The following is a 230686-nucleotide window of genomic DNA, read 5'->3' on the forward strand; positions in this document are numbered from 1 at the left end:
TGATCAATGCAGCGCTGGTTGCTGCCATGAGCACCCTGTCCCTGGCCGCGATCGCGCTACCATCCACCAGCCACGCATCCGATCTCATGCCGGCCGACCTCTGCGACCGGGAAACCGGCAGCGAACACGACCAGCAGCGCAACATGGCGTTCAAGCCCGTCGCCACAGAAGACATCCGCATCGGTATTGCCCTTTCGGCCTGCCGCGAGGCCTACAACCAGGGCGCCGGCCCGCGCCAGACCTTCCAGCTTGCCCGCGTGCTGCACAAATCCGGCCAGAAGATCCAGGCGATGAAGCTCCTGGCAGAAGCGGCCGAGGCCGGCCACGCACTGGCCATGGTCAACTATGCCGTGATGCTCGGGGAAAAGGGCGACACCATCCAGGAATTCGGCCTTTACCAGAAGGCTGCAGCGACCGGAAACGTGCTGGCCGCCTACAATCTCGGCGTTGCCTATCGGGATGGCGTCGGCACCGAAGTGAACGGTGCGCTGGCTGCCGAGTGGTTCGGGCGTGCATCGCTTGCCCGCGACAAGGTGGCAGCCTTCAATCTGGCGGTCCTGTTCGATGAGGGGACGCTTTTGCCGGAAGACAACGGCAAGGCAGTTGAACTCTACCGGGTGGCGGTCGAGCGCGGCAATGTCGATGCCATGATCAATCTCGGCCTTATGCTGGAGAACGGCGAAGGCGTGGCGCAGGACATCGCCGCCGCGCAGGATCTCTACGGGGATGCCGCGCGCCGGGGCGATGCCTTCGGCCGGCAGAAGCTGCAGGAACTGGCGCAGACCGACGGCCAGGCTGCAAAGGCACTGCCGACAGAAGAAGCGCTGCTCATCCTTCCCAAGGCCGGCCGCGTCAAATGAGACGCGCGCCGCCTGAGAAGGATATCAGCGGATCTCGCCCGCCTGCGGACCCCAGGTATCGGTCAGCGCAAAACCGTCTGCCAGGGGATCGAACGGATCGAGCGAGACCTGATGCAGGCCAAACGTCCAGCCTCGGCCGGAAATGGTGGGGATGATCGCCGGGCGGCCGGCCACCGTGGTGACGCTTTCGAGACCGGCTTTAAATTCCGAGCCGATGATCGAGCGGGACGTGAAGACGTCGCCGACCTTGGCCAGACCGCGGGCGTGCAGCGTTGCCAGATTGGCCGAGCTTCCCGTGCCGCAGGGCGAACGATCGACGCGGCCGGGCCACATGGTGGTGCAGGTGCGCACCGCACCATCGGCTTCGGTGTCGCGGAACATGACATAGGCGACACCGCTTATTTCCGGGATTTCCGGATGCACGACCGGGATCGTTTTGTTGACGAGATCCTTGAGGAACATGCCGGCCTCGACGATGCGCCGCGCATTGGCCTTTTCGATCGTCGTGCCGATCTGCGCGACATCGACCAGCGCGTAAAAGACGCCGCCATAGCAGATGTCGAGCTTGATGCGGCCCCAGTCCGGCGTGTCGATCTCGACATCGAGTTGCTGCACGAAGGACGGCACCATGGTGAGCTTCACCCGCTCGCAGCGGCCGTCGCGGCAGGTGGCCGTCGCCTTGACGAGGCCGGCTGCCGTATCGAGCATGACCACCGTTTCCGGCTCCTTCATCTCGACCATGCCGCTCTCAAGCAGCGCCGTGGTGACGCAGATCGAATTGGAGCCGGACATGGCATGGGCCTGATCGGCCTGCAGGATGATGAAGCCGAAATCGGCCTCCGGGCGCTTGGCCGGCAGGAGCAGATTGACCGAGCCGATCGAGGCCGCGCGCGGCTCCAGGCACAGGAACCGGCGCAGGCTGTCATCCACCGTGTTGATGTGGTTCAGCTGCTCGGCAATCGTGTTGCCCGGAATTTTCGGCACGCCGCCGATCGCGACCTTGCCGATTTCACCTTCGCAATGCACATCCAGCAACTGGATCGTCCGCTTCCATCTCATCGCTTCACTCCCAGACTAAACCAGTTCACGTCATCTGCGCATTTCACCCGCGAGCCGGCAAGGCCGGACGGAATCAAAACCACTGCCGCCGGCATTCGGATGCGAGCCGGCAGCCCGCTTTCACGCTCCGCCGATGCGTGCCAAAACACGGCGGCACGTGCATTTCGACTCTGATATACCAGCGACAAGCCCTTGCCTAGGGTAGGGCCTCCCAATCCGTGTCTTCGCGATTTTCCCGGCATCTTACCAATTAAGTTGCTTGACGCCGCAGCAGCCTGCCGACAGCTTGGCACCTGCCCGCCCAACCTTTCCCAATGGACCCCCATGACCAAGCTGATCATTTTCACGGACCTTCACATGGTGCCTGAGGGCACGACGATCATCGGGCTCGACCCGCACCAGCGGCTGGCGGCCGGCATCGCGCATGTCAATGCACACCATGCCGACGCGGACCTCGTGATCTTCACAGGCGACCTGACGCACCGCGCCGACCGGGCATCCTATGAGCGGCTCAAAGGTCTGCTCGATACGCTGACCCCGCAAAAGGCCATCACCATCGGCAACCACGACCGGCGCGACGTCTTTCTTGAGGTGTTCGCCGACTGCCCGACCGATGAAAACGGTTTCGTCCAGCAGGCGATCGATCTGCCCGATTCCCGCCTGCTTGTGCTCGATACGCTGTTTGCGCCGCCCTACGACTACCCCAACAGCCATGCCGGCCTACTCTGCAAGGCCCGGATGGACTGGCTCGACCGCCAACTCGCCAGCGCCGGTGAAAGGCCGGTGATGCTGTTCATGCACCACCCGCCGCATGCAACCGGCTTCACCGGCATGGACATGATCCGTCTGGTCAACGAGGTCGAATTCTACGATCTCGTCAAACGCCACGGCAATGTGCTGCACATCTTCGCCGGCCACGTGCACCGCACGATCTCCGGCTCCAGCCGCGGCATTCCGTTTTCCGTGTTTAAGAGCCCGGTGCACCAGCAACCCATGCCCTTCGACGCCCCCGACGCCTCGCTGTCCGTAGACGAACCCGCCGCCTACGGCATCGCGGTGATGACGGATACGGGCGTGCTGGTGCATACGGAGGATTATGAGATTGCGGCGCGGGAAGCGGCGGTGGCTTGAGGCGTTTCGACGGAACGGCGAAGCCACCCGCTCCGTCGCTCCCTCACCTTGTCGAAGGGTGCGGGGGTGCCCGCTATGCGCCAAAACCGGCCGCGTGGCAGCATTCGACGCGCTCGCGTCTACCGCCCATGTCGCACTATGGTGAACGTGACGTTTTGCATTTGTCCGACGTCATCTTCGTCCTGGCGTGAGTGCCAAACTGAGAACTCGCATCAGCAGCCTTAGAGCTTCGACTGATGGCCCATCGGCGCTGAAGCTGTGTTTGATGCCATCCATTGCAGCCGCAATCAGCGAGGCGACATCGATGGGTGAAGCCTCAATGGGCTTCAAGTCGATTTCCCCTTGAGCCTGTGCGTTTGAGAGAGCTTTTGCGAGGAGGTCGAGCAGCCTTGATCTGGCGGTGGTCGTTATGTCCGCAGCCAATTGCATATTGATATCGAACAGTTCCTTGGCATTTTCGCTCTTGCTAAACGGTGCTATCAGCCCTTCCTGAAAGGCAGAGATCGCCGCCGCGATGCGGTCTACGACATTTCCCGTGCGGCCAAGTACGGCCTCAACATCAGACATGGTCTGTTCATGCGCCCGCGCCGAGCCGGCGCGAAAGAGCTCTTCCTTGCTGTTGAATGCAAGATAGAGAGACGCGCGCGAAATTTCCGCCGCGCGCGCGATATCCGCCATGGTGGTTTTCTGGAAGCCGTACCGGGCAAACACCGGGAGCGCGGCGTCCAGAATTAATGCTGATTTGTGATCTTGTTTTTCCATTTGGACATATTGACGAGCCTAGTCTCAAATGTCAAAAGAACAAATAGACAAAATACGTCTAATCGTCTAATTGCGGCAATTCAGGAGCACGGCATGAATGGGATGGCATCACCACAAGACACAATGGTTCTGGTCACTGGGGTCAACGGCTTCCTTGGCGGGCATGTGGCGCTGCAGCTGCTGCAGCAGGGTTATCGTGTGCGAGGAACACTACGTCTGATGGAGTCCGCTCCGGCAATGATCTCCCGCTTCAGGTCGTTCGCAGAAGGGCTCAGCTTGGTCGAAGCCAACCTCGACCGCGACCTTGGCTGGGATGAGGCGGTGTCGGGCTGCGATTACGTCATCCACACGGCTTCTCCATTTCCAAGCGGCGCGGTGCGGGATGAGACAGGATTGATCCGAACGGCAAAGGAAGGAACTCTCCGCGTGTTGCGGGCGGCCCACGAAGGCAAGGTTCAGCGGGTCGTCCTCACCTCGTCTATCGCGGCCACCAACCATGGTAGCGGACGTGCGCCATTCAGCGAGAAGGACTGGACGGATGTAGCAAGCAAACGTGCGACGCCCTATTACAAATCCAAGACCCTGGCCGAACGTGCCGCTTGGGCGTTCGCGGAACAACACGGCCTGCCTTTGACTGTCATCAACCCCAGTCTCATCTTAGGACCCTTGATGGGTAATGATATCGGGTCATCCGTGGGGCTTATCTCGAAGCTGATGAACGGCAAGTTTACACGGCTCCCTCGTTACGGCTGTTCGGTCGTCGACGTGCGCGACGTCGCTCTGGCTCATGTTCGGGCGATGATCGAACCCGCGGCCGCTGGCCAGAGATTCATCGTAGGAGGCCGGGTGTTCTCGATGAAGGACCTGTCGCACGCAGTGGCCAAGTCCTTTCCGCAATACGAATCGCAGCTACCCATCGCCGAGCTTCCAGATTGGTTCGTCCGGATTCTCGCGCTTGTCGATGCTGACGCTAGAACGATCGTGCATGAGCTCGGACGCGATCTTAGCGTCGACACCTCAAAGGCCAGAAGCATCCTGCAATGGCAGCCGCGCCCCGAAGAGGAAACGATCCGGGACTGTTGTCAAAGTCTGATCGACAAGAGACTGGTGAGCGTGCGCGACGCCGGTCGGCAACTTTAACCTCCCCCAAAATCAACGATACATCGGAGACATCGAATGCCCAACAACGTTCAAACCGAGGAAGACCACATCCGTGAAATTGAACGCAGCCGATTGCGCGCGCTCGTCGCCGCCGACGTGGCCGCAGCAAGGCCTCTTCATGCGGATGACTTCCAATTGATTACCCCCATCGGCATGGTTCTGTCGCGGGAGCAATATCTCGGTGCTATCTCCGCGGGGCAGATCAAATATGTCAGTTGGCGGCCTGGCGACATTGCGGTGCGTCTATTCAACTCCGCTGCGGTGATACGCTACTGCGCTCGTCTTGAACTGCTCTTCAACGGACATCCCATGCCTCCTGGAGACTATTGGCACACCGATACCTATGAGTATCGCGGCGGCGAGTGGATGGTGGTCTGGTCACAGGCAACGGCCATCAGTCGATAGTCGATGCAGAGCCCGGCCGGGAACCTTAGAGTAGCGGAGCTACCGCACGACTGTGGGGCAGACAAGCCGCCACGTCCGCTCCGGGCCCAAATGCGCCCCCTCCATTCGATTGGACTAGGCGCTATGCGCGCCGCAGTCGGGCAGAGGAGAGTTAAACAGCGCGTGGCACCACCCATTCCGTTCCCTCGCAATTTCCGCTACCCTTCCCCCATGACCCTTGCCGTTCCCGCTGAAGACTTCGATTGCCAGACCTGCGGCGCCTGCTGCAGCTATTCGCAGGAATGGCCCCGCTTTTCGCTGGAGACGGACGAGGAGCTGGACAGGATACCGGCCGAATACGTCTCTGCCGATCTCGGCGGCATGCGCTGCGAGGACAATCGCTGTTCGGCGCTGTCAGGAAAGCTCGGCGTGCATGTCGGCTGCACGATCTATGCGGTGCGGCCGCTGGTCTGCCGCACCTGCATGCCGGGCGACGACGAATGCCTGATGGCGCGGCAGAAACTGTCGCAAACCGTCCTTCTCTGACTTTTCATCATACTGCCATTTTTATTTTATGCCGGATTTTTGACTGCCATTCTTGATAAAATAAGCGAATAGAACGGCAATGTCGCCAAAATACCGGATGGAGATACGGAGACTTCGAGGCTAATTTCTGCACCATCCTGTCCGGGCCATATCGGGTGCGCCGGCGCGTTGAAGAGGGACGAATGCGATGAGCCAGACACATCAGCAACAGACTGCCGGATCGGACCCGTCGCTCAAGCCCTTTGCCGATTTCGCGCCGCCGATCGCCGAGCAGACGGCACTTCGCCGCGCCATCACCGCCGCCTACCGTCGTCCTGAAACCGAATGCCTGCCGCCGCTTTTGGAAGCGGCCACCCTGCCCGACGATCTCAGAGGCAAGGCCAAGGCAACCGCCCGCACGCTGATCACGGCGCTGCGCGCCAAGCACAAGGGTTCCGGCGTCGAGGGGCTGGTGCATGAATATTCGTTGTCGAGCCAGGAAGGCGTGGCGCTGATGTGCCTGGCCGAAGCACTTTTGCGTATTCCCGATACCGCGACCCGTGATGCGCTGATCCGCGACAAGATCGCCGATGGCGACTGGCGCTCGCATATCGGCGGCGGACGCTCGCTCTTCGTCAATGCTGCAACCTGGGGCCTCGTCGTGACCGGCAAGCTGACGGCGACCGTCAACGATCGCAGCCTGTCGGCAGCGCTCACGCGCCTGATCGCGCGGGCCGGCGAACCGGTGATCCGCCGCGGCGTCGATATGGCGATGCGGATGATGGGCGAACAGTTCGTGACCGGCGAGACCATCGACGAAGCGCTGAAGCGTTCGCGCGCATTGGAAACCCGCGGCTTCCGCTATTCCTACGACATGCTCGGTGAAGCCGCGACCACGGCCGCCGACGCCAAGCGCTATTATGCCGACTATGAGAATGCCATCGATGCGATCGGCAAGGCCTCGGCCGGGCGCGGCATCCATGAGGGGCCGGGCATCTCGATCAAGCTCTCGGCGCTGCATCCGCGCTATGTCCGCGCGCAATCGACCCGCGTCATGACGGAGTTGCTGCCCAAGGTGAAGGCGCTGGCGCTGATCGCCAAGAGGTACGATATCGGCCTGAACATCGACGCGGAGGAAGCCGACAGGCTGGAACTGTCGCTCGATCTTCTGGAGGCGCTGCGTCTCGACCCTGATCTTTCGGGCTGGAACGGCATGGGCTTCGTCGTCCAGGCCTATGGCAAGCGCTGCCCCTTCGTGCTCGATTTCATCATCGATCTCGCTCGCCGCTCGAGCCACCGGATGATGGTGCGTCTCGTCAAGGGCGCCTATTGGGATGCCGAGATCAAGCGCGCCCAGATCGACGGCATGACCGGTTTTCCGGTCTATACCCGCAAGATCTATACGGACGTGTCCTATATCGCCTGCGCCCGCAAACTGCTGGATGCAAGAGACGTGATCTTCCCGCAGTTCGCCACCCACAATGCGCAATCGCTGGCGACCATCTACGAAATGGCAGGCCCCGATTTCAAGGTCGGCGACTATGAGTTCCAGTGCCTGCACGGCATGGGCGAGCCGCTTTATGACGAGGTCGTCGGCAAAGCCAATCTCGACCGGCCGTGCCGCATCTATGCGCCTGTTGGTACGCATGAGACGCTGCTTGCCTATCTCGTTCGCCGCCTGCTTGAAAACGGCGCCAATTCCTCCTTCGTCAACCGCATCGCCGATCCGGCGGTTTCCGTTGAAGACCTGATCGCCGACCCGGTCGATGTGGTGCGCGCCATGCCTGTCATCGGCGCGCAGCACGACCAGATCAAGCTGCCGGCCGAGCTCTTCGGCACCCAGCGAACAAATTCGGCAGGGCTCGACCTGTCGAACGAGACTGTGCTGAAGGATCTGGCCGACGATCTCGTGCTTTCCACCGAATATCTCTGGCAGGCCGGGCCTCTGCTTGCCGACGGCGATCGGTCGCGACCCGAGTGCGCCGTGCTCAATCCCGGTGACCACCGGGACAACGTCGGGCCGGTCGCAGAAGCCACCGAGGACGACGCGCGCGAGGCGGTCCGGTTCGCGGCAGAGCATGCCGCCGGCTGGGCCTCCACGCCGCCCGCCATGCGCGCAGATTTCCTCGATAAAGCCGCCGACATGATGCAGGACCGGATCACCCTGCTGATGGGTCTGATCATGCGGGAGGCCGGCAAGTCAGCGGCGAATGCGATCGCGGAAGTGCGCGAAGCCATCGACTTCCTGCGTTATTATGCCGACCAGGCCCGCAGGACGCTCGGCCCGGCGCACAGGCCGCTCGGTCCGGTGGTCTGCATCAGCCCGTGGAACTTCCCGCTCGCCATCTTCACCGGACAGGTGGCCGCCGCACTGGTTGCCGGCAATCCGGTGCTTGCCAAGCCGGCGGAGGAGACGCCCCTGATCGCCGCGGAGGCCGTTCGGCTGATGCGCATTGCCGGCATTCCCGCATCCGCACTGCAATTCCTTCCCGGCGACGGGCGGATCGGCGCGGCGCTGGTGGGCGCGGCGGAAACGGCCGGCGTCATGTTCACCGGCTCGACTGAGGTCGCACGCCTTATCCAGAAGCAGCTCTCCGATCGGCTGTCTGCCACCGGGCGGCCAATCCCGCTGATCGCCGAGACCGGCGGCCAGAACGCCATGATCGTCGACAGTTCGGCGCTCGCCGAGCAGGTCGTTGCCGACGTCCTCGCATCGGCCTTCGACAGCGCCGGCCAGCGCTGCTCGGCCTTGCGCGTCCTCTGCCTGCAGCAGGACGTGGCGGAACGTACGCTCACCATGCTCAAGGGCGCGCTCCAGGAACTGTCGATCGGCCGCACGGATCGTCTTTTCGTCGATGTCGGGCCGGTCATATCGCACGAGGCGAAGGACACGATCGAGAAGCATATCGAGACGATGCGCAAGCTCGGCCGGCCAGTCGAACAGGTCACCTTGCGCGGCGAAACCGGGAACGGCACCTTCGTGCCGCCGACGATCATCGAGCTTGAGAAACTCTCCGACCTCAAGCGCGAGGTCTTCGGCCCCGTGCTGCACGTGCTGCGCTACGAGCGTGACGATCTCGACCGGCTGATCGACGATATCAACGCCACCGGCTACGGCCTGACCTTCGGGCTGCACACGCGGCTGGACGAGACAATCGCCCACGTCACATCCCGGGTCAAAGCCGGCAATCTCTACGTCAACCGCAACGTCATCGGCGCGGTCGTCGGCGTCCAGCCGTTTGGCGGGCGCGGCCTTTCCGGCACAGGTCCCAAGGCCGGCGGCCCGCTTTACCTCGGCCGTCTGGTGACGACCCCGCCGATCCCGCCGCAGCACAGCTCCGTGCATATCGACACGGTGCTGCTCGATTTTGCCAAATGGCTTGATGGCAAGGGGCTGAAGGCGCAGGCGCAGGCAACGCGCGAGACCGGCAGCCAGTCGGCGCTCGGGCTGACGACGGAACTGGCAGGCCCGGTCGGCGAGCGCAATCTCTACGCCTTGCATGCACGCGGACGCATTCTCCTCGTCGCAGAGACCGAAGACGGCCTTATCCGGCAGATTGCCGCCGTTCTTGCCACCGGAAACACCGCCGTGATCGACACGGCGTCCGGCTTAGCGGACGCCTTCTCGACGCTGCCGGCCACCGTTGCCGCGCGGCTGTCCTACACGACCGTTTGGAAGGCCGACGCACCCTTTGCCGGTGCCCTGATTGAAGGCGGGGCGGACCGTATCCGCACCGTGAACCGTCAGATCGCCGACCTTCCCGGCCCGCTCGTCCTCGTCCAGGCGGCATCGACGGAAGAACTGGCGCGCAACCCGGATGCCTACTGCCTGCAATGGCTGCTGGAAGAAGTCTCCACCAGTGTCAACACGGCGGCCGCCGGCGGCAATGCCAGCCTGATGTCGATCGGGTAATGCAGCCCTCCCTCTTCTCCCCGCGGGGAGAAGAGGGAGAACACCGGACAGCCCGCACAGGGGTTTCCCTGCACCCCCTTCCCTGCGATAACGCAGCCATGTTCACCCTCAAAAACACAGCAACCTTTTCACAGGACATCAAGAAAAGCCGTTTCCTGGCGATCTGCGGCCCCGTGGCCAGCGAACAGGCAGCGAAGGGCTTTCTTGCCGAGCATTTGGACCCTTCGGCCACCCATAATTGCTGGGCCTGGCGGATCGGACAGGCCTATCGTTTCAACGATGACGGTGAGCCGAGCGGAACGGCCGGCAAGCCGATCCTGCAGGCGATCGACGGCCAGTCGCTCGACGGAACGGTGGCGCTCGTCATCCGCTGGTTCGGCGGTATCCTTCTCGGCAGCGGCGGGCTGATGCGCGCCTATGGCGGGACCGCAGCGTCCTGCCTGCGCGCCATGGAGAAGATCGAACTGATCAAAACCCTGCGGATCACTGTCACCTGCGACTTCGCCGACCTCGCCTTGGTGAAGGCACGCCTCACCGGGTTGGGCGCCATGATCGACAGCGAAACCTTCATCGACACCGGCGCGACTCTCGCTGTGGACGTGGCCGCCGATCTTCGCGATGCAATCATTCGGACCGTGACAGACATCACCCGCGGCCGGGCCGTGATCATGACGGAAGACGAGTAGGCGCTTCATCGCGGGGTGTGTTCAGCATGCTCAAGGAGCGCCTGCCAAGAATGGCACAAGGCCGGTTGGCGTGGTGGCAATTGACTTTTCCCCTTGCCCCTGTCGATAAGAAACCCACTTGAACGGTGCATGACGGCTTTCCGATGGGAATGTCGCGCAGGAGATTTATCGATGAAGACCAGAACACTCGGGCGCACCGGCGCGACCATCTCCGAAATCGGCTTCGGCGCATGGCAGATCGGCGGTTCCTGGGGCGACGTCAGCGAGGAGGACGGAAAGCGGGCGCTGAATGCGGCGCTGGATTCGGGCGTGACGTTCATCGACACGGCGGACGTTTATGGTGACGGCCGGTCGGAAAAGATCATCGCCGCTGTCCTGAAAGAACGCGGCGGCGAGAAACCCTTCGTCGCCACCAAGGCCGGTCGCCGGCTGAATCCGCATGTTGCGGATGGTTATACGGCTGAAAACATCGAGGCCTTCATCGACCGGAGCCTGACAAACCTCGGTGTCGAAACGCTCGACCTCGTGCAACTGCATTGCCCGCCGACGGAAGTGTTCTACCGGCCCGACATGTTCGGCGCGCTCGACGAACTGACGATCAAGGGCAAGATCCGCAATTACGGCGTTTCCGTCTCGACCGTCGAGGAAGGCCTGAAGGCCATCGAATATCCGGGCGTTGCGACGATCCAGATCATCTACAATATCTTCCGCCAGCGTCCGCACGACCTGTTCCTTGCGCAGGCGCAAAAGAAGAATGTCGGCATCATCGTGCGCGTGCCGCTGGCCTCCGGCCTGCTGTCGGGCAAGATCACGGCGAATACGGCTTTCGCTGCCGACGATCACCGTACCTTCAACCGCAAGGGCGAATTCTTCGACGTCGGCGAGACCTTTGCCGGCGTGCCCTTCGAGGTCGCACTCGAAGCGGTCGAGCAGTTGCGCCCCTGGTACCCGAGGGCATCGGCATGGCGCCGTTCGCGCTGCGCTGGATCCTCGAAAACCCCGCCGTCTCCGTCGTTATTCCCGGCGCCCGCAACGAGGCGCAGGCCAAAAGCAACGCATCGGCCAGCGCCCTGCCTGACATCGCGCCGGCCACCATGGCCGCAATCGCCGATATTTACGAGCGCCTGATCAAGGTTCACGTCCACCAGAAGTGGTGACAGGCTTAAGACGGATCATCCGGCTCTTCGGGGCCGGATGATTGGTAATGGTTCGGAGGGCCTGCCTACGCCGCACGTGCAAGCGCCAAAGCGTCAGGGCCTGCGGGGAAACGCAATTGATCCGAGAGGTCGTTGACGGCCCGCCATACAGCTTCGGCAACATCGGTTTCCTTCGTCACGAGCGCAGGATGGGCAAATGCGGCGAAGATGGGCCCTGCGAATTGAGCATAGGTCTCGGGAATGAGGTCCTCAATGCGCACCTGCGTGTTCTGTGAAAAGTTCGTTGTCGGCGCATAGCCGGGCTCGACCAGCTTGGCGCGGATGCCGAAATGGGCAAGTTCGTGGGCGAGCGAACCCGTGAAGCCCTCGATGGCCTGTTTGCTGGCTGTATAGGCTGCAGCCAACGGCATCGGTGCCAAAGTCACGCTCGACGTGACGTTTGCGATGACGCCACACCGCCGCTCACGCATCTGCGGGATGACCGCCTGCGTCATGGCCATGACACCAAACGTATTGGTGTCAAAGACCTTTCGAATATGGTGCATGGGCGTCGCCTCGAAGGCGCCGACGACACCAATGCCAGCGTTGTTGACCAGCGCATCGATCGGCCCGGCGGCCTCAATGGCCCGCGCAATGCTCTCTTCATCCGTGACGTCGAGGGGCAAGATCCGCAGGCAATCCGAGGGGGCAGGATGCCGCTGCGCGGAGTACGCATCGTCGCGACGACCTTCCATTCCCTTGAAAGGAAAAAACGGGCAGTCTCCAGACCATAGCCCGACGAGCATCCGGTGATCAGTATAGTTTTCATGTTCATCTCCTTGGGGTATCAATGACTTCATACTAGCGAGAAAAATCTGGACGAAATACAATTGAAGATCCATTTTTCGTTTGCTATCGTCCGAAAATGATTGATCCCCTCTCAGACATTATCGCCTTGTTGCGCCCGCATGTCGTCTTGACCAAAGGCATCAGCGGTGCGGGTCGCTGGGGCGTGCGCTACGGGGCTTTCGGCCATCCGAGCTTCGCGATCGTAGTCGAAGGCACTTGCCGTCTTGCCGTCGATAGCCAGAAAGAGCTGATCCTGAATGCCGGTGACTTCGTCCTGTTGCCAACGACTCCAGGCTTTACAATGTCGGGATTCGAGCCCGTGACCCCGGAATTCGTGGATCCGCACGTCGCGGCAATTTCGACAGGTGAAGTTCGCCATGGCAGGCAGGACGGACCGCCAAGCGTGCGCATTCTGGGCGGCTATTTTATTTTCGGCGGCGCGGATTCCGCGTTGCTCGTCTCGCTGCTGCCCGGACAGGTTCATGTCCGTGATGCAGCACGCTTATCCGTTCTGGTAAAACTTCTCCTCGAAGAGGCAGCACAGGAGCGTCCCGGGCGTGCACTCGTGCTCACCCGGTTCGTCGAGATCTTGCTGGTGGAGGCCCTGAGGTTCACTCAAACGACCGATGCCCCTGTCGGATTGCTGCGCGGTCTCGCCGATACACGATTGGCGCAAGCCTTCAGACAGATCCATGCCGATCCAGCCCGCTCCTGGACGATGGTACAACTCGCGAAAGAGGCGGGTTTATCCCGCTCCGCATTCTTCGACCGCTTCATGCGCAAAGTCGGCGTGCCGCCGATGGAATACCTATTGGTGTGGCGCATGGCGCTGGCAAAGGATCTCCTTTGCCGACAAAAAATCGATATTGCGGAAGTGGCAGAACGCGTCGGCTACGGATCGGCCAGCACGTTCAGTACCGCCTTCAGCCGCCATGTCGGCCAGCCACCGGGACGATATGCCCGAAGCTCAGCATAACGCGCTGAAGACTATCTGATAATTTTTTGGAAAAATGAAATGGCGCACCCGGAACGATTCGAACGTCCGACCCTCAGATTCGTAGTCTGATGCTCTATCCAGCTGAGCTACGGGTGCTTTTCGCTGCGGCGAGAACCGCTTGCGTGGCGATCCTCTAAAACGTCCGCCGGGGGATTGCAAGCGAATTTCGGCGAAAAAATCATTTTTAAAAAGAACATCGCCCGGCGGATTGGCGCAAGCCTGCATATCCGGGCTTTCCGCGGCGAAGCGCGTTGGCACGACAAATCTCAATGCCTTGCCTTTGAGCGGAACACATCCAGCGGCACCGGGCGGTCCGGCAATTCAATCCGGAACAGGGTGCCGGGCGTTGCCTTTTCGACCAGCGCGATCGTGCCGCCATGGGCGAGCACCAGTTCGCGGGCAATCGCAAGCCCAAGGCCTGTTCCGCCCGAGCGTGCCGATCCACGAAACGCTGCAAACAGATTTTCCCGCGCTTTGAGCGGCATGCCGGGGCCGTTGTCGTCGATCGAAATGCTGACCACGCTGCCGGTGCGCATGGCGGAGATGGAGACCAAGCGCATGCCCTCCATGCCCGTGGTATCATTCATCAGCGCTTGCACGGCGTTGCGGCAGATATTGTGGACGACCCGGAACAATTGCTCGCTATCGGCATCGACCTGCAGGTCATCAGCAATCTGGATACGGAACTCGATATCCGATTTCGGATCGATGGCCAAAATCTCGGAGACGTCGGTCACCAGCGGGCGAAGCTGGAGAAAACGGCGATGCGGCTCCGGCTCTGTGGTCCGCCCATAGGAGAGGACTTCGGTCGTGTAACCGACCGCCCTGTCGATGCTGCGCAGCAGGGTAGGCGCGAAGCGCTTGACGATTGGGTCATCGACGCTGGCAAGCCGATCGGAAATCAGCTGTGCCGAGGACAGGATGTTGCGCATGTCATGATTGATCTTGGAAACGGCAAGGCCGAGATCGGCGAGGTTCTTCTGCTGCTTCAACGTTTTCTGCAGATGCCGCTGCATATCGGAGAGATGTTGGCCGGCAACCGAAAGTTCGTCGGTGCCACCAGATGCGGACAGCACCCGGCCCGGATCGGAGGGATCGGCGGAAAAGGCGTGCATGCTCGCCGTCATGCGGCGGATCGGCCGGATCATCAGGCGATTGATCGACAGGAAGATCAAAGCGGCTGTGATCAGCGATATGAACAGGGAAAGAAAAAACACGTTCCGGGCATAGGCCAGCATCGCCTTGCGCAGGCTCGCATCCTCCATCACCAGCTCGATCGTGGCGTCGCTGTCACCCACCGGCCCGAAGACCCGTATGATCCTGTCGCCGCCAAAAAGCAGAGTATCGAAGGCATCACCGATGGCGGAAAGCGGCGTCATAGCGGCGACATCGTATTGCTCATCGATATCCGGCGGAATATCGACGGCGGCCACCAGCCGGGACTCGCTGTTGCGGCGCAGCGCAATCGCCTTCGTTCCCGTCGCCATCAGCGTATCTTCCTGGAGCGGGCGGGACAGCTCGATATTCTCCAGCCCGTCTACCACCACGGCCGCAGCAGCGGCCGTGTTCAGCCGGTCTTCCAGCCAGCGCAGACGCATATTGGCAACGGACGGCACGAAGATCAGGACTTCCGCCAGCATAACGAAAATGACGGTCAGCAACAGCAGCCGTCCGGAAAGCCCCGGAGAAACCAGGCCCGTATGGGCGGCTTCTCGGCAGCTGTTTCCCGCGGCGTATCGTCCATCGTCATCTGCTCTTCCTGTGGCTTCACCCGAAGCGCCGCAGGGACCGCGTGATCATGCGGACAAACGGCTTGTGTGCCAAGGCGCTATGATAGGCGATTACCGCGCGTTTTCCAATCTCCACGGCTGGCCCACCTCTCATGAGAGCCGTGTCCACGTCTTGGAGATGCACACTCAAACGAAAAATCCGCGCCGACCTTTCGGGCGGCGCGGACAATGCATTGCAGATGATCCGTTTCGGGATCAGACTCAGAATTCTTCCCAGTTATCCCGCGAAACAGCCGCATTTGCCGAACCGCCGCCGCTAAACGCGCGGGCAACCGTGCCCATCATCCGGCGAGCCGGCGATGCGACCGGACGGGCGGCCTCGCGGACAGGTGCCGGTGCGGCACCTCGAACTTGCGTCAGGCCGTGTGTCTGGGCATGCGTTTGATCGACCTTGAACTGGGAGACGAGGCGCGCCAAGCTGTCGGCCTCGGACGAAAGCTTGTGCGTGGCGGCATTGGCCTCCTCGACCATCGCCGCGTTCTGCTGCGTCACCTGGTCCATCTGGTTGATGGCGGTGCTGACTTCGCTGAGCCCCGTCGACTGCTCACGTGCTGCAACCGCGATCGAGTGGATGTGATCGTTGATCTTGAGAACGCTGGCTTCGATGTGGCCAAGGACGACACCGGTTTCCTGCACCAGCTTGACGCCGGTTGCGACCTCCGTGCCGGACTTCGAGATCAGGCCCTTGATGTCCTTGGCGGCGCTGGCCGCCCGTTGCGCAAGCTCTCGAACTTCCTGGGCGACGACGGCAAAACCCTTGCCCGCATCGCCGGCACGGGCGGCCTCTACGCCGGCGTTCAGCGCCAGAAGGTTGGTCTGGAAAGCGATCTCGTCGATGACGTTGGTGATCTGGCCGATCTCGTTGGACGCCTGCTCGATCCGGCCCATGGCACTGACCGTGCTGCGGACAACCTCACCCGACTGGGCCGCACTTTGCTTGGCCTCGGTGACCATGACCGTTGCTTCCTGGGCCCGCTCCGTCGAATTGCGCACAGCGACCGTGATCTCATCGAGTGCAGCGGAGGTCTGCTCAAGGGCTGCTGCCTGCTGCTCCGTGCGGCGCGACAGGTCGTCGGTCGCAGAGCGCAGTTCCGTCGAATTGCCATTGATCGAGTCCGTCGTGGTGCGGACTTCGCGCATGGTCTTCTGCAGCGTGAACAGCGTATCGTTGACGTTCTGCTGCAACTCCGCAAAGGCGCCCTGGAACTGGCCGTCCATGCTCTGCGTCAGATCGCCGTTGGCGAGACTTGCAATGACGCGCCGGGTCTCGTTGATGCCGGTATCGACACTGCCCACCAGTTCGTTGACCCCAGCGGCGAAGCGGTTGAGGTCTTCGTTCTGATAGTCCTTTTCAATGCGCCGCCGGAAATCGCCGGCAGCGGCAGCGGCAACGACGACGGCAATACTTGCCTGCAGGTCGGCGCTCTTTTCACGCAGGACCGCTTCGTGGCCGTTGAGCTCGCGAACGGCCAGACCGTTACGCTTGAAGACTTCGACGGCTTCGGCCATTTCGCCGATTTCATCCTTGCGCCCGGCAAACGGGACGATGACATCCAGATCACCGCCGGCGAGTTGCTTCATCTTTCCGGTCAGGTCCAGAATTGGGCGGCTGAGTTGGTTGGTGGCGATGTAAAACGCTGTGCCGACGCCGACGACGAGACCAAGCCCCGCCATGACGAGGATCACCGTGATCATCGAGGCTTCAAAGGCCTGAATGTCTGCCTTGATGGCCTCCAGCGCATTTTTGTCGGTCTCGACGACGGCATCGATCTCGGCCTGGAAGGCCTTGCGGTTCGCGCGGTTCAGTTCATTGTTGCCCTGCTCGTTGGCGGCTTTCGGATCGACCTCCTGGCTAAGACGAACCGTCTCGCTGCGGAAGGTGCGGAACTCCGCGGCACGCTTCACGACCGCTTCAAAGGCCGGCAGCTGTTCGGCCGGCACCTGCGGACGCCAGTCCGCGAGCAGCGCATCCATCTTGGCAAGGTTCTTCATCAGCCCTTCGCCGAAAGGTTTGGCTTTTTCCGTTGTCGGGGCGGCATAGATGCCGCGTGCTTCCATGACGACGGCGGTCACCAGGCGGTTGAGATGTTCTCCCTTGAATGCGCGGTCCGAAGCATTTTCGAAGTGAGACAGCCTAGAGTTGTATTCCGTGGCCACGATCAGCGCCATTCCGGTGATCGCCAGCGCGATAAAGCTCATAACACCGACGATAAGATAGATTTTACCGCGAATTTTCATTGCATGCGTCTCCTTCGAGCCGAAAACCCGAGGCAGGGGCTTGGCTTTATCAAACATTCGAAAACCCTAATTCAATTCTGGTTAACGAATCTTTTGCAAAACCCTTAAAAATCTAGGGAAACCTGTTTAACGCTCCGGTAATTGGAATCGGTTAGAATCCACTTACTATACAATCAAGGGTTGATAAATTCGACGGTTAAGCTCGCGGCGCCCTGCCTGCGGGCGCCGGATGTCCTGTATCCTGGCTCGGGAATTGACTCTGCGTGGAGTTTGCCCTTATAAGCCGCGCACGTCCGGTCAACTTGCGTTGCCCTGTGGCCGCGCCATGTCCGGAACGTAACGCTCCTTGCTAAAAAGCAAACCCAAGAAGGGCCGCACACCGCGGTGTTAAAATAAATGACGAAGCGTACCTACCAACCGTCCAAGCTTGTTCGCAAGCGCCGGCACGGCTTTCGTGCCCGTATCGCCACAAAGGGTGGCCGCAAGGTCATCATCGCCCGTCGGGCACGTGGCCGCAAGCGTCTGTCAGCTTAAGCTGGCGTTGCCCGATGACCAATCGCGGGCGAACGACGTCAAGCAACGATGAAATAACTGCCGGGCGGCTGAAAAGCCGCCCGCAGTTTCTTGCCGTGCGTGCGGGAGAACAACGGAAAGGACCGCTGTTTCTTCTGGAGGTCCTCGACCGAAACGCCCCGCAGGAACCGCCGCGCGCCGGTTTTACGGTGACGAAGAAACAGGGCAATGCCGTGGAACGCAACCGGATGCGACGACGCCTCAAGGAGGCGGTGCGTCTGTCTGCCGGATTTGCAATGAAGCCGGGACACGACTATGTGATTGTCGCCCGACGCGACCTTCTGACCGCCCCTTTCGAGCGGATCATCAGGAGCCTGAGCGAACGCATCGAAAACAAGCCGAAACATAAGCGGCCCGAACAGGCCGGCTCCAGGAAAGAATGATGGAAAAAAACCGCAATTACTTCGTGGCAATTGCCCTGTCCGTGCTCATCCTGATTGCCTGGCAGTTCCTCTACGTCAATCCGAAGATCGAGAAGGATCGTCTCGCCGCCGAAGCGCAGCAGGCACAGAGCCAGACGCAGGCCGCCAACAATGCCGCGCAACAGGCGACACCGGGCCAAGCTCTGCCGGCCAACGGCGCCGTGCCCGGATCCGTCGAGAGCCGCGACCAGGCAATCGCCAAGTCCGCCCGCGTGACCATCGACACGCCGGCGCTCAGTGGCTCGATCAACCTGACCGGCGCCCGTTTCGACGACCTGAAGCTCAAGGAATACCACGAGACTGTCGACGACAAGAGCCCACTGATCACGCTCTTCAGCCCGGCTGAGACCCAGAACGGGTATTTCACTGAACTCGGCTATATCGGCAATGAGGCGACGGGTACAGTTCCCGGCCCGACCACGGTATGGACCCTTTCGGGCGGCGACAAGCTGACGACGGCGACCCCGGTGACGCTCACCTTTACCAACGAAAAGGGTCTGACGTTCACCCGGACGATTTCCATCGACGACCATTTCATGTTCCAGGTTACCGACGCCGTTTCCAATGCCGGAACGGCACCGGTTTCGCTGTCCTCCTACGGCCGGGTGACGCGCTTCAACAAACCACTCGAACCAAGCGTCTACGTGTTGCACGAAGGCTTTATCGGCGTGATCGGCGAACATGGGCTGACCGAAGTTGCCTATGGCAAGGTGGAAGATGAAGCCCCCATTCAGCCCGGCAAGACAACGACCGGCTGGCTCGGCATCACGGACAAATACTGGGCGGCAGCAATCGTTCCGCCGCAGGCAACGCCGTACGAGGCCAAGTTCGCGCACTTCCCCGATGGTCGCCCGCGCTACCAGGCAGACTACAAGCAGGATGCGATCACGATAGCGCCCGGCCAGTCCACGGAACTCAAGAATCTCGTTTTCGCAGGCGCCAAGCAGGTGCCGCTGGTCGATGGCTATGAGCAGACCTACGCAATCCCGCAGTTCGACCTTTTGATCGACTGGGGCTGGTTCTACTTCATCACCAAGCCGATGTTCAAAATGATGGACTTCTTCTTCCGTTACTTCGGGAACTTCGGCGTTGCCATCCTGATGACCACCGTCGTCGTCAAGCTGCTCTTCTTTCCGCTCGCCAGCAAGCAATATGCTTCGATGGCGAACATGAAGAAGGTCCAGCCGAAGATGGAGGAACTGAAGAAGAAGCATGGCGACGACCGCATGGCCCTGCAGCAGGGCATGATGGCGCTCTACAAGGAAGAGAAGATCAACCCGATCGCCGGTTGCTGGCCGATCCTCTTGCAGATCCCGGTGTTCTTCGCGCTCTACAAGGTGATCTACGTCACCATCGAAATGCGCCATGCGCCGTTCTTCGGCTGGATCCAGGACCTTTCGGCGCCGGATCCGACCTCGCTGTTCAACCTGTTCGGCCTGCTTCCTTATGACGTGCCACATATGCTGATGATCGGCGTCTGGCCGTTGATCATGGGTGTCACCATGTTCCTGCAGATGCGCATGAATCCGACGCCGCCGGATCCGACACAGGCGATGCTGTTCACCTGGATGCCTGTCGTCTTCACCTTCATGCTGGCAACCTTCCCGGCCGGTCTCGTCATCTACTGGGCCTGGAACAACACGCTGTCGATCACCCAGCAGGCCTTCATCATGAAACGCCAGGGTGTGAAGGTCGAACTGATCGACAATCTCAAGGGATTGTTCGTCAAGAAGCCCAAACCGGCTGAGTAACGGTCGGCACAAAGGATAAAAGAAGCCCGGTTCACACGCTTGAACCGGGCTTTTTGTTGTGCATGGCTCCCCGAAGGACGGCCGCCGCTTTAGAGCATGCGTTGCATCTCCTCGCCGAGCCATTTGCGGAATTTCCGGGTCATGCGGTTTTCGTGGCGCTGAAAGACAACGCGATAATGGCCGAGATCCACGGGGCCGAAGCCCGGCAAGGCGACCAGGCCTCCGGAGCGGATCTCCCGTTCCGTCAGAAATGCGGGTGCCAGAACCATGCCCAACCCGGCGGTGGCCGCGTGCAAGGCTGCATCGTCGGTATCGAACACATGCTGGATATTGACAACGCGCGGCTCCAGTCCAAGCGTGCGGGTCCACAGCGACCAGTCCCAATTATCCTGCGCGCACTGCAGGGCGGGGATTCTTGCGAGATCACCGGCGCCTTCATATCCCGCGGCAATCAAAAGCGCCGGCGAGGCCACGGGGCGGCTCATGTCGGCAGCAAGCCACTCGCCTTCGGCAGGCACCGAGCCGGCACGGTGATAGGAAATGGCAAGATCGCAGGTGCCAAGAGCGATGTCGGAGGTGACCTTGGTCTCGACGCGAACACGGGCTGCCGGATGAAGCGCCTTGAACCGCTCGAGCGCCGGGATCAACCAGCGAACCGCCAAAGACACGGAGACGCGCACGACGATTTCGTTCTGGTCGCGACTGAGGGCCTCCGTCGAGCGATCAATAGCAGCGATCGCTGCGGCAGCGTCGTCGTAGAGACGACGTCCGGCATCCGTCAGCACGAGGAAGTTGTGGCTTCGCTTGAAAAGAGGCAGGCCCAGTTCCCCTCCAGCTTCTTGATCTGATGGCTGACGGCACTGGGGGTTAGTCCCACCTCCGTCGCGGCTTTCAGGATGCTGAGGTGGCGGGCGGCCAACACGAATATCCGCACAGCGTTGAGCGAGACACTTCTCTTGTTCTGCATCGAAAATACTCATTCAGACACTAAAATTCGAGTTTGCAACACAGCCCGGCAGTTTGGCAAGACTGGTACAATAAACCTCGGAAAGACAAGAGCTTGCGGAAAATCCGGTCGAATTCAAACGTCGAGGCCATGATCTGGGTCTTGCTGGGCACTGCGTTATTTTCCTTGATCTTTGCATCGGGGAAATTCGGCGGCGAATCCGTATCCGTCGTGCAGATCCAGTTTCTCCGCTACGTCACGGGCTTTGCAACATTGCTGGGTGTCGTTGCCTGCAAAGGCGAAAGCCTGCGCGCCTATCGCAGTGATCGGCCGTTTTCGCATGCCGTGCGCGCCATCTTCGGTGTTTCCGGTGGTTTTGCGCTCATCTACGCTTCAGCCGAAATGCCGATTGTCGATGCGACGGCACTTGGTCTGCTCTATGTGGTCTTCGTCATTCCGCTCGCCGTGTTCATCCTGAAGGAGGATGTCACGAAGCAGCATCTGGTCGGCATTGTCCTCAGTTGTGCCGGGGCAGGTTTCATCATGATTTCACGCGGCGCCTTTGCGCAGTTCCAGCCGGCCTATCTCTGGCCGGCGGCGATTGCCGTTGCCGGCGCTGCGCTGCTGGCCGTCGAAGGTTTGCTGATCCGGGTCCTGTCCCATGCCGACAGGCCGCTGACCGTGCTTTTGCATGTGAATGGTTTCGGCATCATACTGCTCGCCATTCCGGCAGCCTTCGCCTGGAAAGCCATGTCGCTCTCTGCCATGGCCCCTTTTCTCCTGCTCGGCCCGATCGCCGTTGCGGCACAATATTGCATCGTGCGCGGCTATCGGATTGCATCGCTGGCGATCGTCGGACCGGTTGACTATGCCTGGCTTGTCTTCGCCGCCCTCATCGGGTTTCTGTTTTTCAATGAAGTGCCGACAACAGGCGTCATCGTGGGATCGGTGATCATAGCCATCGGCGGGATCGTGCTTGCGATCATCAAGCCGATACCGGAAAAGATCGGCGTCGAGGAACCGTGACTTTCGGGAATTGCGACAGGGCCTTGTCGCGATTACCGGCGTGAACGTCGCGATTTGGTCCTAGATTACGGTGCTTATCAATGGATTCGCCCATGTCGCAGCCGACCTCGTTTCAGAAGCCTGCTCTGGCGACCCAGCCAAGCCAGACAAACGGCATTGTCCTTGTTCTCGGTTCGGCGATTGTCTGGAGCTTCGGCGGCACGCTGGCGCGTTTCCTTGACATCAACGATAGCTGGACGGTGGTTTTCTGGCGCTCCGTCTTTGCAGCCCTTTTCCTGATCGGCTTCATGCTGCTGCGCGACGGGCCGCGCAGCACCGTGACCCTGTTTCGAACGATGGGCCTGCCCGGCATCGCCGTCGGGCTGTGTTTCGCCATCGCCTCCACATCGTTCATCCTGGCGCTGGCCTATACGACAGTCGCAAATGTCGTGCTGATCCAGGCAGGGGTGCCGCTGATTGCCGCGCTCATCGCCTGGGTCCTGTTTCGCGAACGCATTTCGCTCCTGACTTGGCTCGCCATCGCCGCTGTCATCTTCGGTGTGGCAATCATGGTCTCGGACTCGATCGGCGGCACGGTCTCGCTGATCGGCGATGCGCTGGCGCTTCTGATCGCGCTGGTCTTCGCGACGGCGACCGTGATCACGCGCCGTTACGCCCATGTCCGGATGACGCCGGCCGTTTGTCTCGGCACCATCGTTGCCGGCAGCGTCGCGGCGACGCAGGCGAGCAGTTTTGCAGTCACGCTACCGGAACTCGGTGTGCTCGTTGTGTTCGGTGCATTGAACTTCGGCCTGGGGCTCGCCTTGTTCGTCACCGGCGCGCGGCTTGTTCCCTCGGCACTCGCCGCCCTGCTGGGTACGACGGAGACCGTGCTTGGTCCGCTCTGGGTGGCGGTCATCCATGGCGAGATCCCGAGCCTCAACACTGTCATCGGCGGCGCCATCGTTCTGACAGCACTTTTAGCCTATCTCAGCGTCGAAATGTGGCGCCAGCGCCGGCTGGTGCGTGCCTCATAGGCCAATGCACGCCGTCTGCCTTGACAAGGGCGGCCAAAACCTTGAAGCCCTGCAGGGTATAAAGGATGAGCGACAGACATGACCGAAACAAAGCCGCAGCAGCCCCTTCCCGTTTTTGGACGCCCGTGGATCTTTATTCGCGGTGTGCCGTCGATGGAGTTCCTGCCCCCGAGGGGCCGATGGAGATTGCCTTTGCCGGACGCTCCAATGTCGGCAAGTCCTCGCTGATCAATGCGCTGGTCGGGCATCACGGCCTTGCCCGCACATCCAACACGCCGGGCCGCACCCAGGAACTCAATTATTTCGTACCGGCCGGCTATACCGGCGAAGGCAAGGACCTGCCGCCGATGGCGCTGGTCGACATGCCCGGCTATGGCTATGCCAAGGCACCGAAGGAAAATGTCGACGCCTGGACCAAGCTGGTCTTCGACTATCTGCGTGGCCGCTCGACGCTGAAGCGCGTCTATGTGCTGATCGACAGCCGCCATGGCGTCAAGCCGAATGACGAGGAAGCCCTTGCCCTTCTCGACAAGGCGGCCGTCTCCTACCAGATCGTCCTGACCAAGACCGACAAGATCAAGGAACCTGCCGTGCCGCGGGTGATTGCCGAAACGCAGGAAAAAATCAAGAAAAGGCCCGCCGCCTTCCCCGTGGTGCTATCGACCTCATCGGAAAAGGGAACGGGCCTCGAAGACCTGCGCAACGCGATATATACGGCGATCGGGCGCTAAGCCTCAGGCAGCCGTTGCCGGCACGAATTTTAGCGCCAGACCGTTGATGCAATGTCGCTTGCCGGTCGGCTGCGGGCCATCATCGAAGATATGGCCGAAATGGCCGCCGCAGCGACGGCAATGGCATTCCACCCGCGTCATGAAGAACGACGTGTCCTCACGCGTGCCGATGCCGCCCTCGATCGCGTCCCAGAAGCTTGGCCAGCCCGTGCCGCTGTCGAATTTCGTCTCTGAAGAATAGGCCGGCAATTCGCAACCGGCGCACTGGAAAACGCCCTTGCGCTTTTCATTGTTAAGCGCGCTGGTGAACGGTCTTTCCGTATCTTCCTGCCGCAGGATGCTGAACTGCTCCTCGGTGAGGATAGCCTTCCACTCGGCCTCGGTCTTCGTCACTTCGAAAGTCTCTGTTGGCGCCGCGAAGCCCGGACGCGTGAAGCGTGCCAGACCCGTAGCAGCAAGGAAGGCCGTGCCGGAAAGAAGGAAAAAGCGCCGCGTCGTCATGATGGCTCCCAGACTGTTGAATTTCGGTGCGAAAACATTCCGCTTTGGACATATCTTAGCTGCGCGCGGAGAGCGCCGCAAAACAAATAGGATCAAACCGACGTGAGCGGCCCCCGCGGCCACGCACCATTCCTCATATAAAAAGGCCGCTGGCGAGTGAAAGCCAACGGCCTTGAGGCCGAACGCGGGATAAGGACGTCCGGCCTGGCACCGAAGATGCGGGTTTAAGACCGCATCCGGCACCCAAAGGATCCGGCTAGGGATCAGGACTTCGGCAGAAGAACCTTGTCGATCACGTGGATCACGCCGTTCGACTGCTTGACATCGGCGATCGTGACGGTTGCGACACCACCGGTTTCATCCGTCAGCGTGATCTTGCCGCCGTCTGCCTTGGCTTTCAGTACGCAGCCGCCGACGGTGGTGACGTCATGCGTGCCGCCATCGTCAGCAACCATCTTGGTGATGGCGTCGGACATTGCGTTGGCCGAAACGACGTGGCAGGTCAGGACCTTGGTCAGCATGTCCTTGCTTTCCGGCTTCAGCAACGTGTCGACGGTACCGGCCGGCAGGGCGGCGAAAGCTTCGTTGGTCGGTGCGAAGACGGTGAATGGACCGGCGCCGGACAGCGTTTCAACCAAGCCAGCGGCCTTTACGGCTGCAACCAGCGTGGTGTGGTCCTTGGAATTAACGGCGTTCTCGACGATGTTCTTGTCTTCATACATGGCAGCACCGCCGACCATCGGGTTTTCAGCGTAAGCGGCGAAAGTACCGGCAGCCAGAACGGAAGCAATGGTGAGCGTACGGATCGTGGTCTTGAACATAAATCTTCTCCTGTTTATCTCGCAAACCCGGGACCCGGGTCTCTCCCGACATCCGCTAGGGATGTCTGCGATCCCTCTCTGCGGGGAACAGGATGATTAACGGGAGCGCTTCAAAAAGAGTTTCAGGAAAATCTATCTTTTATCAATTTGTTGATTTTCTTTTATTTTTTCAGAAACAGCAAATTCAACAGACCAAAACATCGGGCGAGCGCAAGCCCGCGGAAAGGTGCAGGTTCGGTAAGTAAATTCTTACCTTTTAAAGATTGCGCGCCTTGCCTGCTGCGATGACCGGGCCGGTGGCAGAACCTGTCGGAGATCCACCGAAAGGCTCTACGCTGATAGCGAAGGTTGCGCCTGCGCCGATTTTCGAGCGAAGCTCCGGCGCTATGACGATTTCGCCCTGGCCGGTTTGCGGCAGCACACCCAGGGATTGCGCCGGCGTATCGCCGACGATCAGCCAAAGCTCCAGTGATTTTTCTTCCGTCTGGCGGGCAGCAACCGGCGTCAGACGCAGCCTGCCGCTTTCGCCATCATACTGCGCGATCAGGTTGACCGAAGCGCTTCCCTCGCCGGATAATTCGGCTACCAGCGGCTTGGCCGCCTGGCTGGTGGAAAACAGGTTGCTGTTGATCGTGCCGATGGCGGCCATGCCGACAACGGCGGCGAGCGTCAGTCCGCGCCAGAGCGCCAGCGAACTCCAGAACCCGCCGGAACCGGCAGCCACGGGAGCGGTGGGCGCAGCGTCGGCAAACAAGCGGCGCTCGACCATGGTCAGCACCCGCGGCGGCGGGGCAACGGGTTCGAATTCGTCCTCGAAGGAGGAAAGATTATCCTGCCAGCGGCCGACCATTGCCGCGAAAGAGCGATCCAGCACCATGCGTGCCTCGACCTTGTGCCGGTCGTCGGCAGACAGAACGCCGAGCACGTATTCTCCCGCGATCACTTCATCGCGCCGGAAATCTCCGCTTTCGGGGTTCTGTGTGGTCATTGATCCATGCACTCTCTCAGTTTCAGCAGGCTGCGCCGCAGCCAGGTGCGCATCGTATTCAGCGGTACATTGAAGAGCGCCGCCAGTTCCTGATAGCTCAATCCTTCGACATAGGCCTTGCGCACGGCTTCGGCGCGTTCCTTGTCGAGTTGCGCCATGCAGGTTTCGATCCGCCTTCCCTCAGCGCTGTTCAACGCCGATTTCTCCGGATCGGGCGAAGGATCGGCCAAATCATAAGCCTCGTCAATCGTGTTTGCCACCGGCTTGCGGGCGCGGATCATATCGATCGAATGGTTTCTGGCAATCGCCGACAACCAGGCCATTGGACTCGTTTCGCCTGTGGCATAACGATCCGCCCTTTGCCAGATCTTGATGTAGATTTCCTGCAACGCCTCTTCCGCCTCTGCCCTGTCGCGAAGGATACGAATGCAGATGGCGAAAAGTTTCGGGCTGGTCTTTTGATAGAGCTGCGAAAACGCAGCCCGGTCCCTCAGCGAGACGCGGCCGATGAGCGGGGAAATATCGTCAATGGTCATTGAGAATTCCGGTCTCCATCCCGTTGCGTGGAACATAGGGCACAATCTGCCGGATAAAAAGGCAGCCGGTGTCGATAGCTGCGCCGTGTCACGACCGGTTGTCATTACGCAGATATCAACGACCCGGATCATTGCATTCGTCCCTGAACCTGCATTGGGAACTTGCATTGAAGCGCGATGCCGTTAAAGGAAACGGTTAGAATTCACGAGGCGGAAACGCCGCTCCCGACACGCCGATTGTATCGAAGGGTTCCATCATGTCCGCATCCGAAAGCGAAACCCAGGCACGCCTTCTCGCACAGGCCCTGCCCTATATGCAGCGCTACGAGAACAAGACGATCGTCGTCAAATATGGCGGCCATGCCATGGGCGATCCGGAGCTCGGCAAGGCGTTTGCGGCCGACGTGGCGCTGTTGAAGCAATCCGGCGTCAACCCGATCGTCGTGCACGGCGGCGGCCCGCAGATCGGCGCCATGCTGACAAAGATGGGCATCGAGTCGAAGTTCGAGGGCGGCCTGCGCGTCACCGACCAGAAGACGGTCGAGATCGTCGAGATGGTACTTGCCGGCTCGATCAACAAGGAAATCGTCGCGCTGATCAACCAGACCGGCGAATGGGCGATCGGACTTTGCGGCAAGGACGGCAACATGGTCTTTGCCGAAAAGGCCCGCAAGACCGTTGTTGATCCCGATAGCAATATCGAACGCGTGCTTGATCTCGGCTTCGTCGGCGAAGTGGTCGAGGTCGACCGCACTCTGCTCGATCTTCTCGCCAAATCCGAAATGATCCCCGTGATCGCGCCGGTCGCGCCCGGCCGTGACGGCCATACCTACAACATCAATGCCGACACTTTCGCCGGTGCCATTGCCGGCGCGCTGAACGCCACGCGCCTTCTGTTCCTCACCGACGTTCCCGGCGTGCTCGACAAGAACAAGGAACTGATCAAGGAGCTTTCGGTTGCCGAGGCCCTGGCGCTGATCAAGGACGGGACGATCTCCGGCGGCATGATCCCCAAGGTCGAGACCTGCATCGAAGCCATCAAGGCCGGCGTCCAGGGCGTCGTCATCCTCAATGGCAAGACCGCGCATTCGGTGCTGCTGGAGATCTTCACCGAGCATGGTGCGGGAACGCTGATCGTTCCGTGAGACGGCGAACTATCCCAGCCCGTAAATTCTGCTCGCCTCACCCTTCAACCACGCGATCATCGCGCGGTAGGGGAAGGGGCCGTGGCTGATGCGGGCAACGCCGAGGCCGGCGAGGGTCGCGACATCCGGTGCGCCGGGTTTCATCATGACGTTGACGGGCAGCGATATGGCATCGCAGACGCGGCCGATCAGATCAGGGTCGGAAAGGCCGGGCACGAAGAAGCCGCTGGCGCCGGCCTGTTCATAGAAGCGGCCGCGCCGGATGGCTTCATCGAGAAGATCGGCATGTCTTGACCCGTCCGGCTCCTTCAGGAACACATCGGTGCGGGCATTGATGAAAAAGGCAGGTCACGGCTATCGGCCATGGCTCGGATGGCGGCAATGCGCTGTCCTTGCGCCTCTGCGGCATGCAGCCCCTTGCCGCCGACCACCTGATCTTCCAAATTGATGCCGACGGCACCGGCATTGGCGACATGGGCGACATTGATCGCCGTTTCGCCTGATGTTTCCGCATAACCGCCTTCGAAATCGATTGACACCGGAAGGTCGGTGGCGCTGACGATGCTGCGGGCGATGTCGCACAGAAGCAGCAGCGGAATTTGCTGTCCGTCGCCAAAGCCGCCGGCGGCGGCAACCGACCAACTGCCGGTGGCCAGCGCCTTCGCACCGGATTCAGCAACGGCAACCGCGCTGCCGGCATCCCAGATATTGTAGAGCACGACCGGATCGCCCTTCCGGTGCAGCGCGGCAAATGCCTTGGCTTTTTCGATCTGGTTCATTCCATCCTCCCGACGGTGATCGAAATCCTGTCTATCAGAAGACAAGAAGCATGACGACACCCAGCACGATCAACAGGCAGCCAATGACCTCCAACCGGTTGATCCATTCGCGGAAGATGAAGACGGCGGACGCAAAAGTGAAGAGCATTTCCACCTGTGCCACGACCTTGACTATCGCCGCCTGCTGCAGGGTCATGGCCATGAACCAGCCGAAGGAGGCTGACGCGCCGGCAAAACCGACAAGCAGACCAGGGCGCCAGGCGACCAGCACGCGCTTCAGTTCATCCGGCTCGCGCATAAGGATCCAGACGAGCATGATGACCGTCTGCAGCAGTATGACGAAACCCAGCGTGAAGCTTGCCTGCATGACAAAATCCGGCTGCGGCAGGCTGGGCGCGAGCGCCAGCGAGGCGGAACGATAGGAGACGGCTGAGAGGCCGAAGAATGTTCCGGATAGCAGCCCTATGCCGGCGGTGCGGGTGAACACGGATGTCACCAGCGAGGTGAGGCTGAGTTCAGTCCGTGCCACCGAAATGATCATCACCCCGACAACCGAGATCGCGATGGCCACGACCGTGCCATGGCTCGCCGCTTCGCCGAGAAACAGCAGCGCAAACAGGGCAGCCTGCGCCGGTTCTGTGCGCGAATAGGCTGTTCCCACCGCAAAATTGCGGAAGGAAAACAGATGCACGAGCAGGAAGGTGGCCGCGATCTGCGCAAGGCCGCCGATGACGGCCCAGAGAAAGAATTGTGTATCGGGAACCGGCAGCGGATGCCCGAAGCCGCGCCACAGGATCGCGAGATAAAACAGCGCAAACGGCACGCCGAAACCGAAGCGCACGAAGGTGGCGCCGGTCGTGCCCATGACACCCTTGAGGTGCTTCTGCATGGCCGAGCGGATGTTCTGGAGGAAGGCCGCGGCGAAGGTGATGATGATCCATGTTTCCATGAAAGCCCGCTAGCATGCCCGCAAAACGGAATCCATTGCCATACCGCAGGCCGTCGCCTTTCGGTAACAACTCGCCTGCGTTTCAGCCTGGAATCGCTGGGCAGGCGTGAACGGGGCTTGTGCTTCCCGGTCGCTGATTTAACTTCCCGACCTGATTTCCTTAAGGGATAGCCGATGCCCGACCTACATTACGAAGAGCCGTCGCTGGCAGACCTTTACGACCTCGACAGCGGCTGGTCGATCGACCGGGATTTCTATCTGGCGCTGGCCGGACAGGCATCCCAACGCATTCTCGATCTCGGCTGCGGCACCGGGCTGTTGTGCAATGCTTATGCCGAACAGGGCCATACGGTGACCGGGGTTGATCCGGCAAAGGCCATGCTGGATGTAGCCCGGCAGAAGCCGCATGGCGGACAGATCGAATGGGTGCAATCGACCGCGCAGACCTTCCGCTCACCCAAGCGCTTCGACCTGATCATCATGACAGGCAATGCGTTTCAGGTGTTTCTCGATGACAGCGATATTCTAGCGACCTTTGCCACCATGCGGGAGCATCTGGCGGAAAACGGCAGGATCGCCTTCGAAAGCCGCAACCCTGCCATTGACTGGCCGTCACGCTGGAACAAGGAGACGGAACTGAACACCGGTAGCGGTATCATTCGCCAATCGCGCCAGGTGAAGGCGATGGTCGACAAACGCATTTCGTTCGAGACCCATTATGCGATGGGCGATCGAACGCTGGTATCGAGCAGCGAACTGCTTTTTCTTGTCCGGCCCGAGATTGAAGAGCGGCTCAAGGCATGCGGGCTTCGGGCCGAAAGCGTTTATGGAGACTGGCTATCCCAGCCGTTCGACGAGGCCACATCGGAAGAAATGGTCTTCATCGTCAGCGCAGCATGAGCGACGCCATGCTTTTCCTTTTACGTCAGCCATTCGCCATGGCATAAGGCCTGCCATGAAAAATCTCGACCGCCTGCCCACCAAAGCCGATTTCGCCCATGTCACCGACTGGGTGTTTGATCTCGACAACACGCTCTATCCGCACCACGTCAATCTGTTCTCGCAGATCGACCGGAACATGACGGCCTATGTGGCAGCGCTTCTGACGCTTGACCCGGTCGAGGCAAAGGTGCTGCAGAAACAGTATTATCGCGATCACGGCACCACGTTGCAGGGCCTGATGCTGCATCATGGCATCGATCCGAATGACTTTCTCGAAAAGGCCCATGCGATCGACTACGAGGTCGTACCGGCGGACCCGGCGCTGGGCGAAGCGATCAAGACCCTGCCCGGCCGCAAGTTTATCTTCACCAATGGCAGTGTCAAACATGCCGAGATGACGGCGCGCCGGCTGGGCATCCTCGATCATTTCGACGACATTTTCGACATCGTGGCTGCCGATTTCGTGCCGAAACCGGCCGGCGACACCTATGACAAGTTCATGAGCCTGCATCGGGTCGACACAAAACATGCCGCCATGTTCGAGGACCTGCCGCGCAATCTGGTAGTGCCGAAGGCGCTGGGCATGAAGACGGTGCTGCTGGTGCCACGTAATTTCGAATATGAATTTGCGGAAGCCTGGGAAAAAAGCTCCGACACGGATGAGCAGGCCGACTTCGTTACCGAAGACCTGACCGGCTTCCTGACACGGCTGCTCCAGGACAAGTGAAGGCAACATCCGGATACATCAGGCACAGTTTCGCCATCAAAAAACCCTTTAAGGTCAAAGGTTTAAATTACCAAAATGTAACTGGTCGACGAGGCTGGTTCGCGTATGCTTTCGGTCAGGGATAACGATCACTGAAAGGAAACACCATGCAGAAACAGGCTCTCATCCTCGGCTTCATTGCCGCCAGCATCGCCGTCACCGGCTTTTCCGCCTCTTCCTACGCCGCAAAAGGAAAGATGGCTCCGGAACAGCGCGCCGAAATGATGATCAAGCGGCTGGATACCAACAAGGACGGCAAGGTCTCGCTCGACGAGATGCAGGCACGGGTCTCAACCGTCTTCAAGACTTTCGACGCAGATAACAATGGCCAGGTATCGCGCGATGAAATCAAGGTTCGCCGCGAGGCCTTCCGCGAAGCCCGCAAGGCCTGGCGCGAAGCGAAGAACGAAGCTGACGCCGATAAGACCAAGGCGATGGAAGATCTGCGCGAGGCACGCCCGGGCATGTTCCCCGGCATGCGCGGCAAAGGCTTCAAGCGCGCGGACGCCGACAAGAGCGGTTCGCTCAGCCTGGCCGAAGTTGCTGGTGTCACGGACAAGATGTTCAAGCGCCGCGACAAGAACAGCGATGGCTTCATCGACGCAGCGGACTTCAAAAAGACGCTGTAACGGTCGCTCACCCTCTCCGTCTTCAGGGCGGGGAGGGTTGCTGCTCGCCTCGCAACGACCTAATTTTACAGCAAGCATCGCCCATCCCCAAAACTGATGACTTGCAAACGTTTTCATCCTGCGACAGGACAAGGGACGAATGGAAACCTGAAAGCCACCCCTTGAGCAACGCCCCGCTTGCCGCCGTAGACATGATCGCCCAGATAAGCGTGGTGCCGACCATTCTCGAGGTGGTCTGCAAGACCACAGGCATGGGCTTTGCGGCGGTGGCGCGCGTGACGGAAGACCGCTGGATCGCCTGCAGTGTGCGCGACGACATAGCCTTTGGCCTGCAGCCGGGCGGCGAACTCAAGATCGAGACGACGATCTGCAGCGAAATTCGCGAACACCGGCAGATCGTGGTCGTCGACCATGTCGATGCCGACCCCTCTATGCCAAGCACCATACGCCGGCGTTCTACGGGCTACAGAGCTATATTTCCATGCCGATCCTGCTCAAGGATGGCTCATTCTTCGGCACGCTCTGTGCCATCGATACGAAACCACAGAAACTGAATACGCCGGAGACAATCGGCATGTTCAAGCTGTTTGCAGAATTGATCGCCTTTCATCTCGACGCGCATCAGCGCCTCGACCAGGAGAGGCAGGCCAGCGAACTTCGCGAGCAGTTCATCGCCGTGCTCGGCCATGACCTGCGCAATCCTTTGGCTTCGCTCGATGCCGGCACGCGTATGTTGCAGCGCTCGGCTGCGGACGACAAAACGAAATCGGTACTGACCCTGATGCGCAGCAGCATCTCCCGCATGTCCGGTCTGATCGACAACGTGCTGGATTTTGCCCGCGGCCGGATGGGCGGTGGCTTCGCAATCGAACACGCAGATCGCGTGCCGCTGCGTCCGGTCTTGGAACATGTGATCGCGGAGCTGAACATGGCCCATCCGGACCGGCGGATCAGTGCAAACCTGACAGATGCGATGGTGCGCTGCGACGAAGGCCGTATCGGCCAGCTGCTGTCCAACCTGCTCTCCAACGCACTGACACACGGTGCCGAAGACGGTGAAATCCGCGTCCGCTCGGAGATCATCGACGACCATTTCGCACTCTCGGTCTGCAATGCGGGTGACCCGATCCCGCAGGAAAAGATTGCGGAGCTTTTCAAACCGTTCTTCCGGGGCGAACCGAATTCAGGCCAGCAAGGACTTGGTCTCGGACTTTACATCGTCGCGGAAATCACCAAGGCACATAATGGCACGCTGTCCGTGACCTCGACGCCGGAAGAAACCTGCTTCACGGTGAAGATCCCTCTTCAGTAAAAGGTCACTTACAAATTCTCCGGCGGCTCAGGAAGCGGGTCCATTGTGCACGCTCCCGAATTCGTTCTGCTCTACCATTCCTGGCCAAGCGCAGAGCGCGACGAAGATCACCGGGCTGATAACCGGAATGAACAGGCAAAGGGCGAAGGTGCCGGGATAACCGATGTCATGCAGGCGCTTGACCGTCAGCAGAAAGGTTGATGCGGTCGATGCGAGCGCGCAGAGGATCAGCCCCAGAGTCCACGCGGCCAGAGCTATATCCTCGCCCTGATTGGCGAACATGCGGCTGATGACGAAGCCCGTGAGACACAGCCAGAAAAGCCACGCCAGCAGATAGAGCCGGCGGCCGATGCGGCCGGAGGGGCTGAACAACAGCCAGCCCATGGTCGGCTGTCGCCCCTCCGCGCCCATCACATTAATCCCGCAGAAGTTCGTTGATGCCAGTCTTGGAGCGGGTCTTTTCATCGACGCGCTTGACGATGACGGCGCAGTAAAGGTTCGGAGCAACGACTCCGTTCGGCATAACCGCGCCAGAGCCCATCGAGCCGGCAACGACAACGGAATAGGGCGGCACTTCGCCATAGGTCACTTCGCCCGTGGCACGATCGACGATCTTGGTCGATTTACCAATGAACACGCCCATGCCGAGAACAGAGCCTTCGCGCACGATGCAGCCTTCGACCACCTCGGAGCGCGCGCCGATGAAGCAATTGTCCTCGATGATCGTCGGGCCGGCCTGCATCGGTTCCAGAACGCCGCCGATGCCGACGCCGCCGGACAGGTGCACGTGTTTGCCGATCTGCGCGCAGGAGCCGACCGTCGCCCAGGTATCGACCATCGTGCCCTCACCAACATAGGCGCCGAGATTGACAAAGGACGGCATCAGGATGGCATTCGGCGCGATATAGGCCGAGCGACGGACGACCGCGTTCGGCACGGCACGGAAACCGGCTTCGCGGAACTGGTTCTCACCCCAGCCTTCGAACTTGGAGGGAACCTTGTCCCACCAGGTCGACTGACTAGGCCCACCCTTGACGACTTCCATGTCATTCAGGCGGAACGACAGGAGCACCGCCTTCTTCAGCCACTGATTGACGGTCCAGTTGCCATCCGCGCCCTTTTCGGCGACGCGAACCTTGCCCCCGTCGAGCAGCGTCAGGGCAGTTTCGACCGCATCGCGAATCTCGCCTTTTGTATGGATGGTGACGCTGTCGCGGTTGTCGAAAGCCGCATCGATGGTCTGCGAAAGAGAGGCGAGATCGTGGGTCGTCATCGGAATTCCTTAAACTTCGGCGTTTATCGTCAAATGCTCTAGAGCATGATCCCGAAAAATTGAAGAGATTTTCGGTTCCGGTCAGCCGCTCGGACACCGTCGTGTCACAGGCCGCCATCAGATGATGATATCTGTTGCATCTTGTGGAGAGGAAAAGAGCATCCGGCAGCGATGATCATCTGCCGGATTGCGTCAGGGAAATGAAATATGGCACGAATGAAAAAGCGGAATCTGCGGCGCAAGGATGGGGTCTGGGACCCGCTGGCCGACAGTGCCCATGACCGTCACCGCGCGGCGGGCGTTCCGCAAACCCCGCAATCCATGTCGCCGGCCTATCGGCTTGCCTATGCCGACGACGACTTCCTCTGCCGTGAGGAACTGCGCCCGGTGCGGCTGCAGCTGGAACTGCTGAAGACCGAAATGATCCTTGCCGAGCGCGGCATCAAATCCACCATCGTCCTGTTTGGCGGTGCGCGCATTCCCGAGCCGGGTGGCGACGCCTGGGCGGCGAAAAACGAGACGCAGCGTCAGAACCTGACTGCGGCTTCCGTCTATTACGACGAAGCGCGCAAATTCGCCCAGCTCTGCTCGCTGCATTCGGCGCAGTCCGATCACAAGGAGTTCGTCATCGTCACCGGCGGCGGGCCAGGCGTGATGGAAGCCGGCAACCGTGGGGCCGCGGAAGTCGATGCCCCTTCGATCGGCCTCAACATCGTGCTGCCGCACGAGCAGGCGCCGAACCGCTACGTGACGCCTGAGCTTTCCTTCAACTTCCACTATTTCGCGATCCGCAAGATGCACTTTCTGTTGCGGGCCAAAGCCGTCGTGGTTTTTCCAGGCGGATTCGGAACGCTCGACGAGTTGTTCGAAACGATCACCCTGATGCAGACCGGCCGCATGGCGCTGGTGCCGCTCATCCTGTTCGGCGAAAAATTCTGGCGCACCATCGTCAATTTCGAGGCGCTGGCGGAATTTGGAACGATCGCGCCTGACGACCTCAACCTTATCAAGTTCGTCGAAACTGCGGATCAAGCGTGGGATATCATCTCGAAATTCTATGCGACCGTCGATCCGGCCAGCGTGCCGGTCGCTTCCGGCAAGCGGTAGACAGGACTGGAACCGGGCAGGCAACATCCCTGCCCGGTACTCATTTCGCTTCGCCATGCCCCGGTGACAGCCTTCTCGGGATCGGCTAAACCATGCGCCGAAGACAAACATGGCATCCGCTTTCATGACCCCCACCGATCCGATCGCCAATCTCGCCACGCTGATCCGCTGCCCCTCTGTCACGCCTGCCGAAGGCGGTGCGCTTTCTGCCTTGGAGGCCATGCTGGCGCCGCTCGGCTTTGCCTGCGAACGCGTCACGGCAACGGAGCCTGGCACCCCGGATATCGAAAATCTCTATGCCCGGCTCGGCACGCAAGGACCACACCTGATGTTTGCCGGCCATACCGACGTCGTCCCTGTTGGCGATGAGGCTGCATGGACGCATGGGCCGTTTTCGGCAGAGATTGCCGATGGCCAGATGTATGGTCGCGGCGCCGTCGACATGAAGGGCGGCATTGCCTGCTTTGCGGCGGCCGTCGCACGATACATCGAAAAGCATGGGCCGCCGAAGGGCTCCATCTCGTTTCTGATAACCGGCGACGAGGAAGGCCCGGCGATCAACGGCACCACCAAGCTGCTCGAATGGGCCGCCGCCAAAGGCGAGCGCTGGGATGCCTGCGTCGTCGGCGAACCGACCAATCCCGACGCGCTCGGAGACATGATCAAGATCGGCCGACGAGGCTCACTCTCCGGAACGATCACCGTACAGGGCACGCAGGGCCATGCAGCCTATCCGCATCTGGCCGATAGCCCCGTGCGCGGCATTCTGCAATTGACCCAGGCGCTGATGGATCCGCCCTTCGACACGGGCACCCATGATTTCCAGCCCTCCAATCTCGAAGTGACGACGATCGACGTCGGCAATCCGGCCGTGAATGTCATTCCGGCCCGCGCCACCGCACGCTTCAACATCCGCTTCAACGACACCTGGAGCGCCGAGAGCCTGAAGGCGGAGATCATTGCCCGCCTCGACCGCGCGGCAGCCGACGGAAATCTGCGGCCGGGGCGTTCGCCGGTGGCCTATGATCTCGTCTGGAGCGAGCGACCGAGCCATGTCTTCCTCACCCGCAATAACGGGCTGATTTCCTCGCTCTCCGGCGCGATCTCCGCGGTGACCGGCCGCGAGCCGAAACTCTCGACAACAGGCGGAACGTCCGACGCCCGCTTTATCAAGGACTATTGCCCTGTCGTTGAATTCGGGCTTGTCGGCCAGACCATGCACATGGTCGATGAACGCGTTGCGATCGCGGACCTGGAGACACTGACCGCGATCTACGAAACCTTCCTCGAACGCTGGTTCGGCAATGCCGCAGCTTGAGGAAATCAGCATCTACCTGAAGGGTCTCTGGCTGCTCGTTTCGGGCAAGCCGGAAGGTCTGGGCTGGCTGGATCTCAGCGCCAACGGCGTGTGGCGATCGTTTGCGGCGATCCTCTGGTGCCTGCCGGCCATGGCCGTCAGCTGGGGGCTTGGCGGCTGTTTTATCTTAGCAACATGCCGCCGGTCACCGAGACTGGCATTCTGTTCATCGCCAAGCTGTTCGTGATCGATATCGTCGCCTGGATATTCCCGCTGATGCTCATTGCCATCCTGGCAAAGCCGCTCAGCTATGACGGCGAGCTTGCGGCCATCATCGTTTCCAGCAACTGGCTGTCGGTACCGATCTTCTACGCCATGGCCGTACCAGCGGCGATCCGGCTCGTTGTGCCTGAGAGCGACGGGTTGACCGGGCTCTTGTCGCTGCTCTTCCTGATCACCGTTTTTGCCGTGATCTTCCGCCTGATGAAGACCATCACCAACAACCAGGTCCTGCTGGCCTCAGCGCTGACGCTGATGTTCATCCTGCCGTCCTTCATGATCGGCGAGAGGCTGCAGACCTATTTCGGCCTGATGCCGGGCTGATCACGCCCGCACCTCAATAGTCAACCTGCATGAAATAAAGCCCTTCCGGCGGCGCCACCGGGCCGCAGGCCTTGCGGTCTTTGGCCTCCAGCGCTGCACTGACATCATCCGGCGACCACCTGCCATCGCCCACCATTTTCAGCGTGCCGGCGAAGGACCGGATCTGGTTGTGGAGAAAACTCTGCGCCGTGGCGCGGATTTCGATCAGGTCGTCTTTCCGGGTGACATCCAGCCTGTCGAGCGTGCGGACCGGGCTGTTTGCCTGGCAATGAACAGAGCGGAACGTCGTGAAATCATGGCGGCCGACCAGCCTTTGCGCCGCGGCGTGCATGGCATCGTGATCCAGAGGCTTGGACACCCACCAGGCCTGCTTCGCCTCGATTGCCAAAGGCGAGGGCCGAGAAATGATCCGGTAAAGATAATGCCGGCGCAAAGCCGAGAAACGGGCATCGAATTCGACCGGCACCTCTGCCGCGTCCAGCACCGAGATTCTCTCCCGTGCTTGCCCGAGATAAGCGTTCAACGCATTGCGCAAGGTATGGGCGGGCCATTGCCGCGTCAGATCGACATGGGCGACCTGGCCGCGCGCATGAACACCTGAATCGGTCCGCCCGGCACCGCGGATCAAGGCTGGCTCCTGTGTCAGTTTCAGGATTGCCTGCTCGACCGCGCCCTGGACGGAATGACCGTTCTCCTGCCGCTGCCAGCCGACATAATTGGAGCCGTCATATTCGATCGTCATGCGAAAGCGTGGCATCAGATGAGCCTTGTGCCTAATGGAATCAGGCTGCCGCGCAGGAATTCGACCGCAGGCAGGGGTTTGCCGCCGGCTTTCTGCAGCCGGGTCAGCCGCACAGCCCCTCCCCGCACGCAATCGTCAGATCGTCCGAAAGCACGGTGCCGGGGTTACCCCCACCATCAGCAAGAGCGCTCTGCAGCACCTTCACGCGTTCCAGCCTGCCGCCGATCTCCGTTTCGAACCAGGCACCCGGAAACGGCGACAGGCCACGGATGTGATTGTGCACGTCGCGCGCTGCCTGCGAAAAATCGATGCGGGTTTCCGCCTTGCTGATCTTGGCGGCATAGAGCACGCCATCTTCGGCCTGCGGGACAAGCGGCAGATCGCCGCCGTCGAGCTTCTCCATCGCTTCCGTCATCAGGCCTGCACCCGCGAGCATTAGGCGGTCATGCAATTCGCCGGCCGTCATCTCCGGGTCTACAGCGACGATTTTCGTCAAGGCAACCGGGCCGGTATCCAGCCCCTTGTCCATGCGCATCACCATCATGCCGGTCTCAGGGTCGCCGGCCATGATTGCCCGCTGGATCGGGGCGGCGCCGCGCCAGCGCGGCAGAAGCGAGGCATGGCCGTTGTAGCAGCCCTGCCGGGTGCCGTTCAGAATTTCCTCGGGCAGCAGGAGGCCATAGGCGACGACAACGGCGACATCCGCATCGAAATCTTTAAATGTCTGGCGATCGGCAGCGTCCTTGAAATTCGACGGCGTCAGCACGGGGATGCCAAGGATTTCAGCGGCCTGATGGACCGGCGATTTCTGCAACTCAAGGCCCCGCCTGCCGCCCGGACGCGGCGGCTGGGAATAGACGGCGACGATCCTGTGGCCCGCCTGCGCCAGCGCCGAAAGCGTCGGCACGGAAAACTCCGGCGTTCCCATGAAGATGATGCGCAGCGACACGGCGGGCGGCCTCCCGTTTTTAATCAGGCCTCTTCAAACGGGTTTACGAGCGCCAAATCAAGCCCCTCGAAGTCTTTTACGTTCCGCGTTGCCAATGTCGCGCCATGGAAAAGGCAGATGGCGGCGATCATGGCGTCCTTGGTTTCGATGTGGCGTCCCGACTTTTGCCTTTGGGCGGCAATGCGACCATAGATCGGGGCAGCGCGAGCAGAAAAACTGAGAATGCGGCCTGCAAACTCTTCCTCAATATCGGCGAAAATCTGGGTCAGCGCATCTCGGCGGCGACCCGGATCCAGCAACTCCAGACCGAATTGAATTTCCGCAATCGTGATCGATGTCAGAAACACACCTTCCATATCGTAACGATCAAGCCAGCGCAGGATTCTATCAGTGTGCTGGCGGCCATGGATTTCGGATAGGACATTCGTGTCGAGGACAATCAAACTGCGTCACTCAAAATTTGGCGGTGAGCGGTCTGACTCCTTGCGGAAAGCGGCGATCGCCTCCAGCTCTTCAGGCGAAAAGCTCTGATCGCCAACGATCGCGCGCAAACGACTTCCCGCAGTTTGCGGTTGGTGCGGCTCCAGGCTAAGCGCCACCCTTATGCTTGCGATCGCCTCTTCGGAGAGACTGCGGCCGTTTTTACGTGCGCTTTTTTGTAGTTCTACCTTCAGGGCATCATCGACGCCTCGCAACAACAGATCACCCATGCGCACCTCCGCAATGATATCAACGATATCATAAGCGCGAAGGGCCGCCTTTTCAATGCAGGTGTCAGATTGCCTTGCTGCCGCGCAGCTTGGCGGCCTTGGCGAACTTGCGGATGACGATTTCGCGCTTGAGCTTGGAGATGTGGTCGATGAACAGCGTGCCGTTCAGATGGTCGATCTCGTGCTGCAGGCAGGTGGCGAGCAGGCCGTCGGCCTCCGTCGTCTGCTCCTTGCCCTCCCGATCGATATAGCGGACGGTGACGACTGCGGGGCGCTCAACCTCGGCGTAATAATCCGGGATCGACAGGCAGCCTTCTTCATAGACGGAGCGTTCGCTACCCGATGAGACGATTTCGGGATTGATGAAGACCAACGGCTGCTTTTCCTCGCCTTCCTTCGCAACATCGATGACAAGCATGCGGCGATCGACGCCGATCTGGATGGCGGCCAGACCGATACCCGGCGCATCGTACATCGTGTCGAGCATGTCATCCGCGAGGCGCAGGATTTCGGCATCGACCGTTTCGACAGGCCGGGAAATCTGGCGCAACACGGGATCGGGAAGGATGATGAGTGGCTTGATGGTCATTTTGCTCCCATAACCGATCTTTCAGCCGGATGGAATTCGTTCAGGGCATTTTTTTGCATATGCCAGACAGGCGAAGCGCCTGCTACCGGCACTTCACCCGCCGCCCTCGCATTTGTTCTCGTTTTGATCTAGGCGCGCCAGAAGAATCTGTTATTCTGCGACCTATGGAGCCCATCACCCTATCGCTTGATCGCACGCTTTTTGTTTTCGGGGACTATGCTTTAACGCTCGGGGGCTTTCTCCTGGCGGTCGCCCTGCTGTTGCTGGCTTCGGTTTGCATATTTGCCATTGGTCGGCGCAATTCACGTCAGCGCGCTAAGGAGGCAGACGCGCGGATGATGGCGCTGATTACGGCACAGACCGAAATGCAGGGCAGGATCGCCGCACTCGCCGACGTCTTCGGCGCGCGGCAGTCGGAGTTGAACCAGTCAATCAACCAGCGCATCGACGGCATGACCCAGCGGATCGGAACGTCCATCACCGAGCAGACGAAAGCGACGCACGAGAACCTACGTCGCCTGCAGGAACGGCTGGCGGTCATCGATACGGCCCAGACCAATATCCAGTCGCTGGCCAAGGACATGGCGGGCCTGCAGAACATTCTTTCCAACAAGCAGACACGCGGCGCCTTCGGCCAGTCGCGCATGGAGACGATCATCGCCGACGGCCTGCCGATGGGCGCCTATGCCTTCCAGCCGACGCTATCGAATGGTTCGCGACCCGACTGCACCATCCGCATGCCGAACGACCAGCCGGTGCTGGTGATCGACGCGAAGTTTCCGCTGGAAGGCTGGAACGCCATTCGCGCGGCGACAGATCCGGAAGCGTCAAAACTTGCCTCGCAACAGTTCCGGCGGGACATGGAGGTGCATATTCGCGATATCTCGGGAAAATACCTGATCGCCGGCGAAACGCAGGACACCGCCTTTCTCTTCGTACCGTCCGAATCGATCTTTGCGGAGATCCACGAGCATTTCGAAGGCATCGTCCAGCGCGCTCACCGCGCCCGCATCGTCATCGTTTCGCCGTCGCTGCTGATGCTGTCGATCCAGGTCATCCAGGCCATCCTGCGCGACGCCCGTATGCGCGAGCAGGCGCACCTGATCCAGGGCGAAGTCGTGCGGTTGATGGAAGACCTGACGCGGCTGGACGAGCGGGTGCGCAAGCTGCACGGTCATTTCCTGACAACGCAGAAGGATGTCGACGACATTCTGGTTTCCTCAGATAAGCTCAAGCGCAGAGGCAGCCGGATCGAGGCGCTCGACCTCGCAACAGCGACGGCGGCAGAACCCTCCAGGGAGCCGAAGCCGTTCGACAGCCGGCTTGGCCAATTGAAGCTGCGGGTGGTTGACGAGGACTGATCGTCTCGGGCACTGTCCGGCAAAAATCAGCATTTAAAAATCAGCACTTGGGCAGGACACCTCAGATGATTACAGTTTTCGGCTCCATCAACATGGACCTGATCGCCACCACGGCACGCCTGCCCAAGCCTGGCGAGACAGTTACGGGCACGGGTTTCAGCACCGCTGCCGGCGGCAAGGGCGCCAATCAGGCGCTCGCCGCCCGCCGGGCCGGAGCGACCGTGAAAATGGCCGGTGCCGTCGGATCCGACAGTTTTGCCGATGGCGCCCTGGAATTGCTGAAATCCGCCGGCGCCGACCTGTCGCTGGTCAAGACTGCATCGGAGCCTACGGGAACCGCCCACATCACCGTTGGCGCCGACGGGGAAAACGTCATCATCGTCGTTGCCAGCGCGAACGGGACGATGAGCCCGGACGACGCGAAAGCGGCTGTAGGCACAATGGCGACTGGCGACACGCTGATGCTGCAGCTGGAAATTCCGGCGGACGCCGTCGAGGCAGCACTCGATGCGGCAAAACAGAAGGGCGTGACCTCGATCATCAATATCGCACCGCTGACGCCGGAGGCGGCGAGGCTCGGCCGCAAGGCCGATATCGTCGTTGCCAACGAAACAGAATTCGAACTTCTTGCCGACGCACAGGATCTGACGGACGCACAACGCGAAGAGGCCGTCCGGCGCCTGCATGAGGAAACCGGACAGACGATCATCGTCACACTCGGCGCCCAAGGCGTCATGGCTATCCGCGATGGCATCCTTCATCGTGCCGTGGGCCTGAAGATCGAACCGGTCGACACTGTGGGCGCCGGCGATACGTTTTGCGGATATCTTGCTGCCAGCCTCGACGCCGGCCTCGCTTTCCCCGACGCGTTGCGCCGAGCGGCCGTTGCAGGCTCTCTCGCCTGCCTGAAGCCAGGCGCACAACCGGCTATCCCCGTCGCCGCCGAGGTCGATGCAAGAATCTGACCCTTTACCCGTGTTTCGAGAGGAACGTGAGCAGACGATCACGTCTGCTCACGTTCGAACTTTGCAAGAGCCGGCCGCGACATCACGCCACATGCGGGTTTTGCCATGCGAGGCCGATGGTTTCGCGATCCGGATAGTGGACGTCGCAGCCGCGTCTCACAAGGGATGCCTCGCCTACCGAGGGTTAAATTTTCCTAAGATTCATTGGCCGTATTTTAACGGTTGGTGATCTACTCCTGCAGTCACAAAGGTTCGCATCCCGGTTTCGGGACAATCTTTCCGGTGTCGGTCGACACCTGGCGTTCCATGACGGAGCAATTCCCAAACCTACACAGCATCACTCCGCCACGGCGGAGACCACACCAATGCGGGGACATCCATGCTCAAGTTCCAGGCCAGATCGCTTGCGACCAAACTCATCACCGTCACGGGCGGCACCATTGCGCTCGTCCTTCTGGCTTCCAACTTCGTTCTCATTTCGCAGACACAGGAACGCGTTGCCGAGCTGGTCTATGCGGATGCCGATTCACAGGCCAAGGGCATCGCGTCGGATATCGCAGGAAGCGTCGGCGAGCTTGCGGGCGCTGCGCGCTCCATGGCCGGCGTCATCGGCCTTGCCCATGAGAACAACCGCCTCGACCGCAAGGGCGTCATGGACATCCTGAAGTCCAATGTCGAAAAGAACGCTTTCGCCTTCGGCAGCTGGTTTGCGGAAGAGCCCAACGCCTTCGACGGCAAGTCGCCTGACATGAAGGGCCAGGCGGAATTCGGCGCCTCCAAGGACGGTACGTTCAATCCCTACTGGACGAAGAGCAAAACCGATGGCGGCATCAGTTTCTCGGCCTTCGATTCCGACTATCCGGCCGAGTGGTATGCACTGGCGGCGAAAAGCGGCAAGGGCGCTATAACCCAGCCCTATGCGGAATCCACAACAGGCACCGCGACGACGATGGCATCGATCGCTTATCCGGTCATGTCCAAGGGCAAGCTCATCGGCGTCAGCGGCGTCGATATTTCGCTGAAGACCCTGTCGGACAAACTCTCGCAACTGCATCCCTTCGGGTCTGGCCGCGTCACGCTGCTCTCACAGGCCGGCAAATGGCTGGTCGCCCCGGCGCCGGACCTGCTGACCAAAGCCTATGAAGGCGAAGGCACCGACGTCGTCACGGAAGCGCTCGCCTCCGGCAAGATCGGCCGGATCGAGAATCTTTCGTTCGACGAAATGGGCTCCTTCGACCGTGTCGTCTATCCCTTTGCACTACCGGATATCAACGCGTCCTGGATCGTTCTCGTCGATGTACCGCGCTCGGCCATTCAGGCGCCGGTTCTCGACCAGACCTACATGATGATCATCGGCGGATTTGTGGTTCTCGGCGCAGTTCTGCTCGGGCTCTATTTCGCCGTGCGAGGCTACGTCCAGAAGCCCCTGGCCGGACTCGTCAAGGACGTCCAGAACCTCAGCAGCGGCGCCTATGCAACACCGGTCTCCGGCCAGGAGCGCACCGATGAAACCGGCTCGGTCGCCAAGGCGCTCGAAGGCTTCCGCCACCAGCTTTCGGATGGCAAGCGCCTCGAGGCGGAAGCAAAACAAGACCGCGAGCAGTCAGAACGCGAACGCAGCCAGTCTGAAACCGAGCGCATGCAGAACAACGCCCTGCAGCGCGACATCGTCGCCCGCCTCGGCAAGGGCTTGTCGCACCTGTCCTCCGGCGATCTCAGCTTCCGCATCACCGACGAATTCCCCGGTGATTACGCTCAGCTGAAAAGCGATTTCAATACAGCCATGGACAGCCTTGAGGAGACGATCCAGACCGTCAACAGCTCGGTCGTCAACATCGGCACAGGCACCAGCGAAATCAGCAATGCCGCCAACGACCTGTCGCATCGTACCGAACAGCAGGCTGCGAGCCTGGAAGAAACGGCAGCAGCGCTCGACCAGTTGACCTCGCAGGTCAATGCCAGTGCCGACAATGCCAAGGTCGCGGCCAAGTCGGTGGAAACCGCCAGCAATGATGCCGAACAGTCCGGCGAAGTCGTCCAGAAGGCGATCGCTGCGATGAAGGGCATCGAGCAATCCTCCGGCGAAGTCAGCCGGATCATCGGCGTCATCGATGAAATCGCCTTCCAGACCAACCTGCTGGCGCTGAATGCCGGTGTGGAAGCAGCGCGTGCCGGCGATGCCGGCAAGGGCTTCGCCGTGGTCGCCCAGGAAGTGCGTGAACTGGCACAGCGCTCGGCAAACGCCGCCAAGGAGATCAAGACCCTGATCAACACCTCGGCGGGCCAGGTACGCGATGGTGTCGATCTCGTCGGACAGGCCGGTGGCGCGCTGCACAAGATCGCCGACCAGGTTGTTCAGATCAACGGCCTCATCCGCCAGATATCCGGCTCGGCCTCCGAACAGGCCGTCGGTCTCAAGGAGATCAACACCGCCGTCAACCAGATGGACCAGGTGACGCAGCAGAACGCCGCAATGGTCGAGGAAACAACGGCCGCCAGCATGACGCTGAACGAAGAGGCACGAGCACTCAGCACGCTTGTCTCGCGCTTCAAGGTTGCCCGCCAAAGCCAATCCTCCAGCGAGATGCTGCGCGATACGGCAGAACGGATGCGCGCACCGGCGAAAGCTCCAAGCTACAGCGCACCGGCCTATATGCCGCCTGCCCGGTCGGCACCTGCCCGCACCGTCGCATCGCCGGTAAAGGCCGCACCACAGGCTTCCGGGAATACCGCCCTTGCACAGGATAACTGGGAAGAGTTCTGAGCCGGTCTTGGCCTATCGAACATGAAACGGCGCCCTCGGGCGCCGTTTTCACATCTGGTTTGGCCGAAGTCAGAGCCGCGCCAGCCGCTCCGTCAGCAGGTCAAAGAAGCCCTGGTCGTCGATGAAGCGCATGACCTTGGCATTGTGCTTGCGTTTGGTGACCTGCCACCAGTCGACCACGGTCATGCCAACCGTCAGCTCCGACTTCGTCTCGATCTCGACATTGCAATCGCGGCCCGTGAAGAGTTCGGGACGGATCAGGTAGGCGATGACCGTCGGATCATGCAGCGGTCCGCCGTCGGTGCCGTATTTCTCGATGTCGAAACGTTCGAAGAATTCCAGCATTTCTGCCATTGCGACGGCCGCTGGCGAGCCGATCGCCTTGATCTTTTCGACGCGTGCCTTGTAGGTCAGCACCCGGTGGGTCACATCAAGCGGCATCATGACGATCGGAATGCCTGATTTGAAGACGATTTCCGCGGCATCCGGATCGACGTAGATGTTGAATTCGGCTGCCGGCGTGATGTTGCCGCCCTCGAAGAAGCCGCCGCCCATCATCACCAGTTCACGCACCCGAGCCGCAATTTCCGGCGCCTTGTTCAGCGCCATGGCGACATTGGTGAGCGCACCCAGCGTACAGAGCGTCACGGTGCCTGTGGGTTCCGACAGCAGTGTCTCGATGATAAAATCGACGGCGTGCTGCGCCTGCAGCGGCATGGTCGGCTCCTCCACCACAGGGCCATCAAGGCCGGTCTTGCCGTGCACGTGCTCAGCCGTTACCAGCGGCCGAGAGATCGGTTTATCCGCACCGGCGAAGACTTTGACATCGCGGCGATTGCAGAGTTCGCAGACAATACGGGCATTGCGCGAGGTCAAGGCTACAGGCACGTTCCCCGCGACCGTGGTAATGCCAAGCACTTCGATTTCCGCGGGGCTTCCGAGGGCAAGCATGATCGCTGCGGCATCGTCCTGGCCGGGATCTGTGTCGATGATTATCTTTCTCGGCTCGGTCATGTGCGGTCTCTCCTGCCATACGTCATGCAAATCAGCGGGCGGACTATGATTTGCCCGCCCGTTCGGCGCAAGCGGCTTGCGCTGATTGCGCACAGCTACCATATTGACGGCAACGGATGCTGCCTCGCAGGTCCGCTCCTAGTCGCTTGAGCCAGCAAGGACTTCGCCGATGAGCCGGATTACGCCCTTTACGAGCCCGCTGATGCTGGGCTTCGATGCAATGGAGAAAACCCTTGAGCGTATCGCCAAGGGCAATGATGCCTATCCTCCCTACAATATTGAGCGCATCCGCAGCAATGACGCTGCAGGCACGCCGGAACGACTGCGCATCACGCTGGCCGTCGCCGGCTTTTCCGACGAGGATCTCGACGTGACGACGGAGGAAAACCAGCTCGTCATTCGCGGCCGGCAAGGCGAAACAGGCGAGCGGGACTATCTCCATCGTGGGATCGCCGCGCGCCAGTTCCAGCGCGTTTTTGTGCTGGCGGAAGGCATGCACGTTTCGGGCGCCGAATTGCGCAACGGCCTCTTGTCCGTCGACCTTATCCGTCCAGAACCTGTCCGCATGGTAAAGAAAATTAATATTTCGGTCCCAGAGTAGGATGACCGGCAGATTTCAGATCCTGCCCGAAGTCACGGAGCGAGACTCATGGGATACAGACACATCACTGCCCAACTGACGAAAAACGACCTTGCCCATCTTGGCGCCGGTGAAGTCGGCTATATTCGCAAGATGCGTTCGGATGAGGTCTCGCGCGTGTTCCCGGAAGCGCCCGATATGGACCCGGGCCTCGATCTCTGGGCGCTGTTTGGTGCGGACGGTACGCCGATCCTTCTCACAGACAATCGTTCCAGCACATTCTTCAAGGCCGCCGAAGACGACCTGCGCACCGTCAGCCTTCATTGATTGAGAGCGTCGGGTTCACACCCGGCGAAACGTCAGATAGGCGGATTTGCGGCCCTCGCGCCGTGCCTTGGCCTCGTAGCGCGTACTCGGCCAGCCGGCATAGGGCGTCAGCCAGTCGCTGGCATTCTCAGCCGTCCATTCGAAAGCGGCGTGATCGCGGCAATGCAAGAGTGTCCAGTTGACATAGGTGTCGATGTCGGAGGCAAAGCAGAATAATCCGCGCGGCTTCAATACACGGGCAAACCGATCCAGATTGACCGGCGAAACGAAGCGGCGCTTCCAATGCCGTCGCTTGTGCCACGGGTCCGGGTACAACAGGTCGATCTGATCAAGGCAGGAATCCGGCAGCCAATCGAGAACCTGGGTGGCGTCGTCGTCGTGAAGACGGATGTTGGACGCCCCCTTGGCTTCGATCTGGCCGACAAGCTTGGCCATCGAATTTATGAAGGGCTCGACACCTATAAAACCGGTGGACGGGCTCTCCACGGCGCGGTGGATCAGATGCTCGCCACCGCCAAAGCCGATTTCCATGCGCATACGATCGACAGGCTGCGCAAACAACGTTTTGATATCGCTTGGCGCCGGCGACACCAGATCCACCCGGAAAGCCGGCAGAAGCGTTTCCAGATGCGCGGCCTGCTGCGTGCGCAACGGCTTGCCCTTGCGGCGTCCGAAGAAGGCCTCAGTGGCGCGGTTGCGGTGCGGTTCGGTCATGGCAGTCTCTTTCACGATAAAAGCGGACATTTCCATCAGGAAACATCCGCTTTACGTTCAATCGCTTATTGCGTCCAGAGGTGGATCAAGCAGCCTTGATCGCATCCTTGAGCGGCTTGACGAGGTCAAGCTTCTCCCAGGAGAACGAGCCGTCACGGCCGGCCTTGCGGCCAAAATGACCGTAGGCGGCAGTCTTGGCGTAGATCGGCTTGTTCAGATCGAGATGACGACGGATGCCGGAGGGCGAGAGATCCATGGTCTTCCGGATCGCGTCTTCGACCTGATCTTCCGTTACATTGCCGCTGTCGTGCAGATCGACATAGATCGACAGGGGCTGGGCAACACCGATGGCATAGGCGATCTGGATCGTGCAACGATCCGCAAGGCCGGCAGCAACGACGTTCTTTGCGAGATAACGTGCTGCATAGGCGGCCGAACGGTCGACCTTTGTCGTGTCCTTGCCGGAGAAGGCGCCACCGCCGTGGGGAGCTGCGCCGCCATAGGTATCAACGATGATCTTGCGTCCAGTCAGGCCGGCATCGCCGTCCGGGCCGCCGATCACGAACTTGCCGGTCGGATTGATGTACCAGTTGCAATCGTCTGCGATCGCGATGTCGGACAGCGCTTCGCGGATATAGGGCTCGACGACACTGCGAACCTTGGACGAATCCCAGCTCTCGTCCAGGTGCTGAGTGGAAAGAACAATAGAGGTGACTTCGTGCGGCTTGCCATCGACGTAGCGGACCGTAACCTGGCTCTTGGCATCCGGGCCGAGGCGGCCGGCTTCGCCGACGCCCTTCTTACGGGCTGTTGCCAGTAGATCGAGAATGCGGTGCGAATAATAGATCGGCGCCGGCATGAGTTCCGACGTTTCCTTGCAGGCATAGCCGAACATGATGCCCTGGTCCCCGGCACCCTCGTCGCCCTGCTTGTCTGCGGCGTTATCGACGCCCTGCGCGATGTCAGCCGACTGCGGGTGAAGGAGCACGTCGATCCTCGCAGTCTTCCAATGGAAGCCAGCCTGCTCGTAGCCGATTTCTCTGATGGCCTTGCGGGCGGCGGACTTGAATTTCGATGGATTGATGACCGGGTGGCCGGCCGCGTCCTTGACGACGTTGCCGTCCTTGTCCTTCTTCAAAAGCGTATCCGGCACGCGGACTTCGCCGGCGATGACGACACGGTTCGTGGTTGCCAGCGTTTCGCAGGCAATACGCACGCCCCAGGGATCGACACCCGTCTTGGCAGCTTCACGATAAACCAGATCGACGATTTCGTCGGAAATCCGGTCACATACTTTGTCCGGATGGCCTTCTGCCACGGATTCACTCGTAAACAGGTAGTTGGCGCGCATGCGGAAGTCCCCTCAATGAAAAAATCTTTGACCGTGTTAGTGAGTCTGGCGCCAAAAAACAAGCACACAAGGACATAAATATATCTTTATATCAGCTTGCGACAGAAAATGGCTTCCTCTCGATGGCGCGCCCCGGACATAAAAAAGCGGCTAACAAGCCGCTTTTTTCAATTTTGGCTTGCGCCAACCTTATTCGGCTTCTGCTTCGGCGGCGAGCGCCTTGACGAGATCGACGAGCTTTCGACGAACCTTGGGATCGGCGATCTTCACGAAAGCACGATTGAGCTGTAGCCCCTCGGACGAAGAAAGGAAGTCCACCACGTAATTCGAGCTCGAGGCTTCCGCCATTCCGCTGGCACCCGAGGTATTATCGCCCGGGGCGTCCTCGAAGAAGAAGGAAACCGGAACATTCAGAATGCTGGAAATGTTCTGGAGGCGGCTCGCGCCAACGCGGTTGGTGCCCTTCTCGTATTTCTGGATTTGCTGGAAGGTGATGCCCAAAGCCTCGCCGAGCTTTTCCTGGCTCATGCCCAGCATCGTACGACGAAGACGAATCCGGCTTCCGACATGAATGTCGATGGGATTCGGCTTCTTTTTATTTTCGATCATGACGTTGTCCTAACACGCAATGTTTCTGTTGCTCCATGAACCTCGGACGTTTGCATAGAGCAAACTACACGCCACGTTGTGTAGTCGAATGAAACGGCCCCCAACTCTGGTGAAGATCGATGGCTGACACCACTATGCAATTTTAGGGGTTTTCGGTCAATTATCCCGAAAAATAAAACCACTGCGGGAAGTTAGCGCAACCGTTAGACCAAGAAGGGCGAGCAACCGGAAAATCCAGCGCCGTTGCGCTGGTGCGACCATCAAGGGCTCTTTTCCCGGCAAAATTGTGTCCAAGAACCCTTTTTCGTTGTAGGACAACCCCGACACCACCGCTCCACGGGCATCGACCATTGCGGAAATTCCACTGTTTGCGGCGCGGATCAGCGGAATTCCGTTCTCGACCGCACGCACTTGCGCCTGCTGGAAATGCTGGTAGGGTCCGGGCGTATTGCCGAACCAGGCATCATTGGTGACGTTAAGCAGGGCCGAGGTGGCAAGCGCGCCATCACCGATTTCCTGCGGGAATATCGCCTCGTAGCAGATCAACGGATAAAACGTCGGCCCTCCCGGCAATGTCAGCAGCGAGCGCGTGACTGCGGGCGAGAACCCGCCCGGCATGGCTGCGGCGATGGCGTTCAGTCCAAAGGAAGACAGCAGGTTTTCAAACGGCAGGTATTCACCGAAAGGGACGAGGTGCACCTTGTCCGAGGCGCCGACGATCTGTCCGCGATCGTCGATGACATAGATCGAGTTATAATATCGCGGCGGAAGGCCCGCGCCGGCATTTTCGGCGCGCACAGCCCCGGCAATCAGTATCTGTCCGTCCTGGAGCACGTCCGAGATGCGCAGCAAGGCATCCGGGTTCTCCGTGAGGATGAAGGGGACGGATGTTTCCGGCCAGACGATAATATCCGGGCGCTTTCCGCCCTCTGGCGGCGCGGCCGCCGTCAATGCAAGGTGTTCTTCAAAAATACCTGTTCTTTCAGAGTCATCGAGCTTCGCGGCCTGATCAATTACCGGCTGAACAAGGCGGACCACAGTTTGGGAATCCGCGGGCGGCGGCGCCGGTTGCTGGAGCCTCCAGACGCCGTAGCCCAGATGGGCGCAGACAAGCAGGACGGCAAGGAAAAGCCCCGGCAGTCTGCCCTTTCGCGTAAAAATGAGCACCGGGGCAGAAAACACAAAAACGGCCAGCAGGCTGATGGACGAAAGGCCGAGAACACCTGATGACTGCATCATCAGCGGCATCGGCATAGCCGCGTAGCCGATCGCATTCCAGGGAAAGCCAGTGAGCAGAAAACCGCGAAGCCATTCGGCAATGCCAAACGCTACAGCAAGCGAAGCGATGCGGCCCATGCCGTCCGACCAGATTGATCGAGCGCCGGCTGCGGCTAGCCCATAGTAGACGGCCAGCACTGCCGGCAAACCGACGACGGCCAGAGGCAGGGCCCAGGCGAACTCGTCCGCCTCGACGAGCAGCGCATTTCCCAGCCACCAGATACCCCCGAGGAAATAACCGAAACCGAACCACCAGCCGACCGCAAAAGCAGGAAACGACCGCCTGACAATACCGGCATCCGGATTGCCGGACGCGCCATCCAGCAGCAGGACAAGAAGCGTGAAGGAAAGAAAGGGAGCGGCAAATATGCCAAGAGGAGGCAAAGCCAGAACAGCGAACGCGCCGGCCAAAAATGCAACCAAAGCGCGTCGCCATCCCGATAGCAACATGATGCTGCCAGCAAGCACTTCCATGCAGTTTCCCCCAATTTTGCCCCATCGCCGCGCCGAATTGACGAGCAAGATAAAAAGCGTAGACGACGACCGAGCGAATCAATCGTGCCGCAGTCTTCCAAAAAGCGGGTGCTTGTCGTGCTGACAGGTGGCCGATCGGGCTATTCGTTCGAGGTCATTTCGCCCTGGAGTGCGGAATTGGGCGTTTTACCCTGTTCCGGCGCTATCTCTTCGCCCTTGGCGGGTACGCGGCGACGTGCTGGCGGGCGCTTGCGGACAATCCGGACGCGCTTGACCCGACGCGGATCGGCATCAAGCACCTGGAATTCAAACCCCGGCAAAGCCTGAACGACTTCACCACGGGCAGGAATGCGCCCAAGCGATGCAAAGACGAGTCCGCCCAGGGTATCGACATCGTCGATCAAATCGCGCACGTCGAAATCCGAACCGATCGCTGCTGCGATTTCTTCCAGTTCCACACGGGCATCGGCGACAAAGACGTCATCCGAGGTCTTGGCGAACATGACCTCTTCGTCGTCATGTTCATCCTCGATATCGCCAACGACCATTTCGACGATGTCTTCGAGAGACGCGAGACCATCGGTGCCGCCGTATTCGTCGATCACCAGCGCCATCTGAATGCGGGCCGCCTGCATGCGCTGCATCAGGTCGGACGCGTGCATGGAGGGCGGAACGAACAGGACCTGCCTGATGATTCCGGCCTCCTCGACGGTTTTGGAAAGATCGACCCGCGCGAGATCGAAACCGGCCTTCGGCTGGCGCGGCGCGGGCTTGTCTGATTTTTCACCCGCGGCAGCGTTAGTAGCCGTCGCGGCAGTTGCTGCCTTCGCGCCGGTGCGCCGTTTGTTCCGGGCCTGCTTTGCAACATAGGACAGAAGATCGCGGATGTGAACCATCCCACGCGGATCGTCCAGGCTATCGCTGTAAACAGGCATGCGCGAGCGGCCGGATTCCTCGAAGATGATCATCAGTTCGCCGATGGTGATATCGAGATCGACAGCCTCGATATCCGCGCGCGGAACCATCACGTCTTCGACACGCACTTCGCGGAAGCGGAGGATATTGTTGAGCATGGCGCGCTCGGCCGGGGAAAAGGCCGTATCACTGCCGGCATCCGTCATCAATGCGTCGGCAATGTCTTCCCGCAGATTGGAACCATTGCGGCTGCGCAAAATCCGCGCCGCACGTGCCCAGAATGAGGAGGAAGATCGAGTACCCCCTCGGATTTCTGGGCATAACTACTACTGCCTGCTTCGCTTTCCGAGGCTTCTGCCCCGTCCGTATCAGCCACTACGGCCTGCGCTCTAAATTCGCTCATTGTTCCAAACTGTCATATAGGGTCGGTTTCCCCGTAGGGGTCAGATAGACCAAGGCTCGCCAAAATGCGAGTCTCAAGGCCTTCCATTCTTTCCGCATCATCCGATTCAATGTGATCATAGCCAAAAAGATGCAAAAATCCATGGACGAGAAGATGGGTGAGATGCTCGTCGAACGTCTTGCCCAGTTCTTCCGCCTCGCGCACCAGCGTTTCATGCGCCAGAATGATATCGCCGAGCATCGGCCCGGGCCGCTTGCCTGGTGTCAGCGGATAGGCTGGAAAAGACAGCACATTAGTGGGCTTGTCCTGGTTGCGCCACTCGGCATTGATCGTCCTTATCGAGGCGTCATCGGTGAAGACCAGCGAGACCTCCGTCGCCATTTTCGGAAAAGGTTGCTTCTCCGAGGTCTTCAAAAATGCTGCACTTTCGCCCAGCACTCTCTGACACAGGGTGTCGAGTTCATCCTCGGAGGGCCAGCCGCCCTCCTCCACGCTGATCTGAATATCAAGAGCCGTCATGTCAATCGACGACCGCCTTAGCGGTCGCTTTGCTCGCTTTCGTCGTGAACCGCGGTCTGCGCTTCATAGGCGCGCACGATGCGGGCGACCATCGGATGACGGACCACGTCGACATCCTTGAACCGGGTGACCGAAACGCCTTCGACGCCTTTGAGGATCTGAAGCGCCTCAACGAGGCCGGACTTCACGCCGCGCGGCAAGTCTACCTGGCTCGGATCGCCGGTGACGATCATGCGGCCATTTTCGCCGAGACGCGTCAGGAACATCTTCATCTGCATGGATGTCGTGTTCTGCGCTTCGTCGAGAATGACGACGGCATTGCCGAGCGTGCGGCCGCGCATGAAGGCGAGCGGCGCGATTTCGATGACGCCGGCGGTGATCGCCCGCTCCACCTTGTCGCCGGGCATCATGTCGTAGAGCGCATCATAGAGCGGCCGCAGATAGGGATCGACCTTGTCCTTCATGTCACCAGGCAGGAAGCCGAGCCGTTCGCCGGCCTCGACCGCCGGGCGCGAGAGCACGATGCGATCGACCGCGCCGCGCTCCAGGAGCTGCGCCGCATGGGCAACCGCAAGATAGGTCTTGCCGGTGCCGGCCGGGCCAACGCCGAAGACGAGTTCGGAGCGCTCGAGCGCACGCATATAGACATCCTGCGTCGGCGTGCGTGCCGCGATCGTCTTCTTGCGGGTCGAGATCTGCGCGAGGTTCAGCTTGGCCTTGCGTTCCATGGTCGGCAGTTGAAGCTGGTCGTCAGCGGCCAGCGCCATCCGGATCGCCCCCTCGACATCCGACGTCTCGACCGATCCGCCATTCTGGATGCGGCCATAGAGATAATCGAGTGCACGGCGCGCCTGGTTGGTCGCTGGAATATCGCCTGAGATCGAAACGGAATTGCCGCGCGGGCGGGCATCGACATGCAATCGCTCTTCGATCAGCTTCAGGTTCTGATCGAACTGACCGAACAGTTCGCTGGCATACCGGTTATTCTCGAATGTCAGCACGAAGTGATTGGCGTCTGTCGCAGATGTCTTTGACTGGCGCGGCGAGGATGAAACCAATTCGTGTCCGTTCAAGCGGTCAGGCTCCTTTGAGTGAACGGGCCCCTAGCTGATCGTCTCGGCGAAAAGGCTATTGGGGCCGGCACCGGTGATTCGTACCTTGATAATGTCACCGATTTGCGATGCTTTTGCATCAACATTCACAGACTGCAGCCAAGGCGAGCGTCCGATCAACTGCCCCGGCATGCGGCCCGGCTTCTCCAGCAGCAGATCGATCTCGCGTCCGATGCAGGCCTGCGCAAAAGCCCGCTGCTGGGAAAGCAGAAATTCCTGCAATCTTTCCAAGCGCTTGGCCTTCACCTCTTCCGGCACCTGATCGCCAAGATCGGCGCCCGGCGTTCCCGGACGGGTGGAATATTTGAACGAAAATGCCTGTGCATAACCGACCGTCTCCACCAGACGCATCGTGTCCTCGAAGTCTTCGTCGGTCTCGCCGGGAAAGCCGACGATGAAATCGCCCGACATGGCGATATCGGGGCGGGCCGCCTTGATGCGCGTGATCAAGGCGATGTACTCGGCGGTGGTGTGACGCCGGTTCATGGCTTTCAGGATACGGTTGGAGCCGGACTGGATCGGCAGATGCAGGTACGGCATCAGTTGCGGCAGGTCACGATGGGCCGCGATCAGCGTCTCGTCCATATCGCGCGGGTGGCTCGTGGTGTAGCGCAGCCGGGCAAGGCCCTCGATCCGGGCGAGAGCATGCAGAAGCTCGCCGAGCCCCCATTCCGCGCCATCGCCACCGAGGCCGTGCCAGGCGTTGACGTTCTGGCCAAGCAGTGTGATTTCGCGAACGCCGGCTTCGACCAGCTTTCCGGCCTCCGCAAGGATCTGCGCGACAGGCCGCGAGACTTCCGAGCCGCGCGTATAGGGAACGACACAGAAGGTACAGAACTTGTCGCAGCCTTCCTGCACGGTAAGGAATGCGGTGACACCCCGCGCCCTCGTCTTCGCCTTGTCCGGCGCCGGCAGGTGTTCGAACTTGTCCTCGATGGCATAATCGGTTTCCAGCACGCGCTCGCCGCGCCGCACGCGCTTCAGGGCTTCGGGCAGCCGATGATAGGTCTGCGGGCCGATGACGAGATCGACGGCCGGCGCCCGGCGCAGGATTTCGTCGCCCTCGGCCTGCGCCACGCAACCGGCAACGCCGATCATCATCTGGCGGCCTTCGCCGGCCTTCTTCTTCTTCAGATCCCGCAACCGCCCGAGCGCCGAATAGACCTTCTCGGCCGCCTTCTCGCGGATGTGGCAGGTGTTGAGGAGGACGAGATCCGCATCTTCCATGACGTCGGTGGAGATATAGCCGTCCTTAACCAGCGCGTCTGTCATCCGGTCGGAATCGTAGACGTTCATCTGGCAGCCGTAGGTCTTGACGAAAACCTTGCGGATCGGGGGATTTCCGCAGCCGCTTCCGGCTTGGCGGACAAAATGGCGATTTCTTGTGTCATGCCGGGTTCCATAGAGCAAACGGGGCTGAAATTGAAGCCCCTTGATCCCAGGCCTCAGCGCCCGCGCAGCTTGAGGCCGAGCATGGCACGGATGCGCGCCTCGATCTCGCGGCTGACCTGCTTGCGGTTGCTGGTCGCGGTGTAGGTGATCTGCTCGCCGAAGATGACATCGACATCCATCGCCCCTTCCCGCAAGACGCCGATCAGGTGCGGTGCAAGGCCGATATCGCCGGGCCAGGCCGCGACCGGCCGATGGTATCGGCCCATCGGCATGCCGTGAATGCCGGTATAGGCAATCGCCACCGGCTGGACATGCACGGCCCCGGTCGGCGAATGCGGAACGGCCGAGGCTGCGGCACCGAACAGGGAGGTCTTGACCTCGAGCAGCCGGTTGCCGTCCGAGGTCGTGCCTTCGGGGAAAAGCACGACGATCTCGCCAGCGGCCAGGCGCTGGCCGATCTCGTTGACCTGCGCGCCGGTGGTGCGCTTGTGATCACGATCGATGAAGATGGTTGCCTGGAGCCGGGCGAGAAGGCCGAAGATCGGCCATTTCTTGACATCCGACTTGGCGACAAAAACCACGTCGGCAATGGAACCCAGCACCAGGATGTCTTTCCAGGTCGCATGGTTGGAGACGAGAAGCAGCGGACGTTGCCGGTCCGGCGTGCCGTGAACCCTGACACGGATGCCGATCAGCGTGCAGGCCAGCCGATGCCAGATGCGCGGCAAAGTGCGGCGCGCCGGACGGTCCAGCGAGAGAAGAAGCATTTGCACCGGGGCCATGACCAGTGTCGCCAGCGACAGGAGAAACATCGCCAGCACGATGCGCAGCCAGTTGATCACGCAACGTCCCTCCGGCCAAGGCCGTGACGTCCCGGAAAGGTGGGGCTTCCAGCAGAGGCGCGTGCGCTAAGCAAGATCAAGCCTCATGACCAAGGCCGCCGTGCGGGCGCCATCGGCATTCTGGTAATAGGCGCGGCGCTCGCCGACCTTCAGGAAGCCGAGCTTTCGGTAAAGTCCAAGGGCGGATGTGTTGAATTCGTCGACTTCGAGGAACATCGTCTCGGCGCTGCGGGCGCGTGCCTCGCGCACCGCGGCCTGCATCAGCCGCCAACCGAGACCGGCGCGCGCATAGCGGCTATCGACACCGATGGTGAGGATTTCCGCCTCGCCGGCTGCGACCCGCGCCAGCACGAACCCTGCTGTCAGCGGGCGGCTTCCGGTATTCTGCTGCGCAACGAAGCCGAAAACCGTGTCCTGCACCAGAAGCGCATGCAGCTCGCCATCGCTCCAAGGCGAGGTGAAGCGTGCCTTGTGGATGGCAGCCGCCATGGGCAGGTCCGCCGTTTTCATGGCGAACATGTCAAATTCCGGTTTGCGGGTAAAATAATCCGTCAGTGCCATCTCACGCTCGTGCCACCGCAAAGCCGAGTTGCGGCTTTGCATCCGGGCCTCTCAGATATAGCGGCTTTGGCTTGCCGAAGGCTGGATCGGCGATCGCGCCCAGACGCGCGACGACGCCGATGTCAGCCAGATAGCGCGGCGCATCGGAATCAGTGTGTTCGCCAAGCAGCAGTTCCCGCGCCGAGCCGCAGACGACACCAACGAAACCGGATGCCAATTGGCGAGCTTCATCGACGGTATAGGCTGTCGCCTCGGCCATTGCCGCGCCTGAGGCATCGAACATCTGCCCATAGATTTCGTCGCGCTTGGCATCCATGACGGCAAAAACCGCTTGGGCCTGATGCACCTGCCGCGCAGCCCTGGCCAACACCGCAAGGCTCGATATGCCGACGGCGGGTACAGCAAGCGCCAGCGCAAACCCGCGCGCCGCCGCCACCCCGACGCGTATCCCGGTGAAGGATCCCGGACCGACAGTTACTGCGATCCGATCGACATCGGACAGTGTCTTGCCGCTTTCGACCAAGGCCTCATCAATGAAGCCCATCAGCCGCTCGGCATGACCGCGACCGATATCGGCACCGGTCATGGCCAAAACCACATCGCGATCACTGTCATAGACGCAGGCAAAACAGCCCGTTCCCGCCGTATCGAGGGCAAGAACGATCATGGCTGCAACAGGGCCTTGAGCCGGATAGACGGCATCATCGATCAGACCGCTTCGACGGCCTGAACCTCGGGAATGAAGTGATGCAGCAGGTTCTGCACGCCATGCTTCAGCGTCGCCGTGGAGGACGGGCAGCCCGAGCAAGCGCCCTTCATGTTGAGGAAGACGGTTCCGTCGCGGAAGCCCTTGAAGGTGATGTCGCCACCGTCCTGCGCCACGGCAGGGCGCACGCGGGTTTCGAGCAGCTCCTTGATGGTCGCAACGATGCTCTCGTCGCCTTCGGAGAAGAATTCCCCCTCGACATCATTGGCATCATCGCTTGCGCCGGCAACGGACATGATCGGCTGGCCGGACATGAAATGCTCCATGATCGAGCCGAGAATGGCCGGCTTCAGATGCTGCCACTCCTGCGCTTCCTTGGTCACGGTAACGAAATCATAGCCGAAAAACACGCCAGTGACACCGGGGATGGCAAACAGGCGGGCGGCGAGCGGCGAGCCGGCGGCAGCCTCTTCCTCGTCAAGGAACTCGGCCGTGCCGTTCTCCATGACGACCTTGCCGGGCAGGAACTTCAAAGTGGCGGGGTTTGGCGTGGCTTCGGTCTGGATGAACATCGTGGTCTCCGTCAGCCGGGGTCGTCGCGCGACCGGCTTGTTTAGAATTATTCAAAAGAATATATGCCGTTTGGACAGCCGCTTCAAGAGCGCAACGCGATGCTTTCACCGTCCTCAGGAGAGATTTTCCCCTTAGCTCAGCGCGTCGATTTCCTCGTTGGTGAGAAGATCGGGAATGACCGTGACCGGGATCGGAAAGGCTGCGGCCTTGCCGGCGATCGACGAGACGAGCGGGCCCGGGCCATCCTTGGCGGAACCCGATGCCAGAACCAGAATGGCGATATCCCGGTCTTCCTCGATCAGCGCATGGATCTGCTCAGCGGCGCTGCCTTCGCGGATCACCATTTCCGGCTCGATACCGATCGTCTCGCGCACCGTCTGGGCGATCTTGGCGAGAACCGCTTCCGCTTCCTCACGCGCTTCGGCCCGCATGATGCTTTCGACACCCAGCCATTGCTGGAAGTCGCCGTCGGCGATCACGTAGAGCAGAACCAGCCCGCCATTGGAATTCTTGGCGCGCAGGCCGGCATAATGAACGGCGCGGCCACATTCGGGCGTATCGTCGATCACCGCCATAAACTTGCGGCGGTGACCTTCCATTCTCGAGAGTCTTCTTGAAACCATGGCGGAACTTTTACACCCGTTCGAAATGGCTGCAAGAGGTCTTTTTCATCCCATCTACTGCAGGAAGCCGATGATCTCGCGCACCTGCTTCATGGTCTTCTCAGCCCGGGCGCGGGCCCGTTCGCCACCGTTGCGCAGGATGCCGTCAATATGGGTCGTGTCCTCCATCAGCCGGCGCATTTCGCCGGTGATCGGGGCAAGAACCTCGACGGAGAGATCGACCAGTGCAGGCTTGAACACCGAAAACTGCTGGCCGCCAAACTCGGACAGCACCTGTTCCTTGGTCTTGTCGGATAGCGCCGCATAGATGCCGACGAGATTGTCGGCCTCCGGACGGCCCTTGAGGCCCTCGACTTCGCTTGGAAGCGCATCCGGGTCGGTCTTGGCCTTGCGGATTTTCTTCGAGATCGTCTCGGCATCGTCCATCAGGTTGACGCGGGAGAGATCGGAGGCATCGGACTTCGACATCTTCTTGGTACCGTCGCGCAGCGACATGACGCGCGGTGCCGGTCCGCCGATCAGAGGCTCGACCGCAGGGAAAAGGCATGCACCGCCTCTTCGCCCACCATCGTATCGATGCCGTGGCCGGCCCGGCGGATGTGGCCGGAAAAGTCGTTGTTGAACTTCTGGGCGATGTCGCGGGCAAGCTCGAGATGCTGCTTCTGGTCGTCGCCGACGGGCACATGGGTGGCGCGATAGACGAGGATGTCGGCCGCCATCAGGCTCGGATAGGCGAGGAGGCCGAGAGAGGCATTTTCCCGGTCCTTGCCGGCCTTGTCCTTGAACTGGGTCATGCGGTTCATCCAGCCGATGCGCGCGACGCAATTGAAGATCCAAGCAAGCTCGGCATGCTGCGGCACGGCCGACTGGTTGAAGACGATGTGCTTTTCCGCGTCGATGCCCGAGGCGATGAAGGCGGCGGCGATCGCGCGGGTCTGGCTGGGCAGATCGTCATGCACCAACTGCGCCGTAATCGAATGCAGATCGACGACGCAATAGATGCAGTCGTTATTTTCCTGCAGCGCCACGAACTTGCGGATCGCGCCGAGATAATTGCCGAGATGAAGATTGCCCGTAGGCTGGACGCCGGAGAAAACGAGCGGCTGGAAGTCTGACATGATGTCCTCGATCTGGCTTGTGGAGGGCCGGGTATACCGAACTGGTCTCTGTTGATGCTGGCGGGCTTATGCAACGGCCTTGCCCGCCGATCAAGGGAAAAGCGGAGCCCTCAACCCGCGACCTGCAGCAGATCCCAGCTGTTGCCGAACGGATCGGCAAAGACGGCCACCGTCCCATAAGGCTCGCGGCGCGGCTCTTCGAGAAAGACGACGCCTTTTTCCCGCATCGCCGCGTGATCGCGGGTAAAATCATCGGTGAAGAGGAAAAAGCCGACGCGACCGCCGGTCTGGTTGCCGATCGCCGCTTCCTGTCGAGCGCCCTCGGCTTTCGCGATCACGAGCGCCGTTTCCGCAGCACCTTGCGGGCGAACCACGACCCAGCGCTTTCCTTCGCCCATGTCTGCATCTTCCAGCAGATCGAAGCCAAGGCTGCCGCAATAAAAGGCGATGGCGGCGTCGTAGTCAGGGACGAGCAAAGCAATGCGGGCGATGACCTGTTTCATGGCTGACCCCTCAGAGATCGGCGGGCGGCGCAGGGTCCGGGTGCCCGGCTTGCGCTTCATGTTGCGGCGGATCATCGACAGGTTGGCACCGCCGATCAGGAAGGCGACGCTGAAATAGACGACCATCGCCAGACCGATCAGCATCATCAGGGCGGCAAGCTGGATGAAGAGCGAGGATTCTGGCGCGAGCCAGCCGGCGAGATAGAGCGACGCGTAATTCAGCGCGACCGCCATGACGACCGTTGCCGCAATGAGCCGAAGCACGCGGCTGAACAGGGCGTTTTCCCAGGTCCAATGCCCGCGCTTTACGAGCGTGGCAAACAGGAGGATGGTCGTCACCCAGCCGGAGACGGCCTCTGCTGTTGCGATGCCGCGTTCGGCAAACAGCGGAAACAGCGAGACGGCCAGCGCGCAATTGACGACCACGGAGATGCCGATGATCTTCATCGGCGTACGCGTGTCCTCCCGCGCGAAGAAACCCGGATTGAGCGCCTTGATCATCACGAAGGCGGGAAGACCAAGACCGTAGATCGCCAATGTCGCGGCGACCGTCGATGTGGTGTCGACCGAAAAAGCCCCGCGCTCGTAAAGCACGCGGACGATTTCATCCGAGATGACCCAGAGCGCGCCGGCAGCCGGCAGCGTCAGGAACAGCACGAATTCGAGCGAGCGGTTCTGCAGGTTCGCCGCTTCGTTGACGTTTCCGCTGCGCAGAGCCCGCGACAATTCGGGCAAAAGGACCACGCCAACGGCGATGCCGACGACGCCGAGCGGCAGTTGATAGACGCGGTCGGCATATTGCAGGACCGAGATGGCGCCGTCTTTGGTGGACGCAATCATCTGGCCGATAAGCTGGTTGATCTGGGTGATGCCGCCGGTGACGGCAGCAGGAAAGGCGAGCCAGAGCAGGCGCTTGACGTTGGGTGTCATGCGCGGGCGCTTGAGGCTGAAGCTCATGCCGGCGGCGCGCACGCCGATATAGAGGACGGCCATCTGCAAAAAGCCGGCCGCAAGCACACCCCAGGAGAGATACCAAGCCGTTGCCAGAGGATCAGCACCGGTCCACAGGCCGTAGCCCAGCGCGCCGATCAGCGCGATATTCAAGAAGATCGGGGCAACGGCGGCGGCGAAATAATGCTGCAGCGAATTCAGCATGCCCGACAGCATCGCCGTCAGCGACATGCACATGAGATAGGGGAACATGACGATCGACAGCTTGACCGTGACGTCGAACTTCTCGGCGTCATCGACGAAGCCGGGCGCGATCACCCAGGCGACGATCCACGGCATGGCCAATTCCATGGCGATGGTGATCAGAAGCAGGACCGAGAACAGGACGCCGAGGACTTCCTCGGAAAAGCGCTTGGCGCCTTCGACGCCGTTGGCTTCGATCTCCTTGGCAAAAAGCGGTACGAAGGCAGCATTGAACGCGCCTTCTGCAAACAAGCGCCTAAACAGGTTGGGAAAGCGGAAGGCCGCGTAGAAGGCATCGGCCATCGGGCCGGTGCCAAGGGCCGCAGCCATCAGCGTTTCGCGGGCAAAGCCGAGGAAGCGGCTGCCGAGCGTGGCGCCGCCGACGGTTGCGAACTTGCGGACGAGGCTCATGATTCGGCTTTTGCCTTTCTGGCCGGCGCCAGCGTCCGGGGCGCTTGCTGGGGTGCGATCATGCCCGAAGGCATGCGGTCGCGCACCTCATCGGCCTCATCGGCCATGACGGCCTTCAGCCTTGCCGCGACATTGCTCTGGCGGCTTTCGCTGGTCACCTTCTGGCCGACAAGGTCGGTCACGTAGAACGTGTCGATGACCTTTTCGCCGAAGGTGGTGATGTGCGCGGACGCGATATCGAGCGAGAGATCCGAAAGCACCGCGGTCATTTCCGACAAAAGGCCGGTGCGGTCGAGGCATTCGACTTCAATGACCGTGAACTTGTTCGACAGCGTGTTGCTGATCGTTACCGCCGGCGTGACGGTAAAGGCCTTGTTGCGCTTGCGGCCCTTGGAGCGGCTGGCAATGACCTCCGGCAGACGTCGGGCGCCCGATAGCACGTCCTCGATCATCTTGCCGATGTTTGCCGCCCGCCGTTTTTCATCCTCGTCGACCGGAAATTCGCGGGTGATCAGGATCGTATCGAGCGCGCGGCCATCGGAGGTCGTGAAGATCTGCGCGTCGACGATGTTGGCGCCGGCCGCAGCACAGGCCCCGGCGATGACGGCGAGCAGGCGCGGATGATCGGGCGAGAGAACGGTGATTTCGGTGATCGCGTGAAACTGGTGGGTGCGCACCATCGTCGCCAGCGCCCGCCCGGCCTTGTCGGCCTCGCGGATGAAATGCGCATGGCGCAACTGGTCCTCGAGCGGCACCGACAGAAGGTAAGGCTGGTAATGGAGCTTCGTATAGGTCTTGCGGTCCTTCTGGCTCCAGTCGGACAAGGCGTTGAACAAGACTTCGCCGGCGTGTTTCGCCCGCTCCTTGCGCGGCACTTCGGAGAAGCCACCCGAGATCATCAGTTCGGTCTCGTAATAGAGCGTGCGCAAAAGCTGGCCCTTCCAGCCGTTCCAGACGCCGGGGCCAACGGCGCGGATATCGCAGACCGTCAGGATCATCAGCATCTTCAACCGGTCGAGCGACTGCACCCGTTCGGCAAAATCAACGATGGTCTTGCGGTCGTTGAGGTCGCGCGTCTGCGCCACCATCGACATGGTCAGGTGTTCCTCGATCAGCCAGGCGACGGTTTCGGTCTGCTTCGGCGTCAGCCCGAAGCGCGGCCCCAGCCGGCGTGCAACCTTAGCACCTGCGGTGGAATGATCTTCCGGTCGGCCCTTGGCAACGTCGTGCAGGAGAACGGCGACGAACAGGGCGGTGCGGTCCTCGATGCCGGGCATCAGCTTCACGGCGAGCGGGTGTACGTCCTCGTCCTTGCCCTGATCGACCCGCGACAGCACGTCGACCGCCCGCAGCAGATGCTCGTCCACGGTATAGTGGTGATACATGTTGAACTGCATCAGCGAGACAATCTTGCCGAATTCGGGAATGAAACGTCCGAGCACGCCGGCCTCGTTCATCCGCCGCAGGATCAACTCGGGATTGCGCCGCGAGGTCAGGATGGCGATGAACAGCCGGTTGGCTTCCTCGTCGTCGCGCAGCGCGGGCGTGATCAGGCTCAGCGAGCGGGTGACCAGCTTCAGGGCAGCAGGGTGGAACTCCAGCTTGTTGATGTCGGCGACGTGGAAGATGCGGATCAGATTGACCGGATCGCGCTTGAAGACATCCGGGCTCGAAAGCGCGATACGCCCGCCATCATCGACGAATTCCAGCGAACCGGCGATCTTGCGAACACGGTTGGTGAAACGGTTGAAAACCGCCGTCAGCCCCGGCAACTGCTTGGCCTGCTGGTCCTCCAGTGCCGCGCAGAAGATGCGTGTCAGGTCGCCGACATTCTTGGCGACGAGGAAATAATGCTTCATGAAGCGCTCGACGGCGGACAGGCCCGGGTGGTCATGATAACCAAGGCATTCGGCGATTTCGCGCTGAATGTCGAAGGAGAGGCGTTCCTCACCCTTGCCGGTCAGGAAGTGCATGTGGCAGCGCACCGCCCAGAGAAAATCGTCCGACTTCTGAAACAGCTTGTATTCCTGCCGCGAGAGAACGCCAAGCTTGATCAGGTCGGCGCTATCCTTCACCCGGTAGAAATATTTGGCGATCCAGAACAAGGTATGCAGGTCGCGCAGGCCGCCCTTGCCTTCCTTGACGTTCGGCTCGACCAGATAACGCGTGTCGCCCGCCTTGCGGTGGCGCTCATCGCGTTCGGCAAGCTTGGCGGCAATGAAATCGGGACCGGTATTCTTGACGATTTCCTCGTCGAACCGGGCGGCGAGTTCATCCGCCAGCTCGATCGAGCCGCAGATCAGGCGTGTTTCGAGAATGGCGGTGCGGATCGTCATGTCACTGCGCGACAGGCGGATGCACTCGTCCACGGTGCGGGTCGCGTGTCCGACCTTGAAACCGAGATCCCACAGGATATAGAGCATGAACTCGATCGCCGGTTCGGCCCATACGCCTTTCTTGAGCGGCAAAAGGAAGAGGAGGTCGATATCGGATCCCGGCGCCAGCGTGCCACGGCCATAACCACCGACAGCGGCGACAGCGATGCGCGCATGGGCCGGCGCATGGGAGGCGTCGAAGATTTCATTGAGCACGAAAGCATGCAGGACGGTGATCAGCTGGTCTTGAAGCCAGGAAATTCGCTGGGCGCATTTCAACCCGCTGCCGTCTTCGAGCAGCAGTTTGCGGGCCTTCTCGCGCCCTTCCAGATTGGCGGCGCGGAACGCTGACAGCAAGGCCTGCCGCATCGGATCGCGGGATTCCGCATGCGCCGAAGCGATGAAACCGCATTTGGCTTTCAGGGCCGCGACATCAAGAATTTCGGGAAATGCCATGTCTTGCTTGGCCATCAAATGCCGACCACTATCCTGTCCGACCTCAATCGCGAGCCGCTGCGTTTTCATGCGCTATAGACCTTTTGCCAAACCGACAACAGGCAAACTAGCGTTCAAGCCTTGCCAAGTTGTTTCTTCAACGCATAAAGCGCCTCCAGCGCCTCGCGCGGCGTCATATCATCGGGATTGAGACTTTTTAAGGCTTCCTCGACCTTCGACGGACCCGCCTTGGCGATCTCCTCACGGCGAATCGCCACCTGGAACAGGGGAGATCATCGATCAGCTGGCTTGCCGGGTTCTTGCGGTCGGCGTCCTCGAGCTTGGCCAGCACATCCTTGGCGCGGGCAACGACGGATGCGGGCAGGCCAGCAAGCCGGGCCACTTGGATGCCATAGGAGCGGTCGGCGGCCCCTGGGCCGACTTCGTGCAGGAAGATGACGTCGTTGTCCCATTCCTTGACCCGCATCGTCGCATTCGACAGGCGCCCGAGCTTTTCCGACAGCACGGTCAATTCATGGAAATGGGTGGCGAACAGCCCGCGGCAGCGGTTTGCCTCGTGCAGATGCTCGACGGCTGCCCAGGCGATCGACAGGCCATCGAAAGTCGCGGTGCCACGACCAATCTCGTCGAGGATCACCAGCGAGCGGTCGGTCGCCTGGTTGAGAATTGCCGCCGTCTCGACCATTTCGACCATGAAGGTCGAGCGTCCCCGCGCCAGATCGTCGGAGGCGCCGACGCGCGAGAACAGGCGATCGACGATGCCGATATGGGCGGACGTTGCCGGTACAAACGACCCCATCTGCGCCATGATGGCGATCAGCGCATTCTGGCGCAGGAAAGTCGATTTACCGCCCATGTTGGGTCCGGTCAAAAGCCAGATGGCGCCATCGCCCTCCCCGTCATGCGGCGACAGATCGCAGGTATTGGCAACAAAGGCGGCGCCGGCCTGCCGCCGCAACGCCTGCTCGACCACCGGATGGCGGCCACCGTCGATCGCAAACATCTTGGATTGATCGACCTGCGGGCGGCAATAGGCCTGCTCTTCGGCGAGCGTCGCCAGACCGGCGGAGACATCGATGACAGCCAGAGCGACCGCCGCCTTCTTGATGGCCTCTGCTTCCGCGACTACCTCAGACGTCAGCGCTTCGAAGGCCTGCAGCTCGATGGCGAGTGCCCGGTCGGCGGCATTGGCGATCTTGGTTTCGAGTTCGGACAGCACTGTTGTCGTGAAGCGCATGGCGCCGGCCATGGTCTGGCGGTGGATGAAGCGGGCCTTGGCCTCATCGCCATCCGTCAGCGCCGAGGCATTGAGCGCCGTGACCTCGATGAAATAGCCGAGCACATTGTTGTATTTGATCTTCAGCGCCTTGACGCCGGTCTCCTCGGCATATTGCAGCTGCAGTGCTGCAATGACCCGGCGCGACTGGTCGCGCAGCGCCCGCATCTCGTCGAGTTCCGCATGGGCGCCCTCGCGCAGGAAACCGCCATCCCTTTTCAGCAGCGGCAGTTCGTCTGACAGCATCGAGCCAAGACTGTCGACCAGACCCTGCGGCAGGGCGTTCACAGCCGACAGCGTCTGTGAAAGCTCCTCGGACAGCGTGCCACGCTCCAAAAGGCGACCCACTTGCGCTGCAGTCTGCAGCCCTGAAAGGATGCTGCCGAGATCGCGAGGCCCACCACGCCCGAGCGCCAACCGCGAAAGTGCCCTTGGCATGTCAGGAACACGCTTCAGAACGTCGCGCAGATCGGAACAGAACGAGGGCTGATCGGTGAGCATGGCGATCGAATCAAGCCGCGCATTGATGCGCTCCGGCTCCGTCAGCGGCGACATCAGCCGTTCGGCGAGAAGCCGGGCGCCGCCGCCGGTCACGGTCCGGTCGAGCGCCTTCAGGAGCGTGCCGTTGCGATCCCCCGACAGGGTTTTGACAAGTTCCAGATTGCCGCGCGTCGCGGGATCGATGAACAAAGTGGAGGCGCCACTTTCGCGCTCTGGTATACCAAGCGGCGGACGCTCGGCAAACTGCGTCTTCTCGACATAGGAAATCGCTGCCGACGCTGCCGCCATCTCGACCCGCGAAAAGCTGCCGAAGCCATCGAGCGTCTTGACGCCATAATAGCGGGTGATGCGGTTTTCAGCCGTCGCGCTATCGAACAGCACCGCCGGTTGCGGCACCGCGACCCGCCCCAGCACATCGATCACCGGGCGCATCTCCGGATCGTGGAACAGCGTATCGGCGAGGATGAGTTCACGCGGCTCGATGCGCAGGATATCGGCCAGGAGCCGGCTCTCCGCGGTTTCCGCCAAGCGGAAGACGCCGGTCGAGATATCGATCCAGGCCAGCGCCAAAGCTGGCTCGGAGCCACCACGAATGCGCGACAGCGCCATCAGATAGTTGGATTCGAACGGCGAAAGCAGCTTGTCCTCGGTGATCGTACCGGGCGTCACGAGCCGCACGACATCGCGTTTGACGACCGATTTTCCGCCGCGCTTCTTGGCCTCCGCAGGGTCTTCGATCTGCTCGCAGACGGCGACGCGGAAACCGAGCCCGATCAGCTTTTGCAAATAATCGTCGGCGGCATGCACCGGCACGCCGCACATCGGGATATCCTGGCCCAGATGCTGGCCGCGCCGCGTCAGCGTGATTCCGAGCGCGCGCGACGCATCGACGGCATCCTGGAAAAACAGCTCGTAGAAATCGCCCATCCGGTAGAACAGCAGCGAATCCGGATTGTTCGCCTTTATCTCGATGAACTGTTCCATCATCGGCGTTGCCGTCGACCGGCTTTCCTCCGTCGCCAGTTGCGCGGCGGTCAGGACCTCATTGTTTCGGGCGGCGGGCTCAGTCACGAATGTCATGGTTTTCCTAAAAAAGTGGTGCCACACTATTCACGGGCGTTTATAGAAGACAACAACAAAGAGGCACGCGAAAGCCGTGGCCCACAGGAGGTTGAGGAGGAACCATGTCGGAAACAGACAAGACGGATCGCACGCGCAAAAGTGTCACGGATCAGGAAGCGCTGGATTTTCACGCGCAGGGCCGGCCCGGCAAGCTGGAAATTTCGCCCACCAAGCCGATGGCGACGCAGCGCGACCTTTCTCTTGCCTATTCGCCCGGCGTCGCCGTTCCGGTCAAGGCGATCGCCGAAAACCCGGCGCTCGCCTATGATTACACGACACGCGGCAACATGGTCGCCGTGATTTCCAACGGCACCGCCATTCTCGGCCTGGGCAATCTTGGCGCGCTGGCCTCCAAGCCCGTCATGGAAGGAAAGGCCGTGTTGTTCAAGCGCTTTGCCGATGTCGATGCGATCGATCTCGAGGTCGATACCGAGAATGTCGACGAATTCATCAATTGCGTCCGCTTCCTCGGCCCCTCCTTCGGCGGCATCAACCTCGAAGACATCAAGGCGCCTGAATGCTTCATCATCGAGCAGCGACTGCGCGAGATCATGGATATTCCGGTGTTCCACGATGACCAGCACGGCACGGCGATCATCGCCGCCGCGGGTCTCATCAATGCGCTCACCCTGACCGGCCGCGACTTCAAGACGACGAAACTCGTCTGCAATGGCGCGGGTGCTGCCGCTATCGCCTGCATCGAACTGATCAAGTCGATGGGTTTTGCCCCTGAGAACGTCATCCTGTGCGATACCAAGGGCGTCATCTACCAGGGCCGTACCGAAGGCATGAACCAGTGGAAATCGGCGCATGCGGTCAAAACCGACAAACGCACGCTGGATGAAGCCATGGACGGCGCCGACGTCGTTCTCGGCCTTTCGCAGAAGGGCGCGCTTTCCGAAGGGATGATCCGCTCGATGGCCGACCGGCCGATCATCTTCGCCATGGCCAATCCCGACCCCGAAATCACGCCGGAAGAAGTCGCCCGCATCCGTGACGACGCGATCATGGCGACCGGCCGCTCGGACTATCCCAACCAGGTCAACAACGTGCTGGGCTTCCCTATATCTTCCGCGGCGCGCTCGACGTCAGGGCCTCGACGATAAACGACGCGATGAAGATCGCGGCGGCGGAAGCACTGGCAAGCCTTGCCAAGGAGGATGTTCCGGACGATGTCGCCGCTGCCTACCAGGGCAACCGGCCGCGCTTTGGTGCGGAATACATCATCCCCGTGCCCTTCGACCCGCGGCTGATCTCGGCAATCCCGGTGGCTGTCGCCAAGGCTGCCATGGAAACCGGTGTCGCGCGCAAGCCGATCCCTAATCTCGAGGCCTATGGCCGCCAGCTTTCCGCCCGCCGCGACCCGATCGCTTCCACCCTGCAGCGCATCTACGAGCGCGTTCGTCGCCAGCCCAAGCGCATCGTCTTTGCCGAAGGCGAGGAAGTGCTGATGATGCGCTCGGCGATCGCCTATGCCAACCAGGGCCTTGGCACCGCTCTGTTGCTCGGTCGCGAGGACCGCATGCGCGAGACCGCCGAACGCGAGGGCATCGATCTCGACCGGCCCGGGACCGAAATCGTCAATGCGCGCATCTCAAAGCGGATCGGTGCCTATACCGATTACCTCTACGCCCGCCTGCAGCGCAACGGCTACCTGTTTCGCGATGCCCAGCGCCTGATCAACAATGACCGCAACCATTTTGCCGCCTCCATGGTAGCACTCGGCGATGCCGACGGCATGGTCACCGGCTTGACGCGCAACTACTCGACAGCACTCGAGGACGTGCGCCGCTGCATCGATCCAAAACCGGGCCACCGCGTCATCGGGGTGTCGCTGGCGCTTTGCCGCGGCCGTACCGTGCTTGTCGCCGACACCGCCGTGCACGATATGCCCTCTTCCGAGGAACTGGCGGATATTGCCGAAGAAGCGGCCGGCCTTGCAAAACGCCTCGGCTACGTGCCGCGCGTTGCAATGCTTGCCTATTCCACCTTCGGCAATCCATCGGGCGAGCGCTCCGAGCGGGTGCGCGAGGCCGTCAATATCCTCGACAAGCGTCGGGTCGATTTCGAATATGACGGCGAGATGGCCGCCGACGTCGCGCTCAACAGCCGGGTGATGGAACAGTACCCGTTCTGCCGGCTCTCGGGGCCTGCCAATGTCCTGGTCATGCCAGCCTTCCATTCCGCCTCGATCTCGACCAAGATGCTGCAGGAACTGGGCGGCGCGACCATCATCGGACCGCTTCTCGTCGGTCTCGACAAATCGGTGCAGATCGTTTCCATGACAGCGAAGGATTCCGACATCGTCAACATGGCGGCGATTGCCGCACATAATGCCGGCGCATAGTATCGAGTCAAAAAAAGCCCGCCTCCCTGCAAAGGGGGCGGGCACCACGTAATACTTCCTAAGTCATGAGCGGAGAATAACCGTTCGGTGTTACGGGCACCGTTCGGAATCCCTAATCCCGCGCCTTTTATTTTTCAATATAGTTTCGTTATAAAATATGCGATCTGTTTTGAGACGATGAACAATATCAAAACAGGGCCGTCGATATCTGCTTTAAATTGGGGTTAACTTAACCAAATCTTTAAACCATGCTGTTCCCGAGAGAACAGCATCGGCAACGCTTCAGGAAACCTGTCCGGAAAAGCGCCCGGCATCCGCCCCGTAATAATTAAGATAGCGGCCGGAAATACTGGTGATCGGCAGGACGATCAGCACGTCCGTCGTGCGGAAGGCGTGATCAACGACGGCGCCGTTACCAACCATGGCGCCCAGGCGCATGTAGCCCTTGATCAGAGGCGGCAGGGCGGCAAGCGCCTTGCGCATGTTGATCGCTTCAGACGGCATCAGGTCCATCGTGCGAAACAATTCCGGGCGGGCCGACACGGCCCAGTCTTCGCTGACCAGTGCATTGTGATGCAGGAAGGAAAGGGCAAGCGCATGCTCCTCCGGCACCGTGCCCGGAAAGGAGCCGCAACCGAACATGGCATCGACGCCGTATTTCAGTGCGTAAGCCCAGTTTCCCTGCCAGAGCAGTTCGACCGTGCGCTTGGTACGATACTCGGGAAGCACGCAGGACCGGCCCAGTTCCATGAAGGTCTTTGCGGGATGGCGCTTGAGCAGGCTGTCGACCATGAATTCGGAAGCCGAGTAGAAACCACCCGTGTTGACAGCCACATCCTGACGCAGCAGGCGGTAGGTACCGACGATCTGGTCTTCCGGGTCGCCATCAATCGACGTGTCGAGCACGAGAAGATGATCGCAGACCAGGTCCCAGGCATCCGCGTCACGCTTGCGACGATCGGCGTCCTGCGGGATTTGTGCCTTCATTTCTTCAACGAAAACCTTGTAACGGACCGCCTGGGCGGCATCGATTTCGGAATTGCTGCGCGCTAGGCGCGTTTCGAGATTTCCGATACGACCGAGCACGTCCGGCGCGGGCGCTTGAATTTTGCGGGCGTGGTGCTGCGGCGCCTCCGCGAGAGTTGCCCTATCCAGAAATTCGACCGTCATCGCAATCATCCCGACCAGCTGATCCTGCAGCGGCATAAACCATGTTTCTGCGACAGGATAGTGACATCTGAGCGGCCGGGGAAAGCGATGGGCTCTTCGCGCGGTGATAGACGACTTGCGGGTGGTCAGCGGTCGATTAGTTGCTCGACCACCGCAGTCAGGGTCTTGGGATCGGCCGGTTTCGGCAGGACCGAATCAGCGCCTGCATCCAGCAACTCGCGGCGGATGTCGGGCCGGGTGTCCGATGTGAGCACGATGATCGGCACGGCTCTGGCCCCGGAACTGCGCTCCTGCGCGCGGATGCGGCGGAGCATCGCGAAAGCATCGCCGCCCGGCATGTTGAGATCCGTGATGATCAGTTCCGGGTTGATGCGGGTAGCAGCGGGTGCCTCGTAGAGCGCCATTCCGAGCGCAGCAAAATCACCGACGACACGCACACTCTGCCCGGCTTTCTCCAGGACGGAGCGAACGAGGAAAGCGTTGATCGGATCGTCCTCGGCCAGAAGCACGCCGCCTGAAAAGACCGCTTCGGCATGGACCGGAACGTCCCGCAGCATCGGCCGGTTGTCATTGATGGCGTCACGCACTTCCATTCCCTTCATCCGCCCTTTCAGGACCTCGACAAGCGATTTCTCGCGCAAAGGCCGTATCAGCCAGGCATCATAACCATCCATCTGGTTGATGGGGCGGCCGTTTCTTTCCTCGGGATTGACGAGGTAGGTCTTGCGCAGCTGCATTTCCTCGAGCTGCGGCAGAGCGGACAGCAGCCTGTGGAAATGGGCGGCATGCCGGTGATCAACGATGATGTCTGTCAGCGGCGCCACGCCACTGATCGCCCGGACCGCGAAGGCCTGTGCCTCCTCGACGCTGGTCACGCAGCAGCATAGACCGCCGAGCGTCGTGATCGTCGCCTCCAGCGCCTGCGATGCTGGGCCTGCAGGTGCCATGACGAGAACACGCGATTCTGCGAGTATGCCGCGCCGGACACGCGGCGCAGCACTCAGGTCGCCTCCGATAGCTGGAAAGCGGATCTCGAACCGGCTGCCCTCGCCCGGCTTGCTCGACAAAGCGAGCCTTCCGCCGAATGCTTCCATGATCCGGCGCGAGATGGCGAGACCAAGCCCGGTGCCGGCAGAGCGCTGCTGCGCGCCGCCCGCCTGCTCAAATTCATCGAATATGCGCGCCTGTTCCTCAGTCGTCATCCCTGGGCCGGTATCGTCGATGCGGATGACGACGGTCTCGCCGTCGATGCCGGCATTGACGAAAACGCCGCCGGCATGGGTGAACTTGACGGCGTTGCCGATCACGTTGAACAGCACCTGCCGCAAGCGCGCCGGGTCAAAATCCAGAAGGCCAGGAACGTCGGCGGAAACTGTGGCGCCGATCTCGATGCCCTTTTCATGGGCCCGGTGGGACAGCATTTCGACGACACTTTCGATCAGCTCCCGCAAGGGCTCCTTCGACGGACGCAACTGGAAGCGCCCGGCTTCGATCGAGGAAAAATCCAGGAGGTCATCAACAAGCTGAACCAGCGCGTGGCCGGACTGGCGCATGCCGGCCAGGTAATTCTTCTGTTCGCTCGTCAGCCGCGTCTGGCTGATCAGATGGCTCATGCCGAGGATGCCTGACAAGGGTGTGCGGATTTCGTGGCTGACGGTCGAGAGCAGACGCGACTTGGCCTGGCTGGCCTGCTCCGCACGACGCCGCGCTTCCTCGGTTTCGCGTGCGATCCGGCTTTCCTCGGTAATGTCACGGGCAATGCTGTGCAGCATGAACTGGCCGCTTGCCGGCTCACGGGCGATGACATCATGCCAGTCGAAAATCCGCAGACCCTTGGCGGTCGGGATACGGACGCGGAAATGACGCGGCGCCGGTTCCGGTTCGAAATTCAGGCCGATCCCCTCGCAGGTCATGCCCTCAGGCTTCACGCATCCCGTCAGCTGGCGAAAAACGGCATTGGCCTGAACGATCTTGCCGCCGGGTTCACGCACGATGGCGATATCGCCGAGCGCGTCGTGGATGGTCGATAGCAGCTGCGATGTCTCGCTGCGTTCCCATTGCCGATCGACGGCTTTTTCCATCTCGGCCTGGCGCGCAACCTTCGGCTTGCGCGACGAGGCGCGGTGCCAGTCCCGCAGAAGAAGTGCTGCACCCGTGACGCCACCAACAGCGAGGCAACCGGACAGGAAATAAAGGCCGGCATCCATGCCGGTTCCAAAGACGGCGGCAGAGCAGAGAAGACCAGCGCCAGCGAGCGCCGGTCGCAGGGCGGGGTAGCGTTCCTCGCGAACCTCGATGTCCTCGTCAGGCTCCAGCGAATGCAGATCATCATCGTAGGCCGAACCAGGCCCTGCGCTACGCGTCAGGGTTCTCACCGGCGGGCGGGCGTTGAATTCGGCGTCGATGCGTTGCTGCAGTTTTGACAATTCGCTCATGTCGGAACCCTTATCACGCCAAGCGTTCCGAATGTTTTCAAGCGATCCGTAGGATTTTAACGATCCCGTTTTTTCATATGCAGAAGCTCGTCCAGAATGATCGACCCGGCTCCAAGCGTGATGAAACTATCGGCGAGATTGAACACCGCGAAGGACCAGGTCTCAAGATGAAACAGGACATAATCGATGACGTAGCCGTAAAGCACGCCGTCGATGAGATTGCCGATCGCGCCGGCAATGATCATGGCATAGCCGAGATGGGCAAAGGCGCGATCCGGCGGCGTCTTGCGCCAGAGGTAGAGGACAAAGGCCACGACGACGATCCGCAGGCCGATGATCGCCCAGCGCTCGACGCCCGAAAACAGCGAAAAGGCGACGCCGTAATTATAGATGCGGTGCAAAGCCAGGAAGGGCAGCAGCGCCACATCCTCGCCGTAGGGAAGCCAGCTCTCGACGGCGACCTTGATCGCCTGGTCGAGCAGGACGGCAAGGATGATGAACACCGCGATCGGCAGCGGACGGGAAAAACTGCGGTCCTCTGCATCATGCCTTGCCATCCAATGTCAACAGGTGCCGGCGCGCCTCGAACAGCATGATGCCGGTGGCGATCGCCAGATTGAGCGAATCGGCGCGACCCTGCTGGGGAATGCGGGCCAATGCCGTCGCCTCCTTCGCCAGTTCGTCCGGCAGGCCCGCCTGCTCATTGCCCATGAGAACCACGACTGGCTTCTTGCGGTAGTCTATGGTCCGGTAGTCGACGGCACCGGCAAGATGCGTGGCCACGACCTGGACGCCGGCCGCCTTCTGCCATTTGATGAAGTCGGCAACCGTTGCCCGGATGATTGGCATGGCAAAAACCGAGCCCATGGTGGCCCGCACGGTTTCGAGCGAAAACGGATCGGTCGTCTCGCCGATCAGGATCACCCCGGATGCACCGGCGGCGTCGGCTGTGCGGATGATCGTGCCGAGATTGCCGGGATCGCGGACGCGGTCGAGCGCCACATAGGTTTCGCCAAGCGCGGGCGTGACATCACGAAGGCTGGCGTAGCGCTGTTCGAAGACGCCGACCACCATTTGCGGATTGTCGCGGCGGGTGATGGCCGACAGGACCTTTTCGCTGACTTCGAGCACCAGGCCGCCGGTCGCAACCGTCTTCAAGGCGACCTGTTCGACCTGCGGTTTGCCCTTGGCGGCCTTGGCATAGACAAGCGTCTTGATGGTCCAGCCGAGCTCGAGCGCATCGATGACGAGCTTCAGGCCTTCGGCAAGAAAGGAGCGGGTCTCGTCGCGTTCCTTCTTCTGCGACAGCGCCTTGATGTCCTTGATGATCGGATTGGTGAGGCTTGTAACCTCCTTGACCTGACCGACGCGACGGGGGCCGTGGTCTCTGATATCATGGCTCATTTCGGTACCCATCGGCTGAAAAGGGATGTTGAAAGCGCGCGGGCGGGTTCCTTGCCGGAGAGCCCGCCCTCGCGCAGGATGAGTTCGCCCGATTCCACCGCGCCGCCGCGGCCGCGCATCGTCTCGCGCATCAGTTCATGGATGGAATAGAAACTTGCCCGGATGGAATAGGCGGTCAGCACGAGGCCACGGGCATCTTCCGAAAGGATTTCCCGGCAGATATCGAGCATCAGGGCCAGATGTTCGAACAGATGCCAGACCTCGCCATTCGGTCCGCGACCGAATTTCGGCGGGTCGGTGAGGATGATATCGTAGCGGCTTCCGCGCCGTTCCTCGCGCTGAATGAACTTCATCGCATCTTCGCAGATCCAGCGGATCGGCAGCTTTTCGCCACGCCCGAGCGCCTGGTTTTCCCGCGCCCAGCCAATGGCCTTTTTCGAGGCATCGACATGGGTGACTTCGGCACCGGCCCTTGCTGCAATCAGCGACGCGACGCCGGTGTATCCGAACAGGTTGAGAACCTTGAGCGGCCGGCCGGCGGTCTCGATCCTCTCCTTCATCCAGCTCCAGTGCGCCAACTGCTCGGGAAAAACGCCGACATGGCGGAAAGACGTGAAGCGTCCGAAAAAGTCGGCATCGAGGATCTGCATCGGCCATGTCTCGCCGAGCATGTCCTTGGGGAACCGCCACCGACCCATGCCGTCCTCGTCCGTATCACCGGTAAAGACGGCGTCGGCATTCTCCCAGACGTGTACGGGCAGCGCCTTTGGCCAGAGCGCCTGCGCCTCGGGCCGGACGATCCGGTAGGAGCCGTACTGCTCGAGCTTCAATCCGTCGCCGCTGTCGATCAGGTGATAGTCGCGGGCGCCGGTGGTTTCCAGGATGACCGGGATGCGCTCTGCGGGCTTTTCACCCGTGCGGATACGGACAGCCGCAACCGGCGCAGCAGCCTCGACGGATGCGGCCGGCCAAGCCTCGGCTTTTTCGGCGCGCGCGCCGGGTGTGGGGCGCGAACTGCTCGGTCTTGCTACCTGGCGTGGCCCCGAAGGCTTGTCTTTCGGCCCGGACAGGGAGCGATTCTGCCCGCTACGCGATGCCGCGGGCGGTGTGCCTTTGCCCTTCGGCCGTCGATCTTTGTCTTTCACGGGTTCAATCCTGGTGCCGCCAATCAAGCCTGCAAATAGCACCGCTCTTTCTCTTGGCAAAGCTGTTTCCGATCTGCGATAGATGAGACCGGAGGAACGGGAGGAGATGATCGCATGGATATGAGCGGCGAAGAACGGATCGCAGCACCCCGAGACGTCGTGTGGGCTGCCCTTAACGACCCGGAAATCCTGAAACAATGTATTCCGGGCTGTCAGTCCCTGGAGCTCAAATCGCCGACCGAGCTTTCGGCGACGGTGAAGATCCGGATCGGCCCGGTTTCCGCGTCGTTTGCGGGCGAGGTCGTGCTCTCCAACATCAATGCTCCGGAGAGCTATACGATTTCAGGGGAAGGCAAGGGCGGCATAGCGGGTTTTGCCAAGGGTGGCGCGGACGTCGCGCTCATCGAGGACGGGCCGGACACCATACTGCGCTACGAGGCGAAGGCGGAGATCGGCGGCAAGCTGGCGCAACTCGGATCGAGACTGGTCGATTCCACGTCCAAGAAGCTTGCCCAGCAATTCTTTGCGGATTTCAACGCAGCCGTCAGCAGCAAAGCGGCTGCTACGACCTGAACCTGATTATTTGGACGCTGCTGGCAGCAATGTCTGGGATGCGATCGTTTCAGCGCGGGTGCGGTGCTTTTCAGCTTCCGCGTGCCATTTCACCGCCTCGGTCGCTTCGTTGCGCGCGCGCTTGCGGTATTTTCCCTGCCCGAACCAGGTGGCCAGCGATCCGACGATCAGGCCAAGGATAACGGCAAGAAACAGGAAGACGAAGAAGGGCGCCGACACGGAGAGCACGCTGTCTGCCGGATTGAACGGATTGAGCGCCAGCGTCACCGTCTGCCGGTTAGCGACAGAGAGCACGATCAAAACGATGCCCACGGGAATGAGCACCAGGATATTCATAAGCTTTTTCATCATCAGTCCGTCTCCGTCATGCCTGTGCGTCCAGCCAGCCTAAAGATGGCCGGACAGGTCAGGACGCCTCATTCGTCATCTTCGTCGTCAGCGCCCGGGTTAAGTCGCTCACGCAGCTCTTTTCCGGTCTTGAAGAACGGAACCCATTTTTCCTCGACGAAAACACTGTCGCCGGTGCGCGGATTGCGGCCGGAGCGCGACGGTCGGTTCTTAACCGAGAACGCGCCGAAGCCGCGAAGCTCGACGCGATTTCCGGCCGCGAGCGCGTCGGTGATTTCGTCGAGTACCGCATTGACGATGTTCTCGACATCCCGGTGATAAAGATGCGGATTGCGAGCCGCAACGATCTGCACCAATTCTGACTTGATCATTGCTGCCCCCTCATCATTCTTGTTTATTGTTCACGCTTTTAGCAGGACGATACAGAAAAACCATCTCGCGCAAAATCCGCGGCATAGGCTCAACCGTAGAAGACGGCCGACTTTGACCCCTCGTCCTTCTCAATCGCTGCCAACCTGCCAAACGGAAACAAGACCGTCAAGAAACAACTTGTCCCGGCCCCATTTTTCAAGGCTGCCAAAGATCGGAAAAACCTCATATCCCAAGGATTTGGCCCAATCCGTCGCTATCGCACCGAGGCCGAAAGGCAGCGATGATTTCGGCGCCTCCCATTCCAGCACCGGCAGATCTTTCGATACCTTGCGCGTTTCGAAGAAGGCGCGAATTTCATCGTCGCCTCCAAGCTGATCGACCAGTTTATCGCGCAATGCCTGCCTCCCAGTGAAAATTCGGCCGTCGGCAAGGCGCAGCGCCTCCGGTCGCGGCAGCTTCCGCCGCTCGACAACAAGATCGACGAACCAGTTGTAGCTGTCATTGATCATCGCCTGGATCACCGCCCTGGCCTCATCACTTGCCGGATGAAACGGTGACGGTTCGGCTTTCAGGGGTGCGGATTTGATTTCCTCCAGCGACACGCCGACCTTGTCCATCAGATCCTTTATCTGGGGATATTGGAAGATGACGCCGATCGAACCGGTGATCGAGGTTTCGCCCGCGACAATCTGATCACCCGCGAGCGCGATCATATAGCCCGCCGATGCAGCAAGCGTGCGCACATCGGAAACAACCGGCTTCTTTTCCGAAACCTTGCGCAATGCCTTGTAGATGACTTCGCCGCCATAGGTCGTGCCGCCGGGCGACGAGATCGTGACGATCAATCCCTTCACCGCGTCGTTCTTGGCGATTTCGTTGAGCCGCGACAGGAGCTCGCGGTCATCCTGAATGATCCCTGAAATCGTAACGCGCGCAATATGGGACCGCCCGATGGCACCGGTGCTGCCCGAACTGGAAAACAGGAATGCACCGAGCCCGGCAAGGGCGATCAGGCAGATGGCGGTCAGGCGCCAGAAGCTCAGCTTGCGTCGAAGCTGCCGCCGGTCGGCGATTGCGAGTTGATCCATGGGTGACCTCTTTGGCTTTGGCCGGACGCACCAAATCGATGGCGACGACCCGGCGCGAATGGGCGCAACAGGCAGGAATCAATAGCCGCAGCGGACCCTGCTTGTAAGCCGGTTTCAAAGTTTTTTGCGCATCCATTGTCTGCATTGAAAAAATCTCCATATTCATCGCCACTGAAGCGCCCGCGAACACGGACGCCCGACGGAAACATGGGTGTCTCTGCGGATCGCCGTATCGTTCGAACGACAGGTCTTTTTATGCTCAATGAAGCGCATTACCCCGGAGCGTTTCCGCATTCCGGGCTGGGCCCCGCGGATGCCTATGATCAGGCGAGGCGGCATTCCCGGCACGTCAAGCGGTTGAAGATCGTGCTGCCTGTGATCGCGGTCATCATCGCGGCGATCTTCGTCGTGGTCTCCGTCATCCGCGCCTATCTGCCGGACGAACTGCAGATCGAGAATGCAACCATCGAAAACGGCAAGATCGTCATGCAGAATCCGGCGATTTCCGGCCGCAACAAGCAGGGCATCAGCTACTCGATGAAGGCCGAGCGCGCCCTGCAGGACATCGCCAACCCGGACATTATCACGCTGAAAAAATCCATGCGGAAATGCCGGTGAACGACACACTGATCGCCACCGTGGATGCGGCAAGCGGCATCTACGACCGCGGCGGCAATACACTCAATATGGACGAGCCCTTCACCATCACCATGAACAATGGCGTCAATGCCGACTTCCGCTCGGCCTATCTGAACATCAACGCCGGCGAGATGGAATCGAAACTGCCGATCGCAATCAGCATGAACGGCGGTTCCATTGTTGCACAGCGGCTGAGAATGACGGATAAGGGAAGGATTGTGACTTTTGAGGGCATGGTACGGGTCAATGTCGAACCCAGCTCCATCCGAAAAAACCAGAACTAGAACCCGGTGCATCCCATGTCAGCCAATTCAACAACCACTTTGTTGCTTGCAAAAAAATTGCCGTTTCAGCCGCCCTTGCCGCAGCCCTTGCCGTTCCCGTGCTTGCCCAGTCTACATCGAGCCAGATGAAGGGTCTCGAGCTTTCCAATGATCAGCCGATCCAGATCGAAAGCGACAAGCTGGAGATCAAGGATGCCGACAGCCTGGCGATGTTCACAGGCAATGTGAAGGTTGTTCAGGGCACGACCACGCTGCAGGCCGGCAGCATGGTGGTTTATTACAAGAAAGGCGGCGGATCCATCCAGGGCGGCAATGCCGACATCGACCGGATCGAGGTCAACGACAAGGTTTTCCTGCAGTCCGGCACCCAGCAGGCGACGGCCGACAGCGGATCGTTCAACATGACGCAGCAGACGCTTGTTCTGAAGGGCAAGGAAGTTGTGCTCTCGGAAGGCAAGAATGTCTTTACCGGCTGCCAGCTGAATGTTCAGATGAACACCGGCGAAGCACAACTGCAGGCCTGTGGCGGGCGGGTCAAAATCCAGCTCGACCCGAAATCCCAGCAGAATTGATATAGTCCCAACGTGAATATTCCCTTCCTCTCCAAACGCAAACAGGGCAGCAAGTCCGATGCGGCAGCTCCTGCCCGTGCGGCCGACAAGGCGCGCTACGAAGGCACGCTGATTGCGCGCGGCCTGACGAAGAGCTACCGGGGACGCCGTGTCGTCAATGGTGTCTCGCTTGTCGTGCGGCGTGGCGAGGCCGTTGGCCTGCTCGGCCCGAACGGCGCCGGCAAGACGACCTGTTTCTACATGATCACTGGTCTCGTTCCGGTCGATGAGGGCACCATCGAGATCAACGGCAACGATGTGACATCGATGCCGATGTATCGCCGGGCTCGCCTGGGTGTCGGCTATCTGCCGCAGGAGGCCTCGATCTTTCGTGGGCTGACGGTCGAGGACAATATCCGCGCCGTGCTTGAGGTTCACGATCGCAACAGGGAGCGCCGCGAAAGCAAGCTCAACGACCTGCTCGGCGAATTTTCCATCTCGCACCTGCGCAAGTCGCCGGCCGTGGCTCTCTCGGGTGGCGAACGGCGCCGTCTCGAAATCGCCCGCGCGCTTGCGACCGATCCGACCTTCATGCTTCTCGATGAACCCTTTGCAGGTGTCGATCCGATCTCGGTGGCCGATATCCAGGCGCTGGTCCGGCATCTGACGTCCCGCGGGATCGGCGTACTGATCACGGACCACAACGTGCGCGAGACGCTGGGCCTGATCGACCGGGCCTATATCATCCATGCCGGCGAGGTGCTGACCCATGGCCGCGCCAACGACATCGTCACCAATCCCGATGTGCGCCGCCTTTATCTCGGTGATAATTTCAGCCTGTGACAGCGCTCAGCGGCAAATCTTTGCCGCATTTGGGACAGGCCTCTTGACCGAGCCGTGGATTTACGCAATTTTTGGGCCAACTGAAATTGGTGCGGCGCAACATTAGACTTGCGGCGGCCGTGGTGCCCATATTGGGCTCTGGACTGAGCTCGAAAAAGCGACGTAAAAATCAGCAACGCCAGCACTTAGCGCGTAAAAATCAAGCGGAATTTCGCGCCCCACCCCAAAGTTCACCTTATTACCGGGCACGACTTGACCAAACCCAATTAATAAGCAATTTTTGGGCCAACTGAAAATTTGAGCAGAAACCGTACCAAGACGGCGCTCATTTTCGGGGAATTGAGGGGAGTTTAGCGTAAACATGGCATTATCAGCCAGTCTCTTCCTGCGTCAAAGCCAGTCACTGGTGATGACACCCCAGCTGATGCAGTCGATCCAGCTGCTGCAGATGACGCATTTCGAACTCAATCACTTCATCGAGCAGGAAGTCGAGAAAAACCCGCTGCTTGAACTCGCCGCCAATGACGACACCTCCCATGGTTCCGACTACGCTGCCCGCGACGACGCACACACCAGCCAGGAAGACCGCAACGATCGCGACGTCATCGAATTTCCGGCGCTGGACCCGCTGGGCGATGTCTATGACAGCACGACATCGATGACCGGCGAGCGGATGAGCGAACAGCTCGACGCCAATTTCGAGAATGTCTTTCCCGATGACACAGCCCCCAGCGCGCCGACGCGCCGGAACTGCTCAGCCAATGGAAATCGATGCCCGGCGGCGACGGCGGCGAGAGCAGCGAGGGCTACAACCTCGATGATTTCATCGCGACGCGGCCGACGCTGCGCGACTTCCTGAACGAGCAGGTTCCCTTTACCATCCACGGCGCACCCGACAGGCTGATCGCCCAGCACCTGATCGACCAGCTCGATGAAGCCGGCTATGTCCATGCCGACCTCAACGAGATCGCCGTCCGCCTGGGCGCCGATCATCGCGACGTCGTGCGCGTGCTTCACCAGTTGCAGCAGCTCGACCCACCGGGCGTCTTCGCCCGCTCGCTCAGCGAATGCCTTGCCATCCAGCTGCGTGCCCGCGACCGGTTGGATCCGGCCATGGAAGCGCTTGTCAACAATCTCGAGCTGCTCGCCCGCCGCGACTTCGCGAGCCTGAAAAAATCTGCGGCGTCGACGAGGAAGACCTGATCGACATGCTGGCGGAAATCCGAAAGCTCGACCCGAAGCCCGGCACAGGCTTCGAGGCAAGCCCTTCCGAGGCGATCGTGCCTGACATCGTCGTGCGCGCCGCGCTCGACGGCACCTGGCTGGTGGAACTCAACCCGGAAACCCTGCCCCGCGTGCTCGTCAACCAGGCCTATTACGCGACTGTCTCCCGCAAGACCCCGAAGACCGGCGCCGACCATAGCTTTCTCACCGAATGCCTGCAGAACGCCAACTGGCTGACGCGCAGCCTCGACCAGCGCGCCAAGACGATCATGAAGGTGGCGACGGAAATCGTCCGGCAGCAGGACAGCTTCCTGATGAACGGCGTCGATCACCTGCGGCCGCTCAATCTGAAAACCATCGCCGATGCGATCAAGATGCACGAATCCACCGTGAGCCGCGTCACCTCCAACAAATATATGCTGACGCCGCGCGGCCTGTTTGAGCTGAAATATTTCTTCACGGTTTCGATCAGCTCCGCAGAGGGCGGCGACGGCCATTCGGCGGAATCGGTCCGGCACCGAATCCGCAACATGATCGTGCTGGAAAGCCCCGACGCTGTCCTGTCCGACGACGATATCGTCGACAGCCTGAAAAAGGGTGGCGTCGATATTGCGCGGCGCACCGTCGCAAAATATCGCGAGGCGATGAACATTCCGTCGTCGGTACAGCGCCGACGCGAGAAGCGCGCCATGGCAAAAGTCTCCGCCTGAGACGCTTGGCGTGCCTATCCCCGTTATCCCCATGATTAACAGCTATGCGGCACTGCATGCCGATTTTTGAACACTGGAATTGACTTCCGGGACAACCCGGGGTATCAGCGCGCCGCAATGGGCAGAGGACATTGACGCCGCCTTAAGCATACTCCTGCAGTTTCAGGTTGTTTTGACGCAAAATTCGTTTGCGTGCGTGAAGTGCTTGGATGACGGGTACTGTTGGCATAAACTGCACGTGCAAATCATGAAAAAGAGAGGAAACTCCATGAGTGTGCGTGTATCCGGAAAACATATGGAAATTGGTGAAGCCTTCCGTCTGCGTATCGAAGAGCAGATAGAACAGGCCGTCACCAAATATTTCGACGGAGGATATTCAAGCCAGATCACTGTGGAAAAATCTGGGTCGCGCTTTAGCGCCGACTGCAAGATTCACCTCGATACGGGCGCTGCCCTGCATGCGAATGGCGAGGCGACGGAGCCGCAGGCAGCCTTCGACGCGGCATCGATCCGCATCGAGAAGCGCCTGCGCCGCTATAAGCGCAAGCTCAAGGATCACCACATCGGCAACGGCCATTCAGGCTTTTCCGAGGTGGCCTATACAGTGATGGACTCGGTGCCTGATGACGAGCATGACGAGGTGCCTGAAGATTACGCACCGACGATTGTCGCAGAAAGCACGAAACAGCTGAAGACCATGTCGGTCGCAAGCGCCGTGATGGCGCTGGACATGACCGATGAACCGGTTCTGATCTTCCGCAGCAGCGGCAAGGAAGAACTCAACATCGTCTACAGACGCAATGACGGCAATATCGGCTGGATCGACGCAGCCAACGTTAAGAACTGAGACGTGAAGAACTGAACAGGCAGCGGGGTGCCGGAAAACCGGCATCCCGCGACCTGACGAAAACGCAGGCGTTGCGGTACGGCGGACGGCTCAAGTAGAAACGCATAAAGGCAAGCGAACCGCGAAAACCCCAGAAGGGTATTCGGGGCTAAATTGCCAGAATCCCATGCCGGGCAAAAGCCTTCGGTGCATGGAACATGCGGAACAGATCGGTTGGCAAGCTTTGTGCATCTCTTCCCAGAGGGGCCGTGTTAACCGGGCAACGAGGACAAAAGAATGGCATTGGCAGGCTTGCTGCAGCAAAATGCGATAATTCCGGCTATGAAAGCCAACTCGAAGAAGCAATTGCTTCAGGAGCTGGCGTCCAAGGCATCCAAGATAACCGGTCTTTCCGAGCGTGAAATTTTCGACGTTATCCTGCAGCGCGAACGGCTTGGCTCGACCGGCGTCGGCAACGGCATCGCCATTCCGCACGGCAAACTCGCAAGCCTGTCGAGCATCATTGGCATTTTTGCACGGCTGGAATCGCCCGTGGATTTCGAAGCGCTGGACGACCAGCCGGTCGATATTGTCTTTCTGCTGCTGGCACCTGAAGGCGCCGGTGCCGACCACCTGAAGGCGCTTTCGCGTATTGCCCGGGTGCTGCGCGATCAGGACATGGTTGCCAAACTGCGCGGTTCAAATTCCGCTTCGGCGATCTACGCCTTCCTCAGCGAAGACCAGGCGTCGAACGCAGCCTGATCCAAAAATCGAAATGAATTCCTGAAGACGCGGCCTAAGGGTCGCGTTTTTACGTTTTCACCAAGTCTTTGGCTCCGCATTCAAAAATTATCATGCCGGGCTTCAAGAGATATCGACACGGCCCAATAGCTCGACAATACTCCCGCCCAAGGGAACACGAAGGGGAACGGGCATGGCAGGACGTCTGGCTGGAAAGACCGCATTGATCAGCGGTGGTGCCGGCGGATGCGGCCTTGCCGCCTCCCAGCTCTTTGCCCGCGAAGGTGCCCGCGTCGGCATTGTCGACCTGCCGCGATCGAAGGGCGGAGAGGTGGCCGAAGCCATTCGCGCCGAGGGTGGCGAGGCAGTCTTTGCACCGGCCGATGTCTCGGTTTCCTCGGATGTGAAATCGGCCGTCAAGGCCGTCGAGGACGCTTTCGGCCCGATCACCGTCCTCTTCAACCACGCCGGAATCCTGGCCGTCGGTCCCTTCCTCGAAACCGAAGAGGACGAATGGGACCGGCTGATGGCTGTCAATGTGCGCTCGATGTTCCTGATGACCAAGGCCGTGCTGCCCGGCATGCTCAAGGCCGGCGGCGGCAGCATCGTCTCGACCTCGTCGATCTCGGCGGTGGCGGCCACGCCGATGGAGGTGCTTTACGACACAAGCAAGGGCGCCTGCCATATGTTTGCCCGGGCCATCGCCGTGGAGTTCCGCGACCGCAACATCCGCTCCAACGCCGTCTGCCCCGGCTTCATCGCCACAGATCACGGAAAGCGCGAACTGGTGGGCCTTGCCAAATACGGCGTGGACGTCTCGGACGCGGCCATCGCCGCCCAGCAGGGTCGCATGTGCGATCCGATGGAGGTGGCACAGGCCGCACTCTTCCTCGCCAGCGACGAATCGAGCTTCGTCAACGGCACGCACCTGTTTGTCGATAACTGCTTTACGGCGATGTGATCGAAGGCCGGTCTCGCTGACATCGCAGGAGCGCAAATGTGAACTACCCGGTCGCCGCAAGTCTGTTGATCTTGTTTCTGCTCTTTGTTCCGTTTCTGGTGCGGGCGAGGCAGATTCATCTTCGTCGGAAATGGCGGCTGGTGGAGGGGACGATTCGCAAGGCAACGGTTCGGGAGGCCGAGGGAGACCGCTCCATCTTCGTGGAGGTCGACTACATCTTTGGCGGAAAAGCCTACACCAGAAGCATCGATAGCTGGACCATGGATAAAGAAACCTACGCCGCCGGAAAATCGATCGCGATTCGTGTCCATCCGCTCAAACCCTGGAAATGTTTGGTCGAGCGGCCGATTGCCGGACTTAAGGACGTGATCTCGTACTGGATCGCCTCGCTGTTCTGAGGCGGAAGACCTTCTTCAATTTCATTCAACCCTCTTCGCAAGGAAACAAAACGATGATCGAATCCGGCGGACACTGGCGCAACTGGGTGGGCAATCAATCCTGCATCGTCCGGCACAGGGGGCGCCCGACAGCGAGGCGGCACTGGCCGAGATGGTGCGCGAGGCGACATCGAACGGCCTGAATGTCCGTTGCGCCGGCTCCGGCCATTCCTTCACACCGGTGGCGCTAACCTCAGGCCTGCACCTGACGCTGTCCGGCCTGCAGGGCGTCACCAATATCGACACGGCGCGCAAGCGCGTCTCGGTTCACGCCGGCACGACGATCAACACGCTCGGCAAGGCGCTCAAGGCAAACGGCCTGTCGATGATCAACCAAGGCGATATCGACAGCCAGGCGCTGGCCGGCGCGCTGACGACAGGAACCCACGGCACAGGCATCGCGCTCGGAAACATGGCCTCGCAGATTGTCGGCATGCGACTGGTGCAGGCGGACGGCAGCATCCTTGCCATCGACGACAGCCAGCCCGACATGCTGAACGCCGCGCGCGTCTCGATCGGCATGCTCGGCGTCATCTCCGAAATCACCCTGCAGGTGATGGACAGCTACAATCTGCATGAGAAGCTCTGGCGCTGCACTTTCGACGAGTGCATGGAGCAACATGACGATCTGGCCGCCAACCACCGGCATTTCGGTTTCTTCTGGTGCCCGGTGCCGGAAAGCCGCCACTGCTACTGCCTGCCGGATACGTCATCGGTTTCGACCACGACGAGCCTGTCCGACGTCTGCGAGATGAAAACGATCGACTTCACCGATGCGGCGCCGATGGAAAGCGGCTTCGAAAAGATCGCCTATTCCTCGGAAATCTATCCGATCGAATATGTGCCGAATTTCCACGAACTGGAATATGCCGTGCCGTTGCGGTACGGCAAGCAGGCCTGCATGGAAGTGCGCAAGCTGATGCTGGAAAAACACCCGACCTGCATCTATCCGATCGAATACCGCTTCACCGCTGGTGACGGCGGGTGGATCAGCCCGTTCTTCGAGCAGGATTCGATCACGCTCTCGGTCTCGGGTCAGCCCGGCACGGATTACTGGAATTATCTGAAAGACGTGGACGATATCCTGCGCCAGTTCGGCTCACGCCCGCACTGGGGCAAGCTGCATTTCATGGGCGCCGAGGACGTGGATGCGTTGTATCCCCGCGCGGGAGAGTTCAAGGCGCTCCGGAACAGGCTTGATCCGGAAGGGCGGTTTTTGAACGATCATCTGCGGCAGCTGTTCGGGTGAGACCAATCTTGCGCTGAGAAGTCCTGATGAAATTCATACATTAAGATGAGATTGGAGCAGGAAATGAAGTCCATTTTCGTATCGATTGTTCTATCAGCATTCATGCTGTTTCCGCGGCGGCGGCCAACGGTGTTTTTGTTACCGGATGCACCTCCGAGAACACGCCTGTACGGATCAGGCTCCTTGCTTCAGTCAAGGATCAGGCGGCAATTCAGGCAGTTTTTCGAAGTTTCAGCAAAAGCAAGACAGCCAGTTGGTTCCGCGAGCAGAAAAAACACCCGAAAGGCGAAGACTGGCAATCGGCCCTGGCCTTGCTCCAAGGGCAAAGCGGCGGAAGACTTTCGGAACAAAACCCTGCTCTCATCGCAAAATCGATTTCTCTTTCGACAAAAGCATCGACCAAAAGAGTCTATTGCGGCGGTTAAGAAAGCGGCCACCAGCAATAAGTGATGTACCGCTTCTTCCCAGGCATCGCGGCAACAATCAAGCCGCCGGCGTCTCTTCTGCAGCCACCGCCTTCGGGCCGCCCTTGGCCACGCCAACCATGGCCGGGCGCAGCACACGTTCACCGATTGTGTAACCGGCCTGCACAACCTGTACGACGGTGTTGTTGGCAACGTCGGCGTTCGGGATTTCAAACATGGCCTGATGGAAATTCGGGTCGAATTTCTGGCCGACAGGCTCCAGTTTCTTGACACCGTGGCGCTCCAGCGCAGAGAGCATGGCCCGCTCTGTCATTTCGACGCCCTCGATCAGCGCGTTGAAGCCGGCATCGCCGGACTCACGGGCTTCTGTGGGAATGGCATCGAGCGCACGGCGCAGATTGTCGGACACGGCCAGCATGTCGCGGGCAAAGCCGGCGACGGAATAGGACTTGGCGTCCTTGACTTCCCGCTCGGTGCGGCGGCGCAGATTGTCCATGTCGGCAGCGAGGCGCAGATAGCGGTCGCGCATTTCGGCGGTTTCGGCCTTGGCAAGCTCCAGGGGATCGGGCTCGGCGACCGCACTCTCGACGTCCGCGGCCTCTGCAGCAATCGCGGCTTCCTCGGCTTCGGTCATCTCGGGCTCATATTTGTTCGTGTCGTCGGTCATGACGGTCTCCGGAAAATTACACGTTTTGGATTTGGACCCGATATCGATGTTTGCGGCCCAAAAATCAAGGGGACAAACGGAAACAGCAGGGAAAGCGGGCGTTGCTGCACTCTATCGCGAAAGCCGCGACATCAGCTGGGCGGTATAGTCGACCATGGGCACGATGCGCGAATAATTGAGCCGCGTCGGGCCGATGACGCCGACGGCACCGACGATCTTGTCGTCGCCATCCTTGTAGGGCGCGACGATCAGCGAAGAGCCGGACAGCGAGAACAGCTTGTTCTCAGACCCGATGAAGATACGCACGCCCGGTCCGCTTTCGGCAAGATTCAGGATCTCGATCAGGCTGTCCTTCTTTTCGAGATCATCAAACAGCATGCGCAGCCGATCGACATCCTCGGCGCCGGCAAGACCTTCGAGCAGGTTGGCGCGGCCGCGCACGATCAGCTGCGTCGGCTTGTCGTCCGTCTCGCTGCCGGACCAAATGGCAAGACCGCGCTCGACGAGATCCTGGCTCAGCGTATCGAGTTCGCGGCGGACGGTTTCCTTGACCTTTGGAGCTGGCCCCGCACCTCCAGCAGGGTCTGCCCGGCCAGATGCGCATTGAGGAAATTGGCGGCTTCCGTCAATTGCGAACTGGTGACGCCTGCCGGAAGCTCGATGATCCGGTTTTCCACCTGGTCATGTTCGCCAACCAGCACGGCGAGTGCCTTGGTCGGCGCCAGCCGCACGAATTCGACGTGCTTCAGCACCGGATCGTTCTTGGCGGTGATGACGAGGCCCGCCCCGCGCGACATGCCCGACAGCATCTGGCTTGCCTCGGTGAGCAGCGCTTCGACTGGCTCGCCGCGCTCGGAGCGCCGCACCTGCCGGTCGATCGAAGCGCGATCCTCGGCCGAAAGATCACCCACTTGCATGAAAGCATCGACGAAGAATCGCAGGCCGTTCTGGGTCGGCAGGCGTCCGGCGCTGATATGCGGCGAATAGATGAGACCAAGCTCTTCGAGATCGCTCATCACATTGCGGACCGAGGCAGGCGACAGCGACATGGGCAGGATGCGCGAAAGACTGCGCGAGCCAAGCGGCTCACCGCTTTCGAGGTAGCTTTCCACGATGCGACGGAAGATTTCGCCCGAGCGCTCGTCGAGCGCCAAAAGCCTTTCCCGCATTGCAGATTTATCCAACACCATCAGAACGTGCGCATCCATGTCGTTGATATCAACAGAAATATAGTGATCTTTACCCGGATAGCAAAACGGAAATACCAGTAAAAGCTGGTCAATTCGTTGTTATAAGCCCTCATTCGAAGTTTTGGCGAAATGATTTCCCTTGGGCACAACATAGGCTAGAAGGCTGACAAACATCATAGGAGTTCATCATGCGGCCTTCGGGACGAAAAACAGACCAGATGCGCAAGGTTTCCTTCGAGCGCAATTTCTCCAAGCACGCCGAAGGCTCCTGTCTCGTCAAGTTCGGCGACACGCATGTGCTGGTCACGGCGAGCCTTGAGGAAAAGACGCCGCCATGGCTGCGCAACAGCGGCAAGGGCTGGGTAACGGCCGAATACGGCATGCTTCCGCGCGCCACAGGCGAGCGTATGAAGCGCGAGGCGGCGTCGGGCAAGCAGAGTGGCCGCACCCAGGAAATCCAGCGTCTGATCGGGCGCTCGCTCCGCGCCGTCGTTGATCTGCAGGCCTTGGGCGAACGCCAGATCTCGATCGACTGCGACGTCATCCAGGCGGATGGCGGCACGCGCACGGCCTCGATCACCGGTGCATGGATCGCATTGCACGACTGCCTGAAGTGGATGGAAAGCCGCAACATGATCAAGGTCGAGAAGGTCCTGAAGGACAATATCGCCGCGATCTCCTGCGGCATCTTCGCCAACCAGCCGGTCATCGATCTCGACTATCTGGAAGACTCGGCGGCCGAAACAGACGCCAACTTCGTCATGACCGGCTCCGGCGGTATCGTCGAGATCCAAGGCACGGCCGAAGGCAAGCCGTTCTCCGAGGAGGAATTCGGCACGCTTCTGGGCCTCGCCAAGAATGGCATCTCCGAACTGGTGGCCATGCAGAAGCAGGTGGTTGCGGGTTAAGGACGAATCGATATGGCGCCGGCACTCGAAGGCATACTGGAAACGGCGCTCTATGCGGATGATCTCGACCAGATGGAGGCGTTTTACGGCTCCGTTCTCGGGCTTGAAAAGATCACCCGCGCAGGCAACCGGCATGTCTTCTTTCGCTGCGGCGCCGGCGTGCTCCTGATCTTCAATCCAGCGGAGACGATAAAGCCGCCGCCGGAGGACGGGCTGCAGGTACCGCCGCATGGCACAACCGGCAGCGGGCATGTCTGCTTTCGCGTCGCCGCGGAAAATCTCGATGCTTGGGTTGCGCGGCTGACGGCCGCCGGCATTGCGATCGAATCAGATATACGCTGGCCGACGGGCGCGCGGTCCTTCTATTTCCGCGATCCGGCCGGCAACAGCCTGGAATGCGCAGAGCCCGGCCTCTGGAACATCGACTGACAGACGGAACCCAAAGGACGGGAAAGCACGCGACATGCGCAAGCTCGAAGACAAGACTCTGATCGTTGCCAGCCACAATGCCGGCAAGATCCGCGAAATCCGCGACCTGATCGGCCCGCTCGGTTTCGAGGCGAAATCCGCAGCCGACCTGAATTTCGTCGAACCGGAGGAAACCGGCACGACGTTTGAGGAAAACGCTACGATTAAGGCGCTCGCTTCGGCCAAGGCCTCTGGCCTTCCCGCCTTATCCGACGATTCCGGCCTGGTGGTCGATGCTCTGAACGGCGATCCCGGCGTCTATACCGCCAACTGGGCGGAGACCGCAGACGGCACGCGCGACTTTGCCATGGCCATGGAAAAGGTCGAGACTGCCATCCAGGATGCTGGTGCCACGGCATTCGATCGTCGCACAGGACGTTTCGTCTCGGTTCTCTGCCTCGCCTGGCCGGATGGCCATGTCGAACTCTTCCGTGGCGAGGTCGAGGGCCATGTGGTCTGGCCGCCGCGCGGCACGCAAGGCTTCGGCTATGACCCGGTATTCCAGCCGCTCGGCTACGACACGACCTTCGGCGAAATGAGCGCCGAGCAAAAGCACGGATGGAAACCGGGCGATGCGCAGGCCCTGTCCCACCGCGCAAGGGCTTTCAAGCTCTTTGCCGAAACCTGCCTCGGCGCCTGAAAGGCCAGAAACATCCATGGCCACCTTTTCCTCCATCGGCGACAGCATGGACCCCGGTTTCGGGGTCTATGTGCATTGGCCCTTCTGTGCCGCAAAGTGCCCATATTGCGACTTCAACAGCCATGTGCGCCACCAGCCGGTCGATCAGCCGCGCTTCGTCTCGGCGTTCCTGACAGAAATGGCCGAGGCCCGGCGCCTGTCCGGGCCGCGCACGGTGACCAGCGTGTTCATGGGCGGCGGCACGCCGTCGCTGATGGATCCGGCAACCGTCGAGGCGGTGCTGAACGGTATCGCCAAATTCTGGCATATGCCTGACGGCATCGAGATCACCATGGAGGCCAATCCGTCGAGCGTGGAAGCGACGCGGTTTCGCGGCTATCGCGCGGCCGGCGTCAACCGGGTCTCGCTTGGCGTCCAGGCCCTGAACGACCGTGACCTGAAGTTCCTTGGTCGGCTGCACAATGTCGAGGATGCGCTGAAGGCGATCGGGCTGGCGCGTGACATCTTTCCGCGCATGTCCTTCGACCTGATCTACGCCCGTCCAAACCAGACAGTCGAGGAATGGGAGCGCGAGTTGAACCAGGCCGTGTCCTATGCCGTCGATCATCTTTCGCTCTACCAGCTGACGATCGAGGAAGGCACACCGTTCTATGGCCTGCACAAGGCCGGCAAACTGATCGTGCCTGACGGAGAGCAGTCCGCCGTGCTCTACGAGGCGACGCAGGAGATTACCGAAGGTTTCGGCATGCCGGCCTATGAGGTCTCCAACCACGCCGCACCGGGGCCGAAAGCCGCCACAACCTCACCTACTGGCGCTATGGCGACTATGCCGGCATTGGTCCGGGCGCGCACGGGCGGCTGACCATAGGCCGCGACAAGATCGCCACCGCCACCGAGCGCAAGCCGGAGGACTGGCTGCAGCTGGTCGAAACCCATGGCCATGGCATGATCGACCAGGAAGTTCTGGGCTATGACGAACAGGCGGACGAACTGCTTCTGATGGGCCTGCGGCTCAAGGAAGGCATCGACCTCGTCCGCTGGCAGAGCCTGTCCGGCCGCGAACCGGACCCGGATCGCGAGCAATTCCTGATCGAACACGGCTTCATCGAGCGGATCGGCAATTCGCGCCTGCGCTGCACGCCATCAGGCATGCTGATCCTTGATGCTGTTGTGGCCGATCTCGCCTGCTGAGCTATTCGAACGCTGCAAGGTATTTTCTCAGCAAGGCATTCAACGCTGTCGTTTCGTCCGGCTGCAAAATAGCCGTCAGCCTGTGCTGGTTGGCGACATGCGCCGTCACGGCTCGCTCGACCAGATCGAGCCCTTCCGGCCGCAGCGCGATCAACACGCTACGCCGATCCTCGGGATTGCTCAGCCGCTCGACGAGACCGGCCTTTTCCAACTGATCGATCCGGTTGGTCATCGTGCCCGATGTGATCATCGTCGTTGCCAGCAGATCGCCCGGCGAAAGCCGGTAGGGCTTGCCGGACCGACGCAAGGCCGCCAGCACATCAAAACTTGCGGAAGACAGGCCGAGCTCCAGAAACGTCTTTTCGACCTCCCGGCCGAGATAGGTGGACAATCGCGCCAATCGGCCGAGCAGGCTCATCGGCTCGACATCAAGGTCCGGCCGCTCCCTGCGCCACTGGGCCAGAATTCTATCGACATGATCTTCATCCATCGTTTTCTGGTACGCAGAATTCATCTTGACGTCAAGATAACGGGTGATATCCTGATTTTATCTTGAGCTAGAGATACTTTAAATGAAGATAAAATCCTCATCCACCGACATCGCCTTGACCGCCCTTGCGCCGGCCATCTGGGGCAGCACCTATCTGGTCACCACCGAATTCCTGCCGCACGGCTATCCGCTGACGGTTGCCATGCTGCGCGCGCTGCCGGCAGGCCTGATCCTGCTGCTCATCGTCCGGCAGCTGCCCCATGGTGTGTGGTGGGCGCGGAGCCTTATCCTTGGTGCGCTCAATTTCTCATTTTTCTGGGCTATGCTGTTCATATCGGCCTACCGCCTGCCCGGCGGCGTTGCGGCGACCGTCGGCGCCATCCAGCCGCTGATCGTCGTCATGCTCGCGCGCCATTTGATCGGCACGCCGGTCAAAATGATGGCGATCGTCGCTGGCTTTGTCGGCATGGCAGGTGTCGGGCTGCTGGTGCTGACGCCCGGTGCCGCGCTCGATCCCATCGGCATCATCGCCGGTTTGGCCGGTGCTGTATCCATGGCCTTCGGAACGGTGTTGTCCCGCCATTGGAGACCACCGGTGTCCAACCTGACGTTCACAGCCTGGCAATTAACGGCCGGGGGTTTGCTGTTGCTTCCGGTCGCTCTTCTCGTCGAGCCAGCACTGCCAGTCCCCACGAATGCCAATATTCTCGGCATGGCTTGGCTTTCCCTGATCGGCGCTGCAATGACCTATCTTCTGTGGTTTCGCGGCTTGTCGCGGCTGGAACCGGCCGCTGTCGCTTCTCTCGGGTTTCTCAGCCCGTTGGTGGCCGTGCTTCTTGGGTGGAGTGTGCTGGGCCAAAACCTGTCGCTCCTGCAGCTTGCCGGCATGGCGGTGGTGCTTGTCAGCGTCTGGCTCGGCCAGAAGGCACAAATGGCGCCGCCGAGCGTCTTGCCGGCAATCTCCGGCACGCGATCGTGAGTTCGGGATCCGCCCTGACGACCTCTCGACCTTGTAGTGCACCACGCGTTAGGCAGTGGCCGCTCTCTTTGCCGAAGCAGCGAGCCCCTTGCGGATCGGCGTCTCTATGTCGGCGGCCTTCATTGCGGTGAGGCCGGCAGCGGTCGTTCCACCATAGTCGGTGAAGACCTTGACCGTTTCGGCCGGGCTTTCCGATGCGTGCGCCATCCAGGTGGCGGCGCCGAGAAACAGCTGGCGCACAGCCGCATCCGCCACCTGCAGCGAAACCCCGTTGGCCACGGCATCGCGGATCATCACGTCGGCAAAGGCTGCGATGAAGGCCGGGCCTGAACCGGTGAGCGCGGTGAAATAATCGAGCTCGTTTTCCGCCTTCAATCTGGTCGTCTTGCCTGAACAGGCAAAGAACCCATCTGCGAAAGCCTCATCCTTGACTGTAACCTCTGATGTCGCAAACCAGGGCGTAAACGACAGGCCCTGCTCTGCGCTGGCATTGGGCATGGCCCGGATGATCCGGCCGGTGCCGAACCGATCCATCAGCGCCTTAGCCTTCACCCGCGCCATCACCGAGATCACCAGCTTTCCCGAGAGGTCGAGATCAAGCGTGCCGAGGTCTTCCGGGCGCACGGACAGGATCACGACGTTACACGCCGCAGCGAGTACGGCATTGTCCGTGGTGAACCGGATGTCCGACCAAGCCTCGAAACCATCGGCCCCGCCACTGCGCGACGAGAGGACAAGGTTGGAAGGGCTGATGAACCCGCTTGTGAGGGCCGGGCGAAGCAGCGCCCCGGCCAACCATCCCGTACCGCCGATGACGCCGAGCGTGGTCACGCCCATTCGCCCTTGCGCATGACCGGCACCGTCGAGCCGTTTTCCCGCAAGCCGTCAATATCGACCTTGTCCGAGCCGATCATCCAGTCGATGTGGATCAGGCTGGAATTGCCGCCCTGCGCCTTGATCTGGTCCTGGCTGAGCGAGGCGCCATCGAGGAAGCACTTGGAATAGCACTGGCCAAGCGCGATATGGCAGGAGGCGTTTTCGTCGAACAGCGTGTTGTAGAACAGGATGCCGCTGGCCGAGATCGGCGAGGAATGCGGCACGAGCGCCACTTCGCCGAGGCGCCGAGCGCCCTCGTCCGTATCCAGCACCTTGTTCAGCACCGCCTCGCCCTTTGACGCCTTGGCCTCGACGATCCGGCCACCCTCGAAGCGGACCTGGATATCGTCGATCAGCGTGCCCTGGTGCGAGAGCGGCTTGGTGCTCGAGACATGACCTTCGACGCGCAGGGCATGCGGCGTTGTGAACACTTCCTCCGTCGGGATATTGGGATTGCAGGTGATGCCGTTCTTCGCCGTCGACGCGCCGCCATGCCATTCATGGCCGTCGGCAAGCCCCACGGTGAGGTCCGTGCCGGGGCCGGTAAAGTGCAGCGCCGAAAAGCGCTCACCATTCAGCCAGCCGGAGCGCCTGGCCAGATTGGCATTGTGCTCGGCCCAGGCGGCAATCGGATCGGCAACATCGACGCGCGAGGCGGCGAAGATCGCATTGGCGAGCTTTTCAACAGCGACGGATTCAGCATCATCCGGGAACATCTGCCTTGCCCAAGCCGGGTTGGGATAGGAGACGATGTTCCAGTTGGTGTCGAAATTGGAGATTTTCTCCAGCGCCGGCTTGTAGGCGATCGACATCGCCTTGTTGGCCCGCGCCACCTTGGCCGGATCTTGGCTTGCCAGCATCATCGGATTGTCGCCGGAAATGGCCAGCCGCGCCGTGTTGTTGCCATAGGCCTTGGCCATGCCTTCGTAGAGCCAGTCGCTGGCCCTGTCGAAGCTCTCGTCGGGTGCATGCTGGTAGCGCGCCAGCGTGGTTTCCTCGTCGGAGTAGAAGGTCGAAACCAGCCCGGCGCCGGCAATATAGGCGTGCTTGGTGATCAGCCGCACGAGCTGAAGCGCTGCGATCGGGGCTGTGATGACCAGATCCTGGCCACGCTTAAGCTGCAGGCCGACCTTGATGGCGACTTCGGCGAGTTTTTCGAGCTTGACGGGGTCGATGACGGCTGATGTGTCGAGGGGATGTGTCATTGTAATCCTGATCATGTGAAAGCGTCTTTGTAGACTTAAGGCGGTTAAGGCCAAAAATGAAGATTGACCCTGCCCGGAATGTGATGCGAACTGGATCGATAGACCCGAATTCGTAAACACTCGCGTCGAGGAGTTGTCGTTGGCTGCTATCACTCGTCTGTTCGTTATCCTGGCCCTGCTGATCCCGCCCAGTTTTGCTTCAGCGCAGGACAGCCCTGAAGACGTGGAGGAACTCGCCGGACACCAGATCGTCATCGACGGCCCGTTCTCGGAGCACGCGCTGAGCATCGACGGGCGCAAGGTGCATGAGGATGCGTTCATCGCGATCCAGCATCGCGGATCAATCGATGACGTGGATTTCCTGGTCGGCACCAGTTCCGCTGGCGGCAATGCCTGCGAAGGATCACCCTTCGTCATCTCGGCGACGGCGGATGGCGAGGCCACATTCGAAGGCCCCATCGACAGCTGCGCTTTCATGAACGTAACCATCGAGAAGGACCGCGTCCTTTTCGCCACCGATCCGCTGCCGGATCGCGAGAGCGAGCGCTGGGAATGGGCGCCGGGCGCGGGCATACGTCAGATCGCCAATGAGGCTTTTGTCGCCGATACATCGAAAGGCTGGGCCGAGGTCGAATCCGCATCGCATCCAAGCGAGCTGATGGGCTTCGGCGATCTCTCTCCGCAAATCGATGACCTGCTCGGGCAGGACCGCCAGACCTTTGCCGAACTCATCGTCGGGATCGGCAGCGGCACGTTCGAAAACGGCTATTTCGTCGGCACGGCCTGTCCGAAATTTATTTGCCTGGAGGCGGGCGCGATGATTGCCACGAACCCGGAAGAGCAGACGATCTACCTGGCCTGGAAACCGGAGGGCGAGGAAATCATCGTCCGCCCGGCCGTCGGAGAATGGCCGAAGCCCGCGCGGCTTGCCCTGCGCGACTGGGCAGCGCAGTGGGAGTAGCGCGTCAGGCAATGAGCGGGGCTGCCACCGCGTTGAGCGCCTTCAGCGCATCGTCCGGCGAGAGCCTGACCTGAAGACCGCGCTGGCCGCCGTTGATATAGACCTTATCCTGCGCCATGGCCGACGCTTCGATGGCGGTCGGCACCTGCTTCTTCTGGCCGAACGGGCTGATGCCGCCGACATGGTAGCCGGTCAGCCGCTCCGCATCGGCGGGCTTCATCATGCTGGCCGACTTGCCGCCGAAGGCAGCCGCGAGCTTCTTCATGCTCACTTCGTGGTCGGACGGGACAACGACGCAGACCGGCTTGCCGTCCACCTCGGCCATCAGGGTTTTCAGCACGCGCGCTGGATCTTCGCCCAGCGCCTCGGCCGCCGCCATGCCGATCCGGTCGGCGGAGGGGTCGTAGTCATAGCTGTGCACGGTGAAGGCGGCGCCGGCCTTGGCGAGAAACTGGGTTGCACGCGTGGTCTTCGACATCACCGCCTCAGCCTGGAAAGATTGCCTGATAGTTGTCCGGCTTGAAGCCGGCGATCAGCCGGCCATCGACATCCAGAACCGGCCGCTTGATCATCGAGGGTTGCGCCAGCATGAGTTCGATCGCCTTGCCGGCATCGAGATCGGCTTTGGCCTCATCCGGTAGGGCCCGAAATGTCGTGCCAGACCGGTTCAGCACCGTTTCCCAGCCCAGTTCCGCGACCCAGCGTTCCAGATCGGCGCGCGCGACGCCGGAGACCTTGTAGTCATGGAAAGCATAGGCAATGCCGCGACCGTCGAGCCAAACGCGCGCCTTCTTCATCGTGTCGCAGTTCTTGATGCCGTAGATCGTCACGCCCATGGATGCCCTCGTCTGCCGTCGGTCGAGATATGTCGGGCATCCATAACGCCGCTGGGCATTCCAGAAAAGAGGGCAGCTTCCGGTAAATCTCAGGTCAGCCCGGCATAGCGGCCCGGCCGATGATTGATCGCCAGGATCATGTTGACGATGACGGCGCTCAACACCGAGAGAACGAGGTTCTGGGGCGAGACGACGAAGAAGGCGGCGAACAGGATGGAGAGATCGACGGCCAGCTGGAAGTAACCCGCCCGGATGCCGAATTTCTCCTGCAGGTAGATCGCCAGGATATTGATGCCGCCGAGCCCGGTGCGGTGACGGAAGAGAACGAGCAGCCCGCAGCCTGCCAGGCAGCCGCCGATGATGGCCGCGAAGACCGGGTCGAGATAGGCAAAACTCGCCCAGTCGGTCATCAGCCGCGAAAACAACGACACAAGGCTGACGGCGGCGAAGGTGCGCAGCGCAAAAGCCAGCCCAGCCGCTTTACCGCCAACACGTAGAACGGCAGGTTGACCAGCGAAAAGATGATCCAGAACTGCGTGCCGGTGATGTATTGCAACAGAAGCGCCAGCCCTGCCGTGCTGCCGGCGAGAAGCACGGCCTTGGTGTAGATGACCATGCCGAACGATACGAACAGCGTGCCGAGCAGGATCGCCAGCACGTCCTCGTAGAGGCGGTGACGTTCCACCGTCTCCACCGGTGCTTCCAGCGGCATGGCCGGAATGCTCTTTTCCTGCATGGTCAGCCTCACAGCGCGATGAATTTGGAAACGACGGCGTCGACGTCGCTGGTCTTCAGGCCGGCAATGTTGATGCGTCCCGATGTCGGCATGTAGATGCCGTGGTCTGCGCGCAGGCGCAGCACCTCTGCCTCGCTGAGCGGCAGGAGGGAGAACATGCCCTCCTGATCGGCCATCGCCGCCAGCGAAGGCCACCGGCCCTTGAGCCCCGCAGCGAGCGACTGGCGGATCGTCTGGATGCGGGCCCGCATGCCGTCGAGTTCCTGCATCCAATCGGCCTTGAGAGCCTCGCTTTCAAGGATACCGCGAACGATGGCGGCGCCGTGATCCGGCGGCATGGAATAGCTGATACGGGCAAGCGCTGCCAGATTGGAACGGGCGGTATCGGCCAGCACCTGGCTTGCAGCAACGGCAAAGATCGCACCCGTGCGCTCGCGGTAGAGCCCGAAGGACTTGGAGGACGAGATGGCAACCAGCGCCTCCGGCACGGCAGCCAGCAGGGACCGCAAGCCGACCACATCTTCTTCCAACCCGCGCCCGAAGCCCTGATAGGCGAGATCGACCAGCGGCAGCAGCCCGCGTCGCTCGACGATAGCGGCGATTTCCTGCCACTGAAGCGATGTCAGCACGCCCCCGGACGGATTATGGCAGCTGGCATGCAGCAGAACGGCGTCACCGGCACTCGCACCGTCCAGTGCCTCGACCATGCGGTCGAAGAGGACTGTCTGCGATGGCACGTCGAAGAACGGATAGGCGACGATCTCGAGACCGGCGGCCTTGAAGATGCTGGCATGGTTGGGCCAGCTCGGCAGGCCGAGCAGGATGCGCTTGACACCCATGCCCTGCAAAAGATCGGCCGCCAGACGCAAGGCGCCGGAACCGCCGGGCGTCTGCACGCCGGCCACCGCACGACCTGTTTTATTGCCCCCGGTCAGCGACCAGAGCAGGTCGAGATAAACAGCATCCCCTTCCGGTCCGATATAGGATTTGGTCTGCTGCGTCTCCAGCAGGGCTTTTTCGGCCGCCTTGACCGCGCGGAAGATCGGCGTCGCACCTGTTTCGTCGCGATAGACGCCGACACCGAGGTCGATCTTACCCGGCCGTGCGTCCTTTCGGAAAAGTCCGATCAGGGCAAGCAGGGGATCATCGGGCTGGCGGGCAAGCATGTCGAACATGGAAAGGTTCCTGGCGGTCTGATGGATGAAAGGAAGGCAGTCGCTGGCTGTGAACAGACGCCATACCCCAACAGCGCCTCGCAGCAGTTTATAAATGACCGGTCACGCAAAATCGCTGCATTATTTGCGCAATGGCGATATCTCGCTTTCACATTATTGCTCATTTTTGTGAAAATGTGCATATATTTGCGCTTGAACTACAGAACGAGGGAAAGCCGGTGGACGTGGAGAAAGACATGGCGCTGGACGCGACCGACCGGCGGATTATTCGCCTGCTGATTGAGGACGCGTCGCGCAGCAACAACGAGCTGGCCGAGAAGGTGGGGCTGTCGCCGGCGCCCCTGTCGCGACGGCTGGCAAGGCTTTATGCAAGCGGCATCATCCGCCAGACCGTGATCGTCGATCCAAAGGCCGCTGGGCTCGGTTTCCAGGCTTTCCTCGAGGTGACGCTGGAACGCACGGTGACCAAGGTCGCCCAGCGGTTCATCGATCAGGTCAGCCGCATGCCTGAGGTGGTCGAGTGTCACACGGTGGCCGGCGATTTTGATTTCCTCCTGAAGATCGCCGTGCGCGATGTCAGCGATTACAAGCGGCTGCTCTGGGTCGAGTTCGACAGGATCGCCGAGATCAAGACGCTGCGCTCGACTATTTTGCTGGACAGCCCGAAGTTCGAGGCCGGCACGCTGCCGTGACCGGCAACGGATACCTGATCAATCCTCCAGCGTCCCCGGCTTGCGGTTCGCCCCGGTCTTTTCGCTGCAGAGGATCTTCATCAGATCGGCACGGCGACGGGCAAACCGCGTCGAAACCCGCGTGACGATCAGCCCCGCCTGCGGCGCGCGGACCTCGACCACGCCATTCTCCATGCCGGGATGGGTGATGATCGTCGCCAGGAGATCGCCCTCCAGCACCCGATCCCCCAAGCTCCTGTGGAACAGCACGGCGCCGGACTGCGGCGCCCGGATCATCTCGATATTGTCGAGCGGCAGTGCATCACCTTCGAACGCGCCGACCTCCCTTGCATCGCCCGACACGACGCCACGACTGACAAGGAAATTCCAAAGGCCGTCGGCATCGGCTGCGGCCAACTCCGGATAGACGTCGCGCGTCCCGCGCAATTCCAGCGTCACCGCCAGATGACCCGGCAGATGCGTCTTGCGCTCGCCCTCGACGGCATGTTTCCAGGCATGGCCGACAGCCTCCTCGAAGGCGGAGCTTTGCCCGTCGGACAGGAAGACGGCAGCCATGTCGAGCGCTGCTGCCAGATCCGCAGCCTCGGGCCAGAAAGCATCGTCAATATAGGCATATTGCAGGGATTCATCATCGCAATGCAGGTCGAGCACCAGATCGGCACCCAGCGCCATGTGCAGCAGCTGGCGTTTCAATTGCCCGACCGCCGGATAGCGATCGAGATCGTCCATCAGTGTGTCGTGGTCGCGCATCGAAATCAGCGGAAAATCGCGGTTGAAATTGGTGCGCGAGCCGAGATCGAAGCGGCCCTGCATGTCGCCGAAATGTGATTGCGCGGCACCAATCGGATTGGCATGCGGCACGATGGTGATATCACCGCGGATCGCCCCATCGGCATCGGCCTTGCGCAGGCGCTCGCAGAGAAAATGCAGCAAGGCGGTGCCCGGCAGTTCACCGGCATGCAGCGCCGCCTGCAGATAGACCTTCGGCGCCTTCGGATCGCTGCCCTGGAAGCGGACGACCGGCAGCCGCCATTCGATGCCGGGCGTATCGCCAGGAAGGATGATGTCCGAAATATCCATGGGATCCGCCTGTATTCGTGGCCTGTATTCGTGCCCGGCGCTTATGCGGCTTCACCCCTAAGGATGCAATATGTCAAAAATCCCGACGCCAAGTGGGGAGACCGTGGCGAAACGCGCCCTTATCCCAGCAGCGGCCAGCGCCCCAGATATTCATATTCGCTTCGCCCGACAAGGCTGTGGATCAGGACGAATTCGCGCACTGTCCAGCGGACCGGTTCCGCCAGTTCGCGCTCTGCAACCGTGGCCTCGTCATAGAGCAGCGTCATATGCGGCTTGAAGCGCGGATTGTAGGAAAAGATCAGGCCGGCGCTCCACATTTCCTTGGCCAGCTGCACATGCAGGTCCATCATTTCCTCGCTGCGAACAGCACTCGTCAGAACCAGTGGTCGCGAATAGCCCGTGGCAAAGCTCATGATCCTGTCGAAGCTCACCTCGAACGGCATGGCGCGCACGGCCGACATCGCCTCGCTCACCGTAAACACCACATCGTCAGGCAGATGGGTATAGGCGCCGACGGCATTCAACGACACGTGCATCAGCTGATGCGGACGCAGATGGCGCGAGAGACCGTATTCGACGGCCGCATGACGGCCGATTTCCACCGCCTGAAGCGCCGTATCCCGCTCGGGCACAATGGCCAGGAACAGGTTGCTCCTGACGGTTTCGTCAAACTTTTTCGACCGCAATCCCGCAGCATCGCCAAAGGCAAACGACTGCTGGTGTGCACGCACGACCTCATTCCCGGCTTTTCCAAGCATGGCAGACCTCATCTCTTTCTGGATGGCACCAGTATAGCCGACTCGGATTTTTGATCAAGAACAAAAAGGGAACAATGTGAATTTATTCCCACAAACCGCGGCGTTTTTCGGCACGAGAATTGTACAATGTCGCTGCAACTATGCAGGAATCGGGTGGCATCGACAGCCGATTTGAGAGAGGATCGGACATGCTTCATGGTCGCAGGACAATCGTATTCCGGTGAGCTCTAAAAGGTGGCGGCGACGAAGAACACCTGACAGCCAAGGAAAGGATCAGGATCCATGGCCCCGACAACGACCCATCGTTACCACGTCTTTGAAACCGCCCATGGCTATTGCGCCATCGCCTGGAATGATGTCGGCGTGATCCGCTTCCAGTTGCCGGCACGCACCGCCGAAACAACGGAGCGCAGCCTCATGCGCCGTGTTCCAGGCGTAAAAGCCGCGCCGCCGACGGCGCTGATCAAAGAAATTATCGATGCCGTGCAGCGCTATTTCCGCGGCGAAACGATCGATTTTTCAGCACTGACGCTCGATCTTGCGGACCAGGATGAATTTTTCCAGCGCATTTATGCCGCCCTGCGTCGCGTCGGCTGGGGCGAGACGACCACCTATGGCACGCTGGCAAAGGCGGTCGGCGCCGGCCCGGAAGCCGCCCGTGATGTTGGCCAGGCCATGGCAAAAAACCCCATCCCCCTGATCATCCCTTGTCACCGCGTTCTCGCCGCCGGCGGCAAGGTCGGCGGCTTTTCCGCCCCGGGCGGAGCAACCGCCAAGGTGCATATGCTGGAACTGGAGGGGTGCGCTTGAAGCCGCCGGAACCAACCCAGCAATCGCTTGGGTTCTAGAGTCGTTGACTGATCGTGCCGATTTCGCGGTGGCGCTGACCCGGAGATCTGTCATTGGTCAAACCGTGACTTGCCGAAATTCCGTAAAACGCCCACAAACACAACGTCCGGGTGCATCCCCAGAAATGCTATTGCATCTTAACAGGCCGGTAACCGGCTCTCCCTATATCGTAGGTGCAAAGTCGCTGCCCTGCAGCGATACGTTGTGCGGGAAACAGGAGTGGTTCCGTGTCGGGTGGCAGCAGCATGAAGAGCAGATTGGTGCGCCAGGACGATGCTCATGCCCTATTGCAGGCAACGATCGACAATTTTCCTGGTGGAATATGCGTTCTGGATGCAGATCTGGTGATGCTTGTCACCAATCGCAGGTTCTATAACCTTCTGGATCTGTCGGAAGCAATGTTTCCGGCAGGGTCGAACATCGAGGATGTCTTTCGCTACAACGCCCGCAGAGGCGAGTACGGCCCCGGCGATCCCGAGGAGAAAGTGTACGAGCGCGTCAGCCATATCCGTCGCTTCGAGGAACATTGCTTCGACCGGGAGGTCGGCACCGGGCTGGTTCTCGAAATGCGATCGGCTCCAAAACCGGGCGGCGGCAGCATCCTGACCTATCTCGACGTGACCATGAAGCGACGGGCGGAGCAGGATATTCTCCGGCACAAGGAAACGCTCGAGAACCTGGTGTCCCAACGAACAGCGGAGATCGAACGGCAGGCGGAGGAACTGCAGCGCCTGCTCGACCAGGAGCGGCACATCAACGAGCTGCAACGACAATTCGTGACGATGACCTCCCATGAGTTCAGGACGCCGCTTGCGATCATCGATGGCGCAGCGCAACGGCTGCAACGGCGCAAGGATCATCTGACGAGCGATTTCGCCGAGGAAAAGGCGGGCCTGATCCGCAGCGCCGTCTCTCGGATGGTTGACCTGATGGAAAGCTTTCTGTCCGCGGGACGGATCGAACATGGCCACATGATCTATGAATTCCGGCCGTGCTCCCTGCGCGAGATCGTCGAGCGATGCGTGCTGCGGCAGAAGTCGATCGGCGGCTTCCATCGTTTCCATGTGGAACTAAATGATCTCCCTGCAATTGTCGTCGTTGACACCGCCGCCATCGAACAGGTCTTCACGAACCTCATTTCGAATGCGGTCAAATATGCCCCGACGTCACCGGATATCTTTATCCGGGGATATGTGGAAAACGGCGCCGCCTGCGTCGCTGTTCGGGACAGCGGCGTCGGGATCGATGCCGAGGATCTGCCAAAAATGTTCCAGCGCTATTTCAGAGCCAGAAGCGCAACGGGGATTGCCGGAACGGGGATCGGCCTGAACCTGGTCAAGCAGATCGTCGAGGAACATCAGGGGCATATCAAGCTCGAAAGCCGGAAAAACGAAGGCAGCACGTTCACCGTCGTTCTTCCGGTCAACACCACAATGCCCAAGGCCGCGGGATGCGACCAGGCGAAAGTAGGGTAGTCATGATCACCATTCTTTGCGTCGAAGACGAAGACGACATCCGCAGTCTCCTGATCGAGGAGATAAGGGACGCCGGCTTCAATACACTGGAGGCGACCAACGGTCGCCAGGCGCTGGATATCATCGTCAGCAAATGGCCGGACATCGTCGTCTGCGACATCACCATGCCGGAGCTCGACGGACACCAGCTGTTTGCCGAAATCCAGATCAACCACGAGCAGCTCGCCAACATACCGTTCATCTTCCTGACAGCGCTGAGCGACAAGGAAAACATGATCACCGCACTGAAAGCCGGTGCCGCCGACTATCTGACCAAGCCGGTCGATTTCGACCTGCTACTGGCAAAGATTCAAGGCTGTGTCGCGCGGCTGGAAAGCGACAAACGGACCGGTCGGGCATTCTAATCTCAACGGCAGCCGCGCCGGTCATCGCCTGTCGCAGATTTCACCCTAGATCAGCCATCTCATACAAGGGCCGGATTTCGATCTCGCTCGGCCCCGGCATGGGATTGGGGCAGCGCTTTACCCAGGCGACGGCCTCGTCCATATCCTTGACCTCCCAGAGCCAGAAGCCGGCGACAAGCTCGCGAGCGTGCTGAAAGGGGCCATCGATAACCGTGCGGCCGGGACCATCGAACCCGACACGTTTTCCCTGCGAGGAGGGTTTCAAACCTTCGGCCATGAGCAGGATACCGGCCTCGCGCAGATCATCATTGAACCTGCCCATCGCCGCCATCATCTCGTTCGTCCACGGCGTCGGGAAATATCCCTTCTCGCTGTCTTCGGTCGCCTTCACGAACACCATCACGCGCATCGTCTGTCTCCCTGGTTGAGCCGGCTGCATCGCTCCGGCATTGGAACGACGAACGGAGCTTTCGGAAACCGACACCCTGACGCGTTTTTTCGGCAGCTGCGGCAGAGCGGTCAGACCCGGACGCTTCCAGCCTCCCGATCCGTTGTCGCCGAGGCTACCTCATTCCCATTCGATCGTGCCCGGCGGCTTGCTGGTGACGTCGTAGACGACGCGGTTGATGCCGCGGACTTCGTTGATGATGCGGGTGGCGGCGCGACCGAGGAATTCCATATCGTAGTGATAGAAATCGGCGGTCATGCCATCGACGGAGGTCACGGCGCGCAGCGCGCAGACGAATTCATAGGTGCGGCCATCGCCCATGACACCGACGGTCTGGACGGGGAGCAGGACGGCGAAAGCCTGCCAGATCGCATCGTAGAGGCCGGCCTTGCGGATCTCGTCGAGATAGACGGCATCGGCCTCGCGCAGGATTTCGAGCTTTTCGCGGGTGATGCCGCCCGGGCAGCGGATGGCAAGGCCCGGCCCCGGGAAGGGATGGCGGCCGATAAAGCTGTCTGGCAGGCCCAGCTCCTTGCCGAGCACGCGAACCTCGTCCTTGAACAGTTCGCGCAGCGGCTCGACCAGCTGCATGTTCATGCGATCAGGCAGGCCGCCGACATTGTGGTGCGACTTGATCGTGACGGAGGGGCCGCCGGAAAAGGAAACGCTCTCGATCACGTCCGGATAGAGCGTGCCCTGCGCCAGGAAGTCCGCGCCGCCGAGTTTCTTGGCTTCTGCCTCGAAGACGTCGATGAACAGGCGACCGATGGTCTTGCGCTTGGTTTCGGGATCGCTCTCGCCTTCCAGCGCATTGATGAACATGTCGGATGCGTCGACATGCACGAGATGCAGGTTGTAGTGCTCCTTGAACATGGCGACGACATCCGCCGCCTCGTTCTTGCGCATCAGGCCGTGGTCGACGAGGATGCAGGTCAGCTGGTCGCCGATCGCCTCATGGATCAGCAGCGCGGCAACGGACGAGTCGACGCCGCCCGAAAGGCCGCAGATGACGCGTTTGTCGCCCACCTGCTTACGGATCGCGGCAACCGCATGTTCGCGGTAGGCCGCCATCGTCCAGTCGCCTTTCAAGCCGGCAATCTTGTGCACGAAATTCGCAAGCAGCTTGGCGCCATCAGGCGTATGCACGACTTCCGGATGGAACTGCACAGCGTAATATTTCTTCGCCTCATTGGCGATGCAGGCAAACGGCGCGTTGGCGGAGGTCGCGACGACCTCGAAGCCTTCAGGGATCGCCGTGACGCGGTCGCCGTGGCTCATCCAGACCTGATGGCGCGAGCCGACGGGCCAGACGCCTTCGTAAAGCGTGCATTCCTTGTCGATCTCGATGAAGGCACGGCCGAACTCCCGGTGGTGGCCGGCCTCAACCTTGCCGCCCAGCTGTTCGCAGATCGTCTGCTGGCCATAGCAGATGCCGAGAACCGGAAGGCCGCTGTCGAAAACGATCTGCGGCGCGCGGGGCGAGCCGATGTCGAGCGTCGAGGCCGGGCTGCCGGACAGGATGATCGCCTTCGGCTTCAGGCGATGGAACCCCTCCTCCGCGGACTGGAACGGCACGATTTCGCAATAAATGCCGGTTTCGCGGACGCGTCTTGCGATCAGCTGCGTGACCTGGCTGCCGAAATCGATGATGAGAACGGTATCGGGATGGACTGTCTCGGTCATGAAACGCTTCCGCTGGCTGGGATAATAAATCGGGGGATCATGGCGAGCCTTTAATGAAAGCGACCCTCAAGAGCAATGATTGAATTGCACCCGGACAATTTTGGGCCCTGACATGTTATTTTTGTGCATACAAAAATAGCTGTGTTATACTGGTGCGCACGATCTGGAGGTACGATGTCCAGAACCTTGAGCAGTCTGAATATCGGATACGATCCGGTCAAGCATGAACGCAATACCCTTCAACGCAATATCCCGTTTTCGATGGTCTCTGCCTTCGAATTCGACAGCGCCCTGATTGTCGTCGATGACAGGCAAGACTACGGCGAAATTCGCGAGGCCGCCATCGGGTTCATCGGCGAACGTGTTCATGTCCTGATTTTCACAATCCGCGCTGAAACCCTATGGGTGATTTCATTGCGCAAGGCCAACAAAAGGGAGATACGACGCTATGTCGACTATCTTGAAGAAAACGACTGAACCGTTTTCAAAGACCCCTCTGGAGCGGGCGCGTCTTGCGTTGGCAACAATGACGGATGCGCAGGATGAGGCGATAACCGCCGACGCCTTAACCGATCCCGACAATCCACCGGCCGACGCACTCCTGGCCAGGCGGGGGCGCCCGGTTTCCGACAATCCGAAAGGGCGCGTCACCATTCGACTGGACAATGACGTGCTTTCGCATTTTCGCGCGCAAGGGCCGGGATGGCAGACGCGGGTGAACGAGGCGCTGCGCAAGGCTGCCGGACTAGACTGACCTCAGATCGAGATCGCCGGACAAAATCGCCGTCTCCAGCGCATCGATCACATCCGCCAGCTTCTCGTCGATGACATGCAGATATTCCGTCCAGTCGGCCACATGCTTCAGCTCCGCCTTGCCGTCGGAAATGCCGCGCAGGCCGATCAGGGGCACGCCGAAGGACTGGCAGGCGCGCAGCAGCGCAAACGTCTCCATTTCGACCATGTCGGCCGAAATAGTATCGTATGTTGCGCCGGACACTATGTTGGCGCCCGTTGACAGGCTGGCGGTCTTCACACCGGGAATGCGTAGCGGCAAATCGACGACAACGGGCATATCCAGAAACGGCGTCGCCCCTTCTCGAAGCCGAGCGGCGAGGCATCCATGTCGCGATAGGCAACCGAAATCGCCTGGTAGACTTCCGTCTGTTCGAGTTTTGCCGAGCCGGCGGAGCCGAGCGACACCACGAGATCCGGCAGGCTGCCCCGCGCCTGCAGTTCACCAAGCGTCCGCGTCAGTGTCACGGCAGCCTCCACCGGGCCGACGCCGGTCATCAGCGGCGAGATGCGCTGGCGCAGGTGCACGCCATATTCGGCATCGACCGCCATGACGTAGAGCAGCTTGCGGCCCGCAACGTCCTTCAGTTCGTAAATCATCCTTCTATTCCCTCGCGTCCGCGGATTACCATCATCGTTCCGGTCATCGAGGCGATCAGCTTGGCCGGTCCGTCGGCTGAAATCGCATAGCCGCGGCCATCCGACACGATGATCGTCGTGCCGGGCTTGGTGACCTCGCCGCGAAACAGGAATCGCTCGCCGCGACCGGGCGACATGAGATTGACCTTGAACTCGATGGTCAGGATCGAAGCGTCAGGATCGATCACCGAATAGGCGGCATAGGTGCCGGCGGCATCGAGAGCCGCTGAAATGATACCAGCATGCAGGAAACCATGCTGCTGGGTCAGCTTTTCGTCGAAGGGCAGCTCGATCTCGACCGTTCCCTGCTCGACCCGCGTCAGCTCAGCGCCGATCGTGCGCATGGCCGCCTGCCGGGCGAAACTCTTGGCGATACGGTTGCGGAAATCCGCCGGGTGCCAGTCTTCCATCTGCCTCTACGATTGCCTTGTTGACCTGCCGCGCGATGGCACGGAACGGGTGGCAAGATTGGCATGCCCCCGGACAGGGAACAAGCTCAATTCATGAGGAAAATCGAAGCGTTGAGCAGGGAGGCGAAGGCCACCCAGGCCGCGTAGGGCACGAACAGCAGGCTCGAGAGATGATCCCGGCCCCGGCTGGCAATGATGAAACCGGTCACGGCAACCAGAAGGGCGATGATCACCGCCAGCGCCATGCCGACATGCTGCATTCAAAAAACAGCGGCGACCAGAGAAAATTGAGAAGCATCTGCACCACCCAGAACCGCATCGAAGGCGTCTGTCGGTGATCCAGGAACGTGCGTGCACCGGCAATACCGATCATCACATAGAGGATCGACCAGACCGGCGCGAAAATCCAGTTCGGCGGATTGAAGGACGGTTTGGCAAGCGACTGATACCATTCGCCGGGAATATTGTTGATGCCGATCAAAAGACCGGTGCCGAGAACGGCGGCGATGAAGAGGACATGGACGAGGATGCGGTTCATGGACCGGCCATATAGAGCGGCGGCCGAAGCTTTCCAGAGCCGGTCAGCCCAGCCGGACAATATGCTGGTCCCAGGCGACGGCGCTCTCCGTTTTGCCGAGCCGTCCATCATAGGACGAGGCGACGAAACCATGATCGGCGGCGGCGATACCGGCGGCATCGGCAAGCCTTTCGGTGTTCAGGACCCGTCCACTGCGGGCATCAATGGTCACCGAGGTACCGCCTTTGGGGGACGTCAGGCCGATCAGACCGTCGTGGCGGTTGACGGCGATTGCACCGACATAATTGGCGAGCGCCAGCGTCGTTTCCTCGGGCAGTGACAGGAAGCGGATATCTTCGCCGCGCGAGAAGCAGCCGGCCAGTGGCGGCAGGTCGTTGCGCGGGCCCTCGTACTGGCAGGCGAACCAGATCTTGCCGTCCGCATCGATATCCACATGCCGAGTCGACAACTGGCGGAGATGATCCGGCATGCCGTGCCGTTCGAGCAGCGCGCCGGTCGCGGTATCGACCAGCACCAGCGAAGGCTCCATGTGATCGAGGTTGAGCTTGGTGCGACCGAAATCCGGATTGGTCTCGATGCCGCCATTTGCGATGGCCAGCATCCGGCCATCGGCCGACAGCGTCATGTCGTGCGGGCCGATGCCATAGGAGGAAATTCGCCGACCCTCGAAAACCCGTCAGTGCCGTCATAGACGCCGATCATGCCGCGGTTTCCGGCAAAATCGTTTTCCGTCGCATAGAGCAGGCGACCATCGGCGGAAAAACAGCCATGCCCGTAGAAATGACGGCCTTCGATTGAGGTGATGACGATCGGCTCGACGCTGCGATCGGGCGCAAAGATCATCGCATAGGTTCCGGGCCGGCGGGCAAAGGCGACGGCGCGGTTGGTCGCAGGCGAATAGGTCATGCCATGGGCGCGGGCCGGAAGCGGCACCCGCTCGATAATGCCACCCTCCTCGCTCAAAGTCGCAACGCCATAGGATCCATCCGGCGCCATGAAGGCGGACGCGTAGACGGCAGCGGTTTTCTGCAGGGCGAAGGCAGCATCCAACATAAGCGTTGCCGCCCAGGCCGCGCCGGCCATTTTCAGGAAATGGCGCCTGTCGGTGAGGGTACCGCTTTTGGATATGTTGAGATCAGCCATGACAGGTCCGTCAGCGTGGATGGGGCGTTGCCCGATGCTTCAGTGGCGCAGCCGCACCACCGAAGCATGGTGGAATTTCGAGTTCAGAGCCAGCCCCGTCGCTTGAAATAGAGGTAGGGCAGAACGGCTGACAACACCATCATGAACAAGGCCACGGGATAGCCGAACTGGAACTTCAGTTCCGGCATGGCATCAAAATTCATTCCGTAGATCGAAGCGACCAGCGTCGGCGGCAGGAACACCACCGATGCCACCGAGAAGATCTTGATGATCTGGTTCTGCTCCAGATTGATCAGGCCGAGCGTGGCATCGAGCAGGAAGTTGATCTTGTTCGACAGGAACAGCGCATGATCGCCGAGCGACGTCGCATCGCGCTGGATCAGCTTGACCCGCTGCCGGCTTTCCTTGATCACCTTGCGTGCACCGATACCGTCACGCGCCGAATGATAGGCCACCAGCCGCCCGACGCTGACCAGGCTTTCGCGAACGATGGTCAGCAGATCACCTTTCTGGCCGATCTGCTCGATCAGCGACTGCAGGTCCCGGGTCTTTTTCGTGGCACTCGAATTGCTCTTTCGGAAGACTTCGCGCGAGATTCCGTCAATCTCGCTCCCCGCACGCTCCAGCGCATCGGCAGTCCGGTCGATCATCGCTTCCAGAAGACCCAGCATGGCCAGTTCGCCGGTCTCGCAGGATGCGCCGTTCAGCCGCTGCATGCGGGCGGTATAGGTCTGGAACGGCTTCGGATCGGCGTGGCGCACGGTCACCAGGGTCGTTCCCTTGAGAATGAAGGTGATGGGAACCTTGACCGGATAGTCGCTTTCGAGTTCGGTCGCCGCCGTCATCGTCATGAACTCCGCGCCATCCTCCTGATAGAGGCGGTCGGAAAGCTCGATCTCCTGCATTTCGTCGCGGGTCGGGATCTGGATTCCGAGCCGGTTCTCGACGCTGCGCGTCTCGTCCTGCGAGGCGTTATACAGGTCGAACCAGACGACGGGATTGCCTTCGACCATGTCCGCGGCGGTATCGATCGGCACAAGCTGGTTGTTCTGGCTTTTGAAAATGCGCAGCATAAAAGGCTCCAATCTGGCAAGTCTGTCGACCGCCAGCAGCCTCTTCTACAAGGACGCGACGGTCGGAAAAATCGAAGCGCTACTTCGACTGTCGGGGTTCATGATCCGTTGATCCTTGTTGAGCGTGTTCGCCTAGGGAACACGTCGTGTCTCTGCGCTTGCAGTGGTATTTTGTCAATCCTATTCAGGTGCTTGCCTGCCTGACGGTCAGCCCTGCGGCGTTCAGTCGCCGTCGGCGAAGGAGAAGCCCGCGCCAAGACCGATGGCGCCGCCAAAATCCCTGTTGACGCGATCAAGGAGGTCCTGCGTGTTCAGCGCCATGAAGTCGAGTTTGCCGCGCTCTTCGTCATCGGCAAGGGCCTCATCGATCGGCAGGTCGATCTTGTCGGCGGCACCGATGACCGACTTGAAGACGAAATTCACAGACCCGGCGACGGACCGACTGTCTTCCGGCAGCAGCGATTCCATGTCGGAAACGCTGAACAGCGTCTGCATCGCCTTCAGATTGGTAGAGATCGACGGCATGGTATTGCCGGAGCGCCAATAGATGGCGAGTTTCGGATGGCCCGGATCAGCCTTGCCGTTGACGATGCCGGCATAGAACGGCCGCAGCCGCTGATCCTTCACCGTTTCGATGCCATGCACGAGAATACCGAGCAGACCGGTCGCAGCCTCGTTGGCTGTGCGGAAAACCGGATTGTTCGCGCCCGGCCTTTTCCAGGCCGCCTGGATGCCGTCGGGCTTTTCCCATTCGGCGCTGAGTTCGGAAGCGACCTCCGCGAGATTGTCGGCAATTGCCGCACCGTAACCGCAACGGAAGCCGTTCTTCTCGGCCTCCAGCACCTCAGAGCCGGTGCCGTAGAGAACAAATTCCAGCGCACCGAGCCCCTGCACGGCGACGCTCTTGCCCTTGATCGTATCGACCGATGTCGCGGTCTCGTCCTGCTTTGCCAGGATGGCTTGGACCTGTTTCAGGCCGGTGCTCTTGCGGTCGGGATAAAACAGGAAGCGCTCGAACCGGTTGCCCTCGATCACCGGGCCGACACGGATGATCTCAATGTTCGACCATTGATGAACGACGCCGTCGAACGCCATTTGGACCTTACCCAGCCCATCCTTGGACGGATTTTCGCAAAAGGAATGGGTTGCCTTTGAAAGCGACTGCGTCGCCTCCAGCAGTTGGCGGTAGCCGGGCCGGATGAAATCATCGACGGCCTTTTCCATGACGGCGGGAAGGGCCTTTTCGTTGAGAACGCGCGGCGAAAGGGCAGCCCCTTCCTGTGCGACGGCGGGGCAGGCACTGAGGGCAATCGCAAGGCTGAGAAACGGGACGGCGCAGATACGCATCAAAGGGACTCCAGAAATGTGATAAGAGCTTGCCTGTCTTCCTTCGACAGGGTGGCAAAGCCGGCGCGGGCCTTTTCCGCCTCGCCGCCATGCCAGAGAATGGCTTCCGCCAAGTTGCGGGCGCGGCCATCATGCAGGAAGAAGGTGTGTCCGCTGACCGTCCTCGTCAAACCGATGCCCCAGAGCGGCGGCGTGCGCCACTCGCGCCCCGAGGCGTCGCCGACTGGCTGCCCGTCGGCCAGCCCCTCGCCCATGTCGTGCAGGAGAAAATCCGAATAGGGCCAGATCAGCTGAAAGGACTGCGCCTTGTTGGCGGCATCGCGGCGGGTAACGAATTTCGGCGTGTGGCAGCTGATGCAGCCGGTTTCATAGAACAGCTTCTTGCCGACCAGCGTCTCGGGAAAACTCGCCTTGCGTCGGGCCGGCACGGCCAGGTTTTCGGAATAGAAGGTCACCAGATCGAGCACCGGCGCCGGGGCCTCGCTGTTGCCCAGGCGGGCCTGCACACCATCGGGCAAGGACAGGCAGGCCGTCTGCGCCGCGGTGCAATCGCCATGGCTGCGGTCACTGTCCGGGGTCGAGATACCGATATCGCCGGCAAAGGCCTCGGCGCTCTGTTGGCGCACGCTCAAGCTCTGGGCCTTCCAGCCGAACCGGCCCAGCACCAGCGCGCCGGTCTTCGGGTCACGCACGCGCGCAGCCTTGCCGCTGATACCGTCGCCGTTTTCGTCATCTGGATCGGCATGGCGGAGAATATCGTCGGGATGGATGGCTTCGATCAGGCCAAGGCCGGACATGGCCTGCGTCACCCGCGGCGAAAGCGTCGTCGAGGCATCGAGCGGACCATAACCGAGGCCCGTCACCGAATAGCGCGGCCGGCGCAGCGATACGGTCTCGCCGTCCGCCAGAACCACCGGTTCCTCGGTATAGTCGATGCGCATGTGTCCCTCGGCCGGCAGTCCGGGCACGGCACTGTCCTGCAATTGCGTGCCATAGACCGGATCGGGGAAATTCAGAACCACGTGCGTCGCCAATGCCTGGCGTTCGGCGTCCGTCTGCGGCGTGCGGGCGAGGCGCAGGAACATCGACGTCGTGTCCGACGCACCCTCGGGCGGATGGCCGCGGCCGTCCTTCAGGTGACAGGTCTGGCAGGCCCGCGCATTGTAGAGCGGGCCGAGGCCGTCAGATGCCTGCGTCGAGGAAGGAGAAGACACCCAGAGCTTGCGGAACAGCGCATTGCCGAGCTTGAAGGTCTCTTCCTCAGCAAAGCTGATATTGGTAGCGAACTGTGAGAAACTGTCTGCATTGACGGACGCGATCGACGTACCGGCACCGCCCGACATCGCCTCGAATTTTTCAGCCTTGCTGAAATCCGTGGTCGGACGCGTGACGGCCTCGATACGGCGACGATCCTTTTCGGAAAGATCGCTGCGCTCGCCGGCGCTGGCGGCTGCGAAAACAAAAACGCCGCCCGCAGCCAGACACAGTGCGGCTGCAAACGGCAGGATCCGGCGCGGGGCGGCGCATGCATTCATTCAGAAGAACCGGGCCGTCGCATCAGCAAGCGGCCCGCCTTTGCTTTCTCATTGGAAGACGGCGTTAGGATTATCCAGGCTGTCGGAACCTTCAAGCTCGATCGCTCCCAGATCCAGCGACGCAATGACGCGCTCGACGGTTTTTGCCTGGGCGATCAGCCCGTCGATGGCGGCCTGAACGACGGCATTGCCTTCCGCATTGCCCTCACCGATCATCTGGTCGTATTTTTCGACGGTCTCGCCGCGCTTGGCCATGGCCTGCATCGCAGCCACGGTCGTTGCCAGCTTTTCCTTCATTTCCTTGTCGAGCGCCGGATCCTTGGCCGCGACGAGTTCGGAAAGCGACGGGCCGGTCAGCTTGGTGCCATCGACCTTGGTGTATTCGCCCGTGTAGGCCGCCTGGATACCGATCGCGTCATGAAGATGCGAGTTGTAGGTATTATCAGAGAAGCAGTCGTGCTCTTCTTCCGGGTCATGCAGCAGGAGGCCGAGCTTCATGCGCTCGCCGGCCAGTTCACCATAGGACAAGGAGCCCATGCCGGTCAGGATGGCGACGAGGCCTGCCTTCGGATCGGCTTCGACGTTCTTGGTGGCGGCACCGTCCGCCGTCCAGTTGGCGACCATGTCCGTAAGGTCGGAGACCAGCAGGGTCGTCGCAGCCTTCAGATAGGCGGCACGACGATCGCAATTGCCGTTGGTGCAGGCTTTGGTGTCGAAATCGGTAAACGCGCGATTGCCTGCGCCCGGACCGTTGCCGTTCAGATCCTGGCCCCAGAGCAGGAATTCGATGGCGTGATAGCCGGTCGCGACGTTGGCCTCGATCCCACCCGCTTCCTGCAGCGTGCTGGACAGGAACTCCGGCGTGATGTTGGTGGCGTCCACATCCTTGCCGTCGATCTTGATCGTCTTGTTGGCGATGACGTTTGCGGTGAACAGCGCATTCTCGTCGCTCTCGGTGCCGTAGCTCGGATCGACATAGTCGATCAAACCTTCATCGAGCGGCCAGGCATTGACCTTGCCTTCCCATTCATCAACGATCGGGTTGCCGAAACGATAGACTTCGGTTTCCTGGTACGGATTGCGGGCTGCAAGCCAGGCTTCGCGGGCCGCCTTCAGCGTCGCCTCGCTCGGCGTGGCGATCAGCGCATCGACGGCCTTGTCGAGCGCCTGAGCTGTGGACAAAGCATCCTGGAACTTCGCGAGACCAACGTCCGCATAATGCTTGACGACGGCGCCGGCATCGGTGGCCGCCAGCGCCGGCTGCAATGCGAGCGTCGATGTTGCCGTGACCAGCGCCAGCATGGCGCTGCGAATGAATGATGTTTTCATGACCTCTCCTGATGATCCCGACCGAGTGGTTTCGGCTCCCCGCCGCCCTGATCCGCCTCGGGCCATGCGCGATCGGTCGCGCGCGGCCGGTAGACCCGGACTTTTTAGAAGGCGCGATTTTCATGAACCAAAACCAAACTGGTGTCAAAGAGTATAGTTTAGAATGCTTTCAATATGGAGAGCGACATGTCTCGCCGATCTGAAAGCAGTAGCACGCAGCCGCGTCGTATCGACCACGCAACAAGATTTAGCCTATTTATGAGGCGTTTACTGATCAAAATTTAAGCTGTATGACGTCGAAATCATCACATTGCAGGTTTTGCATGCGGCACCATCTCAAACACTACATCCGGCGGCACGAACCGCAGGGTGAATTTCATCACCATTTGAAGTCCGGGATCGGCGCGATTACTGCGATGATCGCAGTCGGCCTCCTGGCCATCTATACCGGGTTGCCGCTGTTGATTGCTCCCTTTGGCGCCAGTGCCGTCCTGCTGTTCGGGCAACCGAAGAGCCCTCTGTCGCAGCCCGCCAACGTCGTCGGCGGTTACCTGCTGGCGGCCGTCATCGGCAGCATCGCCGCCCATTTCTTTCCCGGTCTCTGGCTTGCGGGCGCGATCGGCGTCGGCCTTTCCATCGGGCTGATGCTGTTTCTGAGGATCACGCATCCACCGGCAGGCGCTGTTCCGATCGTCGCCGTCGCCTCGCATTTCGATGCGCCGGTCCTGTTCGAGGTCGCGGTGCTGGGCAGCGTGCTGCTGGTGGCGATCGCCGTGCTGCACCACCTCATCCCGCCGCGCCAGCAATATCCGCTGCGGGTCGATTGATCAGCCTCGTTGGCTGATCAAATCTTGCGATCCATCTGGCAGAAGAAGAAGCCGTCCGTATCCGTCGATGCGGGTGTCAGGGTCAGCGTCTTTCCGTCGGAGGAACGCGGCTTGCGCCCGCTTGAGCCGAACAGGGTCTCCCAGGACGCGGTTGCAGACACGATCCGGAAGTCCGGATTGGCCTCGCAGAAGGCCTGAACCTGCGTCTCGTTTTCCTCCGGCAGCACCGAACAGGTGACGTAGACGAGGCGACCGCCCGGACGGACGTAGCGGGACGCTTCCGATAGCGCTTCCTGCTGCTGCGACTGCCGCTCCTCGATGTTCTTCTGGTTCAGCCGCCATTTTGTATCCGGACGGCGGCGCCATGTGCCCGTGCCCGTGCAGGGCGCATCGACCAGCACCCGGTCAAAACGGCCGACGAGGACGTCCAGCGTCTGCTTGTTGTCGTGCACCTGAACATTGCGGGTCCCTGCCCGCTTCAGGCGTTCGATGATCGGTGCCAGCCGCTTGCGGTCGGTGTCAAAGGCATGAACCTGCCCCTTGTTGTGCATGGCCGCCGACATGGCGAGCGTCTTGCCCCCGCCACCGGCGCAGTAGTCGAGGACCTGCTCGCCGTCCTGCGGCAGGACCAGATCGGCCACGATCTGCGAGCCTTCGTCCTGAACCTCGAACCAGCCTTTCTGAAAGGAAAGTTCTGCCGTCACGTTCGGCAGGCGCGAAGCGCCTTCGCCGGCGGGCACGCGGATGCCCTGGCGGGCGACGACGGTCGGTTCGACGCCGGAGCGCTCCAGTGCCTTCAGGACCTTCTCGCGGGTGGATTTCAGTGTGTTCGTCCGCAGGTCGAGCGCCGGGCGTCCGGCAAGCGCCTGGGCTTCGACAAGCCAGCTCTCACCAAAGCTGCTCTCGAAGGAAGCCTGCAGCCATTCGGCAATATCGCCCTGAACATGGAGCGGCGCCTCTTCGAGCGTCCGGCTTGCGAAAGCGGCGATGATGGCATCCGCCAGGGGCTCGGGCGCAAACTTGTCGCCGTCGAGGTCCGCGGCCAGGGCCTCCGGTGTCACGCCCCATTGCCGGAAGAGTACGGCATGCCCAAGCGCCGAGGGGCTGTCGCTGTCCATCAAGAAGGCATGTGAAAGCTTCATGCGCAAGGCGTCGTAGACGATGTTGCCGATCGCGGCGCGGTCGCCTGATCCTGCAAATCGGTGGGCAAGCCCCCAATCCTTGAGTGCGTCTGCGACCGGACGCTTGCGCGTCTCAATATCAGCGAGAACCTCAATGGCTCCTGCGAGCCTGCCACCCAAACGCATCTTGTATCCACTCCATTTTCCGTCGTGGTAACGGTCATGGCCGTCAAGAGCAAGTCGGCAGGCCTTATTCATTGCAATCGTGATGTCGCGCAGGCCAGGCTGTGCTTGGCTTTAACGTCGCTGGAGGAGCGAAATTTTGCTCCTACCCAGAAGACAAACGATCAGCTAATGACGCGGTAGCAGACGCTGGCGGTTCCCGAGCGGATCATACCGATATGGGAAGCGGCACCTTTTGACAGATCGATGACCCGGCCACGGATGAAGGGACCGCGATCGTTGATGCGGACGACGACGCTCTTGCCGTTGCGCTTGTTGGTGACCTGGACCTTCGTGCCGAATTTCAGATGCCGATGGGCTGCCGTCAAAAGAGACGCATTCATGCGTTCGCCAGAAGCCGTGCGCGACGACAGGGCATACCAGGATGCGCCGCCGCAACCATTTCCTGCCGCATGACCATCTGCCGTGGATGTGAGAATTGCCCCGAATGCCAGAAATGCTGCGACAGCAGCTGTCGATATCACGTTCGTCAAACAGATGACCCCTTGGTTGGAAAGTTAGCGTGCTCTTGCGATGCGCTGCGTCTCCGGGCCAAAAATGGCGAAAAAGTGCTTCAACCTTTAAGCTTCCGTTAGGAATCCCCTTAAAGCTGCTGAATTTAAAATTATCGATTTTTAAATCTTCATTTTTAATTCTGTGAATCCTCTTTGGATTCAATCGTCACTCCGCGATTGATCATGCTTTCCGCTTCCACAGGAGCTTCTCTATACTAATTTATTCAATTTTTGAATTTGATGGATCAAGGTGATTTTATCAGGCTAAAATTTCGCACATTACCGTCATAGTTGCATACAATTCACGCAGTAAAGACGCTTAGACTATCGGCGAAAGGCGAAAATCGCCCCATATGATCCATGTTTTCGGCAATACTTAACGCGCTTCTTCCACCTTTGTTCCCCGATGCTTTCCAAGCATATTCGCTCTACATATGTCATCCTCGCCAATTTCCGGACTGCCATAATTGACCTAGCGAAATACGATAGTCGGGAAAACGAAAGGCGAAGCCGAGGTCCCTGATCTTGCGGTTCGAGACCCGCTTGTTCTCCCCGTAAAAAGACCTGGCCATCGGCGAAAGCTCCGCCGTTTCGAAGGCGATTTCCGGCGGCGGGTCGATGCCCATCAGCCGGGCGGCTTCCGCGACAACGTCCTGCGGCGGCGCCGGCTCATGGTCGGTGATGTTGTAGATGCCGCCAAGATTGCGCTCGGCCAGAAAGAGCGTCGCGGCGGCGATGTCCTCGACGCGGATGCGGTTGAAGACCTGGTTTGGCTTGACCAGACGCCGCGCCGTTCCCTCGGCCAGATTGCATAGACCGTTGCGGCCGGGGCCGTAGATGCCGGAGAGCCGCAGAACCGAAACTGGTATGTCGCTGTCACGGCCAAAGGCAAGCCAGGCCTCCTCAGCCTCGACCCGCTCGACCGAGCGGACGGAGACCGGCTTGCAGGGCGTATCCTCATCGACCCAGGCGCCGCCATGATCGCCATAGACCCCGACGGTCGAGAGATAGGCCACCCATTGCAGTTTCGGCATGAGCGCGCGCAGGGGCAAGGCATTCGGCCGCATCAACGGATCGCCATCGCGACCGGGCGCAATCGACTGGACCAGATGGGTGGCCCGCGCCATGACAGAGGCCAGTTCCGGGGAAATCTCGCTGCCGTCGAAGATTACCGCTTCAAGCCCGCTGTCACGCAGCGCCTTTGTTTTCTCCGGCGACCGTGTCGTGCCTGTGACCGTTTCCGCCAAAGGCAGGAACTCCTGGCCGATTGCTTTGCCGGAATATCCGGCTCCAAGGATCAACACCTGCATCACACCGCTCCTGCACTTTTCCATTCGGCGAGCACGTCGCCGTCCGTCTCTTCGTTTCGTCTTGCCGCATATTCACGAAAGGCACCAGCCGGCATCAGCCGCGACAGCGCCCAGACGGCCATGCCACGCACGATAGGCGATGGATCGTCACAGAGATCGACGCACGACGGAATAAATGACGGGTCCGCGGAATTGCCGACCGCGATCAGGACGTTGCGCACGAAACGGTCGCGGCCGATGCGCTTGACCGGTGAGCCCGAAAAAGCGTCCGGAACGCCGCATCATCCAGCGTCAGCAGGAAGGACAGCGACGGCGCCTTGAGGTCGTCGCGCGCCCGCAGCTTCATTTCCGAGGCTTCCTGCGCAAACTTGTTCCATGGACAGGCGGCGAGACAGTCGTCGCAGCCATAGATCCGGTTGCCGATCAGCGGCCGCAGAGCGACGTCGATCGGCCCCTTATGCTCGATGGTGAGATAGGAAATGCAGCGCCGCGCATCGATCTTGTAGGGTGCCGGAAAGGCATCCGTCGGACAGGCATCGAGACAGGCGCGGCACGAGCCGCAGTGATCGACCTCGGGCTCGTCAACCAGCAGGTCTGCCGTGGTAAACAGACTGCCGAGAAACAGCCAGGAGCCAAAGGTCCGGCTGACGAGGTTGGTGTGTTTGCCCTGCCAGCCAAGACCCGCCTGCTCGGCCAGCGGCTTTTCCATCACCGGCGCGGTATCGACGAAGACCTTCACGTCTTCGCCCGCGCGCGCGGCAAAGCGCGTCGCCACCTCTTTCAGCTTGCCCTTGATCACATCGTGATAGTCGCGGTTCTGGGCGTAGACCGAGATCGCGCCGCGATCGGCTTGCTCCAGCACGCCGCGCGGATCGTCCGCAGGCGCATAGTTCATGCCGAACAGGACGATGGAGCGAACATCGCCCCAGAGAACACGCGGATCGGCGCGCCGCGCTGCCGTTTCCGCCAGCCAGTCCATCGTGCCGTGGTAGTTTCGGTCCAGAAAATCAGCGAGCCGGGCCGGTGCCTGCGGTATCGAGCCCGGCAGTGTCACCCGGCAGGTGTCGAACCCCTTGTCCGCAGCCTCGGCCTTCAGGAACTGCGTCAGCGTTCTGCGCCGTTTGTCCCGGCTGGCCGTCGAGGGTGCATCGCCAGACACGGCGCCCTCCTACCGCTGGAGCATGATGTTGACCGAAAACCGTGCGACACTTTTCGGCCTCATGCTCTAAAAGTCCAGGTCGGCGTAATGGGAGGCCGGCGTGACGCCGCGCACGCGCTCGGCGAGCAGCGGACGGAAGGACGGGCGCGACTTCAAACGCTGGTACCAGTCCTTGGCCGCGGGCGCTTCCTGCCAGTCAATTTCACCGAGATAATCGAGCACGGAAATGGCAGCCGCCGCGGCCAGATCGGCATAGGACAGGCGGTCGCCGGCCAGATAGGTGCGTGAACCGGCAAGCCAGGACAGGTATTTCATATGCTGGCGGATATTGGCGCGCGAGGTGCGCAGAGCCTTGGAGTCGGGGCACCACCGCCCTGGTCGGGCGTCATCTGCAGCTTGAAGATCCGTTCGCGGACCAACGGCCGCGTCACGTCGGCCTCCATCTTCTGCAGGAACCACTCGGCCAGGCGCCGGATTTCGGCACGCTGGAATGGGTCCTCGGCCAGAAGTCGGCGGTCCCGCTTCATGATGCCGCTGGTCTCGTCGAGATATTCCGAGATCACGGTTGCGCCACAGAGCGCCCGCATGCTGTCATCGACATAGACGGGAAGCGTTCCGGCCGGATTGAGTGCCAGAAAATCCCGCCTTTTTTCCCAGGGCTGCTCTTCGGCCAATTCCGTCTGATAGCCGTATTCTGACAGGATCAGCCGGATAAAGCGGGACGCGGTAGACATGGGATGATGATAAAGTGTCGGCATGGCTGCTGGCTTTGACTATTGGATTTTTAAGGAAACGGTCTGTCGCGGCGGATTGATCTGGCCACGGCTCATCTTGAAAAGCTATAGGAATTTGCTGCCGTAAACACAAGCGAATCAGCTCCCATGCCCTTCCCGAAGGTCCGTATGCTAACCCCCAAAGCTTCAGGGATATTTAATTCATGGCCGATCAATCGATCATCAGCGCACTCATTCTTGGGCTCATAGAGGGTCTCACGGAATTCATTCCGGTCTCATCGACCGCCCATGTCCTGCTGGCCGGGCACTTTCTCGGCTTCAAGTCACCGGGCAACACATTTGCCGTCCTTATCCAGCTCGGCGCGATCCTCGCCATCCTGCTGGTCTATTTCCAAAGGCTGCTGTCGATCGTACTCGCTCTGCCGTCCAGCCCGAAAGCACGGGGTTTCGTGCTGTCGGTCCTCATCGCCTTCCTGCCAGCGGCGATCATCGGCGCCATTGCCCATGATTTCATCAAGGCCGTGCTGTTCGAGACGCCGATGCTGATCTGCATCGTGCTGATTGTCGGCGGCATCATTCTCTACGCCATCGACCGCATGCCGCTGCAGCCAAAATACAAGGATGTGATGGATTATCCGCCGTCGCTGGCCTTGAAGATCGGCCTTTGCCAGTGCCTGGCGATGATTCCGGGAACCTCCCGTTCAGGGGCCACCATTGCCGGTGCGCTGCTGATGGGCACAGACAAGCGTTCGGCGGCCGAATTCTCGTTCTTCCTGGCCATGCCGACCATGCTCGGCGCCTTCACCCTCGATCTTTACAAGAACCGCGATGCCCTGAGCTTCGACGATGTGACGGTGATCGCCATCGGCTTTATCGCCGCCTTCGTCTCCGCCCTTCTCGTCGTCCGCTCGCTTCTGAACTTCGTCTCCAACCGCGGCTTTGCGCCCTTCGCGATCTGGCGCATCCTGGTCGGCACCGCCGGGCTCATCGGCCTCTGGCTGGTTGGCTGAAGCGCAAAATAAAACCGCACGCACTTATTTAAAAGCGCATGCGGTTCCTAGCCCCGCCATAAAAATTGATCAACCCTCGATCGGGTCGAGACCGGTCAGTTGCCGGCAGTCGGGATCGACGCCGTGGTGCAGGGATCGACGCCATAGGCCGGTGCGCAACCGTTGCGGCCGCCTGCAACCGTCTTCGGCGCGATGAACGAACCCGCGATCACAACCAGTGCCGCACACGCAAAAAACATTGCGATCGACTTGCCCATAGAACTCTGCCTCTTCGAAAAAAACTTTGCCGGTCTGCCTGTGAATCCAGGACGCGGCACGGCTGCTGTGTATTCGCTGGTTTCGTGCTTATCAATAACCGGACATGTTGAATCGACGGTAAATGGAGAACACGTTTTCAGGTGAGGCAGAAGTGCAACGCTTTGTTTGCGAGAGCCAAAACAAAGCCGCCGGGCTGGCACCGGCGGCTGTTCAGATTTCGATAAAATATGGCTTAGGCGGCTTTGCCGGAGCGGGTATACTGGCCCTGCGGGCGATAGCGCACAAGATAGGACGGCAGCACGGCCTCCACCAGCGTCGGCGAAATGCCGATGCCGGAAAGCGTGCGCCCGTCGGCAATGGCTGCCTCGGACACGACATTGTCGCTCTTCAGCAAAATCACCTGATCGGGCGTCAATGGCGGGGCAATGAAGGGCACGAGCGAAGCGACCGAGCCGATCATCGAGGCGATCCCGAACGGCAGCGGGAGCAGGGTGCGCTTGCGGTCGATCGTCTTCAGCATCATTTCGAGACAGTCGCGGAAGGTCATGACTTCCGGTCCGCCGATTTCATAGATCTTGCCGGGAGACAGTTCGCCGGCCACAGCGCGGGCAACGGCCTCGGCCAGATTCGTGACATAGACCGGCTGGAATTTCGTGTGGCCGCCGCCGACCAGCGGCAGGAATGGCGAAAAGCGGGCCATCTCGGCAAACTTGTTGAAAAACCCGTCCTCCGGGCCGAAAACGATCGACGGACGCAGAATCACGGCATTTGGCACCGTCTCGATCACAGCCTTCTCGGCGCGCCCCTTGGTGCGGGCATAGACCGATTCGGAATTCACATCCGCACCGATCGCCGAAACATGAGTCAGGCTGGCGCCGACGGAACGGGCGGCTTCCGCCACGGCGCGGGCGCCGAATTCCTGCACCGCGTCAAAGGTGTTGCGTCCGGCCTCGAAGAGGATGCCGACGCAGTTGATGACGTGATCCGCGCCCTGCACCGCATTATCGACGGACTTGCGGTAGCGCAGGTTGGCCTGGACGAAGGAAATCTGTCCGACATTGCCGAGCGGCTGCAGAAAACCGGCAAGATCAGGACGCCGAACGGCGACGCGGATGCGGTAGCCACGCTTGGCAAGCGCCCGCACGACATGACGGCCGACAAATCCGGACCCGCCGAAAACGGTGACGAGCGGGGAAGATTGGACAAGGTCATGGGATGCGGACTCCTGATCTCTGTATAGGCCTTTGCATGGTACATAAACCAATCGGCAGACAAGGTGAAGGCCAATCACCCCTGCTTTGCCGCCACTTTCCGACGCAGGGTAACCCGGAATCAGACCCCTTCGACGACGACCATTTCCGCATCTGCCACTTCCTGGCGGATCGCGGCGGCGATCTGGTATTCAGGCGAATTGTAGCAATCGACGGCGGCTTGAAGGGATGGAAACTCGATGACGACGTTGCGGGCGCGGACCTGTCCTTCCAGCCGCTGGAATTCGCCGCCACGGGCGAGAAACTGCGCGCCGTATTTTTCGAAGGCCGGTTTTGCCGCCGCCACGTAGTCCTTGTAACGCTCGGCGTCGCGAATATCGACCCGCGCGATCCAGTAGCCCTTTGCCATGAAGCTCTCCTTTTGTCCGATGCTCTGCCAGCTTTTGTCTTCCGGCATGTGTCTTCCGGCGATTCCAAAGATCGGTCAAGACGCCAAATTGCGCTGTGTCCTGGATATTCCCTCAGCAATCAGGCCGTCAAAGCGCCGTTCATCTCGGACAGGATCGCTCTCGTCGCCGCCAGCGGATCGGCCGCCTGAACGATGGGCCGGGCAACGACGAGATGGCTCGATCCGGCCTTCAGAGCGTCCGCCGGTGTCATGACGCGCTTCTGATCGCCCTTGTCGCTACCCGCGGGGCGGATGCCCGGCGTGACCAGGGCCATGTCCGGGCCGATGATCTTGCGCACCGCGGAGGATTCCTCGGCCGAGCAGACGATGCCGCCCATGCCGGCCAGGCGTGCCTGTTCGGCACGGCGCAGGACCAGCGTGTGCGGGTCGTATTCGTAGCCCGCATCGATCACGTCCTGCTCGTCCATCGATGTCAGCACCGTGACGCCGAGAAGGCAGAGGTCCGATCCTTTCGCCGCCTCCACGGCGGCGCGCATCGCCTTCGGATAGGCATGCAGCGTCAGCATCGACATGCCCATCTTGACGATGTTCTCGACGCCCTTGGCCACCGTGTTGTCGATGTCGAGCAGCTTCATGTCGAGGAAGACTTTCTTGCCGTCGCGGGCAAGATCGCGGGCAAACTCCAGCCCGCCGGCGAAGACCAGCTGGTAGCCGATCTTGTAGAACAGCACGTCGTCGCCCAGCGTTTTGACTGTTGTCTCAGCTTCACCGATGGTGGGAAGATCAAGGCCGACGATCAGCCTTTCGCGCGCGGTTGCTGTCATTGCTGCCATCCTTGCCAGAACTCCATGGGCGTCCAGTCGCATGCAAGCGCACGATCCGCAAGACGGAAAACAAAGAGATTGCCACCCCCGGCCGGCTGATCCTCCCTGCGGGAAATATCTGTCCCGAGAAGGTGGCATTTCAACAGCGTGCCGACACCACCATGGCCGACAAAGGCGATCGGCTGCGACGGATCGTGGCTTGCCAGCACGCCCTCGACGGCGGCCACGATCCGCCTCTGCGCATCGATTGCCCGTTCCCATCCCCTGAAGCTCTGTTCCGGAAAGGCAAAAAACCGGTCCGCAGCCTTCTCGAATTCCTCAGGCACCAGAAAACCGGTGGCAGAACGGTCGTTCTCGCCGGCATGCTCCAGAATTTCCACGGAAACCGAGATGGCACGGGAAAGAATCGCCGCCGTCTCCAAAGCCTTCGTCTCATCGCTCGAAACGATCCGACGCAGGCGCGCTGCCCATGGCAGAGCGGCGGCCTTTTCCGCGCGGGCCTGCCCGACATCGGAAAGGCTCCACTTCGGCACCGGCTTGTCGGGCTCCATGCGGATCTGCGGGTGGGTCAGGTAGATCGCGAACACGCGCCGGAGATCTCAGTGAGGCTTGCGATAGACCCAGAGCTGCGCCGGCGGAATGTTGCGCACGACGAAATCATAATGGGCGATATGGTAACGATCCGGCATGGCGATAACAGGCGAGAGCGGGCCGTAGGAAATCTGGATGACGGGCCGGCCGGGCGCCATGCGCGACAGGAGATCCTCGATCAGTGCGACACGCTTGTACATCGGAAAATTCAGAAGCGGGACGGCGGAGATCACGCTGTCGAAGGTCTGGTCGCGCAGCGCGCCCAGTGTGTTGTCGAGATCGAAGGCATCGCCATTGATGAAGTTGACGGCGGGGAAGCGGGCCGAGAGGTGATTGAAGAAATCGGTGGAGAATTCGACGGACACGAGTTTCTCCGGCTTGATGCCGCGCTCGAGGATCGCCTTGGTGATGACGCCGGTCCCAGGCCCGAGTTCGAGCACCGGCAATCCCGAATGCGGATCTGCCACACTTGCCATCCGCCGCGCGGTCACCCCGGAGGTCGGAACGATCGATCCGACCGCCCGCATGTTGCTTTTCCAGCCTTTGAAGAAACGGATTTCCTCGTCGAACTTCTTGCCGAAACGTTCCTTCAAGCGAAAATTCATGCGTATCCCCGACATTCCCATGCACCAAAATGGCCAAGTTGCAGGTTTTGCACGGCTCATGCCGCAACCTACAAGCAAAAAGGTCAGGAACACCGGGTGAAGGCGGCATTCCTGTTGATCCTATCTTGCCTTCGTGTGCGGCAAAAACAAGTCTAAATGCGGCGGAACTTGGCGCCGGTCGCGCGAAAACGTCGGCTAGACGCGCATCGGCATCAGAACATAGAGCGCGTCGTCGCCCGCCATATCGCGCACCAGTGTCGGCGAACCGGCATCGGCCAGCATGAAGACGGCGTCGGTGCCCGAGAGCTGGGCCGTGATATCCAACAGGTATTTGGCGTTGAAGCCGATTTCCAGCGGGTCGCTGTCGTAGCCCACCGCCAGCTCTTCCGTGGCGCTGCCGGAATCCGGATTGTTGACGGTCAGCGTCAGCTGGCCATCGCCAAGCGCCAGCTTCACGGCGCGGCCACGCTCCGAGGAAATCGTCGAGACGCGGTCGACAGCCTGCGCAAAGGACTGGCAGTCGATCTTCAGTTCCTTGTCGTTATTGGCCGGGATGACCCGCTGGTAATCCGGGAAAGTGCCGTCGATCAGCTTCGACGTCATGATGATCGAGCCGATCGTCAGGCGGATCTTGGCATCGGAAACCTCGACCGTGACGATCACATCCGGATTGTCGACCAGCTTCTGCAGTTCGCTGACCGTCTTGCGCGGAATGATGATGCCCGGCATGCCTTCGGAACCCGAGGGCGCCTCGATATCGGCACGGGCCAGACGGTGACCATCGGTCGCCACGGCGCGCAGCTTCAGCTGCCCCTTGCTTTCGATCGTGTGGATATAGATGCCGTTCAGATAATAGCGGGTCTCTTCCGTCGAGATCGCAAACTGGGTGCGATCGATCAGCATCTTGAGGTCCGTCGCCTTGATCCGGAACGTATGGCTGAAGGCACCGGCCGTCAGGTCCGGGAAGTCCGACTGCGGCAGGCACTGCAGCGAGAATTTCGAGCGGCCGGACTGAACCGTCATCGCCGTGCCCTCGGCATTGGTGGCCAGCGCCACTTCGGAGCCATCCGAAAGCTTGCGCACGATATCGTATAGAAGATGGGCCGGCACGGTCGTCGCGCCTGCTGTCTCGACCTGCGCCGGGGTCGCTTCGGTGATCTCCAGATCGAGGTCGGTCGCCTTCATCTCGAGGCTTGCGCCATCGGAGCGCAGAAGCACGTTCGAGAGGATCGGGATGGTGTTGCGACGCTCGACCACGCGATGCACGTGGTTCAGCGACTTCAGGAGATTGGACCGCTCGATCGTAATGCGCATGAGATGCTACCGCTTTCAACCATCGCCGGAAAACAGGTCCCGGCATCTACTTTTTGACTGCTTTTTGGCCGCAGAGATGTGGACGCGCAAAATGGCAGAAAGAGGCCCAGAAATGCAAGGCCTATCGCGGGGGATGGAAGACGATTGTGGGTGGATCGGCGGGCTAGGGCGGAAGATGCTTCAACAACGCATCTGGCGCATCGCGATTATCTAAGGTGGCGAAGTGCTTGGATCGTGACGCGATCCAAGCCCATTTGGAAATAAGATGGCACGGTTCCGCCTCGGGCATGCTAAAATGCTTTTGTCGAGCTTCCAGTCTGTGGCTTCGGCGGTACTGCCGAGCAATGACGCGCTTCGCGAGTCTCCGGCCCCTGAGGCCAATTTCATGCCAATATCCCCAACCCTGCATTTCGAGGCGGCGAGTACGCTTGCCGTTGTGGTTTCATCCCACGAACCCCTTCTTTTCCTGTCGGACGACTTGAAGATCATTGCGGCGAGCGCATCGTTCTGCCGGGCCTTCGAGATAGACCCAGCGTCAGTCCCTGGCAGACGGTTCAGTGAACTTGGAGACGGGGAATGGGCCATGCCGAAGCTTGAGTCACTTCTCATGGCGACCGCTTCGGGGAGTGTGAACATCCAAGCCTACGAACTGGAGCTCAAGCGACTTAACCAGAAAACACGCCAGTTGGTCGTCAACGCGCAAACGCTTGATGACGGTGACATCAATCATATCCGCCTTCTTGTGGCCGTGACCGACGTGACCGATGCGCGCGCAGAAGCGCGACTGAAAGATGATCTGATCCGTGACAAAGCCATCCTGCTGCAGGAAGTTCAGCACAGGGTGGCCAATAGTCTCCAGATCATTGCAAGTGTGCTTATGCAGAGCGCACGTCGGGTTCAGTCTGAAGAAGCGCGGGGGCATCTCCACAACGCCCATCACCGGGTGATGTCAATTGCAGCCCTGCAGCGACAGCTCTCCACATCCCCCGGCGGCAGCGTTGAGCTGCGCACCTATTTCAAACAGCTTTGCCAGAGTCTTGGTGCATCAATGATTGCCGACCCTGAGCGGTTGTCGATACAGGTCACGGCCGACAACAGCGCGGTGGAAGCGGATGTTTCCGTTAGCTTGGGACTCATCGTGACCGAGCTTGTCATCAATGCCTTGAAACACGCTTTTCCCGATGAACGAAGCGGCACCATCCTGGTCGACTATCAATCGTCCGGCAAGGATTGGACCTTGTCGATAACCGACGATGGAATCGGCATGCCTGCAGGCAGCGATGCCCCCAAGGCTGGACTGGGCACCGGCATCGTGGAGGCGCTGGTCAAGAACCTGGGAGGCGAAATCAACTTGAGCGATGCGGGCCCAGGGACCATCGTTAAAATCAGCCATCAGGAAAGCGCAGGATCACAAACCAGCTTTTCGAATGCCGCGTAGAAACCAGATTGTTCCAGGTCCGCCTTACAATTGCAGCCCAGGGGCTTTCTCATGATGACGTGGAAACCATGAACAACGGCAGGCCGGTCGTCTTGATTGTCGAAGACAGTGCTCTTATTCGAATGGGTGCCGTCGATCTGGTGCTTGCAGCTGGCTATGAAGCGCTTGAGGCGAGGGATGCGGACGAGGCAATACGCATTCTTGAGTTGCGAAATGACATCGACCTGGTTTTCACCGATGTACAGATGCCGGGCACCATGGATGGTATCAAATTATCCCACTATATCCGTGACCGCTGGCCGCCCGTGAAGCTGATGGTCGCATCCGGCGCTGCCATTCTTGAGGAGAGTTCCCTACCTTCGGGAAGCAGGTTCTTCTCGAAACCGTATGACGATCACACAATAACAGATGCCATGGCGCTCCTGCTTTTGAGCGAAACTCCATCTCTTCCCACCGCTTGAATCATTGGCCGGCGAAAACAAGAGGCTCTGTCTGGCCAAACCGTCAACGGACGATCAGTCGCAAACGGACAGTAGTCGCTCTTCGCTGCTGCGAACGCCTCTGCCCTAAAAAGCGGCCAACCATATGACTTGTCCCATATCCACCGGGCAGGCTCTTGTCCCCTGTGTGCGGCTCGCCCATAAAGGCAGCCAAAGCACAGAAAGAAAACACAGTGGAAAAGCAGGCATCGGGCGAAACACAAACAAGCGAGCGGCAGAAAACCTATCGCCTGCACAATGTCGCCATTCCCGCGCGGCCCCTGGAGCCGGCGCTCTATCTGGTCGCAACCCCCATCGGCAATCTGTCCGACATCACGCTGCGGGCTCTGGAAACGCTGGCGGGGGCCGATGTGCTGGCCTGCGAGGATACGCGCGTCACCCGCGTGCTGCTCGATCGCTATGGTATCGTCAACCGGCCCTATGCCTATCATGAACACAATGCCAACGAGGCCGGGCCGAAACTGCTCGCGGCGCTCGATGCCGGCAAGTCGGTGGCGCTGGTCTCCGATGCCGGCACGCCGCTCGTCTCGGATCCCGGCTACCGGCTCGGCCAGATCGCGATTGCGGCCGGCCACCGCGTCGTGCCGATCCCCGGCGCCTCCGCGCCGCTTGCAGCGCTGGTCGGTTCGGGCCTGTCGAACGATGCCTTCCTCTTTGCCGGCTTCTTGCCCTCGAAAGACAAGGCGCGGCGCGACCGTCTGCGCGAATTGTCGCTGGTGCCGGCAACGCTGATCTTCTTTGAATCGCCGCACAGGATCGCAGCGACGATCACGGCCGCCGCCGACGAACTGGGCTCCGAACGCCGCGCCTCTGTCTGCCGGGAACTGACCAAGACCTTCGAGGAATTTCGCCGCGGCACGCTGGGGGAACTGAAGGCCTTTTACGACGAGGGTGCGACGGTAAAGGGCGAGATCGTGCTGGTGATCGCGCCACCGGACGCGCCGGCAGCCCCTGAGCAAGTGGATGTCGATGCGATCCTGGTCAGGCTCGTCAAGGACATGCCCTCCGGCAAGGCCGCAACCGAAGCGGCAAAACAGACGGGCCTCAACCGCAAGGACCTTTACGATCGTCTCCTGGAACTGAAGGGACGCGATGACGCGTGAGCCGCCAGACCAGAAGCGGCTGAAGGCGCAGCGCCGCGGCGCGCTCGCCGAATATCGGGCAGCCGCTGCCCTCCTTCTCAAAGGATACCGGATCGTCGCCTTCCGCTATCGTACAAAACTCGGCGAGATCGACATCATCGCCCGCAAGGGTGATCTGGTCGCCTGCGTCGAGGTCAAGGCCCGCCATTCGCTCGACCAGTCCGTCTTTGCGGTTTCCAATTCCGCGCAGCAGCGGATCCGGGCCGCAAGCGATCTCTGGCTCTCCAAACAGCGGGACTCCGCCAAACTCTCCATCCGCTACGACATCGTCTCGGTCACACCCTGGCGCTGGCCGGTGCATCTACCGGACGCTTTTTGAGCAGCGGGGACAGGTGCAGTCAAATCAACATGAAACTCCCTCGCCACGACCCTCGGCGACATTCCCAACCACGGCACGCTCAGGATCACGGCTGGCGCAGGCATTCGCGGTTTCCGCCGGCAGGCAGGACACTGCACAGGCGTTGGAGCTGGCTGCCGAATGTGCGGAACCGCAGCCAAGTCATCTCTTCTTCAAACAACCCTTGACGAATATATAGCTCGTTGGCTATGAGTCAAACAGATAGCCAGCGAGTTATGCATCCTCATGCCAGATCAAGCCACACTCTTTAAGGCTCTTTCCGACCCAACGCGACGCGCCATCTTCGAGGGCTTGTGCCGCGATGGCGACCAGACGGTTGCGGCCCTGACGGCTCTGGCTGGCGTTTCCCAGCCCGGGGTGTCGAAGCATCTGGCCATCCTCAAAGGGGCCGGATTGGTCAGCGACCGCCACGAAGGCCGCCAAACCCACTACAGCGCGCAACTCGGTGCCCTCGCTCCGTTGACCGAATGGACAAACCAGATGACGGGCTTCTGGCAGGGTCGATTCAACACGCTTGAAGACCTGCTGAACAGGATGGATCAATGAGCGAAGCATCGGCTGCAACACGCACAATCGTCGTAGAACGCGAGATCGCGCATCCGCCGGAAAAGCTGTGGCGCGCCCTCACCCAGCCGCATCTCATCGCGGAATGGCTGATGAAAAATGATTTCAAGGCTGTCGTCGGCCACCGGTTTCATCTTCGCGGTGAGTGGGGTGGCGTTCTGAATTGCGAGGTGCTCGTCATGGAGCCGCAAAAAATGCTGTCCTATACCTGGAATTTCAAACACGACGATCCCGCCTTCGATCTGAACAGCATCGTGACGTTTACGCTCACGCCCACCGCAACAGGAACCCATCTGCGCATGGAGCAGTCCGGATTCCGGCCGGATCAGAGGCAGGCCTATGGTGGCGCCAAAGCAGGCTGGCCCCGGTTTCTTGCAAGGCTGGAGCAGGTTTTATCCGGGGCGGATTGAAATCCAGGACGCTTTCAACGCCCCTAACGACAGGAGTTTTCAATGATTTCAAATCTGTGGATTCGCCAGGCGCACCGATGGCTCTCGATCCTGTTCGTTGGGGCCGTCATTGCCAACTTTGTGGCCATGGCGCTGGGAGAGCCACCGCTATGGGTCGTATATGCGCCGTTGCCACCGCTCATTCTGCTGATGTTCACCGGTCTGTACATGTTCGTCTTGCCCTATGCGGTCAGGTGGCGGGGATCAGCGTCGCAGGATGCAACTTGATCCTTTCCTTTGATGGAAACAAACGCGGGAAATCCCGGGGCATATGATGATCACTGAAATTGAAGACTATTTTACGAAGGGATGCGGGCGCTGCGAGCGTTTTGCGGGACCAGACTGTTCGGCGCGGCGCTGGCTGCAGGGCCTGAACGACCTGCGTCAGATCTGCGTCGATGCGGGGCTGGCCGAGACGGTAAAATGGGGGCACCCCTGTTACGTTCATGCAGGACGCAACATTGCCATCCTCGGCGCTTTCCGCGGTGATTTCCGCTTGAGCTTCTTCAATGCCGCACTGATGAAAGATCCCTGCGGCGCCCTTGAGAAGCAGGGGCCGAACACCCAATACCCCGACATGATCCGTTTCGGGGACGATGCTCAAGTCGCAAAGATGAGGGCCGTTATCCTGTCTTACCTGAAAGAGGCGATGGAATATGCGGAGGCGGGCGTCAAACCGCCAAAGGAGAAGAGCGAAGTAGAACTGCCTGATGAACTGGTTGACGCTCTGGACTCCGATCCTGAACTCGCAGAAGCCTTCCGCAGCCTGACGCCCGGGCGCCAGAAAAGCTATGTGATCAATCTTGGCTCAACCAGGAACCCCGAAACGCGAAGGTCGCGCATCGAGAAATTTCGACCCAAGATCATCGCCGGAAAAGGTGCCATGGAGCGATGAACGCCGGGGACGTCCAGATCGCAGTCCCCGGCGACACTTTGCTCCCCAGGAGACCAACTACATCTAGGAATTCGGCGCCTGGCTCCAAGAGGTAGCGTGTCCGTTTACAACCTTTTAGTTTAGGTATCTAAATCACACATCGGGAGCAGGTTACTGAACTGAGGATATTTATGGCAACGAAAAAGAATGCATCTACGGTGGCGAGCGTGATCGAGAGGGACGACGATTTTCGGGTTTGGCTGGAAGCCAACCATAAGCGCTTCCTAAATCTGAAAGATGCGGTGGTATCAATTATCACAAACCTTGCGACTGAGAACGGGATAGAGGTACTGGCAATTGAGGGACGCTCCAAGGATATCGATAGCGCTGTTGAGAAAGTCAGGCGCAAAGATTACACGCAACCTCAATCCCAGATGACGGATATTACGGGCGTAAGGGTAATTGTCTACTTTGAAAGTGATGTAGCCAAGATCTCCCAAGTCATTCGATCTGCGTTTCGAGTTGATGAAAAAAACAGTTCAAATACTGATGAAAGAATGTCAGCCGATCAAGTGGGTTATCGATCAGTACACTTCGTCTGCGACCTCGGTGACGATCGGATAAAATTGCCTGAATTTCAGTCGTTGAAAGACTTAAAATTTGAATTTCAAATTAGAACTGTTTTACAGCATGCCTGAACAGAGATCGCTCACGACAGAAATTATAAATTTTCTGGATCACTACCTCGACATCTTAAAAGGCGACTTTTTCTTCTTGCAGGTCTATTGGAGACTGCGGATCAGGGTTTCGACGATCTCTCCCGATCTCTTGATAACTACCTAGAATCCGTCAAGGATGACTCAGCAAAAGGTGATCTTGACATAGAAATCAATTCTATAAGCCTTCATGGCTTTATGGAAAAATGGGCCGAAGAGAATAAATTCAGATTGCGGGAGCCAGAAAGCCGAGAGGCTGTGCCAAGTAGGTTGATACGAGAACTAGAGGAATATGGTATTACAAGCCTTGCAGAATTGAATGAAATTATTCCAGCCAACTATGTCCAAAAAGTATCCGCGAATTCACCTGTTAGCACCATGCTAGGAACCATCAGAACTTGGATGATTTTGCATGACCCGGACAAAGTGGTTACCAAAGTTACCCACTCATGGTCGCTTGGTGCAACAGTCAAAGCAGTTTTGGAGCAGTTTTTTGACAGAGGCAAAGTCGAGGAAATCGCTAAAGCGGTGGCCGAAAGTCGCATTCAAAGACAATGATCGAAGCAGGCGCTATCTGCCATCCAAAAACCGTCCGCTTCCATCCCCCGCGCGGAGCGTGCGGGCAAGTCCCGCGTGCACGCCGGGCGAAAGGTCTATGCCTACTCAGGAAAGGCCAGATTTTACGCTATACTCAATCGCGCGCAGCTTGTCAGACATCCATGAAGTTTAGCGATGCGGGTGGCAACACCCACTTTCGTGACGCGGCGACGCTAGTTCGGGCAGTAAAAAATCGATTGCGTTCCTCTAACAGGCGCTGGTACCGCCCTTTACGGCGGATGGAAGCCATGCCTTGATCTGTTGATCGGTAAGGTTGGCACCGCACAACATCGTCGCCACACGGCGGCCTTTCAGGGCAGCTGCCTGCGCAAGAATTGCGGCAAGCCCCGCCGCACCGGCTGGTTCGACAAGACGGCTCCATGTTTCGTGGGCGAACCGCATTGCATCGACAAGCTGAGCGTCATCCACGAGAACGACTTCATCGATCGTGTCTCTGAGCCAGCCGAGAGCCGATGGCACCGGACTCCGGACGGCAATTCCATCGGCAATCGTGCGCGCCTCCAGCGTCGAGATCACGTCCCCTGAATTGAAGGACAGAGCCATGCACGGGGCACCGGTGGCAGCGACGGCAATGACCCTGGTTCGCGGCGAACGCGATTTGAACCAGCATCCAATTCCGGCCGCCAAAGCACCGTTGCCAAGCGGAATGAAGACGGCGTCTATATCTTCGACCTCTTCCGTCAGTTCGGCGGCAATTGTTCCTGCCCCTTCCGCGATGGCCGCGCTCGCGCCGTCCTCGATGAATGGCAGGCCCCGCTCGCCAGCGTAGATTTTAGCGGCCTCCTTCGCAGCGTCAAAATCGTCCCCGGCGAGGAAAACCTCCGCGCCAAACCGGCGCATGGCCTCGATCTTCAGCGGATTGGCGTTCAGACTGGCGAAGACGACCAGAGATCGCCCATGCCGCGCGGCATTGTAGGCAAGCCCCTGACCGAAGTTCCCGGCGGATGCCGTGACGAGAGGGTTCTGCCGGTGGCGAGATCGGCGAGAAAATACCCCGTCCCGCGCCCCTTGAAGCTGCGGATCGGATTTTGCGTTTCATCCTTGACGACAAGCGACAGCCCGAACCTTTCGGAACGGAGCAGATTGGTGTTCAGAAAAATCGGATCGATGCGCTTGCGGGCATCTTCGATTTTGACGGCTGAAAGAGGTGTTTGTTTTGTCATGGCGAGATGGTATGCGCTTTCAGCGCGGATAAGCCGCGCCTTTTTAAATTTCTTGTCGGCTTTTCCGCTCACAACTTCGGTTCTACGCTATGGATGCTACTGATCGGACCATTCTTTCGATGCTGCAGGAGAACGCCGATGTTCCCGGCAAGGTCATTGCTGATGCGGTCAATCTTTCCACTTCGGCCGTCGAACGGCGGATCAGCAAACTCAAGCAGGACGGGATCATCGAAAAAATCGTGGCGGTCGTCAGTCCGAAGGCCGTCGATCGCACGCTGTCCGTTCTGGTCGAGCTTGAAATCCAGAACGAACATCGGCACACGCTGGAGCAATTCCAGCGATGGCTCGACCGTGCCCCTGAAGTCCAGTCGTGCTGGTACGTCACCGGCGATATGGATTATGTCCTGCTTGTAGCCGTCCGCAATCTTGACGAATACAATGCGTTCATCGAGAGGCTCATGAGCGAGCAACAGGCGCTCGTGCGAAAATACAAGAGCCTGATCGCACTGAAGACGATCAAGCACGGGCTGGGGCTTTCCTTGCTTGAAGAGGAGCTTTCGTAAGGCTGCCTGCCCACGTCACTTGGACCCGTTCGATCGCGTTCCCCAAAAAATTCATCCCCGTAAATCCCCGCTTCCCGCACCCGTGCCATACTCTTCCCGTCCCGCCATCGGATACACCGGAGAGCGTTGCCGGCGAGGCGGGGCCGGTGCCTTCGGTTTGCGTTTGAAACGCAGATGCTGCCGCAGGGGCCTGCAGAAAATGGTTTCCCTCTCGCCTGAAACAGGGCGGGGCGTGCCTGTGCGGCACATAGGAGGACCGGCCACGGATGTGTCGTGAGACATATCCAGGTAGCACGAAGGTTCTTTCGTGTTGCCCCGTACCGCAAATGGTACCGCCACCCCGACGAGAAACCGGAGTTGCAGGTAAAAACCACCGAGACGGGGCACATCGTGTGTCACTTAAATCTTACTCAATCCGGCACCCGATGTGTCCCGGCCGAGTTCCACCTCCCCGCAGGCAAGCGGGATTTCAAGCCACGGGCGAAAACAGCCGCGTGAATGTGTCGTCGCGCCCGCCAATGCGCTGAGCCGAAACAACCGGTTTGGTCGAAGACCCGGTATGGTCCCTCGCCTTGTCCTCTCCACCTTGTCTAAGCGGTGCGCGGCATTTACATGTGGCGGAACATCTCAACAGGAAATGACACATGGCGAAGATCATTAATGTCGCGGTCCAGATGGACCATGTCTCGGGCATCAACATTGCCGGCGACAGCACCTTTGCCATGAGCCTTGAGGCGCAAGCGCGCGGCTACAAGCTGTTTCACTACACGCCTGACAAGCTCAGCATGCGCGACGGCAAGATCATCGCCGCCGTCGAGCCGATGGAACTGCGCGACGTCAAGGGCGATCATTACACGCTGGGCGAGGCCGAGCGCATCGACCTCTCGACCATGGACGTGGTGCTTTTGCGTCAGGATCCGCCCTTCGACATGTCCTACATCACCTCGACGCATCTTCTGGAGCGCATCCACCCGAAGACGCTTGTTGTCAATGATCCGGCTTGGGTGCGCAATTCGCCGGAGAAGATTTTCGTCACCGAATTCCCGGACCTTATGCCGAAGACGCTGATCACCCGCGATCCGGCGGAAATCGCCCGCTTCCGTGCCGAGATGGGCGATATCATTCTGAAGCCGCTTTACGGCAATGGCGGCGCCGGCGTCTTCCATTCGACCCGCGACGACCGCAACATGTCTTCGCTGCTCGAAATGTTCGGCCAGATGTTCCGCGAACCCTTCATCGCCCAGGAATATCTGCCGGCCGTGCGCAAGGGCGACAAGCGCATCATCCTCGTCGACGGCGCGCCTGTCGGCGCCATCAACCGCGTGCCGGCCGAGCACGATGCCCGTTCCAACATGCACGCCGGCGGCACGCCGATGCCGACCGAGCTGACGACACGCGAAAAGGAAATCTGCGCCCGTATCGGCCCTGCCCTGCGGGAACGCGGCTTCCTGCTCGTCGGCATCGACGTCATCGGCGAAGTCATGACCGAAATCAACGTCACCTCGCCGACGGGTATCCGCGAGGTCAAGAAATTCGGCGGCGCCGATATTGCAGCCCTGCTCTGGGACGCGATCGAGAAAAAGCGCGGCTGACGTCACTCGCCTGATGCGTGTTCACGGTTGTTCGCCTCTGTTCGCAAAATACAACCTGACGCAACCATAGCGATTCCAAAACGGAATTCTGTTCGATAATTGTTCTTGTTTTATTCCGTTAATCGTGCAAGATTTTCGGATACAACCAAAAAGGGTTGAGGCGGGCGAGATGAACACGCCGGTCGGAGAACAGGGGCAATCATGGTCGCGCGTGTCAGCACGGTTGCATTTCAGGGCATAGAGGGCGTGCCTGTCGATGTTCAGGTCATGGTCGCACCGGGCAAGGTCGGCATGCACATCGGTGGGGTGTCGTAGACTGGAAGGTGATTGGGTCGATTTCCCATGACCTCACAATGGTACACGGTCTCTTCGTCAGAAGGGATTTCCGTGGAAATCGGATCGGCAGCAGTCTGCTTTTTAATGCGGTGCTCGACGTTGCTCGGGTTCTAGAGGTCGCTGCCTTTAACAAGAGGGCGATACGCTTTTACAAGCGGTGCGGGTGGACGCTGTCGGGTCGGTTCCGGGAGGACGTTTACGATTATCGAGTTCGAATGCGTTCGATGCGGTTTGACATCAGTACGAGCGACTTACCGAATTGGTGCCGTGAGCGGGCTGTCCGCTTGCGACGGTCGAGGATAAAGTAGCTGCCATACAGCAGGTTCGATCGCGATCGCCGCCTTCGACCCCATTACGGTTAGTCGAAATCAAATATTATAATACTGAAAGCTGCCAGTCGAAGTGTGAGGTGACTTCGGCTCAGCGCCCGTTTATTCTGGACGAGTGCTTGCGCGGGCGCGGCACATCGGCGATGAGATATTTTTCACATGCGTGCCTATACGATGCCTCTCCAACCATCAGCGTTACGTGCTCACAACGGTCTAAGCTAACTGCAACAGGAGACGACTCCGTGCGTTTCATCGTCAATTTCAGGGAAGGTGAATCGCCAACCACTGACCTGTACCCGCATGCGGTCCTGGTACAGGACAACTGGGACGACTACGGCTACAAATCTACCTTCCACGTCACATTGCTGATGTCGGCCACCGACAAGATCGACTTAGGTACGATAAAGATCATCGAGGCAGACCGCGAGAGCGGGTTTACGAAAATGCCGCGGCGCGTGTTCACGCAACTGTCCGAGGGACACGGGTCACTCGGCGGAGACATCGATTACTACGAAACCCTTTACAAGTTAGGACCGAACGTTTTCCAGCCATTCCTCCAAGGATTGCGAGATATCGCATTCAGCGAAGACGCTAGGGCGGCGGTGGAAGACTCCGATGGTTTTCGAGTCTCCCTGCTTCGTTTCGGCGGAGCAGAGCGAACTATAGTCGACGCAACGCGGCTGCTTCGCGCTCAAACGCTGCCGATCAGGCGGCGCAGTCGCGGTTTCCGGGTCAATTTCAGAACCCGCGTCGCGGATTCTGCAAAGTCCTTCGCGGTTAGTTTCGATTTCCGGCGACGCGCCAATCTGCCGAACCGGATCAACGCCCTCATCGGATACAACGGAACCGGAAAAACCCGGCTGTTGTCGAACTTGGCCATCGTGGCGAGTGGGTACGGCTACCAAACCAAGGAAGATGTGCTGGGCAGGGCGGCAGGGCGGTTCACGGATGGGTCGCCGCCTTTCAAAACCGTTGTAGTCGTCTCCTACAGCGCCTTCGACACTTTCGTTATTCCTGGCAGAACCGACGTCGAGAAACAGCGTCTCGAGGACGAAGGGGAGATCTTCGGTTACGTCTATTGCGGTTTGCGTGAGCGCGCTGAAGTAGATGGTCCACGTGGAGAACAAATCTATCGGCTCAAGACACCCGTGGAGACGCAATCCGAGTTCCTTCAAGCAATAGAGCGCGTCAGGATCGCCGATCGATCCGGCCAATTACTCGAAATTCTTCGTCCGTTGTTCCGGGATCCATCATTCGAACGCATCGGCCTGACTCAGTTGTTCTCCAACCAGGAGGAAAGAGAGCTGGCGGAGCTGTTCAACGGTTTGAGCAGCGGTCACAAAGTGGTTCTCAAGATAGTCACGGAGCTGACGGCCCACATTTCCGGCTCCAATCCGACGCTGGTTCTGATCGATGAGCCCGAGACGCATCTGCATCCTCCGTTGCTCGCTGCGTTCTTGAAGAGCGTGCGAATCTGCTTGGAGACCTTCGACGGGTATGCCGTGATCGCTACTCACTCACCGGTCGTGCTTCAAGAAACGCCCGCCAGGTTCGTTCGCGTGCTTCGCCGCGCTGGGGACCGGAATATGGTTCTTGCCCCCGAAATCGAGACTTTTGCAGAAAATATCGGAGTGATAACCCAAGAGGTGTTCAACCTCGGGGACGGCTCCACCGATTGGCACTCCACACTGCGGGATCTTGCCGAAAACACAGAGCTCGAAGAGATCGAGGAGATGTTCGAAAGACCTCTGGGTTTCGCAGCTCGCTCGTACGTGCTGAGCGTGCGCGATGAGATTGAGGATTAGGGATGCGGTCCATCCCCCTGTTGGCAGTCGAGGCCGAGACCATATTCGACGACATAGCTGCGGCGAAGCAGAAGCGGCGGCGCGTCCGCATGAAAGCGGTCAGGGCAAAGGTCCTTGCCTCCTACCAAAGCTACGAAGACGCGACACCGGAAGTCGGAGGACTTAGCAAGGCAGTGATGACAACATTGCAAAAAGATGCCATGCGTCACGCGTTCAACGTCGAAACCAAGCCGATGGAAGCTCTGCGGGGCGATATGCTCAAGAGGGTCGCCGTCGCGCGATGCCCTTTCTGCGGCATCAGCGAGTCGACCACCCTCGATCACTATCTCCCGAAGGAGCAGTATCCTGAGTTCGCGATTTTTCCGAAGAACCTGGTGCCATGCTGTTCGCACTGCAACACGAAGAAGCGCGATCGGATCGTCGATGCTGGTACCGATGTCAGAATGTTCCTGCATCCTTGCTACGACATAATTCCCGATGAGGAATTCATCCAGGTGCGCACTCGAATGGCCGAAAATGCTCTGATCCTTTCCTACAGGGTGGTTCGGCCCGAGGGGATGCAGCAGCAGACATTCCTCCACTTGCGCTCCCATTTCACCGAACTGGGCCTTGCCGACAGATATCGTCTAATGGGACTGGATCATCTCGGAAGCCAGTACCCATCGTTGCGCCGGGCATATGGCAAGGATGCCGATGCCGATCGGGTGGCTGAAAAATTGAGCGAGCTGGCTGGAGATTTCGAGGATGTCGCCGGGCCGAACTACTGGTTGGCCAAGCTCTATCGAGCTCTGTCTGAAAACGAAGACTTCTGCGACGGCGGTTTCGAAAGCATCAAAGTCGAGAAGGTAGTCGCCTCTTCTCCTCCTTGATCAACTGACGACAAGCAAGCCGCATGTTCAAGGGAACAGTCGACTCCATATCCTCGGTCTTCAACGAGGTCGGCGAATCTTTGATGGCGACTACTTACAGTGACCAGCACGACTAAGCACAGGTGAGAAGCTGCAGACCCTCCGATGCATACACACGACCGACTTGTCGAGGGCATGCTGAGCGCCTACGCCGCAAAGGTCAGCTTGTTGGCAGCACCCTTGGAGGCGGGGCGACCTTCGCGTTCGGCGGTATCATCGACATTGAACTTTACAAAGCCGTTGGCGTCCGCTTCTCCGGCCCTGCAGACGGAAGCGGTCAGTCTGCAATCCACCCCAATTCAGCATCCTCTCTAATTGGTCGAATGGCAGCTTCCAGGAAATTCGCCAGCAGAGTTGAACGACCGAATTGAAGGCGCAAAGCAGCCGAAGCTCGACTAACAAAGCGCTGAGCAAGTCTGTCCCCACCGACGGGAAAATACTCTATCTACACATTTAAAGGTTGTAATTATTCCACCCCTCAATGCAGATCGTCGGCCTTCCGGACAAGGCGGTGGCGGAAAGCCGGGAGCGGGTTCAAGCTGCCCTGCATGCCTCCGGCCTTTCGCTTCCGGCCAAGAAGGTAACTGTCAATCTCGCACCGGCCGATTTGCCCAAAGAGGGCAGTCATTTCGATCTTCCGATCGCGCTTGGCCTGATGGCGGCGCTTGGGGCAATCCCTGCCGACGCGCTCGCGGGTTATGTCGTGATCGGCGAGCTCAATCTCGACGGCACGATTGCGGCCGTTGCCGGCGCCCTCCCGGCTGCCATCGGCGCCAATGCGCTCGGCAAGGGGCTGATCTGCCCATCCGACAGCGGCGCCGAAGCCGCCTGGGCCGGCAGCGGAATGGATATCCTTGCACCCCGCAGCCTGATTGCACTCTCCAATCATTTCCGCGGCACCCAGGTCCTGTCGCGCCCCGAGCCGGCGATCCGCTCCAATGCCGCCAACATGCCTGATCTTGCGGATATCAAGGGCCAGGAAAGTGCCAAGCGCGCGCTCGAAGTCGCGGCCGCCGGAAATCATAACCTTTTGATGGTCGGACCGCCCGGATCGGGCAAGTCGATGCTTGCCGCCCGCCTGCCCTCGATCCTGCCGCCGCTTTTGCCTGCCGAACTGCTCGAAGTCTCGATGATCCACTCGATCGCCGGTCAGCTCGCCGGCGGCAAGCTTTCCGACCGGCGGCCGTTTCGCACCCCACATCACTCCGCCACCATGGCGGCGATGATCGGCGGCGGCTTGCGGGCCAAGCCCGGCGAAGCCTCTCTTGCCCACCACGGCGTGCTGTTTCTCGACGAGTTCCCGGAATTCACGCCGCAGGTGCTTGATGCCTTGCGCCAGCCGCTGGAAACGGCCGAGTGCATCATCGCGCGTGCCAATCATCGGGTCACCTATCCGGCCGCGATCCAGCTTGTGGCGGCCATGAACCCCTGCCGCTGCGGCATGGCGGGCGAGCCCGGACATACCTGCGCCCGCGGCCGCGCTGCGTCTCGGATTATCAGGGCCGCATTTCCGGGCCGCTGATGGACCGGATCGATATTCGCATCGACGTACCGGCCGTCACCGCCGCCGACCTCATTCGCCCGATGCAGGCGGAAACGAGCGCCACCGTCGCCCGCCGGGTGGCACGGGCCCGGGAAATCCAGCAGGACCGCTTCATCGCCTTTGGGACGCCATCCATCTCTTCCAATGCGCGCTGCACGACGGCGATGATCGAGACCATGGCCGAACCGGATGCCAGCGGCCTGCAATTGCTGCGCGACGCTGCCGAGAAGCTGAAGTTTTCGGCACGCGGCTACCACCGGGTCCTCAAAGTGGCGCGCACGCTCGCCGATCTCGATGGAAAAGCCACCGTCGGGCGCATCCATCTGGCGGAAGCCATCTCCTACCGCGTCGCCGGCGAGCGGCTGACGGCGGCTGCTTGAACGCAGAAGGGCGCCGAAGCGCCCCTTGCACGAATTCGAAACTTTGGATCAGCCGCCAAGCCCTTCGAACAGCAGCGTCGAGGTGTAGCGCTCGGCAAAGGAGGGGATGATCACCACGATCGTCTTGCCTTGGTTTTCCGGGCGTTGGCCGACCTTGATGGCTGCCGCAAGCGCTGCACCCGACGAAATGCCGACCGGCACACCTTCGAGACGCGCCACATGGCGGGCCGTTTCGATGGCGGTCGCGCTGTTCACGGTCACCACCTCGTCATAGATCTTGGTGTCGAGGATGGCAGGTGCAAAACCGGCGCCGATGCCCTGGATCTTGTGCGGACCCGGCGCGCCGCCGGACAGGACCGGCGATTCTTCCGGCTCGACGGCGATGACCTGGACCGCAGGGTTTTTGGCCTTCAGGACTTGGCCGACGCCGGTGATCGTGCCGCCGGTGCCGATGCCCGAGACGAAGATATCGATCCCGCCATCAGTGTCGTTCCAGATTTCCTCCGCGGTCGTCTTGCGGTGGATTTCCGGGTTGGCCGGATTTTCGAACTGCTGCGGAATGATCGCGTCCGGCGTCGCTGCCGCCAGTTCCTCGGCCTTGGCGATGGCACCCTTCATGCCCTTTGGCCCTTCCGTCAGCACCAGTTCGGCGCCGAGCAGCGCCAGCATCTTGCGGCGCTCGATCGACATGGTCTCGGGCATGGTGAGAATCAGCCTGTAGCCCTTGGCAGCAGCAGCGAAGGCCAGCGCGATGCCGGTATTGCCCGACGTCGGCTCGATCAGCGTGGTCTTGCCGGGCGTGATCTTGCCCTGCGCTTCGAGGCTTTCGATCATGGCAACGCCGATGCGGTCCTTGACGGAGGCGATCGGATTGAAGAATTCGAGCTTGGCCAGAAGGTGGGCCTTGACGCCGTTTTCCTTTGCCAGCTTGTCGAGGCGTACGATCGGCGTATCGCCGATGGTCTCGGTGATCGAGGAATAGACGCGGCCGCGGCCGGGCTTGCGTGGTTCGGACATGGAGTTCTCCCTTTTTCCATTCTTGGAAGAGACAATAGGGTCAAAGCCCCGGCCTTGCCAGAGCGCCAATCCTGCAGCCCTCGCAGGCGGGGGAAAAACTGTTGTGGAACGAGGGCTTGCGAGACGAATATTTCAGGCCGCGCGGGTAGCGATATAGGCGGCCGTTCCACCAAGGATGCTGGCCGCGACGCGGTTCAGGGTTTTCAGGGCACGGGGCTGTTTCAGCAGCAGCCGCGCCCGTGTCGCCAGAAGGATATAGGGCAGCAGCACCGCCAGAAGCACAAGAAATGTCGCGAGAACCAAAAGGCCATAATCGGCAAGGCCGATGCTGTGCAGGTCGATCAGCGTCGGCACCAGCGCCACGTAGAACAGCATGGTTTTCGGATTGCCGAGCGTTACCAAGAGGCCTGAGAGAAACGACATTCCCATATTGCCTGTAGTCCTCGCCTTGACGTCCTGCGCCAGAATGCCTGATGTCCAGAGTTTCCAGGCGATGTAGACGAGATAGAGCGCACCGGCGATCTTGATGACGGTAAAGGCCGCGGTGAAGGTTTGCGCAATGAAGGCAAGGCCGAGAATGACGGCCGTCAGATAGATGACATCACCCAGAATGAGACCGAGGCCCATGAAGAAGGTCTCGCGGAAACCGGATCCCAGTGCCCGTGCGACGATCGCGGTCATGCCCGGCCCGGGAATGGCGGCCGCAATGAAGAGAGCGGCGCAATAGGCCAGCAGCACGGGAATGGTCATGTTTATCTCCTCCGGACGGTAGCGCAGCAATAGTCCTCCACTACGGATTTTTCAATCTGTCCAGCATTGAAACAGCTCTAAAGAAAAGGGCTTTTGCACGCCGGGGAATCGGGTAAAAGCACAGAAAATTCAAAGGAGAAGACCATGAGCACAGCCCTTTTGATCATCGACGTCCAGAACGCCATTGTGGCCGGGCTTGGGACGCCGGAACGGCAGCCGGCGATCGATGCGGCGCTCAACCAGATGATCGGCCGGTTGCAGGTCGTCCAGGCCCGGGCCCGCACCGCCCATATCCCGGTTTTCATGGTCCAGCACGATGGCGGCCCCGGGGATCCCTTGGCGCGCAGCAGCATGGGCTGGGGCCTGCGGCATGAAATCGCCCCCATCTCCGGCGAGGCGGTGATCCACAAGAAGAGCTGTGATTCCTTCTTCGGCACAGACCTCGATGCGCAGCTGCGCCAGCGCTCGATCAGCCATCTGGTGATCGGCGGCTGCATGACGCAGTTCTGCATCGATACGACGGCAAGGCGCGCTGTCACGCTCGGCTATGACGTCACGCTTCTCTCCGACGGCCATACGACCGCCGACATGGGCAATCTCACCTTCGACCAGATCATCGCCCATCACAACGCCGTGCTCGACGGCTTCGACGCCGGCGCGCATGCCATCGCCCTGCGGCCGTCCGCGGAAGTGACGTTCTAACACAAAGGATCCAGCGGCCTGTTTATTCGAAGACAGGCCGCATGAAACTACGCTCGTAGCTGAGAATGCAACGGGTTTCCTCCGCCAGCGCAAACGCAGCCTTGCACTCGGCGTCCTCGGCCATGCGAAGGCGATAGTGTTCATAGGCGGCCAGACTCGGGAAACTGAACAGCGCCAGCGCGATATTGTTGGCGCCTTCATGCGGCAGGAAATAGCCGTGATGCGTCCCGCCCAGCCGGTTGACCAGAGGAATCCAGAGCTTCGCATAGGCCTCGAAGTCGGCAAGCTTGTAGGGATCGATCGTGTACCGAAGGCTGCAGGTGATCATCGCTCTTCTCCGTTCATTTCAAGTTGATGGCCTTTTCGGCGCGTCGCTTAACCATCCCTGCCGGCCGGAATTTTCTGCAGGTGGCAGGCGACCAGCCAAGATTCATACCCGCCGCGGCAAGCAGGATGACGGCCGAGCCGACCATCTGAAGCGACTGCAGCGCGTGGCCGAAGGCAAAGCGATCGACGAGGATAGCGGCGATCGGATATATGAAAGACAGGGCGCCGGTCAGATGGGTCGGCAGCTTCTGGATGGCGCCGTAGAGCAGCACATACATCAGCCCGGTATGCAAGACGCCCATGGCAATCAGCATTGCCCAGGGTCCTGCCGATTGCGGATATGCCGACAGATCAACAAAAGGCGCCATCATCAACACACCGGTTGCGACCTGAATCAGGGCGATCAGATGCGGCGGCGTGCCCTTCAGCCACTTGGCGGCGAGCGCTGCCAGCGCATAGAAGAACGCCGCGCCGAGTGCGAGCAGGATGCCGATACCATAGCCCGGCATCGCGCCGCCGCCCTTGCCCTGAACGATCGCCAGCATGCCGGCAAAGGCGAGCAGCAGCCAGAACAGCTTCATCCGCGTGATCTTCTCACCAAGGAACAGAGCGCCGAGGCCGAGAAGCATGAAGGGTTGGGTGTTGTAGACCGTGGTCGCGATGGAGATCGAGGCGTGGCTATAGGAGGCGAACAGCAGCAACCAGTTTGCAACGATGGCGATGCCACCGAGAACCGCGATTGCGAAGATGCGCCAGTTCAGGATTCCGGGGCGCAGGAAGCCGAGCGCACCACAGACGACAAGCAGGCTGAGCGCACCGAAGAAACAGCGCCAGAAGACGACGCTGACCACCGGTTGACCGGACATCACCACGAACCATCCGATCGTTCCGGAAATGAGCATCGCCGCGCTCATTTCCACCGTGCCCTTGCGGATATCCCTGTCCATCGCCTTACTCCTTGTATCGAGAGGCCAAGGATATTGAGTGCGTACGCTGCAATCTATGAAGCAGGATAGGCAATCAGCGTCATATCCATTATAATTGAAGGCACAAACAGATAATCACCTTCGGAGAAAAATATGTTGGATTCCGTTGACGGACGCATTCTCGACCTGCTGGCAGACAATGCCCGTCTGTCGCTGAAGGAAATTGCCGCAGCCGTCGGCCTGTCATCACCCAGCGCGGCCGATCGTCTGCGCAAGCTGGAAGAGCGCGGCGTGCTCGACCGCTATACGATCAGCGTGCATCCGGCCGCACTAGGCTACCTGCTGCAGGCGATCGTCCGCGTCCGGCCGATGCCGGGGCAATTGCATATCGTCGAAAGGATCATTCAGGAAACGCCTGAGATCGTCGAATGCGACAAGGTGACAGGCGACGACTGCTTCATCGCACGCATCTATGTGCGCTCGATGGAGGAACTCGACACGATCCTCGACAAGATCGCCGAGAGAGCGCAGACCAACACCTCGATCGTCAAATCCTCGCCGGTAAAGCGGCGGTTGCCGCCGCTTTCCTAATCACACCCCCGTCGAACCGAAACCGCCGGCACCGCGCGCTGTCTCGCTAGTGCCCGCCGTCTCGCGGACGGAGACCTGCGTCACCGGCGCCACAACCATCTGGGCCACGCGCATGCCGCGTTCGATGACGAAGTCCTCTTCGCCGAGATTGACGAGCAGGACCTTGACCTCGCCGCGATAATCGCTGTCGATCGTGCCCGGCGTGTTCAGGCAGGTGATGCCGTGTTTGAAGGCAAGGCCGGAGCGCGGGCGGATCTGGGCCTCGTATCCATCCGGTATCTCGAAGACGAAGCCGGTCGGCACGAGCGCGCGCTTGCCCGGGGAGAGTATCAATGGCCTTTCGGTCTCGACCGCTGCCCGCAGGTCCATGCCGGCGGCACCCGCCGTTTCATAGGATGGCAGTTCGATATCCGCGCCATGGGGCAGACGGACGAGGCTGAGCGTGGGGCTGGTCTGCGCGTGAAGGGTCATGACGGGCATTACTTTGCCGCCGGTAGACGCGGGTCAATTGCAAAGTCGGGCCGAAATCGCTAGATAGCGCACAACTCACAGGAATCTCGACATATGGCCGAAAGTCTCGCCGAGGCGGTTTCCCGCCGCCGCACCTTTGCTATTATCGCGCACCCGGATGCGGGCAAGACGACGCTCACCGAAAAGCTGCTGCTATTCGGCGGCGCGATCCAGCTTGCCGGCGAGGTGAAGGCCAAGAAGGACCGCATCCAGACGCGGTCCGACTGGATGAAGATCGAGCGCGAACGCGGCATCTCGGTCGTCACTTCGGTGATGACCTTTGAGTATGGCGGCAATGTCTTCAACATCCTCGATACGCCCGGCCACGAGGACTTCGCGGACGACACCTATCGCACGCTGACGGCGGTGGACGCGGCCGTCATGGTCATCGACGCCGCCAAGGGCATCGAGCCGCGAACGCTGAAGCTGTTTGAAGTCTGCCGCATGCGCGACATCCCGATCATCACCTTCGTCAACAAGATGGACCGCGAAAGCCGCGACATCTTTGAGATACTCGACGAGGTCGAGGAGAAGCTGGCGCTCGATACGGCCCCGATCACCTGGCCGGTCGGGCGCTCGAAAGCTTCTGCGGCTCGTACAATCTCGTCGAAAACACCTTCCGTGGTTCTGACAAGCAGGTCGAGGCGCTCGCCGTCAACAGCCCGAAGAACGTCGCCGAAAACCTGCCGGAAAACGAACGCGCCACCTTTATCGACGAGTTGGAACTGGCACAGCAAGCCTGCAAGCCCTTCGATCAAAAGGCCTTCCTCGAAGGCCACATGACGCCGGTCTTCTTCGGTTCAGCGCTACGCAATTTCGGGGTCCGCGATCTGATCAATGCACTTGGCGATTTCGCGCCGCCGCCGCGCGACCAGGTTGCCGACACCCGCACGGTGCATGCGACCGACGACAAGATGACGGCCTTCGTCTTCAAGATCCAGGCCAATATGGACCCGAACCACCGGGACCGCATCGCCTTTGCCCGCATCTGCTCGGGCAAGCTTGAGCGCGGCATGAAGGCACGGCTGTCGCGCACCGGAAAACAGCTTGGCCTCACCGCGCCGCAGTTCTTCTTTGCCTCGCAGCGCCAGCTCGCCGATACGGCCTATGCCGGCGATGTGGTGGGCATTCCCAACCACGGCACGCTCAGGATCGGAGACACGCTGACCGAGGGCGAACAGCTGGTGTTCCAGGGCGTTCCCAACTTCTCGCCGGAAATCCTGCGCCGCGTGCGGCTGGAGGATGCGATGAAGGCGAAAAAGCTCAAGGAAGCGCTGCAGCAGATGGCCGAGGAAGGCGTCGTGCAGCTGTTTTCACCCGAGGACGGGTCGCCCGCCATCGTCGGCGTTGTCGGCGCGCTGCAGCTCGACGTGTTGAAGGAGCGGCTGCAGGGGGAATATGGCCTGCCGGTGTCCTTCGAAATGGCCCGCTTCTCGGTCTGCCGCTGGATCTCGTCCGACAAGCCGGGTGAGATCGACCGCTTCGTCACCGCACGCCGCGGCGACATCGCCCGCGATCTCGACGGCGACCCGGTATTCCTGGCGCAGGACGGCTTCTCGCTGAACTACGAGTCCGAGCGCTGGAAAGACATCAAGATGGTTGCCATCAAAGAATATCACGTCGCCAAGGCGGCGTGATATCAAGCAACGACCGAGCCGCCTTCGCCTAACGGCGATCAATCAGCATAAGATCGCCGTTTTCATCGATTGAGACTTCGATGCCGACATAGCCGGGAATGGTCGGGTGGCTGGTTTCGAAGGGTGCGTGTGCGTGGCGGTGATGACCATGACGTCGGCACCAGCGGCTTCGCCGGCGATGACACCGGCCGCGACATCCTCGAACACCAGGCAATCCCTGGCGTCGAAACCAACGCGTTTTGCGCCAAGCAGGTAACATTCCGGGCTCGGCTTGCCGCGCGAAACATCCTCGGCGATGACGATGAATTTCGGCTCCGGCAGGCCGGCTGCGGCGATGCGGACCTTGGCAAGCTCGCGTGGCGAGGAGGTGACGATCGCCCAGCGCTCCGGGGGCAGGCTTTTCAGGAATTCGATCGCTCCGGGCAGAGGTTTTACGCCTTCGACATCCTCCATCTCGCCCTGGCAGATGAGGGCGGATTCGACCTCCGGATCGACGCCCGGCAGGCCAAGCTGGCGGATTGTATCGACACCGCGCTTGCCGTGCATGGTCGGCAGAAAAGTCGCGACATCGAGCCCATGGCTTTCGGCCCAACGCCCCCAGACCCGCTCGGCCGCTTCGATGGAACTCAGCAGCGTGCCATCCATATCGAACAGGAAAGCGGAATATTTCTTGCCGAAAACCGGCGAAGTCGGGGAGGACAAGGGGCAAACTCCTGTGAAGAGGGCAGCCACCGAGGTGGCTGCGGTGCGAGCTAACCTCGAATAAGAGGATTCCCTCTTGAGATCAAATGCATATCGCCGCGCACCACAGCCGGGTTCCGCTTCTTCAACGCGTTGAGAGGGCGAGACGCAGTCCCATCAATCCGAAGGCGCCGGCAAATCCGCGCCGCATCCAGACGATGACGCCCGGCCGGTCCATCACGTATCGGCGCGCTGCTGCTGCAAACACCCCGTAGACGACGAAAACGAGGAAAGTGAGCGCCATGAACATGGCGGCAAGGCCAAGCATGAAGACGGTGGGTGCAAGCGTCGTGGCCGGGACGAATTGCGGCAGAAAGGCGAGGAAGAACAGCGAGAGTTTCGGATTGAGGCTGTTGAGAAGCACGGCGGTCGCAATGATTTTCGCAGCCGGCGCCGGCGGCGCATCATCGGTTATGCGCAGGCTTTGGCTGTCGCGCAGCACACTCCAGGCCATATAGAGCAGGTAGGCGACCCCGAGATATTTGATGATCTCAAAGGCCAGGGCGCTGGCGTGCAGCAGGGCCGACAGGCCGACGATACTGGCAAGGATATGCGGCAGGATGCCCAGTGTGCATCCGAAGGCCGCAATGACGCTGGCCCGTGCGCCGCTGTTGAGCCCGGTTGCCAGCGTATAGAGCACGCCGGTGCCGGGCAGCAGGATGATGATGAGCGAGGTGAGCAGATAGTCGAGTGTCATGGTCGGTCCTTCTTTTGATGGAAGGACGATATGATGGTAACCGAACCGCACGGTCTTGAACGGAATTGCAGATCGGGACGGTTTTCAGGCAAGCGCCTGGCGATATGCACCCGGGGTCAGGCCGTAAGCGCGCACAAAGGTGCGGGTCATGTGGCTCTGGTCGGCAAATCCGCCGGCAAGCGCCGCCTCCGTCAGTGCCAGCCCCTGCCCGATCAGCCGGCGCGCGATGCCAAGCCGGCGCTGGACCAAATAGGCATGCGGCGTCATCCCGGTGGCGCGGCTGAAGCTGCGCAGCACCTGGAAGCGGGTGAGGCCGCTCACTTGCGCCAGATCGTTCAGCGTCACGTCCAAAGTCGGATCGTCATCGATAAAGCTGCGTGCCTTTTCGATCGACGGAGCCGCGCTTTTGCGGTGCGGTTTTTCGACAAGATGCTCTGCAACCAGTAAAAGCAGGCTGGTCTCAGAGCGCATCCGATCGACAGTGTCGGCAGCGGTCATGTCACGATACACGCAGAGCATATGCCGCGCGATATCGGGCTCCGTCATGACCGGATGCGAAAAGACGCAATCACCGGAGCGGCCCTCGGTAATGTCAAGGCTCGCGTGATGGACCAGCCGCGGATCGAGATAGAGCATGCGCCAGGAACGCCCTGCCGCGCCGATCGGCGTTCCATCATGCACCTCGCCCGGATTGACGGTGATCACGTCGCCGGGCCCTGCTTCGACCGGTCCGCGGCCGCTGGCCGATTTCTGCGCGCCACGCAGGATGACGCCAATGCCGAACTGGTCGTGGGTATGACGGCCGAAGCTGTGGACTGTGTCCGCCTCGACAGCCTCCACGCCCTCAACCCCACATTGTCGCATCCGGAACTGGCTGGATTTCTTCATCGGCTCAGCCTTGCTCGCGGCCCGGCAGTTTGTCGACCTCACCGAACCAGTTGGCTGCCGATGCGCACCAGATCTGATGTTTTGGCGTAATGGCCTTGCGCTGGCGGATATTGCCCCAGCGAATGCCGATCTCTTCGGCATCCTCGTCCGTGCCGGTGGTGTAGAGCGGAGAGCCGCAATCGCCGCAGAACATCTGGTAACGGATGCGGCCATTGGCGCCCGTCTTCACATAGGTCTTCGGCGTGCCTGATGTGATGCGGAAATCCTCGCGCCGGGCAGAGGCCGTGACGCGGTAGGCTGTGCCGGTCAGATGCTGGCAATCCGTGCAATGGCAGATCCCGACATCCTCGGGATCGATCACCGCTTCATACGCTACGGCACCGCAATGGCATTGTCCGTCGATCTGCATGCTTGCCCTCTCCTCTTCGAAGAGGAGTTTAGCGCATCAGACGCCGGTGAACAGCCAGGCATGCTCCTTGGCATTGTTGAATTTCCAGACGCGTGACGGCCCCGCCATGACGTTGAGATAATAAAGGTCGTAGCCATGGATGGCGGCGACCGGGTGATAGCCCTTCGGCACCAGCGTCACGTCGCCGTCCTCGACGGCCATCGTCTCATCCAGCGAGCGATCGTCGGTATAGACGCGCTGCATGGCAAAGCCCTGCGATGGATTGAGCCGGTGATAATAGGTTTCCTCAAGGAAACTCTCGGCCGGAAGATTGTCCTGGTCGTGCTTGTGCGGCGGATAGGACGAGGTATGGCCGCCAGGCGTGATGACTTCGACCACCAGCAGCGAATGCGCCGCGTTGTCATCTTCAGGCATGATGTTAGTGACATATCGGGTGTTGGTGTTCTTGCCGCGGGTCATCTGCGGATGGGTGCCTGCGGGAATGAGCTTTGTCGTGAAGTCGCCGCCGCCCGGCGCGGAACAAACGGCAAGTTCGAGATCGGTGACGGCCTTTACCTGCCATATAGCGTCCGGAGCGACGTAAAGTGCATGCGGCGCGCCCTCGAACGGGCTCATGCGCTCGCCCACCACGCCAAAATCCTCACCGTCGACGCTTACCTCGCTCTTGCCGCTGACCCAGACCAGGCAGGTTTCACGGCCGGTTGCCGGCGCGCTGATCGTCTCGCCGGCCTTCACCCTGTGCAGATCGAAGCCTACATAGGTCCAGCCGGCGTTTTCCGGCGTGACATGGGTGACGCGGCCATGGTCGCCCTTGGGCTTTACGAGCAGGTTCGGCATGAGTTTGGCTCCTTTTCAGTTCTGACCCTCCCCTTGAGGGGGAGGGTCGGCACGGAGTGCCGGGGTGGGGTGATTTCCTGCGTCAAACAACGGGTCACCCCCACCCGCAGCTTCGCTGCGACCTCCCCTCAAGGGGAGGTGAGCTACGCCTCACCCTTTCGGAAACCCTTCTGTCTCCACCGTGTAACCAGCCGCCGTCATGACGCGCATCAGTTCGGCATAACCGATCTCCGCCATCCTGGCGGGCGGCGACTTGCGCGGGTCCTGCTCGGCCTCGACCACGAACCAGCCTTCATAGCCATAATCGGCGAAACGCTGGACGATGGCGCCGAAATCGAGAGAGCCGTCGCCCGGGACGGTGAACGCCCCGAGTGCCACGGCGTCGAGGAAGGATTGCCGGCTGCGATCGAGACCATCGACGACGGACTGGCGGATGTCCTTCACATGCACATGGTTGATACGGGCATGGTGGTTGTCGATGGCGCGCAGCACGTCGCCGCCGGCGAAAGCCAGATGGCCGGCATCCAGCAGCAGCGGGATGCCTTCGCCCGAATGCTTCATGAAGGCGTCGAGTTCCTGCTCGGTCTCCACGACGGCTGCCATGTGGTGATGATAGGAGAGCGGCATGCCCTGATCAGCGCACCATTCGCCGAATTCGGTGACGCGGCGGGCATAGGCCTTCATCTCGTCATCGGCCAGCCGCGGCTTGGTGGCGAGCGGCTTGGAGCGGTCGCCCTGGATCGAGCGGCCGACTTCGCCATAGACGATGCAGGGCGCGTTGACGGCCTTGAACAGCTTGATCATCGGCGCGATGCGGTCCTTGTTGGCCGCAAGCTCCTCATCGACCAGCGTGCCCGAGAACCAGCCGCCGCACAGCGTCACATCGGCCGCGCGCAGGATCGGCAGCATCTCATTCGGATTGTTCGGGAAGCGCCGGCCCTGTTCCATGCCGGTAAAGCCCGCGCTGCGCGACTGGCGCAGGCATTCTTCGAGCGACACGTCGTCGCTCAGTTCAGGAAGGTCGTCGTTCCACCAGGCGATGGGCGACATGCCGAGTTTGGCTTTCATGGGAAGTCTCCTTGGAGAAAGGTCTTAGCCGATACGCTGGGAAGCGAGGGCTTTCTCATAGCCCTTGCGGGCCTCATTGACTGACGGCCGCACGGACACTTCCGGCACCGCAACATCCCACCAGTTGCCGCCCTCGTCCGTGGTGATCAGTGGATCGGTGTCAATGACAATGAAGGTCGTCCGCGTCTCGTCGGCCATCTCACTGAGCACGGTTTCAAGCTCGCTGATCGAAGAGACCTTGCGGGCGACGGCGCCCATCGAAGCAGCATGCGCAGCGAAATCGATGCCCGGCAGAGTGACGTGGTGGGTGTCTTTCAACAGATTGTTGAAGTTGGCACCGCCGGTCGCCATCTGCAAGCGGTTGATGCAGCCATAACCGGCATTGTCGAGAAGGACGATGGTGAGCTTGGTGCCGAGCATGATCGAGGACACCAGCTCGGAATTCAGCATCATGTAGCTGCCATCGCCGACCATGACGATAACGTCGCTGTCGGGCTTGGCGAGCTTCACGCCGACCCCGCCGGCTATTTCATAGCCCATGGTCGAGAAGCCGTATTCCATATGATAACTGCCGGGCTCTTCCGGCTGCCAGAGCTTGTGCAACTCTCCCGGAAGGCCACCCGAAGCGCAGACCAGTGTCGTGTTGTTCGGCCGGGCGCGCTGCACGGCGCCGATGACCTGCGCATCGGAGGGCAAGGCTACATTTGTCGTTGCCATGGCACGCTCGGCGGCTTTGAGCCATTCGACCTTGCCGTCAGCAGCGACCTTTGCCCAGCCGGCATCGAACGTGTGACTGCCAAGACCAGCGCTCAACGCGTCCAGGCCGACCCGCGCATCGGCAACCAGCGGCAGGCTCTCATGCTTGGCGGCATCGAAAGCCTGGACGTTGAGGCCGATGATCTTCACATCTTCATTACGGAACAGCGACCAGGAGCCGGTGGTGAAATCCTGCAGGCGCGTGCCAACAGCCAGAACGACATCGGCCTGACCCGCAACCAGATTGGAGGCGGAGGTGCCGGTGACGCCGACCGCGCCCATATTCTGCGCGTGGCCATGCGGCAAAGCAGACTTGCCTGATTGGGTCTCGACGACAGGCACGCCATGTTTTTCGGCGAAAGCTGCCAGCGCCTTGCTCGCCTGCGAATAAAGGACGCCGCCGCCGGCGATGATGACTGGCTTCTTCGCAGCTTTCAGGGCGGCGATTGCGGCAGACAGTTCGTCCGCATCCGGCTGCGACCGGCGGGTCGTCCAGATCTTTTCGGCAAAGAAGCTTTCGGGATAGTCGTAAGCCTCGGCCTGAACATCCTGACAAAGCGAAAGCGTCACCGGACCGCATTCGGCCGGATCGGTCAGCACCTGCATGGCACGACGCAGCGCTGGAATGATCTGCTCGGGACGAGTGATGCGGTCGAAATAGCGGGAGACGGGGCGGAAGCAGTCATTGGCGGTCATCGCACCATCGCCGAAATCCTCGACCTGCTGCAGAACTGGATCCGGCCGGCGATTTGCGAAGACGTCGCCGGGCAGGAACAGGACAGGCAGGCGGTTGACATGGGCGAGTGCCGCGGATGTCACCATATTGAGCGCGCCGGGGCCGATCGACGTGGTGCAGGCCATGAAACGCTGGCGGAAACTGGCTTTGGCATAGGCGATCGCCGCATTGGCCATGCCCTGTTCGTTCTGGGCGCGATAGGTCGGCAGCGTGTCCTTGATGCCGTGCAGCGCCTCGCCGATACCGGCGACGTTGCCATGACCGAAGATCGCGAACACGCCACCGAAGATGGGCAGCGTCTCGCCGTCGATCACGGTCATCTGCTTGGTCAAAAACCGCGCCAAGGCCTGCGCCATGGTCAGGCGGACTGTTTTCTGGTTCATTGTTTCCTCCTCGGGCCGAGGACTTTGCCTCGATTTATCTGATGTGTTTGAGGCAGCAACACGTCGCCTCAGGCAGCCTTCGCTTCACCCAGTTCCAACCAAAGGCCGACTAGCGCCCCGAACTTGCCGGCCATGTCGGCAATTGCCTGCTCGTCGCTTATGCTGCCGCCCAGCCAGGCCTTGGCAGCCTCCGCAAAAATGGTACGCCCGACGGCGAAACCCTTGACGGTGCGCGATGTCCGCGCTGCGGTAAAGCCTTCCTTCAGCGCTTCATAGGGTGCCTCGAGACCGAGCAGAACGACGCCGCGGCAAAGCGGATCACGGGTTTCGATCACCGCATCGATCGCCGCCCAGGCGCCAACGCTGGCCTGAGGCTCGAGCTTCCACCAGTCGGGCTTCAGACCCGCATCGTACATTTCGGTGAGCGCGCGGGGAATGGTCTGGTCGTCGAGCGTGCCGTGTTTGCCGGCGATGATTTCGATGAGGATTTCGCGGCCGACCTTGCGCGCCGCCTCGAAGGCCGAGCGTAGCTTGGCGATCTGTGTTGCCTTCATCTCGGCCGGATCATCAGGATGATAGAAGCTCAGCACCTTGATGCAGTGATCGACGGGCCAGTCGATCAGCCGCGAACCGAGATCCTGGCTGAATTCGAACTGCAAGGGACGCGAACCGGGAAGCTCGATCGGCTTTCCGATCCAGAAGTTCTTGTTGACGGCAAACAGCGCGTCGCGGCCATATTTGTCATCGATCAGCATGCCGAATCCGGGGCGGCCATCGGCGATGCGCTCGGCGGCCTTGACCGCCAGAACCTTGAAGGCCGGGATGCGCGCCAGGAGGCTAGCATCGCCAGCGGCCAGATCTTCCAACTGGCTGCGGTGGTCGATGGCAAGGGCCATCAGCTGCGGAATGGCGCGGCGGCGCGTGGTTGCCCAATGGACGTGATTGATCGCCTCGTCCTTGCGCAGGGCGCGCTCCTTGCTGCCATTGGCAAGGAAATACTGCAGTTCGGTCCAGGTCGGGATTTCCGGTGCGCACAGCAGCCGCGAGACGGCGAAGGCGCCGCAGGCATTGGCCCAGGTGGCGGAGGTCGCATGCGGCTCGCCCTTCAGCCAGCCGCGCAGGAAGCCGGACATGAAGGCGTCGCCGGCACCCAGAACATTGTAGACTTCGATCGGGAAGCCCTTGCCGACGATCCCGTCTTCCAGATTATCGGAAATCGCGCCGTCATAGACGATGCAGCCCATCGGCCCGCGCTTCAGCACGATCGTCGCCTTCGAATTGGCGCGGATGGTCTTCAGGGCGGCGAGAAGATCGCTGTCGCCGGAGGCGATCAGGACTTCCTCTTCCGTACCGACGATCAGGTCGCAATCAGCAAGAACGGTCCGCAGATGCGCCGACACCTTGTCCGAGGCGATGTAGCGGTTGTCGCCGGCATCATGGCCGGCCAGGCCCCAGAGATTGGGGCGATAGTCGATGTCGAAGACGACCTTGGCGCCACTCGCCTTGGCGATGCGGATCGCCTTGCGCTGCGCCGCATCGGTGTGCGGCTTGGCGAAATGCGTGCCGGTAACGAGGATGGCGCGGGCGGACCGGATGAAATCCTCGGACACGTCGTCTTCGCACAGCGCGCTGTCGGCGCAATTGTCGCGGTAGAACAGCAGCGGAAAGGAATGGTCGCTTTCGACGGAGAGGATGGCGAGCGCTGTCAGTCGCTCGGGGTCAGTGACGATGCCTTTCGTCTCGACGCCTTCGCGCTTCAACTGCTCTTTGATAAAGCGGCCCATCTGCTCCTTGCCGACGCGGGTCAGTAGCGCGGATTTCAGGCCGAGACGGGCAGTACCCACGGAAATATTGGTCGGGCAGCCGCCAACGGACTTGGCGAAGCTCGCCACATCCTCAAGGCGCGTGCCGATCTGCTGGCCATAGAGATCCACGGAGGCCCGGCCGATCGTGATCAGGTCCAGAGGCTTGTCTGTTGTCTGGCTCAATGCTTCTCCCGGCGGGCGCGTGGATGCCCTGACTTTTCTTTGTTTTTCGGCGATGCGCGCATGAAACATAAATTCTGGAAGATAGTCAATGTGGAATTTTCATTCCAAATGGAATTAACCGCCTTCATTCGTTCGGCGGCGCTTTTCGGCGATGGCAACCGTCAGGGCCATGGCGAAGGCCATGCTGGCCGAAAGCGAACGAAAACCGGCATGATCGGCCTCGACCAATTCGAACCAGACCTTCGACGACTCCGCCAAGGGGAAAATGCCGAATCGGTCAGCGAAACGACCGGGATCTTGCGACTGGACAGCAGCCGCGCCTGGTTGGCGCTTTCGGATGCGTAAGGTGAAAAGCTGATGGCAAAGGCGGCATCGTTCTTGCCGGCCATGGCCAGCATGTCGTCATCAATGCCCGCCGATGTTCCAACCAGCTGATGGCGAACCTTCAGCTTGCCGAAGGCATAGGCCATATAGCTCGAAATCGGATAGGAGCGGCGCTTGGCGATCAGGTAGATCGTCTCGGCGCCGGCTAAGATATTCACCGCACGCTCGAAGGCATCCGGATCCACTGACGTAGCGATGTTGTCGAGCGACCGGTGCGCAGCTGCCACGAAGCCGTTGAAGATCGAGCCGCTTTCGAGCTTGCTGTGATCATTGCCGCTGAGCGCCCGCAAGCGGTCTTCATAGCCCGGTGTGCGCTCGCGCAGGCGCGCACGAAAGATCAACTGCAGACTGGAGAACCCCTCGAAGCCGAAATGCTGGGCAAAGCGTACCAGGGTCGAGGGTTGCACATCCGCTGAGGTGGCGATGCTGGCGGCCGTGCCGAAGGCAATCTCGTCCGGATTGTCGAGCGCATAGGCGGCGACCTGGCGCAGCCGCTTGGGCAATTGCGCCTTGCGCTCCAGGATTGCCGCCTTGAGGGCGTCAAAATCCTGGGGAATGTCGGCTGCGGGTTCCACAGTGGCCATAGGCTTTACGTTTTCTCCATCGGCAGTGCCTTGTCGATATACCCGTTCTAATCGATTTACGAAACAGCGGATAGAACGTTCATTCCATTTTTCCAGCTGGAATGAATCCGTCCAAGGCGATGCCTAGCCGATCGCAACCCATTCGTTGGTTTTCGCCGACTGATAGGCGGCGGAGACGACCTTCTGCACCTCATAGCCCTCGCGGAAATCCGTTGAGGGACGGGTTCCGCCGGCGATCGCCTGGAGAAACTCGTGCGCCTCGATGGCCTTGAGATCGTTGAAGCCGATCTGGTGGCCGGGCGCGACGCAGAAGGCGCCATAGGGTGGATGTTCCGGGCCGGCCCAGATCGTACGATAGCCGCGGGTGCGAATATCGTCGCCGGCGAACCAGACCTTGATCTCGTTCATGCGCTCCTGCGTGAAAACGATACTGCCCTTGGAGCCATAGATTTCGAAATCATGCTGCATCTTGCGGCCGGTGGCGCTCCAGTTGGCCTCGAAGCTGCCGGTGGCGCCGCCTTCGAACCGGACGAAGGCCCGTGTGATGTCATCCACCTCGACGGCGCGCATCTCGCTTGAGCCGCGGGCGACCGGACGTTCCGGCACCTGGATGATGGTTTCCGCCAACACCTTGGTAATCGGTCCGACCAGATGGCGCAGCGAGGCGATGATATGGCTGCCGATATCGGCAAGCGCGCCGCCGCCGCTCTTCGGATCGAGCCGCCATCCCCAAGGGGCCGTGGCATCCATCATGAAATCTTCCGCGTGAATACCGCGCACGGAACGGATTTCACCGATCTCGCCGCTCTCGATGAGATCCTTGGCCAGGAAGATCATCGGGTTCTTGAGATAGTTGAAGCCGACCTGCGTGACGACGCCGACCTTTTCCGCGGCAGCCACCATCTCCGCGCATTCGGCAACAGTCGGGGCAAGCGGCTTTTCGCAATAGACGTGCTTGCCATGGGCAATCGCGGCCAGCGCCATTTCCTTGTGCAGGAGATTGGGGGTCGTGATGTCGATGATGTCGATATCCGGATCGGTCAGCAAAGTCCGCCAATCGGTCGTCGCCTTGCGGAACCCAAGCTGGCGGCGCGCATTCTCAGCACCTTCCACCGTCACATCCGCCACGGAAACCATGTCCAGTTCGAAGGGCAGATCGAAGACACGCGCCGCGATGGTAAAACCCAAGGCATGCGCTTTGCCCATGAAACCGGTGCCGATCAGCCCGACGCCGATCTTCTTCTTGCCACCCATCCGTCATTCCTCCGATGATCCCTGTCGGATCGTTTTCGGGACAGATGAATTGAAGAGGTCAATGCCTGTCAATGCGGAATACGTGTTCGATGCCGATGCGCCTTTTCGAGAAGTATCCGCGGGAACTGATCCATAAGCCACGTAACGCTATGAAGTTCACGCAAACATACGTGATGATGCGGATCGTTAACGCATTTTTACCCTTTTCCGTTGAAAGATCAGCGGACGTTATGGTTAACAGTTCATGATCAACGCGGCCGAAGCGCCGCTGGAGTGAGATTGCCATGTGCCGCTGGGCAGCCTATCGCGGAGAACCGCTTTATCTGGAAGACCTGGTATCGTCGCCGGCGCATTCCCTGATCGAGCAATCGCATTGCGCCACCCGCGCCAAGACAGCGACCAATGGCGACGGCTTCGGCATTGCCTGGTATGGCGATCATCCGGAACCCGGCCGCTACCGCGATATCCTGCCGGCCTGGTCGGACTGCAACCTGAAAAGCATTGCCCGGCAGATCCGCTCGCCGCTGTTCCTCGCCCATGTCCGAGCAGCCACAGGCGGCGGCACCCGGCGTGACAATTGCCATCCCTTCGTGCACGGGCGCTGGTCCTTCATGCACAATGGCCAGATCGGTGATTTCGATCATCTGCGCCGACCGATGGAAAGCATGCTCGACAACGATCTCTATGCCGCCCGCACCGGATCGACCGACAGCGAACTGCTGTTTCTGCTGGCGCTGCAATTCGGCCTCGAGCGCGATCCGCTTGGCGCAATTGCCGAGACCTTGGCCTTTGTCGAGCGACTGGCAGAACATCTGGAACGCAAAGTGCTTGTACGTTTTACGGCTGCCTTTTCCGATGGCCATGATCTTTATGCCGTGCGCTACGCCTCCGACTGGAAGGCACCGACACTTTATGCGGCACCGATGGGGCCGAGCGGCGGCTACTGCCTCGTGTCCGAACCGTTGAACGACGACGACAATGCCTGGGTGGAAATTCCCGACGGCACGGCCGTGATCATCGGCGAGAACGGCGTCGATGTGCGCCTGTTCGGCACGCAGGGACAATCGCCGACGGTCAGTCAGCCTGCCAAATTGCGAGCAGCCGATTGGGGCCGCTCGGCTGATTGGGGACGTTCGGGCAGTCAGAACCGCTCAGGCAAAATGTGAGGCAATCAGGGCCGCAAGTTGCGTGGCGACATCCTGCTTGCTGGCCTCCGGCCAGTCCTCGACACCGGATTTACCGATCACCTTCACGGTGTTGCGGTCCCCGCCCATAATGCCTGTCCCTGCTGAAACATCATTGGCGACGATATAATCGGCCCCCTTGCGCTGAAGCTTGGCGCGGCCGTTTGCTAGAATATCCTGCGTTTCCGCGGCAAAGCCGACCACAAGCGCCGGCCGCTTTTCATGATGGCCGATGGTTTTGAGGATATCGGGGTTTTCAGTCAGCAGCAGCGGCGGCGGTGCTTCGCCGGGCTGCTTCTTGATCTTGTTGCCGGCCGCAATTGCCACCCGCCAATCGGCGACGGCAGCAACCATGACGGCGATATCCGCGGGCAATGCCTTGACGACGGCCTCCAGCATCTCTTCCGCCCGCTCGACATGAACCGTCCGGACTCCTTGGGGATCGGCGATGGTCACCGGGCCCGAAACCAGCGTCACATCGGCACCGAGCCTTGCAAGGGCCGCAGCAATCGCATGGCCCTGCTTGCCAGACGAGCGGTTAGCGATGTAGCGCACCGGGTCAATCGGCTCATGGGTCGGTCCAGAGGTGACGATTGCGGTGCGGCCGGCCAGAGGTTTGGGCGCATCATCCAGGATGGCCTCGACCGCGGCGACGATCTCGAGCGGCTCCGCCATGCGGCCCTCGCCCTTTTCGCCGCTTTCGGCCATTTCGCCGGAAGCCGGGCCGATGAAGCGGATGCTGTCGCCAAGAAGGATCGCATGATTGCGCCGCGTCGCCGGATGCGACCACATTTTCGGGTTCATCGCCGGTGCTGCCAGAACAGGGCGGTCGGTTGCGAGCAGGATGGTCGAGGCGAGGTCATCGGCGAGGCCGTTTGCCATCTTCGCCATCAGGTCGGCCGTTGCCGGGGCTATCAGCACGAGGTCGCATCCCCGCGCCAGACGGATATGACCGACATCCTGTTCGTCCTCGCGGGAAAAGAGATCGGTGAACACCCGGTCCGCAGCCAAGGCGCCTACGGCCAGCGGCGTGACGAAAGCCTGTGCACCGGCTGTCATCACCGGCCGTACGGCCGCACCGCGTTCCCGCAGACGACGGATGAGATCAAGGCTCTTATAGGCGGCAATGCCGCCGGAAATGATCAGAAGGATACGCTTGCCTGCCAGTGTCATATCAATTTCCAGTGCGAGCAGCACCGGTGCCACCCTTCATCCAACGGCGACCCTACGCGAGCGCCCTGCCCTATGCAATCTGTCGTCCTTCCGCTCCGATGAGCCTGAATTACCACCGTGCCATCGGGCACCCTTGGGGGCACCGGAGGTAACGCTCCCATAGATGTCCCAGGCTTTATGTCGAGGCAAGCGCCACGGCTGGCTGCAGGCGCGAGGCATTGTAGGCCGGCAGATAGCCGAAGATGAGCCCGGTCAGGAAGGCGCTGGCAAAGGCGAGGATGACGGGACCGGGCGCGAAGCTGACCGGCACGGAAAAGGCCTGCGCGACCGCGCCGATGCCGAGCCCCAGCGCCACGCCGATAATGCCCCCAAGGGCGGAGACGACGAGCGCCTCGACGATGAACTGGGTGAGGATATCGCGCGAGCGCGCGCCCGTTGCCATGCGGATACCGATCTCGCGGGTGCGCTCGGTCACCGAGACCAGCATGATGTTCATCACGCCGATGCCGCCGACGAGCAGCGAGATCGCCGCGATCGAACCGAGAAACACCTTGAGAATATTGGAGGTCTCGGTGAAAGTCTCTCGGATCGCGGCCAGATTGGTGATCTGCGTGTCCTGCCGCTTGTGTCGCTCATCAAGAAGGGCCTGGATCTGATCCTGGGTGAAATTTATGGCCGTGTCGTCCTTCACCTGGACCGTGATGGAGCGCACATTGCGGGCGCCGAACAGCCGCAGATTGCCCGTCGACAGCGGCACCAGCACCGTATCGTCCTGATCGTTGCCGCCGGCGGTCGCGCCTTTTTCGGCCATGATGCCGATCACCTGGAACGGGATGTTCTTGATCAGGATATATGCGCCGAGCGGGTCCTCGCCTTCCGGAAACAGGGCTTTCGCAACAGTTTCGCCCAGCACGGCAACGCTCGCATAGCTGTCCATGTCGGCCGGGCTGAGGAAGACGCCGCTGGCGACCTCCCATGTCTTGGCTGCCGGGAATTGCGGCACCGTGCCGTTGACGGAGGTCTGGTAATCGCGGTTGCCCGCGCGCACCGTCAGCGTACTCGACATTTCCGGCACGGCGAAACTAATGTTCGGCAACTCGAGGATGGCATCGGCGTCCGACGGTATCAGCGACACGATGCTGCCGCCCTCGCCGCCACGGAAATTCGCCATGTTGGGTCGGACGACCAGAAGATCCGAGCCCATGGCGGCGATACGGCTGAGGACCGAATCCTGCGCGCCAGTGCCGATCGCCAGCATGGCGACGACCGAGGAGACACCGATGACGATGCCGAGAAGCGTCAGGATGGTACGAAAGAGATTGGCCCGAAGTGCCCTGAAGGACATGCGAACGGCCTCGGATATGTCGGCGACGAGCGCAGCCTTACCTTCGCGGCGGACGAAGGGGGCGGGGCGATGCGGCCGATGCGGCTGCGTTTGCGCGGCAGGCGATCGGCGGTGATCCGGCCATCGCTGATCTCGATGACGCGATCCGCACTTTCGGCGAGTTCCGGCGCATGGGTGATGATGATCACCGTATGACCAGCCTCGTTCATCTGGCGCAGTGTCGCCATCACATCCTTGCCGCTTTGCGTGTCGAGCGCGCCGGTCGGCTCGTCGGCAAGAATGATCTGGCCACCGTTCATCAGCGCGCGGGCGATCGAGACGCGCTGCTGCTGGCCGCCCGACAACTGGTTCGGCAGGTGATCCAGCCGTTCGCCGAGATTGAGCGAGCGCAGCAGGCTTTCGGCACGCTCCCGCCTTTCGCGTGCCGGTACGCCGGCATAGACGGCCGGGATCTCGACGTTTTCCTGCGCGGTGGCGGTGGAGACCAGATTGTAGCTCTGGAAGACGAAGCCAAACATCTGGCGGCGACGTTCGGCAAGCTGGTCGGCATCTAGATCCGAGACATCCTCGCCCTCGAGACGATATTGTCCGCCCGTGGGCGTATCGAGGCAACCGAGAATATTCATCAGCGTCGATTTTCCGGAGCCCGAGGCGCCGACGATGGCGACGAATTCACCGGGATAGATATCCAGCGAGACGCCGCGCAGCACCTCGACCGCAACGTCGCCGTTGACGAAGGTCTTGCGCAGGTCTCTTAGGGAAATCAACGGGGCCATGATATCTCGCTCAGAACATCGGCGGCGGCATGCCGCGCCGATTGCTGGATCGTCCGCTCGACGATGCCGCCTTGGATGAACCGCTGCCGACGACAACCGCGTCGCCTTCGGCGAGGCCGGACTTTATCTCGACGCGCACGCGGTTGCGGATACCAGTCTCGACCGAGCGGGTCTCGCGCCTGTTGTCTGAAGATACGACGGTGACATCGGCACGACCCTTGCCGTCATCACTGCTGAGAGCGGCGACGGGGACCGTCAGCACGTCACGCGCTGCGGATTGCACGAAGAAAACCTGCGCCGTCATGTTCATCATCAGCGCGCCCTCCGGGTTGGGCACATCGAACAGGGCGTAGTAGAGCACGACGCTGTTTTCCGTCTGCGGCGTCGGCTGGATCTGCCGAAGCGTGCCGTTGTAGCGCTTGCCGGGCTGACCGAGCAGGGTGAAATAGGCCTCCATGCCGACACGGAGTTTGCCGACATCGGCTTCGGAGACCTCGGCCTCGACCGTCATTGTCGAAAGGTCAGCCATGGTGACAATGGTCGGGGCCGACTGGTTGGCGTTCAGGGTCTGGCCTTCCTTGGCGGAGATATTGACGATGGTCCCGCTCATCGGCGCATAGATCTTGGTGTAGCCGAGGCTGATGCGGCTGTCCTTCAGCTGTGCTTCCTGCTTGCGTATCTGTGCCTCCAGGGATTCGACCGAGGCGCGCGCGGTGGCAAGGGCAGCGACTGCCTCATCCAGCGCCGACTGGGCAGCGCTGTTGCCGGCGACCAGCGCGCGCTGGCGCGTCAGGTTCGCCTCGCGCAACACCACCTGCGCCGTCTTGTCGATCATCTGCGCCTTGAGATTGGCAAGCTCCGCCTCGTTGATCTCGATCTGGGTCTCGATCGAGGCACTGTCGATCTCGGCGATCAGATCGCCTTCCCTGACCCCATCACCAATCTCGACCTTGACGCTCTTCAACTGGCCGGACACCTGCGCACCGACATCGACATCCTTGATCGGGCTGAGCAGGCCGGCAGCCGTGACGCTGTTTTCGAGATCACCGCGAACGGCTGCCTCCGTAACGACCGCGTCGGTCGGCGCCTTCGCATACCAGTTTTTCCAGCCGTACCATCCGCCCACGGTCAGCAGAACCAGCAAGGGCAGGAGCAGCCACCGTCGCGAGCGTCGCCGGCGTTTCCGCTGCACTCGCGCAGCCAAGGGCAGATCCTCGGGCGGCGCGCTGATCTCGGCGTCTATTTTTCGGGAGGCGTCGGCCATGGGCACTTCATCCACTTGATCCGGGGCTATTGCGGCACAGATGTCCGCAGCGTTCCCCGTAAGTAGTTCCCAACTGTGCCTTATTGAAGTTCTGCAGGGATGAAATCTTTGTAATCTTTTGTTTTTATGTTTCCCAAACACAATTGAAAAACCCGGCAGGCGAAGCCAGCCGGGTTGGAAACATGATGACGGTCACGTGACCCTACTTACAGACCTTGATGGTTTTGTAGTAAAGATTGCCGTAAGAGTCATATTTCTTGATTTTCTTGAAGATGCAGTGCGGCTTGTAGTAGTTTTTCTTGTAGTAGTGCTTCTTGTAGTGCTTCTTGTGGCCGTGATAATGATCGACGTATTGTACGTCACCACCGTTGTAGCCACCGAAAGTCAGTGTCAGGCTGCCAGCGTTCGACGGTGCCGCGAACGAAATCGCTGCGCCAACGGCGACAACCGAAGCAATAATCAGTTTACGCATGGGTCTCTCCTTTTAAACAACCAGATGAGACTGCCTCATCCTGAAGAGACATTCCCATAGGTTCCCCTTTACCGCAGTTCCAAACGTAACATGAAAATAGAAAGCCGGAAGATGCTTTCAGAAAATCTTCCAGGCGATGGAGATCAACGTCAAGGCAATAACCCAAAGCGCGATCCGTCCGGATCGGCTGTGACGCGCTTCCGAGCGGCCGATGGCCTCCGATGTGGCGGCGTCGAAGCGCAGGCCATGTTCAGCCATGGCGGTGACTTCGCGTGAAAACCGTTCGGTCTTGGCGGCGATTTCGGGCACTGCCTCGGCGAGCCGCAGAGCGGCATGAAGACCATCGCGAAGATCCGTCACGATACGTTTGGGACCAAGATTGTCCCGTATCCAGGCGCCGACGACAGGCTCCGATGCCTTCCACATGTTGAAGCGCGGATTGAGCGTGCGCGACACGCCCTCGACGACGACCATCGTCTTTTGCAGCATGACGAGTTCGGGCCGCGTCTCCATCTCGAACAGCTGCGTCACTTCGAAGAGAAGCGTCAGCAGCTTGGCCATGGATATGGTCTCGGCCGGCTGGCCGTGGATCGGCTCGCCGATGGCGCGGATCGCCTGGGCAAAGCTTGCCGCATCGTGATGGCCGGGAACATAACCCGCCTCGAAATGCACGTCGGCAACGCGCTTATAGTCGCGCGTGATGAAACCGTAGAGGATCTCGGCGAGGAACCGCCGTTCCTTCTTGCCGAGCCGCCCGACGATGCCCATGTCGACGGCGACGATCACGCCCTGCGGGTCGACGAACAGATTTCCCTGGTGCATGTCGGCATGGAAGAAGCCGTCGCGCAGCGTGTGGCGCAGGAAGGACTGGATCAGCGTATCGGCAAGCGCATCGAGATCGTGACCGGCGGCGCGAAGGCCGGCGACGTCGGACATCTTGGTGCCGTCGATCCACTCCATGGTCACGACGTCGCGGCCCGTCCGCTCCCAATCGACGGCGGGCACGCGAAAGCCGGGGTCGTCCCTGGTGTTCTCCGCCAGTTCGGATAAGGCCGCCGCCTCAAGCCGCAGGTCCATCTCGATCTTGGTCGTCTGCTCCAGCGTCTTCGTCACCTCGACCGGGCGAAGGCGCCGCGTATGCGGCAGGAAACGCTCCTGCAGACGCGCGACAAGAAACATGGCCTCGAGGTCATGGGCAAAACGCTGGCGCACGCCGGGGCGGATGACTTTGACCGCGACCTTTTCCTCGACGCCGTTGCGCAGGACGACAGCGGGATGCACCTGCGCGATGGAGGCCGCCGCAATCGGCTCCTCGAAGCGAACGAACAGATCGGCTACAGGCCGACCGAGCGCGCCTTCGATCGTGGTGCGTGCGGCTTCCGACGGGAAAGTGGCCATGCGATCCTGCAGGAAGGCAAGATCGGCCGCAAAATCCGCGCCGACGACATCCGGCCGCGTGGCCAGGAACTGGCCGATTTTCACATAGGAAGGGCCAAGCCGCTCGATGGCGCGCGCCAGCCTGTCGCTGCGGTCTCCGGCGCGGCTGCGGGCGAAGAGCCCGGCCATTGACTGGGCAAGCCGGGCGACCGGCGGCAGGTTTTCCGATGGCAGCGCCGAGACGACACCCTCGCGCACCAGCACCCACCCGATCCGCACGAGGCGGGCATAGGCTCCGATGGTGCTCATGCGCATTCACCGCCACGGGCGGTCGTGCACGCGACGCAGCTTGGAAAACCATTCCTGGGGACAGGCATCATGCGTCAGATCTTCCAGCCGGAATGAAGGGCGGCGATACCGCCGGTATAGCTGGTATAGGTCGCGCGCGAAAAACCGGCTGTGGAGATCATCGTCGCGAAATCGCGCTGGTTGGGAAACTTGCGGATCGATTCCACCAGATATTGATAGGGTTCGGCATCGCCGGTGATCATCTTGCCGAATTGCGGAATGGCGTTGAACGACCAGGCGTCATAGACCTTGTCGAGCAGCGGCATATCGACCTCGGAAAACTCCAGCACCAGCAGCCGTCCGCCACGCTTCAAAACGCGGTAGGCCTCCGACAGCGCGACATCGATGCGCGGCACGTTGCGGATGCCGAAGGCGATCGTATAGGCATCGAAGGAATTGGCTTCAAACGGCAATTCCTCGGCGTTGGCCTCGACGAAGGTGAGGTTGTCCGACAGGCCCTTCCTTTCTGCCCGTTCGGCACCGACAGAAAGCATCGAGCCATTGATGTCGAGCACGGTCGAATGCGCCTTGCGGTCCGATGCCTCAATGATGCGGAAAGCGATATCACCCGTGCCGCCGGCAACGTCCAGCGTGCGATAGTCTGCGCTCTTCTTCGGATTGAGCGCTGCGATCATCGCGTCCTTCCAGGCGCGATGCAGGCCCATCGACATGACATCGTTCATGACGTCGTAACGCTTGGCCACCTTGTGGAAGACATCATTGACCAGCGCCTGCTTCTCGCCCTGCCCGACCTGACGGAAACCGTAGGAGGTCTCCATGCCGCCGTCGGCCGATATACGCTCACCTGTCATCAAGAAAACTCCGGATCGATCACTGTCGCGCGGACCATAGCGAATTCATCCAGCCCACGCTATCTCTGCGGCAGCCTGACCCTGCAACAATGAAGGATCGCGGCTGCGGCATTCCGCCTCCCTATAGGATAGGTATGCTGCGAATGGAATTGCCAAATCGACAGCGGAGCCATCAGGCCACGCAAGAAGGAGACGACATGCCGGAACTGCCGGAAGTGGAAACGGTCAGGCGCGGGCTTTCACCGACGATGGAAGGCGCACTTCTGGTGCATGCCGAACTGCGCCGGCCGGATCTGCGTTTTCCTTTCCCTGAGAATTTCGCGGACCGCGTATCCGGCAGGCGCATCCTGTCTTTGTCGCGTCGGGCAAAGTACCTGCTGATCGACCTCGAAGATGGCGATGTGATCATCGCTCATCTCGGTATGTCCGGTTCCTTTCGGATCGAGGAAGTCCATGTGGACGGACTCATGGCCGAGACCACGCCCGGCGACTTTCACCTCGCGCGCAGCAAGGACGAGAAACACGACCACGTGATCTTTCACCTGGAGGGAGAGACGGGAGCATCGCGGGTGATCTATAACGACCCGCGACGGTTCGGTTTCATGGACCTCGCCCGGCGCGAGACGCTCACCGAGCACGCTTTCTTCCGCAGCATGGGCGAAGAGCCTACCGGCAACGTGCTCGACGCCCATGTGCTGGCCGCACGATTCTCCGGAAAGGCGCAACCGCTGAAGGCAGCCTTGCTCGACCAGCGCAACATTGCCGGGCTCGGCAATATCTATGTCTGCGAAGCGCTGTGGCGCTCGGGCCTGTCGCCGCTGAAGGCGGCCGGTGCATTGGTGGATGCCAAGGGGCGGCCGAAGAAGGCGCTCATTCTCCTTATGGAGGCCATCCGCGCGGTGATATCAGATGCGATCGCCGCTGGTGGTTCCTCTCTGCGTGACCATATCCGCACCGACGGCACGCTCGGCTATTTCCAGCATAGCTTTTCCGTCTACGACCGCGAGGGCGAGCCGTGCCGCACCGTCGGCTGTAGTGGCACGGTCGAGCGGATCGTCCAGACGGGGCGTTCGACCTTTTATTGCGCGCGATGTCAGAAATGACCTGCCTGCCGCCCGGCGGTTTTAGAAAATAGCGCGTTGACGCAAGGGATGTTTCCAGCTATATGCCGCCCACAGTTTGGAAAGCCGCTCCAAGGTTTTCCGATATTGCTCCCTACTTGCTTGGACGACAGGTCGCAGTGACCCGGCACGGCGGTTGAGAGTTTTTGTCAGATTTCGAAGAGAGACACCAAATGGCCAATACAACTTCGGCGAAAAAAGCGACCCGCAAGATCGCCCGCCGCACGGAAGTCAACAAGTCCCGTCGTTCGCGCGTTCGCGGCTTCATCCGCAAGGTCGAGGAAGCCATCGCTTCCGGCGATCAGGCGCTGGCCCAGGCAGCCCTCAAGGCTGCCCAGCCGGAACTGATGCGCGCAGCCACCAAGGGTGTCGTGCATGCCAATACGGCATCGCGCAAGGTGTCGCGTCTGGCGAGCCGCGTGAAGGCTCTGTCGGCTTAATTCCGCATACTAAATACGAATGACAGACAGCCCGGTCTCGCGACCGGGCTTTTTGGATTCAGGCTTTCGGCATTGCGATGGTTAACGGAAAGCGTCAACATCATGTCTGCGGCGTGACAGTTTATATCTAATAAAAACATATACTTATAGAAGGTTGCCGTCCCTGGCAGGGCTCTCGCTGCTGCACGTAGCGGCCTATTGCGAGTCAAGAGATTTTTATTTTTTTCATTTTTCGCCAGCTAAGCATCACGCCGAAAATGAAAGCCCTTGATTCAAAAGCGATTCTTATCGGGGTTCCCCAAGGCCATGCAGGACGGGCCTTGCGAGTCAACGCCCGGCTCTTAAAAAGCCGTAAAATTCGTGATTGATCTTGTGTCCCGATCCTGCCTAAATGATTTCCACAGAGGGCGCGGGCAAGACCTGCGAAAAAGATGAAAAGGGCAACCCGCAGGGGCTGGACATTTTCACTTGCTGTCTGTGGCGGGGTGGTTGCACAACGTTCCATCAACCGAATAGCACATTTCACCGAGGCGGGTACACCGCTCTGGATTGTGAAATCGTGCCAAAAAGTTGCGACGGGGACCAGCCAACAGTTTGTATCTGCGTGTCGCGGCTTCCCGTGTGTGAAGCCGTTTTTATATCTATGTCAGGCTGCAAGGGGCATCCTGACGAAAGCTCGGTTGGCCGTTCTTCACGAGGGTTCGGACGATCGGGACAAGAACCGGACGGATTTTTCGGGCGCTTCGGCGTCGCGGAGCGTTCGAACGGGAACCGCACAGCGGGGACATTGCATCGGCAGCAGCCCTTCGGGGCCGAGCGATGCAAGTTGTGTGAATACGCGTTGATGAAGGTTTATGAGGAGCCTTCCTGATCGCGGCAAGCGTCGGTCTTTGCGGCATGACCTTTGGAAAAGGCCGTGGAAGGCAGATATAAAAGAAACGATGGCGGCAGTCATGCCGGCGTCAACGAATGACTTTGGAAGGCGGCAGCATGCTTGTGAATTCAGCGACGGCGAATGGCTTTGGCAATGGGGAAAATACTTTTCAGACCGCGGTCAAGCAGTCTGAAACGGGAGGGGACAAGACAGTGATGAGGCAGGACGCATTGTTCGAGCGCGTCAGCGCGCGTCTGAAAGCCCAGGTCGGCCAGGACGTCTATGCGAGCTGGTTCGGTCGTCTCAAGCTCCACTCCGTTTCCAAGAGCGTCGTCCGCCTCTCCGTCCCCACGACCTTTCTAAAGTCCTGGATCAACAACCGTTATCTCGACCTGATCACCAGCCTGGTGCAACAGGAAGATGCCGACGTGTTGAAGGTAGAAATTCTCGTGCGCACCGCCACCCGCAGTGCCCGTCCGGGGACGCAGGATGAAGCGGTACAGGCGGTAATTTCCGAGAGCGCTTCCACCACTCCCTCGCGCCGCAGTTCCGCCCAGCCGGTCGCCCATCACGTGACGGCTGCGATCAATGGTTTCCAGAAGGCAGCACCTGTCGCCGGGCCGCTCTTCGGTTCGCCGCTCGATGCGCGTTATACGTTCGACAGCTTCGTCGAAGGATCGTCAAACCGGGTAGCGCTTGCCGCCGCAAAGACCATCGCCGAAGCCGGTGCGGGGGCTGTGCGTTTCAACCCGCTGTTCATTCATTCAAGCGTCGGCCTTGGCAAGACGCATCTGTTGCAGGCGGTCGCCACGGCAGCTATCCAGAGCGCGCGCGCGCCTCGCGTTGTTTATCTGACAGCCGAATATTTCATGTGGCGCTTTGCCACCGCGATCCGTGACAATGACGCGCTGTCGCTGAAGGAAACGCTGCGCAACATCGACCTGCTCGTTATCGACGACATGCAGTTCCTGCAGGGCAAGTCGATCCAGCACGAATTCTGTCATCTTCTCAATATGCTGCTCGACAGTGCCAAGCAGGTCGTCGTTGCTGCCGACCGAGCCCCTGGGAGCTGGAATCGCTTGACCCGCGGGTACGGTCGCGCCTGCAGGGCGGCGTCGCCATCGAGATGGACGGGCCGGACTACGAAATGCGCCTGGAAATCCTCAAGCGCCGCCTCGAAACTGCGCGCCTGGATGACGCCTCGCTCGATATTCCCGCCGATATCCTCAGCCATGTCGCCCGCAACATCACCGCCAGCGGCCGCGAACTGGAGGGCGCCTTCAATCAGCTTCTCTTCCGTCGCTCCTTCGAGCCGCAGCTGTCGATCGAGCGTGTCGATGAGCTTCTTGGCCATCTCGTCAATGCCGGCGAACCGCGCCGCGTCCGCATTGAGGATATCCAGCGGGTCGTTGCCAAACACTACAACGTATCGCGCCAGGAACTGGTCTCCAACCGCCGCACCCGAGTCATCGTCAAGCCGCGCCAGATCGCCATGTACCTCGCCAAGACGCTGACCCCCGTTCCTTCCCGGAAATCGGCCGACGTTTCGGCGGCCGCGATCACACGACCGTGCTGCATGCCGTGCGCAAGATCGAGGACCTGATCACCGGCGACACCAAGCTCAGCCACGAGATCGAGCTTCTGAAGCGGCTGATCAACGAATAGTCGCAAAACAGATTGCAGAACGCCCGCTTTGACTCAGCGATGCTGAGACGACGCGGGCGTTTGCATTTGCGGAGCGATTATTTCTTTCCCTTCGACAGCATGTGATAGAGCGCCCGGATGGCCTGCGCCTCACCGCCAACAGGCGAATGCGGGCGCTCAGACTGGGCCCAGCCGAAAATATCGAAGTGCACCCAGCTCTTCGCTTTCGTCACGAAGCGCTTGAGGAAGAGTGCCGCCGTGATCGAGCCAGCCATGCCGCCTGATGGCGCGTTGGTGAGATCGGCGATGCGGGTCGCGATATCCTTGTCGTAACCCATATAGAGCGGCATGCGCCACATCGGGTCATCGACCGAGAGGCTCGAATCCGTCAGTTCATGGGCGAGATCATCGTCATCGGTGAAGAAGGGCGGCAGGTCGGGTCCAAGCGCCACACGCGCCGCACCCGTCAGCGTTGCCATGTCAACGATCAACCCGGTTTCCTCCTCGTCCGCATAGGCCAGCGCATCCGCAAGGATCAGCCTTCCCTCGGCATCGGTGTTGTCGATCTGCACCGTCAAGCCCTTGCGGCTCCTGTAGATATCGCCGGGGCGGAAAGCATTGGCGGAGATCGAATTCTCGACCACCGGAACAAGCACGCGCAGATCGATCTTCAGCTTGGCATCCATGATCATCAGGGCGAGGCCCATGACGTTGGCGGCGCCGCCCATGTCCTTCTTCATCAGCAGCATCGAGGCCGCGGGCTTGATATCGAGGCCGCCCGTGTCGAAGCAGACGCCCTTGCCGATCAGCGTGACCTTGCGGTTTCCTTCTTGCCCCAGCGCATTTCGAGCAGGCGCGGTGCTTCCGCGCTGGCGCGGCCGACCGTGTGGATCAGCGGAAAATTCTGCGCCAGCAGGTCATCGCCGGCGATGACCGAAACATTTGCCTTGTAGTGATCGCCGAGCGCCCGGAAAGCCGCTTCAAGCGCATTCGGACCCATATCGTTGGTCGGCATGTTGATCAGGTCGCGGGCAAGAAAAACGCCAGCCAGCTGGCGCTTGATATCCGCTGCATCGGCGTCGGCCGGGATCATCAGCGTCGGGGCTTGCGACTTCGACGGCTTGTAGCGATCGAAGCGATAGGCACCAAGACCATAGCCAAGCGCCAGGCGATCGGCCGTCAGCGGTGCGGTCTCGACGTGCCACTGCCCGGATGGCAGCGCACGGGCGAGCTTGCCGGTGATGAACGGGGCTTCTGATGGATTGGAGCCAAGGCCGAGCAGCGCGCCGCCAAGGTGCCCCTCCGAGGACGGAATGAGCAGCACAGCGCCCGGTTCTGCCTTGAAACCAGCCTTGCGGGCCCAGTCCAGCGCAATCGGATCGATTGCCTGCTGATCGATATGGGCCGGCGTAACCGCGAAGATCGGCAGCGTCGTGCCCGCGGCTGTGTTGAAGGGCGACGGGCGGTCGATGTACTGGAAGGGGGCCATGAAAATCCTTGAAGGCAGGTCTACAGAATCACGCGATTAACGCTCTGTTAGGGTTAACAGATTATTGCTGGAGTGAAGATTGCGCCGAAATGTTGGGATCCGAGTCCGGTGCATGAACCATTGCTTCGAGGGGCGCTGGCCATGGCCACCACACAGACATTTCCATCTTCGCGCGCACGCCGCATCCTGTGCGGCATATCCGTTGTGCTCGTCGCCGTGTCGCTCGCCGGATGCGCGACGCAGAAGAAGGAGCTGACAACCGGCTCCATTCCGAAATTCGACAAGCCCGTGCAATCAATGACGGCGTCGGAACTGTCCCGCGCCGCCGACAGCATCGGTCGGGCCTATGAAAAGAACCCGAAGGATCGAAACGCCGGCCTGAACTACGCCAACATGCTGCGCATGACCGGCCGCAACACCCAAGCGCTCGCCGTCATGCAGCAGGTGGCGATCAGCCACCCCTCCGACCGCGAAGTTCTGGCAGCCTACGGCAAGGCGCAGGCCGCCGCCGGACAGCTGGAACAGGCGCTTGCCACCATCGGCCGGGCCCAGACGCCTGATAGGCCGGACTGGAAGCTGAAATCCGCCGAAGGCGCAATCCTCGACCAGCTGGGCCGCGCACCCGAGGCACGCCAGCGTTATCGCGAAGCGCTCGACATGCAGCCGAACGAACCGTCCGTTCTGTCCAATCTCGGCATGTCCTATCTTCTCGCCAAGGATCTGAAGACGGCAGAGACCTATTTGCGCTCCGCCACCAACCAGCCGACGGCCGACAGCAGCGTACGGCAAAACCTGGCGCTTGCCGTTGGTCTGCAGGGCCGTTTCCAGGAAGCCGAACAGATCGCCATGCAGGAATTGTCGCCGGACCAGGCAGCCGCCAATGTCAAATATCTGCGCTCGGTCCTATCGCAACAGAATGCCTGGCAGAAGCTCGCCAAGGATGAGGACAAGGGCACGAACTGAGAAGGCTTCAAGCCTTCACGGAGACCAGCCGCAGCATGCTCACGATCGCCTGATCAAGCGGCGCATCGACAGGCAGTGGCTGTGAGGACAGCTTGACGATGACCGTTTCTGTGGCCGGGTCGATCCAGATCCATTGCCCATGAATGCCGATCGCCGCGAGTTCGCCAGAGCCACTGGAATACCAGTAGTTGCGGTAGCGGCCTTCCGGAAACAACGTCGTCTGGTCGCCCTTCACCCAGGCATCACGGCTGCCGCCAGTCCAGAGATCGGCGATGAAACCGGCCGGCACGATGCCGCCACCCTTTCGCCGCACGAGTTCACCTGTTCGGGCCAGATCGCGCGCCGTGACCGACATGCCACCCGCAGCACGCGAGGTGCCGGCACGATCCACCGTGATCATCGCGTCCGAACTTGCGCCAAGCGGCTGCCAGAGCAGGCCGCTGAACAATGTCGGCAGGCGAACACCTGACGCCCGCTCCAGCACGATGCCGGTCATATCCGTATTCGGCGAGCGATAGGCATGTGCAACACCATGTCCGGACTTTCCCTTCTGCAATGAGCACAGGAAGGTCTTCAGGTCCGGCGCCGGATCGGCGGGATTGTCCGGCGCCCAGGCGGTGGCCCGCCGGTAACGATTGAAAGCGCCATGCGGATCAAGATAGTTCTCCTCGAAATCGAGGCTGATTTCCATGTCGAGAAGCTGCTGCACGGTGGCATCGGCATAGGCGGAGCCTTCCGCTTCAGGCACATGCTGGACGACGAGGTCGGAGAGCGAGAGCTTGCCCCGCCCGACCAGAATACCGGCGAGCAGCGCCGTCAGCGACTTCGAGACCGAGAAGATGATGTGCGGGCAGGCCGGATCGCAATGGCCGGCATACCACTCGGCAATCAGCCGACCCTGTCGCATGACGACGAAAGCATCGGTGTCACTGGCTTCCAGAAAGGCCTCGAGCGGCTGGTCCAACCCGTCCAGCCCGGACACCTGCAGGTCCGAAAATGGGCCGAGATCATAGGTCGCCTCCTCGAACAGCCGGTTGCTACGGATGACGGCGGAGGGCACGATCTCGCTGACATTCTGGAAAGCCCAGCGTGAAAACGGGGCCGTGCGCCAGTTATCGAGCCTGACGTCGCTGCGGGAAACATCCTGTGTCATGTCAATACTCTCCGCCATCGGCCCTGGTGAGAATGCCATAGAGCTTCGGCCGGTGATCGCGCATCAGCCGCGCCCTTCAAAGCCGGTCAAAACGCCTGCGGCATTGACGCCGATTTCGGCAACGGCATAGCCGCCCTCCATCACGAACAGAGTCGGCAGGTCCAGTTTTGCGATGCGTGCGCCGATCTTCGGGAAATCCTCGGTCTTCAGCTTGAACTTGCTGATCGGGTCCTTCTCGAACGTATCAACGCCGAGCGAGACGATGACGACATCCGGCTGGTAGGCGAGAAGCTTGCCGCAGGCGTCGTCAAGCGACGCGCTCCATGTTTCCCAGCTGGTGCCGAAGCGCATCGGATAGTTGAGGTTGTAGCCTTCGCCCTCGCCTGCGCCGCGCTCGTCGGAATGGCCGAGGAAATAGGGATATTCCTGCATCGGATCGGCATGCAGGTTGATCACCTGCACGTCGGCACGGGAATAGAAGATTTCCTGCGTGCCGTTGCCATGGTGATAATCGACATCGAGGATCGAGACGCGCCTGGCACCGTTGTCGCGGAACCATTGCGCCGCAACGGCCGCGTTGTTGATGTAGCAATAGCCGCCCATGAAACCGGCACCTGCATGATGACCGGGCGGGCGGCAGAGCGCGAAGGCAGACCGCTCGTCGGCATTCACCAGACCAGCCGCCGTCAGCGCCACGTCGTGGGAGGATTTGATCGCATCCCAGGTGCCTTCGACGACGCCGCAGCCGGCATCGAAGGAATAGTAGCCGAGCAGCCCGTCGATAAACTCCGGCGGCACGTCGCCGCGCAGACCGCGTGTCGGCCAGGTGAAGGGCAGCGCCGTTCCGGTTCTCCCCTCGGCGGTCCAGCGGCTCCAGATGGTCGGTAGGAAATCGAGATAGTCCTTGCGATGCACCTTGTAGGCGGTCGAAAGGTCGTGTTCTTCCGGGACAAGCACCGGACCGAGCCCGACCGTCTTGACGCGCTCGAAGACATATTCCGCACGCGACGGCATTTCGAAACCGGGGACGATGGCTCCCGCGACAAGCTCGAACTGATCGGCATGGCCGAGATGGCGGGGAGAAAAACGGTTTTCATGGGACGATCCGGAAAGGGGCATTAGAAATGAAGACGCCCCGCGAAGACCGCGGGGCGTAGTTATGCGGGGAGCTTACTTCTGCAACTCGGTCCAGATCTTCGTGTAAAGCTCCTGGACTTCCGGGGGCAGGTCTGCGAGGGAACGCCGACAGACGCGAATTCGGCCGGGATCTTGATCTCCGGCGCATCCTTCATGTCGGCGGGCATGAAGGCATCGGAGCCGGCAATGCCGTTGGCATAACGGTGGAAGGCCGAGTTCATGCCGGCATTTTCCGGGTCCATCATGAAGTTCTGGAAGAGCTTGGCATTCTCGACATTGGCCGCGTCCTTGAGGACCCCGAGATTATCGCTCCAGTTGACATAGCCTTCCTTGGGATAGCCAAACTTGATCTTCGGGTTGGCAAGGCGCTGGCGGAAGGCCGAGCCGTTCCAGTCGCTCGATGCAGAGAAATCACCCGAGCCCATTTTCTCGATCGTGCCGTATTCCATCGCCACCCAGTTCGGCTTGGCCTTGACCAGCGTGTCGCGCACCTTCTTCAGGATCGTCAAGTCGCCGGTGCACTTGGTGCCACCATTGTAGAGAACGGCAGCGTCGATCACGTCGGTCATTTCCGGAACGACGTTGACCTTGCCCTTCAACTCATCCGGCGTATCGAAAATGATGCCCCAGGTGTTGATGTCACCCTTGTAGACATCGGTGTTGACGACGGTACCGACGATGCCCATGGCCCACGGAACCGTGTATTTGCGGCCAGGATCGAATTCGGGATTTTTCCATTCCTCGGCGACATTCTTGAAGTTCTCCATGCCACCCGGATTGGTTTCGAGAAGAAGGCCCTCCGAAATCCAGATCGGAATGTAGTTCTGCGAGGGCACGACCATGTCGAAGCCGGAGCCGCCCTGGCGGACCTTGGCGAGCGCCGTGTCGTTGGAATCATAGTCGGTGATGGTCACCTTGACCTTGTACTGGTCCTCGAATTTCTTGATCATGTCGGGGCTGGTATAGTTGCCCCAGTTGTAGATGTTCAGCACGCCTTCGGCATGCGCGAGGCCCGTTGAGGCAAGCAATGCAGCCGCAAAAGCCAGTGTCGTCGTGATCCGTTTCATGGTGTTGTTCCCTTTTTGCGTTCTCAGATGCGTTTCTTGTTGACGAAGAAGAAGACGGTAACGATGCAGATCGACAGGAGCAGAAACAGGGTCGAAATCGCATTCATTTCGGGCGTGATCGCCCGGCGCAACTGACCGAGCATATAAGTGGGCAAAGTATCCTGCCCAGCCGATTTGACGAATTCGGTGATCACCACGTCATCCAGCGAGATGACGAAGGCGAGCATCAGACCGGCCAGGATGCCCGGCCAGAGCAACGGCAAGGTGACATAGCGGAAGGTTTTCCACGGCGTGGCGTAGAGATCGGCCGCAGCCCGCTCCAGCGTCAGGTCCATATTCTCCAGACGCGCGCGGATCGGCAGGTAGGCGAACGGGATGCAGAATGCCGTGTGCGCGGCGATCAGATAACCGAGGCCGGAATAACCGGTCCAGACCTTGATGCGCGAGAAGAAGATCAAGAGCGCCACCGCCGTGACGATCTCGGGGATCATCAGCGGCTGGTTGATGAAGGCATATTTCAGCGTCAGGCCACGATAGGGCTCGGTCCGCGTGGTCGCAAGTGCCGCCATGGTCGCGGCAGCGGTTGCCACCAGCGCCGCGACCACTGCGATCTGCAGCGAGCGGATCGAGGCTTCGATCACCTGCTGGTTTTCGAAAGCCTTGACGAACCAGCGCAGGGAAAAGCCTTCCCAGACGCTGAGCGACGTACCGGCATTGAAGGCATAGATCACCAAGACACCGATCGGCAGGTAAAGCGCGAAGAAGCACACCATGGCGATCGCGGTGAAACCGGTCTGGCGGCGGACGGAGAACTGCCTAGCCATGCCGCGCACCCGATCCCTTGGCGTTGCGGACATAAAACAGCAGCGCCACCATGACGATCAGCATCAGCGTGATCGACAGGGCAGCGCCCAGCGGCCAGTTGCGCCCCTGCCCGAACTGCAGTTCAATCAGATTGCCCAGCATCAGGTTTTTGCCGCCGCCCAAGATGCTCGGCGTCACATAGGCGCCAAGTGCCGGGATGAAGACGAGGATGGAGCCGGCAATGATGCCGGGCTTGACGAGCGGGATGATGATCCGGCGCAGCACCCTAAACGGCGTCGCATAGAGATCGTAGCCCGCCTCGACGAGCCGGAAATCCAGCTTTTCCATGCTGGCATAAAGCGGCAGCACCATCAGCGGCAGGTAGACATAGACCATGCCAGTCAGGATCGCGCCATCGGTGAACAGCATCTGCACGGGCCGCGCGAAAATCCCCAGATCGATCATCAGATTGTTGATCAGTCCCTCATTGCGGATGATCTGCAGGATGGCGAAGGTGCGGATCAGAAGATTGGTCCAGAAGGGAATGGTGATCAGGAACAGCCAGAGTTCGCGCGAATTGTCCGGGCGGGTCGCGATGAAATAAGCCGTGGGGAAACCGACGAGCAGCGTCAGCACCGTCGTCACGAGCGAAAGCCAGACGGAGCGCATGAAGATCGAGACATGTGCATCGGCGAGCGACAGCGTCTCATCGAAAATGTCGCGCTCGAGAAAGACGTTGACCCATGCGGACAATGTCGGTTGCCACTGGACGTCGCCATAGGGGCCTGGCGTCAGGAAAGAGTATACGAGGACGATAAGCAATGGCCCGGCGGCGGCCAGAAGGATGATCAGCAGCGCGGGCATCGAGAGCAGCCAGCGATTGCGGACGTCCCGCCTTGCTTCCGCTTCGATGACGTCGCTCGCCCCGCTCATATCAATTCCTCAGCACGCGGGCGGCATTGGCTTCGATGGCGATACCGACCCGATCGCCGGCGGCAAAGCGCGCCGCCTGCATCGGCTTGTTCTGTTCGCGCAGGGTAAACGCCGTTGCGCCATCCGACAGGACGACGTGGTAATGCGTGTCGGTTCCGAAATAGACGATGTTTTCGAGCGTGCCGGTCATCTGGCAGGCACCGGCATCCTCAGCCCCGCAGAGCATCGCATGTTCCGGCCGCAGCACCACGGTGACCTCGCCCTGCGGCGTGAAACCCTCCGGCAGAGCAGCGGCGATGCGCCCGCCAACCCCGGTATCGACGTCGGCTATGCCGTTTGCGGACGAGACCACCTGTCCCTTGAGGAAATTGGTCTCGCCAATGAAATCGGCGACGAAGCGATCCGTGGGCGCGTCATAGATATCCCGCGGGCTGCCCACCTGCAGGATACGACCGGCCGACATGACGGCGACGCGGTCCGACATGGTTAGCGCCTCTTCCTGATCATGCGTGACGAAGATGAAGGTGATGCCGGTTTCGGCTTGCAGGCGCTTGAGCTCGATCTGCATGTCCTTGCGCAGCTTGTAGTCGAGCGCTGACAGCGGCTCGTCAAGCAGAAGCACCTTGGGCTGCGGCGCAAGGGCCCGGGCGAGCGCCACGCGCTGCTGCTGGCCGCCGGAAATCTGGCTGGTGCGGCGGCCGCGCAGCTCTTCCATGCGCACCAGCTTCAGCATCTCGGCGACGCGCGCTTCTATCTCCGCTTTTGGCCGGCCGAGCATCTGCAGGCCAAAGCCAATGTTTTCCGCGACCGTCATATGCGGGAACAGGGCGTAGCTCTGGAAAACCGTGTTGACCGGGCGCTTGAAGGGCGGCATGGCGGCGATGTTTTCGCCGTTCAAAAGGATCTCGCCGGAGGTCGGGAATTCGAAGCCGGCGATCAGGCGCAGCAGTGTGGTCTTTCCGCAGCCGGAGGGGCCGAGCAGCGTGAAAAACTCGTTCTGGCGGATGGCGACAGATGTGTCGTTGACCGCGGCGAAAGCAAACTCGCCAAAGCCGAATATCTTGGAAACGTTGCGTATTTCGACAGCGTTCAAATCCGCCATATGCGGCCCACTCACCTTGATTTCAGCTGCTGTTCCCGCCTTTTCGGCTTTGCGCTAGGTGATCACAGCGCCCTGTCGTTGACAACCCTTTAGCCTTCGGGAAGCAAAAATATTTATCGTGAGGAAAAACTTATTCGTCCACCACACAGCGTCAGCACCGGGCGGACGGTATGAAGGTCGTCAATATTGACCGCCTCGATGTCGGCACTGAGAACCACGAGGTCGGCGAGAAAACCGGGCTTGGTCATGCCCTTGCGATCCTCGCGAAACTCCGCATAGGCGCCCTCGACCGTATAGGCAGCCAGCGCTTCCATGAGCGAAAAGCTCTGGTCCGGATCGGTTGGCGACCAAGGCTTGCGGATGACCGCCGTCTGGATGCCGGCGATCGGGTCAATCGGCGAGACCGGCCAATCGGAGGCGAAGCAGATGCGGGCGCCGGCATCCTTCAGCGTGCGCCAGGCATAGCTTACCGGCCAGCGTGCCTCACCGATGCGTGACACGGTCGGCTCCAGCGGTACGCCCATGCAGCCCGGAGGATGCGGCGGCTGCATGGAGGCGATGACGCCGAGTTCGGCAAAACGTTGGATATCATCCGGATGAACGACCTCGATATGCTCGATGCGGTGGCGGCTGTCGCGCACGCCATTGGCCTCCCGCGCGGCCTCATAACCGTCGAGCACAGCGCGCACGGCCCCGTCGCCGATAGCATGAACGGCGATCTGCAAGCCACGACGATCGGCCTCGACCGCGACGTCACGGAAGCTTTCCGGCGTGAACAGACCTTCGCCGCAATAATCCGGCCGGTCGGCATAGGGCTCGACCATGACCGCCGTCCAGCTGTCGAGCACACCGTCATAGAAGACCTTGACCACGCTGCAGGACAGCCAGTCGCTTTTGAAGCGCGCGGCCATGGCGGACGCCTTTTCCAGCATATCGAGGCCCATGAAATTCTTGAAATGAAACGGGATCATCACCCGGCAGGGCAGGCAACCATCCTCCTTCTCGATCGCTTCGAGCAATTCCAGCTGGTAGAGATTGCCGTCCATGTTCTGGATCGTGGTGATGCCATGGCAGGCGCAATAGTCGAGCCCGCGGCGCATGACGGCGATATCCTGCGCCCATTCCGCAGCATTCGGATAGGGGTCCGGCTCGCCACCCGTCGCGAGCCCGAGCCGGTAGCGCTCGAAGCCTCCGACGGCCTGCAACGGGCTGAACGCCTCCATTTCCCGCAATTCGCCGGTCGCAAGCCCGTCCTCGCCCATGACTACCTCGTTGCCCGGCCCCATCTCGGCGCCATGCAACATATCGACCAGTTCGAGCGCCGTGGTATTAGCCCAAGCCGTATGATGATCCGGTGCGAACAGCACCAGCGGCTGATCGGGCAGGATGGAATCGAGGTGATGGCGGGTCAGCCGCTCGGTATCACCGAGGATCGTGTAATCAGCGCCTTGCGCAAACAGCACCGTCTGGTCGCCACGCTCCTCCGCATAGGCTTTGACTGCCGCCGCCAAAGCATCCATTCCTGCGACGCCGGCAAGCTGGAGATGATCGAGCTCGGCCGAGCCGGAGAACAGGTGCATGTGGTTTTCCGAGAAGCCAGGCAAAACCGAACCGCCCGCGGCATCGATGACCTGTGTCTGCGGGCCGGCATGCGCCTCGATCTCATCGCGCGATCCGACGGCAAGGATGCGGCCGCCGGCGACGGCCACCGCCTCGGCATGCAGCGCCTCTGCGTCCAGGGTGAGAACGCGGGCGTTGACGATGATCAGGTCGGCAGCATGGGGCATGATGGCACTCGTGATTTGCGAAGGGTCGGGCCGGACTTAACCATTGCCTCCGTCTTCCGCGCAAGCCCGGACATATAGCCCCGCCGGGTTCTACCACCCCTCGGAAAGAACCCTTGTCAGCATGTCCGCGAAGAAATCGGCGCTTTCGATCGACAGGCAGAGCGGCGGCTTGATCTTCAACACGTTGAGATGGTCGCCGGTCGGCTGCATGATCACGCCGAGGTCGCGCAGGCGATTGCAGATTGCCGCCGTCTCCTGCGTTGCTGGTGAAAGCGTCACGCGATCTCGGACGAATTCGAGGCCGAGATAAAGACCCATGCCATGCACGGCACCGGCGAGCGGAAAGCGCTGGCAGAGCGCCTCCAGCCGGGCCTTCAGATGATCGCCGACGATCCGGGCGTTTTCCTGCAATCCTTCGTCTCGCAAGACGTCGAGCACGGTCATGCCGACGACGGACGAGACCGGGCTGCCGCCCGAGGACGAGAAGAAATAGCCTTCCTTTTCCAGCGCGTCGGCAATGGCGCGGGTGGTGATGACAGCGCCGAGCGGGTGGCCGTTGCCCATGCCCTTTGCGACGGTGATGATATCGGGGACTACGCCCTGCTCCTCGAAGCCCCAGAAATAATGGCCGAGCCGGCCGTAGCCGACCTGCACCTCGTCGGCGATGCAAAGACCGCCGCGCTCGCGAACCATGGCATAAACCGCCTGCAAATAACCGGGCGGAAGCGGAATGCCGCCAGCATTGCCGTAGACGCATTCGCAGATGAAGCCGGCAAGCCCCTCGCCCGTCGCATTGATCTTCTCCAGCGTGGGCAAAACGGCTGAGACATATTCCTCCGTCGAGCCAGGCCCGCGAAATTCGCCGCGATAGGTGTTGGGCGAGACGACCGGATGAACCCAGGGCGGCCGCGTGGTCAGCGCCTGCGGATTGTCGGCGATCGAGGTGGAGACGGCGTCGCTGGCCACCGACCAGCCGTGATAGGCTTCCAGCAAGCAGAGCATGTTTTTCGCACCGCTTGCGGCCCAGGCGAGCCGGAGCGCCAGATCATTGGCCTCCGAGCCGCTATTGACGAGAAAGACCGTGTCCAGCCCTTGCGGAGCCAGCCCCGCCAGCCGCTCGGAAAATTCGGCGACAGAGGCATAGTGAAAGCGGGAATTGGTGTTCAGCAGCGACCATTGCCGCGCCACCGCCGCGCTCAAGCGCGGATGGCCATGACCGAGGATGGTGACGTTGTTGAGCATGTCGAGATAGGCGCGACCCTCGACATCGAAAAGGTGCTCCTTCCAGCCACGCTCGATCTGTGGAGGGCTGTTGTAATAGTTCTTCTGCGGTCGTGCGAAATGGCTTTCGCGGCGGGCCAGAAGATCGGCGCTCTCAGGCGCCGGCGCATCGCAGTCGACGCCCAGCATTGCAGAGGGAGATGGGCAGAGGGCGGACCAGGCGGCGGCATGGGCGGGCCGAACAAAAGACGGCGGCACGAGGCCCGGCACCCGGCAAAGCTGAGCGGTCAGCAGACCGCGTCCGTCTCCAGTGTCCGCAACGAAGCCAAGCCGGTCGCCGGCGCTGAATGTTGCAGGGAGACTGTCAATTTCGGGATCCCGCCCGGACAGATGCAGCGACATGTCCGCACCAGCCAGGACGAACATGTCGCCATTGCGGACCAACTGCCCGTCGAAAGGAGCGGCAACGACCGTTCCGGCAGGAAGACGGAGCGTGACGTTGAGTGCAAAGGTTTCCGGGGCCTCAGCCGATAGCACCCGCGTGCGGGTCAGCCGATATTCGCCATAACGCGTCGAGGCCGAGCCGGTATCGGTGGCAGCGGCATCGAGTAGCGCATGTTCAATATCCGGGATCGACCAGTTCTCCTCCTTGAGCGCTGCACCCGTCGTGCCGAAATCGACCATCTGGATGTTTTGCGGATCAATGTCCGGCAGGAGCGGGCCGAAAACAAGCGGCGCGGGCTCGACGCCTTTGCCCAAGGCCTGCCGGATCGCCTCCTCCATCAACGCGAGGGGTACGGAAACGGCAACATCGAAGATGACCCGTTCGTGCTCGATATTACCGATCACGTAATCATTGTCCGGATCGATCGCCAGCTGTTGCTCGCTGCTGGCAACGAGGATCGTGGCGCGCGCGACGATCAGTGGCCAGAGAGCAGCCAGCTCGGCCTCGTTCAACGGATAGATTTCGTGAAACGCTTGAATCGCCGGCAGGAGGAAGAAGGGGTCGCCATCGGCATGATGCAGCAGCGAAGCGCAGGTGACGGCAAGGTCCGCGACCAGCCAACCCTTGAGGATATCGCCGAAATCGATGACGCCATCGGGAATGAGGCGGCCGTTGCCATCGGGCTGCGCGACGACATTGTCGTCCGTCACATCGTGGTGGATCGCTTGCAGCCGAAGCTCGGGCGCCAGCACCTGTATGCGCCTGACAGAACCGGCAAGAGCCTCCGCCAGCCGTCGCTGCAGGTGGCGGTCGGTCATCGACTTCAACAGGTGCAGACCGACAGGGCCCGCACGGCGCAGGTCCCATTGCAGCTCCCGCGCAAGACCCGGATGCTCGAAATCCGCAAGTGCGAGCGCGAGCTTTCCGGCAATGCGCCCGAGCCCGGCGACTGTCTCGACGGACAGATACTTGCGCCGCGTCAGCGGTTCGCCGTCGAGATAGTCCAGCAGGCGGATCTGGTAGCTGTCGCTGCCGATATCGAGGAACAGAATATCCTCGCCGCTCAGCCCCGGCATGATGCAGGGAACGCGCGGTGCACTGGGCTTAGCGGCGATGTGGCGCATGGCTGCATTCTGCGCCTTGAGCTCGACGGTCGCATAATCGGCGCGGCAGATCTTCAGGACGAAGCGACCTGCGTCCGTGTCCACCCGATAGTTGCGATCCTGCTGGCTGCCAAGCTCGACGATCGGCCCGGTCAGGCCATACCAGCCTTCGAGGATCGCAGCCGCATCCTCGGCGGTAACGTCAGGCCTTGGCAGTTCTGTCCGGCGCAGGAGCGCATCTTCCGGCATGGCATGTTCCCCAAACACATGAACCACCATTTAAACCAGCCTGTGGAAACAAGGAAAGCCCGTTCGCATCAGGCATCCGCACTTGCGACGCTCTAAGGTCGTGATATTGCCGCCATAGGGCGCAACACAAAAGGTTCTGGACTCTCCGCAATGATCCGGGAAGAGTATGAGCAATTGCGATTTTTAGGCTTCCGCGTCTGAAATTCGATGCTAAAGTTATACCAATTGGTAAAAAAATGGATGCCTGGACTGTAGCGTGAAAACGGCTGCGGAACTGGGCCCAACAGGGGTTACAGGGCAAATATGAGCGATATCGCCATCGAACTGCGTGGAATCGACAAGAGTTTCGGCCTTGTCCATGCCAACAGGAATATCAACCTGACCGTTCGCAAGGGAACGATCCACGGCATCATCGGCGAAAACGGCGCTGGCAAATCGACCCTGATGTCGATCCTCTACGGCTTCTACCAGGCCGACAGGGGCGAGATCGTCATTGACGGAAAGACGGTGACGATCAAGGACCCGAATGCGGCAATCGCCAGCGGCATCGGCATGGTCCACCAGCACTTCATGCTGGTCGAAAACTTCACCGTGCTCGAAAACGTCATGCTCGGTGCCGAGGACAGCCAGATCCTCAACACCAGCATCACCAAGGCCCGCGTCGAGCTGAAGCGTCTGGAAAAGGAATATGCGCTGGAGGTCGATCCGGACGCGCTGATCGAGGAACTGCCGGTCGGGCTGCAGCAGCGCGTCGAGATCCTGAAGGCGCTTTACCGCAAGGCCGATATCCTGATCCTTGACGAGCCCACCGGCGTGCTGACACCGCCCGAGGCCGATCACCTCTTCCGGATTCTCGGCCAGCTGAAGGACCAGGGCAAGACGATCATCCTGATCACCCACAAGCTGCGCGAGATCATGGCGATCACCGACGAAGTCTCGGTCATGCGCCGCGGCGAGATGGTGGCGACACGGCCGACGGCGGACACCTCGGTCGAAGAACTGGCTGAACTCATGGTCGGCCGCCGGGTGCTGCTGCGCGTCGACAAGGGCGAGGCCAATCCGGGCGCCGTCAAGTTCTCGGTCAAGAACCTGACGGTGCGCGATGCCCGCGGCGTGACCATGGTCGACAATGTCTCCTTCGACATCCGTGCCGGGGAAATCGTCGGCATTGCCGGGGTCGCCGGCAATGGGCAGTCGGAACTGCTGGAGGCGATCTCCGGCATCCGCAAGGCTGTCTCCGGTAGCGTTGATCTGAACGGCACGCCGATCGACATGACCGGCAAGGCCGATCCGCGCGACCTCAGAGACCGGGGCTCGCCCATGTGCCGGAAGACCGGCACCATGTCGGCCTGGTCCTAAAATTCGAGGAGAGCGAAAATTCGATCCTCGGCTATCACCATGACAAACGCTATCTCAACGGCGTCTTCCTCAACATCGAGGCCATTCGCGCCGATGCCGAAGACAAGATCCAGAAATACGACATCAGACCACCGAACGCGCGGCTGAGAACCGCGAATTTTTCCGGCGGCAACCAGCAGAAGATCGTGCTCGCGCGCGAAATGGAGCGCGGGCCGGATGTGCTGATCATCGGCCAACCGACCCGCGGCGTCGATGTCGGCGCGATCGAATTCATCCACAAGCGGATCATCGAGATGCGCGACCAGGGCAAGGCGGTGCTGCTCGTCTCCGTGGAACTCGACGAGATCCGCGCCCTGTCCGACCGTATCCTTGTGATGTTTGCCGGCAGGATTGTCGGAGAGCGCGATCCGGATGCGACCGAAGGGGAACTCGGCCTCCTAATGGCCGGCGTCGAAGGCCGCAAGGAGGCCGCAGAATGAGCAATCCATACGCAAAACTTCCCGGCTGGGCCGAATACGGCCTGATCCCGCTGATCAACCTTGTTGTCGCCTTTCTCGTGGCCGGTCTCGTGGTGCTGCTGGTCGGGGAAAATCCGCTTGATGCCGCCTATCACATGATCAACGGTGCCTTTGGTCGCGGCGAATATATCGGCTTCACGCTCTATTATGCCACGACCTTCATCTTCACCGGACTGTCAGTAGCGGTGGCCTTCCATGCCGGCCTCTTCAACATCGGCAGCGAAGGCCAGGCCTATATTGGCGGCATCGGCGTCGCGCTCGCCTGTCTCTGGCTCGACCAGACCATGCCCTGGTACATCGTCTTTCCGATCGCCATGCTCGGTTCGATCGCATTCGGGGCGCTCTGGGCGTTTCTGCCGGGCTGGCTCCAGGCCAAGCGCGGCAGCCATATCGTCATCACCACCATCATGTTCAACTTCATCGCCTCCAGCCTGATGGTCTATCTCCTGACCCGCGTCTTGAAGCCGCTGGGGTCGATGGCGCCGCAGACGCGAACCTTTGCCGAAGGCGGGCAATTGCCGAAACTCGACTGGCTGCTCTCGATCTTCGGGCTCGACATCGGCAATGCGCCGTTCAATATCTCCTTCCTTCTGGCGATCCTGGCCGCCTTTGGCGTCTGGGTGCTGATCTGGCGCACCAAGCTCGGCTACGAGATGCGCACCATGGGCCACAGCCCGTCCGCTGCGCGCTATGCCGGAATCAGCGAGCCGCGCATCATCATCGTGGTCATGATGATATCCGGCGGCCTTGCCGGCATGATGGCGCTCAATCCGATCATGGGCGAGCAGTTCCGCATGCAGCTCGATTTCGTGCAAGGCGCGGGCTTTGTCGGTATCGCAGTGGCGCTTATGGGCCGCTCGCATCCGGCCGGCATCATCCCCGCCGCCATCCTGTTCGGCATGCTCTATCAGGGGGCGCTGAAATCGCGTTCGAAATGCCGGCGATCTCACGCGATATGATCGTCATCATCCAGGGCCTCGTCATCCTGTTCGCCGGTGCGCTCGAAAACATGTTCCGGCCGGCGATCGGGCGTGGTTTTGCAAGCTTCGGTCAACGCTTCCCCGTCGCCTCACAAAAGGGAGCCTGAGACATGGATTTCTTCCACACCATCATCGCGCTTCTGGAATCGACCATCCGCGTCTCGGTGCCATTGATTTTTGCAGCCCTCGCTGGCCTTTTCACCGAACGTGCGGGCGTCTTCGATATCGGGCTTGAGGGCAAGATGCTGGGCGCCGCCTTTGCAGCCGGCGCCGTTGCCGCGGTAACCGGTTCCGTCACCATGGGGCTTCTTGCCGCGGTGCTGATTTCTGTGCTTCTGTCGCTCGTCCACGGCTATGCCTCGATCACCCAGCGCGGCAGCCAGATCGTCTCGGGCGTCGCTATCAACTTTGTCGTTGCGGGTTCGACCGTCATTCTTGGCGAGGCCTGGTTCCGGCAGGGCGGCCGGACTCCGGCGCTGTCCGGCGACGCGCGTTTCCAGACGATCACTTTCCCTTTTGCCGAGGAGATGCGTGACGTTCCAATTCTTGGCCCGATCTATTCCAATCTTCTTTCCGGCCATTTCCTGCTGACGTATCTGGCCTTCGCCATGGTGCCCATCAGCTGGTGGATCCTCTATCGCACGCGGTTTGGCCTCAGGCTGCGCGCCGTCGGCGAAAACCCGGGCGCGGTCGACACCGCCGGCATCTCGGTCATCTGGATGCGCTACCGGGCGGTGATCTGCTGCGGCATCCTCTGCGGCTTTGCCGGCGCTTATCTATCACTCGCAATGAACGCCGGTTTCGTCAAAGGCATGACCGCAGGCAAGGGCTATATCGCGCTGGCGGCTTTGATCTTTGCCAAATGGCGCCCGGTCAACATCATGCTGGCCTGCCTGCTGTTCGGCTTCCTCGATGCTTTTGCTATCCGTCTGCAGGGCAATCCGCTGCCGTTTATCGGCCAGGTGCCGGTGCAGCTGATGCAGGCCCTGCCCTATATTCTCACCGTCGTCCTGCTTGCCGGCTTTATAGGCAAGGCCATCCCGCCAAAGGCCGGCGGCATACCCTATGTGAAGGAACGCTAGGACAATGGAAAAAGATCTCTTCGAGGCTGCCCGCGACGCCATGGCCAAGGCGCATGCGCCCTATTCGAAATTCCCGGTCGGCGCGGCGATCCGCGCCGAAGACGGCAAAATCTATACCGGCGCCAATATCGAAAACCTGTCCTTTCCCGAGGGATGGTGCGCGGAAACCACGGCGATCAGCCATATGGTGATGGCCGGTCAACGGAAAATTCTGGAAGTGGCGGTCATCGCCGAAAAGCTTGCACTCTGCCCGCCCTGCGGCGGCTGCCGCCAACGGCTGGCTGAATTTTCCGGCGCCAGCACAAGGATCTACCTCTGCGACGAGACCGGCGTGAAGAAGACGCTAGCGCTTTCCGATCTGCTTCCGCACTGCTTCGAAACGGAAATACTGGGGTAAAGCCACAAAATCCGCTATTGAAGGATCCCGGTTGAACCGACCATGCGCAGCCATGCGTTTCCGACGACAGACACAGCGGGGAGAAATCCCTGCCGCCAGAGATGGATCGCGACCATGACCGAAGCCTCCACCCGCCAGATCGCCTCTCTGGCGCTGACCCTTCTGGACCTCACCGATCTCAGCGATACATGCACACCAGCCGATATTGAAACTTTATGCGCCGATGCCCACACGCCTTATGGGCACACAGCAGCCATCTGCATCTGGCCGCGCTTCGTGCAGCAAGCCCGTGGACGTCTGGGCCCGGCAAACCCGGTCAAAATCGCAACCGTCGTCAATTTTCCACTTGGCAATCTCACGGTCGATACGGTTGTAAAGGAGACACTTGACGCGATTGCCGATGGTGCCGATGAGATAGATCTCGTCATTCCCTATCACGCGTTGATGGAAGGCGACGAGCAGGCTGTCCGTGCGATGATCTCTGCCGTGCGCGCGGCCTGTGCGCCTCCGATCGTGCTGAAGGTCATCCTGGAGACCGGGGAACTGAAGGAGCGCGATCTTATTCGCAACGCATCCCATATCGGCATTCGCGAAGGCGCCGATTTCCTGAAGACTTCTACAGGCAAGGTGCCAGTCAATGCAACGCTGGAGGCTGCCGACATCATGCTGACCTGCATTCGCGAAAGCGGTCGTAAGGTGGGCTTCAAGCCGGCAGGCGGCGTGCAAAGCGTGGCTGATGCGCGGCTCTATATCAACCTAGCCGACACGATCCAGGGAGCGGACTGGGTCATGCCCTCAACCTTCCGGTTCGGAGCCTCGATCCTTCTGAAGGATATTCTTTCCGTGATCGACGGGCGTGAATCGGCAGCAATTGCCGCGGCGGCATACTGACCATGATCCCGCAGGAAATCATACGCCAGAAGCGCGATGGCCACGCACTCGACGATGCAGCGATCGTCGATTTCATTCGCGGGCTTTCCGACGGTTCCATCTCGGAGGGACAGGTCGCAGCCTTCGCCATGGCGGTCTGGTTTTCAGGGATGACCCGCGACGAGACGGTGGCACTGACGCTGGCGATGCGTGATTCAGGCGATATCCTCGACTGGAGCAATATCGGCCGGCCGGTCGCCGACAAACACTCCACCGGGGGCGTCGGCGACAATGTTTCGCTGATGCTGGCGCCGATCGCGGCGGCCTGCGGTCTTGCCGTGCCGATGATCTCCGGGCGCGGACTCGGCCATACCGGAGGCACCCTCGACAAGCTCGAGTCTATTCCGGGATACGATATAAAACCCTCCGCCGGAGTTTTCCGCGAAACCGTGCGCAAGGCCGGCTGCGCAATCATCGGCCAGACTGCCAATCTTGCACCAGCCGACCGGCGGCTCTACGCCATCCGCGATGTGACCGCCACGGTGGATTCACAAGCCCTGATTACTGCCTCGATCCTCTCGAAAAAACTTGCTGCTGGCCTTCACTCGCTGGTGCTCGACGTCAAGATCGGCAATGGCGCCTTCATGGCGAGCCTTGAAGAAGCGGAAGGCCTTGCCCGTTCGCTGGTGGACGTTGCCAATGGTGCGGGTGTTCGCACGACCGCGCTGATCACCGACATGAACGAACCGCTTGCCGATGCGGCCGGCAACGCGGTCGAAATCGAGAACTGTCTGGCATTTTTACGTGGCGAAAAGGCCGGCAGCCGGCTCGAAGCGGTGGTGCTTTCCTTTGCCGTAGAAATGCTGATGACGGCGGGCATTGCGGCGAGCCCCACCGAAGGACAGGACCTGGCAGCACGGGCGCTTTCAAGCGGCAGCGCGATGGAGTGTTTTGCAAGGATGGTGCACCAGCTTGGCGGGCCGCATGATTTCACCGAGCGATCGCAGAACTATCTGCCCGAGGCGCCGGTGATTCTGCCGATCGAGGCAACACTTGATGGTTTTCTCAGCGGCTGCGACACACGCGAAATCGGCATGGCGGTGATTGCACTTGGCGGTGGCCGCACGCATCCAGACGACCCGATCGACCACCGGGTGGGCCTTTCGCAGATCAAACCACTCGGAACGAAGCTGATAAAAGGCGAGCCGATCGCATTCGTGCACGCTGCAACGGCGACACAAGCGGAGGCCGCCCGGACGCGCCTTGCAGACCTCTATCGTATCGACCCGGAGGCGCAACCGGTGCGTCCCGTGATCCTGTCCAAGATCACCTGAACATGTGAAGCGCACCACCTTCGACGCGGTAGGACGAAAGCTTGTTCATGAAGCTCATGCCGATCAGTGTACCGGACAATGCCGCGTCCGGAAGCACCAGCGCATCGACACGGCGCACGCCGATCGTACCGATCTCGACGCGGTCCAGTTCCACATGGGCACCCTTCACGACGCCGTTGGCCGTGCTGACCGCCGCATTGAATTTCAGGCTGTTGGGCGAAATGCCGAGGCGCCGCGCGGCCGACATGTTGATGGCGATCATGCTGGCACCGGTATCCACAAGCCCTGTTTCGCGACGGCCATTGATCCTGAACGTGCCGAAGAAGTGGCCTTTGGCGTCGGCAGAAAGCTTGACACCCTTGCTGACCGCGTATTTCGCCGTGCTGACAGGCAGTGTCCTGTCCGTATCGCCTGCCTCTTCCGTCGCCGACCGTTCAAGATAGGTCGTCGCCAGGCCCGGGAGGGTCAAAGCCGACACGGCAATAATACCGGCAAAGGTGAGCAGACGGGCAAACATGCAGAAACACTCCCGGACAGAAAGATAGCTCGCATGAGCAAAGCACGAACTTGTCTAACAGGATGCAAAAAGCCGCCGGATTTCCCGGCGGCTTCAAAGACAATCGTAGAGCTGGTTAAGAAACCGAAACTATTTCGTGCCGTACATCCGGTCGCCCGCATCGCCGAGACCCGGCACGATATAGCCGTTCTCATTGAGGTGGCTGTCGATCGACGCGGTGAAGATCGGCACGTCGGGGTGCACTTCGTGGAAATTGCGGATGCCCTCGGGTGCCGCCAGCAGGCAGAGGAAGCGCAGATTGACGGCGCCGCGTTCCTTTAGCTTGTCGATCGCGGCTATCGATGAATTGCCGGTCGCGAGCATCGGATCGACGACAATGACCAGCCGCTCCGACAGGCTCTCCGGTGCCTTGAAATAATATTCGACAGCTTCAAGCGTCTCATGGTCGCGGTAGACGCCGACATGGGAGACGCGGGCGGAGGGAACCAGTTCCAGCATGCCTTCGAGCAGACCGTTGCCGGCGCGCAGAATGGAGGCGAAGACCAGCTTCTTGCCTTCGAGAACGGGCGCCTGGATGGTCTGCATCGGCGTCTCGATGGTTTCCATCGTCAACTCGAGATCGCGCGTGACCTCATAGCAGAGCAACGTCGAGATCTCGCGCAGCAGGCGGCGGAAGCCGGCCGTGGACGTTTCCTTCTTGCGCATGATGGTCAGCTTGTGCTGAACGAGCGGGTGGTTGATGACTGTAACGCCGTCCATGGCAAGGGCCTCCTGCGGAATCCGGATTTGACATCCTTTTTCACGGAAAAGCGGCGCGCTGCAAGGGGCGTGCAACGCTTTGCTACGTCATCCCCAGCCGGTGATCGTTACAAGGTCGCCAGCAATCGTGTTCTCGTCGGTTCGTCGACGAAGGCAGCCTCGATCGCGGTGCGGGTCATGCTGTCGATCTCATCGTCTGAAAAGCCCATGACCTGCGAGGCGATCTCGTATTCCTGGAGCAGCGATGTATGGAAGAACGGCGGATCGTCGGAGTTGAGCGTGACCTTGCAGCCTGCGTCGCGCAATGCCCTAAGCGGGTGCGAGGCAAAATCCGGGAAGACCTGCAGCGAAATGTTGGAGCCGGGGCAGGTTTCGAGCACGACACCCTCATCGGCGATGCGCTTGACCAGATCGGCATCCTCGATGGCGCGCACGCCGTGGCTGATGCGTGACGGCCGGACGTGATCGAGTGCATCCCGAACGCTGAAGGCGCCGGACAGTTCGCCGGCATGAATGGTCAGGCCAAGCCCAGCATCGCGGGCAATATCGAAGGAGCGCTTGAAATCGACGACGCGGTGCATGCGCTCCTCGCCGGCAAGATTAAAACCGGTCACCAGCGGATGATCGCGCCGCGCCGCATAAAGCGCTGTGCGCTCGGCTGCTTCCGCGCCCATGTGGCGAATGATGGTGATCAGCATGCGCCCTTCGATGCCGGTCTTGGCCTTGGCGGCCTCGATGCCGGCGGCAAGGCCACGCAGATAGGCATCCGCCCCCAGTCCGATCGTGTTGCCATGATCCGGCGAGACGATGATCTCGCTGTAGATCGTGCCGGCTTCGGCAAGTTCGGTGAGATAGGCCTCCGCCAGCAGCGCATAATCCTCCTCCGTGCGGAACAGCGAGGCCACGGCGTCGTAGCATTTGACGAAGCTCGTGAAATCCGCCCAGACATAGGCGCCATCCTGGATGATGCTGGTGACGTCGAGGCCGTATTTACGGGCCTGCTCCAGCGCCAGTGCCGGCGGCGTCGCACCTTCGATATGGCAGTGCAGTTCGGCCTTTTTCAGATGTGCAGTCACAGAAAACTTCTCCCATGCAGGCCGGTTTCCAGCCCAAGATGTTTGGCGACGGTTTCGCCGATGCCGGCAAAGCCCGGCAGGATGCCGATCGAACGCGTGCGAATATCAGGCCCAAAAACAAGGACTGGGACACGCTCGCGGGTATGGTCGGTGCCGCGCCAGGTGGGGTCGCAGCCGTGATCGGCGGTCAGGATCACGATATCTCCGGCTTTCAGCTTGCGGTCGAGATCCGGCAGGCGGCGGTCGAAGGCTTCCAGAGCTGCGGCATAGCCCGCCACATCACGACGGTGACCATAGAGCATGTCGAAATCGACGAAATTGGTGAAGACAAGATCACCGTCAGCCGCCTCATCCATCACGGCCAAGCTGGCATCGAACAGCGCCTCGTTGCCATTGGCCTTGATGACCTTGCCTATGCCCTGATGGGCAAAGATGTCGCCGATCTTGCCGATGGCATGCACCGTCCGGTTCGCTTTAGTCAACCTGTCGAGCAGTGTCGGCTCCGGTGGCAGCACGGAAAAATCGCGCCGGTTGCCGGTGCGCACGAAGCTCTGTGGGCTCTGGCCGATAAATGGCCGGGCGATGACGCGGCCAATATTATAGTCGTCCAGCAGGCGGCGCACCGTCAGGCAGAACTCAAGCAGCCGCTCCAGTCCGAACGTGTGCTCGTGGGCCGCGATCTGGAAGACGGAATCCGAGGATGTGTAGCAGATCGGCTTGCCGCTCCACAGGTGCTCTTCACCATGGCGGGCGATTATATCGGTGCCCGAGGCGTGGCAATTCCCAAGGATCCCCGGCACGTTGCCCTCGCGGCAAATGGCTTCAACGAGTTCAGGCGGGAAGGCATCGCCTTCTGATGTAAAATAGCCCCAGTCGAACATGACGGGCGTTCCGGCGATCTCCCAGTGGCCTGATGGTGTGTCCTTGCCGCGCGAGACTTCACTGGCCGCACCGTAAAGCCCGAACACCCGGTCGGGCACCGGCATACCGTCGGGAAGGCGGCCAGTCGCAAGACGGGCGGCGTGCAGCAGACCGAGCGCGGACATGTTGGGAAGGCTAAGCGACCCCTCGCGCAACCCCGCACGATCGGCCGCACCGGCCGCGCAGAATTCGGCAATGTGGCCGAGCGTATCGGCGCCATCGTCGCCAAAGTCGCGCGCATCCGGCGCGCCGCCAATGCCGAAGGAATCGAGAACGAAAAGGAATGCACGTGCCATGGGTCACCCGGAAAGCCGATTTTCCGTGTCTTCATCGGCCGTTTCACGGCTGGCGCGGAATCGAACCGATCAATATCGCGGCGGCATTCACATTGCAAACGGCTCCGGCGGTGGCCGCAGCGTCAGGAGTTGCAATCCTTGCAGGTAATCTCTTCACCGATGCGCTGACGATAGTAATAGGTTTTCGACAGGTTGATGGTCTGTGCCTGAGAGGACAGATTCGGCGCAAACAACAGCAACTCGTGAGGCACAACCATTTCGGTGCGGACCACAAAGCTGTTGAGGATTGGAAGGTCCTTGGGAATCGCAATGATCGCCGCAGTCTCGTAAGGCCTATTGCCCTTCTCATCCCGCGACCACATTACAACACCGACCCCGGCGGCAGTTACCTTGATACCGGTGATCTTCAACGAGTAAGCGCCCCCATACGGCGTCATCACGCCGGAGGCAACGTCCTTCATGCTGTCGAGAAAAGCCTTGTTGACCTCGGTCTGCTGGGTGACGATATCCGCCACAGTGCTGGACGCGCGGGCGACTTTACGCGCGACGTTGAAGCCAAGCGACACCTCGAATGCACCTATATAGGTCATGATCAGAATAGGCGCGATGATTGCAAACTCGATTGCGCCAGTGCCCTTCCGGTCACGTCCGAAAGCCCCGAGAATCTTCGATAGTTCTGAAATTTTTGCCAAGCGGTCGCGTATTCCGATCATCATTGCTGCAATCCTCGATGGCTCAATAGTTCTCATTGCGGAACGCCGCGGTCGCGACCATCAGATAATCACTGGGCATGCTGCTGCCAGCCGGACGAAGGTTCGTCACATAGGGACGAACAAGATCTGCTGTTACCGACCAGCGGTAATAGGCCCGCACGATATTGACGGTTGTCGGACCGCCAGGCGAAAACGCAAAACCCGTGGTATCGAGATCGCCGTTGGTGGCACTGCCTTTTCTGGGGATGGTTGTCGGTATTTTTGAGAAATCGGCGAAGCTGCGAACATCCAGATAGAGCTTTTCTGCGTCGCATTTCAGCATGATGGAGATTTCATCACAAAACAGCTTCCGGAATTCTTCGGGAGACTTGTTCGTGGCTGCACTGCCCTGACCGAAGGTGATCTCACCGGTGCGAACCTTTCGCGCCATTGTATCGGTCGCATTGGCAAGCAGCTGTTCTCCAGTGAACGCCGCGAACGTTTCAAGCGATGCAAAGACGATGATCAAAAACGGCAAAGCGAGAATGGAAAACTCGATCGCAGAGGTGCCGTTCTTTTCGGAAAGCAGCCGACGGAACAAGCCTTTGCGACGTGCAGCAACCGGCGCCTTCACACCTGCCAACGCATTATCGTTTTCCTTGTCGATCATCTCTTCATTCCGCCACCCGTCACAAGATGAGGCAGTCTAGGAAAAGACAATTGATATTTCGTATGCAATGGAACTCGAAATTTTAAATGAAACCATCACCTCTTGGTAAGGATAGGCGCACGAGCATAGCGCCACTAATTGGCGGCCCCTTTTCGTTCCGCATGCACTTCGCAGTTCGGCGTGCAGGAGAGAACGGACCGTTCGGTTTGCTTGAAGACACGCACCGTATTGCCCTCGTCGATCGAAACGAGAAGGCGTTCATCGACGATAGCGTTTCCATCGACATCGAGAATGACAAGATTGGTGGTACCAAAGCTTTTGCCCGTCAGCACAATGGTTTTAGCGTCTGCCACCGTCGCATCCGCCACCTCTGAATTACCGATGATCACCTTGCTTACCGGTCGGTCGAGCTTCAGTACGCGGGCGTGGTCCATATAGACGCGCATCATCTCTTCACCTGCCTGGGCAGCAACCGGTGTCAGCTGAAACAGCGCTGCCATCGCAAATGCAAGCAATTGGACGCCGGTGGCTGAATTATGCGAAATCATGGCGCTTTCCCTGAAGACACTGAATTCGCCTAACATCCACTGGTTTGGTGAATGAAGCGTTAAGTCCAGGAATGTTACACTTGTACATACGCCGCGTGCTCGAACATCTGTCGCAGCGGCCTCCCGAATATTAGCAATTGGTTCACCAACGAATGGGGAGTAGGGCGTTAACACCTTGGTAACCGGATTCCTTAAGCCGATTGAAATTTGCCCTGTGTAGGTTTGCCTTCATCCGATCAACGGAAACAGTTGGCGGAAGTGCTGAACAACAATCGAAGTAGGAGAATTCACATGACCAAGATTTTCGCTCGTTTCCTCAAGGATGAATCCGGCGCAACCGCAATCGAATACGGCCTGATCGCTGCTCTCATCTCCGTCGCCCTTATCACCGGCGCGACGACGCTCGGTGGTGCTTTGAACACGCAGTTCACCGACCTTAGCACCAAGATGAATACAGCCAACGGCGCGTTCTGATCCCGCCAACGGTGTGCATTTTGGAAAACCGCCTCTTTCGGGGCGGTTTTTCTTTGGCCGCAATGGCTGAGTGTCAGGTTGGCACTTCGTTAAACCTACATCTGTATGTTGCCGTCTCTAAGATGGGTTCACGATCGCCGAAGTTGGCCACACGAACAGGGAGATACGCATGATCGAAGCCGCCATTTTCATCATCCTGCCGCTTTGCCTGGCGATCGCTGCATTTTCCGATCTGTTCACAATGACGATACCCAATCGCGTATCAGCCATAATACTGGGTGCCTTTGTTCTCGTCGCGCCGCTGGCAGGACTGGACTTGACCACGATCGGCATTCATCTCAGCGCGGGACTGGCGGTATTTGTTGTCTGTTTTGCGCTCTTTGCGCTCAACGTTATGGGCGGTGGCGATGCCAAGCTTCTGACTGCGAGTGCAGTCTGGTTCGGTTTCAATAACTCTCTGATCGAGTTTCTCATCTACGTGTCAGCCCTTGGCGGCGTCCTTGCAATCCTCGTTCTGATGATGCGCAAGCAGGAGAATACCATTCTGGCCTCTGGTCTGCCGGTACCTCATCTGCTTCTGACTGCGAAAAAGATTCCGTACGGCATCGCCATCGGAATGGGAGGATTTTTCGCCTACCCGTCCTCCCCTTGATGCAACTCGCCTTTGCACAGGCTTCCTGAAAACATCGCAAGCCGCTTCCATCGAGGCAAGACTACTAACGCAAATTCTCAGAAAGACTAAAGAAAGCATTTGTTAACCACGACCGTAAGCGCGTTGTTAACTATAATTACACCAATTCCTGACCATTCTGCGCCGAGAAGAATCTTGGGGCGCAGGAAGAATCATGAAACCGGTACGTGTTATCATTCTGGCAGTGGCTGTCGTGTCCGCAGGATTGGCCGGTTTCCTGGCGCTGAAGCTCACCAGCGGCAAGCAGGTCATCGAGATGTCGGAACCCGTCATCGAGCAGGCCCCCTCCGTCAACGTCCTCGTTGCCTCCAAGAGCTTGCCAGTCGGATCGCGGCTCAACGCGGATTCGATCCGCTGGATGGCCTGGCCGCAGGACGGCGTGGTCGAAGGCCTGATTACTGAGGACGCCCGGCCGAATGCCGTAGCGGACCTTGCCGGCGTTGTCGTGCGGCTGCCCATCTTCAATGGTGAACCTGTCCGGCAGGAAAAGATTGCCGATTCCTCCAGCCAAATCTTGTCTTCACTGCTGCCGGCCGGCAAACGCGCCGTGGCAACGGAAATCACCGTGGCAACAGGCGCCGGCGGCTTCATCCTGCCGAATGACCGCGTCGATGTCATCATGGTCCGCAAATCGGAGGGTGAAACCTTCCTGACAGAGACCGTGCTCAGCAATGTTCGCGTTCTGGCGATCGATCAACAGATCGAGGAAAATGCAGAAGGCGGCAAATCGGTTCTGGGGACCACGGCGACACTGGAACTCACGCCGGACCAGGCCAAGGTGATGACCGTCGCGCAACAGATGGCAGAACGCCTCTCGCTGGCTCTGCGCAGTGTTGCCGATGCTCAGGAATCGGACACGACGGCTGCAGACTATCTTCTTAGCGGCGACGGCATACCAACCATCCAAGTCATTAAATCGGGCTCGATCGTCAAGAATGACGGCGCCGCCATGAACCCTACCCAGCAATAGTGATTGAGCGGAGCTGAACGTGAACCGGATCGCAAAAAACTTCGTGCTTCTGTTGCTGGCGGCTTGTCATTCTGTCTGGCATTCTCGGGTTTGCCCGCGCAGATCGCACCCGACTTCGCCGCAGTTTCAGTGGCTGAAGCGGCCTCGTCGTCCATCGTGCGGATCACGCAAAGCGGTGCAGGCGTCAAGAAGACCGTCAAGCTCGGCCTTAACAAGGCCACTGTCATCGATTTGCCGACCGACGCCCATGACATTCTTGTTGCCGATCCGGAACTGGCCGATGCCGTAACACGCACGTCGCGCCGCATCTATCTCTTCGGCAAGACGGTGGGCCAGACGAACATCTTCATTTTCGGCCCCAATGGCGAGGAAATTGTCAGCATCGAGTTGGAAATCGAGCGTGATATCACGGGGCTCGAAGCCAACCTTCGCCGCTTCCTGCCGGATTCCGACATCAAGGTCGAGATCATCTCCGACAACATCGTGCTGACCGGAAGCGTCCGGACGCCGCAGGACGCATCACAGGCAGCGAATCTTGCCGAGATCTTTCTCAAGGGCGGTGAGGCGACGACACGCAGCATCACGGCTCAGGGAAACAACGGCGATGCAGACATTTTCGCTGAACAACGACAGGTCTCACAGATCGTCAATCTCCTGAAGATTGATGGCGAGGACCAGGTAACGCTGAAGGTCACGGTTGCCGAAGTCAGCCGGCAGGTTCTGAAACAGCTTGGTTTCAACGGCTCCGTCAGTGGCAGCAGTGGGGGCATTGCCTTCCGCAATCCAACCAATCTGGGCAACGCAATCGGCATCGGCACCACGGCAATGGCGACAGGGTCGATTGGTGCCGTCGATATCGCCAGCTACATCAATGCGATGGAGCAGGCCGGCGTCATGCGCACGCTAGCCGAACCAAGCCTGACGGCGATTTCCGGCGAACAGGCCAAGTTTTTCGTTGGCGGTGATTTCAGACTCCCAGCACACAGGAAGTGGGCGAAGACGAAGACGGCAACAGAGAAGTAACACGCGAAATTCAGACCGTGGAATATGGCATAGAGCTGAATTTCAAGCCCGTCGTCCTCGGCCCCGGCCGCATCAGCCTCAACATCGAAACCAATGTTTCCGAACCGACCTGGGAAGGGTCTGCGGTCACCGGCAACGGAACGCTGAGCATTCCAGGTTCGACCTATATGTCGATCCGGAAGCGCGAAGCAACAACCAGTGTCGAACTTCCCTCCGGCGGTTCCATCGTCATCGCAGGCCTGGTGCAGGACAATATCCGTCAGGCGATGTCGGGCCTTCCGGGACTTTCAAAGATCCCGATCTTCGGCACGCTGTTCCGCTCCAAAGACTTCATTCGCAACGAAACCGAACTGGTGATCATCGCCACGCCTTACCTGGTGCGCCCCGTAGCGCGCGGTGCTCTCTCGCGTCCCGACGATAATTTCAACGCCGCCAATGACGTTGCCAGCTATTTCCTCGGCGAGGTCAACCGCATCTACGGCCGCCGCGAAGGCGACGTTCCGACAGGCCAGTACCACGGCAATGTCGGCTTCATCTACAAATAGGCGGGGCATGGACATGAACGAACGCATTTTCAAGAGCCGCAGATCCGAAAGGCAAACCACCATGCCGACCCATTCTCGTCCCGACACGATCCGCATGGCGCGCAAGGTCGTTTTCGCCGCGGCGCTTGCTGTTTCGGCTGTATCGCTGACGGCCTGTGGCGCCAACCAGGATCGCCTGTCGACCGGCGCCCTGCCCGATGACTACCGTACGCGCCACCCGATCATGATCGCCGAAGCCGAGCACACGATCGACATTCCGGTCGCCAGCGGCGATATCCGGCTGCAACAGGGCACACGTGACGTCATCAGCGGATTCGCCGCCGACTACGCCAACTCATCCTCGGGACCAATCAATATTCTATTGCCCAGCGGATCCTCGAACGCGCATGCAGCCCATGCCGTGCGCCGTGAAATCCGCGGGCTGTTCGTTTCATCAGGCATTCCTGCAAGCCGGCTGTTTGAAACCAGCTATCAGGCGGGATCGCACGGGGACGCGGCACCGATCCGGCTCAGCTATCACGCCATAACGGCGAAGACCGAACCCTGCGGCAACTGGCCGTCTGATTTGATCTCCAACACATCCCAAAACCGCAATTATGAAAACTTCGGCTGCGCCAGCCAATCAAACCTCGCTGCACAGATCGCCAACCCGGCAGACCTGATTGCCCCTCGTAAGATGTCGCCGATCGATGCGGCTCGGCGCGGTCAGGTGATCAAGGACTATCGCAACATCGATACTGAATGATTTCGACGTACCGTTACCCCAGGGATAAGCCCATGAGCACGATCGACTACAAAATCGAGACCGGAACCAGGGACACCGATGCCTCGCTCGATGCCATGCGGCCTGCCGAGGTCGAGCATCTGCGCCCGCTTCCACGCATTTCTGTCCATGCCTTCTGCGAAACCGAAGGTATGCAGCGGATCATGGAGCGGTGTGGTCAGGATCGGCGCATGGCCAAGGTCAGCCTGCGTATCAACAGTGGCAGCATCGCGGCAGCCGCCAACATGTTCTCGACGGTCTCGACCCCGAACCTGATCATCCTGGAAACGTCGGCGGAACCGCATCTTTTGATGGAGGAGCTTGCACCGCTGGCATCCGTTTGCGATCCAAGCACAAAGGTCATCCTGATCGGGCGCTACAACGATATTCCGCTTTACCGCGAGCTCATCCGCAATGGGATCTCCGAATATATCGTCGCGCCGGTCGGTATGCCCGATGTGATGGGTGCGATCGCCGCAATCTTTGTCGATCCGGAAGCCGAACCCTTAGGCCGCAACATCGCCTTCATAGGCGCTAAGGGGGCTGCGGTTCATCGACGTTGGCACACAATTGCGCCTGGGGCATCTCCAATCTGTTTTCGACAGAGGTCGTTCTCGCCGATCTCGACCTCCCCTATGGCACGGCAAACATCAATTTCGACCAGGATCCGCCGCAGGGCATTTCCGAGGCCGTGTTTGCCCCCGAACGCCTGGACGAGGTCTTCCTAGACCGTCTTTTGACGAAATGCTCTGAGCATCTGTCCCTTCTGGCGGCGCCTTCAATGCTCGATCGTGCCTATGATTTCGATGTCAACGCGTTCCAGCCTATTCTCGAAATCCTGCAACGTAATGCGCCGGTGACGGTGCTCGACGTGCCGCATATGTGGACTGACTGGACCCGTTCGGTTCTGGCCGATGTCGATGAAGTGGTCATCACCGCCGTGCCTGATCTAGCTAATCTGCGAAATGCCAAGAACCTGTTCGATGCACTGAAGAAGATCAGGCCAAACGACAAGGTGCCTCATCTGGTGCTGAACCAGGTCGGCATGCCCAAGCGTCCCGAAATCGCACCGAACGACTTCTGCGATCTCGCTGGAGGTCCAGCCGGTGGCGATCATTCCGTTCGACGCGGTCTTGTTCGGCAATGCCGCAAATAGCGGCCGCATGATCGCGGAAATCGATAAGAAAGCCCCTGTGGCCGAAACCTTTTCGCAGCTTGCCCATCTGGTTACCGGCCGGGCGACGGCGAAAAAGGCCAAGAAGGGCGGGCTTGGCAAGATGCTCGGCATGCTCGGCCGCAAGTAAACGCCTCTGACACGAAAACCGGATTGAAAGCATGTTTGGGAAACGCGGAAACGAAGGCTTCGGCAAGAGCGGCACGGTCACTCCGACCGCACCGGCACCTATGCCTGCTGCAACCGCCGTGATGGAAAAGCCGGGGGCGGCCGCGCCCGTCCTGGCCGATCCGGTCCGGGACGCTGGCGCAACACCGGTCCGGGCACAGCCATCGCCACCACCGGCTCGGAAAAAGCCGCCCGCACCGAAGACTACTACGACACCAAGAGCCAGGTTTTCTCGGCACTGATCGACACGATCGACCTTTCGCAGCTTGCAAAACTCGACACTGAAAGTGCCCGCGAAGAAATCCGCGACATCGTCAACGACATCATCACGATCAAAAATTTCGCGATGTCGATTTCCGAGCAGGAAGAACTGCTCGATGACATCTGCAACGACGTGCTAGGCTACGGTCCGCTGGAGCCGCTGCTTGCCCGCGACGATATTGCTGATATCATGGTGAATGGTGCCGGTCAGACTTTCATCGAAGTCGGCGGCAAGACGATCGAGTCCGAAGTTCGGTTCCGCGACAATGCACAGCTTTTGTCGATCTGCCAACGCATCGTGTCCCAGGTCGGCCGCCGCGTCGATGAATCAAGCCCGATTTGCGACGCCCGCTTACCTGACGGCTCCCGCGTCAACGTCATCGCGCCGCCGCTTGCCATCGACGGCACGGCGCTCACCATCCGCAAATTCAAGAAGGACAAGCTGAAGCTCGATCAGTTGGTCAAGTTTGGCGCGATTACCCCGGAAGGTGCGGTTCTTCTGCAAATCATCGGCCGAGTCCGCTGCAACATCGTCATTTCCGGCGGTACCGGCTCGGGTAAGACAACGCTGCTCAACTGCCTGACAGGCTATATCGACCTCGAAGAGCGCGTCATCACCTGTGAAGACACGGCTGAACTACAGCTGCAGCAACCGCACGTCGTTCGCCTGGAAACCCGTCCGCCGAACATCGAGGGCGAGGGCGAGATCACCATGCGTGACCTCATCAAAAACTGCCTGCGTATGCGGCCCGAACGCATCATCGTCGGCGAAGTCCGCGGACCTGAGGTCTTCGACCTTCTGCAGGCCATGAACACCGGTCACGACGGCTCGATGGGCACGATCCACGCCAACACGCCGCGCGAATGCCTGAGCCGCATGGAATCGATGATCGCCATGGGTGGCTATACGCTGCCGGCCAAGACCGTGCGCGAAATCATCGCCGGATCGATCGACGTCATCATCCAGGCCGCGCGCCTGCGCGATGGCTCGCGCCGCATCACCCACATCACCGAAGTGATCGGGATGGAAGGCGACGTGATCATCACGCAGGATCTGATGCGTTTCGAAATGGACGGCGAAGACGCCAACGGCAAGATTATCGGCCGCCACAAGTCGACCGGTATCGGCCGCCCCCATTTCTGGGATCGTGCCCGCTACTTCAACGAAGACAAGCGGCTCGCCGCGACCCTTGACGCCATGGAAAAGGACTGAGTGACCTCATGTTCGGAATAGACATCACCATTTTGGCTATCGTCGGTCTCGTCGCACTCGCAACGGCCGGGCTAGCCTATGGTGTGCTGTTCTCGCGCATTGAAACCGAGAAGAAGGCTGAGAGCCGCGTCCGCAAGGTCAAGTCCGCCGAGACGGACCGGGTGAAGATGAAGCAGGCGCGCGATCGCATGAGCGAAATGTCGAAGCGGCGCAAGTCGGTTCAGGATTCGCTGAAGGATCTCGAAAAGAAGCAGCAGGAAAAAGCCTCCCGAAAGACACCGGCCATGAAGGTAAGACTGGTTCAGGCCGGTCTTTCGATCTCCGTCCCGCAGTTTTACATGATGAGTTTTGTGCTGGGTCTGTTCATCTCCATTCTGGTCTTTCTTGGGACTGGAAATCCGCTGGTGGCTGGTGGCCTTCTTGTCGTCGTGACTGCCGGTCTTCCCCGCTGGCTGATCAATTTCCTGATCAAGCGGCGCGGCAAAAAGTTTCTTGAAGAATTTCCGAATGCGCTTGATGTCATGGTTCGCTCCATCAAATCCGGTCTGCCGCTCAACGATGCAATCAGGTTGATCGCCAATGATGGCCAGGAACCAGTGAAATCGGAATTCAAGCGCGTTATCGAAGCTCAGCAGCTGGGCCTTAATATCCCGGAAGCCTGCGCCCGCATGGTCAATGTTGTGCCACTGCCCGAGGTGAATTTCTTTGCCATTGTGATTGGCATCCAAGCGCAGGCCGGCGGCAATCTTTCCGAGGCCATCGGCAACCTGTCAAAGGTTCTGCGCGAGCGCCGAAAGATGAAATCCAAGGTTCAGGCATTGTCGATGGAAGCTAAGGCATCGGCCTGCATCATCGGCGCGCTTCCGTTCATCGTTTCTTTTCTCGTGTACGTAACCTCACCCGAATACATGATGGTTCTGTTCACCGATCCTCGCGGCCACATGATTATGGGCGCATCCGCCGTCTGGATGAGCATCGGCATCTGGGTGATGCGCAACATGATCAACTTCGACATTTGAAAGCGGTTTTGCCATGAGCGAAGGCCTGATCAGCACACTGACCGATCCGAACGTGATTCTTGCGTTCCTCGTTTCGATCGCCGTCCTCGGCACGTTCTACACGCTGGCGGCTCCCTTTTTGAAGGGGCTAATCTTGAGAAGCGGATGAAGTCGGTGGCGACGGAGCGCGAACTGATCCGCGCCCGGGAGCGCGCACGTCTCAACACCGAGACTGTCGGCAATAAGGCGTCGCTGCGCGCGCAAAACAATCACTCGGTTCGTCAGATCGTTGATCGACTCAACCTGAAACAGGCCCTGATGGACGAAAAGACGGTCAATCGTCTGAAGTCGGCCGGCTACCGCTCGCAGAACGCCCTCAACACCTTCCTGTTTGCTCGCTTCTGTCTGCCTTTCGTATTCTTGGCCGTCGGCGCATTCTATATTTTCGGTCTCGGCTACCTCGGTGAAAAACCTCTGCCGATGCGTATCCTGGCCACGATCACCATCGCCTATCTCGGTTTCTATGCACCGAATATCTTTGTTTCAAATGCTGTCTCCAAGCGCCAGCATTCGATCACCCGGGCATGGCCAGACGCGCTCGACCTGCTGCTGATCTGCGTCGAATCCGGTATCTCGATGGAAATCGCCATGAAGCGTGTGGCAGATGAAATCGCGGCGCAATCAACAGCGCTGGCTGAAGAACTCGTGCTGACTACGGCAGAACTCTCCTTCCTGCCGGATCGTCGCGTCGCGCTGGAAAACCTGGGCACCCGGACCGGTCTCGATTCGGTCAGGGCCGTGATGCAGGCGCTGATCCAGGCCGATCGCTACGGTACGCCGATCGCACAGGCGCTGCGAGTTCTCGCGCAGGAAAGCCGCGACCAGCGCATGAACGAGGCGGAAAAGAAGGCGGCCGCCCTGCCGCCGAAACTGACCGTACCGATGATCCTGTTCTTCCTGCCGGTCCTGATCGCCGTCATTCTCGGACCGGCTGGCATCCAGGTTTCCGACAAGTTCTGACCTTACTCCCGGCAAACTGCCGAAGCGGTAGGCGATGACGGTGCTTTATGCTAGGCGTCGCGCTCACACGAGCGCACCGCCATATTGCATGGAGACGATCATGACGACCGAACAGACACGCCTCATACAACTCGAAGAGACGGTTGCGCATCAGACCAAGACCATCGAGGAGCTTTCCGACCAGCTGGCGGAGCAATGGACGGTTGTCGAGCAGGTCCGCGCCAAGCTTGACCGCCTGACCGAGCGTTTTCTCACCCTTGAAGAGCAAAGCATAGACGCACCCGCGAACGCCCCTCCCCCGCATTATTGAACGCTGTCGTTGGATAATCCGGACGGGACAAAGAAAACCGCCGGTCCTTAGGACCGGCGGTTCATCAGCAGACAGGATTGGCGACGACCTTAGTAAGGGCAGGCCTCGTCGGACATGTAGTCGTGAATCTGAATCGTACCTGCGATAATGTCAGCCTTGGCCTTTTCGACGGCTGCAGCCATTTCCGGGGTGATCAGGGCCTTGTTGTTGTCGTCGAGTGCATAGCCGACGCCATCTTCCTTCAGGCCGAGATTGGAAATACCGAAGGCATAGGTGTCATCCTTGGCGGACTTGAACGCATCATAGACGGCGACATCGACGCGCTTCAGCATCGAGGTCAGAACCTTGCCCGGCTGCATGCCGTTCTGGTTCGAGTCCACACCGATCCCGAGTTTGCCGGCATCTGCCGCTGCCTGAAGAACACCCACACCGGTTCCGCCCGCTGCGTGGTAGACAACATCCGAACCCTGGTCGATCTGCGACTTGGCAATTTCGCCACCCTTGACCGGATCGTTCCACGCATCTGGCGTCGTGCCAGTGAATGCTTCAAGCACTTTGACGTCCGCGCCGGTCGACTTTGCTCCGCCAACATAGCCGCATGAGAACTTGTGGATCAGCGGAATGTCCATGCCGCCGACGAAGCTGACGGTCTTTGTCTTGGAAGCCAGGCCAGCGAGAACGCCGACGAGGTATGAGCCTTCCTGCTCCTTGAACACGACGGACTTCACGTTCGGCAGATCGACAACCATGTCGATGATTGCAAACTTGGTGTCCTTGTATTCCGGAGCGACCTTTTCAAGCGCTGCGGCCCAGGAGAAACCGGCCATGACGATGGGGTTGTTGCCGTCGCCAGCAAAGCGGCGAAGTGCCTGCTCACGCTGCGCGTCGTTGGCAATTTCGAACTCGCGATATTCGATGCCGCTTTCGGCCTTAAACTTCTCGGCGCCGTTAAAGGCTGCCTCGTTGAAGGATTTGTCGAACTTGCCGCCCAGATCATAGATGATCGCGGGCTTGATATCGGCGGCCAGCGCTGTCGCCGACATCATCGAAAAAGCAAGGAGACCGAGGAGGGTTTTTTCATTGTGCAGCCCTGTTGTTGCTATTGATCTTGTTGGGTCCTCCCGCAAGCTCCTCTTTCGGGAGCGTGTCTGCGGTACCACCACTCCCGCACGGGAGGCTTGGCTGGGCAGCATCCTTGCATGCCTTCCACAAAAATTCACCCGAAATTTTTCAATTGGTAAAAAAAGATCATCAATGCAAAAAACCGGCAAAAATACCGGTTTTTTGAACGTTCAGATCAAAATTTGACCGGAGATCAGGCACCGATCGGGCAACTGACCCCGGTACCCTTGAGCCCGCAATAGCCACGCGGATTCTTGGCCAGGTATTGCTGATGCTCGGCCTCGGCAAAATAGAACCGACCCGCCATTTCGATTTCCGTCGTCACCTTGCCGGTATGACCAGCCTTGGTCAAAGCCGCCTGGAAAAGGTCTCGCGCAGCTCTCGCCTCCGCCAGTTGCTCGTCGTCACGGACATAGATCGCCGAACGATAGGTGGTGCCGATATCGTTGCCCTGGCGCATGCCCTGGGTCGGATCGTGCTCCTCGAAGAAGATCTTGAGGATATCAGCAAACGCGACCTTCGCCGGATCGTAGACAACCAGAACCACTTCCGTGTGGCCGGTAAGCCCCGTGGTTGTTTCCTGATAGGTCGGGTTCTTCGTATAGCCACCGGCATACCCGACCGCCGTCACATGGACGCCAGGCACCTGCCAGAGCAGACGCTCGGCTCCCCAGAAGCAACCCATGCCGAGCTCCACTTGCTTGTAGCCGGAGGGATACGGCCCCTTCAGGGCGTGTCCATTGACAAAATGGGTGGCTGATGTCGGGATTTCGGTCTCGCGTCCCGCAAGCGCCGTATCTGCGTCCGGCATCGCCGTCTTCTTGTTGAACATGTCGATCAGGAACATGGCTGTCTCCTTGTCATACTGACATTCTGACCGGTCATAGGGCCGGCACAACTATCGAATCTTAAAATCTGACGATCATCTTGACCCTCAGGCCGAGAACCGGCCGGCAGGGGCCGGACGCCGATAGGCGAGCATCCACAACAGCAACGCAAAAGCGAAAAGCACCGCGAAGGCCGGCTGAACGAGCAGCCAACGGATGGACCGCGTCCACATCGCCGGCTCCGCCTGCGCCTTTTCCAGCGACTGGACGGTGTCCAGCGCACTCTGCCCAATAGAGGCGACAGCAACGCCGAGCGGCGTGAGGACAACCTCGGATGCGGACACCGACTGGATTGTGTCCACCGAAGCGATCAGCACGCCGACCACCAGGAAGACAAAGCTCAACATCCTCAGCAGGAAACGCATGCAGTCTTCACCCCCGACCACGCGCTGTGGCCATCCTTCGAAGCGTCCGGCGCTCTCATCGAAACAAGAAATAGGGGCACCGGGCCGCGAGTGCAATGTGCGCTTCAAGGCTACGCCGTCACAAGAAGTCAAATAACTGTCAGAATTCAGTTGATCCCTTGGAATTCATCGGTATATATCGCGCCGGTCCGCTGGTTTGCACCATGCGACACCAAACGGGCTGGCCCTGGCCGCCCGATGCTCCGAAGAAAGCCTTCAGCTTTGCTTCAAATCCCCCGGCCTAACCACCGGAGGATCGATAAAACGGACAGGTGGCCGAGTGGTTTAAGGCGCACGCCTGGAAAGTGTGTGTGCGTGAGAGCGTACCGCGGGTTCGAATCCCGCCCTGTCCGCCATTTTTTCTTGTTGATGTTTCCCCTCACCCCTGGCCAATTCGCTCCCTCATTCGGGCATGCCGAAATGATCGAGAATGATCTTCACGTTGCGGCGGTGCGATTTGAAGTAGAGGTCGAAGATATCACCAACCAACGGGACGCTACCGACCAAACCGTCGAGCGCCACGTTGGAGACCATGCGGGCTAGCTTATGGGAGGGAACGCCAAGCCTGCGCGCCTCGTTGACGATGTAGAGCCCCACAAGAGCGCCGCCGGCATCGCCGGCGATCGGCAACAAGCCCAGAATCGAATCCGCCCCCAGACGGATGCTTGTGCCCGGCACATGGATGGCCGTGTCCATTACCCTCGCGAGTTGGCGCAAACGATTGAGCCTCTTCAGGTCGATATCGGTGAGGGGACTGAAAATCTCTTCGCGTTTCATAAGAACTCCTGCTGGTCAGAGCCAGCAATGGTCATGGCGCGTCAAAGTTCCGCGCCCTTCACTGTTCTTCGTCACCGCTTGCGGAGCTCAGGCTCGACCTTGATGGCCGTATCTCCGACGAAAACGATGACGAAGCCGCCACTTGCATCAATGTCTGCGGCCCATTGCTGCAGATCTTCCCAATACGGCGCTTGCATGTAGGCATCCGGCTGGGCCGGATCAACGAGCACGGTGATTTGCGGCCCCTGCGCATAGACCATCATATGCGCGAGGGTGGGTTCCCACGCGGGAGCCATCGATACATCCGTTATCCAGCGGCAGTGGAAGTCCGCGCAGAGTTGGGGGCGATCAGCATAGACGAGGCATCCCACGCCCGGTGCGCAGTGACGACAGACGGTATTCGCCGGTTTTGCCAGCGCATCGATATCGGGCAGAATGCAACAGAGAGAACACGCAGCGCAGGATCGCCCGGGCACGATATGGCTCATTCGGTTCACTCGTTTGCGCGAAGGAGAGCCACGGAACGTGGCTGCAACAACCTTCGCAACCCCGCTGACTTATCGCGCGGCTGCGCCGAATGCAAAAGGGAAGAACGCGTTTGCCTCAGAGGCGTCAATTCGGCTTGACGCGGACCTCGACGCGGTTTTCGACCAAATGGACGCCGATGACAGACGCTGCCGCGTCCTCGATACACCCGCGCTCCGCTTCGCAGGAGACATATCCTGTCAGCACGACCATCCGATCGAGCGCGAAGACGGACAGTTCAGAGGTATCGACAAGGGCGACATAACGGATATAGCGCAAGACCTTCTGCGCCAGATCGTCGCCAGAAAGATGCGGATCATCGTCCGGATGGGAAAAACCCTGAATATACGGAACCATGACGCCACCCCCTGCTTGTGGGACTGAACGTGTCGCCGTGCTGAATGTTCCATTCGATAAAGCGTATAAACGCCGTTGCCTGCGGGAGGTGTTAGTGCGATGGCCTGACATGGATGAGCGCCTCGACGGCGGCTGCAATGAAGTCCTGGCGGGCGTAATCTGCCGGCTGCATGCCATTGAGGACATAGCCGCACATGCGAATGGCAGCCTTGTATGCCTTGCCGTCGTGGACGGGCCAGCGGTCAAGCAGGCATTCCGCGGCCTCGCGCGTATTATGGATGAACCTGTATTTGCCGATTTCGTCGAGTTCCAGCACGACGGGCTCCTGCCACCATTTTTCATTCATCACAAACGCCCCTCCCCTGGCGCTGCGCGTCGGACAGGACGCGCCAAATTTGTCTAATCGTCTCGCGTCAAATGATTTTCTTCAAACGCGTCCGGTTCCAGAGGCTCTTGAGTAAGTACAATCGCACGCATTTCTTGCGCGAAAATGGCGACAACAGCACCCTCTTGACCAGCATCCCGCAACGAAATTCCGGTGATCCGGACGAAGGCGCTCGTCTTTTACCTGGCCAGCTTTTCGCCTTTCAGCCGCAGAGTAACCACAACTCCCTTCGGCGACCAGTCGTAGGTGATGGTGCCACCGAGTTGGCCCGATACACTTCGGTTGAGCAGCTTGCTTCCATAGCCCCCTGCGCTATCCGGAGGCTCCACCGTCGGCCCCCTCGCTCCGTCCAAGTCAGCGTAACCTCATCATCGTCCGTCAAGCCGGAAAGATCGAGTATCCCTGTATCCATGGAGAGCGCGCCGTACTTCAGCGAATTCGTCGCCAATTCGTGAAAAATGAGAGACAAGGCTGTTGCCGCCGCCTCGCCGACGCCCATGCGAGGAACTGCAACCCGGATGCGGCCTTTGAAAGCCCCCAAATCCTCGTAAGGGGACAGCAGGACCGACAGGAGATCGCCCAATAGGGCCGCATGTCCCTGGCTGCCGGGAATTGGCCGCACAAGATCATGCGCTCGGCCAAGGGCCGTCAATCGCCCCGTTAGCTCCTGGGCCATTTCCTTGGCGGTTGTCGTCGATTGCGAGGTAATGTTGGTAAGCCCGACGGCAATGGCCAGCAGATTTTTGACGCGGTGACTCATTTCGCCGGCGAGCAGTTCATTGCCTTCCTCAGCCTGCTTGCGTCCGGTAACGTCCAGAAACACGCCGAACATCTGCCCCTCGTGGAGAGCGTCGTCGTCGCCTAAACCCCGCGCTGAAATCCATCGAATTTCCTCTGCAACCATGATGCGGAAATCGATCTCGTAGGCCCCGACAATTCCGCGCGTCGCCGTGAATGCAGCGCGCACCCGATCTCGATCGGCCGGGTGAATATGCGCGGAAAGATCTTCGAATTTCACCTCGCCGCTTTTGACAAGCCCCCAAAGGTTGAAAGCCTGTTCGTCCATCGCAAAGCGGTCGTCGGCAACGCTCCAAGACCAAAGAGCGACGCCGGCCGCGTGGATGGCGCGCCGCAAGTTCTCCGGCTTCCAGAGAGGGTGGTGAGGATCGCTAAAGGGCATGGGCGCATCTTTCCAGGAACGAAATCATCACTTGAACGCAAACAACTATCGCAAAATGCCACGGAGGGGCCAGAAATTTACGACATGGCCAACCAAGTGCACTGAAGCGCACCGATTGATAAAGCGGAGTGCTGCATAATTGGCCACGCTCTGATGAGCGCTATCCTGCCGGATAATTTATGAAAACGATTCCGGTCAAGAGATTTATGCATTAAGGCGGTTGTCTGCCTCCACGGGATCCGTGCCTGATGTCCGATGTCTTCCTCAATGTCGTTCCGATTTTCGTTCTCATTCTTGCAGGATGGCTGATCGTCCGGTTTCAGTACCTCAAAGCCTCCGTTGGCGATGCGCTGGGGGATTTCGTTTTCCGGGTGGCCGTCCCCGTTCTCCTGTTTCGAACCATCGCCGAGGCCGATTTTCGCGATGGTTCGCCCTGGCCCCTCTGGGTCGCCTATTTTTCCGGCGTCGCAATCACCTGGACGCTTGGTCACGTCGCAGCCACTTTGTTGTTCGGCAAGGATGCGCGCATCGGCGTATTGGCCGGCGTATCCTCCGCCTTTGCAAACACGGTCTTCATCGGCCTGCCGCTCGTTTCGCGTAGCGTCGGCGAAGAAGGCATCGTTGCGATCTCAATCCTGCTGTCCGTCCATTTGCCTGTCATGATGATTGCCGGCACGATCCTGATGGAGCGGGCCGAGCGCAAAGTGAGCGGCAAGCCGGGACAGAGCCCGCTGAAACTGCTGAAGGGGATCGGCCGCAATCTGGTCCGCAATCCGCTGGTCATCGGCCTTGCCTTTGGGGCGCTCGCCCATCTGGTCGGGATACCGCTCGGTGGACCCGTAAAGATCGTCGTCGATCAGCTTGCCGGCGTCGCCGCACCGGCAGCACTGATCTCGATCGGTATGGCGCTCGACAAGTACGGCCTCTCGGGAAACATCGGCATGGCATCCGTCACGAGCGTGCTGAAACTCGTTGTGTTTCCGGCATGCGTCTATGGCGCCTGCCAGTTGCTAGGCCTCAACCAAAGCTGGACAGCGGCTTTGGTGCTCACCTCATCGGTTCCGACAGGTGTCAATGCCTGGCTGATCGCCAACCATTTCAATGTCGGGCACGGCCTTGCCTCCTCGACGATCACGCTGACCACGGCGCTGGGCGTGCTCTCTGTCTCCGCCTGGGCCTACATCCTGCTGTAGACGCCGGACAGCAAAAAGCCCGGCGCGAACCGGGCTTTTTGTCATCGGTGAATAAAGTTTGGCGAGGCTATCAGTTCGCCGGAGCTGTACCTTCGACAGCCGGCTTTTCGCCTTCTGCCGCGGGCTTGGCTGCATCGCCTTCGGCGGCGGGCGTTGCGGCTGCAGACGCTTCCGGTAGCGGAGCTGGCGCATCGGCCTGCTCGCGCAGATAGGCGATCAGGTTAGCGCGTTCATCCGGCTTCTTGACGCCCGCGAAACCCATGGCCGTACCCGGCACATGCTTCTTCGGTGCTTCAATGAAAAAGCTCAGATGATCATAATCCCAGGCCTTGTTGGCTTCTGCAAAGGTCTTCATGCCGGCCGAATAGGCAAAGCCCTCATGCGCGGCAATGGGACGATCGACAATACCCCAGAGACCGGGGCCGACCTTGTTCGGTCCGCCCTTCTCGATGGTATGACAGCTTGCGCATTTCTTGAAGACGGTCGCGCCGGCCGTTGCATCGGCTCCAGCGAGAAGCGGCTTGATATCGACTTCGGCAACTTCCGCAGCACCGCCGGCCTCGGCTGTTCCCTCTTCCGCGATGATCGCGAAGCCTTCCTTTTCAGGAGCTTCCGAGTGGAAGACGCCTTCCGATGCAATCGACACGGACATCAGTACGAAGACTGTGCCCAAAAAGGCACCCACACCCATGTTCACATACGAGTTCATCTGCAAACGCTCCCCTTGCGGCTGGCACAAACTTATGCCTGCCCATCTTGAAATCGCGCGGAACCTATGTCTTTTGGCTCTGCGTTGCAACAGAGATTATCCACGCTGGACTGAGACCTTTTGACACTTTTCCGGTGCGTTTTGAAGGCCAAAGCATGAATTTCGATATTTTGGATAGAACTCTCATTCTCATTCCGGCGCGAATGGCATCGGCGCGCCTGCCGGGCAAGCCGCTGGCCGATATTTGCGGCTTGCCGATGATCGTGCAAGTGGCCTTGCGCGCCAAGGATGCAAACGCCGGGCGGGTCGTCGTCGCTGTCGATCACCAGGACACCTATGATGCGGTATCATCGGCTGGTTTCGAGGCCGTCATGACGCGGATCGATCACCAATCGGGCTCCGACCGAATCTATGAAGCGCTGACCAAGAGCGATCCGCAAGGCAAGGCGGAAATCATCATCAATGTCCAGGGTGACCTGCCGACGATAGAACCGGAGACGATACGCGCAGCCTTGCGACCACTGGAAAATACGGCAACCGACATTGCGACGCTGACTGTCGAGATCGTTGATGAAGAGGAAAAGTACAATCCCAATGTTGTGAAGGTCGTCGGTTCACCGATTTCGGATGCGCGCCTGCGGGCGTTGTATTTCACCCGCACCACGGCCCCGCACGGCAACGGCCCGCTTTACCACCACATCGGCCTCTACGCCTATCGCCGTAAGGCGCTGGAGAGATTCGTCTCGCTGCCGCCTTCGACGCTCGAGCGCCGCGAATCGCTGGAGCAGTTGCGGGCACTTGAAGCCTGCATGCGCATCGATGTCGAGATCGTCAAATCCGTCCCCCTTGGCGTCGACACGCCGGCCGATCTTGAAAAAGCCCGGCGCATCCTCTCCGCAAAAGCCTGATCGGACCAAGCAATGACCACCAAGACAAACCGGATCTCCTTCCAGGGCGACTACGGCGCCAATTCCGACATGGCCTGCCGCGACATGTTTCCGGAGATGGAGCCTCTGCCCTGCCAGACTTTCGAGGATGCCTTCCTTGCGGTGGAAAATGGCGAGGCGGATCTGGCGATGATCCCGATCGAGAACACGATTGCCGGCCGCGTTGCCGACATCCATCACCTTCTTCCGGAATCGCGCCTGCATATCGTCGGCGAGTATTTCATGCCGATTCGCTTCCAGCTGATGGTGCTGCCCGGCGTCTCCCGTGACGAAATCCGCACGGTGCACAGCCATATCCATGCGCTTGGCCAGTGCCGCAAGATCGTGCGGGCCAATGGCTGGAAGCCAGTGGTGGCCGGCGATACGGCTGGCGCCGCCAAGCTCGTCTCGGAACTGCATGATCGCTCGATGGCAGCCCTTGCCCCACGCCTGGCCGCTGATCTCTACGGCCTCGACATCATCGCCGAGAACGTCGAGGATACGGAAAGCAACGTCACGCGCTTCGTGGTCCTGTCACTGGAGGATCAGCCAATTGCACGGTCGATACCGGAAGAGGTCATCGTCACCACCTTCGTGTTCAATGTCCGCAACATTCCGGCCGCGCTCTACAAGGCGCTCGGTGGTTTCGCGACCAACGGCATCAACATGACCAAGCTTGAAAGCTATCAACTGGGCGGCAAGTTCATCGCCACCCAGTTCTATGCCGACATCGAGGGTCATCCCTCCGATCCGAACGTTGCCCGGGCGCTGGAGGAGCTGAAGTTCTTCTCCGAAAAAGTGCGCCTTCTCGGCACCTATGGCGCACACCCCATGCGGCGCACGCTCTGACGGCGCTGCCAATTTGAAAGGCATTTAAGCAGCCGTTAATCTTTGCGGCAATTTCATGCCCGAATGCGGCTTCAATCCGCTGGAATCCGGCGATTCCGGCGGGAAAATGTCCGGCGCCCCGCGTCCAACGCATGCCTAATCTGCAATCATTGCGCTACTTATTTTTTGTGCAAATGCGTATCTTCTTGTCAACCGAACAAGGAGAGACATCATGAACTTCCGTCAGAAACTCGTACAGTATGCCATCAATCGCCGCGCCGTTCGCGAACTGAGCCGCCTTAGCGACCACACCCTCAGCGACCTCGGCATTTCGCGCTCGGAAATCAACAGCGCCGTCTACGGCCGCTAAGACCAACGCTGCCCTCCAGTCAGCGATCATCTCCGCCGTCTCACCGGCGGAGATCGCCCGAAAGGCCCGGACATTCCCTGTCGGGCCTGATTCATTTTTAGCCTAAGCGTCGTTCAGGCACACGCGAAGGCGATGACCGTCCGGATCTGATCCGACGAAGGTCGGACCGAAGTCCTTGACCGCAAGCGCCTCGGCGATCGTCACTCCCTTGGCCTGCCAATCCTCGTAGAGCGCCTGGACTGCCGCTTCGTTTTCCACCATGAAACCGATCTCCATGCGATTGCCCTCGCCCGGCGGCAAGGACGACGTGGATTTCGTCGACAAAAGCCCAAGCGTCCAGCCGCCAGAGATCTCGAAGGACGAGAATGTCGGCACTTCGAAGCGCGGCTCCTGGCCGAGAATTGAGCGGTAGAAGGTCACACTTGCCAGCGGGTCTTCCACGGACAGTATGATGAGGTTGAGTCTTGCCATATCCATATCTCCTTTTGATGGGAGTTCAGGATAGGCGGCCATGCTGTCAGTTTCTGTCAGCAGTCTTTCGGGAATCGATTTCCTGGATTCGCCATTCCTTCAGCAGTACCTGACGCCGACGCGGGTAGCGAATTTCCGAAACGGTCACTGCCGCCACACGGTCCGTGCGGAAATGGCGGAAATCGTTCCGCATTTCGCACCATGCGATCACAACACGAACCTGCTCGAAAAAACCCAGAGCAAAGGGCCAGACGACGCGCTCCGTTTGCCGGCCATCATTGTCGGTGTAAAGCAGGTGCAACTTGCGCTCACGACGAATGGCATCACGCAGGGTCGAGAGATCGACGACCTCGAGAGGTCCTGGTTTTGCGCCGACCAGGAGCGTTGAGGCATCGAGATCGTCGCGCAACTCCTGTGGAAGCACGGCAGCGATCTTTGCGAGCGCGTCGGTCGCCGCTTGCGCCAAGAGTTTGTCGCCGCTGCGCGCAACCCAGCGGGAGCCCAGAACCAGCGCCTCGATCTCCTCGCGGCCGAACATCATCGGTGGCAGCATGAAGCCCGGCTTCAGCACATAGCCAATGCCCGGCTCCCCTTCGATGACGGCGCCTTGGGACTGCAGGCTGGCAATGTCGCGGTAGAGCGTGCGCAGGCTGACGCCCGTCTCCTGCGCCAGAACGCGGCCGCTGACCGGCTGGCGATAGCGGCGCAGCACCTGCATGAGTTCGAGCAGCCGCTCCGAGCGCGCCATGATCGGACTGCTCTCAGGACGGCACGTTCCAGTCCAGCCAATCGCGCATCAACTGGTGGGCAATCGCCCCCTTCGGCGGCGGAACCTGTTCGCCCGGCCCCTGCGAAACGCCGGTATTGCGGGCCAGCATCGCCGCCGTCTCCTCGCGGGTGAACCAGCGGCAGTCTTCCAGTTCCTGATCATCGCGATGGATCTCGCGTGACTTCGCCTCGGCATAACAGCCGATCATCAAAGTGTGCGGCATCGGCCAGGGCTGCGAGGCGTGATACCGTACGCGGCCGATGCGGATGCCGGATTCCTCCTGCGTTTCGCGGCGCACCGCATTCTCGATCGTTTCGCCGGGCTCCAGGAAGCCGGCGAGGCAGGAATACATGCCCTCCGGAAAATGCGGGCTGCGGCCCAGCAGGCAGAGATCGCGCTCCAGATCTATGGTCAGCATGATGACAACAGGGTCGGTGCGCGGAAACACCATGTGACCACAGGCGGTGCAGACGCGCCGGTAACCGCCGGCTTTGCTTTCCATGCCCGAGCCGCACTTGCCGCAGAAGCGGTTCGTGGCGTTCCAGACAATCAGGCTGGAAGCCTGCGCAAACTGGCCAAGCACCTCGTCGGGCAGCATCTGCTGCCGGTAGAGCGTGCGGCCATCGGCGAGCTTGAAGGGGGCCGGCAGCGTTTCTTCGGTAAGCCCGATCGGCACCGCGAGGCGAGGTTCGCCATTGGGCAGGAAGCCGAGCAGGATCGCATCGTCCAGTTCCGGTTCGAGGCCTGCCAATTCATACGGCGCAAACAGCGGATCGATGATCTTTTCGTCGTGCTTGACCACCAGCTTGCCGCCGGAAAAGGCAAAGACATGCGCGCCCTCGACCTTGAAGGCCGTCTCGACGCAATCGTCGGCGCGATGTTCGGACTGTCGGTCGAGATGGTTTTCGGCAAAGGCGACGAGCGTGCTCGGCTCGGGATGCGGGCTGCGCAGGTCGAAGATCGATTTCGTCATGATCAGAGGTTTTCCAGTATCCGTGCTGCAAATCTTTCGCGGTCCGCCTCGTCCCAGGGCTCCGCCTTTCCATATCCCCAGACTGGACCCGGCCAGTTGGCATCACCCTCTTTGCGGGCAATGATGTGGACATGGAGCTGGCGGACGATGTTGCCGAGCGCACCGACATTGATCTTGGTCGCACCGGTTATTTTTTCAATGCCGTGGCGACGAGGTTGGTCTCGAAAGACAGCATCACCTGATCGAGCGGTGTGAGATCGAAGATCTCGGAGACGCCGTTGCGCTGGGGAACAAGGACGAGCCAGGGCCAGCGGCAATCGTTGAGCAGACGAAGTTGGCACAGGCCGATCGGCGCGACCAGCAGGCTGTCGCGGGCAAGACGTTCATCAAGATCGAAGGCAGGCAAGAAAATCTCCCGGTGAGGTATCTGATATTCTCTTTGTTTTGGAAATCGATAGCAGTTTTTTGAAGGCGTGGCTTGCATTTGGTTTCGATATTGCCGATATGAAAGCTGGGAGGTTGGTGGTGGACGAGCCACTCGCCAACCGGGTCAGGTCCGGAAGGAAGCAGCCCCAACGAGCTAGGCACGGGTCATCGTGCCAGCCTCCCACCCTTTTCCTTCTGTCCTTTCTGGACACGACTTGAAGCCAAGCGGCCCCTCTGGGGAAAAAGGGCGATGAGCGAAGATATCCTGATCACACCCGCCGAAAAGCCCGCCGCCTACCGCGTCCTTGCGCGAAAATACCGGCCGAAGGATTTCTCCGACCTGATGGTCGGCCAGGAACCGATGGTGCGCACGCTCACCAACGCATTCGAGACCGGCCGCATCGCTCAGGCCTATATGCTGACCGGCGTTCGCGGCGTGGGCAAGACGACGACCGCCCGCATTCTCGCTCGCGCGCTCAATTACAAGACATCGGAGATCGACAAGCCGACGATCGACCTGCGCATTCCCGGTGAACATTGCCAGGCGATCATGGAAGGCCGCCATGTCGATGTCATCGAGATGGACGCCGCCTCCCACACCGGCATCGACGATATCCGCGAAATCATCGAGCAGGTGCGCTACCGCCCGGTTTCGGCGCGCTACAAGGTCTATATCATCGATGAAGTGCACATGCTCTCGACGCAGGCTTTCAACGGTCTGTTGAAGACGCTCGAAGAGCCGCCGGAGCATGTGAAGTTCATCTTCGCGACCACCGAAATCCGCAAGGTCCCGATCACCGTCCTATCGCGTTGCCAGCGCTTCGACCTGCGCCGCATCGGGGCATCGGATCTCGTCGGGCTGTTCACCACCATTCTCGGCAAGGAAGGTATTTCGGCCGATCCGGATGCGATGGCGATGATTGCGCGCGCGGCGGAAGGCTCGGCGCGCGACGGCCTGTCGCTGCTCGACCAGGCGATCGCCCATGGCGGCGGCGTGGTCGAGGTCGAGGCCGTGCGCTCCATGCTCGGCCTTGCAGACCGTGCCCGGATCGTTGATCTGTTTCAGCATATCGTCAAGGGCGATGTCGCGGCGGCCTTGCAAGAATTTGGCGGCCAATACGAGGCGGGCGCCAGCCCGTCCGTGGTCCTGACGGATCTTGCCGATTTCACCCATCTCGTCACCCGGCTGAAATATGTTCCTGACGCAACCGGCGACCAGTCGTTGAGCGAGATCGAGAGGCTGCGTGGCGCGGAATTTGCCGGCAGCATCGCGGTCACCACCCTGTCGCGCATGTGGCAGATGCTGCTCAAGGGCATTCCGGAAACCGAAAGCTCGTCGCGGCCTTCAGGTGCTGCCGAAATGGTGATCATCCGGCTTGCGCATGCGGCCAATCTTCCCGCACCTGAGGACGCCGCCCGCAGGCTCCTGGAGCTTTCTGGCTCGGAATCGCAACGCCCGCCCGCGATACCCGGCGGCAATGGCGGTGGCGCATCGTCAAGCATCAGCAATCCGGTCCAGGCCCGCGGCAGTGATCCCGTGCCAGCCCAGCGCGTGACGGGAAATGGCGCGACCATGCTGCGCGCTGTGCCTGATACGGGCGAACAGCCGGTGGCAGCGCTCGGTAAAACGGAAGCAAAGCCGGTCGAAGCCCCGGCAATCAAAACGGAGCCGAAGGTTCCCATTCGCTCGGTTAGCGATATCGCCGATCTCTGCGCCGCGAACCGCGATATCCGGCTGAAAACCTTGGTCCGCGGCTTCGTGCGGCTGGTCAACCTTGAACCGGGACGGTTGGAAATCAATCTTCCCGACGACGCCCCAAAGACACTGGTCGCCGATCTGCAGAAGAAGCTTGAGGAATGGACCGGCAGCCGCTGGATGGTGATCCTCAGCCGCGAGCCGGGCCAACCGACCCTCATCGAGGCGGAAACCCAGGCGCAGGAACGGCGCGTGAGCGATGCCCGGCAGGATCCGGATGTTGCCGCGATCCTCGCGCGCTTTCCGGGCGCCAGGATCACCGACGTCCGCATCAAGGGACCGGAGCCCGAATCGGAACTGGCCCCCGTGGCCTTGGCTGCTGCCGAGTCCGACGAAGGCGACATCCTTCCCGGCGACGACATCGAGCACTAGTTACATTCCTATCGAGACAAAATCAGGAGATCGCGATGCGTGACATCATGGGCATGATGGGCAAGGTCAAGGAAATGCAGGCCAAGATGGAGAAGATGCAGGAGGAAATCTCCGCTCTTGAAGTCAACGGCACCTCAGGCGGCGGCCTCGTCTCCCTGCGTATGGACGGCAAGGGCAATCTGAAGGGCATCAAGATCGATCCGTCGCTGTTCAAGGAAGACGATGTCGAGATTCTCGAAGACCTGATCGTCGCTGCCCACAAGGACGGCAAGGACAAGGCCGAAGCCATCACCGCCGAAAAAACCCGCGAACTGACCGCCGGCCTGCCGATCCCGCCCGGCATGAAGCTGCCGTTCTAAAAACACCAGGGTCTTCCCGGTAAAAGAGTGGATCTGCGATCGGGACGCGCTCAAGGCGATTGAAATAATTTCTGACGGGATGTCGGTCGAGGCCAACGTCCAGCGTCTTCCAGGCAGAGAGCGACAAAGCCTCGGCCAACGACAGGAGACAGACGATGCGCGTCATGGTTATGGTAAAAGCGACAACCGAAAGCGAAGCAGGGGTTATGCCGACGACGGAGCTTATGCTCGAAATGGGCAAGTTCAACGAGGCGCTTCTCGAAGCCGGAATCATGCTCTCGGGTGATGGACTGAAGCCATCATCAAAAGGCAAGCGCGTCGCTTTCGACGGCGTCGACCGCTTGGTCATCGACGGGCCTTTCGCGGAGACGAAGGAAGTGGTCGCAGGGTTCTGGATATGGCAGGTCAAGGATATGGACGAGGCGATCGCGTGGGTGAAACGCTGTCCGAACCCGATGTCCGGGCCGAGCGAGATCGAGATTCGCCCTTTCTATGAAGCGGCAGACTTTGGCGAGGCCCTGACGCCGGAGGTGATCGACCAGGTCAACAGGCTGCACGAGACATATGGCGACCGTTGAGATGTTGCGCTGACGCCGGGAAAGACTGGCATGCCCTGCGGACCTGCCGACCCAAGAGGCATACCATCGACCTGATCGGCGGATGGGCCTCCGTCTTGCCTTGCTGGCGCCTATTCTTCCAGCGGCAGGTAGGCCGGGCCGACAATCCGCACCTTGCGCGGACGGTCGGTCACGAGGCTGCGGCTGCCCCGCAGCCCGACATCACTCATCAGGCTCATGTTCATGGCAAGCAGCGGTACGGGAACGGCCGAATCGGACGCCGATACGCCGAGATCAACAGCCACGGCGGACGGGCTGCGCGCCAGGGCCGTCTTATAATAACGGGCCATGTCGCAGGTTCTGGCCGGAACGGCGACCCTGTAAGCACCGGCATTGGCCAGCTCCGCGTAGCGCTTGCCGGTCGTGAGCGACACCATATCGTCTGCGTTCCGGTCTGCACCTGTCATCCGGTAGACATCCATCTCCGCGTCGTCGCAGATGAATTTGCATTGCACCGCGATCTTGTCCGTGTCGCGTGAATTGCCATAGCCGGAATTCGGCGAAGGGAAGAAGTAGCCATCCGACAGGCGGACGCACATGGTTTCCATCCGCGCCGCCTGTATCGGGGCCTTGCGATTCAGCGCATTGGTATCGTCCTTGACGTCGCGTCGCTGTTCCGGCTGCTTCTCACGGCGGGGCACGAGGAAAGCCTCTAACATGTTTTGCCGGCCGACGGGCCTGGCGCAGCGCGCCTGCGCTGCGGGCGCCACGGATATCTGCGCAAGGCGCCGGCTGGCCCCGGATATGCGGCTGAAGATTTCGCGGCAGGCCAGTGACGATTTGCCGGAGGCGCAGCCATGTTTGACGCTGAACGCTTCATTGGCGGCAATCTGGCGGCGCAGACGTGCAGCTTCCGCGCCTTTTGCGGTGGAAGATGCAACCGGGGTCATCGAACATCCGCCCGGCTGGGCCATGGTGGGAGAGACGAGGGATATGACCGCAACGGCAACCATCAAGGGAAGCTTCAGCGTGCTGCATGCCACTCTTGCCAACGCCTGCATGATCCGTCCTGACACCGTTTTGCAAGACAACGCGGTTACCGTTCGCACCGGCCTTGCCGATGCGATCCAGAGCTGCGGTGCATGCGTGATCATCTACTCCTCCCGACGTCTCTGGCTAAAAGCCAGTGCGTCGCGACAGGGTCTCTCATAGATCGGGACAGGCAAGAAAGAAAGCGGGACTTGCCGGGATGGTTAAAGCCGAAACCCGCATTGGTTGCGGCTCCACACGTCAGAGGCTTAAGAGTTTTGCCCTCAGCTTGTGGTGGATCGGCGCTGCGAGATAACGCGCCCGGTCGGCGGGAGAAAGGTTGCGCCCGTAGGTCTCGAGCATTTCCGGCATGGTGACACGTTCGCCGGAAAAGGGATGAAGCACGACGGTATCACCGGATTGAATAGCCCCTTCCTTAAGCACCCGGCAATAAAATCCCGGTCGCCCAGCCCTGTTGAATCGCTTCGGGAAATGGGGATCCTGCATCCGGGCTGCAAAGGTCGCGCAGGGTATGCGCGTCGATGTCACTTCCAGAAGGACATGCTCGGTTTCGAACCGGTCTCCAACCGAAACACTGCGGCTGTCGACACCCGTGATCACCAGATTCTCTCCAAACGTGCCGGGGGATACCGTTGAACCCAGCTCGCCAGACCACCAGTCGAGATCGACGGAGCCCATTCCATAGATGGCCTGGTCGACACCGCCATGATGTTTGCGGTTGCAGATCGCATCGCCGATCAGCCCTTCCCTATCGATCATCATCGCGGCCTCGACCGGATGCTTGAAGATGCCGGTCTTGGTGGACTTGCCGGGCAGCCGCTGGGCAGTGCCGGCGCAGACGGCAAGGATTTTCATTGATAGCATCGACTTCAACCTTGTTAACGGTCGCGGAAAACCGCCGGGAGCGATTCCGTTCCCGACAGATATGGGATAGAAACGCCGCATGGCAAAGCGAGTCACCGGCCCCGAAATTGAAAAACTGATCCAGCTTCTGGCAAAGGTACCTGGGCTGGGACCGCGCTCGGCGCGCCGGGCAGCGCTTCATCTCGTCAAGAAGAAGGACCAACTCTTAGGCCCGCTCGCCGATGCCATGGGCGAAGCCCACCGCAAGGTTCGCATCTGCTCCTGCTGCGGCAATGTCGATACCATCGACCCCTGCAGTGTCTGCGCGGACGAACGTCGCGACAACAGCGTCATCATCGTGGTCGAGGACGTGTCCGACCTCTGGGCTCTGGAGCGGGCGAGCACGATGAACACGGCCTATCACGTGCTGGGCGGCACGCTCTCGCCGCTCGACGGCGTTGGGCCCGATGACCTGAATATTCGCGGTCTCGTCGAACGTGTGTCGAAAGGCAGCGTGCGCGAGCTGATCATCGCCGTGAACGCCACGGTCGAGGGGCAGACGACGGCGCATTACATCACCGACCAGCTCGACGGGCTGGGGGTCAAGATCACCCGGCTGGCCCACGGCGTTCCGGTCGGCGGGGAACTCGATTATCTGGACGAAGGCACGCTGACGGCAGCACTGAGGGCGAGGACGGCGATTTGAGAACGACAATGCGGAGAATTCGCCTCGGGTTGCTGGCAACTGTCCTGGCCCTTGCGCCCCTCCCTCTCTCGCCGCATCAAAGGCAGAGACCGAGGCGCAGTTCCGGCAATGGCTGCAGAGCGATCTCTGGCCGGAGGCGCAAAAGGGCGGCATTACCGCGGACAGCTTCAAGACGGCCTTTGCCGGCGTCAAACTCAACTGGGATCTGCCCGATCTCGTCCTGCCCGGCAGCAAGCCGGCCGGGGATCGCAAACAGAGCCAGGCGGAGTTTTCATCGCCGGGATCCTATTTTTCCGAAAAGCGGCTGCAGGGGCTAGCGGCAACGGGTCGCTCCCTGGCCAAGACCCATGCGGCGACGCTGCGCAAGGTCGAGCGGACCTATGGCGTGCCTGGTGGTATCATCGTTGCCATATGGGGTCGCGAATCCGGCTTTGGCCGGGCGAAGATCCCCCATCCGATTATCGACGTGCTGGCCACCAAAGCCTTTCTTTCGACACGGCCGGAGCTTTTCCGGCGCGAGCTGATTGCCGCCCTGCACATTCTCGACAGCAAGGATGTCTCGGAGGCGGCCATGCGCGGCTCCTGGGCGGGGGCCATGGGCCAGCCGCAATTCCTCCCGACCAGCTTTTTGAAATATGCCGTCGATTTCGATGGGGACGGTCGCCGCGACATCTGGAACTCGGTGCCGGATACGCTGGGCTCGATCGGCAACTATCTTTCAAAGAAAGGCTGGCAGGCAGGCCGCGACTGGGGCTACGAGGTTTCGATCCCGTCCAATGTATCCTGTGCGCAGGAAGGGCCGGATCTCGCCAAGCCGATTTCCGAATGGACCGCGACCGGCATAACCCGGATTTCAGGCAAAGCCTTTCCAGCAAAGGAAGCCGGTGCAAGCGGCATGATGCTGGTTCCTGCCGGCCGCAACGGCCCGGAATTCATCGTCACGCCGAATTTCTACGTGATTAAGGAATACAACAATTCCGATCTCTATGCCCTGTTCATCGGCAATCTCGCGGACCGGATTTCCGGCGGCGGCGGTGCTTTCAAGGGTACGTGGGGCAATGTCGGCAAGATGCTGCGCTCGGACGTCGCCGCCATGCAAAGGGCGCTGGAAGCCAAGGGTTACGATGTCGGCGGTTCGGACGGTCTACCCGGATACAAGACGCGCCGGGCGCTCGGTGACTGGCAGGCGAAGAACGGGCTTGCACCAACATGCTTTCCGGATACCTCGCTGAAGGCGAAATTGCGATAAATTTTCGGCCGACGAATGCCCTCATCCGACCCTTCGGTCCACCTTCCCCCGTCGTGACGGGGAGAAGGTTTGGGCAGGAGGCAACGTCGCAACACTCGATCAAGCCTTGGTCAATTTGAGGATCGTCGATCCACCGCCGCGCTGTTCGGTCAGTGCATAGATTGTCCCGTCCGCGCCGACCTTGACGTCGCGGATTCGAGCATCGAGCGGAACATGCTCTTCGAACTTCACCTTGTCGTTCTCCATGTGAAGGACGACAAGCCCCTGCGTCACGAGACCGCCAATGAGGAAGGCGCCCTTCCATTCCGGGACTGCGTCTCCTTCATAGAAAGTCATGCCTGACGGGCCGATGACCGGATCCCAATAGTAGACCGGCTGCTCCGTGCCCTGGAGTTCTGTGATGCCATCGCCGATCGGACCGCCTGAATACTCGACGCCATACGTCACCTTCGGCCAGCCGTAATTCTTGCCGGCCTGAGGCCGGTTCAGCTCGTCGCCGCCCTTGGGGCCATGTTCGACCGTCCAGAGCCGGCCCTGACCGTCCAGCGCTGCGGCCTGAAGGTTGCGGTGGCCGTAGCTCCAGATTTCCCGCATTGCGCCATCCGTGCCGACTAGCGGGTTGTCCGGCAATGCCTTGCCGCTCATGTCGATCCGGAAGACCTTGCCGAAGCCGCTTGCCACATCCTGCGCCTGCACCCGTGTCTGGCGGTCCGAGCGTTCGCCGACGGTGACGTAAAGTTCACCCGCAGGTCCAAAGACGAGGCGCGAGCCGTAATGCTTGTCACCATCATAGGTCGGCATCTGACGGAAGATCACCTTGGAATGCTGAAGCGACGCGCTGTCGCCCGATTGAACGAGTTTCGCTGAGGCGACCGAAGTGCCGTTGCCGCCATCACGCGGTTCGGAGAAAGAGAAGAAAATCAGGCCCGAGCTTTCGAAATCAGGCGCCAGCGCCACATCGAGCAGGCCGCCCTGTCCGGCAGCATCAACCTCCGGCACGCCTTCCAAAGCGGCACTCGCCTTACCATCGGCGCCGATGATGTGCATCGTGCCTTCCTTGGCGGTGACAAGCATGCGGCCATCCGGCAAGAACTCCATCGCCCACAGATGCGGCAGGCCCTCGGCCACGACCTGCGCCTCGATCTTCGGCATCTGCGCCGGCTGACTGGCCCGCGTCTGGCCCTCAAAGGCCGGCGTTTGGCCTGCGCCGTTCGCCTTGCGCGTCTCGACTGGACCGCTTGCCGATTGGGCAAGGGCCGAGCCCGCAAGAAGCACGGACAGTAGGGTGCCGCCAATGAAAAGATGTGTCGATCGCATGAAGAACTCCTGTTTCGTCGTAGCGCGCCGCACGCGCGTTCCCGAAATTAAACTTCTGAATGCGGCTTTCGTTTCAGCCTGGGCGATCAACTCGTGATCAAGAAGAGGTTATCGGCCTGGCACCGTTACAGTGGATACATCAAACGATCCGCCCGCGCGCGGTCACTGGCCAGACGGCTGAAATTGCACCATTTTCGACGATGTGCACCGCATCGACCATGTTGGTGACGACGCAGGCGTGGTTCGGCACGATGCGCAGCTTGTCGCCGACCTTGAGATCGATCGGGCCTTGGCTGACGAGGCGGCCATGCTCCTCCGAAAGCTGGTCGATGGCAATGTCATCGCGGCCAAGCACATGGCCGTAGCCGGTCAGGCCCAGCAGATCGGACGTCTGGGTTTTCGACCCGGCGTCGATGATGGCGCGGTTGGCTGATGGTACCGAGACGACCGTTGCAAGCACGGTCAGGGCACAGTCATCCCATCCGCAAACACCGCGGGAGACCAGCGAGCGGTCGTTATAGACATAGGTGCCGGGGCGATATTCGGTGGTCACGGGCGCTTCCGCCGCGTCCATCATCGAAGGCGTGCCGCCGGACGTGATAACCGGAACGGCAATGCCGGATGCCTCGATGAGGGCCTTCGCACGGGTCATGAAAGCTTCCACAGCCCCCGCGCCGCCGGCGGGCGGATAGGTCATCAGTCCGCCGAACTTAAGGCCGGGCGCATTGGCGATCCGTTGCGCAAGCGCTGCCGCGGCCTCGGGCGTTG

The 230686-nt window shown here is 60.4% G+C and carries 199 protein-coding genes, 2 tRNA genes, 1 other RNA gene and 42 pseudogenes (2 of these 244 running past the window's edge); 105 read left to right on the forward strand and 139 right to left on the reverse strand.

From position 1 onward, the window contains the following. Positions 1-860, forward strand: partial view of a tetratricopeptide repeat protein gene (locus P6U16_RS09140; protein ID WP_277703478.1) — the 3' portion only. 31 nt of this gene lie to the left of the window's left edge; the window shows 860 of its 891 coding nt (coding positions 32-891); the start codon falls outside the window, past its left edge; it ends in the stop codon at positions 858-860. A gap of 24 nt (positions 861-884) precedes the next feature. On the opposite strand, the gene P6U16_RS09145 is transcribed toward P6U16_RS09140, so the two are convergent. Then, positions 885-1919, reverse strand: a complete 1035-nt coding sequence (locus P6U16_RS09145; RefSeq protein ID WP_277703479.1) for a proline racemase family protein — start codon at positions 1917-1919, stop codon at positions 885-887. Between the two features lie 324 nt (positions 1920-2243). Here P6U16_RS09145 and P6U16_RS09150 point away from each other — a divergent pair, with 324 nt between their 5' ends. Next, positions 2244-3050 (forward strand): phosphodiesterase, encoded by an 807-nt coding sequence (locus P6U16_RS09150; RefSeq protein ID WP_277703480.1) that lies wholly within the window; start codon positions 2244-2246, stop codon positions 3048-3050. A gap of 171 nt (positions 3051-3221) precedes the next feature. Here the strand turns inward: P6U16_RS09150 and P6U16_RS09155 are convergent, their stop codons facing one another. After that, a complete protein-coding gene (locus P6U16_RS09155; RefSeq protein ID WP_277703481.1) occupies positions 3222-3812 on the reverse strand; it encodes a TetR/AcrR family transcriptional regulator in 591 nt (196 codons plus the stop codon). A gap of 93 nt (positions 3813-3905) precedes the next feature. Here P6U16_RS09155 and P6U16_RS09160 point away from each other — a divergent pair, with 93 nt between their 5' ends. From P6U16_RS09160 to P6U16_RS09185, 6 genes and pseudogenes are all read left to right on the forward strand, one after another. Next, positions 3906-4952, forward strand: a complete 1047-nt coding sequence (locus P6U16_RS09160; RefSeq protein ID WP_277703482.1) for an aldehyde reductase — start codon at positions 3906-3908, stop codon at positions 4950-4952. 36 nt (positions 4953-4988) lie between these two features. Then, on the forward strand, positions 4989-5378 hold the full coding sequence (locus P6U16_RS09165; RefSeq protein ID WP_277703483.1) for a nuclear transport factor 2 family protein: 390 nt from the start codon (positions 4989-4991) through the stop codon (positions 5376-5378). A gap of 210 nt (positions 5379-5588) precedes the next feature. Then, a complete protein-coding gene (locus tag P6U16_RS09170; RefSeq protein ID WP_277703798.1) occupies positions 5589-5903 on the forward strand; it encodes a YkgJ family cysteine cluster protein in 315 nt (104 codons plus the stop codon). A 187-nt stretch (positions 5904-6090) separates the two neighbouring features. Then, positions 6091-9795, forward strand: a complete 3705-nt coding sequence (putA, locus tag P6U16_RS09175; protein ID WP_277703484.1) for a trifunctional transcriptional regulator/proline dehydrogenase/L-glutamate gamma-semialdehyde dehydrogenase — start codon at positions 6091-6093, stop codon at positions 9793-9795. 98 nt (positions 9796-9893) lie between these two features. Then, positions 9894-10481 carry a YigZ family protein gene (locus P6U16_RS09180; RefSeq protein ID WP_277703485.1) on the forward strand — a complete coding sequence of 196 codons (588 nt, stop codon included), beginning with the start codon at positions 9894-9896 and terminating at the stop codon, positions 10479-10481. A gap of 171 nt (positions 10482-10652) precedes the next feature. Beyond that, a pseudogene (locus tag P6U16_RS09185) lies at positions 10653-11638 on the forward strand (aldo/keto reductase). A 65-nt stretch (positions 11639-11703) separates the two neighbouring features. On the opposite strand, the pseudogene P6U16_RS09190 reads toward P6U16_RS09185, so the two are convergent. Continuing rightward, positions 11704-12446 (reverse strand): annotated as a pseudogene (locus tag P6U16_RS09190) (SDR family oxidoreductase). A 147-nt stretch (positions 12447-12593) separates the two neighbouring features. On the opposite strand from P6U16_RS09190, the gene P6U16_RS09195 reads away from it, so the two are divergent. After that, complete coding sequence (locus P6U16_RS09195; protein WP_349017683.1) at positions 12594-13442, forward strand: AraC family transcriptional regulator; 849 nt, start codon at positions 12594-12596, stop codon at positions 13440-13442. A 40-nt stretch (positions 13443-13482) separates the two neighbouring features. On the opposite strand, the gene P6U16_RS09200 is transcribed toward P6U16_RS09195, so the two are convergent. The 3 genes and pseudogenes from P6U16_RS09200 to P6U16_RS09210 all read right to left on the reverse strand — a co-directional run bounded on the left by P6U16_RS09200 (position 13483) and on the right by P6U16_RS09210 (position 17491). After that, positions 13483-13559: transfer RNA gene (locus P6U16_RS09200), tRNA-Arg, on the reverse strand. Between the two features lie 170 nt (positions 13560-13729). Next, positions 13730-15145: pseudogene (locus P6U16_RS09205) on the reverse strand (HAMP domain-containing sensor histidine kinase); the annotation flags it as partial. A gap of 309 nt (positions 15146-15454) precedes the next feature. Beyond that, positions 15455-17491 carry a methyl-accepting chemotaxis protein gene (locus P6U16_RS09210; RefSeq protein ID WP_277703487.1) on the reverse strand — a complete coding sequence of 679 codons (2037 nt, stop codon included), beginning with the start codon at positions 17489-17491 and terminating at the stop codon, positions 15455-15457. 396 nt (positions 17492-17887) lie between these two features. On the opposite strand from P6U16_RS09210, the gene rpmH reads away from it, so the two are divergent. The 3 genes from rpmH to yidC are packed head-to-tail and all read left to right on the forward strand — an operon-like array spanning position 17888 to position 20237. Beyond that, complete coding sequence (gene rpmH / locus P6U16_RS09215) at positions 17888-18025, forward strand: 50S ribosomal protein L34 (RefSeq protein WP_158472990.1); 138 nt, start codon at positions 17888-17890, stop codon at positions 18023-18025. Between the two features lie 14 nt (positions 18026-18039). Next, the gene (gene rnpA, locus P6U16_RS09220) at positions 18040-18447 is read left to right on the forward strand and encodes a ribonuclease P protein component (protein ID WP_277703488.1); all 408 of its coding nucleotides are present in this window, start codon (positions 18040-18042) and stop codon (positions 18445-18447) included. Then, complete coding sequence (gene yidC / locus P6U16_RS09225) at positions 18447-20237, forward strand: membrane protein insertase YidC (RefSeq protein ID WP_277703799.1); 1791 nt, start codon at positions 18447-18449, stop codon at positions 20235-20237. The genes rnpA and yidC overlap by 1 nt, the downstream gene beginning before the upstream one ends. Before the next feature lie 89 nt (positions 20238-20326). Here the strand turns inward: yidC and P6U16_RS09230 are convergent, their stop codons facing one another. Together P6U16_RS09230 and P6U16_RS28345 are read right to left on the reverse strand one after the other, a co-directional pair. Next, a complete protein-coding gene (locus P6U16_RS09230) occupies positions 20327-21022 on the reverse strand; it encodes a LysR substrate-binding domain-containing protein (RefSeq protein ID WP_277703489.1) in 696 nt (231 codons plus the stop codon). After that, on the reverse strand, positions 21016-21204 hold the full coding sequence (locus P6U16_RS28345; protein ID WP_349017684.1) for a LysR family transcriptional regulator: 189 nt from the start codon (positions 21202-21204) through the stop codon (positions 21016-21018). Before P6U16_RS28345 ends, P6U16_RS09230 begins: the two co-directional genes overlap by 7 nt. Positions 21205-21297: 93 nt before the next feature. Here P6U16_RS28345 and P6U16_RS09235 point away from each other — a divergent pair, with 93 nt between their 5' ends. From P6U16_RS09235 to yihA, 3 genes and pseudogenes are all read left to right on the forward strand, one after another. Beyond that, positions 21298-22209 (forward strand): DMT family transporter, encoded by a 912-nt coding sequence (locus P6U16_RS09235; RefSeq protein ID WP_277703490.1) that lies wholly within the window; start codon positions 21298-21300, stop codon positions 22207-22209. 92 nt (positions 22210-22301) lie between these two features. Continuing rightward, positions 22302-23225 carry a DMT family transporter gene (locus P6U16_RS09240; protein ID WP_277703491.1) on the forward strand — a complete coding sequence of 308 codons (924 nt, stop codon included), beginning with the start codon at positions 22302-22304 and terminating at the stop codon, positions 23223-23225. 78 nt (positions 23226-23303) lie between these two features. Further along, positions 23304-23956, forward strand: a pseudogene (gene yihA, locus P6U16_RS09245) (ribosome biogenesis GTP-binding protein YihA/YsxC). Between the two features lie 3 nt (positions 23957-23959). On the opposite strand, the gene msrB reads toward yihA, so the two are convergent. From msrB to P6U16_RS09265, 4 genes are all read right to left on the reverse strand, one after another. Beyond that, a complete protein-coding gene (msrB, locus tag P6U16_RS09250; RefSeq protein WP_277703492.1) occupies positions 23960-24457 on the reverse strand; it encodes a peptide-methionine (R)-S-oxide reductase MsrB in 498 nt (165 codons plus the stop codon). A 263-nt stretch (positions 24458-24720) separates the two neighbouring features. After that, positions 24721-25278, reverse strand: a complete 558-nt coding sequence (locus tag P6U16_RS09255; protein WP_277703493.1) for a fasciclin domain-containing protein — start codon at positions 25276-25278, stop codon at positions 24721-24723. Positions 25279-25534: 256 nt separating this feature from the next. Next, positions 25535-26266: an anti-sigma factor gene (locus P6U16_RS09260; protein WP_277703494.1), complete on the reverse strand. Its 732-nt coding sequence runs from the start codon at positions 26264-26266 to the stop codon at positions 25535-25537. Next, the gene (locus P6U16_RS09265) at positions 26263-26802 is read right to left on the reverse strand and encodes a sigma-70 family RNA polymerase sigma factor (RefSeq protein ID WP_277703495.1); all 540 of its coding nucleotides are present in this window, start codon (positions 26800-26802) and stop codon (positions 26263-26265) included. Before P6U16_RS09265 ends, P6U16_RS09260 begins: the two co-directional genes overlap by 4 nt. 257 nt (positions 26803-27059) lie before the next feature. Here P6U16_RS09265 and argB point away from each other — a divergent pair, with 257 nt between their 5' ends. Beyond that, on the forward strand, positions 27060-27947 hold the full coding sequence (argB, locus tag P6U16_RS09270) for an acetylglutamate kinase (protein ID WP_277703496.1): 888 nt from the start codon (positions 27060-27062) through the stop codon (positions 27945-27947). Positions 27948-27956: 9 nt separating this feature from the next. Here the strand turns inward: argB and P6U16_RS09275 are convergent. Together P6U16_RS09275 and P6U16_RS09280 are read right to left on the reverse strand one after the other, a co-directional pair. Then, positions 27957-28726 (reverse strand): annotated as a pseudogene (locus P6U16_RS09275) (isocitrate lyase/phosphoenolpyruvate mutase family protein). A 34-nt stretch (positions 28727-28760) separates the two neighbouring features. Further along, positions 28761-29675 carry a DMT family transporter gene (locus P6U16_RS09280; RefSeq protein ID WP_277703497.1) on the reverse strand — a complete coding sequence of 305 codons (915 nt, stop codon included), beginning with the start codon at positions 29673-29675 and terminating at the stop codon, positions 28761-28763. 174 nt (positions 29676-29849) lie between these two features. Between P6U16_RS09280 and P6U16_RS09285 the strand changes: the two genes are divergently transcribed. The 3 genes from P6U16_RS09285 (at position 29850) to P6U16_RS09295 (ending at position 32012) form a co-directional block, all read left to right on the forward strand. Further along, positions 29850-30575 carry a class I SAM-dependent methyltransferase gene (locus P6U16_RS09285; protein WP_277703498.1) on the forward strand — a complete coding sequence of 242 codons (726 nt, stop codon included), beginning with the start codon at positions 29850-29852 and terminating at the stop codon, positions 30573-30575. Positions 30576-30630: 55 nt separating this feature from the next. Beyond that, on the forward strand, positions 30631-31344 hold the full coding sequence (locus tag P6U16_RS09290; RefSeq protein WP_277703499.1) for a pyrimidine 5'-nucleotidase: 714 nt from the start codon (positions 30631-30633) through the stop codon (positions 31342-31344). A gap of 146 nt (positions 31345-31490) precedes the next feature. Continuing rightward, entirely contained in the window at positions 31491-32012 is a 522-nt protein-coding gene (locus tag P6U16_RS09295; RefSeq protein WP_277703500.1) for an EF-hand domain-containing protein, read from the forward strand. A gap of 113 nt (positions 32013-32125) precedes the next feature. Here P6U16_RS09295 and P6U16_RS28350 read toward each other — a convergent pair whose 3' ends face one another. Further along, positions 32126-32425, reverse strand: coding sequence for a hypothetical protein (locus tag P6U16_RS28350; protein ID WP_349017685.1), 300 nt, complete (start codon positions 32423-32425; stop codon positions 32126-32128). Between P6U16_RS28350 and P6U16_RS09300 the strand changes: the two genes are divergently transcribed. Then, on the forward strand, positions 32380-33324 hold the full coding sequence (locus P6U16_RS09300; RefSeq protein WP_349017693.1) for a GAF domain-containing sensor histidine kinase: 945 nt from the start codon (positions 32380-32382) through the stop codon (positions 33322-33324). The genes P6U16_RS28350 and P6U16_RS09300 overlap by 46 nt on opposite strands. Positions 33325-33351: 27 nt before the next feature. On the opposite strand, the gene P6U16_RS09305 is transcribed toward P6U16_RS09300, so the two are convergent. Together P6U16_RS09305 and dapD are read right to left on the reverse strand one after the other, a co-directional pair. Next, a complete protein-coding gene (locus tag P6U16_RS09305; protein ID WP_277703501.1) occupies positions 33352-33735 on the reverse strand; it encodes a DUF805 domain-containing protein in 384 nt (127 codons plus the stop codon). A gap of 4 nt (positions 33736-33739) precedes the next feature. Continuing rightward, entirely contained in the window at positions 33740-34597 is an 858-nt protein-coding gene (gene dapD / locus P6U16_RS09310; protein WP_277703502.1) for a 2,3,4,5-tetrahydropyridine-2,6-dicarboxylate N-succinyltransferase, read from the reverse strand. A gap of 207 nt (positions 34598-34804) precedes the next feature. On the opposite strand from dapD, the gene P6U16_RS09315 reads away from it, so the two are divergent. The 3 genes from P6U16_RS09315 to P6U16_RS09325 all read left to right on the forward strand — a co-directional run bounded on the left by P6U16_RS09315 (position 34805) and on the right by P6U16_RS09325 (position 37604). Next, complete coding sequence (locus P6U16_RS09315) at positions 34805-35704, forward strand: LOG family protein (RefSeq protein ID WP_277703503.1); 900 nt, start codon at positions 34805-34807, stop codon at positions 35702-35704. A 124-nt stretch (positions 35705-35828) separates the two neighbouring features. Further along, entirely contained in the window at positions 35829-37022 is a 1194-nt protein-coding gene (gene dapE / locus P6U16_RS09320; protein WP_277703800.1) for a succinyl-diaminopimelate desuccinylase, read from the forward strand. 117 nt (positions 37023-37139) lie between these two features. Continuing rightward, positions 37140-37604, forward strand: a complete 465-nt coding sequence (locus tag P6U16_RS09325) for a hypothetical protein (RefSeq protein WP_277703504.1) — start codon at positions 37140-37142, stop codon at positions 37602-37604. 13 nt (positions 37605-37617) lie between these two features. Here the strand turns inward: P6U16_RS09325 and truA are convergent, their stop codons facing one another. The 5 genes and pseudogenes from truA to def form a co-directional block, all read right to left on the reverse strand. After that, the gene (truA, locus tag P6U16_RS09330; protein WP_277703505.1) at positions 37618-38361 is read right to left on the reverse strand and encodes a tRNA pseudouridine(38-40) synthase TruA; all 744 of its coding nucleotides are present in this window, start codon (positions 38359-38361) and stop codon (positions 37618-37620) included. Continuing rightward, a pseudogene (gene fmt, locus P6U16_RS09335) lies at positions 38361-39295 on the reverse strand (methionyl-tRNA formyltransferase). Before fmt ends, truA begins: the two are co-directional and overlap by 1 nt. Before the next feature lie 23 nt (positions 39296-39318). Then, on the reverse strand, positions 39319-39738 hold the full coding sequence (locus P6U16_RS09340; RefSeq protein ID WP_277703506.1) for a type II toxin-antitoxin system VapC family toxin: 420 nt from the start codon (positions 39736-39738) through the stop codon (positions 39319-39321). A 6-nt stretch (positions 39739-39744) separates the two neighbouring features. Next, complete coding sequence (locus P6U16_RS09345) at positions 39745-40005, reverse strand: plasmid stabilization protein (protein WP_277703507.1); 261 nt, start codon at positions 40003-40005, stop codon at positions 39745-39747. Between the two features lie 64 nt (positions 40006-40069). Beyond that, the gene (def, locus tag P6U16_RS09350; RefSeq protein ID WP_277703508.1) at positions 40070-40594 is read right to left on the reverse strand and encodes a peptide deformylase; all 525 of its coding nucleotides are present in this window, start codon (positions 40592-40594) and stop codon (positions 40070-40072) included. Positions 40595-40758: 164 nt separating this feature from the next. Here def and P6U16_RS09355 point away from each other — a divergent pair, with 164 nt between their 5' ends. The 3 genes from P6U16_RS09355 (at position 40759) to P6U16_RS09365 (ending at position 45684) form a co-directional block, all read left to right on the forward strand. Next, positions 40759-41955: a DNA recombination protein RmuC gene (locus tag P6U16_RS09355; RefSeq protein WP_277703509.1), complete on the forward strand. Its 1197-nt coding sequence runs from the start codon at positions 40759-40761 to the stop codon at positions 41953-41955. A 65-nt stretch (positions 41956-42020) separates the two neighbouring features. After that, positions 42021-42920 carry a ribokinase gene (locus P6U16_RS09360; protein WP_277703510.1) on the forward strand — a complete coding sequence of 300 codons (900 nt, stop codon included), beginning with the start codon at positions 42021-42023 and terminating at the stop codon, positions 42918-42920. 379 nt (positions 42921-43299) lie between these two features. Beyond that, a complete protein-coding gene (locus tag P6U16_RS09365) occupies positions 43300-45684 on the forward strand; it encodes a methyl-accepting chemotaxis protein (RefSeq protein ID WP_277703511.1) in 2385 nt (794 codons plus the stop codon). Between the two features lie 69 nt (positions 45685-45753). Here the strand turns inward: P6U16_RS09365 and P6U16_RS09370 are convergent, their stop codons facing one another. Next, a complete protein-coding gene (locus P6U16_RS09370; RefSeq protein ID WP_277703512.1) occupies positions 45754-46698 on the reverse strand; it encodes a nucleoside hydrolase in 945 nt (314 codons plus the stop codon). A 169-nt stretch (positions 46699-46867) separates the two neighbouring features. Here P6U16_RS09370 and P6U16_RS09375 point away from each other — a divergent pair, with 169 nt between their 5' ends. After that, positions 46868-47299: an Hsp20 family protein gene (locus P6U16_RS09375; RefSeq protein ID WP_277703513.1), complete on the forward strand. Its 432-nt coding sequence runs from the start codon at positions 46868-46870 to the stop codon at positions 47297-47299. 48 nt (positions 47300-47347) lie between these two features. Then, on the forward strand, positions 47348-47605 hold the full coding sequence (locus P6U16_RS09380; RefSeq protein WP_277703514.1) for a DUF1150 family protein: 258 nt from the start codon (positions 47348-47350) through the stop codon (positions 47603-47605). Between the two features lie 15 nt (positions 47606-47620). Here P6U16_RS09380 and P6U16_RS09385 read toward each other — a convergent pair whose 3' ends face one another. The 18 genes and pseudogenes from P6U16_RS09385 to mutS form a co-directional block, all read right to left on the reverse strand. Continuing rightward, complete coding sequence (locus tag P6U16_RS09385; RefSeq protein WP_277703515.1) at positions 47621-48319, reverse strand: tRNA (guanosine(46)-N(7))-methyltransferase TrmB; 699 nt, start codon at positions 48317-48319, stop codon at positions 47621-47623. An 85-nt stretch (positions 48320-48404) separates the two neighbouring features. After that, on the reverse strand, positions 48405-49670 hold the full coding sequence (gene metK, locus P6U16_RS09390; protein ID WP_277703516.1) for a methionine adenosyltransferase: 1266 nt from the start codon (positions 49668-49670) through the stop codon (positions 48405-48407). Positions 49671-49859: 189 nt separating this feature from the next. After that, positions 49860-50279, reverse strand: coding sequence for a helix-turn-helix domain-containing protein (locus tag P6U16_RS09395; protein ID WP_277703517.1), 420 nt, complete (start codon positions 50277-50279; stop codon positions 49860-49862). Between the two features lie 156 nt (positions 50280-50435). Next, positions 50436-52031: an apolipoprotein N-acyltransferase gene (gene lnt / locus P6U16_RS09400; RefSeq protein ID WP_277703518.1), complete on the reverse strand. Its 1596-nt coding sequence runs from the start codon at positions 52029-52031 to the stop codon at positions 50436-50438. Between the two features lie 140 nt (positions 52032-52171). Then, positions 52172-53349: pseudogene (locus P6U16_RS09405) on the reverse strand (hemolysin family protein). A gap of 12 nt (positions 53350-53361) precedes the next feature. After that, positions 53362-53868: an rRNA maturation RNase YbeY gene (gene ybeY / locus P6U16_RS09410; protein ID WP_277703519.1), complete on the reverse strand. Its 507-nt coding sequence runs from the start codon at positions 53866-53868 to the stop codon at positions 53362-53364. 17 nt (positions 53869-53885) lie between these two features. Then, positions 53886-54941 carry a PhoH family protein gene (locus tag P6U16_RS09415; RefSeq protein WP_071835561.1) on the reverse strand — a complete coding sequence of 352 codons (1056 nt, stop codon included), beginning with the start codon at positions 54939-54941 and terminating at the stop codon, positions 53886-53888. A 30-nt stretch (positions 54942-54971) separates the two neighbouring features. Next, positions 54972-56371: pseudogene (miaB, locus tag P6U16_RS09420) on the reverse strand (tRNA (N6-isopentenyl adenosine(37)-C2)-methylthiotransferase MiaB). 54 nt (positions 56372-56425) lie between these two features. After that, a complete protein-coding gene (locus tag P6U16_RS09425) occupies positions 56426-57214 on the reverse strand; it encodes a 1-acyl-sn-glycerol-3-phosphate acyltransferase (RefSeq protein ID WP_277703520.1) in 789 nt (262 codons plus the stop codon). A gap of 66 nt (positions 57215-57280) precedes the next feature. Further along, the gene (locus P6U16_RS09430; RefSeq protein ID WP_277703521.1) at positions 57281-57775 is read right to left on the reverse strand and encodes an N-acetyltransferase; all 495 of its coding nucleotides are present in this window, start codon (positions 57773-57775) and stop codon (positions 57281-57283) included. A 1-nt stretch (position 57776) separates the two neighbouring features. Then, positions 57777-58442 (reverse strand): tRNA (adenosine(37)-N6)-threonylcarbamoyltransferase complex dimerization subunit type 1 TsaB, encoded by a 666-nt coding sequence (tsaB, locus tag P6U16_RS09435; protein ID WP_277703522.1) that lies wholly within the window; start codon positions 58440-58442, stop codon positions 57777-57779. A gap of 41 nt (positions 58443-58483) precedes the next feature. Continuing rightward, positions 58484-59053: a NifU family protein gene (locus P6U16_RS09440; RefSeq protein WP_277703523.1), complete on the reverse strand. Its 570-nt coding sequence runs from the start codon at positions 59051-59053 to the stop codon at positions 58484-58486. A gap of 132 nt (positions 59054-59185) precedes the next feature. Next, the gene (locus P6U16_RS09445; protein WP_277703524.1) at positions 59186-59677 is read right to left on the reverse strand and encodes a universal stress protein; all 492 of its coding nucleotides are present in this window, start codon (positions 59675-59677) and stop codon (positions 59186-59188) included. A gap of 54 nt (positions 59678-59731) precedes the next feature. Further along, a pseudogene (gene trpS, locus P6U16_RS09450) lies at positions 59732-60795 on the reverse strand (tryptophan--tRNA ligase). A 110-nt stretch (positions 60796-60905) separates the two neighbouring features. Beyond that, entirely contained in the window at positions 60906-61358 is a 453-nt protein-coding gene (locus P6U16_RS09455; protein WP_349017694.1) for a VOC family protein, read from the reverse strand. After that, positions 61344-62903: pseudogene (gene murJ / locus P6U16_RS09460) on the reverse strand (murein biosynthesis integral membrane protein MurJ); the annotation flags it as partial. The pseudogene murJ and the gene P6U16_RS09455, both read right to left, overlap by 15 nt. Further along, positions 62900-65749 carry a [protein-PII] uridylyltransferase gene (locus tag P6U16_RS09465; protein WP_277703525.1) on the reverse strand — a complete coding sequence of 950 codons (2850 nt, stop codon included), beginning with the start codon at positions 65747-65749 and terminating at the stop codon, positions 62900-62902. The pseudogene murJ and the gene P6U16_RS09465, both read right to left, overlap by 4 nt. 98 nt (positions 65750-65847) lie before the next feature. After that, positions 65848-68644, reverse strand: a pseudogene (mutS, locus tag P6U16_RS09470) (DNA mismatch repair protein MutS). Between the two features lie 51 nt (positions 68645-68695). Between mutS and P6U16_RS09475 the strand changes: the two are divergent. Then, a pseudogene (locus P6U16_RS09475) lies at positions 68696-70980 on the forward strand (NADP-dependent malic enzyme). A gap of 282 nt (positions 70981-71262) precedes the next feature. Here P6U16_RS09475 and P6U16_RS09480 read toward each other — a convergent pair. The 5 genes from P6U16_RS09480 to P6U16_RS09500 all read right to left on the reverse strand — a co-directional run bounded on the left by P6U16_RS09480 (position 71263) and on the right by P6U16_RS09500 (position 77134). After that, positions 71263-72150: a GNAT family N-acetyltransferase gene (locus tag P6U16_RS09480; protein WP_277703526.1), complete on the reverse strand. Its 888-nt coding sequence runs from the start codon at positions 72148-72150 to the stop codon at positions 71263-71265. 125 nt (positions 72151-72275) lie between these two features. Further along, entirely contained in the window at positions 72276-74585 is a 2310-nt protein-coding gene (locus tag P6U16_RS09485) for an ATP-binding protein (RefSeq protein WP_277703527.1), read from the reverse strand. Positions 74586-74641: 56 nt separating this feature from the next. Continuing rightward, on the reverse strand, positions 74642-75142 hold the full coding sequence (gene lspA / locus P6U16_RS09490; RefSeq protein ID WP_277703528.1) for a signal peptidase II: 501 nt from the start codon (positions 75140-75142) through the stop codon (positions 74642-74644). Continuing rightward, a complete protein-coding gene (locus P6U16_RS09495) occupies positions 75129-75989 on the reverse strand; it encodes an RNA methyltransferase (RefSeq protein WP_277703529.1) in 861 nt (286 codons plus the stop codon). The genes lspA and P6U16_RS09495 overlap by 14 nt, the downstream gene beginning before the upstream one ends. Next, the gene (locus P6U16_RS09500; protein WP_277703530.1) at positions 75986-77134 is read right to left on the reverse strand and encodes a class I SAM-dependent rRNA methyltransferase; all 1149 of its coding nucleotides are present in this window, start codon (positions 77132-77134) and stop codon (positions 75986-75988) included. The genes P6U16_RS09495 and P6U16_RS09500 overlap by 4 nt, the downstream gene beginning before the upstream one ends. 114 nt (positions 77135-77248) lie before the next feature. Between P6U16_RS09500 and P6U16_RS09505 the strand changes: the two genes are divergently transcribed. Then, positions 77249-77707, forward strand: coding sequence for a carbon monoxide dehydrogenase subunit G (locus P6U16_RS09505; protein ID WP_277703531.1), 459 nt, complete (start codon positions 77249-77251; stop codon positions 77705-77707). Positions 77708-77713: 6 nt separating this feature from the next. Here P6U16_RS09505 and P6U16_RS09510 read toward each other — a convergent pair whose 3' ends face one another. From P6U16_RS09510 to sppA, 3 genes are all read right to left on the reverse strand, one after another. Then, complete coding sequence (locus tag P6U16_RS09510) at positions 77714-78058, reverse strand: DUF1049 domain-containing protein (protein ID WP_277703532.1); 345 nt, start codon at positions 78056-78058, stop codon at positions 77714-77716. A 65-nt stretch (positions 78059-78123) separates the two neighbouring features. Next, a complete protein-coding gene (locus tag P6U16_RS09515; RefSeq protein WP_062582825.1) occupies positions 78124-78426 on the reverse strand; it encodes an integration host factor subunit beta in 303 nt (100 codons plus the stop codon). Between the two features lie 129 nt (positions 78427-78555). Next, positions 78556-79515 carry a signal peptide peptidase SppA gene (gene sppA / locus P6U16_RS09520; protein ID WP_277703533.1) on the reverse strand — a complete coding sequence of 320 codons (960 nt, stop codon included), beginning with the start codon at positions 79513-79515 and terminating at the stop codon, positions 78556-78558. A 255-nt stretch (positions 79516-79770) separates the two neighbouring features. On the opposite strand from sppA, the pseudogene lptC reads away from it, so the two are divergent. The 10 genes and pseudogenes from lptC (at position 79771) to P6U16_RS09570 (ending at position 88430) form a co-directional block, all read left to right on the forward strand. Then, positions 79771-80438: pseudogene (lptC, locus tag P6U16_RS09525) on the forward strand (LPS export ABC transporter periplasmic protein LptC). 56 nt (positions 80439-80494) lie between these two features. Beyond that, positions 80495-81010 (forward strand): LptA/OstA family protein, encoded by a 516-nt coding sequence (locus P6U16_RS09530; protein WP_277703802.1) that lies wholly within the window; start codon positions 80495-80497, stop codon positions 81008-81010. 12 nt (positions 81011-81022) lie between these two features. Then, the gene (lptB, locus tag P6U16_RS09535; protein ID WP_277703534.1) at positions 81023-81832 is read left to right on the forward strand and encodes an LPS export ABC transporter ATP-binding protein; all 810 of its coding nucleotides are present in this window, start codon (positions 81023-81025) and stop codon (positions 81830-81832) included. A 361-nt stretch (positions 81833-82193) separates the two neighbouring features. Beyond that, positions 82194-83766 (forward strand): annotated as a pseudogene (gene rpoN, locus P6U16_RS09540) (RNA polymerase factor sigma-54). Positions 83767-84034: 268 nt separating this feature from the next. Next, positions 84035-84613: a ribosome-associated translation inhibitor RaiA gene (gene raiA, locus P6U16_RS09545; RefSeq protein ID WP_277703535.1), complete on the forward strand. Its 579-nt coding sequence runs from the start codon at positions 84035-84037 to the stop codon at positions 84611-84613. 276 nt (positions 84614-84889) lie between these two features. Then, positions 84890-85354 (forward strand): PTS IIA-like nitrogen regulatory protein PtsN, encoded by a 465-nt coding sequence (ptsN, locus tag P6U16_RS09550; protein WP_277703536.1) that lies wholly within the window; start codon positions 84890-84892, stop codon positions 85352-85354. 172 nt (positions 85355-85526) lie between these two features. Beyond that, entirely contained in the window at positions 85527-86294 is a 768-nt protein-coding gene (locus P6U16_RS09555; RefSeq protein WP_277703537.1) for an SDR family oxidoreductase, read from the forward strand. Between the two features lie 38 nt (positions 86295-86332). Next, positions 86333-86692: a hypothetical protein gene (locus P6U16_RS09560; protein ID WP_277703538.1), complete on the forward strand. Its 360-nt coding sequence runs from the start codon at positions 86333-86335 to the stop codon at positions 86690-86692. A gap of 53 nt (positions 86693-86745) precedes the next feature. Then, positions 86746-87980 (forward strand): annotated as a pseudogene (locus tag P6U16_RS09565) (D-arabinono-1,4-lactone oxidase). A 63-nt stretch (positions 87981-88043) separates the two neighbouring features. Next, complete coding sequence (locus tag P6U16_RS09570) at positions 88044-88430, forward strand: hypothetical protein (protein ID WP_277703540.1); 387 nt, start codon at positions 88044-88046, stop codon at positions 88428-88430. A 33-nt stretch (positions 88431-88463) separates the two neighbouring features. On the opposite strand, the gene grpE is transcribed toward P6U16_RS09570, so the two are convergent. Both grpE and hrcA read right to left on the reverse strand, forming a co-directional pair. Next, complete coding sequence (gene grpE / locus P6U16_RS09575) at positions 88464-89072, reverse strand: nucleotide exchange factor GrpE (protein ID WP_277703541.1); 609 nt, start codon at positions 89070-89072, stop codon at positions 88464-88466. Between the two features lie 111 nt (positions 89073-89183). Continuing rightward, positions 89184-90262 (reverse strand): annotated as a pseudogene (hrcA, locus tag P6U16_RS09580) (heat-inducible transcriptional repressor HrcA). A 188-nt stretch (positions 90263-90450) separates the two neighbouring features. Between hrcA and rph the strand changes: the two are divergent. From rph to hemW, 4 genes and pseudogenes are all read left to right on the forward strand, one after another. Then, entirely contained in the window at positions 90451-91170 is a 720-nt protein-coding gene (rph, locus tag P6U16_RS09585) for a ribonuclease PH (RefSeq protein ID WP_277703542.1), read from the forward strand. A gap of 12 nt (positions 91171-91182) precedes the next feature. Continuing rightward, on the forward strand, positions 91183-91599 hold the full coding sequence (locus P6U16_RS09590; protein ID WP_277703543.1) for a VOC family protein: 417 nt from the start codon (positions 91183-91185) through the stop codon (positions 91597-91599). Positions 91600-91633: 34 nt separating this feature from the next. Continuing rightward, positions 91634-92278, forward strand: a complete 645-nt coding sequence (rdgB, locus tag P6U16_RS09595; RefSeq protein WP_277703544.1) for an RdgB/HAM1 family non-canonical purine NTP pyrophosphatase — start codon at positions 91634-91636, stop codon at positions 92276-92278. 16 nt (positions 92279-92294) lie between these two features. Next, a pseudogene (gene hemW / locus P6U16_RS09600) lies at positions 92295-93469 on the forward strand (radical SAM family heme chaperone HemW). A gap of 1 nt (position 93470) precedes the next feature. Here hemW and P6U16_RS09605 read toward each other — a convergent pair. Beyond that, positions 93471-93959 carry a MarR family transcriptional regulator gene (locus P6U16_RS09605; RefSeq protein ID WP_277703545.1) on the reverse strand — a complete coding sequence of 163 codons (489 nt, stop codon included), beginning with the start codon at positions 93957-93959 and terminating at the stop codon, positions 93471-93473. Positions 93960-94041: 82 nt separating this feature from the next. On the opposite strand from P6U16_RS09605, the gene P6U16_RS09610 reads away from it, so the two are divergent. Next, a complete protein-coding gene (locus P6U16_RS09610; protein ID WP_277703546.1) occupies positions 94042-94938 on the forward strand; it encodes an EamA family transporter in 897 nt (298 codons plus the stop codon). A 48-nt stretch (positions 94939-94986) separates the two neighbouring features. On the opposite strand, the gene P6U16_RS09615 is transcribed toward P6U16_RS09610, so the two are convergent. After that, positions 94987-95769, reverse strand: coding sequence for a pyrroline-5-carboxylate reductase dimerization domain-containing protein (locus tag P6U16_RS09615; protein ID WP_277703547.1), 783 nt, complete (start codon positions 95767-95769; stop codon positions 94987-94989). After that, positions 95766-97019, reverse strand: coding sequence for an aminopeptidase (locus tag P6U16_RS09620; RefSeq protein ID WP_277703548.1), 1254 nt, complete (start codon positions 97017-97019; stop codon positions 95766-95768). The genes P6U16_RS09615 and P6U16_RS09620 overlap by 4 nt, the downstream gene beginning before the upstream one ends. A gap of 139 nt (positions 97020-97158) precedes the next feature. On the opposite strand from P6U16_RS09620, the gene P6U16_RS09625 reads away from it, so the two are divergent. Further along, on the forward strand, positions 97159-97980 hold the full coding sequence (locus P6U16_RS09625) for a hypothetical protein (RefSeq protein ID WP_277703549.1): 822 nt from the start codon (positions 97159-97161) through the stop codon (positions 97978-97980). Positions 97981-97984: 4 nt separating this feature from the next. Here the strand turns inward: P6U16_RS09625 and ybaK are convergent, their stop codons facing one another. The 4 genes and pseudogenes from ybaK to P6U16_RS09645 all read right to left on the reverse strand — a co-directional run bounded on the left by ybaK (position 97985) and on the right by P6U16_RS09645 (position 100727). Next, on the reverse strand, positions 97985-98458 hold the full coding sequence (gene ybaK, locus P6U16_RS09630) for a Cys-tRNA(Pro) deacylase (RefSeq protein ID WP_277703550.1): 474 nt from the start codon (positions 98456-98458) through the stop codon (positions 97985-97987). Between the two features lie 7 nt (positions 98459-98465). Next, positions 98466-98816, reverse strand: coding sequence for an ArsC family reductase (locus P6U16_RS09635; protein WP_277703551.1), 351 nt, complete (start codon positions 98814-98816; stop codon positions 98466-98468). 89 nt (positions 98817-98905) lie between these two features. Continuing rightward, positions 98906-99528 (reverse strand): annotated as a pseudogene (locus tag P6U16_RS09640) (YitT family protein). Between the two features lie 32 nt (positions 99529-99560). Further along, the gene (locus P6U16_RS09645; RefSeq protein WP_277703552.1) at positions 99561-100727 is read right to left on the reverse strand and encodes an amino acid aminotransferase; all 1167 of its coding nucleotides are present in this window, start codon (positions 100725-100727) and stop codon (positions 99561-99563) included. A 236-nt stretch (positions 100728-100963) separates the two neighbouring features. On the opposite strand from P6U16_RS09645, the gene P6U16_RS09650 reads away from it, so the two are divergent. Further along, positions 100964-101419: an Lrp/AsnC family transcriptional regulator gene (locus tag P6U16_RS09650; RefSeq protein WP_277703553.1), complete on the forward strand. Its 456-nt coding sequence runs from the start codon at positions 100964-100966 to the stop codon at positions 101417-101419. Between the two features lie 18 nt (positions 101420-101437). On the opposite strand, the gene P6U16_RS09655 is transcribed toward P6U16_RS09650, so the two are convergent. Both P6U16_RS09655 and P6U16_RS09660 read right to left on the reverse strand, forming a co-directional pair. Beyond that, positions 101438-102499: a succinylglutamate desuccinylase/aspartoacylase family protein gene (locus tag P6U16_RS09655; protein ID WP_277703554.1), complete on the reverse strand. Its 1062-nt coding sequence runs from the start codon at positions 102497-102499 to the stop codon at positions 101438-101440. Positions 102500-102618: 119 nt separating this feature from the next. Continuing rightward, positions 102619-103257 carry a 2'-5' RNA ligase family protein gene (locus P6U16_RS09660; protein ID WP_277703555.1) on the reverse strand — a complete coding sequence of 213 codons (639 nt, stop codon included), beginning with the start codon at positions 103255-103257 and terminating at the stop codon, positions 102619-102621. A 282-nt stretch (positions 103258-103539) separates the two neighbouring features. Here P6U16_RS09660 and P6U16_RS09665 point away from each other — a divergent pair. From P6U16_RS09665 to P6U16_RS09675, 3 genes and pseudogenes are all read left to right on the forward strand, one after another. Further along, a pseudogene (locus tag P6U16_RS09665) lies at positions 103540-104105 on the forward strand (methylated-DNA--[protein]-cysteine S-methyltransferase). 246 nt (positions 104106-104351) lie between these two features. Further along, a complete protein-coding gene (locus P6U16_RS09670) occupies positions 104352-105581 on the forward strand; it encodes a PAS-domain containing protein (protein WP_277703556.1) in 1230 nt (409 codons plus the stop codon). A 2-nt stretch (positions 105582-105583) separates the two neighbouring features. Continuing rightward, on the forward strand, positions 105584-105985 hold the full coding sequence (locus P6U16_RS09675; RefSeq protein WP_277703557.1) for a response regulator: 402 nt from the start codon (positions 105584-105586) through the stop codon (positions 105983-105985). A 40-nt stretch (positions 105986-106025) separates the two neighbouring features. On the opposite strand, the gene P6U16_RS09680 is transcribed toward P6U16_RS09675, so the two are convergent. Then, positions 106026-106394 (reverse strand): YciI family protein, encoded by a 369-nt coding sequence (locus P6U16_RS09680; RefSeq protein ID WP_277703558.1) that lies wholly within the window; start codon positions 106392-106394, stop codon positions 106026-106028. A gap of 159 nt (positions 106395-106553) precedes the next feature. After that, the gene (gene guaA, locus P6U16_RS09685) at positions 106554-108116 is read right to left on the reverse strand and encodes a glutamine-hydrolyzing GMP synthase (RefSeq protein ID WP_277703559.1); all 1563 of its coding nucleotides are present in this window, start codon (positions 108114-108116) and stop codon (positions 106554-106556) included. Between the two features lie 174 nt (positions 108117-108290). On the opposite strand from guaA, the gene P6U16_RS09690 reads away from it, so the two are divergent. Then, positions 108291-108593, forward strand: a complete 303-nt coding sequence (locus P6U16_RS09690; RefSeq protein ID WP_277703560.1) for a BrnT family toxin — start codon at positions 108291-108293, stop codon at positions 108591-108593. 49 nt (positions 108594-108642) lie between these two features. Further along, on the forward strand, positions 108643-108870 hold the full coding sequence (locus P6U16_RS09695; protein ID WP_277703803.1) for a BrnA antitoxin family protein: 228 nt from the start codon (positions 108643-108645) through the stop codon (positions 108868-108870). Here P6U16_RS09695 and P6U16_RS09700 read toward each other — a convergent pair. From P6U16_RS09700 to P6U16_RS09720, 5 genes and pseudogenes are all read right to left on the reverse strand, one after another. Beyond that, positions 108862-109508 (reverse strand): annotated as a pseudogene (locus P6U16_RS09700) (5'-methylthioadenosine/S-adenosylhomocysteine nucleosidase). The gene P6U16_RS09695 and the pseudogene P6U16_RS09700 sit on opposite strands and share 9 nt — an antisense overlap. Beyond that, the gene (locus tag P6U16_RS09705; protein ID WP_277703561.1) at positions 109505-109957 is read right to left on the reverse strand and encodes a PaaI family thioesterase; all 453 of its coding nucleotides are present in this window, start codon (positions 109955-109957) and stop codon (positions 109505-109507) included. The pseudogene P6U16_RS09700 and the gene P6U16_RS09705 overlap by 4 nt, the downstream one beginning before the upstream one ends. Positions 109958-110043: 86 nt before the next feature. After that, positions 110044-110495: pseudogene (locus P6U16_RS09710) on the reverse strand (TspO/MBR family protein). Positions 110496-110538: 43 nt separating this feature from the next. Beyond that, positions 110539-111638 (reverse strand): annotated as a pseudogene (locus P6U16_RS09715) (DUF1513 domain-containing protein). A gap of 83 nt (positions 111639-111721) precedes the next feature. Next, complete coding sequence (locus P6U16_RS09720; protein WP_277703562.1) at positions 111722-112711, reverse strand: magnesium transporter CorA family protein; 990 nt, start codon at positions 112709-112711, stop codon at positions 111722-111724. On the opposite strand from P6U16_RS09720, the gene P6U16_RS09725 reads away from it, so the two are divergent. Continuing rightward, the gene (locus P6U16_RS09725) at positions 112701-112823 is read left to right on the forward strand and encodes a hypothetical protein (RefSeq protein WP_277703563.1); all 123 of its coding nucleotides are present in this window, start codon (positions 112701-112703) and stop codon (positions 112821-112823) included. The genes P6U16_RS09720 and P6U16_RS09725 overlap by 11 nt on opposite strands. A gap of 110 nt (positions 112824-112933) precedes the next feature. Here the strand turns inward: P6U16_RS09725 and P6U16_RS09730 are convergent, their stop codons facing one another. From P6U16_RS09730 to P6U16_RS09740, 3 genes are read right to left on the reverse strand one after another with little or no spacing between them, the layout of a single operon-like run. After that, the gene (locus P6U16_RS09730) at positions 112934-114058 is read right to left on the reverse strand and encodes an imelysin family protein (RefSeq protein ID WP_277703564.1); all 1125 of its coding nucleotides are present in this window, start codon (positions 114056-114058) and stop codon (positions 112934-112936) included. Beyond that, complete coding sequence (locus tag P6U16_RS09735) at positions 114058-115593, reverse strand: di-heme oxidoredictase family protein (RefSeq protein ID WP_277703565.1); 1536 nt, start codon at positions 115591-115593, stop codon at positions 114058-114060. Before P6U16_RS09735 ends, P6U16_RS09730 begins: the two co-directional genes overlap by 1 nt. A 48-nt stretch (positions 115594-115641) precedes the next feature. Beyond that, positions 115642-116922 (reverse strand): imelysin family protein, encoded by a 1281-nt coding sequence (locus tag P6U16_RS09740; protein WP_277703566.1) that lies wholly within the window; start codon positions 116920-116922, stop codon positions 115642-115644. A 323-nt stretch (positions 116923-117245) separates the two neighbouring features. Here P6U16_RS09740 and P6U16_RS09745 point away from each other — a divergent pair, with 323 nt between their 5' ends. Next, positions 117246-117749: an HPP family protein gene (locus tag P6U16_RS09745; RefSeq protein WP_277703567.1), complete on the forward strand. Its 504-nt coding sequence runs from the start codon at positions 117246-117248 to the stop codon at positions 117747-117749. 17 nt (positions 117750-117766) lie between these two features. On the opposite strand, the gene P6U16_RS09750 is transcribed toward P6U16_RS09745, so the two are convergent. The 5 genes and pseudogenes from P6U16_RS09750 to P6U16_RS09770 form a co-directional block, all read right to left on the reverse strand. Continuing rightward, positions 117767-119056, reverse strand: a complete 1290-nt coding sequence (locus tag P6U16_RS09750; RefSeq protein WP_277703568.1) for an RsmB/NOP family class I SAM-dependent RNA methyltransferase — start codon at positions 119054-119056, stop codon at positions 117767-117769. Positions 119057-119217: 161 nt separating this feature from the next. Then, on the reverse strand, positions 119218-119547 hold the full coding sequence (locus P6U16_RS09755; protein WP_277703804.1) for a septal ring lytic transglycosylase RlpA family protein: 330 nt from the start codon (positions 119545-119547) through the stop codon (positions 119218-119220). Between the two features lie 497 nt (positions 119548-120044). Continuing rightward, positions 120045-120917 carry an SDR family oxidoreductase gene (locus tag P6U16_RS09760; protein WP_277703569.1) on the reverse strand — a complete coding sequence of 291 codons (873 nt, stop codon included), beginning with the start codon at positions 120915-120917 and terminating at the stop codon, positions 120045-120047. Further along, positions 120917-122076 (reverse strand): annotated as a pseudogene (queG, locus tag P6U16_RS09765) (tRNA epoxyqueuosine(34) reductase QueG). The gene P6U16_RS09760 and the pseudogene queG overlap by 1 nt, the downstream one beginning before the upstream one ends. A gap of 66 nt (positions 122077-122142) precedes the next feature. Next, a pseudogene (locus P6U16_RS09770) lies at positions 122143-122834 on the reverse strand (glutathione S-transferase family protein). Between the two features lie 179 nt (positions 122835-123013). On the opposite strand from P6U16_RS09770, the gene P6U16_RS09775 reads away from it, so the two are divergent. Next, positions 123014-123820, forward strand: coding sequence for an undecaprenyl-diphosphate phosphatase (locus P6U16_RS09775; protein ID WP_277703570.1), 807 nt, complete (start codon positions 123014-123016; stop codon positions 123818-123820). A 95-nt stretch (positions 123821-123915) separates the two neighbouring features. Here the strand turns inward: P6U16_RS09775 and P6U16_RS09780 are convergent, their stop codons facing one another. From P6U16_RS09780 to dnaN, 7 genes and pseudogenes are all read right to left on the reverse strand, one after another. After that, complete coding sequence (locus P6U16_RS09780; RefSeq protein ID WP_277703571.1) at positions 123916-124077, reverse strand: hypothetical protein; 162 nt, start codon at positions 124075-124077, stop codon at positions 123916-123918. Positions 124078-124310: 233 nt separating this feature from the next. Then, positions 124311-125290 (reverse strand): annotated as a pseudogene (locus P6U16_RS09785) (complex I NDUFA9 subunit family protein). A gap of 120 nt (positions 125291-125410) precedes the next feature. Then, the gene (locus tag P6U16_RS09790; RefSeq protein WP_277703805.1) at positions 125411-125698 is read right to left on the reverse strand and encodes a DUF1330 domain-containing protein; all 288 of its coding nucleotides are present in this window, start codon (positions 125696-125698) and stop codon (positions 125411-125413) included. A 119-nt stretch (positions 125699-125817) separates the two neighbouring features. Beyond that, positions 125818-126522: an orotidine-5'-phosphate decarboxylase gene (pyrF, locus tag P6U16_RS09795; protein WP_277703572.1), complete on the reverse strand. Its 705-nt coding sequence runs from the start codon at positions 126520-126522 to the stop codon at positions 125818-125820. Beyond that, on the reverse strand, positions 126519-127109 hold the full coding sequence (locus P6U16_RS09800; RefSeq protein ID WP_277703573.1) for a histidine phosphatase family protein: 591 nt from the start codon (positions 127107-127109) through the stop codon (positions 126519-126521). The genes pyrF and P6U16_RS09800 overlap by 4 nt, the downstream gene beginning before the upstream one ends. 12 nt (positions 127110-127121) lie before the next feature. Further along, positions 127122-127724, reverse strand: coding sequence for a phospholipid N-methyltransferase PmtA (gene pmtA / locus P6U16_RS09805; RefSeq protein ID WP_277703806.1), 603 nt, complete (start codon positions 127722-127724; stop codon positions 127122-127124). Between the two features lie 189 nt (positions 127725-127913). Continuing rightward, positions 127914-129032: a DNA polymerase III subunit beta gene (gene dnaN / locus P6U16_RS09810; protein WP_277703574.1), complete on the reverse strand. Its 1119-nt coding sequence runs from the start codon at positions 129030-129032 to the stop codon at positions 127914-127916. A 385-nt stretch (positions 129033-129417) separates the two neighbouring features. Here dnaN and P6U16_RS09815 point away from each other — a divergent pair, with 385 nt between their 5' ends. The 10 genes from P6U16_RS09815 (at position 129418) to P6U16_RS09860 (ending at position 135631) form a co-directional block, all read left to right on the forward strand. Beyond that, complete coding sequence (locus P6U16_RS09815; RefSeq protein ID WP_277703807.1) at positions 129418-130470, forward strand: PAS domain-containing sensor histidine kinase; 1053 nt, start codon at positions 129418-129420, stop codon at positions 130468-130470. Positions 130471-130538: 68 nt separating this feature from the next. Beyond that, a complete protein-coding gene (locus P6U16_RS09820) occupies positions 130539-130931 on the forward strand; it encodes a response regulator (RefSeq protein ID WP_277703808.1) in 393 nt (130 codons plus the stop codon). 212 nt (positions 130932-131143) lie between these two features. After that, positions 131144-132073 (forward strand): 16S rRNA (cytidine(1402)-2'-O)-methyltransferase, encoded by a 930-nt coding sequence (gene rsmI, locus P6U16_RS09825; RefSeq protein ID WP_277703575.1) that lies wholly within the window; start codon positions 131144-131146, stop codon positions 132071-132073. Then, positions 132063-132431: a YraN family protein gene (locus P6U16_RS09830; RefSeq protein WP_277703576.1), complete on the forward strand. Its 369-nt coding sequence runs from the start codon at positions 132063-132065 to the stop codon at positions 132429-132431. The genes rsmI and P6U16_RS09830 overlap by 11 nt, the downstream gene beginning before the upstream one ends. A 264-nt stretch (positions 132432-132695) precedes the next feature. Then, positions 132696-133016 carry a metalloregulator ArsR/SmtB family transcription factor gene (locus P6U16_RS09835; RefSeq protein WP_277703577.1) on the forward strand — a complete coding sequence of 107 codons (321 nt, stop codon included), beginning with the start codon at positions 132696-132698 and terminating at the stop codon, positions 133014-133016. Beyond that, on the forward strand, positions 133013-133444 hold the full coding sequence (locus tag P6U16_RS09840) for an SRPBCC domain-containing protein (protein ID WP_277703578.1): 432 nt from the start codon (positions 133013-133015) through the stop codon (positions 133442-133444). Before P6U16_RS09835 ends, P6U16_RS09840 begins: the two co-directional genes overlap by 4 nt. A 42-nt stretch (positions 133445-133486) precedes the next feature. Next, positions 133487-133711: a hypothetical protein gene (locus P6U16_RS09845; RefSeq protein ID WP_277703579.1), complete on the forward strand. Its 225-nt coding sequence runs from the start codon at positions 133487-133489 to the stop codon at positions 133709-133711. 46 nt (positions 133712-133757) lie between these two features. Then, positions 133758-134378 carry a YdeI/OmpD-associated family protein gene (locus tag P6U16_RS09850; protein ID WP_277703809.1) on the forward strand — a complete coding sequence of 207 codons (621 nt, stop codon included), beginning with the start codon at positions 133758-133760 and terminating at the stop codon, positions 134376-134378. A 170-nt stretch (positions 134379-134548) separates the two neighbouring features. After that, positions 134549-135055, forward strand: coding sequence for a RelA/SpoT domain-containing protein (locus P6U16_RS09855; protein ID WP_277703580.1), 507 nt, complete (start codon positions 134549-134551; stop codon positions 135053-135055). Positions 135056-135142: 87 nt separating this feature from the next. Further along, entirely contained in the window at positions 135143-135631 is a 489-nt protein-coding gene (locus P6U16_RS09860) for a hypothetical protein (RefSeq protein ID WP_277703581.1), read from the forward strand. 246 nt (positions 135632-135877) lie between these two features. Here the strand turns inward: P6U16_RS09860 and P6U16_RS09865 are convergent. Further along, positions 135878-136854: pseudogene (locus tag P6U16_RS09865) on the reverse strand (pyridoxal-phosphate dependent enzyme). Between the two features lie 119 nt (positions 136855-136973). On the opposite strand from P6U16_RS09865, the gene P6U16_RS09875 reads away from it, so the two are divergent. From P6U16_RS09875 to P6U16_RS09890, 4 genes are all read left to right on the forward strand, one after another. Then, positions 136974-137417 carry an Lrp/AsnC family transcriptional regulator gene (locus P6U16_RS09875; protein ID WP_349017695.1) on the forward strand — a complete coding sequence of 148 codons (444 nt, stop codon included), beginning with the start codon at positions 136974-136976 and terminating at the stop codon, positions 137415-137417. A gap of 644 nt (positions 137418-138061) precedes the next feature. Further along, entirely contained in the window at positions 138062-139009 is a 948-nt protein-coding gene (gene gshB / locus P6U16_RS09880; RefSeq protein ID WP_277703584.1) for a glutathione synthase, read from the forward strand. 907 nt (positions 139010-139916) lie between these two features. Continuing rightward, entirely contained in the window at positions 139917-141479 is a 1563-nt protein-coding gene (locus P6U16_RS09885) for an AAA family ATPase (protein WP_277703585.1), read from the forward strand. A 2-nt stretch (positions 141480-141481) separates the two neighbouring features. Further along, the gene (locus P6U16_RS09890; RefSeq protein WP_277703586.1) at positions 141482-142348 is read left to right on the forward strand and encodes an HNH endonuclease signature motif containing protein; all 867 of its coding nucleotides are present in this window, start codon (positions 141482-141484) and stop codon (positions 142346-142348) included. Positions 142349-142533: 185 nt separating this feature from the next. Here P6U16_RS09890 and P6U16_RS09895 read toward each other — a convergent pair whose 3' ends face one another. After that, positions 142534-142680 carry a hypothetical protein gene (locus P6U16_RS09895; protein WP_277703587.1) on the reverse strand — a complete coding sequence of 49 codons (147 nt, stop codon included), beginning with the start codon at positions 142678-142680 and terminating at the stop codon, positions 142534-142536. A 188-nt stretch (positions 142681-142868) separates the two neighbouring features. Here P6U16_RS09895 and P6U16_RS09900 point away from each other — a divergent pair. Beyond that, positions 142869-144310 (forward strand): annotated as a pseudogene (locus tag P6U16_RS09900) (YifB family Mg chelatase-like AAA ATPase); the annotation flags it as partial. Positions 144311-144358: 48 nt separating this feature from the next. Here P6U16_RS09900 and cysK read toward each other — a convergent pair. Beyond that, complete coding sequence (gene cysK / locus P6U16_RS09905; protein ID WP_277703588.1) at positions 144359-145327, reverse strand: cysteine synthase A; 969 nt, start codon at positions 145325-145327, stop codon at positions 144359-144361. Between the two features lie 132 nt (positions 145328-145459). Further along, entirely contained in the window at positions 145460-146077 is a 618-nt protein-coding gene (locus P6U16_RS09910) for a LysE family translocator (protein ID WP_277703589.1), read from the reverse strand. A 144-nt stretch (positions 146078-146221) separates the two neighbouring features. Between P6U16_RS09910 and P6U16_RS09915 the strand changes: the two genes are divergently transcribed. Further along, positions 146222-146779, forward strand: a complete 558-nt coding sequence (locus P6U16_RS09915) for a cysteine hydrolase family protein (protein ID WP_277703590.1) — start codon at positions 146222-146224, stop codon at positions 146777-146779. Positions 146780-146801: 22 nt separating this feature from the next. Here the strand turns inward: P6U16_RS09915 and P6U16_RS09920 are convergent, their stop codons facing one another. Next, complete coding sequence (locus tag P6U16_RS09920; RefSeq protein ID WP_277703591.1) at positions 146802-147107, reverse strand: NIPSNAP family protein; 306 nt, start codon at positions 147105-147107, stop codon at positions 146802-146804. A gap of 13 nt (positions 147108-147120) precedes the next feature. Then, positions 147121-148053: a DMT family transporter gene (locus P6U16_RS09925; protein WP_277703592.1), complete on the reverse strand. Its 933-nt coding sequence runs from the start codon at positions 148051-148053 to the stop codon at positions 147121-147123. Positions 148054-148185: 132 nt separating this feature from the next. Between P6U16_RS09925 and P6U16_RS09930 the strand changes: the two genes are divergently transcribed. Beyond that, positions 148186-148623, forward strand: coding sequence for an Lrp/AsnC family transcriptional regulator (locus tag P6U16_RS09930; protein WP_277703593.1), 438 nt, complete (start codon positions 148186-148188; stop codon positions 148621-148623). Here the strand turns inward: P6U16_RS09930 and dut are convergent, their stop codons facing one another. Continuing rightward, positions 148624-149094: a dUTP diphosphatase gene (dut, locus tag P6U16_RS09935; protein WP_277703810.1), complete on the reverse strand. Its 471-nt coding sequence runs from the start codon at positions 149092-149094 to the stop codon at positions 148624-148626. Positions 149095-149187: 93 nt separating this feature from the next. Here dut and P6U16_RS09940 point away from each other — a divergent pair. Next, positions 149188-150770: pseudogene (locus tag P6U16_RS09940) on the forward strand (peptide chain release factor 3). Positions 150771-150798: 28 nt separating this feature from the next. On the opposite strand, the pseudogene P6U16_RS09945 reads toward P6U16_RS09940, so the two are convergent. From P6U16_RS09945 to P6U16_RS09990, 10 genes and pseudogenes are all read right to left on the reverse strand, one after another. Continuing rightward, positions 150799-151415 (reverse strand): annotated as a pseudogene (locus P6U16_RS09945) (HAD-IA family hydrolase). A 181-nt stretch (positions 151416-151596) separates the two neighbouring features. After that, a complete protein-coding gene (locus P6U16_RS09950) occupies positions 151597-152208 on the reverse strand; it encodes a LysE family translocator (RefSeq protein WP_277703594.1) in 612 nt (203 codons plus the stop codon). A gap of 84 nt (positions 152209-152292) precedes the next feature. After that, positions 152293-153096: an AraC family transcriptional regulator gene (locus tag P6U16_RS09955; RefSeq protein WP_277703595.1), complete on the reverse strand. Its 804-nt coding sequence runs from the start codon at positions 153094-153096 to the stop codon at positions 152293-152295. Between the two features lie 4 nt (positions 153097-153100). Then, positions 153101-153505, reverse strand: coding sequence for a GFA family protein (locus tag P6U16_RS09960; RefSeq protein WP_277703596.1), 405 nt, complete (start codon positions 153503-153505; stop codon positions 153101-153103). 36 nt (positions 153506-153541) lie between these two features. Beyond that, a complete protein-coding gene (gene iolB / locus P6U16_RS09965) occupies positions 153542-154342 on the reverse strand; it encodes a 5-deoxy-glucuronate isomerase (RefSeq protein WP_277703597.1) in 801 nt (266 codons plus the stop codon). 150 nt (positions 154343-154492) lie between these two features. Continuing rightward, complete coding sequence (gene iolE / locus P6U16_RS09970; protein ID WP_277703598.1) at positions 154493-155410, reverse strand: myo-inosose-2 dehydratase; 918 nt, start codon at positions 155408-155410, stop codon at positions 154493-154495. A 24-nt stretch (positions 155411-155434) separates the two neighbouring features. After that, positions 155435-157285, reverse strand: coding sequence for a 3D-(3,5/4)-trihydroxycyclohexane-1,2-dione acylhydrolase (decyclizing) (gene iolD / locus P6U16_RS09975; RefSeq protein WP_277703599.1), 1851 nt, complete (start codon positions 157283-157285; stop codon positions 155435-155437). A gap of 68 nt (positions 157286-157353) precedes the next feature. Continuing rightward, complete coding sequence (gene iolC, locus P6U16_RS09980) at positions 157354-159273, reverse strand: 5-dehydro-2-deoxygluconokinase (RefSeq protein ID WP_277703600.1); 1920 nt, start codon at positions 159271-159273, stop codon at positions 157354-157356. A 114-nt stretch (positions 159274-159387) separates the two neighbouring features. Next, positions 159388-160241: pseudogene (locus P6U16_RS09985) on the reverse strand (MurR/RpiR family transcriptional regulator). A gap of 123 nt (positions 160242-160364) precedes the next feature. Continuing rightward, positions 160365-161495 (reverse strand): Gfo/Idh/MocA family oxidoreductase, encoded by a 1131-nt coding sequence (locus P6U16_RS09990; protein WP_277703601.1) that lies wholly within the window; start codon positions 161493-161495, stop codon positions 160365-160367. A gap of 284 nt (positions 161496-161779) precedes the next feature. On the opposite strand from P6U16_RS09990, the gene P6U16_RS09995 reads away from it, so the two are divergent. After that, entirely contained in the window at positions 161780-162661 is an 882-nt protein-coding gene (locus P6U16_RS09995) for a class II glutamine amidotransferase (protein ID WP_277703602.1), read from the forward strand. Here the strand turns inward: P6U16_RS09995 and coaBC are convergent. The 7 genes from coaBC to ubiE form a co-directional block, all read right to left on the reverse strand. Next, on the reverse strand, positions 162647-163852 hold the full coding sequence (coaBC, locus tag P6U16_RS10000) for a bifunctional phosphopantothenoylcysteine decarboxylase/phosphopantothenate--cysteine ligase CoaBC (RefSeq protein ID WP_277703603.1): 1206 nt from the start codon (positions 163850-163852) through the stop codon (positions 162647-162649). The genes P6U16_RS09995 and coaBC overlap by 15 nt on opposite strands. Before the next feature lie 175 nt (positions 163853-164027). Beyond that, on the reverse strand, positions 164028-165197 hold the full coding sequence (locus P6U16_RS10005) for an ABC transporter permease (protein ID WP_277703604.1): 1170 nt from the start codon (positions 165195-165197) through the stop codon (positions 164028-164030). Continuing rightward, positions 165152-165973 (reverse strand): ABC transporter ATP-binding protein, encoded by an 822-nt coding sequence (locus tag P6U16_RS10010; RefSeq protein WP_277703605.1) that lies wholly within the window; start codon positions 165971-165973, stop codon positions 165152-165154. Before P6U16_RS10010 ends, P6U16_RS10005 begins: the two co-directional genes overlap by 46 nt. Before the next feature lie 10 nt (positions 165974-165983). Then, entirely contained in the window at positions 165984-167237 is a 1254-nt protein-coding gene (gene macA, locus P6U16_RS10015) for a macrolide transporter subunit MacA (protein WP_277703606.1), read from the reverse strand. 202 nt (positions 167238-167439) lie between these two features. Then, positions 167440-167709, reverse strand: coding sequence for a hypothetical protein (locus P6U16_RS10020; protein WP_277703607.1), 270 nt, complete (start codon positions 167707-167709; stop codon positions 167440-167442). A gap of 117 nt (positions 167710-167826) precedes the next feature. Continuing rightward, positions 167827-169395, reverse strand: coding sequence for a 2-polyprenylphenol 6-hydroxylase (gene ubiB, locus P6U16_RS10025; RefSeq protein WP_277703608.1), 1569 nt, complete (start codon positions 169393-169395; stop codon positions 167827-167829). Between the two features lie 74 nt (positions 169396-169469). Further along, positions 169470-170246, reverse strand: a complete 777-nt coding sequence (gene ubiE / locus P6U16_RS10030; protein WP_277703609.1) for a bifunctional demethylmenaquinone methyltransferase/2-methoxy-6-polyprenyl-1,4-benzoquinol methylase UbiE — start codon at positions 170244-170246, stop codon at positions 169470-169472. Between the two features lie 197 nt (positions 170247-170443). On the opposite strand from ubiE, the gene mutM reads away from it, so the two are divergent. From mutM to dnaA, 3 genes and pseudogenes are all read left to right on the forward strand, one after another. Continuing rightward, a complete protein-coding gene (mutM, locus tag P6U16_RS10035; protein WP_277703610.1) occupies positions 170444-171349 on the forward strand; it encodes a bifunctional DNA-formamidopyrimidine glycosylase/DNA-(apurinic or apyrimidinic site) lyase in 906 nt (301 codons plus the stop codon). 191 nt (positions 171350-171540) lie between these two features. After that, on the forward strand, positions 171541-171807 hold the full coding sequence (gene rpsT / locus P6U16_RS10040; protein WP_113106264.1) for a 30S ribosomal protein S20: 267 nt from the start codon (positions 171541-171543) through the stop codon (positions 171805-171807). 1089 nt (positions 171808-172896) lie between these two features. Beyond that, positions 172897-174346: pseudogene (gene dnaA / locus P6U16_RS10045) on the forward strand (chromosomal replication initiator protein DnaA). A 77-nt stretch (positions 174347-174423) separates the two neighbouring features. On the opposite strand, the pseudogene P6U16_RS10050 reads toward dnaA, so the two are convergent. Beyond that, a pseudogene (locus tag P6U16_RS10050) lies at positions 174424-175814 on the reverse strand (M17 family metallopeptidase). Positions 175815-175955: 141 nt separating this feature from the next. Here P6U16_RS10050 and P6U16_RS10055 point away from each other — a divergent pair. Continuing rightward, a complete protein-coding gene (locus P6U16_RS10055; RefSeq protein ID WP_277703611.1) occupies positions 175956-176777 on the forward strand; it encodes a tetratricopeptide repeat protein in 822 nt (273 codons plus the stop codon). 7 nt (positions 176778-176784) lie between these two features. Here the strand turns inward: P6U16_RS10055 and P6U16_RS10060 are convergent, their stop codons facing one another. The 8 genes and pseudogenes from P6U16_RS10060 to P6U16_RS10095 all read right to left on the reverse strand — a co-directional run bounded on the left by P6U16_RS10060 (position 176785) and on the right by P6U16_RS10095 (position 187778). Continuing rightward, positions 176785-177930 (reverse strand): serine hydrolase, encoded by a 1146-nt coding sequence (locus tag P6U16_RS10060; RefSeq protein ID WP_277703612.1) that lies wholly within the window; start codon positions 177928-177930, stop codon positions 176785-176787. A 63-nt stretch (positions 177931-177993) separates the two neighbouring features. Then, positions 177994-179049: a histone deacetylase family protein gene (locus tag P6U16_RS10065; RefSeq protein ID WP_277703613.1), complete on the reverse strand. Its 1056-nt coding sequence runs from the start codon at positions 179047-179049 to the stop codon at positions 177994-177996. Positions 179050-179100: 51 nt separating this feature from the next. Further along, a pseudogene (locus P6U16_RS10070) lies at positions 179101-180134 on the reverse strand (extracellular solute-binding protein). Positions 180135-180157: 23 nt separating this feature from the next. After that, positions 180158-180958 (reverse strand): ABC transporter permease, encoded by an 801-nt coding sequence (locus P6U16_RS10075; protein WP_277703614.1) that lies wholly within the window; start codon positions 180956-180958, stop codon positions 180158-180160. Continuing rightward, on the reverse strand, positions 180951-181871 hold the full coding sequence (locus P6U16_RS10080) for an ABC transporter permease (RefSeq protein ID WP_277703615.1): 921 nt from the start codon (positions 181869-181871) through the stop codon (positions 180951-180953). Before P6U16_RS10080 ends, P6U16_RS10075 begins: the two co-directional genes overlap by 8 nt. A gap of 1 nt (position 181872) precedes the next feature. Next, on the reverse strand, positions 181873-182973 hold the full coding sequence (locus tag P6U16_RS10085; RefSeq protein WP_277703616.1) for an ABC transporter ATP-binding protein: 1101 nt from the start codon (positions 182971-182973) through the stop codon (positions 181873-181875). A gap of 113 nt (positions 182974-183086) precedes the next feature. After that, positions 183087-184760 (reverse strand): amidohydrolase, encoded by a 1674-nt coding sequence (locus P6U16_RS10090; protein WP_277703617.1) that lies wholly within the window; start codon positions 184758-184760, stop codon positions 183087-183089. A gap of 90 nt (positions 184761-184850) precedes the next feature. Continuing rightward, entirely contained in the window at positions 184851-187778 is a 2928-nt protein-coding gene (locus P6U16_RS10095; RefSeq protein WP_277703618.1) for an aminotransferase, read from the reverse strand. 303 nt (positions 187779-188081) lie between these two features. On the opposite strand from P6U16_RS10095, the pseudogene P6U16_RS10100 reads away from it, so the two are divergent. The 6 genes and pseudogenes from P6U16_RS10100 (at position 188082) to deoA (ending at position 194318) form a co-directional block, all read left to right on the forward strand. Beyond that, a pseudogene (locus P6U16_RS10100) lies at positions 188082-189616 on the forward strand (ABC transporter ATP-binding protein). Then, positions 189613-190742: pseudogene (locus P6U16_RS10105) on the forward strand (ABC transporter permease). Before P6U16_RS10100 ends, P6U16_RS10105 begins: the two co-directional pseudogenes overlap by 4 nt. A gap of 3 nt (positions 190743-190745) precedes the next feature. After that, on the forward strand, positions 190746-191717 hold the full coding sequence (locus P6U16_RS10110; protein ID WP_277703619.1) for an ABC transporter permease: 972 nt from the start codon (positions 190746-190748) through the stop codon (positions 191715-191717). A gap of 4 nt (positions 191718-191721) precedes the next feature. Continuing rightward, positions 191722-192114 (forward strand): cytidine deaminase, encoded by a 393-nt coding sequence (locus P6U16_RS10115; protein WP_277703620.1) that lies wholly within the window; start codon positions 191722-191724, stop codon positions 192112-192114. Positions 192115-192228: 114 nt separating this feature from the next. Continuing rightward, positions 192229-193005, forward strand: a complete 777-nt coding sequence (gene deoC, locus P6U16_RS10120) for a deoxyribose-phosphate aldolase (protein ID WP_277703621.1) — start codon at positions 192229-192231, stop codon at positions 193003-193005. Next, complete coding sequence (gene deoA / locus P6U16_RS10125) at positions 193002-194318, forward strand: thymidine phosphorylase (RefSeq protein ID WP_277703812.1); 1317 nt, start codon at positions 193002-193004, stop codon at positions 194316-194318. Before deoC ends, deoA begins: the two co-directional genes overlap by 4 nt. Here the strand turns inward: deoA and P6U16_RS10130 are convergent. The 7 genes from P6U16_RS10130 to P6U16_RS10160 form a co-directional block, all read right to left on the reverse strand. Further along, a complete protein-coding gene (locus P6U16_RS10130) occupies positions 194311-194835 on the reverse strand; it encodes a TIGR02281 family clan AA aspartic protease (protein WP_277703622.1) in 525 nt (174 codons plus the stop codon). The two genes, deoA and P6U16_RS10130, sit on opposite strands and share 8 nt — an antisense overlap. A 129-nt stretch (positions 194836-194964) precedes the next feature. Continuing rightward, positions 194965-195594 (reverse strand): uracil phosphoribosyltransferase, encoded by a 630-nt coding sequence (upp, locus tag P6U16_RS10135; protein WP_277703623.1) that lies wholly within the window; start codon positions 195592-195594, stop codon positions 194965-194967. A 107-nt stretch (positions 195595-195701) separates the two neighbouring features. Next, on the reverse strand, positions 195702-196670 hold the full coding sequence (locus P6U16_RS10140; RefSeq protein WP_277703624.1) for an adenosine deaminase: 969 nt from the start codon (positions 196668-196670) through the stop codon (positions 195702-195704). After that, complete coding sequence (locus P6U16_RS10145) at positions 196667-197887, reverse strand: phosphopentomutase (RefSeq protein ID WP_277703625.1); 1221 nt, start codon at positions 197885-197887, stop codon at positions 196667-196669. Before P6U16_RS10145 ends, P6U16_RS10140 begins: the two co-directional genes overlap by 4 nt. Before the next feature lie 122 nt (positions 197888-198009). Further along, entirely contained in the window at positions 198010-198603 is a 594-nt protein-coding gene (locus tag P6U16_RS10150) for a TadE/TadG family type IV pilus assembly protein (protein WP_277703626.1), read from the reverse strand. A 19-nt stretch (positions 198604-198622) separates the two neighbouring features. Beyond that, on the reverse strand, positions 198623-199249 hold the full coding sequence (locus P6U16_RS10155; protein ID WP_277703627.1) for a TadE/TadG family type IV pilus assembly protein: 627 nt from the start codon (positions 199247-199249) through the stop codon (positions 198623-198625). Positions 199250-199383: 134 nt separating this feature from the next. Beyond that, entirely contained in the window at positions 199384-199797 is a 414-nt protein-coding gene (locus tag P6U16_RS10160) for a pilus assembly protein N-terminal domain-containing protein (protein ID WP_277703628.1), read from the reverse strand. Positions 199798-200088: 291 nt separating this feature from the next. Between P6U16_RS10160 and P6U16_RS10165 the strand changes: the two genes are divergently transcribed. The 10 genes and pseudogenes from P6U16_RS10165 (at position 200089) to P6U16_RS10210 (ending at position 209407) form a co-directional block, all read left to right on the forward strand. Beyond that, positions 200089-200271: a Flp family type IVb pilin gene (locus P6U16_RS10165; protein WP_277703629.1), complete on the forward strand. Its 183-nt coding sequence runs from the start codon at positions 200089-200091 to the stop codon at positions 200269-200271. A 169-nt stretch (positions 200272-200440) separates the two neighbouring features. Continuing rightward, complete coding sequence (locus P6U16_RS10170; RefSeq protein WP_277703630.1) at positions 200441-200923, forward strand: prepilin peptidase; 483 nt, start codon at positions 200441-200443, stop codon at positions 200921-200923. A 193-nt stretch (positions 200924-201116) separates the two neighbouring features. Continuing rightward, the gene (gene cpaB / locus P6U16_RS10175) at positions 201117-201932 is read left to right on the forward strand and encodes a Flp pilus assembly protein CpaB (protein WP_277703631.1); all 816 of its coding nucleotides are present in this window, start codon (positions 201117-201119) and stop codon (positions 201930-201932) included. Between the two features lie 3 nt (positions 201933-201935). Then, positions 201936-203500 (forward strand): annotated as a pseudogene (locus P6U16_RS10180) (type II and III secretion system protein family protein). Positions 203501-203594: 94 nt separating this feature from the next. Next, on the forward strand, positions 203595-204245 hold the full coding sequence (locus P6U16_RS10185) for a CpaD family pilus assembly protein (protein WP_277703813.1): 651 nt from the start codon (positions 203595-203597) through the stop codon (positions 204243-204245). A 32-nt stretch (positions 204246-204277) separates the two neighbouring features. Next, a pseudogene (locus P6U16_RS10190) lies at positions 204278-205567 on the forward strand (CpaE family protein). 31 nt (positions 205568-205598) lie between these two features. After that, a pseudogene (locus tag P6U16_RS10195) lies at positions 205599-207079 on the forward strand (CpaF family protein). Positions 207080-207087: 8 nt separating this feature from the next. Then, on the forward strand, positions 207088-208098 hold the full coding sequence (locus P6U16_RS10200; RefSeq protein WP_277703632.1) for a type II secretion system F family protein: 1011 nt from the start codon (positions 207088-207090) through the stop codon (positions 208096-208098). A 13-nt stretch (positions 208099-208111) separates the two neighbouring features. Then, positions 208112-209097, forward strand: a pseudogene (locus P6U16_RS10205) (type II secretion system F family protein). 100 nt (positions 209098-209197) lie between these two features. Further along, the gene (locus tag P6U16_RS10210) at positions 209198-209407 is read left to right on the forward strand and encodes a SlyX family protein (RefSeq protein WP_277703633.1); all 210 of its coding nucleotides are present in this window, start codon (positions 209198-209200) and stop codon (positions 209405-209407) included. Between the two features lie 89 nt (positions 209408-209496). Here P6U16_RS10210 and P6U16_RS10215 read toward each other — a convergent pair whose 3' ends face one another. The 3 genes from P6U16_RS10215 to P6U16_RS10225 all read right to left on the reverse strand — a co-directional run bounded on the left by P6U16_RS10215 (position 209497) and on the right by P6U16_RS10225 (position 211781). Then, the gene (locus P6U16_RS10215) at positions 209497-210453 is read right to left on the reverse strand and encodes a BMP family ABC transporter substrate-binding protein (RefSeq protein ID WP_277703634.1); all 957 of its coding nucleotides are present in this window, start codon (positions 210451-210453) and stop codon (positions 209497-209499) included. 269 nt (positions 210454-210722) lie between these two features. After that, positions 210723-211376: a peptide-methionine (S)-S-oxide reductase MsrA gene (gene msrA, locus P6U16_RS10220; protein WP_277703635.1), complete on the reverse strand. Its 654-nt coding sequence runs from the start codon at positions 211374-211376 to the stop codon at positions 210723-210725. Between the two features lie 87 nt (positions 211377-211463). Then, positions 211464-211781 carry a hypothetical protein gene (locus P6U16_RS10225; protein WP_277703636.1) on the reverse strand — a complete coding sequence of 106 codons (318 nt, stop codon included), beginning with the start codon at positions 211779-211781 and terminating at the stop codon, positions 211464-211466. 305 nt (positions 211782-212086) lie between these two features. Between P6U16_RS10225 and P6U16_RS10230 the strand changes: the two genes are divergently transcribed. Further along, positions 212087-212176, forward strand: a tRNA-Ser gene (locus P6U16_RS10230). 46 nt (positions 212177-212222) lie between these two features. Here P6U16_RS10230 and P6U16_RS10235 read toward each other — a convergent pair. The 5 genes and pseudogenes from P6U16_RS10235 to P6U16_RS10255 form a co-directional block, all read right to left on the reverse strand. Next, positions 212223-212597, reverse strand: coding sequence for a DUF4112 domain-containing protein (locus P6U16_RS10235; protein WP_277703637.1), 375 nt, complete (start codon positions 212595-212597; stop codon positions 212223-212225). A gap of 71 nt (positions 212598-212668) precedes the next feature. Continuing rightward, on the reverse strand, positions 212669-213085 hold the full coding sequence (locus P6U16_RS10240) for a hypothetical protein (protein ID WP_277703638.1): 417 nt from the start codon (positions 213083-213085) through the stop codon (positions 212669-212671). Positions 213086-213209: 124 nt separating this feature from the next. Further along, the gene (locus P6U16_RS10245; RefSeq protein WP_277703639.1) at positions 213210-213479 is read right to left on the reverse strand and encodes a BON domain-containing protein; all 270 of its coding nucleotides are present in this window, start codon (positions 213477-213479) and stop codon (positions 213210-213212) included. A 91-nt stretch (positions 213480-213570) separates the two neighbouring features. Continuing rightward, entirely contained in the window at positions 213571-213825 is a 255-nt protein-coding gene (locus P6U16_RS10250; RefSeq protein WP_277703814.1) for a DUF982 domain-containing protein, read from the reverse strand. A gap of 218 nt (positions 213826-214043) precedes the next feature. Further along, positions 214044-215044, reverse strand: a pseudogene (locus tag P6U16_RS10255) (HWE histidine kinase domain-containing protein). 248 nt (positions 215045-215292) lie between these two features. On the opposite strand from P6U16_RS10255, the gene P6U16_RS10260 reads away from it, so the two are divergent. Continuing rightward, positions 215293-216237, forward strand: coding sequence for an AEC family transporter (locus P6U16_RS10260; RefSeq protein ID WP_277703640.1), 945 nt, complete (start codon positions 215293-215295; stop codon positions 216235-216237). 70 nt (positions 216238-216307) lie between these two features. On the opposite strand, the gene P6U16_RS10265 is transcribed toward P6U16_RS10260, so the two are convergent. Further along, the gene (locus P6U16_RS10265; RefSeq protein ID WP_277703641.1) at positions 216308-216946 is read right to left on the reverse strand and encodes a cytochrome c family protein; all 639 of its coding nucleotides are present in this window, start codon (positions 216944-216946) and stop codon (positions 216308-216310) included. A gap of 155 nt (positions 216947-217101) precedes the next feature. Here P6U16_RS10265 and P6U16_RS10270 point away from each other — a divergent pair, with 155 nt between their 5' ends. From P6U16_RS10270 to P6U16_RS10280, 3 genes are all read left to right on the forward strand, one after another. Then, positions 217102-217854: a 3-deoxy-manno-octulosonate cytidylyltransferase gene (locus P6U16_RS10270; protein WP_277703642.1), complete on the forward strand. Its 753-nt coding sequence runs from the start codon at positions 217102-217104 to the stop codon at positions 217852-217854. 12 nt (positions 217855-217866) lie between these two features. Then, on the forward strand, positions 217867-218721 hold the full coding sequence (locus tag P6U16_RS10275) for a prephenate dehydratase (protein WP_277703643.1): 855 nt from the start codon (positions 217867-217869) through the stop codon (positions 218719-218721). Positions 218722-218932: 211 nt separating this feature from the next. Then, positions 218933-219070, forward strand: a complete 138-nt coding sequence (locus P6U16_RS10280; RefSeq protein ID WP_158472380.1) for a DUF1127 domain-containing protein — start codon at positions 218933-218935, stop codon at positions 219068-219070. Between the two features lie 102 nt (positions 219071-219172). Here the strand turns inward: P6U16_RS10280 and P6U16_RS10285 are convergent, their stop codons facing one another. The 4 genes and pseudogenes from P6U16_RS10285 to P6U16_RS10300 all read right to left on the reverse strand — a co-directional run bounded on the left by P6U16_RS10285 (position 219173) and on the right by P6U16_RS10300 (position 221689). Then, positions 219173-219541, reverse strand: coding sequence for a VOC family protein (locus P6U16_RS10285; RefSeq protein ID WP_277703644.1), 369 nt, complete (start codon positions 219539-219541; stop codon positions 219173-219175). A gap of 46 nt (positions 219542-219587) precedes the next feature. Then, complete coding sequence (locus P6U16_RS10290) at positions 219588-220289, reverse strand: YafY family protein (RefSeq protein ID WP_277703645.1); 702 nt, start codon at positions 220287-220289, stop codon at positions 219588-219590. Between the two features lie 13 nt (positions 220290-220302). Then, the gene (nudC, locus tag P6U16_RS10295) at positions 220303-221283 is read right to left on the reverse strand and encodes an NAD(+) diphosphatase (protein ID WP_277703646.1); all 981 of its coding nucleotides are present in this window, start codon (positions 221281-221283) and stop codon (positions 220303-220305) included. Between the two features lie 2 nt (positions 221284-221285). Further along, a pseudogene (locus tag P6U16_RS10300) lies at positions 221286-221689 on the reverse strand (HIT family protein). A 108-nt stretch (positions 221690-221797) separates the two neighbouring features. Between P6U16_RS10300 and ffs the strand changes: the two are divergent. The 4 genes from ffs to P6U16_RS10320 all read left to right on the forward strand — a co-directional run bounded on the left by ffs (position 221798) and on the right by P6U16_RS10320 (position 224774). Further along, an RNA gene (ffs, locus tag P6U16_RS10305) (signal recognition particle sRNA small type) lies at positions 221798-221894 on the forward strand. Between the two features lie 65 nt (positions 221895-221959). After that, positions 221960-223837, forward strand: coding sequence for a DNA polymerase III subunit gamma/tau (locus P6U16_RS10310; RefSeq protein ID WP_277703647.1), 1878 nt, complete (start codon positions 221960-221962; stop codon positions 223835-223837). Positions 223838-223872: 35 nt separating this feature from the next. Further along, entirely contained in the window at positions 223873-224196 is a 324-nt protein-coding gene (locus P6U16_RS10315) for a YbaB/EbfC family nucleoid-associated protein (RefSeq protein ID WP_277703648.1), read from the forward strand. 155 nt (positions 224197-224351) lie between these two features. Continuing rightward, on the forward strand, positions 224352-224774 hold the full coding sequence (locus tag P6U16_RS10320; protein ID WP_277703649.1) for a YciI family protein: 423 nt from the start codon (positions 224352-224354) through the stop codon (positions 224772-224774). A 110-nt stretch (positions 224775-224884) separates the two neighbouring features. Here P6U16_RS10320 and P6U16_RS10325 read toward each other — a convergent pair whose 3' ends face one another. Both P6U16_RS10325 and P6U16_RS10330 read right to left on the reverse strand, forming a co-directional pair. Further along, positions 224885-225907 carry a DUF2865 domain-containing protein gene (locus P6U16_RS10325; RefSeq protein WP_277703650.1) on the reverse strand — a complete coding sequence of 341 codons (1023 nt, stop codon included), beginning with the start codon at positions 225905-225907 and terminating at the stop codon, positions 224885-224887. A 136-nt stretch (positions 225908-226043) separates the two neighbouring features. Beyond that, positions 226044-226658 carry an MOSC domain-containing protein gene (locus P6U16_RS10330; RefSeq protein WP_277703651.1) on the reverse strand — a complete coding sequence of 205 codons (615 nt, stop codon included), beginning with the start codon at positions 226656-226658 and terminating at the stop codon, positions 226044-226046. Between the two features lie 88 nt (positions 226659-226746). Between P6U16_RS10330 and recR the strand changes: the two genes are divergently transcribed. Then, complete coding sequence (recR, locus tag P6U16_RS10335; RefSeq protein WP_277703652.1) at positions 226747-227352, forward strand: recombination mediator RecR; 606 nt, start codon at positions 226747-226749, stop codon at positions 227350-227352. A gap of 64 nt (positions 227353-227416) precedes the next feature. Beyond that, positions 227417-228601: pseudogene (locus P6U16_RS10340) on the forward strand (lytic murein transglycosylase); the annotation flags it as partial. A gap of 99 nt (positions 228602-228700) precedes the next feature. On the opposite strand, the gene P6U16_RS10345 reads toward P6U16_RS10340, so the two are convergent. Beyond that, a complete protein-coding gene (locus P6U16_RS10345) occupies positions 228701-229918 on the reverse strand; it encodes a PQQ-dependent sugar dehydrogenase (RefSeq protein ID WP_277703653.1) in 1218 nt (405 codons plus the stop codon). A gap of 139 nt (positions 229919-230057) precedes the next feature. Beyond that, positions 230058-230686, reverse strand: partial view of a D-TA family PLP-dependent enzyme gene (locus P6U16_RS10350; protein ID WP_277703654.1) — the 3' portion only. 448 nt of this gene lie beyond the right edge of the window; the window shows 629 of its 1077 coding nt (coding positions 449-1077); its start codon lies off the right edge, out of view — the gene reads right to left on this strand; it ends in the stop codon at positions 230058-230060.

This window comes from Rhizobium sp. 32-5/1, from assembly GCF_029537235.1.
In the GTDB taxonomy this organism is placed as follows: Bacteria; Pseudomonadota; Alphaproteobacteria; order Rhizobiales; family Rhizobiaceae; genus Pararhizobium.

Excerpts from the sequence above, each read along its gene's own strand:
- P6U16_RS10345 (WP_277703653.1), bottom strand. The coding sequence starts at position 229,918 with ATGCGATCGACACATCTTTTCATTGGCGGCACCCTACTGTCCGTGCTT.
- P6U16_RS10310 (WP_277703647.1), top strand. The coding sequence starts at position 221,960 with ATGAGCGAAGATATCCTGATCACACCCGCCGAAAAGCCCGCCGCCTAC.
- P6U16_RS10280 (WP_158472380.1), top strand. The coding sequence starts at position 218,933 with ATGAACTTCCGTCAGAAACTCGTACAGTATGCCATCAATCGCCGCGCC.
- P6U16_RS09590 (WP_277703543.1), top strand. The coding sequence starts at position 91,183 with ATGGCGCCGGCACTCGAAGGCATACTGGAAACGGCGCTCTATGCGGAT.
- P6U16_RS09605 (WP_277703545.1), bottom strand. The coding sequence starts at position 93,959 with ATGGATGAAGATCATGTCGATAGAATTCTGGCCCAGTGGCGCAGGGAG.
- iolE (WP_277703598.1), bottom strand. The coding sequence starts at position 155,410 with ATGAAAGCCAAACTCGGCATGTCGCCCATCGCCTGGTGGAACGACGAC.
- ubiB (WP_277703608.1), bottom strand. The coding sequence starts at position 169,395 with ATGAGCACCATCGGAGCCTATGCCCGCCTCGTGCGGATCGGGTGGGTG.
- P6U16_RS10235 (WP_277703637.1), bottom strand. The coding sequence starts at position 212,597 with ATGAAACGCGAAGAGATTTTCAGTCCCCTCACCGATATCGACCTGAAG.
- P6U16_RS10200 (WP_277703632.1), top strand. The coding sequence starts at position 207,088 with ATGTTCGGAATAGACATCACCATTTTGGCTATCGTCGGTCTCGTCGCA.
- P6U16_RS09160 (WP_277703482.1), top strand. The coding sequence starts at position 3,906 with ATGAATGGGATGGCATCACCACAAGACACAATGGTTCTGGTCACTGGG.
- P6U16_RS09265 (WP_277703495.1), bottom strand. The coding sequence starts at position 26,802 with ATGACCATTGACGATATTTCCCCGCTCATCGGCCGCGTCTCGCTGAGG.
- P6U16_RS09430 (WP_277703521.1), bottom strand. The coding sequence starts at position 57,775 with ATGGCACTGACGGATTATTTTACCCGCAAACCGGAATTTGACATGTTC.
- P6U16_RS09515 (WP_062582825.1), bottom strand. The coding sequence starts at position 78,426 with ATGATCAAGTCAGAATTGGTGCAGATCGTTGCGGCTCGCAATCCGCAT.
- coaBC (WP_277703603.1), bottom strand. The coding sequence starts at position 163,852 with ATGACACTGGCAGGCAAGCGTATCCTTCTGATCATTTCCGGCGGCATT.
- P6U16_RS09180 (WP_277703485.1), top strand. The coding sequence starts at position 9,894 with ATGTTCACCCTCAAAAACACAGCAACCTTTTCACAGGACATCAAGAAA.
- P6U16_RS09285 (WP_277703498.1), top strand. The coding sequence starts at position 29,850 with ATGCCCGACCTACATTACGAAGAGCCGTCGCTGGCAGACCTTTACGAC.
- P6U16_RS09735 (WP_277703565.1), bottom strand. The coding sequence starts at position 115,593 with ATGAATGCATGCGCCGCCCCGCGCCGGATCCTGCCGTTTGCAGCCGCA.
- lspA (WP_277703528.1), bottom strand. The coding sequence starts at position 75,142 with ATGGCAAGGCATGATGCAGAGGACCGCAGTTTTTCCCGTCCGCTGCCG.
- P6U16_RS10090 (WP_277703617.1), bottom strand. The coding sequence starts at position 184,760 with ATGCCCCATGCTGCCGACCTGATCATCGTCAACGCCCGCGTTCTCACC.
- P6U16_RS09855 (WP_277703580.1), top strand. The coding sequence starts at position 134,549 with ATGGCAACGAAAAAGAATGCATCTACGGTGGCGAGCGTGATCGAGAGG.
- dnaN (WP_277703574.1), bottom strand. The coding sequence starts at position 129,032 with ATGCGCATTACGATCGAGCGGTCCAATCTCCTGAAGTCGCTGAACCAC.
- P6U16_RS10245 (WP_277703639.1), bottom strand. The coding sequence starts at position 213,479 with ATGGTTCCGTATATTCAGGGTTTTTCCCATCCGGACGATGATCCGCAT.
- P6U16_RS09165 (WP_277703483.1), top strand. The coding sequence starts at position 4,989 with ATGCCCAACAACGTTCAAACCGAGGAAGACCACATCCGTGAAATTGAA.
- P6U16_RS10225 (WP_277703636.1), bottom strand. The coding sequence starts at position 211,781 with ATGCGTTTCCTGCTGAGGATGTTGAGCTTTGTCTTCCTGGTGGTCGGC.
- rpsT (WP_113106264.1), top strand. The coding sequence starts at position 171,541 with ATGGCCAATACAACTTCGGCGAAAAAAGCGACCCGCAAGATCGCCCGC.
- yidC (WP_277703799.1), top strand. The coding sequence starts at position 18,447 with ATGGAAAAAAACCGCAATTACTTCGTGGCAATTGCCCTGTCCGTGCTC.
- P6U16_RS09840 (WP_277703578.1), top strand. The coding sequence starts at position 133,013 with ATGAGCGAAGCATCGGCTGCAACACGCACAATCGTCGTAGAACGCGAG.
- P6U16_RS09930 (WP_277703593.1), top strand. The coding sequence starts at position 148,186 with ATGTTGGATTCCGTTGACGGACGCATTCTCGACCTGCTGGCAGACAAT.
- P6U16_RS09730 (WP_277703564.1), bottom strand. The coding sequence starts at position 114,058 with ATGCGTATCTGCGCCGTCCCGTTTCTCAGCCTTGCGATTGCCCTCAGT.
- P6U16_RS09360 (WP_277703510.1), top strand. The coding sequence starts at position 42,021 with ATGATTACAGTTTTCGGCTCCATCAACATGGACCTGATCGCCACCACG.
- P6U16_RS09645 (WP_277703552.1), bottom strand. The coding sequence starts at position 100,727 with ATGTTCGACATGCTTGCCCGCCAGCCCGATGATCCCCTGCTTGCCCTG.
- putA (WP_277703484.1), top strand. The coding sequence starts at position 6,091 with ATGAGCCAGACACATCAGCAACAGACTGCCGGATCGGACCCGTCGCTC.
- P6U16_RS09955 (WP_277703595.1), bottom strand. The coding sequence starts at position 153,096 with ATGAAGAAATCCAGCCAGTTCCGGATGCGACAATGTGGGGTTGAGGGC.
- P6U16_RS10260 (WP_277703640.1), top strand. The coding sequence starts at position 215,293 with ATGTCCGATGTCTTCCTCAATGTCGTTCCGATTTTCGTTCTCATTCTT.
- P6U16_RS09995 (WP_277703602.1), top strand. The coding sequence starts at position 161,780 with ATGTGCCGCTGGGCAGCCTATCGCGGAGAACCGCTTTATCTGGAAGAC.
- P6U16_RS09725 (WP_277703563.1), top strand. The coding sequence starts at position 112,701 with ATGCGCAGCATAAAAGGCTCCAATCTGGCAAGTCTGTCGACCGCCAGC.
- cysK (WP_277703588.1), bottom strand. The coding sequence starts at position 145,327 with ATGTCCGAACCACGCAAGCCCGGCCGCGGCCGCGTCTATTCCTCGATC.
- P6U16_RS09950 (WP_277703594.1), bottom strand. The coding sequence starts at position 152,208 with ATGACACTCGACTATCTGCTCACCTCGCTCATCATCATCCTGCTGCCC.
- P6U16_RS09510 (WP_277703532.1), bottom strand. The coding sequence starts at position 78,058 with ATGATGAAAAAGCTTATGAATATCCTGGTGCTCATTCCCGTGGGCATC.
- P6U16_RS09915 (WP_277703590.1), top strand. The coding sequence starts at position 146,222 with ATGAGCACAGCCCTTTTGATCATCGACGTCCAGAACGCCATTGTGGCC.
- P6U16_RS10075 (WP_277703614.1), bottom strand. The coding sequence starts at position 180,958 with ATGGCTAGGCAGTTCTCCGTCCGCCGCCAGACCGGTTTCACCGCGATC.
- P6U16_RS09920 (WP_277703591.1), bottom strand. The coding sequence starts at position 147,107 with ATGATCACCTGCAGCCTTCGGTACACGATCGATCCCTACAAGCTTGCC.
- P6U16_RS09675 (WP_277703557.1), top strand. The coding sequence starts at position 105,584 with ATGATCACCATTCTTTGCGTCGAAGACGAAGACGACATCCGCAGTCTC.
- P6U16_RS10065 (WP_277703613.1), bottom strand. The coding sequence starts at position 179,049 with ATGCCCCTTTCCGGATCGTCCCATGAAAACCGTTTTTCTCCCCGCCAT.
- P6U16_RS09875 (WP_349017695.1), top strand. The coding sequence starts at position 136,974 with ATGCTGCAGGAGAACGCCGATGTTCCCGGCAAGGTCATTGCTGATGCG.
- P6U16_RS10110 (WP_277703619.1), top strand. The coding sequence starts at position 190,746 with ATGGATTTCTTCCACACCATCATCGCGCTTCTGGAATCGACCATCCGC.
- P6U16_RS09305 (WP_277703501.1), bottom strand. The coding sequence starts at position 33,735 with ATGGGCGCGGAGGGGCGACAGCCGACCATGGGCTGGCTGTTGTTCAGC.
- P6U16_RS09210 (WP_277703487.1), bottom strand. The coding sequence starts at position 17,491 with ATGAAAATTCGCGGTAAAATCTATCTTATCGTCGGTGTTATGAGCTTT.
- rpmH (WP_158472990.1), top strand. The coding sequence starts at position 17,888 with ATGACGAAGCGTACCTACCAACCGTCCAAGCTTGTTCGCAAGCGCCGG.
- P6U16_RS09370 (WP_277703512.1), bottom strand. The coding sequence starts at position 46,698 with ATGACCGAGCCGAGAAAGATAATCATCGACACAGATCCCGGCCAGGAC.
- P6U16_RS10210 (WP_277703633.1), top strand. The coding sequence starts at position 209,198 with ATGACGACCGAACAGACACGCCTCATACAACTCGAAGAGACGGTTGCG.
- nudC (WP_277703646.1), bottom strand. The coding sequence starts at position 221,283 with ATGACGAAATCGATCTTCGACCTGCGCAGCCCGCATCCCGAGCCGAGC.
- ybaK (WP_277703550.1), bottom strand. The coding sequence starts at position 98,458 with ATGTCGAAGACCACGCGTGCAACCCAGTTTCTCGCCAAGGCCGGCGCC.
- P6U16_RS10005 (WP_277703604.1), bottom strand. The coding sequence starts at position 165,197 with ATGTCCTTCAGGGCACTTCGGGCCAATCTCTTTCGTACCATCCTGACG.
- P6U16_RS09240 (WP_277703491.1), top strand. The coding sequence starts at position 22,302 with ATGTCGCAGCCGACCTCGTTTCAGAAGCCTGCTCTGGCGACCCAGCCA.
- P6U16_RS09990 (WP_277703601.1), bottom strand. The coding sequence starts at position 161,495 with ATGGGTGGCAAGAAGAAGATCGGCGTCGGGCTGATCGGCACCGGTTTC.
- P6U16_RS09775 (WP_277703570.1), top strand. The coding sequence starts at position 123,014 with ATGGCCGATCAATCGATCATCAGCGCACTCATTCTTGGGCTCATAGAG.
- mutM (WP_277703610.1), top strand. The coding sequence starts at position 170,444 with ATGCCGGAACTGCCGGAAGTGGAAACGGTCAGGCGCGGGCTTTCACCG.
- lnt (WP_277703518.1), bottom strand. The coding sequence starts at position 52,031 with ATGGAAGTGCTTGCTGGCAGCATCATGTTGCTATCGGGATGGCGACGC.
- P6U16_RS09395 (WP_277703517.1), bottom strand. The coding sequence starts at position 50,279 with ATGATCGAAAATAAAAAGAAGCCGAATCCCATCGACATTCATGTCGGA.
- P6U16_RS09820 (WP_277703808.1), top strand. The coding sequence starts at position 130,539 with ATGAACAACGGCAGGCCGGTCGTCTTGATTGTCGAAGACAGTGCTCTT.
- P6U16_RS09750 (WP_277703568.1), bottom strand. The coding sequence starts at position 119,056 with ATGCGTTTGGGTGGCAGGCTCGCAGGAGCCATTGAGGTTCTCGCTGAT.
- P6U16_RS10250 (WP_277703814.1), bottom strand. The coding sequence starts at position 213,825 with ATGAATGAAAAATGGTGGCAGGAGCCCGTCGTGCTGGAACTCGACGAA.
- P6U16_RS09445 (WP_277703524.1), bottom strand. The coding sequence starts at position 59,677 with ATGGTTTCAAGAAGACTCTCGAGAATGGAAGGTCACCGCCGCAAGTTT.
- sppA (WP_277703533.1), bottom strand. The coding sequence starts at position 79,515 with ATGGATCAACTCGCAATCGCCGACCGGCGGCAGCTTCGACGCAAGCTG.
- P6U16_RS09155 (WP_277703481.1), bottom strand. The coding sequence starts at position 3,812 with ATGGAAAAACAAGATCACAAATCAGCATTAATTCTGGACGCCGCGCTC.
- tsaB (WP_277703522.1), bottom strand. The coding sequence starts at position 58,442 with ATGATCGTTCTTGCCCTCGATACGGCGGGAACGGGCTGTTTTGCCTGC.
- P6U16_RS10215 (WP_277703634.1), bottom strand. The coding sequence starts at position 210,453 with ATGATGTCGGCGACAGCGCTGGCCGCCGATATCAAGCCCGCGATCATC.
- P6U16_RS09655 (WP_277703554.1), bottom strand. The coding sequence starts at position 102,499 with ATGGATATTTCGGACATCATCCTTCCTGGCGATACGCCCGGCATCGAA.
- grpE (WP_277703541.1), bottom strand. The coding sequence starts at position 89,072 with ATGACCGACGACACGAACAAATATGAGCCCGAGATGACCGAAGCCGAG.
- P6U16_RS10130 (WP_277703622.1), bottom strand. The coding sequence starts at position 194,835 with ATGTTTGCCCGTCTGCTCACCTTTGCCGGTATTATTGCCGTGTCGGCT.
- P6U16_RS09760 (WP_277703569.1), bottom strand. The coding sequence starts at position 120,917 with ATGCAGGTGTTGATCCTTGGAGCCGGATATTCCGGCAAAGCAATCGGC.
- P6U16_RS10055 (WP_277703611.1), top strand. The coding sequence starts at position 175,956 with ATGGCCACCACACAGACATTTCCATCTTCGCGCGCACGCCGCATCCTG.
- guaA (WP_277703559.1), bottom strand. The coding sequence starts at position 108,116 with ATGACCGAGACAGTCCATCCCGATACCGTTCTCATCATCGATTTCGGC.
- ybeY (WP_277703519.1), bottom strand. The coding sequence starts at position 53,868 with ATGACGGCTCTTGATATTCAGATCAGCGTGGAGGAGGGCGGCTGGCCC.
- P6U16_RS09480 (WP_277703526.1), bottom strand. The coding sequence starts at position 72,150 with ATGACGGTCGAATTTCTGGATAGGGCAACTCTCGCGGAGGCGCCGCAG.
- P6U16_RS09620 (WP_277703548.1), bottom strand. The coding sequence starts at position 97,019 with ATGACACATCCCCTCGACACATCAGCCGTCATCGACCCCGTCAAGCTC.
- P6U16_RS09485 (WP_277703527.1), bottom strand. The coding sequence starts at position 74,585 with ATGAGCGAATTGTCAAAACTGCAGCAACGCATCGACGCCGAATTCAAC.
- P6U16_RS09440 (WP_277703523.1), bottom strand. The coding sequence starts at position 59,053 with ATGTTCATCCAGACCGAAGCCACGCCAAACCCCGCCACTTTGAAGTTC.
- recR (WP_277703652.1), top strand. The coding sequence starts at position 226,747 with ATGGCAAAGCGAGTCACCGGCCCCGAAATTGAAAAACTGATCCAGCTT.
- P6U16_RS28350 (WP_349017685.1), bottom strand. The coding sequence starts at position 32,425 with ATGGTCGACGACCACGATCTGCCGGTGTTCGCGAATTTCGCTGCAGAT.
- deoC (WP_277703621.1), top strand. The coding sequence starts at position 192,229 with ATGACCGAAGCCTCCACCCGCCAGATCGCCTCTCTGGCGCTGACCCTT.
- P6U16_RS09780 (WP_277703571.1), bottom strand. The coding sequence starts at position 124,077 with ATGGGCAAGTCGATCGCAATGTTTTTTGCGTGTGCGGCACTGGTTGTG.
- P6U16_RS09455 (WP_349017694.1), bottom strand. The coding sequence starts at position 61,358 with ATGAAGCGCAAGCCGGGCACCCGGACCCTGCGCCGCCCGCCGATCTCT.
- P6U16_RS10155 (WP_277703627.1), bottom strand. The coding sequence starts at position 199,249 with ATGATCGACAAGGAAAACGATAATGCGTTGGCAGGTGTGAAGGCGCCG.
- P6U16_RS28345 (WP_349017684.1), bottom strand. The coding sequence starts at position 21,204 with ATGCAGAACAAGAGAAGTGTCTCGCTCAACGCTGTGCGGATATTCGTG.
- raiA (WP_277703535.1), top strand. The coding sequence starts at position 84,035 with ATGAGTGTGCGTGTATCCGGAAAACATATGGAAATTGGTGAAGCCTTC.
- msrB (WP_277703492.1), bottom strand. The coding sequence starts at position 24,457 with ATGACGACGCGGCGCTTTTTCCTTCTTTCCGGCACGGCCTTCCTTGCT.
- P6U16_RS09925 (WP_277703592.1), bottom strand. The coding sequence starts at position 148,053 with ATGGACAGGGATATCCGCAAGGGCACGGTGGAAATGAGCGCGGCGATG.
- P6U16_RS10145 (WP_277703625.1), bottom strand. The coding sequence starts at position 197,887 with ATGGCACGTGCATTCCTTTTCGTTCTCGATTCCTTCGGCATTGGCGGC.
- P6U16_RS10185 (WP_277703813.1), top strand. The coding sequence starts at position 203,595 with ATGGCGCGCAAGGTCGTTTTCGCCGCGGCGCTTGCTGTTTCGGCTGTA.
- P6U16_RS09610 (WP_277703546.1), top strand. The coding sequence starts at position 94,042 with ATGAAGATAAAATCCTCATCCACCGACATCGCCTTGACCGCCCTTGCG.
- P6U16_RS09570 (WP_277703540.1), top strand. The coding sequence starts at position 88,044 with ATGAAGTCCATTTTCGTATCGATTGTTCTATCAGCATTCATGCTGTTT.
- dut (WP_277703810.1), bottom strand. The coding sequence starts at position 149,094 with ATGACCCTTCACGCGCAGACCAGCCCCACGCTCAGCCTCGTCCGTCTG.
- def (WP_277703508.1), bottom strand. The coding sequence starts at position 40,594 with ATGACCATCAAGCCACTCATCATCCTTCCCGATCCCGTGTTGCGCCAG.
- ubiE (WP_277703609.1), bottom strand. The coding sequence starts at position 170,246 with ATGACAGGTGAGCGTATATCGGCCGACGGCGGCATGGAGACCTCCTAC.
- P6U16_RS09145 (WP_277703479.1), bottom strand. The coding sequence starts at position 1,919 with ATGAGATGGAAGCGGACGATCCAGTTGCTGGATGTGCATTGCGAAGGT.
- P6U16_RS10240 (WP_277703638.1), bottom strand. The coding sequence starts at position 213,085 with ATGAGCCATATCGTGCCCGGGCGATCCTGCGCTGCGTGTTCTCTCTGT.
- P6U16_RS10265 (WP_277703641.1), bottom strand. The coding sequence starts at position 216,946 with ATGAACTCGTATGTGAACATGGGTGTGGGTGCCTTTTTGGGCACAGTC.
- P6U16_RS10080 (WP_277703615.1), bottom strand. The coding sequence starts at position 181,871 with ATGAGCGGGGCGAGCGACGTCATCGAAGCGGAAGCAAGGCGGGACGTC.
- P6U16_RS09890 (WP_277703586.1), top strand. The coding sequence starts at position 141,482 with ATGCGGTCCATCCCCCTGTTGGCAGTCGAGGCCGAGACCATATTCGAC.
- P6U16_RS09555 (WP_277703537.1), top strand. The coding sequence starts at position 85,527 with ATGGCAGGACGTCTGGCTGGAAAGACCGCATTGATCAGCGGTGGTGCC.
- P6U16_RS10020 (WP_277703607.1), bottom strand. The coding sequence starts at position 167,709 with ATGCGTAAACTGATTATTGCTTCGGTTGTCGCCGTTGGCGCAGCGATT.
- P6U16_RS10170 (WP_277703630.1), top strand. The coding sequence starts at position 200,441 with ATGATCGAAGCCGCCATTTTCATCATCCTGCCGCTTTGCCTGGCGATC.
- P6U16_RS09815 (WP_277703807.1), top strand. The coding sequence starts at position 129,418 with ATGCCAATATCCCCAACCCTGCATTTCGAGGCGGCGAGTACGCTTGCC.
- P6U16_RS09835 (WP_277703577.1), top strand. The coding sequence starts at position 132,696 with ATGCCAGATCAAGCCACACTCTTTAAGGCTCTTTCCGACCCAACGCGA.
- P6U16_RS09380 (WP_277703514.1), top strand. The coding sequence starts at position 47,348 with ATGGGATACAGACACATCACTGCCCAACTGACGAAAAACGACCTTGCC.
- P6U16_RS09255 (WP_277703493.1), bottom strand. The coding sequence starts at position 25,278 with ATGTTCAAGACCACGATCCGTACGCTCACCATTGCTTCCGTTCTGGCT.
- upp (WP_277703623.1), bottom strand. The coding sequence starts at position 195,594 with ATGGACGGCGTTACAGTCATCAACCACCCGCTCGTTCAGCACAAGCTG.
- P6U16_RS10150 (WP_277703626.1), bottom strand. The coding sequence starts at position 198,603 with ATGATGATCGGAATACGCGACCGCTTGGCAAAAATTTCAGAACTATCG.
- P6U16_RS10115 (WP_277703620.1), top strand. The coding sequence starts at position 191,722 with ATGGAAAAAGATCTCTTCGAGGCTGCCCGCGACGCCATGGCCAAGGCG.
- P6U16_RS10095 (WP_277703618.1), bottom strand. The coding sequence starts at position 187,778 with ATGCCGGAAGATGCGCTCCTGCGCCGGACAGAACTGCCAAGGCCTGAC.
- dapD (WP_277703502.1), bottom strand. The coding sequence starts at position 34,597 with ATGACGACCCACGATCTCGCCTCTCTTTCGCAGACCATCGATGCGGCT.
- pyrF (WP_277703572.1), bottom strand. The coding sequence starts at position 126,522 with ATGACAGCAACCGCGCGCGAAAGGCTGATCGTCGGCCTTGATCTTCCC.
- P6U16_RS09260 (WP_277703494.1), bottom strand. The coding sequence starts at position 26,266 with ATGACCACACAGAACCCCGAAAGCGGAGATTTCCGGCGCGATGAAGTG.
- iolD (WP_277703599.1), bottom strand. The coding sequence starts at position 157,285 with ATGAACCAGAAAACAGTCCGCCTGACCATGGCGCAGGCCTTGGCGCGG.
- P6U16_RS09690 (WP_277703560.1), top strand. The coding sequence starts at position 108,291 with ATGTCCAGAACCTTGAGCAGTCTGAATATCGGATACGATCCGGTCAAG.
- P6U16_RS09845 (WP_277703579.1), top strand. The coding sequence starts at position 133,487 with ATGATTTCAAATCTGTGGATTCGCCAGGCGCACCGATGGCTCTCGATC.
- macA (WP_277703606.1), bottom strand. The coding sequence starts at position 167,237 with ATGGCCGACGCCTCCCGAAAAATAGACGCCGAGATCAGCGCGCCGCCC.
- truA (WP_277703505.1), bottom strand. The coding sequence starts at position 38,361 with ATGCCACGCTTTCGCATGACGATCGAATATGACGGCTCCAATTATGTC.
- dapE (WP_277703800.1), top strand. The coding sequence starts at position 35,829 with ATGACCCCCACCGATCCGATCGCCAATCTCGCCACGCTGATCCGCTGC.
- P6U16_RS09495 (WP_277703529.1), bottom strand. The coding sequence starts at position 75,989 with ATGAGCCATGATATCAGAGACCACGGCCCCCGTCGCGTCGGTCAGGTC.
- argB (WP_277703496.1), top strand. The coding sequence starts at position 27,060 with ATGTCCGCATCCGAAAGCGAAACCCAGGCACGCCTTCTCGCACAGGCC.
- P6U16_RS09345 (WP_277703507.1), bottom strand. The coding sequence starts at position 40,005 with ATGGGTGATCTGTTGTTGCGAGGCGTCGATGATGCCCTGAAGGTAGAA.
- P6U16_RS09720 (WP_277703562.1), bottom strand. The coding sequence starts at position 112,711 with ATGCTGCGCATTTTCAAAAGCCAGAACAACCAGCTTGTGCCGATCGAT.
- P6U16_RS10325 (WP_277703650.1), bottom strand. The coding sequence starts at position 225,907 with ATGATCACGCATGCACCGCAGCTCTGGATCGCATCGGCAAGGCCGGTG.
- gshB (WP_277703584.1), top strand. The coding sequence starts at position 138,062 with ATGGCGAAGATCATTAATGTCGCGGTCCAGATGGACCATGTCTCGGGC.
- P6U16_RS10315 (WP_277703648.1), top strand. The coding sequence starts at position 223,873 with ATGCGTGACATCATGGGCATGATGGGCAAGGTCAAGGAAATGCAGGCC.
- P6U16_RS09745 (WP_277703567.1), top strand. The coding sequence starts at position 117,246 with ATGCGGCACCATCTCAAACACTACATCCGGCGGCACGAACCGCAGGGT.
- P6U16_RS09315 (WP_277703503.1), top strand. The coding sequence starts at position 34,805 with ATGGCACGAATGAAAAAGCGGAATCTGCGGCGCAAGGATGGGGTCTGG.
- P6U16_RS09505 (WP_277703531.1), top strand. The coding sequence starts at position 77,249 with ATGGATATGAGCGGCGAAGAACGGATCGCAGCACCCCGAGACGTCGTG.
- P6U16_RS10330 (WP_277703651.1), bottom strand. The coding sequence starts at position 226,658 with ATGAAAATCCTTGCCGTCTGCGCCGGCACTGCCCAGCGGCTGCCCGGC.
- msrA (WP_277703635.1), bottom strand. The coding sequence starts at position 211,376 with ATGTTCCTGATCGACATGTTCAACAAGAAGACGGCGATGCCGGACGCA.
- P6U16_RS09635 (WP_277703551.1), bottom strand. The coding sequence starts at position 98,816 with ATGGGCGTGACGATCTACGGCATCAAGAACTGCGACACGATGAAGAAG.
- P6U16_RS09290 (WP_277703499.1), top strand. The coding sequence starts at position 30,631 with ATGAAAAATCTCGACCGCCTGCCCACCAAAGCCGATTTCGCCCATGTC.
- P6U16_RS10085 (WP_277703616.1), bottom strand. The coding sequence starts at position 182,973 with ATGGCGGATTTGAACGCTGTCGAAATACGCAACGTTTCCAAGATATTC.
- P6U16_RS09680 (WP_277703558.1), bottom strand. The coding sequence starts at position 106,394 with ATGCGCGTGATGGTGTTCGTGAAGGCGACCGAAGACAGCGAGAAGGGA.
- P6U16_RS09705 (WP_277703561.1), bottom strand. The coding sequence starts at position 109,957 with ATGGAAGACTGGCACCCGGCGGATTTCCGCAACCGTATCGCCAAGAGT.
- rph (WP_277703542.1), top strand. The coding sequence starts at position 90,451 with ATGCGGCCTTCGGGACGAAAAACAGACCAGATGCGCAAGGTTTCCTTC.
- P6U16_RS09830 (WP_277703576.1), top strand. The coding sequence starts at position 132,063 with ATGACGCGTGAGCCGCCAGACCAGAAGCGGCTGAAGGCGCAGCGCCGC.
- P6U16_RS10270 (WP_277703642.1), top strand. The coding sequence starts at position 217,102 with ATGAATTTCGATATTTTGGATAGAACTCTCATTCTCATTCCGGCGCGA.
- P6U16_RS09150 (WP_277703480.1), top strand. The coding sequence starts at position 2,244 with ATGACCAAGCTGATCATTTTCACGGACCTTCACATGGTGCCTGAGGGC.
- ptsN (WP_277703536.1), top strand. The coding sequence starts at position 84,890 with ATGGCATTGGCAGGCTTGCTGCAGCAAAATGCGATAATTCCGGCTATG.
- P6U16_RS10275 (WP_277703643.1), top strand. The coding sequence starts at position 217,867 with ATGACCACCAAGACAAACCGGATCTCCTTCCAGGGCGACTACGGCGCC.
- P6U16_RS10160 (WP_277703628.1), bottom strand. The coding sequence starts at position 199,797 with ATGATTTCGCATAATTCAGCCACCGGCGTCCAATTGCTTGCATTTGCG.
- P6U16_RS10165 (WP_277703629.1), top strand. The coding sequence starts at position 200,089 with ATGACCAAGATTTTCGCTCGTTTCCTCAAGGATGAATCCGGCGCAACC.
- P6U16_RS09660 (WP_277703555.1), bottom strand. The coding sequence starts at position 103,257 with ATGCTTGGAAAAGCCGGGAATGAGGTCGTGCGTGCACACCAGCAGTCG.
- P6U16_RS09170 (WP_277703798.1), top strand. The coding sequence starts at position 5,589 with ATGACCCTTGCCGTTCCCGCTGAAGACTTCGATTGCCAGACCTGCGGC.
- P6U16_RS09695 (WP_277703803.1), top strand. The coding sequence starts at position 108,643 with ATGACGGATGCGCAGGATGAGGCGATAACCGCCGACGCCTTAACCGAT.
- cpaB (WP_277703631.1), top strand. The coding sequence starts at position 201,117 with ATGAAACCGGTACGTGTTATCATTCTGGCAGTGGCTGTCGTGTCCGCA.
- P6U16_RS10285 (WP_277703644.1), bottom strand. The coding sequence starts at position 219,541 with ATGGCAAGACTCAACCTCATCATACTGTCCGTGGAAGACCCGCTGGCA.
- P6U16_RS10290 (WP_277703645.1), bottom strand. The coding sequence starts at position 220,289 with ATGGCGCGCTCGGAGCGGCTGCTCGAACTCATGCAGGTGCTGCGCCGC.
- P6U16_RS09650 (WP_277703553.1), top strand. The coding sequence starts at position 100,964 with ATGGCGCTGGACGCGACCGACCGGCGGATTATTCGCCTGCTGATTGAG.
- P6U16_RS09375 (WP_277703513.1), top strand. The coding sequence starts at position 46,868 with ATGAGCCGGATTACGCCCTTTACGAGCCCGCTGATGCTGGGCTTCGAT.
- P6U16_RS09960 (WP_277703596.1), bottom strand. The coding sequence starts at position 153,505 with ATGCAGATCGACGGACAATGCCATTGCGGTGCCGTAGCGTATGAAGCG.
- P6U16_RS10060 (WP_277703612.1), bottom strand. The coding sequence starts at position 177,930 with ATGACACAGGATGTTTCCCGCAGCGACGTCAGGCTCGATAACTGGCGC.
- P6U16_RS09850 (WP_277703809.1), top strand. The coding sequence starts at position 133,758 with ATGATCACTGAAATTGAAGACTATTTTACGAAGGGATGCGGGCGCTGC.
- P6U16_RS09740 (WP_277703566.1), bottom strand. The coding sequence starts at position 116,922 with ATGAAAACATCATTCATTCGCAGCGCCATGCTGGCGCTGGTCACGGCA.
- P6U16_RS09670 (WP_277703556.1), top strand. The coding sequence starts at position 104,352 with ATGAAGAGCAGATTGGTGCGCCAGGACGATGCTCATGCCCTATTGCAG.
- P6U16_RS09280 (WP_277703497.1), bottom strand. The coding sequence starts at position 29,675 with ATGGAAACATGGATCATCATCACCTTCGCCGCGGCCTTCCTCCAGAAC.
- rnpA (WP_277703488.1), top strand. The coding sequence starts at position 18,040 with ATGACCAATCGCGGGCGAACGACGTCAAGCAACGATGAAATAACTGCC.
- P6U16_RS10010 (WP_277703605.1), bottom strand. The coding sequence starts at position 165,973 with ATGGCCCCGTTGATTTCCCTAAGAGACCTGCGCAAGACCTTCGTCAAC.
- P6U16_RS09910 (WP_277703589.1), bottom strand. The coding sequence starts at position 146,077 with ATGACCATTCCCGTGCTGCTGGCCTATTGCGCCGCTCTCTTCATTGCG.
- metK (WP_277703516.1), bottom strand. The coding sequence starts at position 49,670 with ATGCGCGCCAACTACCTGTTTACGAGTGAATCCGTGGCAGAAGGCCAT.
- P6U16_RS09295 (WP_277703500.1), top strand. The coding sequence starts at position 31,491 with ATGCAGAAACAGGCTCTCATCCTCGGCTTCATTGCCGCCAGCATCGCC.
- P6U16_RS09365 (WP_277703511.1), top strand. The coding sequence starts at position 43,300 with ATGCTCAAGTTCCAGGCCAGATCGCTTGCGACCAAACTCATCACCGTC.
- P6U16_RS09355 (WP_277703509.1), top strand. The coding sequence starts at position 40,759 with ATGGAGCCCATCACCCTATCGCTTGATCGCACGCTTTTTGTTTTCGGG.
- P6U16_RS10320 (WP_277703649.1), top strand. The coding sequence starts at position 224,352 with ATGCGCGTCATGGTTATGGTAAAAGCGACAACCGAAAGCGAAGCAGGG.
- P6U16_RS09465 (WP_277703525.1), bottom strand. The coding sequence starts at position 65,749 with ATGGCCAAGCAAGACATGGCATTTCCCGAAATTCTTGATGTCGCGGCC.
- P6U16_RS09790 (WP_277703805.1), bottom strand. The coding sequence starts at position 125,698 with ATGGCAAAGGGCTACTGGATCGCGCGGGTCGATATTCGCGACGCCGAG.
- P6U16_RS09385 (WP_277703515.1), bottom strand. The coding sequence starts at position 48,319 with ATGACCGAACCGCACCGCAACCGCGCCACTGAGGCCTTCTTCGGACGC.
- rdgB (WP_277703544.1), top strand. The coding sequence starts at position 91,634 with ATGCGCAAGCTCGAAGACAAGACTCTGATCGTTGCCAGCCACAATGCC.
- iolB (WP_277703597.1), bottom strand. The coding sequence starts at position 154,342 with ATGCCGAACCTGCTCGTAAAGCCCAAGGGCGACCATGGCCGCGTCACC.